This is a genomic window from Burkholderia sp. YIM B11467, from assembly GCF_052952715.1.
Map to the genome: position 1 here is coordinate 1 of NZ_JBQVSQ010000010.1, position 227743 is coordinate 227743.

At 67.4% G+C, this 227743-nt stretch carries 205 protein-coding genes, 2 tRNA genes and 3 riboswitches (1 of these 210 cut by a window edge); of the genes, 90 read left to right on the forward strand and 117 right to left on the reverse strand.

What is annotated here, in order from left to right; genetic code table 11:
- Positions 1 to 361 precede the first annotated feature (361 nt).
- The gene (locus ACTRWB_RS28790; RefSeq protein ID WP_446903855.1) at positions 362 to 1627 is read right to left on the reverse strand and encodes an SGNH/GDSL hydrolase family protein; all 1266 of its coding nucleotides are present in this window, start codon (positions 1625 to 1627) and stop codon (positions 362 to 364) included.
- 199 nt (positions 1628 to 1826) lie between these two features.
- Here ACTRWB_RS28790 and paaA point away from each other — a divergent pair, with 199 nt between their 5' ends.
- From paaA to ACTRWB_RS28830, 8 genes are all read left to right on the forward strand, one after another.
- The gene (gene paaA, locus ACTRWB_RS28795) at positions 1827 to 2825 is read left to right on the forward strand and encodes a 1,2-phenylacetyl-CoA epoxidase subunit PaaA (protein ID WP_193097480.1); all 999 of its coding nucleotides are present in this window, start codon (positions 1827 to 1829) and stop codon (positions 2823 to 2825) included.
- A 44-nt stretch (positions 2826 to 2869) separates the two neighbouring features.
- Positions 2870 to 3154, forward strand: a complete 285-nt coding sequence (gene paaB / locus ACTRWB_RS28800; protein WP_446903856.1) for a 1,2-phenylacetyl-CoA epoxidase subunit PaaB — start codon at positions 2870 to 2872, stop codon at positions 3152 to 3154.
- Positions 3155 to 3164: 10 nt separating this feature from the next.
- Positions 3165 to 3968 (forward strand): 1,2-phenylacetyl-CoA epoxidase subunit PaaC, encoded by an 804-nt coding sequence (gene paaC, locus ACTRWB_RS28805; protein WP_446903857.1) that lies wholly within the window; start codon positions 3165 to 3167, stop codon positions 3966 to 3968.
- A gap of 23 nt (positions 3969 to 3991) precedes the next feature.
- Positions 3992 to 4555, forward strand: a complete 564-nt coding sequence (gene paaD / locus ACTRWB_RS28810; protein ID WP_129513507.1) for a 1,2-phenylacetyl-CoA epoxidase subunit PaaD — start codon at positions 3992 to 3994, stop codon at positions 4553 to 4555.
- Positions 4556 to 4557: 2 nt separating this feature from the next.
- Positions 4558 to 5646, forward strand: a complete 1089-nt coding sequence (paaE, locus tag ACTRWB_RS28815) for a 1,2-phenylacetyl-CoA epoxidase subunit PaaE (protein ID WP_193097477.1) — start codon at positions 4558 to 4560, stop codon at positions 5644 to 5646.
- Between the two features lie 128 nt (positions 5647 to 5774).
- Positions 5775 to 6590, forward strand: a complete 816-nt coding sequence (locus ACTRWB_RS28820; protein ID WP_446903858.1) for a DUF1835 domain-containing protein — start codon at positions 5775 to 5777, stop codon at positions 6588 to 6590.
- A gap of 16 nt (positions 6591 to 6606) precedes the next feature.
- Positions 6607 to 7212, forward strand: coding sequence for a TetR/AcrR family transcriptional regulator (locus ACTRWB_RS28825; protein WP_129513504.1), 606 nt, complete (start codon positions 6607 to 6609; stop codon positions 7210 to 7212).
- A 243-nt stretch (positions 7213 to 7455) separates the two neighbouring features.
- Positions 7456 to 8103 carry a GNAT family N-acetyltransferase gene (locus tag ACTRWB_RS28830; RefSeq protein WP_129513502.1) on the forward strand — a complete coding sequence of 216 codons (648 nt, stop codon included), beginning with the start codon at positions 7456 to 7458 and terminating at the stop codon, positions 8101 to 8103.
- A 60-nt stretch (positions 8104 to 8163) separates the two neighbouring features.
- On the opposite strand, the gene ACTRWB_RS28835 is transcribed toward ACTRWB_RS28830, so the two are convergent.
- Positions 8164 to 8688: an Lrp/AsnC family transcriptional regulator gene (locus ACTRWB_RS28835; RefSeq protein ID WP_011350656.1), complete on the reverse strand. Its 525-nt coding sequence runs from the start codon at positions 8686 to 8688 to the stop codon at positions 8164 to 8166.
- 217 nt (positions 8689 to 8905) lie between these two features.
- On the opposite strand from ACTRWB_RS28835, the gene hppD reads away from it, so the two are divergent.
- A complete protein-coding gene (gene hppD, locus ACTRWB_RS28840; RefSeq protein WP_048248172.1) occupies positions 8906 to 10003 on the forward strand; it encodes a 4-hydroxyphenylpyruvate dioxygenase in 1098 nt (365 codons plus the stop codon).
- Positions 10004 to 10135: 132 nt separating this feature from the next.
- Here hppD and ACTRWB_RS28845 read toward each other — a convergent pair whose 3' ends face one another.
- Positions 10136 to 10330 (reverse strand): hypothetical protein, encoded by a 195-nt coding sequence (locus ACTRWB_RS28845; RefSeq protein ID WP_048248171.1) that lies wholly within the window; start codon positions 10328 to 10330, stop codon positions 10136 to 10138.
- Positions 10331 to 10648: 318 nt separating this feature from the next.
- Here ACTRWB_RS28845 and ACTRWB_RS28850 point away from each other — a divergent pair, with 318 nt between their 5' ends.
- On the forward strand, positions 10649 to 14239 hold the full coding sequence (locus ACTRWB_RS28850; RefSeq protein ID WP_446903859.1) for an indolepyruvate ferredoxin oxidoreductase family protein: 3591 nt from the start codon (positions 10649 to 10651) through the stop codon (positions 14237 to 14239).
- Between the two features lie 139 nt (positions 14240 to 14378).
- Here the strand turns inward: ACTRWB_RS28850 and ACTRWB_RS28855 are convergent, their stop codons facing one another.
- Positions 14379 to 16649, reverse strand: a complete 2271-nt coding sequence (locus ACTRWB_RS28855) for an NADP-dependent malic enzyme (protein ID WP_129513499.1) — start codon at positions 16647 to 16649, stop codon at positions 14379 to 14381.
- A gap of 460 nt (positions 16650 to 17109) precedes the next feature.
- On the opposite strand from ACTRWB_RS28855, the gene ACTRWB_RS28860 reads away from it, so the two are divergent.
- Positions 17110 to 17796 carry an orotate phosphoribosyltransferase gene (locus ACTRWB_RS28860; RefSeq protein ID WP_048248168.1) on the forward strand — a complete coding sequence of 229 codons (687 nt, stop codon included), beginning with the start codon at positions 17110 to 17112 and terminating at the stop codon, positions 17794 to 17796.
- A 241-nt stretch (positions 17797 to 18037) separates the two neighbouring features.
- On the forward strand, positions 18038 to 18634 hold the full coding sequence (locus ACTRWB_RS28865) for a YbhB/YbcL family Raf kinase inhibitor-like protein (protein WP_343495532.1): 597 nt from the start codon (positions 18038 to 18040) through the stop codon (positions 18632 to 18634).
- Positions 18635 to 18710: 76 nt separating this feature from the next.
- Here ACTRWB_RS28865 and ACTRWB_RS28870 read toward each other — a convergent pair whose 3' ends face one another.
- Positions 18711 to 18860 (reverse strand): hypothetical protein, encoded by a 150-nt coding sequence (locus ACTRWB_RS28870; RefSeq protein WP_446903860.1) that lies wholly within the window; start codon positions 18858 to 18860, stop codon positions 18711 to 18713.
- Here ACTRWB_RS28870 and ACTRWB_RS28875 point away from each other — a divergent pair.
- The 5 genes from ACTRWB_RS28875 to ACTRWB_RS28895 all read left to right on the forward strand — a co-directional run bounded on the left by ACTRWB_RS28875 (position 18844) and on the right by ACTRWB_RS28895 (position 24627).
- Positions 18844 to 19416: a flavodoxin family protein gene (locus tag ACTRWB_RS28875; protein ID WP_048248166.1), complete on the forward strand. Its 573-nt coding sequence runs from the start codon at positions 18844 to 18846 to the stop codon at positions 19414 to 19416. The two genes, ACTRWB_RS28870 and ACTRWB_RS28875, sit on opposite strands and share 17 nt — an antisense overlap.
- A gap of 164 nt (positions 19417 to 19580) precedes the next feature.
- Positions 19581 to 20531, forward strand: coding sequence for an N-acetyl-gamma-glutamyl-phosphate reductase (argC, locus tag ACTRWB_RS28880; protein ID WP_193097474.1), 951 nt, complete (start codon positions 19581 to 19583; stop codon positions 20529 to 20531).
- A gap of 430 nt (positions 20532 to 20961) precedes the next feature.
- Complete coding sequence (locus ACTRWB_RS28885) at positions 20962 to 22392, forward strand: DUF2957 domain-containing protein (protein WP_048248164.1); 1431 nt, start codon at positions 20962 to 20964, stop codon at positions 22390 to 22392.
- 141 nt (positions 22393 to 22533) lie between these two features.
- Complete coding sequence (locus tag ACTRWB_RS28890) at positions 22534 to 23775, forward strand: DUF2957 domain-containing protein (protein WP_129513496.1); 1242 nt, start codon at positions 22534 to 22536, stop codon at positions 23773 to 23775.
- Positions 23776 to 23793: 18 nt separating this feature from the next.
- On the forward strand, positions 23794 to 24627 hold the full coding sequence (locus ACTRWB_RS28895) for an OmpW/AlkL family protein (protein ID WP_129513495.1): 834 nt from the start codon (positions 23794 to 23796) through the stop codon (positions 24625 to 24627).
- 184 nt (positions 24628 to 24811) lie between these two features.
- Here ACTRWB_RS28895 and ACTRWB_RS28900 read toward each other — a convergent pair whose 3' ends face one another.
- On the reverse strand, positions 24812 to 25741 hold the full coding sequence (locus tag ACTRWB_RS28900; RefSeq protein ID WP_412022618.1) for a LysR family transcriptional regulator: 930 nt from the start codon (positions 25739 to 25741) through the stop codon (positions 24812 to 24814).
- 98 nt (positions 25742 to 25839) lie between these two features.
- On the opposite strand from ACTRWB_RS28900, the gene ACTRWB_RS28905 reads away from it, so the two are divergent.
- Entirely contained in the window at positions 25840 to 27123 is a 1284-nt protein-coding gene (locus tag ACTRWB_RS28905; RefSeq protein ID WP_446903861.1) for an MFS transporter, read from the forward strand.
- Positions 27124 to 27198: 75 nt separating this feature from the next.
- Here ACTRWB_RS28905 and ACTRWB_RS28910 read toward each other — a convergent pair whose 3' ends face one another.
- Together ACTRWB_RS28910 and ACTRWB_RS28915 are read right to left on the reverse strand one after the other, a co-directional pair.
- Positions 27199 to 27840, reverse strand: coding sequence for a LysE family translocator (locus ACTRWB_RS28910; protein WP_412022620.1), 642 nt, complete (start codon positions 27838 to 27840; stop codon positions 27199 to 27201).
- Between the two features lie 74 nt (positions 27841 to 27914).
- Positions 27915 to 28991, reverse strand: coding sequence for an NAD(P)-dependent oxidoreductase (locus ACTRWB_RS28915; RefSeq protein ID WP_446903862.1), 1077 nt, complete (start codon positions 28989 to 28991; stop codon positions 27915 to 27917).
- On the opposite strand from ACTRWB_RS28915, the gene ACTRWB_RS28920 reads away from it, so the two are divergent.
- Complete coding sequence (locus ACTRWB_RS28920; protein ID WP_193097469.1) at positions 28881 to 29639, forward strand: Mut7-C RNAse domain-containing protein; 759 nt, start codon at positions 28881 to 28883, stop codon at positions 29637 to 29639. The two genes, ACTRWB_RS28915 and ACTRWB_RS28920, sit on opposite strands and share 111 nt — an antisense overlap.
- 77 nt (positions 29640 to 29716) lie before the next feature.
- On the opposite strand, the gene ACTRWB_RS28925 is transcribed toward ACTRWB_RS28920, so the two are convergent.
- Positions 29717 to 30082, reverse strand: a complete 366-nt coding sequence (locus tag ACTRWB_RS28925) for a hypothetical protein (protein WP_226799902.1) — start codon at positions 30080 to 30082, stop codon at positions 29717 to 29719.
- A gap of 239 nt (positions 30083 to 30321) precedes the next feature.
- Between ACTRWB_RS28925 and ACTRWB_RS28930 the strand changes: the two genes are divergently transcribed.
- From ACTRWB_RS28930 to ACTRWB_RS28945, 4 genes are read left to right on the forward strand one after another with little or no spacing between them, the layout of a single operon-like run.
- The gene (locus ACTRWB_RS28930; RefSeq protein ID WP_446903863.1) at positions 30322 to 31527 is read left to right on the forward strand and encodes an efflux RND transporter periplasmic adaptor subunit; all 1206 of its coding nucleotides are present in this window, start codon (positions 30322 to 30324) and stop codon (positions 31525 to 31527) included.
- 7 nt (positions 31528 to 31534) lie between these two features.
- On the forward strand, positions 31535 to 32233 hold the full coding sequence (locus ACTRWB_RS28935) for an ABC transporter ATP-binding protein (RefSeq protein WP_343495518.1): 699 nt from the start codon (positions 31535 to 31537) through the stop codon (positions 32231 to 32233).
- A 21-nt stretch (positions 32234 to 32254) separates the two neighbouring features.
- The gene (locus ACTRWB_RS28940) at positions 32255 to 33409 is read left to right on the forward strand and encodes an ABC transporter permease (protein WP_446903864.1); all 1155 of its coding nucleotides are present in this window, start codon (positions 32255 to 32257) and stop codon (positions 33407 to 33409) included.
- Between the two features lie 2 nt (positions 33410 to 33411).
- Positions 33412 to 34578 carry an ABC transporter permease gene (locus tag ACTRWB_RS28945; protein ID WP_446903865.1) on the forward strand — a complete coding sequence of 389 codons (1167 nt, stop codon included), beginning with the start codon at positions 33412 to 33414 and terminating at the stop codon, positions 34576 to 34578.
- A gap of 13 nt (positions 34579 to 34591) precedes the next feature.
- On the opposite strand, the gene ACTRWB_RS28950 is transcribed toward ACTRWB_RS28945, so the two are convergent.
- The 3 genes from ACTRWB_RS28950 to ACTRWB_RS28960 all read right to left on the reverse strand — a co-directional run bounded on the left by ACTRWB_RS28950 (position 34592) and on the right by ACTRWB_RS28960 (position 37406).
- Positions 34592 to 35923, reverse strand: coding sequence for a carotenoid oxygenase family protein (locus ACTRWB_RS28950; RefSeq protein ID WP_446903866.1), 1332 nt, complete (start codon positions 35921 to 35923; stop codon positions 34592 to 34594).
- Positions 35924 to 35939: 16 nt separating this feature from the next.
- Positions 35940 to 36566 carry a DUF2239 family protein gene (locus tag ACTRWB_RS28955; RefSeq protein ID WP_446903867.1) on the reverse strand — a complete coding sequence of 209 codons (627 nt, stop codon included), beginning with the start codon at positions 36564 to 36566 and terminating at the stop codon, positions 35940 to 35942.
- Positions 36567 to 36689: 123 nt separating this feature from the next.
- Positions 36690 to 37406 (reverse strand): glutathione S-transferase family protein, encoded by a 717-nt coding sequence (locus tag ACTRWB_RS28960; protein ID WP_446903868.1) that lies wholly within the window; start codon positions 37404 to 37406, stop codon positions 36690 to 36692.
- Positions 37407 to 37445: 39 nt separating this feature from the next.
- Between ACTRWB_RS28960 and ACTRWB_RS28965 the strand changes: the two genes are divergently transcribed.
- From ACTRWB_RS28965 to ACTRWB_RS28980, 4 genes are all read left to right on the forward strand, one after another.
- Positions 37446 to 38447, forward strand: coding sequence for a LysR family transcriptional regulator (locus ACTRWB_RS28965; protein WP_446903869.1), 1002 nt, complete (start codon positions 37446 to 37448; stop codon positions 38445 to 38447).
- A gap of 199 nt (positions 38448 to 38646) precedes the next feature.
- On the forward strand, positions 38647 to 39987 hold the full coding sequence (locus ACTRWB_RS28970; protein WP_419685869.1) for an MFS transporter: 1341 nt from the start codon (positions 38647 to 38649) through the stop codon (positions 39985 to 39987).
- 62 nt (positions 39988 to 40049) lie between these two features.
- The gene (locus ACTRWB_RS28975; protein WP_446903870.1) at positions 40050 to 41447 is read left to right on the forward strand and encodes an enolase C-terminal domain-like protein; all 1398 of its coding nucleotides are present in this window, start codon (positions 40050 to 40052) and stop codon (positions 41445 to 41447) included.
- Positions 41448 to 41571: 124 nt separating this feature from the next.
- A complete protein-coding gene (locus ACTRWB_RS28980) occupies positions 41572 to 41883 on the forward strand; it encodes a hypothetical protein (RefSeq protein WP_446903871.1) in 312 nt (103 codons plus the stop codon).
- Between the two features lie 114 nt (positions 41884 to 41997).
- Here the strand turns inward: ACTRWB_RS28980 and ACTRWB_RS28985 are convergent.
- The 5 genes from ACTRWB_RS28985 to ACTRWB_RS29005 all read right to left on the reverse strand — a co-directional run bounded on the left by ACTRWB_RS28985 (position 41998) and on the right by ACTRWB_RS29005 (position 44456).
- Positions 41998 to 42073 (reverse strand) — tRNA-Ala (locus ACTRWB_RS28985).
- A gap of 66 nt (positions 42074 to 42139) precedes the next feature.
- Complete coding sequence (locus ACTRWB_RS28990) at positions 42140 to 42487, reverse strand: c-type cytochrome (protein ID WP_446903872.1); 348 nt, start codon at positions 42485 to 42487, stop codon at positions 42140 to 42142.
- 11 nt (positions 42488 to 42498) lie between these two features.
- Positions 42499 to 43299 (reverse strand): BON domain-containing protein, encoded by an 801-nt coding sequence (locus ACTRWB_RS28995; protein ID WP_446903873.1) that lies wholly within the window; start codon positions 43297 to 43299, stop codon positions 42499 to 42501.
- A gap of 17 nt (positions 43300 to 43316) precedes the next feature.
- Positions 43317 to 43901, reverse strand: coding sequence for an SIS domain-containing protein (locus ACTRWB_RS29000; RefSeq protein WP_048248145.1), 585 nt, complete (start codon positions 43899 to 43901; stop codon positions 43317 to 43319).
- Between the two features lie 126 nt (positions 43902 to 44027).
- Positions 44028 to 44456, reverse strand: a complete 429-nt coding sequence (locus ACTRWB_RS29005; protein WP_419687352.1) for a YraN family protein — start codon at positions 44454 to 44456, stop codon at positions 44028 to 44030.
- A gap of 46 nt (positions 44457 to 44502) precedes the next feature.
- On the opposite strand from ACTRWB_RS29005, the gene rsmI reads away from it, so the two are divergent.
- Positions 44503 to 45381, forward strand: a complete 879-nt coding sequence (gene rsmI / locus ACTRWB_RS29010; protein WP_446903874.1) for a 16S rRNA (cytidine(1402)-2'-O)-methyltransferase — start codon at positions 44503 to 44505, stop codon at positions 45379 to 45381.
- Positions 45382 to 45459: 78 nt separating this feature from the next.
- Here the strand turns inward: rsmI and ACTRWB_RS29015 are convergent, their stop codons facing one another.
- Positions 45460 to 46071, reverse strand: coding sequence for a septal ring lytic transglycosylase RlpA family protein (locus tag ACTRWB_RS29015; RefSeq protein ID WP_193097454.1), 612 nt, complete (start codon positions 46069 to 46071; stop codon positions 45460 to 45462).
- Positions 46072 to 46727: 656 nt separating this feature from the next.
- On the opposite strand from ACTRWB_RS29015, the gene ACTRWB_RS29020 reads away from it, so the two are divergent.
- The 3 genes from ACTRWB_RS29020 (at position 46728) to ACTRWB_RS29030 (ending at position 48578) form a co-directional block, all read left to right on the forward strand.
- A complete protein-coding gene (locus tag ACTRWB_RS29020) occupies positions 46728 to 47372 on the forward strand; it encodes an MBL fold metallo-hydrolase (RefSeq protein ID WP_048248141.1) in 645 nt (214 codons plus the stop codon).
- Complete coding sequence (locus ACTRWB_RS29025; protein WP_446903875.1) at positions 47369 to 48028, forward strand: exonuclease; 660 nt, start codon at positions 47369 to 47371, stop codon at positions 48026 to 48028. Before ACTRWB_RS29020 ends, ACTRWB_RS29025 begins: the two co-directional genes overlap by 4 nt.
- Positions 48029 to 48107: 79 nt before the next feature.
- Entirely contained in the window at positions 48108 to 48578 is a 471-nt protein-coding gene (locus ACTRWB_RS29030; protein WP_006477376.1) for an Lrp/AsnC family transcriptional regulator, read from the forward strand.
- A gap of 51 nt (positions 48579 to 48629) precedes the next feature.
- Here ACTRWB_RS29030 and ACTRWB_RS29035 read toward each other — a convergent pair whose 3' ends face one another.
- The 3 genes from ACTRWB_RS29035 to ACTRWB_RS29045 all read right to left on the reverse strand — a co-directional run bounded on the left by ACTRWB_RS29035 (position 48630) and on the right by ACTRWB_RS29045 (position 51337).
- On the reverse strand, positions 48630 to 49787 hold the full coding sequence (locus tag ACTRWB_RS29035) for a cation diffusion facilitator family transporter (RefSeq protein ID WP_446903876.1): 1158 nt from the start codon (positions 49785 to 49787) through the stop codon (positions 48630 to 48632).
- A gap of 242 nt (positions 49788 to 50029) precedes the next feature.
- Complete coding sequence (locus tag ACTRWB_RS29040; RefSeq protein ID WP_039324408.1) at positions 50030 to 50323, reverse strand: H-NS histone family protein; 294 nt, start codon at positions 50321 to 50323, stop codon at positions 50030 to 50032.
- A 354-nt stretch (positions 50324 to 50677) separates the two neighbouring features.
- Positions 50678 to 51337 carry a HugZ family pyridoxamine 5'-phosphate oxidase gene (locus tag ACTRWB_RS29045; protein ID WP_446903877.1) on the reverse strand — a complete coding sequence of 220 codons (660 nt, stop codon included), beginning with the start codon at positions 51335 to 51337 and terminating at the stop codon, positions 50678 to 50680.
- A 221-nt stretch (positions 51338 to 51558) separates the two neighbouring features.
- Between ACTRWB_RS29045 and ACTRWB_RS29050 the strand changes: the two genes are divergently transcribed.
- Positions 51559 to 52776, forward strand: coding sequence for an MFS transporter (locus tag ACTRWB_RS29050; protein WP_129513465.1), 1218 nt, complete (start codon positions 51559 to 51561; stop codon positions 52774 to 52776).
- Positions 52777 to 52861: 85 nt separating this feature from the next.
- On the opposite strand, the gene ACTRWB_RS29055 is transcribed toward ACTRWB_RS29050, so the two are convergent.
- Both ACTRWB_RS29055 and ACTRWB_RS29060 read right to left on the reverse strand, forming a co-directional pair.
- Positions 52862 to 54004, reverse strand: coding sequence for a branched-chain amino acid ABC transporter substrate-binding protein (locus ACTRWB_RS29055; protein ID WP_446903878.1), 1143 nt, complete (start codon positions 54002 to 54004; stop codon positions 52862 to 52864).
- Positions 54005 to 54446: 442 nt separating this feature from the next.
- A complete protein-coding gene (locus ACTRWB_RS29060; RefSeq protein ID WP_446903879.1) occupies positions 54447 to 55526 on the reverse strand; it encodes an NAD(P)H-dependent flavin oxidoreductase in 1080 nt (359 codons plus the stop codon).
- A 223-nt stretch (positions 55527 to 55749) separates the two neighbouring features.
- Here ACTRWB_RS29060 and ACTRWB_RS29065 point away from each other — a divergent pair, with 223 nt between their 5' ends.
- Both ACTRWB_RS29065 and ACTRWB_RS29070 read left to right on the forward strand, forming a co-directional pair.
- Positions 55750 to 56442 carry a dienelactone hydrolase family protein gene (locus ACTRWB_RS29065; RefSeq protein ID WP_129513462.1) on the forward strand — a complete coding sequence of 231 codons (693 nt, stop codon included), beginning with the start codon at positions 55750 to 55752 and terminating at the stop codon, positions 56440 to 56442.
- An 81-nt stretch (positions 56443 to 56523) separates the two neighbouring features.
- Positions 56524 to 58002 (forward strand): amidase, encoded by a 1479-nt coding sequence (locus tag ACTRWB_RS29070; protein WP_412022637.1) that lies wholly within the window; start codon positions 56524 to 56526, stop codon positions 58000 to 58002.
- A gap of 85 nt (positions 58003 to 58087) precedes the next feature.
- Here the strand turns inward: ACTRWB_RS29070 and metF are convergent, their stop codons facing one another.
- The 25 genes from metF to flhD form a co-directional block, all read right to left on the reverse strand.
- Positions 58088 to 58918 (reverse strand): methylenetetrahydrofolate reductase [NAD(P)H], encoded by an 831-nt coding sequence (metF, locus tag ACTRWB_RS29075; protein WP_048248132.1) that lies wholly within the window; start codon positions 58916 to 58918, stop codon positions 58088 to 58090.
- A 27-nt stretch (positions 58919 to 58945) separates the two neighbouring features.
- Positions 58946 to 59299: a phage holin family protein gene (locus tag ACTRWB_RS29080; protein WP_011882923.1), complete on the reverse strand. Its 354-nt coding sequence runs from the start codon at positions 59297 to 59299 to the stop codon at positions 58946 to 58948.
- An 80-nt stretch (positions 59300 to 59379) separates the two neighbouring features.
- Complete coding sequence (gene ahcY, locus ACTRWB_RS29085) at positions 59380 to 60798, reverse strand: adenosylhomocysteinase (RefSeq protein WP_048248131.1); 1419 nt, start codon at positions 60796 to 60798, stop codon at positions 59380 to 59382.
- 32 nt (positions 60799 to 60830) lie between these two features.
- Positions 60831 to 60958: riboswitch (S-adenosyl-L-homocysteine riboswitch) on the reverse strand.
- Between the two features lie 98 nt (positions 60959 to 61056).
- Positions 61057 to 61791 carry an RNA polymerase sigma factor FliA gene (locus ACTRWB_RS29090; RefSeq protein WP_034183990.1) on the reverse strand — a complete coding sequence of 245 codons (735 nt, stop codon included), beginning with the start codon at positions 61789 to 61791 and terminating at the stop codon, positions 61057 to 61059.
- Positions 61792 to 61813: 22 nt separating this feature from the next.
- Positions 61814 to 62632, reverse strand: coding sequence for a nucleotide-binding protein (locus tag ACTRWB_RS29095; RefSeq protein ID WP_446903880.1), 819 nt, complete (start codon positions 62630 to 62632; stop codon positions 61814 to 61816).
- On the reverse strand, positions 62625 to 64382 hold the full coding sequence (gene flhF, locus ACTRWB_RS29100) for a flagellar biosynthesis protein FlhF (RefSeq protein ID WP_446903881.1): 1758 nt from the start codon (positions 64380 to 64382) through the stop codon (positions 62625 to 62627). Before flhF ends, ACTRWB_RS29095 begins: the two co-directional genes overlap by 8 nt.
- Positions 64379 to 66478 carry a flagellar biosynthesis protein FlhA gene (gene flhA, locus ACTRWB_RS29105; protein WP_129513457.1) on the reverse strand — a complete coding sequence of 700 codons (2100 nt, stop codon included), beginning with the start codon at positions 66476 to 66478 and terminating at the stop codon, positions 64379 to 64381. The genes flhF and flhA overlap by 4 nt, the downstream gene beginning before the upstream one ends.
- Positions 66475 to 67683, reverse strand: coding sequence for a flagellar biosynthesis protein FlhB (gene flhB, locus ACTRWB_RS29110; protein ID WP_446903882.1), 1209 nt, complete (start codon positions 67681 to 67683; stop codon positions 66475 to 66477). The genes flhA and flhB overlap by 4 nt, the downstream gene beginning before the upstream one ends.
- Positions 67684 to 68005: 322 nt before the next feature.
- A complete protein-coding gene (locus tag ACTRWB_RS29115; protein ID WP_129513455.1) occupies positions 68006 to 68386 on the reverse strand; it encodes a DUF805 domain-containing protein in 381 nt (126 codons plus the stop codon).
- A gap of 390 nt (positions 68387 to 68776) precedes the next feature.
- On the reverse strand, positions 68777 to 69274 hold the full coding sequence (locus ACTRWB_RS29120; RefSeq protein WP_412022641.1) for a VOC family protein: 498 nt from the start codon (positions 69272 to 69274) through the stop codon (positions 68777 to 68779).
- A gap of 161 nt (positions 69275 to 69435) precedes the next feature.
- Complete coding sequence (locus tag ACTRWB_RS29125; RefSeq protein WP_446903883.1) at positions 69436 to 70671, reverse strand: DUF3443 family protein; 1236 nt, start codon at positions 70669 to 70671, stop codon at positions 69436 to 69438.
- A 16-nt stretch (positions 70672 to 70687) separates the two neighbouring features.
- Positions 70688 to 71191: a DUF2844 domain-containing protein gene (locus ACTRWB_RS29130; protein ID WP_129513452.1), complete on the reverse strand. Its 504-nt coding sequence runs from the start codon at positions 71189 to 71191 to the stop codon at positions 70688 to 70690.
- Between the two features lie 265 nt (positions 71192 to 71456).
- On the reverse strand, positions 71457 to 72188 hold the full coding sequence (gene cheZ / locus ACTRWB_RS29135) for a protein phosphatase CheZ (protein WP_048248123.1): 732 nt from the start codon (positions 72186 to 72188) through the stop codon (positions 71457 to 71459).
- 1 nt (position 72189) lies between these two features.
- Positions 72190 to 72585 carry a chemotaxis response regulator CheY gene (cheY, locus tag ACTRWB_RS29140; RefSeq protein ID WP_128843665.1) on the reverse strand — a complete coding sequence of 132 codons (396 nt, stop codon included), beginning with the start codon at positions 72583 to 72585 and terminating at the stop codon, positions 72190 to 72192.
- Between the two features lie 67 nt (positions 72586 to 72652).
- Positions 72653 to 73744, reverse strand: a complete 1092-nt coding sequence (locus ACTRWB_RS29145; RefSeq protein ID WP_129513451.1) for a protein-glutamate methylesterase/protein-glutamine glutaminase — start codon at positions 73742 to 73744, stop codon at positions 72653 to 72655.
- Positions 73741 to 74520, reverse strand: a complete 780-nt coding sequence (gene cheD / locus ACTRWB_RS29150; RefSeq protein WP_048248121.1) for a chemoreceptor glutamine deamidase CheD — start codon at positions 74518 to 74520, stop codon at positions 73741 to 73743. The genes ACTRWB_RS29145 and cheD overlap by 4 nt, the downstream gene beginning before the upstream one ends.
- Complete coding sequence (locus ACTRWB_RS29155; RefSeq protein ID WP_193097440.1) at positions 74517 to 75503, reverse strand: CheR family methyltransferase; 987 nt, start codon at positions 75501 to 75503, stop codon at positions 74517 to 74519. Before ACTRWB_RS29155 ends, cheD begins: the two co-directional genes overlap by 4 nt.
- 3 nt (positions 75504 to 75506) lie before the next feature.
- The gene (locus tag ACTRWB_RS29160; protein ID WP_446903884.1) at positions 75507 to 77471 is read right to left on the reverse strand and encodes a methyl-accepting chemotaxis protein; all 1965 of its coding nucleotides are present in this window, start codon (positions 77469 to 77471) and stop codon (positions 75507 to 75509) included.
- 37 nt (positions 77472 to 77508) lie between these two features.
- Positions 77509 to 78024: a chemotaxis protein CheW gene (cheW, locus tag ACTRWB_RS29165; protein ID WP_129513448.1), complete on the reverse strand. Its 516-nt coding sequence runs from the start codon at positions 78022 to 78024 to the stop codon at positions 77509 to 77511.
- Positions 78025 to 78072: 48 nt separating this feature from the next.
- Positions 78073 to 80331, reverse strand: a complete 2259-nt coding sequence (cheA, locus tag ACTRWB_RS29170) for a chemotaxis protein CheA (RefSeq protein WP_446903885.1) — start codon at positions 80329 to 80331, stop codon at positions 78073 to 78075.
- 33 nt (positions 80332 to 80364) lie between these two features.
- A complete protein-coding gene (locus tag ACTRWB_RS29175) occupies positions 80365 to 80742 on the reverse strand; it encodes a response regulator (protein WP_114175555.1) in 378 nt (125 codons plus the stop codon).
- 24 nt (positions 80743 to 80766) lie between these two features.
- Positions 80767 to 81786, reverse strand: a complete 1020-nt coding sequence (gene motB, locus ACTRWB_RS29180) for a flagellar motor protein MotB (protein ID WP_446903886.1) — start codon at positions 81784 to 81786, stop codon at positions 80767 to 80769.
- 13 nt (positions 81787 to 81799) lie between these two features.
- Positions 81800 to 82660, reverse strand: a complete 861-nt coding sequence (motA, locus tag ACTRWB_RS29185; protein WP_069255464.1) for a flagellar motor stator protein MotA — start codon at positions 82658 to 82660, stop codon at positions 81800 to 81802.
- Between the two features lie 168 nt (positions 82661 to 82828).
- Positions 82829 to 83383, reverse strand: coding sequence for a flagellar transcriptional regulator FlhC (gene flhC, locus ACTRWB_RS29190; RefSeq protein WP_011350591.1), 555 nt, complete (start codon positions 83381 to 83383; stop codon positions 82829 to 82831).
- Positions 83384 to 83475: 92 nt separating this feature from the next.
- Positions 83476 to 83796 carry a flagellar transcriptional regulator FlhD gene (flhD, locus tag ACTRWB_RS29195; RefSeq protein ID WP_039346834.1) on the reverse strand — a complete coding sequence of 107 codons (321 nt, stop codon included), beginning with the start codon at positions 83794 to 83796 and terminating at the stop codon, positions 83476 to 83478.
- Positions 83797 to 84462: 666 nt separating this feature from the next.
- Between flhD and ACTRWB_RS29200 the strand changes: the two genes are divergently transcribed.
- The gene (locus ACTRWB_RS29200; RefSeq protein ID WP_446903887.1) at positions 84463 to 85527 is read left to right on the forward strand and encodes a glycosyltransferase family 4 protein; all 1065 of its coding nucleotides are present in this window, start codon (positions 84463 to 84465) and stop codon (positions 85525 to 85527) included.
- A gap of 105 nt (positions 85528 to 85632) precedes the next feature.
- Here ACTRWB_RS29200 and ACTRWB_RS29205 read toward each other — a convergent pair whose 3' ends face one another.
- A complete protein-coding gene (locus tag ACTRWB_RS29205; protein ID WP_129513445.1) occupies positions 85633 to 85929 on the reverse strand; it encodes an H-NS histone family protein in 297 nt (98 codons plus the stop codon).
- 301 nt (positions 85930 to 86230) lie between these two features.
- Here ACTRWB_RS29205 and aqpZ point away from each other — a divergent pair, with 301 nt between their 5' ends.
- Entirely contained in the window at positions 86231 to 86971 is a 741-nt protein-coding gene (aqpZ, locus tag ACTRWB_RS29210; protein ID WP_129513444.1) for an aquaporin Z, read from the forward strand.
- Between the two features lie 130 nt (positions 86972 to 87101).
- On the opposite strand, the gene ACTRWB_RS29215 is transcribed toward aqpZ, so the two are convergent.
- Together ACTRWB_RS29215 and ACTRWB_RS29220 are read right to left on the reverse strand one after the other, a co-directional pair.
- Complete coding sequence (locus tag ACTRWB_RS29215) at positions 87102 to 87926, reverse strand: Cof-type HAD-IIB family hydrolase (protein ID WP_446903888.1); 825 nt, start codon at positions 87924 to 87926, stop codon at positions 87102 to 87104.
- 135 nt (positions 87927 to 88061) lie between these two features.
- A complete protein-coding gene (locus ACTRWB_RS29220) occupies positions 88062 to 88943 on the reverse strand; it encodes a BadF/BadG/BcrA/BcrD ATPase family protein (protein ID WP_193097437.1) in 882 nt (293 codons plus the stop codon).
- A gap of 142 nt (positions 88944 to 89085) precedes the next feature.
- Between ACTRWB_RS29220 and ACTRWB_RS29225 the strand changes: the two genes are divergently transcribed.
- Entirely contained in the window at positions 89086 to 89688 is a 603-nt protein-coding gene (locus ACTRWB_RS29225) for a DNA-3-methyladenine glycosylase I (protein WP_446903889.1), read from the forward strand.
- Positions 89689 to 89753: 65 nt separating this feature from the next.
- On the opposite strand, the gene ACTRWB_RS29230 is transcribed toward ACTRWB_RS29225, so the two are convergent.
- A complete protein-coding gene (locus tag ACTRWB_RS29230) occupies positions 89754 to 90989 on the reverse strand; it encodes a PepSY-associated TM helix domain-containing protein (protein ID WP_446903890.1) in 1236 nt (411 codons plus the stop codon).
- A 429-nt stretch (positions 90990 to 91418) separates the two neighbouring features.
- Positions 91419 to 91631: a 30S ribosomal protein S21 gene (rpsU, locus tag ACTRWB_RS29235; RefSeq protein ID WP_006401410.1), complete on the reverse strand. Its 213-nt coding sequence runs from the start codon at positions 91629 to 91631 to the stop codon at positions 91419 to 91421.
- Between the two features lie 520 nt (positions 91632 to 92151).
- Here rpsU and ACTRWB_RS29240 point away from each other — a divergent pair.
- The 5 genes from ACTRWB_RS29240 to vioA all read left to right on the forward strand — a co-directional run bounded on the left by ACTRWB_RS29240 (position 92152) and on the right by vioA (position 99074).
- Positions 92152 to 93306 carry a flagellin gene (locus ACTRWB_RS29240; RefSeq protein WP_446903891.1) on the forward strand — a complete coding sequence of 385 codons (1155 nt, stop codon included), beginning with the start codon at positions 92152 to 92154 and terminating at the stop codon, positions 93304 to 93306.
- Between the two features lie 132 nt (positions 93307 to 93438).
- On the forward strand, positions 93439 to 94962 hold the full coding sequence (gene fliD, locus ACTRWB_RS29245) for a flagellar filament capping protein FliD (RefSeq protein WP_446903892.1): 1524 nt from the start codon (positions 93439 to 93441) through the stop codon (positions 94960 to 94962).
- A gap of 25 nt (positions 94963 to 94987) precedes the next feature.
- On the forward strand, positions 94988 to 95287 hold the full coding sequence (locus ACTRWB_RS29250) for a flagellar protein FliT (RefSeq protein ID WP_412022652.1): 300 nt from the start codon (positions 94988 to 94990) through the stop codon (positions 95285 to 95287).
- Between the two features lie 267 nt (positions 95288 to 95554).
- A complete protein-coding gene (locus ACTRWB_RS29255) occupies positions 95555 to 97903 on the forward strand; it encodes a tetratricopeptide repeat protein (RefSeq protein ID WP_446903893.1) in 2349 nt (782 codons plus the stop codon).
- Between the two features lie 28 nt (positions 97904 to 97931).
- A complete protein-coding gene (gene vioA, locus ACTRWB_RS29260) occupies positions 97932 to 99074 on the forward strand; it encodes a dTDP-4-amino-4,6-dideoxy-D-glucose aminotransferase VioA (protein WP_129513435.1) in 1143 nt (380 codons plus the stop codon).
- A 10-nt stretch (positions 99075 to 99084) separates the two neighbouring features.
- Here vioA and ACTRWB_RS29265 read toward each other — a convergent pair whose 3' ends face one another.
- From ACTRWB_RS29265 to ACTRWB_RS29285, 5 genes are all read right to left on the reverse strand, one after another.
- Positions 99085 to 99747, reverse strand: coding sequence for an acetyltransferase (locus tag ACTRWB_RS29265; protein ID WP_446903894.1), 663 nt, complete (start codon positions 99745 to 99747; stop codon positions 99085 to 99087).
- A 93-nt stretch (positions 99748 to 99840) separates the two neighbouring features.
- Positions 99841 to 101781 (reverse strand): tetratricopeptide repeat protein, encoded by a 1941-nt coding sequence (locus tag ACTRWB_RS29270; protein WP_446903895.1) that lies wholly within the window; start codon positions 101779 to 101781, stop codon positions 99841 to 99843.
- Positions 101782 to 101820: 39 nt separating this feature from the next.
- Positions 101821 to 102564, reverse strand: coding sequence for an acetyltransferase (locus ACTRWB_RS29275; RefSeq protein ID WP_446903896.1), 744 nt, complete (start codon positions 102562 to 102564; stop codon positions 101821 to 101823).
- A 412-nt stretch (positions 102565 to 102976) separates the two neighbouring features.
- Positions 102977 to 104623 (reverse strand): TIGR04222 domain-containing membrane protein, encoded by a 1647-nt coding sequence (locus ACTRWB_RS29280; RefSeq protein ID WP_446903897.1) that lies wholly within the window; start codon positions 104621 to 104623, stop codon positions 102977 to 102979.
- A 211-nt stretch (positions 104624 to 104834) separates the two neighbouring features.
- Positions 104835 to 104910: transfer RNA gene (locus ACTRWB_RS29285), tRNA-Arg, on the reverse strand.
- Between the two features lie 252 nt (positions 104911 to 105162).
- Here ACTRWB_RS29285 and ACTRWB_RS29290 point away from each other — a divergent pair.
- On the forward strand, positions 105163 to 106059 hold the full coding sequence (locus ACTRWB_RS29290) for a c-type cytochrome (RefSeq protein WP_446903898.1): 897 nt from the start codon (positions 105163 to 105165) through the stop codon (positions 106057 to 106059).
- A 100-nt stretch (positions 106060 to 106159) separates the two neighbouring features.
- On the opposite strand, the gene ACTRWB_RS29295 is transcribed toward ACTRWB_RS29290, so the two are convergent.
- On the reverse strand, positions 106160 to 108247 hold the full coding sequence (locus tag ACTRWB_RS29295; protein ID WP_129513406.1) for a UvrD-helicase domain-containing protein: 2088 nt from the start codon (positions 108245 to 108247) through the stop codon (positions 106160 to 106162).
- 274 nt (positions 108248 to 108521) lie between these two features.
- Between ACTRWB_RS29295 and ACTRWB_RS29300 the strand changes: the two genes are divergently transcribed.
- The 10 genes from ACTRWB_RS29300 to ACTRWB_RS29345 all read left to right on the forward strand — a co-directional run bounded on the left by ACTRWB_RS29300 (position 108522) and on the right by ACTRWB_RS29345 (position 121743).
- On the forward strand, positions 108522 to 109229 hold the full coding sequence (locus tag ACTRWB_RS29300; RefSeq protein ID WP_446903899.1) for an SGNH/GDSL hydrolase family protein: 708 nt from the start codon (positions 108522 to 108524) through the stop codon (positions 109227 to 109229).
- 233 nt (positions 109230 to 109462) lie between these two features.
- Entirely contained in the window at positions 109463 to 110515 is a 1053-nt protein-coding gene (locus ACTRWB_RS29305; RefSeq protein WP_412022700.1) for an oxidoreductase, read from the forward strand.
- Positions 110516 to 110673: 158 nt separating this feature from the next.
- Positions 110674 to 111036: a hypothetical protein gene (locus ACTRWB_RS29310; RefSeq protein WP_048247837.1), complete on the forward strand. Its 363-nt coding sequence runs from the start codon at positions 110674 to 110676 to the stop codon at positions 111034 to 111036.
- A 113-nt stretch (positions 111037 to 111149) separates the two neighbouring features.
- A riboswitch (glycine riboswitch) is annotated at positions 111150 to 111253 on the forward strand.
- A gap of 32 nt (positions 111254 to 111285) precedes the next feature.
- Positions 111286 to 111419: riboswitch (glycine riboswitch) on the forward strand.
- Positions 111420 to 111503: 84 nt separating this feature from the next.
- Positions 111504 to 112622, forward strand: coding sequence for a glycine cleavage system aminomethyltransferase GcvT (gcvT, locus tag ACTRWB_RS29315; protein WP_446903900.1), 1119 nt, complete (start codon positions 111504 to 111506; stop codon positions 112620 to 112622).
- Positions 112623 to 112738: 116 nt separating this feature from the next.
- Positions 112739 to 113119 (forward strand): glycine cleavage system protein GcvH, encoded by a 381-nt coding sequence (gene gcvH / locus ACTRWB_RS29320; RefSeq protein WP_059232767.1) that lies wholly within the window; start codon positions 112739 to 112741, stop codon positions 113117 to 113119.
- Positions 113120 to 113184: 65 nt separating this feature from the next.
- The gene (gene gcvP, locus ACTRWB_RS29325; protein ID WP_193097417.1) at positions 113185 to 116112 is read left to right on the forward strand and encodes an aminomethyl-transferring glycine dehydrogenase; all 2928 of its coding nucleotides are present in this window, start codon (positions 113185 to 113187) and stop codon (positions 116110 to 116112) included.
- Between the two features lie 151 nt (positions 116113 to 116263).
- Entirely contained in the window at positions 116264 to 117406 is a 1143-nt protein-coding gene (locus ACTRWB_RS29330) for an alginate lyase family protein (RefSeq protein ID WP_446903901.1), read from the forward strand.
- Between the two features lie 30 nt (positions 117407 to 117436).
- The gene (locus ACTRWB_RS29335) at positions 117437 to 118825 is read left to right on the forward strand and encodes an L-serine ammonia-lyase (protein ID WP_343494363.1); all 1389 of its coding nucleotides are present in this window, start codon (positions 117437 to 117439) and stop codon (positions 118823 to 118825) included.
- Positions 118826 to 118945: 120 nt separating this feature from the next.
- On the forward strand, positions 118946 to 120649 hold the full coding sequence (locus ACTRWB_RS29340; protein WP_446903902.1) for a thiamine pyrophosphate-binding protein: 1704 nt from the start codon (positions 118946 to 118948) through the stop codon (positions 120647 to 120649).
- A complete protein-coding gene (locus ACTRWB_RS29345; protein ID WP_446903903.1) occupies positions 120646 to 121743 on the forward strand; it encodes an ADP-heptose--LPS heptosyltransferase in 1098 nt (365 codons plus the stop codon). The genes ACTRWB_RS29340 and ACTRWB_RS29345 overlap by 4 nt, the downstream gene beginning before the upstream one ends.
- Before the next feature lie 48 nt (positions 121744 to 121791).
- Here ACTRWB_RS29345 and ACTRWB_RS29350 read toward each other — a convergent pair whose 3' ends face one another.
- From ACTRWB_RS29350 to exaC, 3 genes are all read right to left on the reverse strand, one after another.
- The gene (locus tag ACTRWB_RS29350; RefSeq protein ID WP_446903904.1) at positions 121792 to 122826 is read right to left on the reverse strand and encodes a helix-turn-helix domain-containing protein; all 1035 of its coding nucleotides are present in this window, start codon (positions 122824 to 122826) and stop codon (positions 121792 to 121794) included.
- A gap of 200 nt (positions 122827 to 123026) precedes the next feature.
- Positions 123027 to 123578: a hypothetical protein gene (locus ACTRWB_RS29355; RefSeq protein ID WP_446903905.1), complete on the reverse strand. Its 552-nt coding sequence runs from the start codon at positions 123576 to 123578 to the stop codon at positions 123027 to 123029.
- A 168-nt stretch (positions 123579 to 123746) separates the two neighbouring features.
- The gene (exaC, locus tag ACTRWB_RS29360; protein ID WP_446903906.1) at positions 123747 to 125273 is read right to left on the reverse strand and encodes an acetaldehyde dehydrogenase ExaC; all 1527 of its coding nucleotides are present in this window, start codon (positions 125271 to 125273) and stop codon (positions 123747 to 123749) included.
- Between the two features lie 336 nt (positions 125274 to 125609).
- On the opposite strand from exaC, the gene ACTRWB_RS29365 reads away from it, so the two are divergent.
- Positions 125610 to 126038, forward strand: a complete 429-nt coding sequence (locus tag ACTRWB_RS29365) for a pyridoxamine 5'-phosphate oxidase family protein (RefSeq protein WP_129513394.1) — start codon at positions 125610 to 125612, stop codon at positions 126036 to 126038.
- Between the two features lie 77 nt (positions 126039 to 126115).
- On the opposite strand, the gene ACTRWB_RS29370 is transcribed toward ACTRWB_RS29365, so the two are convergent.
- A complete protein-coding gene (locus ACTRWB_RS29370; protein ID WP_446903907.1) occupies positions 126116 to 127729 on the reverse strand; it encodes an MFS transporter in 1614 nt (537 codons plus the stop codon).
- A gap of 150 nt (positions 127730 to 127879) precedes the next feature.
- Between ACTRWB_RS29370 and ACTRWB_RS29375 the strand changes: the two genes are divergently transcribed.
- Positions 127880 to 128764: a LysR family transcriptional regulator gene (locus ACTRWB_RS29375; protein ID WP_129513392.1), complete on the forward strand. Its 885-nt coding sequence runs from the start codon at positions 127880 to 127882 to the stop codon at positions 128762 to 128764.
- Positions 128765 to 128774: 10 nt separating this feature from the next.
- Here ACTRWB_RS29375 and eutC read toward each other — a convergent pair whose 3' ends face one another.
- The 4 genes from eutC to ACTRWB_RS29395 form a co-directional block, all read right to left on the reverse strand.
- Positions 128775 to 129566, reverse strand: a complete 792-nt coding sequence (gene eutC, locus ACTRWB_RS29380; protein ID WP_048247863.1) for an ethanolamine ammonia-lyase subunit EutC — start codon at positions 129564 to 129566, stop codon at positions 128775 to 128777.
- Positions 129563 to 130960, reverse strand: coding sequence for an ethanolamine ammonia-lyase subunit EutB (locus ACTRWB_RS29385; protein WP_193097408.1), 1398 nt, complete (start codon positions 130958 to 130960; stop codon positions 129563 to 129565). Before ACTRWB_RS29385 ends, eutC begins: the two co-directional genes overlap by 4 nt.
- Positions 130961 to 131051: 91 nt before the next feature.
- Positions 131052 to 132464, reverse strand: coding sequence for an ethanolamine permease (gene eat / locus ACTRWB_RS29390; RefSeq protein ID WP_048247867.1), 1413 nt, complete (start codon positions 132462 to 132464; stop codon positions 131052 to 131054).
- A 186-nt stretch (positions 132465 to 132650) separates the two neighbouring features.
- Positions 132651 to 134114, reverse strand: coding sequence for a mechanosensitive ion channel (locus tag ACTRWB_RS29395; protein WP_129513389.1), 1464 nt, complete (start codon positions 134112 to 134114; stop codon positions 132651 to 132653).
- 276 nt (positions 134115 to 134390) lie between these two features.
- Here ACTRWB_RS29395 and ACTRWB_RS29400 point away from each other — a divergent pair, with 276 nt between their 5' ends.
- Positions 134391 to 135269: an AraC family transcriptional regulator gene (locus tag ACTRWB_RS29400; RefSeq protein WP_343494371.1), complete on the forward strand. Its 879-nt coding sequence runs from the start codon at positions 134391 to 134393 to the stop codon at positions 135267 to 135269.
- 80 nt (positions 135270 to 135349) lie between these two features.
- Here ACTRWB_RS29400 and ACTRWB_RS29405 read toward each other — a convergent pair whose 3' ends face one another.
- Complete coding sequence (locus tag ACTRWB_RS29405) at positions 135350 to 135715, reverse strand: zinc ribbon domain-containing protein (RefSeq protein ID WP_193097405.1); 366 nt, start codon at positions 135713 to 135715, stop codon at positions 135350 to 135352.
- 10 nt (positions 135716 to 135725) lie between these two features.
- A complete protein-coding gene (locus tag ACTRWB_RS29410) occupies positions 135726 to 138314 on the reverse strand; it encodes a heavy metal translocating P-type ATPase (RefSeq protein ID WP_446903908.1) in 2589 nt (862 codons plus the stop codon).
- Positions 138315 to 138395: 81 nt separating this feature from the next.
- Between ACTRWB_RS29410 and cadR the strand changes: the two genes are divergently transcribed.
- Positions 138396 to 138827 (forward strand): Cd(II)/Pb(II)-responsive transcriptional regulator, encoded by a 432-nt coding sequence (gene cadR / locus ACTRWB_RS29415; RefSeq protein ID WP_048247878.1) that lies wholly within the window; start codon positions 138396 to 138398, stop codon positions 138825 to 138827.
- 68 nt (positions 138828 to 138895) lie between these two features.
- On the forward strand, positions 138896 to 139468 hold the full coding sequence (locus ACTRWB_RS29420; protein WP_446903909.1) for a PadR family transcriptional regulator: 573 nt from the start codon (positions 138896 to 138898) through the stop codon (positions 139466 to 139468).
- Between the two features lie 45 nt (positions 139469 to 139513).
- Here ACTRWB_RS29420 and ACTRWB_RS29425 read toward each other — a convergent pair whose 3' ends face one another.
- From ACTRWB_RS29425 to ACTRWB_RS29440, 4 genes are all read right to left on the reverse strand, one after another.
- Positions 139514 to 140944 (reverse strand): FAD-binding oxidoreductase, encoded by a 1431-nt coding sequence (locus tag ACTRWB_RS29425; RefSeq protein WP_446903910.1) that lies wholly within the window; start codon positions 140942 to 140944, stop codon positions 139514 to 139516.
- 13 nt (positions 140945 to 140957) lie between these two features.
- A complete protein-coding gene (locus tag ACTRWB_RS29430; protein ID WP_129513382.1) occupies positions 140958 to 141746 on the reverse strand; it encodes an ABC transporter substrate-binding protein in 789 nt (262 codons plus the stop codon).
- 51 nt (positions 141747 to 141797) lie between these two features.
- Positions 141798 to 142952: a methionine aminotransferase gene (locus tag ACTRWB_RS29435; RefSeq protein WP_446903911.1), complete on the reverse strand. Its 1155-nt coding sequence runs from the start codon at positions 142950 to 142952 to the stop codon at positions 141798 to 141800.
- A gap of 240 nt (positions 142953 to 143192) precedes the next feature.
- A complete protein-coding gene (locus ACTRWB_RS29440; protein WP_446903912.1) occupies positions 143193 to 143861 on the reverse strand; it encodes a TetR/AcrR family transcriptional regulator in 669 nt (222 codons plus the stop codon).
- Positions 143862 to 143981: 120 nt separating this feature from the next.
- Between ACTRWB_RS29440 and ACTRWB_RS29445 the strand changes: the two genes are divergently transcribed.
- Entirely contained in the window at positions 143982 to 145634 is a 1653-nt protein-coding gene (locus ACTRWB_RS29445) for an acyl-CoA dehydrogenase family protein (protein ID WP_446903913.1), read from the forward strand.
- Between the two features lie 46 nt (positions 145635 to 145680).
- Positions 145681 to 147192, forward strand: coding sequence for a class I adenylate-forming enzyme family protein (locus ACTRWB_RS29450; RefSeq protein WP_446903914.1), 1512 nt, complete (start codon positions 145681 to 145683; stop codon positions 147190 to 147192).
- A 108-nt stretch (positions 147193 to 147300) separates the two neighbouring features.
- On the opposite strand, the gene ACTRWB_RS29455 is transcribed toward ACTRWB_RS29450, so the two are convergent.
- The 4 genes from ACTRWB_RS29455 to hemE form a co-directional block, all read right to left on the reverse strand.
- Positions 147301 to 148440 (reverse strand): branched-chain amino acid ABC transporter substrate-binding protein, encoded by a 1140-nt coding sequence (locus tag ACTRWB_RS29455; protein WP_048247892.1) that lies wholly within the window; start codon positions 148438 to 148440, stop codon positions 147301 to 147303.
- An 84-nt stretch (positions 148441 to 148524) separates the two neighbouring features.
- Positions 148525 to 152457: a trifunctional transcriptional regulator/proline dehydrogenase/L-glutamate gamma-semialdehyde dehydrogenase gene (gene putA, locus ACTRWB_RS29460; protein ID WP_412022719.1), complete on the reverse strand. Its 3933-nt coding sequence runs from the start codon at positions 152455 to 152457 to the stop codon at positions 148525 to 148527.
- Between the two features lie 379 nt (positions 152458 to 152836).
- Positions 152837 to 155098 carry a primosomal protein N' gene (locus ACTRWB_RS29465; protein WP_446903915.1) on the reverse strand — a complete coding sequence of 754 codons (2262 nt, stop codon included), beginning with the start codon at positions 155096 to 155098 and terminating at the stop codon, positions 152837 to 152839.
- 448 nt (positions 155099 to 155546) lie between these two features.
- Positions 155547 to 156641, reverse strand: coding sequence for a uroporphyrinogen decarboxylase (hemE, locus tag ACTRWB_RS29470; RefSeq protein WP_319022246.1), 1095 nt, complete (start codon positions 156639 to 156641; stop codon positions 155547 to 155549).
- A 148-nt stretch (positions 156642 to 156789) separates the two neighbouring features.
- Between hemE and ACTRWB_RS29475 the strand changes: the two genes are divergently transcribed.
- A complete protein-coding gene (locus tag ACTRWB_RS29475; RefSeq protein ID WP_446903916.1) occupies positions 156790 to 157590 on the forward strand; it encodes a transporter substrate-binding domain-containing protein in 801 nt (266 codons plus the stop codon).
- A 279-nt stretch (positions 157591 to 157869) separates the two neighbouring features.
- A complete protein-coding gene (locus ACTRWB_RS29480) occupies positions 157870 to 158025 on the forward strand; it encodes a hypothetical protein (protein ID WP_196319601.1) in 156 nt (51 codons plus the stop codon).
- A 295-nt stretch (positions 158026 to 158320) separates the two neighbouring features.
- On the opposite strand, the gene ACTRWB_RS29485 is transcribed toward ACTRWB_RS29480, so the two are convergent.
- The 19 genes from ACTRWB_RS29485 to ACTRWB_RS29575 form a co-directional block, all read right to left on the reverse strand.
- Entirely contained in the window at positions 158321 to 160048 is a 1728-nt protein-coding gene (locus ACTRWB_RS29485) for an AMP-binding protein (RefSeq protein WP_446903917.1), read from the reverse strand.
- A 243-nt stretch (positions 160049 to 160291) separates the two neighbouring features.
- Positions 160292 to 160717 carry a F0F1 ATP synthase subunit epsilon gene (locus ACTRWB_RS29490; RefSeq protein ID WP_048247907.1) on the reverse strand — a complete coding sequence of 142 codons (426 nt, stop codon included), beginning with the start codon at positions 160715 to 160717 and terminating at the stop codon, positions 160292 to 160294.
- A gap of 148 nt (positions 160718 to 160865) precedes the next feature.
- Positions 160866 to 162260: a F0F1 ATP synthase subunit beta gene (gene atpD / locus ACTRWB_RS29495; protein ID WP_129513371.1), complete on the reverse strand. Its 1395-nt coding sequence runs from the start codon at positions 162258 to 162260 to the stop codon at positions 160866 to 160868.
- A gap of 66 nt (positions 162261 to 162326) precedes the next feature.
- The gene (gene atpG, locus ACTRWB_RS29500) at positions 162327 to 163202 is read right to left on the reverse strand and encodes a F0F1 ATP synthase subunit gamma (RefSeq protein WP_048247911.1); all 876 of its coding nucleotides are present in this window, start codon (positions 163200 to 163202) and stop codon (positions 162327 to 162329) included.
- Between the two features lie 70 nt (positions 163203 to 163272).
- The gene (atpA, locus tag ACTRWB_RS29505; protein WP_096506711.1) at positions 163273 to 164814 is read right to left on the reverse strand and encodes a F0F1 ATP synthase subunit alpha; all 1542 of its coding nucleotides are present in this window, start codon (positions 164812 to 164814) and stop codon (positions 163273 to 163275) included.
- A gap of 48 nt (positions 164815 to 164862) precedes the next feature.
- Complete coding sequence (locus tag ACTRWB_RS29510; protein WP_048247914.1) at positions 164863 to 165402, reverse strand: F0F1 ATP synthase subunit delta; 540 nt, start codon at positions 165400 to 165402, stop codon at positions 164863 to 164865.
- A 2-nt stretch (positions 165403 to 165404) separates the two neighbouring features.
- Positions 165405 to 165875, reverse strand: coding sequence for a F0F1 ATP synthase subunit B (locus ACTRWB_RS29515; protein WP_048247917.1), 471 nt, complete (start codon positions 165873 to 165875; stop codon positions 165405 to 165407).
- 127 nt (positions 165876 to 166002) lie between these two features.
- Positions 166003 to 166272 (reverse strand): F0F1 ATP synthase subunit C, encoded by a 270-nt coding sequence (gene atpE, locus ACTRWB_RS29520; protein WP_025990054.1) that lies wholly within the window; start codon positions 166270 to 166272, stop codon positions 166003 to 166005.
- Between the two features lie 78 nt (positions 166273 to 166350).
- Entirely contained in the window at positions 166351 to 167202 is an 852-nt protein-coding gene (gene atpB, locus ACTRWB_RS29525) for a F0F1 ATP synthase subunit A (RefSeq protein WP_412023366.1), read from the reverse strand.
- A gap of 113 nt (positions 167203 to 167315) precedes the next feature.
- The gene (locus ACTRWB_RS29530; protein WP_129513369.1) at positions 167316 to 167852 is read right to left on the reverse strand and encodes an ATP synthase subunit I; all 537 of its coding nucleotides are present in this window, start codon (positions 167850 to 167852) and stop codon (positions 167316 to 167318) included.
- A 564-nt stretch (positions 167853 to 168416) separates the two neighbouring features.
- The gene (locus ACTRWB_RS29535) at positions 168417 to 169547 is read right to left on the reverse strand and encodes an SLC13 family permease (RefSeq protein ID WP_446903918.1); all 1131 of its coding nucleotides are present in this window, start codon (positions 169545 to 169547) and stop codon (positions 168417 to 168419) included.
- Between the two features lie 10 nt (positions 169548 to 169557).
- Positions 169558 to 170451 carry a ParB/RepB/Spo0J family partition protein gene (locus tag ACTRWB_RS29540; RefSeq protein ID WP_129513367.1) on the reverse strand — a complete coding sequence of 298 codons (894 nt, stop codon included), beginning with the start codon at positions 170449 to 170451 and terminating at the stop codon, positions 169558 to 169560.
- A gap of 31 nt (positions 170452 to 170482) precedes the next feature.
- Positions 170483 to 171262, reverse strand: coding sequence for a ParA family protein (locus ACTRWB_RS29545; RefSeq protein WP_446903919.1), 780 nt, complete (start codon positions 171260 to 171262; stop codon positions 170483 to 170485).
- A 50-nt stretch (positions 171263 to 171312) separates the two neighbouring features.
- Positions 171313 to 171999 carry a 16S rRNA (guanine(527)-N(7))-methyltransferase RsmG gene (gene rsmG / locus ACTRWB_RS29550; protein WP_446903920.1) on the reverse strand — a complete coding sequence of 229 codons (687 nt, stop codon included), beginning with the start codon at positions 171997 to 171999 and terminating at the stop codon, positions 171313 to 171315.
- Positions 171996 to 173966, reverse strand: coding sequence for a tRNA uridine-5-carboxymethylaminomethyl(34) synthesis enzyme MnmG (gene mnmG / locus ACTRWB_RS29555; protein ID WP_048247926.1), 1971 nt, complete (start codon positions 173964 to 173966; stop codon positions 171996 to 171998). Before mnmG ends, rsmG begins: the two co-directional genes overlap by 4 nt.
- Positions 173967 to 174574: 608 nt before the next feature.
- Positions 174575 to 175330 carry an ABC transporter ATP-binding protein gene (locus ACTRWB_RS29560; protein ID WP_446903921.1) on the reverse strand — a complete coding sequence of 252 codons (756 nt, stop codon included), beginning with the start codon at positions 175328 to 175330 and terminating at the stop codon, positions 174575 to 174577.
- Positions 175330 to 177114: a branched-chain amino acid ABC transporter ATP-binding protein/permease gene (locus tag ACTRWB_RS29565; RefSeq protein ID WP_446903922.1), complete on the reverse strand. Its 1785-nt coding sequence runs from the start codon at positions 177112 to 177114 to the stop codon at positions 175330 to 175332. The genes ACTRWB_RS29560 and ACTRWB_RS29565 overlap by 1 nt, the downstream gene beginning before the upstream one ends.
- A 4-nt stretch (positions 177115 to 177118) precedes the next feature.
- Positions 177119 to 178174 carry a branched-chain amino acid ABC transporter permease gene (locus ACTRWB_RS29570; RefSeq protein ID WP_419685702.1) on the reverse strand — a complete coding sequence of 352 codons (1056 nt, stop codon included), beginning with the start codon at positions 178172 to 178174 and terminating at the stop codon, positions 177119 to 177121.
- 199 nt (positions 178175 to 178373) lie between these two features.
- The gene (locus ACTRWB_RS29575) at positions 178374 to 179531 is read right to left on the reverse strand and encodes an ABC transporter substrate-binding protein (protein WP_193097390.1); all 1158 of its coding nucleotides are present in this window, start codon (positions 179529 to 179531) and stop codon (positions 178374 to 178376) included.
- Between the two features lie 228 nt (positions 179532 to 179759).
- Between ACTRWB_RS29575 and ACTRWB_RS29580 the strand changes: the two genes are divergently transcribed.
- Positions 179760 to 180158 (forward strand): hypothetical protein, encoded by a 399-nt coding sequence (locus tag ACTRWB_RS29580; protein WP_446903923.1) that lies wholly within the window; start codon positions 179760 to 179762, stop codon positions 180156 to 180158.
- Positions 180159 to 180652: 494 nt separating this feature from the next.
- On the opposite strand, the gene ACTRWB_RS29585 is transcribed toward ACTRWB_RS29580, so the two are convergent.
- The 6 genes from ACTRWB_RS29585 to ACTRWB_RS29610 form a co-directional block, all read right to left on the reverse strand.
- The gene (locus ACTRWB_RS29585) at positions 180653 to 181627 is read right to left on the reverse strand and encodes a branched-chain amino acid ABC transporter permease (protein ID WP_174418363.1); all 975 of its coding nucleotides are present in this window, start codon (positions 181625 to 181627) and stop codon (positions 180653 to 180655) included.
- A complete protein-coding gene (locus tag ACTRWB_RS29590) occupies positions 181627 to 182511 on the reverse strand; it encodes a branched-chain amino acid ABC transporter permease (protein ID WP_059232805.1) in 885 nt (294 codons plus the stop codon). Before ACTRWB_RS29590 ends, ACTRWB_RS29585 begins: the two co-directional genes overlap by 1 nt.
- A 128-nt stretch (positions 182512 to 182639) precedes the next feature.
- A complete protein-coding gene (locus tag ACTRWB_RS29595; RefSeq protein WP_193097388.1) occupies positions 182640 to 183839 on the reverse strand; it encodes an ABC transporter substrate-binding protein in 1200 nt (399 codons plus the stop codon).
- Between the two features lie 78 nt (positions 183840 to 183917).
- Positions 183918 to 184673, reverse strand: a complete 756-nt coding sequence (locus ACTRWB_RS29600) for an ABC transporter ATP-binding protein (protein ID WP_048247938.1) — start codon at positions 184671 to 184673, stop codon at positions 183918 to 183920.
- A complete protein-coding gene (locus ACTRWB_RS29605) occupies positions 184670 to 185449 on the reverse strand; it encodes an ABC transporter ATP-binding protein (protein ID WP_021160426.1) in 780 nt (259 codons plus the stop codon). The genes ACTRWB_RS29600 and ACTRWB_RS29605 overlap by 4 nt, the downstream gene beginning before the upstream one ends.
- 447 nt (positions 185450 to 185896) lie before the next feature.
- Positions 185897 to 187582 carry a GMC family oxidoreductase gene (locus ACTRWB_RS29610; protein ID WP_446903924.1) on the reverse strand — a complete coding sequence of 562 codons (1686 nt, stop codon included), beginning with the start codon at positions 187580 to 187582 and terminating at the stop codon, positions 185897 to 185899.
- 353 nt (positions 187583 to 187935) lie between these two features.
- Here ACTRWB_RS29610 and ACTRWB_RS29615 point away from each other — a divergent pair, with 353 nt between their 5' ends.
- Together ACTRWB_RS29615 and ACTRWB_RS29620 are read left to right on the forward strand one after the other, a co-directional pair.
- Positions 187936 to 188835 (forward strand): LysR family transcriptional regulator, encoded by a 900-nt coding sequence (locus ACTRWB_RS29615; RefSeq protein WP_048247941.1) that lies wholly within the window; start codon positions 187936 to 187938, stop codon positions 188833 to 188835.
- A 162-nt stretch (positions 188836 to 188997) separates the two neighbouring features.
- Complete coding sequence (locus tag ACTRWB_RS29620; protein ID WP_129513353.1) at positions 188998 to 189531, forward strand: class IV adenylate cyclase; 534 nt, start codon at positions 188998 to 189000, stop codon at positions 189529 to 189531.
- Between the two features lie 51 nt (positions 189532 to 189582).
- Here the strand turns inward: ACTRWB_RS29620 and ACTRWB_RS29625 are convergent, their stop codons facing one another.
- Positions 189583 to 190068 carry an Lrp/AsnC family transcriptional regulator gene (locus tag ACTRWB_RS29625; protein WP_006408082.1) on the reverse strand — a complete coding sequence of 162 codons (486 nt, stop codon included), beginning with the start codon at positions 190066 to 190068 and terminating at the stop codon, positions 189583 to 189585.
- Between the two features lie 106 nt (positions 190069 to 190174).
- On the opposite strand from ACTRWB_RS29625, the gene phhA reads away from it, so the two are divergent.
- Complete coding sequence (gene phhA / locus ACTRWB_RS29630) at positions 190175 to 191101, forward strand: phenylalanine 4-monooxygenase (RefSeq protein WP_446903925.1); 927 nt, start codon at positions 190175 to 190177, stop codon at positions 191099 to 191101.
- Between the two features lie 63 nt (positions 191102 to 191164).
- Positions 191165 to 191542, forward strand: a complete 378-nt coding sequence (locus ACTRWB_RS29635; RefSeq protein WP_264299658.1) for a 4a-hydroxytetrahydrobiopterin dehydratase — start codon at positions 191165 to 191167, stop codon at positions 191540 to 191542.
- A 92-nt stretch (positions 191543 to 191634) separates the two neighbouring features.
- Here the strand turns inward: ACTRWB_RS29635 and ACTRWB_RS29640 are convergent, their stop codons facing one another.
- A complete protein-coding gene (locus tag ACTRWB_RS29640) occupies positions 191635 to 191865 on the reverse strand; it encodes a DUF3717 domain-containing protein (RefSeq protein WP_034183818.1) in 231 nt (76 codons plus the stop codon).
- 121 nt (positions 191866 to 191986) lie between these two features.
- Between ACTRWB_RS29640 and ACTRWB_RS29645 the strand changes: the two genes are divergently transcribed.
- Positions 191987 to 192679, forward strand: a complete 693-nt coding sequence (locus ACTRWB_RS29645; RefSeq protein WP_006401494.1) for a response regulator — start codon at positions 191987 to 191989, stop codon at positions 192677 to 192679.
- Positions 192680 to 192797: 118 nt separating this feature from the next.
- The gene (locus ACTRWB_RS29650) at positions 192798 to 194282 is read left to right on the forward strand and encodes a sensor histidine kinase (protein WP_446903926.1); all 1485 of its coding nucleotides are present in this window, start codon (positions 192798 to 192800) and stop codon (positions 194280 to 194282) included.
- Positions 194283 to 194428: 146 nt separating this feature from the next.
- Here the strand turns inward: ACTRWB_RS29650 and ACTRWB_RS29655 are convergent, their stop codons facing one another.
- The 7 genes from ACTRWB_RS29655 to mnmC form a co-directional block, all read right to left on the reverse strand.
- Positions 194429 to 194959, reverse strand: coding sequence for an SET domain-containing protein (locus ACTRWB_RS29655; RefSeq protein ID WP_446903927.1), 531 nt, complete (start codon positions 194957 to 194959; stop codon positions 194429 to 194431).
- 179 nt (positions 194960 to 195138) lie between these two features.
- Positions 195139 to 196251, reverse strand: a complete 1113-nt coding sequence (locus ACTRWB_RS29660; protein ID WP_446903928.1) for an NADH:flavin oxidoreductase/NADH oxidase — start codon at positions 196249 to 196251, stop codon at positions 195139 to 195141.
- 210 nt (positions 196252 to 196461) lie between these two features.
- A complete protein-coding gene (locus ACTRWB_RS29665) occupies positions 196462 to 197172 on the reverse strand; it encodes a glutamine amidotransferase (RefSeq protein ID WP_446903929.1) in 711 nt (236 codons plus the stop codon).
- 28 nt (positions 197173 to 197200) lie between these two features.
- A complete protein-coding gene (locus tag ACTRWB_RS29670) occupies positions 197201 to 197839 on the reverse strand; it encodes a MarR family winged helix-turn-helix transcriptional regulator (RefSeq protein WP_043184842.1) in 639 nt (212 codons plus the stop codon).
- A 507-nt stretch (positions 197840 to 198346) separates the two neighbouring features.
- Entirely contained in the window at positions 198347 to 199462 is a 1116-nt protein-coding gene (locus tag ACTRWB_RS29675) for a YbdK family carboxylate-amine ligase (protein ID WP_343494392.1), read from the reverse strand.
- A 14-nt stretch (positions 199463 to 199476) separates the two neighbouring features.
- Positions 199477 to 200691, reverse strand: coding sequence for a cation:proton antiporter (locus ACTRWB_RS29680; protein ID WP_412022737.1), 1215 nt, complete (start codon positions 200689 to 200691; stop codon positions 199477 to 199479).
- Between the two features lie 672 nt (positions 200692 to 201363).
- Positions 201364 to 203316 carry a bifunctional tRNA (5-methylaminomethyl-2-thiouridine)(34)-methyltransferase MnmD/FAD-dependent 5-carboxymethylaminomethyl-2-thiouridine(34) oxidoreductase MnmC gene (mnmC, locus tag ACTRWB_RS29685; protein ID WP_446903930.1) on the reverse strand — a complete coding sequence of 651 codons (1953 nt, stop codon included), beginning with the start codon at positions 203314 to 203316 and terminating at the stop codon, positions 201364 to 201366.
- Between the two features lie 388 nt (positions 203317 to 203704).
- On the opposite strand from mnmC, the gene ACTRWB_RS29690 reads away from it, so the two are divergent.
- Positions 203705 to 203983, forward strand: a complete 279-nt coding sequence (locus ACTRWB_RS29690; protein ID WP_006401505.1) for an HU family DNA-binding protein — start codon at positions 203705 to 203707, stop codon at positions 203981 to 203983.
- Positions 203984 to 204100: 117 nt separating this feature from the next.
- On the opposite strand, the gene ACTRWB_RS29695 is transcribed toward ACTRWB_RS29690, so the two are convergent.
- A complete protein-coding gene (locus ACTRWB_RS29695) occupies positions 204101 to 205414 on the reverse strand; it encodes a GTP-binding protein (protein WP_419687346.1) in 1314 nt (437 codons plus the stop codon).
- A gap of 146 nt (positions 205415 to 205560) precedes the next feature.
- A complete protein-coding gene (locus ACTRWB_RS29700; protein ID WP_129513343.1) occupies positions 205561 to 206010 on the reverse strand; it encodes a lytic transglycosylase domain-containing protein in 450 nt (149 codons plus the stop codon).
- A gap of 366 nt (positions 206011 to 206376) precedes the next feature.
- Between ACTRWB_RS29700 and gspD the strand changes: the two genes are divergently transcribed.
- Genes gspD through gspF form a run of 3 tightly spaced genes read left to right on the forward strand, consistent with a single transcriptional unit; the run spans position 206377 to position 211437 of the window.
- Positions 206377 to 208719 carry a type II secretion system secretin GspD gene (gene gspD, locus ACTRWB_RS29705; protein ID WP_446903931.1) on the forward strand — a complete coding sequence of 781 codons (2343 nt, stop codon included), beginning with the start codon at positions 206377 to 206379 and terminating at the stop codon, positions 208717 to 208719.
- On the forward strand, positions 208716 to 210215 hold the full coding sequence (gene gspE / locus ACTRWB_RS29710) for a type II secretion system ATPase GspE (RefSeq protein WP_446903932.1): 1500 nt from the start codon (positions 208716 to 208718) through the stop codon (positions 210213 to 210215). Before gspD ends, gspE begins: the two co-directional genes overlap by 4 nt.
- 4 nt (positions 210216 to 210219) lie before the next feature.
- Positions 210220 to 211437, forward strand: coding sequence for a type II secretion system inner membrane protein GspF (gspF, locus tag ACTRWB_RS29715; protein WP_193097377.1), 1218 nt, complete (start codon positions 210220 to 210222; stop codon positions 211435 to 211437).
- 31 nt (positions 211438 to 211468) lie between these two features.
- On the opposite strand, the gene ACTRWB_RS29720 is transcribed toward gspF, so the two are convergent.
- Complete coding sequence (locus ACTRWB_RS29720) at positions 211469 to 211879, reverse strand: type II secretion system protein N (protein WP_129513339.1); 411 nt, start codon at positions 211877 to 211879, stop codon at positions 211469 to 211471.
- Between the two features lie 177 nt (positions 211880 to 212056).
- On the opposite strand from ACTRWB_RS29720, the gene gspG reads away from it, so the two are divergent.
- The 8 genes from gspG to ACTRWB_RS29760 are packed head-to-tail and all read left to right on the forward strand — an operon-like array spanning position 212057 to position 218030.
- Positions 212057 to 212509, forward strand: coding sequence for a type II secretion system major pseudopilin GspG (gene gspG, locus ACTRWB_RS29725; protein WP_129513338.1), 453 nt, complete (start codon positions 212057 to 212059; stop codon positions 212507 to 212509).
- Between the two features lie 39 nt (positions 212510 to 212548).
- A complete protein-coding gene (locus ACTRWB_RS29730) occupies positions 212549 to 213103 on the forward strand; it encodes a GspH/FimT family pseudopilin (protein ID WP_129513337.1) in 555 nt (184 codons plus the stop codon).
- A gap of 2 nt (positions 213104 to 213105) precedes the next feature.
- Positions 213106 to 213507: a type II secretion system minor pseudopilin GspI gene (gene gspI / locus ACTRWB_RS29735; protein ID WP_193099428.1), complete on the forward strand. Its 402-nt coding sequence runs from the start codon at positions 213106 to 213108 to the stop codon at positions 213505 to 213507.
- On the forward strand, positions 213485 to 214174 hold the full coding sequence (locus ACTRWB_RS29740) for a PulJ/GspJ family protein (RefSeq protein ID WP_048247973.1): 690 nt from the start codon (positions 213485 to 213487) through the stop codon (positions 214172 to 214174). The genes gspI and ACTRWB_RS29740 overlap by 23 nt, the downstream gene beginning before the upstream one ends.
- Positions 214175 to 214176: 2 nt before the next feature.
- Positions 214177 to 215307 carry a type II secretion system minor pseudopilin GspK gene (gene gspK, locus ACTRWB_RS29745; protein WP_419685678.1) on the forward strand — a complete coding sequence of 377 codons (1131 nt, stop codon included), beginning with the start codon at positions 214177 to 214179 and terminating at the stop codon, positions 215305 to 215307.
- Positions 215308 to 215333: 26 nt separating this feature from the next.
- The gene (gene gspL / locus ACTRWB_RS29750) at positions 215334 to 216707 is read left to right on the forward strand and encodes a type II secretion system protein GspL (RefSeq protein ID WP_446903933.1); all 1374 of its coding nucleotides are present in this window, start codon (positions 215334 to 215336) and stop codon (positions 216705 to 216707) included.
- Positions 216704 to 217210, forward strand: a complete 507-nt coding sequence (gene gspM / locus ACTRWB_RS29755) for a type II secretion system protein GspM (RefSeq protein ID WP_129513335.1) — start codon at positions 216704 to 216706, stop codon at positions 217208 to 217210. The genes gspL and gspM overlap by 4 nt, the downstream gene beginning before the upstream one ends.
- Before the next feature lie 31 nt (positions 217211 to 217241).
- A complete protein-coding gene (locus ACTRWB_RS29760; RefSeq protein ID WP_129513334.1) occupies positions 217242 to 218030 on the forward strand; it encodes a type II secretion system protein N in 789 nt (262 codons plus the stop codon).
- Between the two features lie 25 nt (positions 218031 to 218055).
- Here ACTRWB_RS29760 and ACTRWB_RS29765 read toward each other — a convergent pair whose 3' ends face one another.
- Both ACTRWB_RS29765 and ACTRWB_RS29770 read right to left on the reverse strand, forming a co-directional pair.
- The gene (locus tag ACTRWB_RS29765; RefSeq protein WP_419685675.1) at positions 218056 to 219600 is read right to left on the reverse strand and encodes an efflux transporter outer membrane subunit; all 1545 of its coding nucleotides are present in this window, start codon (positions 219598 to 219600) and stop codon (positions 218056 to 218058) included.
- A gap of 258 nt (positions 219601 to 219858) precedes the next feature.
- Complete coding sequence (locus ACTRWB_RS29770) at positions 219859 to 220143, reverse strand: multidrug ABC transporter ATPase (protein WP_419685673.1); 285 nt, start codon at positions 220141 to 220143, stop codon at positions 219859 to 219861.
- Positions 220144 to 220317: 174 nt separating this feature from the next.
- On the opposite strand from ACTRWB_RS29770, the gene ACTRWB_RS29775 reads away from it, so the two are divergent.
- Together ACTRWB_RS29775 and ACTRWB_RS29780 are read left to right on the forward strand one after the other, a co-directional pair.
- The gene (locus ACTRWB_RS29775; RefSeq protein ID WP_129513332.1) at positions 220318 to 220806 is read left to right on the forward strand and encodes a MarR family winged helix-turn-helix transcriptional regulator; all 489 of its coding nucleotides are present in this window, start codon (positions 220318 to 220320) and stop codon (positions 220804 to 220806) included.
- A gap of 177 nt (positions 220807 to 220983) precedes the next feature.
- Entirely contained in the window at positions 220984 to 222546 is a 1563-nt protein-coding gene (locus tag ACTRWB_RS29780; protein WP_446903934.1) for a DHA2 family efflux MFS transporter permease subunit, read from the forward strand.
- Positions 222547 to 222606: 60 nt separating this feature from the next.
- On the opposite strand, the gene ACTRWB_RS29785 is transcribed toward ACTRWB_RS29780, so the two are convergent.
- The gene (locus ACTRWB_RS29785) at positions 222607 to 223533 is read right to left on the reverse strand and encodes a LysR family transcriptional regulator (protein WP_129513330.1); all 927 of its coding nucleotides are present in this window, start codon (positions 223531 to 223533) and stop codon (positions 222607 to 222609) included.
- A 139-nt stretch (positions 223534 to 223672) separates the two neighbouring features.
- Here ACTRWB_RS29785 and ACTRWB_RS29790 point away from each other — a divergent pair, with 139 nt between their 5' ends.
- The 7 genes from ACTRWB_RS29790 to fliP form a co-directional block, all read left to right on the forward strand.
- Positions 223673 to 224149 (forward strand): CidA/LrgA family protein, encoded by a 477-nt coding sequence (locus ACTRWB_RS29790; protein ID WP_048247985.1) that lies wholly within the window; start codon positions 223673 to 223675, stop codon positions 224147 to 224149.
- A 13-nt stretch (positions 224150 to 224162) separates the two neighbouring features.
- Positions 224163 to 224885 carry an LrgB family protein gene (locus ACTRWB_RS29795; protein WP_193097370.1) on the forward strand — a complete coding sequence of 241 codons (723 nt, stop codon included), beginning with the start codon at positions 224163 to 224165 and terminating at the stop codon, positions 224883 to 224885.
- A gap of 182 nt (positions 224886 to 225067) precedes the next feature.
- Positions 225068 to 225604, forward strand: a complete 537-nt coding sequence (gene fliL / locus ACTRWB_RS29800) for a flagellar basal body-associated protein FliL (RefSeq protein WP_069746340.1) — start codon at positions 225068 to 225070, stop codon at positions 225602 to 225604.
- Between the two features lie 22 nt (positions 225605 to 225626).
- Positions 225627 to 226625, forward strand: coding sequence for a flagellar motor switch protein FliM (fliM, locus tag ACTRWB_RS29805; protein WP_129513327.1), 999 nt, complete (start codon positions 225627 to 225629; stop codon positions 226623 to 226625).
- A complete protein-coding gene (gene fliN, locus ACTRWB_RS29810) occupies positions 226618 to 227109 on the forward strand; it encodes a flagellar motor switch protein FliN (protein WP_412022752.1) in 492 nt (163 codons plus the stop codon). The genes fliM and fliN overlap by 8 nt, the downstream gene beginning before the upstream one ends.
- Positions 227106 to 227672 carry a flagellar biosynthetic protein FliO gene (gene fliO, locus ACTRWB_RS29815; protein WP_446903935.1) on the forward strand — a complete coding sequence of 189 codons (567 nt, stop codon included), beginning with the start codon at positions 227106 to 227108 and terminating at the stop codon, positions 227670 to 227672. Before fliN ends, fliO begins: the two co-directional genes overlap by 4 nt.
- A gap of 36 nt (positions 227673 to 227708) precedes the next feature.
- A protein-coding gene (gene fliP / locus ACTRWB_RS29820; protein ID WP_446903936.1) for a flagellar type III secretion system pore protein FliP crosses the window boundary here: on the forward strand, positions 227709 to 227743 show its 5' portion. It continues 727 nt past the right edge of the window; only the first 35 of its 762 coding nucleotides appear in the window; its start codon is at positions 227709 to 227711; the stop codon falls past the right edge of the window.

Here is a 227743-nt window from a genome sequence, read left to right on the forward strand (position 1 = left end):
GTTTCTCAGCAGCGCTGCGTTTTCAGCAGCAGAGAAGCGAGATTATGAACCGTGTTTCGCAGTTCGTCAACAACTTTTTAACTGCTTCGTTGCGACTGCGGGGTTCAACTTCGTGCACTGCCAGGGCCCGTTACCACCGCACCCCAACTGCACCGCTTCCCTCTCCCGCGCCGTGTTTCCGTTAGCGCGAAAGAGGCGTGATTCTATGCACCCCGCCCCGTTCGCGCAAGCCCCTTTGTGAAGAAAATTTGAAAAAAGCCCCCGTGCGCTGACGCGCACGGAGGCTTTGGGCTCGACGGGCCGGGTGTCGCTGCCGACCTCCAGGCCGCCGGCAGCGCTTCACTCTATATATAGAAGGGTGTCACTTGCCGCCCACGGCAGCCTGCAGTTGCTCGACCGGTACCGCGTCGGCCATCGCCGTGTAGCCTGCGTCGCTCGGGTGAATGCCGTCGCCGCTATCGAATCGGCGCTGCAGCACGCTCGGGCGTGCCGGATCGCGCAGCACCGCATCGAAGTCGACCACACCGTCGAACCCGCCGCCGCTCCGGATCCAGCGGTTCACCTCGAGCCGGATCTCCTCGCGCCCGGCCGGCAAACCGGCCGGCGTGAGCGTCGCGCCGAACACCTTCACGCCCTGGCGGTGCGCCGCCTCGATCAGCCGGCGATAACCGTCGATCAGCGACGCGGCCGTGACCTGCGTATGCGGGTGGTCGCAATCGAGCCCCGCGCGCGGCGGCATCGCCGCGAAATTGATGTCGTTGATCCCGATCAGCACGATCGCCGCCTTCACGCCCGCGCGCGACAGCGCATCGCGCTCGAACCGCGACGCCAGCGACGTGCCGTAGCACGCCGAATCGCTGAGCAGCCGGTTCCCGCTGATACCGAGATTCGCGACGCCGACCGACTCCACGCCCGACGCCGTCAGCCGACGCGCCAGCGCATCCGGCCAGCGGCGGTTCCGGTTCAGGCTCGAGCGCAGCCCGTCGGTGATCGAATCGCCGATCGCCGCCACGCTGGCTCGCGCGGAACCCGCTTCGACGGCCAGTTCCGTCACCCATGCATATTGGGTAAAACGGGTGCGGAACGTGGCGGCGTTCGGATCCCCCACATGGTCGCCCGGTGCAGAGACATAGTTGAACTGGTTCGACACGCGGTGCCAGACCGTCATCCGCTGGTTCTGTCCCATCTGGAAGCTGATTGCAACCGGCCGCCCGGCCGTCACGTCGATCCCCACCGGATCGCTTTCGATTTCCTGGCCCGGCGCGAGCGTCACCGACGCCTTGCCGCCGAACCGGACCGGCACCGCCGCGCCGCCGGCGAGCGCGGCACCTTCACCGGCGCGCGCGAGGCTCGCGGCCTCGACGACCAACGGCGCGCGACCGTAGGCATTGCTGACGCGAATCCGCGCGGCCCGCCCCGACACCGTCGGATAAACGATCTGGCGCACGGTCCGCCCAGCCACGTCGGGTGCACGATAGAGCGGCGGCGGCGCAGCAAGGTCGGGAATCGGCTGCAACGCGGTCGCCCACGCAGCAACCCATCCGGACGGCGCGGCCGACGCAGCGAGCGGCGACACGAAAACGGCCGCACCCAGCACGACCGCGGCGAAACTGCTTCGAAATGACATCGGCAAAATCCTCATCGGAAAGCGGGCATTGTGCCGCAGAAGATGCGGGAGCCACGCACCGGACCGCGGCCGCGACGCCTGATCGCGCCCCGACGTTTCTCGTTTACCCGCGTCTCGCCGCAAATCCGCAAGAAATTTATTAACCGACCGGTCGGTTGGTTTATACTTCGCAGACATTCAACCGGACGAGAGCCTCGCCATGTACACGCAATCCCTCGACATCCCCGGCAACGTCGCGCCGCTCGACGCCGCAGCCGAGTCGCCCGAGCAGGCGCGGTTCGATGCGATCATGGCCGCGGACGGCAAGATCGAACCGCAGGACTGGATGCCCGACGCCTATCGCAAGACGCTGGTTCGCCAGATCTCGCAGCACGCGCATTCGGAAGTCGTCGGCATGCTGCCCGAAGGCAACTGGATCTCGCGCGCGCCGAGCCTGAAGCGCAAGGCGATCCTGCTCGCGAAGGTCCAGGACGAAGCCGGCCACGGCCTCTATCTTTATAGCGCGGCCGAAACGCTCGGCGTGTCGCGCGATTCGCTGATCGACGCGCTGCACGCCGGCAAGGCGAAATACTCGAGCATCTTCAACTATCCGACGCCGACCTGGGCCGACGTCGGCGTGATCGGCTGGCTCGTCGACGGCGCCGCGATCATGAACCAGATCCCGCTGTGCCGCTGCACGTACGGCCCGTATGCACGCGCGATGATCCGCGTGTGCAAGGAAGAGTCGTTCCACCAGCGCCAAGGTTTCGACGCACTGCTGTCGATGATGAAGGGCAGCGACGCGCAGCGCGCGATGGTCCAGCAGGCCGTGGACCGCTGGTGGTGGCCGGTGCTGATGATGTTCGGCCCGAGCGACGCCGATTCGGTCCACAGCAGCCAGTCCGCGAAATGGGGCATCAAGCGGATCTCGAACGACGACCTGCGACAGAAGTTCGTCGACGCGACGGTCGACCAGGCGAAGGTACTCGGCGTGACGCTGCCCGACCCCGACCTGAAGTGGAACGACGCGCGCGGCCATCACGACTACGGCACGATCGACTGGGACGAATTCTGGCGCGTCGTCAACGGCGACGGCCCGTGCAACAAGGAGCGCCTCGCGACCCGCGTGAAAGCGCACGAGGACGGCGCATGGGTACGCGAAGCCGCGCTCGCGCACGAAGCGAAGCGCCGCGCCCGCGCCGAACAGCACGCCGCCTGAGCGGCAACCATCGAATTCAGGAATCAGGGAATCAGGAGAAAGTGATGAACAAGGAATGGCCGATCTGGGAAGTGTTCGTGCGCAGCAAGCAGGGCCTCGACCACAAGCATTGCGGCAGCCTGCACGCCGCCGACGCGACGATGGCGCTGCGCATGGCGCGCGACGTCTACACGCGCCGCCAGGAAGGCGTGAGCATCTGGGTGGTGCCGTCGTCGGCGATCATCGCATCGGATCCGAACGAGAAGGCCGAACTGTTCGAACCGGCGGGCGACAAGATCTACCGTCACCCGACGTTCTACACGCTGCCCGACGAAGTCAACCACATGTAACGCCCGCGCCATGACGATCACGCCCGAACACCTCTCCTACGTGCTGCGCCTCGCGGACAACGCGCTGATCCTCGGTCAGCGCAATGCCGAATGGTGCGGCCACGGCCCGATCCTCGAAGAAGACATCGCGCTCACCAACATGAGCCTCGATCTCATCGGCCAGGCACGCATGCTGTATACGCACGCGGCCGAACTCGAGCGCCAGCTCACCGGTGCGACGAAGACCGAGGACGACTACGCGTACTTCCGTACCGAGCGCGAGTTCGCGAACTTCACGCTCGCCGAGCTGCCGCACTACGGCCCGGTCGCCGGCACCGCGCACGCCGACAAGGACTACGCGGTGACGATCGTGCGCAACTTCCTTTACGCGGCGCTGATGCTCCACGTGTGGAGCGCGCTGGAAACGTCGACCGACACGCAGCTTGCCGCGATCGCCGCGAAATCGGTGAAGGAAACCCGCTATCACGTGCAGCACGCGCGCGAGTGGCTCGTTCGCCTTGGTGACGGCACCGACGAATCGCACCGCCGCGCGCAGGATGCGCTCGACTACCTGGCCCCGTACACGCGCGAATTCTTCGTCGCCGATGCGGTCGACGACGCAATCGCCGCACCGGGCATCGGCCCGGCACCGGCTTCGATCGAAGCCGCATGGCGCGCGGACGTGGACGATGCGCTCGCGGAAGCGACACTCACGCTGCCGGCGCCGGTGAAGCATGTGACGACCGGCAAGCAGGGCGAGCACTCGGAGCACATGGGCTACCTGCTCGCGGAAATGCAGAGCCTCGCGCGCCAGCATCCCGGCGCGACCTGGTAACCCCGACGCCACGGAGCCCGACGATGTCCGTCCAGACCGCCGCCCACGCCCACGCCACGCCCGCCGCACGCCGCGACGATCCGCTGCTCGCCCGTGCTTGGGACCTGCTCGAAGCCGTGCCCGATCCCGAGATCCCGGTCGTGTCGATCCGCGAGCTCGGCATCCTGCGCGACGTCCGCCGCGCGGACGACGGCCTGCTCGAAGTCGTGATCACGCCGACCTACTCGGGCTGCCCGGCCATGTCGCAGATCGCCGAGGACATCGCCGCCGCGCTGCAGGGCGCCGATCTCCCGCCGCACCGGATCGAGACGGTGCTCGCACCCGCTTGGACGACCGACTGGATCACGCAGGAAGCGCGCGAGAAGCTGCGCGCGTACGGCATCGCGCCGCCGGTCGGCCAGTGCGGCAGCGCCGCGCCGCGGGAAAACGTCGTGCGTTTCGTGCCACGGCCGGTCGCGGCACCCGCCTGCCCGCGCTGCGGTTCGGCCCGCACCGAGCGTCTCGCGCAATTCGCGTCCACGGCCTGCAAGGCGCTGTATCGCTGCGTCGACTGCCGCGAACCCTTCGACTACTTCAAACCCTACTGAATATGGCGACCCCGCAATTTCACTCGCTGCGTATCCGCGACGTGCGGCCCGAGACCGCCGACGCCGTCACCGTCTCCTTCGACGTGCCGCCCGAACTGCGCGACGCGTACCGCTTCACGCAGGGCCAGTTCGTCACGCTGAAGACCCACATCGACGGCGAGGAGACGCGCCGCTCGTATTCGATCTGCGTCGGCACGACGGACTACGACCGTGACGGCGAACTGCGCATCGGCATCAAGCGCGTACGCGGTGGCCGCTTCTCGAACTTTGCGTTCGATTCGCTGAAGCCGGGCCACACGATCGACGTGATGACGCCGGACGGCCGCTTCTTCACGCACCTCAACGCCGACCACGGCAAGCAGTACGTCGCGTTTTCCGGCGGCTCGGGGATCACGCCGGTGCTCGCGATCGTGAAGACGACGCTCGAAGTCGAGCCGCGCAGCACGTTCACGCTGATCTACGGCAACCGCAGCGTCGACGCGATCATGTTCGCGGAGGAGCTCGAGGACCTGAAGAACCGCTACATGAACCGCTTCGTCCTCTATCACGTGCTGTCGGACGACCAGCAGGACGTCGAGCTGTTCAACGGCGTGCTCGACCAGGCGAAATGCGCGGAATTCCTCGGCACGCTGACGCCGGCCGACGCGATCGACGAGGCGTTCATCTGCGGCCCCGCGCCGATGATGGACGCGGCCGAAGCCGCGCTGCAGGCAGCCGGCGTACCGCGGGAGAAGGTGCATGTCGAGCGCTTCGGCACGCCGCTGCCGCAGGCCGGTGCGCCGGTCGTCGACATCACCGACCAGACGCCGGCCGCCGACCTGGAAATCGTCCTCGACGGCAAGAAGCGCAAGCTGCGCCTGCCGTACGAAGGCGTGAGCCTGCTCGACGTCGGCCTGCGCGCGGGCCTCGCGCTGCCGTACGCCTGCAAGGGCGGCGTGTGCTGCACGTGCCGCGCGAAAGTGATCGAGGGCGAAGTGCGGATGGAGAAGAACTACACGCTCGAGGACCACGAAGTGAAGGACGGTTTCGTGCTCACGTGCCAGTGCCACCCGATCAGCGACAAGGTCGTGGTGAGCTACGACGAGCGTTGAGCGACGTCGCGTCGCGGCGCCGGACGGTTTCTCGCCGTCACACATCTCGCTTACACTAGGGGCCGCCGGCCGGCTGGACATCGCAACGTCCGCCCGGCCGGCGGTTTTCTTTTGTTGACGACAGGCCGATGAGTACCATTCATGTGATTCAGGGCGGCTCCGCCGCCGCGTCGCTGCGCGAGGCTCTCGCGCAAGCCGGACGCGACGAGCGCGTCGTCGGATTGCTCGACGATCTCGGCGTCGGGCCGCTCAAGGGCGCCGACGAGACGCCCGACACGCGCGCCGCCTTCTGGCAGCGCGTGCTCGGCGACCAGATTCCCGACTGGAACGCGGAAATCGACGACGAATTCGCACGCCTCGACCAGCTCGCGATGGACACGGGCCAGGTGGTCGTGTGGCACGCGCCGAGCGTCGGCGACAAGCTGCTGCTGCGCCGCGTCGCCTATCACCTGCGCAACGTCCCGCAGCGGCTGAACGAAGTGCGGCTGTCGGCCGCCGACCTCGACGCCGCGCAGCGCGCGTCGCTGTCGCGCACCGACCAGGCGTGCGCGACCGGGATGTTCTCGCCGGCCGAACTCGCGCGGAAACGGCCGATGGCCGCGCCGATCTCGGTGCTGCGCATCGGCCGCCTCGCGCTCGAATGGCAGGAAGCGAAACACCTGAACGCCGAACTGCGCTACTGGGTCAGCAACACGATCAAGAGCGGCCACTACGCCGACCTCGACACGCTGATCGTCGCGCGCGCGGAATCCGACTGGCTGCCCGCACGGCGCCTCGTCGGCAGCATCATGGCCGACGCCGACCGCGGCGGGCTGTTCGTCAGCGACTCGATCGCCTGGTGGCGCTGTCGCGAACTCGCGGCCGCCGGCCGGCTCGAGCTGCAGGACGACGCGCCTGACGCCCTCTCTTCCACGCAGGTGCGCGCGACCGCCGCGCCCCGCTAATCTTCCGCATTCGACCATGGCCCGTACCCGAGCGCCCGACCACGAATCCCAGCGCGAGCAGATCCTCGATCTGGCCGCCGAGAAATTCGCGCAGACGAGCTACCCGAGCACGTCGATGTCCGATCTCGCGACCGCGAGCGGCACGTCGAAAGCACGCCTCTATCACTATTACGAGAGCAAGGAAGCGATCCTGTTCGACCTGCTCGACCGCTACACGAAGCGGCTGATGCTGATCATCGCCGAGGTCGAAGCCGCGAGCCAGCGGCGCGGCCTCAGCGAGCGCGACGCGTTCGCCGAGCTCGTGCGCGCATTCCTCGCCGAATACGAGACGTCGCACAGCCGCCATGTCGCGCTGCTCAACGACGTGAAGTATCTCGAGGACGCGCAGCGGGAAATCGTGCTCGACCGCCAGCGCGACATCGTCGCGGCGTTCGCGCGGCAGCTCGCGCGCGCCTACCCGGACCGCATCTCGAAGGAAAACCAGACTTCCGTGACGATGATGGTGTTCGGGATGATCAACTGGACGTTCACGTGGCTGAAGCCGGGCGGCCGCCTCGGCTACCGCGATTTCGCCGAACAGGTGATCGACCTGATCGAGCGCGGGCTGACGCCGACGGCCTGATTGCCGCGTAGCAGCAAACGTTGCGCGACGGGCACACTGCGACAGCCCGCCACGCATTTCATATGATGAATTTTTAATTCGTTAAAAATCAAATAGATAGAAAATTAACTAAGCGGATTTAGAATTCATCCTCCAGCACAAATAAGGTTAAATACGGGTTTTCCCCAATCCGTGGGCTGACGGTCGGGTAAAATGCTGTTGCGTTGCACAATCCGCTGTACGGTCACACTTGAGGAACCCACGATGAACACGCAATTGAACGGCAATGCCGATGTCGTCGGCACCGCCGGTAGTGCGCCGGTTCTCGTCAGGGAACTGGCTTCCAAAGACCGTGAGCAAATGCTCACCCACTTTCTCTCGCTCGACGTAGAGGACCGCCTGCTGCGCTTCGGCCAGATGGTGCCCGACCACGTGATCGAGAACTATGTCCGCACGATGGACTTCGGTCGCGACACCGTGTTCGGCGTGTTCGACCACAACCTCGAACTGATCGGCGTCGGCCACCTGGCCTACCTGCCGGCCGAGGGCGACAAGCGCACGGCCGAATTCGGCGTGTCGGTGCTCGAAAGCGCGCGCGGCCGCGGTGTCGGCTCGAAGCTGTTCGAGCGCGCGGCGATCCGCAGCCGCAACACGCACGTGACGATGCTGTACATGCACTGCCTGTCGCGCAATGCGACGATGATGCACATCGCGAAGAAGTCCGGGATGCGGATCGAGTACGCGTACGGCGAAGCCGATGCGTACCTGTCGTTGCCGCCGGCCGACCACTCGACGATCATCGCCGAGATGCTGCAGGAACAGGCTGCGGTGTTCGACTACGCGCTCAAGCGCCAGGCACACCGCACGACGAAGTTCATCGAATCGCTGATGCCCGCCGCACTGACGGCGTAACGTCGGCCGACCGGGCCGCGCCCGCGGCGCGCCCGGCCCCTCCCTTCCTCGCCCGGCGCGCTATCGCACCGATCGAATCGGCAACGCGGTCGTCTCCTTGAAGCATTCGAGCGAAAAGCTCGTCTTCACGTCGATGACCGACGGGTGATGCAGCAAATGCTCCTGCACGAAGCGGGAGAAATGCGCCATGTCCTCGACCTGCACGCGCAGCAGGTAATCCATGTCTCCCGTCATCGCGTGGCACGCGACCACTTCCGGCCAGGTCTGCACGGCCGCGCGAAACAGTTCCGCATGGGTCGCGCCCGCGCGCGCCGACGTCTCGTCGGCCCGGACCGGCGCCAGGCCGCCGCGCTTCTCGAGTCGCACGCTCACGTACGCCAGCAGGTCGAGCCCGAGCTTCTGCGGGTTCAACAGCGCGACATAACCGGTGATCACGCCGATCTCCTCGAGCCGCCGGATCCGCCTCAGGCACGGGCTCGGCGACAGGTTCACGCGCTCGGCGATCTCCTGGTTCGACAGGCGCCCGTTCTCCTGAAGAATCGCGAGAATCCGCCGGTCGATGGCATCCAATTCGGCTTGCGCCATCTTCTGCCCTCCAATGATTGTTTAGAGACTGGAAATTGCGCCATCGTAGGGGCGGGCGATTAACTTCGCAAGTTTCCGCTCGCGGCCGCCCGCTACACTCTGTCGCACGTACCGATTCGTTGCGCACGCCGACGCGTGCGCCGCCTTCGACATCGAACCGGGCCGGGCACGCGCACGTCGATCGCCCCGGCCGATCGCCAAGCACAGGAGACACGCCATGCAGATCCCCAACTGGGACAACCCCGTCGGCACCGACGGCTTCGAATTCATCGAATACACGGCACCGGACCCGAAAGCGCTCGGACAACTGTTCGAACGGATGGGTTTCACCGCGATCGCGCGCCACCGCCACAAGGACGTGACGGTGTACCGCCAGGGCGACATCAACTTCATCATCAACGCCGAACCGGATTCGTTCGCGCAACGCTTCGCGCGCCTGCACGGCCCGTCGATCTGCGCGATCGCGTTCCGCGTGCAGGACGCCGCGAAGGCGTACAAGCACGCGCTGGAACTCGGCGCATGGGGCTTCGACAACAAGACGGGCCCGATGGAGCTGAACATCCCGGCGATCAAGGGCATCGGCGATTCGCTGATCTACTTCGTCGACCGCTGGCGCGGCAAGAACGGCGCGCAGCCGGGCGCGATCGGCGACATCAGCATCTACGACGTCGACTTCGAGCCGATCGCCGGCGCGAACCCGAACCCGGTCGGTCACGGCCTCACCTACATCGACCACCTGACGCACAACGTGCACCGCGGCCGCATGCAGGAATGGGCCGAGTTCTACGAACGCCTGTTCAACTTCCGCGAAGTGCGCTACTTCGACATCGAAGGCAAGGTGACGGGCGTGAAGTCGAAGGCGATGACGTCGCCGTGCGGCAAGATCCGCATCCCGATCAACGAGGAAGGCTCGGACACCGCCGGCCAGATCCAGGAATACCTCGACGCGTATCACGGCGAAGGCATCCAGCACATCGCGCTGGGCGCCAGCGATATCTACGGCGCGGTCGATGGCCTGCGCAGCAAGGAAGTGAAGCTGCTCGACACGATCGACACCTATTACGAACTGGTCGACCGCCGCGTGCCGGACCACGGCGAATCGCTGGACGAGCTGAAGAAGCGCAAGATCCTGATCGACGGCGCACGCGACGACCTGCTGCTGCAGATCTTCACCGAGAACCAGATCGGGCCGATCTTCTTCGAGATCATCCAGCGCAAGGGCAACCAGGGTTTCGGCGAAGGCAACTTCAAGGCGCTGTTCGAATCGATCGAACTCGACCAGATCCGCCGCGGCGTCGTGCAGGACAAGGCCTGACGCACCCGGCGCGCGGCGGCCCGGGGCAACCCGGCCGGCTGCGCGATCCGGTGGCACAAAGAAAAAGGGCGGGAATCCGAGGATTCCCGCCCTTTTTGCGTTCCGGCGCGACCCGCGGGCCGCGCGACCGGATCAACGCGCGTTCGCCTTCGACTCGACGGCGCGCTCGGCCGACGGCTGCGCGTCGGTGTTCTGGGCCGGCACGATCTGACGCATCTGCGCGCCGGCTGCCGCCAGTGCGCTTGCGCCTTGCGCGTGCACCGGGCCGGTCATCGCGAAAAACGCGGCGGACACGACCAGAAAACTCTGGATATGACGTGTGTTCATTGCACCTCCTGTAAAACTGCCGGCGCCTCCCCGATTGCGTCGAAATAAACCCACGCGACCGGGCACCTCCGGCAGGCCGACAAGATTAACGGCATTTGCCCGCAGATGGGGCCGGCTTTACATGCATTTACATGATGTAACGCATCATCACGCCCTGTTTTCCTGGCCCGCCGCCGCCATCCGGCCGACAGGCGGCGGGTTTGCCCCAGTGCTACCATCGCTTAAAACCGGCCAATATGCCGGCCACTGCCGACGCGTTCAAAAGACGCCGGAGCAGTCGAGTTTTGGTGATCCCAAACTGGGTGGAGGAGACTGTTAATGAATGCCCCGCTAGACGCAGACCAACGCGCGTCGCTAGAAGCCGCGCTGAAGTCCGTCACGCTTGATGACAAATACACACTGGAACGCGGTCGCGCGTACATGAGCGGCATTCAGGCCCTCGTGCGCCTGCCGATGCTCCAGCAGGAACGCGACCGCGCCGCCGGTCTCAATACGGCCGGGTTCATTTCCGGCTATCGCGGTTCGCCCCTCGGCGGCCTCGACCTCTCGCTCTGGAAGGCCAAGCAGCACCTGGCGGCCCACCAGATCGTCTTCCAGCCCGGCCTCAACGAAGATCTCGCCGCCACCGCCGTGTGGGGCTCGCAGCAGGTGAACCTGTACCCCGGCGCGAAGCACGACGGCGTGTTCGGCATGTGGTACGGCAAGGGCCCGGGCGTCGACCGCACGGGCGATGTATTCAAGCACGCGAACTCGGCCGGCTCGTCGCAGCACGGCGGCGTGCTGGTGCTCGCCGGCGACGACCACGCGGCGAAATCGTCGACGCTCGCACACCAGTCCGAGCACATCTTCAAGGCCTGCGGGCTGCCCGTGCTGTTCCCGTCCAACGTGCAGGAATATCTCGATTTCGGCCTGCACGGCTGGGCGATGAGCCGCTACTCGGGCCTGTGGGTCGCGCTCAAGTGCGTGACGGACGTCGTCGAATCGTCGGCGTCGGTCGACATCGACCCGCATCGCACCGAGATCGTGCTGCCGACCGACTTCATTGTCCCGGACGGCGGCCTGAACATCCGCTGGCCCGACCCGCCGCTCGTGCAGGAAGCGCGGCTGCTCGACTACAAGTGGTACGCGGCGCTCGCCTATGTTCGCGCGAACAAGCTCGACCGGATCGAGATCGATTCGCCGAGCGCACGCTTCGGGATCGTGACCGGCGGCAAGGCGTACCTCGACGTGCGCCAGGCGCTGACCGACCTCGGTCTCGACGATGAAACCTGCGCGCGGATCGGCATCCGGCTTTACAAGGTCGGCTGCGTGTGGCCGCTCGAAGCGCAGGGCGCGCAAGCGTTCGCGCGCGGCCTCGACGAAATCCTCGTCGTCGAGGAAAAGCGCCAGATCCTCGAATACGCGATCAAGGAAGAGCTGTACAACTGGCCCGACGGGCAACGGCCGCGCGTGTTCGGCAAGTTCGACGAGAAGGACGGCGCCGGCGGCGAATGGTCGGTGCCGATGGGCAACTGGCTGCTGCCCGCGCACTACGAACTGTCGCCCGCGATCATCGCGAAGGCGATCGCGACGCGCCTCGAGAAGTTCGAGCTGCCGTCCGACGTGCGTGCGCGCATCGCCGCGCGGCTCGCGGTGATCAACGCGAAGGAAATGGCGCTCGCGAAGCCGCACGTGCAGACCGAGCGCAAGCCGTGGTTCTGCTCGGGCTGCCCGCACAACACGTCGACCAACGTGCCGGAAGGCTCGCGCGCGATCGCCGGCATCGGCTGCCACTACATGACCGTGTGGATGGACCGCAGCACGAGCACCTTCAGCCAGATGGGTGGCGAAGGCGTGCCGTGGATCGGCCAGGCGCCGTTCACGGACGAGAAGCACGTGTTCGCGAACCTCGGCGACGGCACCTATTTCCACTCGGGCCTGCTGGCGGTGCGGGCGGCGATCTCGTCGAAGGCGAACATCACCTACAAGATCCTCTACAACGACGCCGTCGCGATGACGGGCGGCCAGCCGGTCGACGGCGTGCTGACGGTGCCGCAGATCACGCACCAGCTCGCGTCCGAAGGCGCGAAGAAGATCGTGATCGTCACCGACGAGCCGGAGAAGTACGACAGCCAGAAGGCGCTGCTCGCGCCCGGCGTGACGATCCATCATCGCGACCAGCTCGACGACGTGCAGCGTGAGCTGCGCGAGATCGAAGGCACGACGATCCTGATCTACGACCAGACCTGCGCGACCGAGAAGCGCCGTCGCCGCAAGCGCGGCACGTATCCGGACCCGGCCAAGCGCGTCGTGATCAACGACGCGGTGTGTGAAGGTTGCGGCGACTGCTCGGTGCAATCGAACTGCCTGTCGGTCGAGCCGCTGGAAACCGAATTCGGCACGAAGCGCCAGATCAACCAGTCGAGCTGCAACAAGGACTTCTCGTGCGTGAAGGGCTTCTGCCCGAGCTTCGTCACGGTCGAGGGCGGCCAGTTGAAGAAGCCGAAGGCGGTTTCGGTCGACGGCAACGCACTGCCGCCGATCCCGGAACCGACGCTGCCGGACATCGACCGGGCCTACGGCGTGCTCGTCACGGGCGTCGGCGGCACGGGTGTCGTCACGATCGGCGCGCTGCTCGGGATGGCCGCGCACCTCGAGAACAAGGGCGTGACCGTGCTCGACGTCACGGGCCTCGCGCAGAAGGGTGGCGCGGTGATGAGCCACGTGCAGATCTCGCATGCGCCGACCGACATCCACGCGACGCGGATCGCGATGGGCGAAGCCGATCTCGTGATCGGCTGCGACGCGATCGTTACGGCCGGTGACGAGTGCACGTCGCGGATGCGGCACGACACGACGCGCGTGGTCGTCAACAGCGCGCAGACGCCGACCGCCGAGTTCATCAAGAACCCGAACTGGGCATTCCCCGGCCTGTCCGCGGAGAACGACATCCGCGCGGCGGCCGGTGAAGCGGTCGATTTCATCGACGCAAACCGCTTCGCGGTGGCGCTGCTCGGCGACGCGATCTACACGAACCCGTTCGTGCTCGGTTATGCGTGGCAGAAAGGCTGGCTGCCGCTCACGCTCGCATCGCTCGAACGCGCGATCGAGCTGAACGCCGTGTCGGTCGACAAGAACCGCGCTGCATTCGACTGGGGCCGCCGCGCCGCGTACGACCTTGCCAGCGTGAAGCAGGCCGCGGCCGGCGATGCACGCCCCGCGCAAGGCGCCACGGTGATCGCGCTGCACACGAAGAAGGCGGTCGACGCCTTGATCGCGAAGCGCGTGGAATTTCTCACCGCGTACCAGAACGCAGCATACGCATCGCGTTATGCGGCGTTCGTCGACAAGGTACGCGCAGCCGAGCGCGCGCTGGCGGACGGCGACACGATGCAGGAGCAACTGACCGAAGCGGTCGCGCGCAACCTGTTCAAGCTGATGGCGTACAAGGACGAATACGAAGTCGCGCGGCTGCAGTCCGATCCCGCGTTCCTCGCCCGCCTGTCCGCGCAGTTCGAAGGCGACTGGAAGCTGAAATTCCACCTCGCGCCGCCGCTGTTCGCGAAGACGGACGCCCATGGCCATCTCGTGAAGAAGGCGTACGGCCCGTGGATGATGTCGGCGTTCCGGCTGCTCGCGAAGGCGAAGTTCCTGCGCGGCACGGGGCTCGACCCGTTCGGCCGCACCGAGGAACGCCGCACCGAGCGCGCGCTGATCGGCGAGTACGAAGCGCTGATCGACGAAGTGACGGCCAAGCTGAACGCGGCCAACCGCCCGCTCGCGCTCGAACTCGCGGCGCTGCCGGACGGCATTCGCGGCTACGGCCACGTGAAGGAGAACAACCTGCGCGCGGTACGCCAGAAGTGGGACACGCTGCTCGCGAAGTGGCGTTCGCCGACAGGCAGCCAGTCGCACCAGCAGGTCGCGTAACGGCACGCGACGGGCGTTCGCGGTACGGACGCCCGCCCGCGCCGCCGGCGCTTCGCGATAAAAAAAACGCCACGGAGCGCAAGCTTCGTGGCGTTTTTCATTGCACCGCGCGTGAAGCGCGGCACTCGCGGTTGCGAACTTACTTCGTGTTCACGTTCGCGGCGGCAACGGCCGTCATGTTGATGATCCGGCGCACGGTCGCGGCCGGCGTCAGGATGTGGGCCGGCTTCGCGGCGCCGAGCAGGAACGGGCCGACCGTCACGCCTTCGCCGCCGACCATCTTCAGCAGGTTGTACGCGATGTTCGCGGCTTCGACGTTCGGCATGATCAGCAGGTTCGCTTCGCCCGACAGCGTCGTGCCCGGGAATGCCTGCTTGCGGATCATTTCCGACAGCGCGGCGTCGCCGTGCATTTCGCCGTCGACTTCCAGGTTCGGCGCACGTTCGACGATCAGCTTGCGTGCCTCGGCCATCCGGCGCGACGACGCCGACGGCGCGCTGCCGAAGTTCGAGTTCGACAGCAGCGCGGCCTTCGGCGCGATGCCGAAGCGCTCGATCTCGGCCGCGGCCTGGATCGTCATGTCGGCGAGCTGTTCGGCGCTCGGCAGCTCGTTCACGTACGTGTCGCACACGAACAGGTTGCGGCCCGGCAGCATCAGCAGGTTCATCGCCGCGAAGTGCTCGGCGCCCTTCGCGCGGCCCAGCACCTGCTCGATGAACTTCAGGTGGCTGTGGAACGTGTCGATCATCCCGCAGATCATCCCGTCCGCGTCGCCCAGGTGCACGAGCATCGCGCCGATCAGCGTGTTGAACTTGCGCAGCGCGGCCTTCGCGACTTCCGGCGTCACGCCGTCGCGCGCGGCGATGTCGTGGTACGCCTGCCAGTAGCGGTGGTAGCGCGTGTCGTCTTCCGGATTGACGATTTCGAAATCGACACCGGCCTTCAACTTCGAGCCGATCTTCTGCAGGCGCATCTCGACGACCGACGGACGGCCAACGATGATCGGCTGCGCGATCTTTTCCTGCAGCACGAACTGCGCGGCACGCAGCACGCGCTCGTCCTCGCCCTCGGCGAACACGATGCGAGCCTGCTTCTTCTTCGCGGTCGCGAACACCGGGCGCATTACCATGCCGGTGCGGTAGACGGTCGCGCCGAGCTGCTCGCGGTACGCGTCCATGTCCTGGATCGGACGCGTGGCGACGCCCGAATCCATCGCGGCCTGCGCAACGGCCGGCGCGATCTTGATGATCAGGCGCGGGTCGAACGGCTTCGGAATCAGGTAATCCGGCCCGAATTCGAGCGAATGACCTTCATACGCCTTCGCGACTTCCTCGCTCTGGTCGGTTTCCTGCGCCAGTTCGGCGATCGCGCGCACGCAGGCGAGCTTCATTTCTTCCGTGATCGTCGTCGCGCCGACGTCGAGCGCGCCGCGGAAGATGAACGGGAAGCACAGTACGTTGTTGACCTGGTTCGGGTAGTCCGAACGGCCGGTCGCGACGATCGCGTCCGGGCGCACGGCCTTCGCGTCTTCCGGGCGGATTTCCGGTTCCGGGTTCGCGAGCGCCAGGATCAGCGGCCGGTCGCCCATCGTCTTGACCATGTCCTGCTTCAGCACGCCCGCGCTCGAGCAGCCGAGGAACACGTCGGCGCCGACGATCGCATCGGCGAGCGTGCGCGCGTCGGTCGTGGCCGCATAACGCTGCTTCGACGGATCGAGATTGCCGCGCCCTTCGTAGATCACGCCCTTCGAATCGGCGACGAGGATGTTCGACTTCGTCAGGCCGAGGTTCACCAGCAGGTCCAGACACGCGATTGCCGCGGCGCCGGCGCCCGAGCACACGAGCTTCACTTCGGACAGCTGCTTGCCGACGACCTTCAGGCCGTTCAGGATCGCGGCCGACGCGATGATCGCGGTGCCGTGCTGGTCATCGTGGAAAACGGGGATCTTCATGCGCTCGCGCAGCTTCTGCTCGATGTAGAAGCATTCCGGCGCCTTGATGTCCTCGAGGTTGATGCCGCCGAGCGTCGGCTCGAGCATCGCGATCGCCTCGACGAGCTTGTCGGGGTCGGACTCCGACAGTTCGATGTCGAACACGTCGATGCCCGCGAATTTCTTGAAGAGGCAGCCCTTGCCTTCCATCACCGGCTTCGCGGCGAGCGGGCCGATGTTGCCGAGACCGAGCACGGCCGTGCCGTTCGTGATCACGCCGACGAGGTTGCCGCGCGACGTGTACTTCTGCGCGTCGAGCGGATCGGCGTGGATCGCCTCGCACGCGGCGGCGACGCCCGGCGAATACGCGAGCGACAGATCGAGCTGGTTCGACAGCGGCTTGGTCGGGGTGACCGAAATCTTGCCGGGTTTCGGGTTCAGGTGATAAGCGAGAGCGGCCTGCTTCAGTTGTTCGTCCATGATTGACCTGCGAGAGACATGCGAAATTTTGACGGTTCAGTTCACAGCACCTTCGGCCGCGTCTGCTTGAATCGAGGGGATGGTCGACTGCGAGACGGCACGCGACGCGCCGGATCGGCACGCCATCGAACCTTGGCGGGTGGCAAGAGGAAAGTACAAAGTACTGAACGATTTCTAAGGGTCGCCTAGTGTACACCCCGCGCATGACACGCGTTGGTGCAGCGCCGCATCCCCGACATCGGCACGCGAGCGGTCCGCCCCCGTTTGTTTCGCCGGTGGTGAGCGGCGCGTCGAACCCGCGCGAATTCCGCCGAAAACCGGCCTGAATCGGGTAAAATGTCGGGCTACGCGCGCAGCGATGCGATTGGTTCTCCGATCGCGCCCCGGCCCTCTGGGCAGGTTCCCCTTGCTGCGCCACCGGGCCCGCGCCCGCTCCTCGCTCAACACCCAAGGAATGCCCATGACAGGCTACGATCGTCAGTCGATCTCGGATACGACCGCCAAAATGCTGCTCGAAGTGCAGGCGGTGCACTTCAACGCCGAAAAACCCTTCGTCTTCACGTCGGGCTGGGCAAGCCCCGTCTATATCGACTGCCGCAAGCTGATCTCGTATCCGCGCGTGCGCCGCGGCCTGATGGAAATGGCGGAAACGACGATCCTGCGCGACATCGGTTTCGAGCAGATCGACGCGGTGGCGGGCGGCGAAACGGCCGGCATCCCGTTCGCGGCATGGATCGCGGACCGGATGATGGTGCCGATGCAATACGTGCGCAAGAAGCCGAAGGGTTTCGGCCGCAACGCGCAGATCGAAGGCCATCTGGAAGAAGGCTCGCGCGTGCTGCTGGTGGAAGACCTGACGACCGACAGCCGCAGCAAGATCAACTTCATCAACGCGCTGCGCACCGCGGGCGCGACGGTGAATCACTGCTTCGTGCTGTTCCACTACAACATCTTCAAGGAAAGCGTGTCGGTCCTGAAGGACATCGACGTCGACCTGCACGCACTGGCGACGTGGTGGGACGTGCTGCGCGTCGCGAAGGCCTCGGGCTACTTCGAGACGAAGACGCTCGACGAAGTCGAGAAGTTCCTGCACGCACCGGCCGAGTGGTCGGCCGCGCACGGCGGCGCGACGGGCGCCCAGGAGTGATGCCTCGCCGGCATGCGTGCCGGCTCCCAGGCTGAAAAAGCCGCCTGCTTCACCGCGGGCGGCTTTTTTTTCGTCCATCGTCCCGCGCAAGAACCGGTCGCGACCACGGGTCGCGGTGTGCATCGCTCATCGAACCCTAATGCTAGACTTGATCCATCGCCGCCATCAGCTGCTCGGGCAACGCACAACGCCAACAACGCCGGGAGCATCAGCCCGGCCCACGTGACGGGAGAAGCGCCATATGCGTGTGGATCGCCGGATCACCCCGCCTGCGCCATCGGGTCGCCCGTCTCCATTCATCCTCTTTGCCCTCCTGTGCGCCGCCGTCTTCGCGGCACTGCCCGCGCATGCGGAAGGCCCGTTCACCGTGACGAGCGACGACCTGGCACCCGGCGGGCACGTCCGCGCCGCGAACGTGTTCGACCGCGGCGACTGCAAGGGCGGCAACCACTCGCCGCAGCTCACCTGGCACAACCCGCCGCCCGGCACGCGCGGCTACGCGGTCACGATCTTCGACCCCGACGCGCCCGGACACGGCTGGTGGCACTGGGCCGTGGCGGGCATCCCCGCGACGGTCACGAGCCTGCCCGCCGACGCGAGCGCGTCCGGCTTCCTGCGGCGCATCGGCGCGAGCGAAGCGCGCAACGACTTCGGGATCGACGGCTACGGCGGCCCGTGCCCGCCGCCCGGCAAGCCGCACCGCTACGTGATCACCGTCTACGCGCTGAAGGGCACCGACCTGCGCGTCGCGCAGGGCCGCCCCGCGCCGATGTTCGAGCACGAGATCGGCACGCTCGCGATCGGCACCGCGCAATTCACGGTCAGCTACGGGCAGTAACGGGCGCCGTGCACCGCCACGTCGCGATTGCCAATCATCGAGAAATTCCGTGAACGGCACGCGCGCGTTTTTCCCGTCATTTCAGCTTGCTAGACTCGTCGTCACCGGTCGCGGCGCCTCGCCGCGCATCCGTCGCGCCGCCTTCCGGCGACGCATAACCCGGCAGGCCGCCGCGGCCGCCGACCCCGTTCCTTTCCGGAGAACGCTTCATGTCGAACATCGTCATCGTCTATCACAGCGGCTACGGTCACACGCAGAAACTGGCCGAGGCCGTGCACACCGGCGCGCAGGACGCCGGCGCGACCGTGCGCCTGATCGCCGTCGGCGACCTCGACGACGCAGGCTGGGCCGCACTCGACGCGGCCGATGCGATCGTCTTCGGCGCGCCGACCTACATGGGCGGCCCGTCCGCGCAGTTCAAGCAGTTTGCCGACGCAACGTCGAAAGCGTGGTTCACGCAGAAGTGGAAAGACAAGATCGCCGCGGGCTTCACGAACTCCGCGACGATGAACGGCGACAAGTTCTCGACGATTCAATATTTCGTCACGCTGTCGATGCAGCATGGGATGGTGTGGGTCGGCACGAGCCTGATGCCTGCCAACTCGAAGGCGGCCACGCGCAACGACATCAACTACCTCGGCGGCTCCACGGGCCTGCTCGCGCAATCGCCGGCGGATTCGACGCCCGACGAGGGCCCGCTGCCGGGTGACCTCGAGACCGGGAAGGCGTTCGGCCGGCGCATCGCCGAAGCGACGGCCCGCTGGGTTGCCGGCGGCCGCTGAGCACGCCCCTGACGCCCGCGCGCCCGCGTCGGCGGGCGTCAAAGGGACACAAGACGGCCCGCCGGCCGTCTTTTTTTCGCCCCGCGCGGTGCAGGCCCGCCGGATGACGTCTTAAAATGGCGGTTTCAGGGCGCGGCCCCTCCGTTTCATTCAGTGAGAGCGAAATGAGCACCAAAGTTTTTGTCGACGGCCAGGAAGGCACGACCGGCCTCAAGATCTTCGAATACCTGTCGGCACGCAGCGACATCGAGATCCTGCGCATCGATGAAGCGAAGCGCAAGGACGTCGACGAGCGCCGCCGCCTGATCAACGCGTCGGACGTCACGTTCCTGTGCCTGCCGGACGTCGCATCGCGCGAATCCGCATCGCTGGTCGAGAACCCGAACACGACGCTGATCGACGCGAGCACCGCGTTCCGCACGAGCGCCGACTGGGCCTACGGCCTGCCCGAACTGACCCGCGCGCAGCGCGAGAAGATTCGCACGTCGAAGCGCATCGCGGTGCCGGGCTGCCATGCGTCGGCCTTCGTGCTCGCGATGCGTCCGCTCGTCGATGCGGGTATCGTCGCGCCGACGTTCGCCGCGCACAGCTACTCGATCACCGGCTACAGCGGCGGCGGCAAGTCGATGATCGCCGAATACGAAAGCGCCGCGCCGGGCGGCAAGCTCGCGAGCCCGCGCCCGTATGCGCTCGGCCTCACGCACAAGCACCTGCCGGAAATGGCCGCGCACACGGGCCTCGCGAACCCGCCGATCTTCACGCCGATCGTCGGCCCGTTCCTGAAGGGCCTCGCGGTGACGACCTACTTCACGGCCGAACAGCTCGCGAAGCACGCGACGCCGCAGGACGTGCAGCGCGTGTTCGCCGAGTACTACGCGGACGAAGCGTTCGTGCGCGTCGCGCCGTTCAACGCGGACGCGAACCTCGACGGCGGTTTCTTCGACGTGCAGGCGAACAACGACACGAACCGCGTCGACCTGTTCGTGTTCGGCAACGAAGAGCGCTTCGTCACGGTCGCGCGCCTCGACAACCTCGGCAAGGGCGCGTCGGGCGCCGCGATCCAGTGCATGAACCTCAACATCGGCGCAGCCGAGGACGCGGGCCTCAAGCGCTGATCATCATCTCATGCGATGCAAAGCCGGCCGCTGGCCGGCTTTTTATTTACTCGTATCAGGCAATAAATAAAATCCGGTTCGCGTATTTACAATTATTTACAAGCTTTCCATTGCGCGATTACCAGTGAATTAAGCCCACCCCTCTTTCTCCAGTCAATCCCGAATAGGGATAAACCGGATACCGTCGCTTTAAACGCTGCCGTTATACGCGGGAAGGCCGTTCGACAGCCTGCCGAGCGTGGCACATCCCCCACTCCAGCAGCTTCCGGCAGCCCCCGTCTCGTTTTAATTCTTACCGAATGCCGCGTCGGACAAGGAATCAAAACGCGATATCCGTTTCAATCGCCTTTTTTAGACGGGTTCATCAATTGACAGCAAAAATCAAGGCGGCGACATTAGCTCGCACAATTAAACGATTGGAGACAGCGGCATGTCGCACACCTTATCGAAGGGGGTGGCAACGGCCTTTGCCATTACCCCTTTCCTGCTTGCCTGTGGTGGGGGGGATTCTGGCGGCGCGCCTGCGCCGATCAATGCGCCCCAATGTTCCGGATCGAGCTGCGGCACGCAAGGGCCGCCGCCTTCGCAGCCCGTCAACGGTTCGCTGTGCCCGGCCGACGCCGACATCGTGAAGAGCACGTATCTCGGTGGCGCCGGTAGCGGCGAGATCGTCAGCGTCAACATCGACGCGGTCGCGATGACCTACACGCTCAAGTGGCTCGAATCGCCGATTCCGCTCGCGACCGGCACGGTCACGCCGAGCCGCGTCGGCACGTCGATCGCCGGCAAGGTCATCCATCCGCCGACCGGCACGCTGCCGACCGCCGAACAGACGCGCTGCGCGTTCGTCCTCACGCCGGGCACGGGCACCGCACCGAACGGCTCGACCTATTCGACGGCCGCCGACTTCAATCCGGCGAACCCGCCGATGCTGCTGGTCGGCATGGGCGTCGCGGGCGGCGGCATTCCGGGTGCGACGGTGCAGTACGACGGGCTGACGATCAGCCTCGCCGGCATCCCGCTCTACCAGAACGTCGGCCAGGTGCCGAACCGTCACTTCGACTTCTATCCGTTCCTCGGTTTCGCGAACACGACGACGGACCTCACGAAGCTGCCGGGCACCTACAACGCGCTGATCTACCACCTCGTGCCGTCGGGCAACTACGCGACGCAAGGCGCGAATTCGAGCGAGACGTTCGATGCGAACGGCGCGTGCACGTCGACGAATGCGTCGGGCTGCGAAACGACCGGCGATCCGTGGAAGACGAGCGCGAACGGCGGCTACTTCGACAGCACGAAGGCACCGCAGATCCTGCCGCAGACGAAGCTGCCGATCATCGGCGCAACCGGCAAGTCGGCGACCGCGCACATGGTGATCGGCCAGCTCAACGGCGCGACCGTGCCGGTGATCGTGCGCACGGGCAACGTGAACCTCGGCACGCCGCCGCTGCACACCGACGCGCAGGTCGACGACGAATCGGGCATCGCGGTGCTCGGCTCGGCGACGGCGATCCAGTCGGGCGCGATCGACGGCGGCTACGCGGGCGCGGACTCGAACTTCAAGTACACGGCCGCACTGATCCGCGGCAGCAACGCGTCGTTCATCAACCCGACCACGCAGGCCGAGGAAGACGCCTTCTCGCTCGACTACGGCCAGGCGACGCCGGGCCTGCTGAACGCGAAGACGACGCCGCCGAGCGGCGCGGCCTACCCGTCCGCGTCGGGCGTGGTGATCGCGACGGGCGGGCTGTACGCGGCGCTCATCCAGGGCACGGTGAACGGCGGCGTCACGTCGACGTCGGCGAACTCGAGCACGTCGTCGACACCGTACTTCGGCGTGGGCGCGCAGATCAGCAAATAGCGTACGAGGACGCGGCGGCGGCCAGCCCGCTGCCGCGTGACGCAAGGACGCGCGTGGCACGGCGCGGGCAGGACGAGCACAAGTAACAGAAGCGGCCGACAGGGAGCTGGCCGCCGCACAAGACAAATCTGGAGGAGCAACATGAAGCGCAACCTCATTCTGGCGGCGGCCCTTGCCGCCCCCCTTCTTTCTGCCTGCGGCGGCGGCAGCGACAATCCGCCCCCGCTCGTCGAAGACCGGCTCTGTCCCGCCTCGCTCGATTACACCACCGTGTTTACGGGCGGTGCGGGCAGCGGCGAACTCGCCAAGGTCCAGCTCGACACGACCAAGATGACGTGGCAGGTCACGTACGTCGAATCGCCGGTGCCGCAAACGACCGGCACCGTCGTGCCGACCCGCGCGGGCACCGTCGACAGCGGCACGCTCACGCAGGAAACGCTGCTGCCGACCAACAAGCTGAACCAGTGCGCGTTCCGCCTGAACGGCGCAAGCCTCGACCCGACGCGCCCGGCACGGATCTTCGTCGGCGAAGGTGTCGCGGGCGGCACGATTCCCGGCAAGGAAATCCAGTTCGGCGGCGTGCTCGGCCAGGCCGCGGTGCCCGACACGAAATTCCCGTACTACCCGTTCATCGGCTTCTCGTCGATCGAAACCAACATCGCGAACGTCGCGGGCACGTACAGCCACGTCGGCTTCGGCGAAGTGCCGTCGCAGAACTTCGCGCCCGCGTCGATCGACGCGAAGGTGACGATCAACGCGGACGGCTCGTGGACCAAGTGCGACACGACCGGCCAGTTCGCCGGCGGCGCGTGCACGCAGCAGGGCACGAACTTCGTGCAGTCCGCGGACGGCAGCGGCGCGTTCCAGTCCAACAACTACCAGAGCCAGTTGAAGCCGACGCTGTCGACGACGCCGCAGGGCAAGGGCTTCATGATCGTCGGCAAGCTGCGCAACCAGCTGGTGCCGATCCTCGTGCGCACCGGTGTCGCGAACCCGAACCCGACGCCCGACAGCAACGGCGTGCCGGGTCTCACCGCCGACGACGAATCGAGCATCTCGATCCTCGCGCCGCAATCGATGGTCGCGGTCGGTTCGCAGAACGGCGAGTACATCGGCGTCGACAGCCAGTTCAATTACCGGACCACCGCGCTGACCAACACCCAGGCCACCCTGCTCGATCCGTTCCAGCCGTCGCAGGCCTCGCTCGCGACCGCACTCGACCTCGACTACACGCAGAAGGTGCCGGGCACGGTCACGACGATCCACACGGGTTCGGGCAGCACGTCGCCGACCGGCAAGTTCATCTTCACGGGTGGCGTGTTCGGTTTCCTCGATAACGCCGGATCGACGCCGTATTTCACGATCGGCGCGTTCGTCCAGTAAGCAGAGGGGAAAGCCGTGATGAAGAAAACCCTACTCTGCGCGGCGGCCGGCGCCGCCGCCCTGGCGCCGCTCGCGGCGCACGCGCAGAGCGCCGGCAGCAACGTCGTCACGCTGGGCTGGTTCCACGTGATGCCGCAACAGAGCAGCACGCCGATGACGACCAACGTCGCGCCGACGCCGATCAACACGCCGCTGCGGCTGCCGCCGTCGTTCACGTCGCCGGGCACCGGGCTGCGTACCAGCGGCGCCGACACCGTCGGCCTGACGGTCAGCCACTTCCTGACCGACCATATCGCGGTCACGTCGGTGGCGGGCGTGCCGCCGGTGTTCAAGGTGTCGGGCCAGGGCACGATCAGGCCGCCCGGCCCGGCCGGCGCGCTCGGCACGCAGAACATCGGGCTGGCGTCGGTCAACCCGATCGTGAAGAGCGTGCGGCAGTGGAGCCCGGCCGTGCTGCTGCAGTACTACTTCGGGCAGGCAACCGCGAAGTTCCGGCCGTTCCTCGGCCTCGGCGTGTCGTACAACTGGTTCAGCGACCTGCAGCTCAACACGAACTTCATCAAGCAGACGCAGGAGAACCTCGGCGCGATTCTCGCGGCGGGCGCGGGCAAGCCGGGTACGACATCGGTGGAGGCGAAGGCGTCGTCGTCATGGCAGCCGGTGTTCAACGCGGGTCTGCAGTACAACATGACGGAGCATTTCGGGCTGATCGCGTCGGTGACGTACATCCCGCTGAAGACGACGTCGACGGTGACGATCAAGGCGGCCGACGGTTCGGTGCTCGCCGAGTCGAAATCGGACCTGAAGGCCGACCCGATCATCAGCTACGTCGGGATGACGTACAAGTTCTGAGCCCGGCGACGGGCGACGAATGGCACGCTGCGGCAAAATCGCAGGCAAAAAAAAGCCCGCCTAAGAGGCGGGCTGAATCCATATCAGAGGAGACATGGAGGAGACAGGTGCAACTATAGCGAAACAGTTTCCGCAATGCAACATTTCCGTAGAGAAAATAAGGATTTTCCCTCGAATGCTGGCTCTAAATCGCTTCGTTCGCTTCTGACCCCTTCCTGATCTCCCCGTCCAGCACCTCGCCCAGCGCGTCGCGCAGCAGCGCGACGGGCCGCACCAGGCGGCCCGGCAGCGCGGCGTGCACGATCCACACGTTGATCCGCGTCTCCAGCCCCACCGTTTCCACCACCCGCAGCGCATCGCGATGCGCGCTGCGCGCGAGCGCGTTCGGCGGCGCGATCCCGATGCCCGCGCCGCGCGCGACGAGCGACAGCTGCAGCTCGGAGCCAAACGCCTCGACCGCGACGTCGAACGGCAGCCCGGCCGCGCCGAGCGCGCGACTCAGCGCCGAACGCATCCCGCAGCCGTCCTGACTCAGCACCCACGGAAAACCCGACAGCGTGTCGAGCGACAACGGGCCGTCCGGCAGCGGAAAGTCGCGCGCGGCGACGAGCACCGTCGGCTGCGTGGCGAGCAGCGTCGCCGTGAACGCGTCGGGCAGCACCGTGCTCGCCGGCACCATCACGGCCGCGACGTCGAGCGTGCCGCGCTCGATGCCCTGCAGCAACGCCGGCGACCAGCCGGCCGTCACGCGCAGCGTGAGGCGCGGGAATGCGTCGCGCAGCCGATCGATCGGCCGCTCGAGCGCCAGCTCGGACAGGAACGGCGGGACGCCGATGCGCAGCTCGCCCGACGGCTCGCTGTCCGGCGCGCCGGCCGCCATCAGCTCGTCGACCGCGCCCAGCACGTTGCGCGCGAGCGCATAGACGTCGCGCCCGGCCGCGGTCGGCTTCAGCGGTTTGCTTTGCCGTTCGAGCAGCGGCACGCCGAGCAGCGTTTCGAGGTTCTGCACGCGCCGCGTCAGGCCCGGCTGCGTCAGGTGGAGCTTCGCGGCCGCGGCAACCATCGAGCCGCTGTCGACCACCGCGACGAACGCCAGGAGATCACGCGTATTCAAAACAAACTCGCATAATCATGTTAGACATATTTCAATTGTCGCATAAACATCGGCCGCCTACGATGGGAACTCCTTCGACCCACACCCCCAGGCTTCCGATGAACTGCCCTGCCAACCCTTGTCCCGGCGCCGTTCGCGCACCCGTCGGCGCGCCGCCCGCGCTGAGCGCCGGCATGACACTGTTCTTCGCCGCGACGGTCGGCGTGATCGTGATGGACCTGTTCGCCGCGCAACCGCTGACGGGCCCGATCAGCGCGGACCTGCACCTGCCGCCCGGCCTCGCCGGCCTCGTCGCGATGCTGCCGCAGCTCGGCTACGCGGCCGGGCTCGTGCTGCTCGTGCCGCTCGTCGATCTGCTCGAGAACCGCCGCCTGATCGTCGCGACGCTCGTCGCCTGCGCGGCCGCGCTCGCGCTGCCCGCGTTCACGCGGTCGGGCGTCGTGTTCCTGCTGGCAACGCTGGTCGCCGGCGCCGCGTCGAGCGTGATCCAGATGCTCGTGCCGATGGCCGCGTCGATGGCGCCCGAAGCGCAGCGCGGCCGCGCGGTCGGCAACGTGATGAGCGGGCTGATGCTCGGCATCCTGCTGTCGCGGCCGCTCGCGAGCCTGATCGCGGGCTCGGCCGGCTGGCGCGCGTTCTACGCGCTGGCCGCGCTCGCGAACGCCGCGATCGCCGTCGTGCTCGCGCTGCGCCTGCCGTCGCGCACGCCGTCGATCACGGCCAGCTACCGCGCGCTGCTCGCGTCGATGGGGCGCCTGCTCGCCGACGAACCGGTGCTGCGCCGGCATGCGTTGTCGGCCGCGCTCGCGATGGCTGCGTTCAGCGCGTTCTGGACCGCCGTCGGGCTGCGGCTCGCGCAGCCGCCGTTCGGTCTCGACCTGCACGGGATCGCGCTGTTCGCGTTCGCCGGCGCCAGCGGCGCGATCGTCACGCCGCTCGCCGGCCGCGCCGGCGATCGCGGCCGCGGCCCGGCCGCGCAGCGGATCGCGCACGGCACGATGCTCGTGGCATTCGTCGTGCTCGGCATCGCGGGCGCCGGCTGGTTCGGCTTCGACGCGCATGCGCATCGTGGCCTCGCGCTCGCGCTGCTCGCCGGCGGCGCGGCGCTGCTCGACGCGGGCGTCATCGTCGACCAGACGATCGGCCGCCGCGAGATCAACCTGCTGAACCCGGCCGCGCGCGGGCGCCTGAACGGGCTGTTCGTCGGGCTGTTCTTCGTCGGCGGCGCGCTCGGCGCGGCGCTCGCGGGCAGTGCGTGGGCATGGGGCGGTTGGAGCGCCGTGTGCGGCGTCGGATTCGCGTTCGCCGGCGCGGCCACGGTGTTCGGCCTCACGGCCCGGCGCCGGGTCGGCGCGGCGGCGCTGACTCGCCCTCATCCGTGAAGCGGACGTGAAAAGTCGAACGCCCCGCCCTCTTACGAGGGACGGGGCGTTCGGCGCACCGGAATCCGTTCGAAATCAGTGACGCACCAGCGCCATCATCGCGCCGAAGCCGACGAACAGCCCGCCCGTCAGCCGGTTGAACACCTTCGCGACGCTCTGGCTCTTCAGCGTCGCGCCGATGCGCGTGCCGAACGACGCGTACACGAGATACCAGCTCACCTCGATCACCGCGAACGTGACGACGAGAATGCCGAACTGCGGCAGCGTCGGCTCGGCCGCGTTGATGAACTGCGGCAGCAGCGCGGCCGCGAACAGGATCGCCTTCGGGTTGCTGCCCGCGACCAGGAAGCCGTTGCGGAACAGCACCCAGCGCGATGCCGACGCAGCCTGGCGCGACACCGATTCGACGTCGGCGGCCGGCGGCGCGTCGTCGACGCGCGCACGCCACGCCTTCACGCCGAGGTAGATCAGATAGGCGGCGCCCGCGAAGCGCAGCGCGTTGAACATCGCGGGCCACGCTTCGAGGAACACGCCGAGGCCGGCCGCCGAAACCGACAGCATCAGCACCAGCGCGCTCAGGCAACCGGCCATCGTCGACGACGAGCGCCGCAGCCCGTGCCGCGCGCCGTGCGTCATCACGAGCAGCATGTTCGGGCCCGGAATCGCCGACACGACGAACACCGTCGCCACGAAAAGCCACCACGTATGCAAGTTCATGCGTGCCTCTGTCTGAATGGAGGGAAACCGAAACGCCGATTATGCCGTGCGCGCGGCGCTTCTGTCGCGTCGTGTCAGCGGCCGGCGCGGCGCAGCGCGACTTCGCCGAGCACCGCGAAATCCTGGTCGCCGCCGCCGTGCGCGAGCGCGTCGAGCAGGCTGTCGCGCACGACGCTCGCGATCGGCAGCGGCACCGACGCGGCGTCGCCGGCCTCCAGCGCGAGCCGGACGTCCTTCAGCCCGAGGCGCGCCTTGAAGCGCGCGGGCTCGTATTGCCGCTCGGCGATCATCCCGCCGTAGCCTGCGTAGACGGGCCCCGGAAACACGCTGCTCGTGATCACGTCGAGGAAATCGCGCATCGCGACGCCGTGCGCGCCCAGCAGCGCGGACGCCTCGCCGAGCGTCTCGATCGCCGACGCGAGCGTGAAGTTCGCCGCGATCTTCGCGACGTTCGCGTGCTGCGGCAGCGAACCGAACCGCCAGGTCTTCTGACCGATCGCGTCGAACAGCGGCTGCACGCGGTCGATCGCCTCGGCCGGGCCGCCCGCCATGATCGTCAGGCGCGCGGCGGCCGCGACGTCGGGCCGCCCCATCACCGGCGCGGCGACATAATCGATGCCGCGCGACGCATGCGCGTGCGCGAGCGATTCGGCGAGCGCGACCGACACCGTCGCCATGTTCACGTGGATCAGGCCGCGCGGCGCCTGCGCGAGCAGCGCGTCGTCGAACACGGCGCGCGCAGCCGCGTCGTCGCCGAGCATCGAGAACACGGCATCGCCGCGAAACGCGTCGGCCGGCGTGTCGACGATCTGCGCGCCGAATGCCGCGAGCGGCTCCGCACGCTCGCGCGACCGGTTCCAGACCCGCACCGTGTGGCCCGCCTTCAGCAGGTTCGTTGCGATCGCCTGCCCCATTTCGCCCAGCCCGATAAATCCGAGATCCATTGCCTGCTCCTTCGCTCCGTGGAGCCGCGAGTTAAACACAGATGGCGGCCGTCTGCAGCGCCCGCCGCCGGCCGTGCGCGGTGCGATACTGCACGGATGGCGACCGCGACCTTCCGCTTCCACGACGAACTGAACGCCTTTCTCCCGCGCGCGCAGCGCGACCGCGCGTTCGGGCACGCGTGCGCGCGCGATGCGACGGTGAAGCACGCGATCGAGGCACTCGGCATTCCTCACACCGAAATCGGCCGGCTGCACGTGAACGACGCACCGGCCGCGCTTGACCGGCCGCTCGGCGACGGCGACCGCGTCGAAGCCTTTCCGGAACGCGCGCAGCCGGCGGCGAACGGTGCAACCGCGCCGCAGCCGGCGCAATGGTGCTTCATCGCCGACGCGCATCTCGGCGGCCTCGCGCAACTGTTGCGCCTCGCGGGCTTCGACACCTGCTACGACAACCACTATCGCGACGACGAGCTCGCGGCGCTCGCCGCGCGAGAGGGCCGGATCGTGCTGACCCGCGACCGCGAACTGCTCAAGCGGCGCACGATCGCACGCGGCTGCTACCTGCACGCGCTGCAACCGGCCGACCAGCTGCGCGAGCTGTTCGCGCGGCTCGATCTCGCGCCGCACATGCGGCCATTCCGGCTATGCCTGCGCTGCAATGCACCGCTGCATCCGCTCGACGCGGCGGCTGCCGCGCCGCGCGTGCCGGCCGGCGTCGGGCTGCGGCACCGGCGCTTCGCCGCGTGCGACGTGTGCCGGCGCGTGTTCTGGGAAGGCTCGCACTGGCGGCGCATGCGCACGGTGGTCGACGCGATGCGCGCGCCGCCGACGCCCGCGGACGAACACGGCGCCTGAAAAAACAAAACCCCGCATGCCGAAACATGCGGGGTCTCGCGACTGGCGGCCGGCAGTGCCGGCCCCGGGCGACGCGCTTAGTTTGCTGCGCCTGCGTCGTTCGTGCCGGCTGCCGATGCGGCTGCGGCCTTTGCCTTGCCCTTGGCCGAACCGTGTTGCTTCAGCGCGTGCTTCGGCTTGCTGTGATCCTTCTTCATCGGTGCGGAAGCGGGTGCCATCGCGCCTGCCGGAGCCGACGCCGACTCCTGTGCGAATGCCGAAACCGATGCGAGTGCGATTGCTGCGGTCATGATCGAAGCGAGCGTCTTCTTCATTGTTCTTCCTTTAGCGGAGAAAAAATCAAACGAACCGGTGAAAGATGCGAGGCATTCGCATCGGAGCGCCAGGCCGGGAGGCCGGCTTTCGCCGTTCCGCCTCAATAAAACCTGACGCACTGGTTCCATAACGCACCGCCTTCGCGGCGAGTTGACACGCTGCTTGCACCCCTCGGGTTTCCCCGGGGGCGAGCGCTTCTTCCCTCGTCTTCCCGCACCGGCGCGCCGGTACGGCGGCCGCCGCACTGGCCCCACAAACGCGCTCGCGCGCCATCGGGGCGACGCTTATACTGGCGTCCATCCGTCCCTTTCCCCGGAAACCGGATCGCGGCCGGTCGCCAGACCGCCGCTGTCTCGAGGCGCTCAAATTGCCCGATCACAATCTGGACAAACTGAAAATCGACCGGCGTCCGATCGCACCGGCACCCCGCCGGCGCCGGTGGGTCCGCTATGCGGTCGCCGCCGCGATCGCCCTCGTCGCGATCATCGCCGGCCTTGCGCTCACCGGCCGGCCGACCGTCGAAACGACGTCCGTCACGTCCGCCTACCCGTACCAGAACGACACGCAACTGAATGCGACCGGCTACGTCGTGCCGCAGCGCAAGGCCGCGGTCGCGTCGAAGGGCCAGGGGCGGGTCGAATGGCTCGGCGTGCTCGAGGGTACGCGCGTGAAGAAGGACGAGATCATCGCGCGGCTCGAAAGCCGCGACGTCGAGGCGGCGCTCGCGCAGGCGCTGGCCCAGGCGAAGGTCGCCCGCGCGAACCTCGGCGTGCAGCAGGCCGAGCTGAAGGACGCCGAAATCGCATTCCGCCGCACCGCGGCGCTCGCGCCGAAGGGCGCCGTGCCGGCCGCGCAGCTCGACATCGACACGGCCCGCGTGAACAAGGCGCGCGCGTCGCTCAGCAGCGGCGAGGCCGCGATCGTGTCCGCCGACGCCAACGCGCAGGCCGCGCAGGTCGCGGTCGACCAGACGGTGATCCGCGCGCCGTTCGACGGCATCGTGCTCGCCAAGCATGCGAACGTCGGCGACAACATCACGCCGTTCTCGTCCGCGTCGGACAGCAAGGGCGCGGTCGTGACGATCGCCGACATGGACACGCTCGAGGTCGAGGCCGACGTCGCCGAATCGAACATCGCGAAGATCCGCGCCGAGCAGCCGTGCGAGATCCAGCTCGACGCGCTGCCGGACACGCGCTTCGCGGGCCGCGTGTCGCGCATCGTGCCGACCGTCGACCGCTCGAAGGCCACCGTGCTCGTGAAGGTGCGCTTCGTCGATCGCGACGACCGCGTGCTGCCCGACATGAGCGCGAAGATCGCGTTCCTGTCGAAGCCCGTGTCGGCGCAGGACCGGCAGCCGGTGACGGCCGTGCAAGCGAGCGCCGTCGTCGAGCGCGACGGCCGGCCGGTCGTGTTCGTCGTGAAGGACGACAGCGTGCGCGCGGCGGCCGTGACGACGGGCATGCGGATCGGCGAGCTGGTCGCGATCCGCGGCGTGAAACCCGGCGACACGGTCGTGCTCGCACCGGGCGAGAAGCTGAAGGACGGCGCGAAAGTGACCGTCGCGAAGAAGTAGCGCGAGCGTGAACGACACGCCGCCGCCCCTCGTCGAGATCAGCCACGTCGCGAAGTCGTACCGGCGCGGCAACCAGATCGTGCCCGTGCTGACCGACATCACGCTCGACATCGGCGAAGGCGATTTCGTCGCGCTGATGGGGCCGTCGGGCTCCGGCAAGAGCACGCTGCTGAACCTCGTGGCCGGCATCGACCGGCCCGACAGCGGCGAGCTGCGCGTGGGCGGCCTCGACATCTCGCAGCTCGCCGAGGCGCAACTGGCCGAATGGCGCGCGGCGAACGTCGGCTTCATCTTCCAGTTCTACAACCTGATGCCCGTGCTCACCGCGTTCGAGAACGTCGAGCTGCCGCTGATGCTCACGCACCTGTCGCGCCGCGAGCGGCGCGAGCGCGTCGAGCTCGTGCTCGACATGGTGAATCTCGGCGACCGGACGAGCCATTACCCGTCCGAGCTGTCGGGCGGCCAGCAGCAGCGCGTCGCGATCGCGCGCGCGCTGATCACCGACCCCGTGCTGATCGTCGCGGACGAGCCGACCGGCGACCTCGACCGCACGTCGGCCACCGACGTGCTCGCGATGCTGCAGCGGATGAACGCCGAGCTCGGCAAGACGATCATCATGGTGACCCACGACGCGCACGCGGCCGGCGCCGCGCAGTCGCTCGTGCATCTGGAAAAAGGGGAGCTGATCGATGGGCACGCCGGCTGACCGGCGGCGGGGGCGCGCGCGATGTATGTGCTGAAGCTGATCGCGCGCAACGCAATGCGGCACCGGCTGCGCACGCTGCTGACCGTGCTCGGGCTCACGATCGCGGTGCTGGCGTTCGGGCTGCTGCACACCGTCGTCGACGCGTGGTACGCGGGCGCGGCCGCCGCGTCCAGCGGACGGCTCGTCACGCGCAATGCGATCTCGCTGGTGTTTCCGCTGCCCGTCAGCTACGAGAACCGGATTCGCGGCGTCGACGGCGTGACGGCCGTGGTCCGCTCGAACTGGTTTGGCGGCATCTACCGCGACCCGAAGAACTTCTTCGCAAGCTTCGCGGTGTCGGACAACTATCTCGACCTGTACCCGGAATTCATCATCCCGGCGCAGCAGCGCGCCGACTACAACCGCGACCGCCGCGGCTGCCTCGTCGGGCGCCAGCTCGCGACGCAGTTCGGCTTCAGGATCGGCGACGTGATTCCGCTCAAGGGCACCATCTATCCCGGTACGTGGGATTTCGTCGTGCGCGGGATTCTCGACGGCCGCGACGATTCGACGATCACGCGCCAGATGGTGTTCCACTGGGACTACCTGAACGAGACGGTGCGCCAGCGCACGCCGAAACAGGCCGACCAGGTCGGCGTATTCGTGCTCGGCGTCGCGAACCCCGACGACGGCGCGACGATCGCGCGCGGCGTCGACGCCGTGTTCAAGAATTCGCTCGCCGAGACGCTGACCGAGACCGAGCAAGCGTTCCAGCTCGGCTTCGTCGCGATGTCGAACCAGATCATCGCGGCGATCCGCCTGGTGTCGTACGTGGTGATCCTGATCATCATGGCCGTGATGGCCAATGCGATGGCGATGAGCGCGCGCGAACGCACGGCCGAATACGCGACGCTGAAGGCGCTCGGCTTCGGCCCCGGCTTTCTCGCGCTGATCGTGTTCGGCGAATCGGTCGTGATCGCGGTGGCCGGCGGCGGGCTCGGGATCCTCGCGACGCCGCCTGCCGCGAGCCTGTTCAAGCAGGCGGCCGGCGGCATCTTCCCGGTGTTCAAGGTGTCGACCGAGACGGTCGTGCTGCAGGCCGCGTGCTCGGTCGCGGTCGGCGTCGCGGCCGCGATCGTACCGGCGTGGCAGGCGGCACGCGTGCGCGTCGTCGAAGGCCTGCGGGCGATCGGGTAGACATGGCGATCCCGCTCACCTACATCGCGCGCAACCTGTGGACCCGGCGGCTCACCACCGCACTCACCGCGGGCGGGATGGCGCTCGTGATCTTCGTGTTCGCGACGGTCCAGATGCTCGACGCGGGGCTCACGCAGACGCTCGTGTCGACCGGCGAACCCGACAACGCGGTGGTGATCCGCAAGGGCGCCGAAACCGAGATCCAGAGTTCGATCGACCACCAGCAGGCCAACGCGCTCGAGATGCACCCGGCCGTCGCGCTCGGCCCCGACGGCCGGCCGCTCGTGTCGAAGGAAGCCGTCGTGCTGATCTCGCTCGTGAAGACGTCGACCGGCAAGCCGTCGAATGTCGTGATCCGCGGCGTGTCGCCGGCCGGCCTCGCGCTGCGGCCGCACGTGAAACTGGCGGCGGGCCGCATGTTCGTGCCCGGCTCGTCGGAGATCATCGTCGGCAGCGCGATCGCGAAAGGCTTCAGCGACACGCAGCTCGGCGACAGCCTGCATTTCGCGCAGCGCGACTGGACCATCGTCGGCATCTTCGACGCGGGCGGCAGCGGCTTCGATTCGGAGATCTGGGGCGACGTCGATCAACTGATGCAGTCGTTCCGGCGCACGAGCTATTCGTCGATGGTGCTGCGCATCCCGAGCGCCGACGGTTTCGCGCGCTTCAAGGCCGACATCGACGTCGACCCGCGGCTGACCGACGAGGCGAAACGCGAGCAGACCTTCTACGGCGACCAGTCGAAGGCGCTGTCGACGTTCATCAACATCCTTGGCATCACGCTGTCGACGATCTTCTCGATCGCCGCGATGATCGGCGCGATGATCACGATGTATGCGTCGGTCGCGAACCGCGTCGCCGAGATCGGCACGCTGCGCGCGCTCGGCTTCAAGCGCAGGAACGTGCTCGCCGCGTTCCTGCTGGAAGCGCTGCTGCTCGGCTTCGTCGGCGGTGTCGCGGGGCTCGCGTGCGCGTCGCTGATGCAGTTCGCGTCGTTCTCGACGACCAACTTCCAGACCTTCTCGGACCTGTCGTTCCGCTTCGTGCTGACACCCGCGATCGTCGTGAAGACGCTGCTGTTCTCGCTCGTGATGGGGCTCGTCGGCGGGTTGCTGCCGGCGATGCGCGCGTCGCGGCTGAAGATCGTCGACGCACTGCGCGCGCAGTGACGCGCACGGCCGCTCAGCGCACGCGCGGCACCCAAGCGCCGTGGAACCCGGCCGGCACACGGCGCGGCAGGTGCACGGTCGCGACCGGCCCCGCGTCGATCGCGCGCGCATCGAGGATCACGACGTCGCTCGTATCAGTCGCCGCGCGGTAGACCATCACCAGCAGCCAGCCGTCGTCCTCGTCGACCCCGCCCGGGCGCGACACGAACACGGGTTCGCCGTTCTGGTCGCCGGCCGGCACCGCGTAATGCGTCGACGTGCCGCGCGCGTGATCGAAGCGCATCACGCCGCGCATTTCCGCGTTGTTCGGCTGCTCGACCGCATACAGATAGCGGTAGCTGCGCCCGGTCCGGCTTTCGTTGATGCGCGGCAGCTCGATACCGCCGTCCGCGAGCGGCCCTTCGTCGATCAGCCCGTTCGCCGTATCGATCACGTAGCGCCACAGCTCGCCGACCGGGTTGTCCTCGAACCGGCCAGTGCGCGCGTCGAGCCGCAGGAACCACGGATAACGCACCACGTCGAGCACGAGGCACGATGCGTCGCAGTCGTACGCGTTCACGACGTGCTGGACGAAGCACGGCTCGACGCCGAACCAGCGCACGTCGCCGCCGTGACGCGGGATCACGCCGATGCGTGCAGGACGGTCGTCGTGCCAGCGCAGCGGCATCCGGTGGCCCTGCTTCAGCAGCGAGAAGTCGTAGCCGACGTTCAGGTCGAGCAGCAGGCTGCGGGTTTCGGTGATCGCGAAGTCGTGCATCATCGACGGCGCCGACAGATCGATAGCAATATCGACGCGCTGCACGCCCTGCGCGTCGGCGACGCCGTAGCGCAGCCACGGCGCGCGCCAGTCCGCGCGAAACGCGATCAGCTCGCCGGTCACCGGGTCGACCTTCGGATGCGCGGTCATGCCGCCGTCGAAGCCCGCCAACCGGCGCGACACGCCGAGCGAATCGAGCGCGGCCGTGATCGCGAACGGCGCGCCGCCCTCCGCCATCGCGAGCAATTCGCCGGCATGCTGCAGCACGCTCACGTTCGGATTGGTGTCGGGCAGATGCGGCACCTGCCCGGGCGCATGCACCGCGGCCCAGCGCTGCGTGCGCGCCCAGCGGTTCCGGTAGCCGGTCGCGCGGCCGTTTTCGAACGCGATCGCGTGCAGCATCGCGGCTTCCGGCCACCACGACAGCATGTCGCTCCCTTCGAAGCGGCCGCCCGGTGGATTCGGGCCGTTGCGCAGCAGCGTGCCATCGAGTTCGCGCGGGACGGCGCCGGTCACGCGCAGGTCGACGAGATCGACCTCGTCGGTAACCGGCGCGAGCGCGCCGCGGTTCAGATCGAATACGGTCATCGTGTCCAGTGCTCCTTCAGCAGTCTTCGGCGGGCGGCGGCAGATCGCCGCGCGCCAGCGCGAGCGCATGGTCGCGCACGTCGTCCGGCCAGCCGGCGATCAGCTCGGCGAGCCGCGCCGGGTCGTTCGCATACAGCGCCCGCGCGGCCTCCTCAAAACCGGGCAGGTCGCCCGCCATCGCCGACATGAAGTGATACGCGCGCGTCTGCGCGTCGCGGTGTCGGTCAGCCGCCGCGTGCGTGCGCCGCGCGTCCTCGACGAGCTTGCGCAGCGCGACGGACGCGCCACCCGGCTGCGCGCCGAGCCATTCCCAGTGACGCGGCAGCAGCGTGACCTCGCGCGACACGACGCCGAGCTTCGGCCGCCCGCGGCCGCGCTGCTCGCCCGCGCCGGCCGGTTCGCCGGCAGCACCCGCTGCGTCGCCCGGCGGCGGCGCGAAACGCGCGCGCACTTCGTCCGCCGTGCCGCGCAGGTCGAGGTCGATCGAGCGGCCCGTCGCATCGTCGAAGATCAGGATCGAACCGGCCATCGCGTCGCCGGCCGCCTGCCGGACCGCGAGCGCGACCGCCGCAAGCGGGCCCGACGCGAGCCGACGGTGGCCGTCGAAGGCCGTGTAGGAAGGAAGGAGCATGGAGGTTGTCATCGTGGTCACCTGCGGGCAGGAATCGGAATGACGCCATTTTTATCCGGGTATTAATTGAATGTCAATATCACCCGGGTAAAAATATCGCCGATACCCTGCCCTTCGGGCGACCGCGTTGCGCGGTCAGGTCGCCATGACGTGCGCGCTTGCCACCGCGTCGTCGAGCGACACATGCCCTTCGAACGCCGACGAGGCCGGCAGCGGCAAGCCTTCCTCGACCGCGTGCGCGAAATGCACGCCCGCATCGTCGGCGAGCCGCGCGCGCAGCGCGGCGATGCGCGGAAACGCGTCGCGCTCGAACACCGCGTGATAGTCGGCCCAGCGGGCGATCCCCGCGAAATACGCATCGGCCAGCGTGCGCCGTGCGCCCAGCAGCCACGGGCCATCGCCGCGCGCGAGCTGCGCTTCGAGCTGCCGGTGCGCCTTCAGCACCTTGCCGCGGCCGTAGGCCTGCAACGCTGCTTTCTCGGCACCCTCGGTGTTGTGTTCGTACACGTACCAGAGCGCACCGAACGCGTTGAAGAATGTCGTGTTCAGCCACGCCAGCATCCGGTTCAGCCGGTCGAAATCCGCGCTGCCCTGGCGGAACGCGAGGCCGCTGTCGAGCACTTGCGCGCCGACGTGGCCGAGGATCGCGAGGCTTTCGGTCAGCACGTCGCCGTTCGCGGTCACGAACGCTGGTGTTTCGGCGACGGGGTTCAGTGCGAGGAATGCGTCGCTCGTCGCGAGGTCGGGCATCGTGATGCGCGACAGCCGATATGGGCGACCGGCCCATTCGAGCGCGACGATCGAGCCGAACGAGCAGCCGGCGGGAATGCCGTAGAGAAGGATCGGGGACATCGGGTATTCCGCGGAAGTTGAACGAGCGACCATGCTCCCATGGCGAACGATGGCGCAGTAGCCGCTAGAATTGAAACCCGTCGTTTCTCCTTGTGGACGCTGACAGTGAATCTGAACGATCTCTACTTGTTCGTGCAGGCGGTCGACGCAGGCAGCATGTCGGCGGCCGCGCGCCGGCTCGACCTGCCGAAATCGACGGTCAGCAAGCGCGTTGCCGAGCTCGAGCGCACGCTCGGCGCGCGGCTCGTGCATCGCACGTCGCGCAGCTTCCGGCTGACACCGGTGGGCACTGAATTCTTCGAGCATGCGCGCGCGGCCGTGATCGAGGCCGAGAGCGCGCGCGACGCGGTGCTGCGGCAGGCCGCCGAACCGGCGGGCGTCGTGCGGATCACGAGCTCGGTACCGGTTGCGCAGCACATCCTCGCGCCCTGCCTGCCGGCGCTGGCCATCGCACACCCGAAGCTGCTGCTGCAGATTCATGCGAGCGACCGCCTGGTCGACATCGCGCAGGAAGGCTTCGACATCGCGGTGCGCAGCCATTTCGCCCCGCTGCCCGATTCCGCGCTCGTGCAGCGGCCGCTCGCGACGTCGCCGATCATCGTCGTTGCGTCGCCGGACTATCTCGCGCGCACCGGCGCACCGCACGAGCCGGCCGACCTCGCACGGCACGACGGACTCCATCCGAGCCAGCAGCCGTGGCGTCTGCAACGTGGCGGCGACACCGTCGACGTGACGCCGCGCATCCGCCTGCAGGCCGACGAATCGACGCTGCTGCTGCAGGCCGCGACGGCCGGCCTCGGCCTGGCCTGCCTGCCCGACTGGATCGCAAGCGACGCGCTGGCGTCCGGCGCGCTCGTGCGCGTGCTGCCCGGCTGGCAGGCCGGCACCGTCACGACGACGCTGCTGATGCCGCACCGGCGCGGCCAACTGCCCGGCGTACGCGCGGCCGTCGAGTTTCTCGTGCGGCACGTGGCGCGTCATCATGGCGACGGTGGTGGCGACGCGGGCGACACGCGCGCCCCGGGCGATCGACCGACTTGATGATTCAAATGCTGAATCGATCAAGTCAGCAATTGGCATGAAAGCGCAAATATCGACATGACAGAATGATCCGGACGCCCTGCCTGTCGGCATCGGCGTCTGGCGCCCGGCCTCCGGCCGACGGCACCCGATACGAAAACGCGCGCACCCGACGCGCCTGCCGCACGACGGCACCTTCCGCCATTCGGAGGAGACAGTCATGAATCCGCTTCACGCGCTGCCGGCATCCGCGTCGGCAACGGCCCGGCGCACGCGCGTGCGCTGGCTCGTGCTGGCCGTCCTGTTCGCGGTCACGACGATCAACTACGCGGATCGCGCGGCGATCGCGATCGCGGGCCCGAGCCTCGCCCGCGCGCTGCACCTGAGCCACGTGCAGATCGGTTTCATCTTCTCCGCGTTCGGCTGGTCGTACGTGGTCGCGCAACTGCCGGGCGGCTGGCTGCTCGACCGCTACGGGTCGCGCATCGTCTATGCGTTCAGCATCTTCTTCTGGTCGTTGTTCACGCTGCTGCAGGGCTCGATCGGCTTCTTCGGCGGCGCGGCCGCGTTCGCACTGCTGTTCGGGCTGCGCTTCCTGGTCGGCGCGGCCGAAGCGCCTTCGTTTCCGGCCAACAGCCGGATCGTGTCCGCGTGGTTCCCGGCCGCCGAACGCGGCACCGCGTCGGCGATCTTCAACGCCGCGCAATACGCGGCGACCGTCGTGTTCGCGCCGCTGATGGGCTGGCTCGTGCACGCGTTCGGCTGGCAGTCGGTGTTCGCGGTGATGGGCGTGCTCGGCTTCGCGTTCGTCCTGGTGTGGAATCGCACCATGTACGACCCGAAGGACCACCCGAGCATCAACCGCGCGGAACTCGACTACCTCGCCGAAGGCGGCGCGCTCGTCAACATCGACCAGGCGACAGGCGCGCGCGGCGGCGGCCCGTCGATGCGTCACGTGAAGGCGCTGCTGAAGAGCCGGATGCTGATCGGTGTGTACGTCGCGCAGTACTGCATCAACGCGCTCACCTATTTCTTCATCACGTGGTTTCCCGTCTATCTCGTGCAGGCGCGCGGGATGTCGATCCTCAACGCGGGGCTCGTCGCGTCGATCCCGGCCGTGTGCGGGTTCCTCGGCGGGATTCTCGGCGGCGTCGTGTCCGACGCGCTGCTCAAGCAGGGCCGGTCGCTGTCGGTCGCGCGCAAGGTGCCGATCGTGATCGGCATGCTGCTGTCGATGTCGATGATCGTCTGCAACTACACCGATTCGCACGTGCTCGTCGTGCTGTTCATGGCGCTGTCGTTCTTCGGCAAGGGGCTCGGCGCGCTCGGCTGGGCCGTCAACGCCGACACCGCGCCGCGCCAGATCGCGGGGCTGAGCGGCGCGCTGCTCAACACGTGCGGCAACCTGTCGAGCATCACGACGCCGATCGCGATCGGCTACATCGTCGACCGCAGCGGCTCGTTCAACGGCGCGCTCGTCTACGTCGTCGCGCACGCGCTCGTCGCCGTGATCTGCTACCTGTTCGTCGTCGGCGAGATCCGCCGCGTCGAGCTTCATTGAACGGCGCGGGCCGCGCCGGCGCGTCCGGCGGCCCGCGCGCCACCGGAACCAGGAGCGAACCGATGTCCGAATCCCGCCGTGCCGGCACCCCGCGCGTCACGCGCATGCAGGTGATTCCCGTCGCCGGCCGCGACAGCATGCTGCTCAACCTGTGCGGCGCGCACGCGCCTTATTTCACGCGCAACCTCGTGATCCTCGACGACAGCAGCGGCCACACGGGCGTCGGCGAAGTACCGGGCGGCGAAGGCATCCGCCACGCGCTCGAGCGCATGACGGATCTCGTGGTCGGCCAGTCGATCGGCCGCTACCAGGCGACGCTGAACGCGGTGCGCGCGGCGCTGTCCGGCGCGGGCGCGGGTGCGGGCCGCACGATCCGGCACGAAGTGACGTCGGCCGGCGAGGCCGCCGTGCTGCGCCAGCCGCACGAGATCAACCTGCGGCTCGACAACGTGATCACCGCGATCGAGGCCGCGCTGCTCGACCTGCTCGGCCAGCATCTCGACGTACCGGTCGCGGCGCTGCTCGGCGAAGGCCAGCAGCGCGACGCGGTGCCGATGCTCGCGTACCTGTTCTACCTGGGCGACCGGCGCCGCACCGACCTGCCGTATCGCGACGAAACGCATGCGGCGGATCCGTGGTTCCGGCTGCGCAACGAAGCGGCGTTGACGCCGGCCGCGATCGCACAGCAGGCCGAAGCCGCGGTCGAGCGCTACGGCTTCGCCGACTTCAAGCTGAAGGGCGGCGTGATGGCCGGCGCCGACGAGATGGAAGCGATCGCGGCGATCAAGGCGCGCTTTCCCGACGCGCGCGCGACGCTCGACCCGAACGGCGCGTGGTCGCTCGACGAGGCCGTCGCGCTGTGCCGCGGGCAAGGTCACCTGCTCGCCTATGCGGAAGACCCGTGCGGACCGGAAGGCGGCTATTCGGGCCGCGAGGTGATGGCCGAATTCCGCCGCGCGACGGGCATTCCGACCGCGACCAACATGATCGCGACCGACTGGCGGCAGATGGATCACGCGGTGCGGCTGCAGGCGGTCGACATCCCGCTCGCCGATCCGCATTTCTGGACGATGCAGGGCTCGGTACGGCTCGCGCAGCTGTGCCGCGACTGGGGGCTCACGTGGGGTTCGCACTCGAACAACCACTTCGACGTGTCGCTCGCGATGTTCACGCATGCGGCGGCGGCGGCGCCCGGCACGATCACCGCGATCGACACGCACTGGATCTGGCAGGAAGGCGACGCGCGGCTCACGCGCGAGCCGCTCGCGATCGTCGGCGGCAAGGTGGCCGTGCCGGAGCGGCCGGGGCTCGGGATCGAACTCGACATGGCGCAGGTCGAGGCCGCGCATGTGCTGTATCAGAAGGTTGGCGGCACGGCGCGCGACGATGCGGTTGCGATGCGCTATCTCGTGCCCGGGTGGACGTACGATCCGAAACGGCCGAGTTTCGGGCGCGGGTGACGGGCTGGCGGGTGGCGGGCGGTGGTTGCCAAACCCCGAAAACGCCCGCATCCTGCCGGCTGCCTGAACCTGCCCGTGCGGCGACCGGTTCGGTACCCCGTCCACCCGGAAAGTAACGCTTGTCATGACGTCTCCCGACCCGACTCCGCGGCAGATCATCGTCTTCGTCCTGTATTCGGTGCTGTGCCTGCCCGCGAGCATGACCGTCGCCGGCTATGTCGCGACCTGGATGACGCGGAACGTGTCGAACTTCGAAGGCGGCGCGGGTTATGCGGCGCTCTGGTGGATGATCCTGCTGACCTGCGCGTTCTGCGTGCTGTCGGTCGTCGTCTTCGCGCTGCTGCGGAAGCGGACGGCGATTCTGGCGGCCATCACCGTGGGGTTCGCCGCGTTGTCGGTGCCGACGTTCCGGCTGGTGCACGAACTGCTGACCTAGTCGCCGCCAGCCATCGCGCCACGTCGAAAGCCATGCCCCGGCGTTGCCAGGGGTCGCTGGAAAGGCGGAAAACAAAAAGGGCCCGGTCTTGCGACCGAGCCCTTCGAATTCCGTTGGTGGAGCGGAGGAGGATCGAACTCCCGACCTTCGCATTGCGAACGCGACGCTCTCCCAGCTGAGCTACCGCCCCAACAGTCGACCATCATACACACGCATTTCCGCGCTTGGCAATAGGGGTTACGTCACCCCGAACGCATCACTTTGACGGCGCGCCAGCCAGCACCCATTCGACCACCGAACGGACGTCGGCGTCGCTCATGCGCGGATGCGCGGGCATCGGAATCGCACCCCAAACGCCGGAGCCGCCTTCCTTCACCTTCTTCGACAACTTCGGCACGGCCTGCGGATCGGACTTGTAGCGGACAGCGATATCCTTGAACGACGGGCCGACGAGCTTGCGGTCGACCGCGTGGCAGCCCATGCATGCGTTGCTGCGCGCCACCTTCAGGCCATCGCCGACGTCCGCGTGCGCGGCGCCCAGCGTGCCGGCCACGAGCGCCGCAGCCGCGGCGCCCTGCGCCACCCACTGTTTCATCTGCTTCATCTGCGCGATCTTCATTGCGACGGGGCCTTCGGGTTGCCCGGGTGCACGTTCGACGAATTCGAGATCGGCGCGGGCGGCTGCAGCGGCGTGGACTGCACCGACGCGTCGGGCACCGCGCCGACCGTCGCGGCATCCGCCGGCGCGGCGGCAGCCTGCGCGCCGGACGCGCCGCTCACGGGCGACGCGGCCTGCAGCGCCTGCGCGTCCTGCGGCTTGATGTACTGGAACACCTTCACGACCTTCTCGACGCCCGGCACCTGGCTCGTCGCTTCCGCGCCGCGGTTGCCCTCGTCGACCGTCACGAGGCCCATCAGATACAGGTTGCCGCGCTCGCTGACGATCTTGTAGTTGTTCGCCGACAAGCCCTTCGTCGCGATCAGCTCGGACTTCACGCGCCCTTCGAGATACGAGTCGTTCGCGCGCGACGACAGCGACGACGCCGGCTCGACCGACAGTTCGTTGATGATGCCGTTCACGTTGTTGATCGCGCGCACGATTTCCTCGGCGCGCTGTTTCGATGCATCGTTCGGCACTTCGCCCGTCAGCAGCACGCGACGGTTGAACACCGTCACGTTCACGTGCGACTGGTCCGGCAGCCCGCTGTTGATCTGCGACAGCGCCTTGACCTGGATCTCGCGATCTTCCGTCTGCGCGCCGAGCGTACGACGATCGGTCGCGATCAGCGCGCCGCCACCGGCCGCTGCACCCAAGACTCCGAGCACGCAACCCTGCAGCGACACGGCGAGGCCCGCCGTCAGCGCGACGAGCAGCGTGGTTCTGACGAGCGTCTGTTTGACGCGGCTTTGATTCATCGACGGCTCTCCTTCGTTCAATCCTCACCCAGCAGCATCGCGTCGATGCCGTCGCACAGGCAGTGGATAGTCAGCAGATGGACTTCGTGGATGCGTGCCGCGCGAACGGCGGGCACGCTGATCGGAATATCGGTGTCGGACAGCGCCGCCGCGACCGCGTGGCCGTTGCCGCCCGTCAGCGCGACGACGGTCATCTCGCGCTCGTGCGCCTCGTCGATCGCCGCCAGCACGCGCGGCGATGCGCCGCCCGGATCGAGCACCAGCAGGATGTCGCCCGTCTGGCCGAGCACGCGCACTTGCTGCGCGAACAGTTGTTCCGCTGCCGCCGTGCCCACGAGGCCGGCTTGCGATGCGTCGGTGGCCAGCGCGATCGCGGGCAGGCCCGGGCGCTCGCGCTCGAAGCCGCCGACGAGCGACACGGCGAGGTAGTGCGCGGCGGCGGCCGACGGGCCGTCACCGCAGGCGACGATCTTGTTGCCGTTCGCCAGCGCGGCGAACATCGCGTCGACCGCGGCTGCGATCGGCAGCGACAGCGCGTCGGCCGCTTCGGCATGAAGCGCGACGCTGTCGCGGAAATGTTGCTGAATACGTTCGACTGACATCGATTCCTGGTGAACTGGGCGCGTGGCTCGCATCACGCGACATCATGGGTGCGGCGAGTTTACCGTACTCCGACACCCTCTCCGGGGGTCCGGCAAGAACTCTTTACATCTCGTCACAGCTCGCGGCTACGCATCGTCGGTACGAAATGCGTCGCGCAGCCACGCGAGCCGCCCGGCCTCGAACGCGACGACGTCGAAACGGCACGCGGCCCCGGCGCCGTGGCGCGCCCAGAACTGGAGCGCCGCCGCGACCAGACGCCGCCGCTTGCGCCAGCCGACGCTCGCGGCCGCGCCGCCATGCCGGACGCTGCGCCGCGCGCGCACTTCGACGAACACGAGCATGCCGTCGGGCTCGCGCATCACGAGATCGAGCTCGCCGCCGCGCATCGTCACGTTCGCCGCGACGAACCCGAGGCCGCGGCGCTCAAGAAACTGGCGCGCGCGCAGCTCGAACGCCGCGCCGACCGGTTTGGATCCCGCCGCGCCGGAAAAGTTGTCGCCCGCACGCGGCAAACCGCGCCCGTCGCCCGGCCGGGCCGGCGCCGCGTGGCACAATGCCGTCCTTGTTCCGCCTGCGCCGCGATTGCGCGCATTGCCCGCCATGACTGCCCTCCTCGAACTCGCGCATACGCAGCACTACCCGAGCGCCGCGCTCTATGTGGTCGCCACGCCGATCGGCAATACCGCCGACATCACGTTGCGCGCGCTGCACGTGCTCGGCCTCGTCGACCGCATCGCGGCCGAAGACACCCGCAACACAGGCCAGCTGCTCGCCCGCTACGGGATCTCGAAACCGCTCGTCGCCGTGCACGAGCACAACGAACGCGAAGCCGCGCAGCGCGTGGTCGACCTGCTGCGCGCCGGCGAACGCGTGGCCTACGTATCGGACGCCGGCACGCCCGGCATTTCGGACCCCGGCGCGCGGCTCGTCGACGTGGTGCGCGACGCCGGCTTCGCGGTGATCCCGCTGCCCGGCGCAAGCGCGGCCGTGACCGCGCTCAGCGTGGCCGGCGGCTGGGCCGGCGCGTTCACGTTCGCAGGCTTCCTGCCGCCGAAGACCAAGCAGCGCGCGACCGCGCTGCAGGCGCTGGTGTCGCACCCGTACGCGCTGGTGTTCTACGAAGCGCCGCACCGGATCGCCGAAACCGTCGCCGCACTCGCCGACGCGTTCGGCCCCGCGCGCCGGCTGCTGATCGCGCGCGAGCTCACCAAGCTACACGAGCAGCTGTTCCAGGGCACCCTGGCCGAAGGACAGACCTGGCTCGCCGGCGATGCGAACCGGCAGCGCGGCGAGTTCGTGCTGGTCGTCGAAGGCGCACCGGCAACGAGCGGCGAAGCCGACGACACCGCGCACGACGCGCTGCTCAGGCTGCTGCTGGAAGAAGTGCCGGTGAAGAGCGCGGCCAAGCTCGCGGCCGCGCTGACGGGCGCGTCGCGCAACACGCTGTATGCGCGTGCGCTCGCGCTGAAGGAAGGCTGACGCGCGACGGCGCCGCGCAGAAACGACAAAGGGCTGCCGGAAGGCAGCCCTTTGTGCAAAAGCGGACGATCCGCCGCGTTACTTCGCCGACAGCGACGCGACCATTTCGTCGCGCGCCTCGCGCGCTTCCTGCGGCGACAGCCCTTCGATCTTCACGCGGCCCGTGCCGGCATGCACGAGGCCGATCACCTTGGCGGCCGCATACGACAGGTCGAGCACACGGCCGCGCTTGAACGGCCCGCGATCGTTGACCTTCACCACGACCCACTTGCCGGTCGACGCGTTCGTCACCTTGATATACGACGACAGCGGCAGCGTGCGGTGCGCGGCGGTGAGCGCGTTCATGTTGAAACGCTCGCCGTTCGCGGTGCGGCGGCCGTGGAAGTCCCGCCCGTACCAGGAGGCGCGACCCGTCTGACGGAAGTCGGACACATCCTTGCCATCGATCGGCTCGGCGTCCGCCAGCGACGGTTTCTTCGCGTCCTTGCTGTCGGCAGCCGGCATCGATGCCAGCGCGGAATCGAAATTCAGTTGCTGCTTGTCGTTGTCCGCCTTCGCGGCAGCGGCCGTCTTGTCGACCGCGTTCTTCTGGTTCGCGCTTCCGGTGGTCTGGCTGGGTGGCACCGCACAGCCCGTCAACGCAAAAAATAATGCAATGGTCCCGAATCGGCTCGGAATTCGTACGTTCATCGACGTGTCGCCTTCTGGTTCGGGCCGGTGCTTGACGACGCTGCTTCACAACGCAGACACGCGGCCCGGACGGCAAATGCGTGCACGCCCCGCTCGCAATGCGAGCAGGCGGCTAGCATGGGCGCGGCTCATCTCTATGCCGCAACCGTCCTGATTAGCTTTCACGTCTGGCGCAACCTGTCCCCAACAGCCTGACCAGACCCCACATGCCGCCATCGAACATGACTTCACGTTCGCGCGCGTCGAAACGACCAACGCACAGGAACGGCGGCACAGGCCTCATCCGGCGGCGCGGCAGCAGGGCCGCAGGCGGGCGCGCAGCACCCGGCCGGACAAGACGTGAGCACCGAATATTCGGTGCTGGATACACCGCCGGACTCCCCGGCGGCTGATGCTTGACGGTGTTTCCGGCACCCCAATTAACGGGGCCGAAACACCAGCGAATTGCGTGAAATTCACGCGCAATGGAGCGCATTATACATAAACCAAAAGGCTGTCTCGAAAAGCACCCCCTCCACACCATTGATTCTCTCTATGGTTGTAACAATCGGGATGCTCCGGGAATCCCCTCGGCCGCGTGTCGCGCCGTGCGCCGCGCGGGCGGCAGGCAGCGCGCGCGACCGGTACAATCGCTCCTTTTAGCCGCCGGTGTCTCCATGAAAGTCACGCTCATTCCGGTCACGCCGTTCCAGCAGAACTGCTCGCTGCTCGTCTGCGAGAAGACCGGCCGCGCCGCCGTCGTCGATCCGGGCGGCGATCTCGACCGGATCGAACAGGAAGTCGCGCGGCAGAACGTGCAGGTCGAGAAGGTGCTGCTCACGCACGGGCACATCGATCACTGCGCGGGCGCGAAGACGCTCGCGACGCACTACGGCGTACCGATCGAGGGGCCGCAGGAAGAAGAGCGCTTCTGGATCGAGAAACTGCCGATGCAGAGCGAGCGCTTCGGCTTTCCGGCCGCCGAAACCTTCGAGCCGGACCACTGGCTGAACGATGGCGACACCGTGCAGTTCGGCGACGAGACGCTCGAGGTCTATCACTGCCCGGGCCACACGCCCGGCCATGTCGTGTTCTTCAGCCGCGCGCATCGCGTCGCGATCGTCGGCGACGTGCTGTTCGCCGGCTCGATCGGCCGTACCGATTTCCCGCGCGGCAATCACGCGGATCTCGTCCGTTCGATCAAGGAGAAGCTGTGGCCGCTCGGCGACGACGTCACGTTCGTGCCGGGCCACGGCCCCGTCTCGACATTCGGCGACGAGCGCCGCACGAACCCGTTCGTGTCCGACAAGGTGTTCGGATGAACCAGACCGCCATCCCGGAAATCTACGTCAGCACCGACGTCGAGGCCGACGGCCCGATTCCCGGTCCGCACTCGATGCTGAGCTTCGCATCGGCCGCCTACACCGAGGACAAGCAGCTGATCGCGACGTTCTCGGCGAACCTCGAGACGCTGCCCGGCGCGCAGGCGCATCCGGTGCAGGAAGCATGGTGGAAGACCGAGCCCGAAGCTTGGGCCGCCTGCCGGCGCGACCTGCAGGCGCCCGAGGCGGCGCTGGTCGCGTACGTCGACTGGGTCGAGGCGCTGCCCGGCAAGCCGGTGTTCGTCGCGATGCCGGCCGGCTTCGATTTCACGTTCATGTTCTGGTACATGATGCGCTTCGCGGGACGCTGCCCGTTCTCGTGGTCGGCGCTCGACATCAAGACGCTCGCGTTCGCGATCACGGGCCTGCCGTACCGCAAGGCGATCAAGCCGCGCTTTCCGAAGCACTGGTTCGACGACCATCCGCACACGCACGTCGCGCTCGACGACGCGATCGAGCAAGGCGCGCTGTTCTGCAACATGCTCGCCGACCTGCGCCGGCAGCAGGCCGCGCTCGCGGGCCTCGCCGTGTCGGACACCGATCGGTCGGAAGACGCGGGGGCGGGACAAATCCCCACGGATCCGCGGGCAAATTAGCGAATCTCGCTCAACAGCGCCGCATCAGATTGCCTTTCCTTTCCCGGCCCTCTAACATTCAGCATGTTGTAGCTGCCGCATGGAGGCGCAGGTGACGCTCGATTCCTTTTCGCAAAAAATCCTTCGCCTGTTGCAGCTCGACGCGCGCCGTTCCGTACAGGAAATCTCCGACCAGGTCGGTCTGTCGAGCACGCCATGCTGGCGGCGCATCAAGGACATGGAACAGTCGGGCGTGATCCAGCGCTACACGGCGCTGCTCGATCGCGAGAAGCTCGGCCTGCACGTCTGCGCGCTTGCGCACGTGCACCTGACCCGCCACAACGAAGGCGGCGTCGAGCAGTTCGAGCGCGAGATCGCGACCTGCCCGGAAGTCACCGAGTGCTACAGCACGACTGGCGAAGCCGATTACATCCTCAAGATCGTCGCGCCGGACATCAAGGCCTACGACGTGTTCCTGCACGAGCGCATCTTCAAGATTCCGGCCGTGTCGCAGGTGCGCACGAGCGTCGTGCTGCGCGAAATCAAGTTCGATACGCAACTGCCGCTGTAACACGCGGGCGCGGCCGGCTCCCAGTCGCGGTGACCGTTATCGGCGGCCCTGTTACGCCTGCACGGGCATCGCGCGCGTGAAGCCGATCCGGCGCGCGCCGAACTCGAGCTCCAGCGCGGCGACGTCGAGCCGGCTGCCCAGCGCCGCATCGGTGTCGCGCGGATCGCTGGCGAGCGTCACGTCGATCTCGAGCCCCGTACTCAGGTAATGCAGGTTGATCGCCGCCGCGCGCAGCCCGCGCTGCGCGAGCGCGGCCTCGAGCCGTGCCGCGATCTCGCCGCGCGGCGGCAGCGCGAGCGCCGGACGGCGCGCCGCGTCGTTCTCCGGGTCGACATGGATCAGCGCGTCGAGCACACGCTGGTCGGACAGCACGCGCGCACGCGCGGTCTCGGCGATGTAATGCCCTTCGGAGACGGAGATCTTCGGATCGACGAGGATGTGCGCGTCGACGAGCGCGGCATCGCCCATCTTGCGCGTGCGCAGGTCGTGCACGTCGCGCACACCGGGCGTCGCCGCGAGCAGCGCGCGGATCTCGGCCGTGTCGGCCGTATCGAGCGCGCGGTCGGACAGGTCCTGCAACGCGTCATAACCGAACGTCCAGCCCATGCGCGCGACCATGAAGCCGACGATCGCGGCCGCGATCGGGTCGAGCAGCCGCACGCCGGCCAGGCTGCCGACGATGCCGATCGCGACGACGAGCGACGACGCGGCATCCGAACGCGCGTGCCATGCGTTCGCGACGAGCATCGCCGAACGCACGCGCCGCGCCTCGCGCAGCATGTAGCGAAACAGCGCTTCTTTAGACACGAGCACCGTCAGCGCAACGATCAGCGCGGAAAAATGCACGGCCGGAATGTTTTCGAGATTAACGAGCCGGTCGCCGGCCCGCCAGAGCATGCCGATCCCGACCGCAATCAGGATCGCGCCGAGAAACAGCGACGCGACCGTCTCGTAGCGGCTGTGTCCATAATTGTGGTCGGCATCGGGCGATGCACCGCTATGCCGATTCGCAACCAGCACGACAAAATCCGAGATCAAATCGGATATCGAATGCACACCGTCGGCAATCAATGCCTGCGAATGCGCAATCGTGCCGACGACGATCTGAAATGTCGCAAGCACGACATTCAGAACAATACTGACGAGTGTGCTCTTGCGCGCAACCGCGTGCTTATCTGCGCTCTGAGCGTCGCCGGAAAACGTGGACATGAAATATGAGATATCGGTGTGCGATGCGCAATTCTATCAAAGGCGCGTCGCGAGCCCGTCCAATACCCACAATTTCCTCATTTAAATCAACTGCTTATGCGAACGTGTCGCATTTCCATTCACGTGCGATTCTTACATTTTTATGACAATACACGGGCGCCTGCCGACACCCGGAAACAAAAAAGCCGCGCTCCTGAACGGACACGCGGCTCTTTTGAAGAACAGACGACTTAAACAAACGTTTAAATCGCAAACTGTTCGCGGTTCTTGCCTGCAATCCAGCGCGGCGGCTTGCCGCGGCCCGACCACGTCGCGCCCGTTTCCGGATCGCGATATTTCGCGGCCACGCCTGCGCGCGGACGGCCGACCTTACCTGCCTTCGCGCGGCTGAGACCGAGATCGGCGAGCGAAAAGCCATAGTCGGCAATTTTCTGCTTCACGTCATTCAGCACTTCAGCGTATTCACGCGACTTCGCTTCTTCGATTTGCTTCTCCAGCTTCTCCCGCTGGGCCAGCAGGTCCTTGTAAGAAGACATAGTTTCCCTTTCTATCTGACCAATGGCGCCGGTCTGCAGCCAGCTCACCATTCATGAAATATATGTGCCTCGGATTTTCGAAGGCAGAGATTAGCACAAAAAAGATTTGATAGAAGCGGTATTCATGAAAATCCCGAGGCCAATTGAATTTCGCACATGTCATTTTGACCGGCCGCGGCCATTTCTCAAATTTTTACGTCTCTCCACAGAGATTAGGACATTAGCGATTGTCTATTCGGTCTATCAACATACGCAATTACCCTGCATTCGAAAAATCAAAGCTTTCATAGGACGACAGCTTTGCAAAAATCGGACGGCACGTTTTGCTAAACGGACAAATCGGCACCCGCGACGTCACGCCACATCCCGAGCGCACGCGATCAGCCGGTCGCGCAGCGCGCCGGTATCGGCCGACGGCGCGTCGAATGGCGTGCGCACGCGGCGGCCGTCGCATCGCCAGTCGGCGCCATAGCGATCGACGCCAAGCAATTCGAGCCCGTCGCGGCGCGCATCGCCGGCATCGTATGCGTTCCACAGCGCCTGCTCCTCGTCGAAAGCGAGCGGCGGCAGCGCGTCGAGAAGGGTGCCGTCGACCCAGCCCATGAGCCCGAAGCCGCCGATATAGCGCAGCCGCTCGATGTCGAGCGCCCAGAACGTGAAATCGCCGAGCGCAAGATAGCGGCCCGCGTCCGGCTCGTAGCGCCGGTAGCGCGCGCTCACATGCGGATCGTCGCCGAGCGGCACGAACCGGCCGAGCAGCGTCGCGCGCTCGGCATTCAGCACGTCGCCGCCGGGTGCGTCGACGACGAGGAAGCCCGCGCGCGGATCGGCGGCGAGATTGCGCGTGTGCTCGGCAAGGCCGCTCACGAGGATCACGGGCCGATGGCTTGCATCGGGTGCAAACGGGACGACGGTCGGATACGGGAAGCCCTGCGGATCGCGCGCATGGGTGGCGAGCGTGCCGAGCGCGCAGCGGTGCAGCAGGTGCAGGGCGAAGGCGGGATCGATGTTCAAGAGGACTCCTGCGGTCGAAGGACGGCGGGCCGGGCGCGCCGCGTGTGCTTCGATGTTACCCGCGGGCGCTGCGTGTCGCGCATCGGTCGAACGGCCGATGCGGCTCGCCCCCGGCCATCGGCCGAACGGACATCGCCCGGCAGGATCGTAAGCGGTTCGATAGAATCGGACGAATCCGACGGACGCCGCGTGCGTCCGCGCATTTTTTGACGAGCCTCCCCGTGTCCGAATCCGCTTCCCCCGAATCGTCGTCCCCGTTCGCCGCGCCGCCCGACGCGCATCGCGTGCTGTCGCTCCCGGCACGCCAGCGCGCGCGCACCGCGTCGATGGCGCTGTTCTTCGTCGCCGGCATGATGTACGCGTCATGGGGCGTGCACGTGCCGACCGTGCGCGACAAGTTCGCGCTGAGCCCCGGACTACTGTCGATCGCGCTGTTCGCGGTCGCCGGCGGCTCGATCGCCGCGATGCTGACCATCGCGCGCTGGATCACGCGCGTCGGCTCGCGCACCGCGTGCCTCGCGGGCGGGCTTGTGATGTCCGCGTGCGCGGCGCTGATCCTCGTCGTGCCCGACTACTGGATGCTGCTCGCCGTGCTCGCGCTGTTCGGCTTCTCGATGGCGACGCTCGACGTCGCGATGAACGCCGAGGCCAGCGCGGTCGAGATCGCGCTCGGCAAGCCGATCATGTCGTCGCTGCACGGCATGTTCAGCATCGGCGGGATGTCGGGCGCGGCGGCCGGCGGCGCGCTGCTGTCGGCCGGCATGGCGCCGGCCGTGCATCTCGCGCTCGCGGCGGCGGCGAGCGCGACGGTGCTCGTGGTCGCGAGCCCGGCCGTGCTGCCGCATGTGCCGCATCACGAACACGCGCACGGTGGCGGCAACCGCTGGCGCTCGCCCGCGTTGTGGATGCTCGGCGGTATCGCGCTCGTCGCGCTGATCGCCGAAGGCGCGATGTACGACTGGGCGACGGTCTACATGCGCGACGTCGTCGCGGCAAGCCCCGCGCTCGCGAGCGCCGCGTACGCGGCGTTCTCGGGCGGGATGGCCATCGCGCGCTTCGCGGGCGACGCCGTACGCGCCCGCTTCGGCGCGCCGCAGCTCGTGTTCGCGAGCGCGTCGCTCGCGTGCGCCGGGATGATCGGCGCGCTGCTGCTGCCGTATCCGGCCGCGGTGCTGACCGGCTTCACGCTGATGGGCCTCGGCCTCGCGAACATGATGCCCGTGCTGTTCGCGGCCGCCGCGCGCGTGAAGGGCATCCACGCGGCCGAAGGGCTCGCGCATGTGGCGGGGCTCGCGTATTTCGGACTGCTGTTCGGTCCGGTCGTGATCGGCGCGGTCGCGCAAGCCGCGAACCTGACCATCGGCCTGTCGGTCGTCGCGCTGTGCGCGGCGCTCGTCGCGGCCGTCGCGCCGAAGGTGCTCGCGCACCTGAAGATCTGACGGCACGGCGCACGCCGGCCAAAAAGAAAGCGCGCATGCGTTGCCGCATGCGCGCTTTCACCCCTACTGTTGACCGCTTTTTGCGTTACATCTTCACTTCGTCGAGCAGCGACTTCTTGCCGCTCTTGTAGTTGTACAGCGAGATCACGCCGTGTTTCAGATCGCCCTTCGAATCGAAGGTCGTGTTGCCGATCACGCCCGTGTAGTTCGTCGCCGGCATCGCCCCGAGGATCTTCGCCGGATCCGTCGAGTTCGAGCGCTTCATCGCATCGACGATGATGTACACGGCGTCATACGTGAACGGTGCGTAGATCTGGATCGGCTGGCCGAAACGCTTCTCGTACTTCGCCTTGAACGCGCCGCCGCCCGGCATCTTCTCGAGCGAGGCACCGGCTTCCGAACACACGATGTTATCGGTCGCGTCGCCGGCCAGGTCGGCCAGCTTTTCCGTGCACACGCCGTCGCCCGCGAGGATCTTCGCGCGCAGGCCGAGCTGCTTCGCCTGCTTCGCGAACGGGCCGCCCGTGGCGTCCATGCCGCCGTACATGATCGCGTCCGGGTTTTCGCCCTTGATCTTCGTCAGAATCGCGCGGAAGTCGACTGCCTTGTCGTTGGTCGCGTCGTGCGACATCACGTTCAGGCCGAGCGCCTTGGCCTTCTTCTCGAACTCGTTCGCGAGACCCTGGCCATATGCGGTCGAATCGTCGACCACCGCCACGCTCTTGATGCCCTTCGAGTGCGCGTAGTTCGCGAGTGCCGGGCCCTGCTGCGCATCGGTCGCCACCACGCGGTACGTGGTCTTGAAGCCCTGCTGCGTGTAGGCCGGGTTGGTCGCCGACGGCGAGATCTGCACGATGCCCGCATCGCTGTAGATCTTCGAGGCCGGGATCGACGTGCCCGAGTTCAGGTGGCCGACCACCGCGACGACCTTGTCGTCGACGAGCTTCTGCGCAACCTGCGTGGCCTGCCGCGGGTCGGCCGCGTCATCCTGCGCGTCGAGTTGCAGCGTAATCTTCTGGCCGCCGATCGTGAGACCCTTGGCGTTGATCTCCTCGACTGCGAGACGTGCACCGTTTTCGTTGTCCTTGCCCAGGTGTGCAATGCCGCCCGTCAAGGGCGCGACGTGGCCGATCTTGACGACTTGATCGGCGGCCGCGTTGCTTGCAGCTGCAACGCACAGCATCGCCGCAGCGGTGATCGGCAACAGCTTCTGCATTTTGATATTCATGTAAGTCTCCAGTTTCGGTCCCAATAAACGCCATCGCCCGGTGCCCCGCTGCCATCCTTGTGTTTGCAATCACTGGACGATTCGCCGGTTGCATCGTTCATGCACTTGGCCTCAAGCACGTGAAAACAGCCGCTTTTAGCAGCCACCCGCTCGTACTTGCGCGCAAGTGTAGGTGATCAAATTAATTTGTGGGACTTTTTTGGGGTAGTGGTAACACTACTGATATGCACACACTGGAATGACTACTCGAATATCGTCGCAAGCCCCGCCTGATAAGGGTTTCCGCTAATTCCCGGGATCCGGCTGAAAGGTGGTTTTAAAGCATTCCCGTGTCATTTCGATTCGGTATTTTGTGCACGGGATCATTGAATGAAACACGCGTGACAGCACGCGCGTTTCGTCGTCCGATATGACCGTTCGGGCGGTCGACGCAACCCGTCGTTCACGCTGCCGACGCACGCCATTCGGCGTCCAGCGCAGCGACGAGTTGCGACGTCGTCAGCGCATCGCCGCGCCGCCGCGCGAGCGGCGCGCCCTGGCCGGCCCACAGCGACAGGTAGTCGCCGTCGTTCGCGCGCGCGGCGGCCTGCCGCAGCGGCTGCGTCAACGCGTTCTGAACCGGGTACGGCGCCGCATCGGCCACGTGTTCGCCGAGCCGCGCCATCAGCGTGTTGCGCAGCCCGCGCGCGTGGCGGCCGGTGATCGCGCGCGTGACCTGTGTCGACGTGTCGGTACTGGCTAGGAGGCGCGCCTTCCAGTCCGCCGCGATCGCGCTTTCCGTGCAGGTGAGGAACGCCGTGCCAAGCTGCGCGCCTTGCGCGCCGAGCGCGAGCGCGGCCGCGATCCCGCGGCCGTCCATGATGCCGCCCGCGGCGAGCACCGGCAGCCCGGTCGCGTCGACGAGCTGCGGCACGAGCGCGAGCGTGCCGATCAGCGCATCGTCGGCGGAGCCGATGAAGGTGCCGCGATGGCCGCCCGCTTCTGCGCCCTGCGCGGACAGCGCATCGGCGCCGGCCGCCTGCCACGCGAGCCCTTCGGCGACGTGCGTCGCGGTGCCGATCACGTAGGTGCCGGCAGCCTTCAGGCGCGCGACGTCGGCCGCGTCGAGCACGCCGAACGTGAAGCTCGCGACCGGCACGCGCAACGCCACGAGCGCATCGAGCTGTGCGCGGAAGTCGGGCGCGTAACGTGCGGGCGCGACGCCCGGCGGCAGCCCGAGCGTCGCGTTCAGCGGATCGATCGCCGCCAGTGCGCGCGCGACGGTGGCCGCATCGGGCGCGGCGTCCGACAACACGAACAGGTTGACCGCGAACGGGCGATCGGTCGCCGCGCGGATGGCTTCGACTTCGGTCGCGAGGCGCTCGGGCGCGAACGCGCCGGCGCCGAGGCTGCCGAGCGCGCCGGCGTTCGATGCGGCGGCGACCATCGCGGTCGTGGTCGCGCCGACCATCGGCGCCTGCACGAGCGGCAGGCGCAGGCCGAAGCGTTCGGAAAAGGGCGTGGAAAACAGGCGGACAGACACGGCGAATCCTTCGATGACGATGCGCGAAAGCGCTTTGTAAAGGCCGACATATCGACTCTATCGAAGCGGCGCACCGCCGAAAAATGAATAATCGAGATCGAAACGATCGCTGCGCGAGAAGCGGGCGCGCGCCCTGCACCGCCGTACGATTGGTGGCACACTAGGCCGCCCTCTTCCACCCCGGGGCGCGCACGACGCACCCCGTTCGCCAGGAGTTCAAAACGTGACTGCACAATGGATCGACATCCCGACCGGTAACGACAGCTTCGGTGGTTATCTCGCGCTGCCCAAGCGCGGCACGGGCCCTGCCGTCATCATCATCCAGGAGATCTTCGGCGTGAACTCGCACATCCGCGCGGTCGCCGACCAGTACGCGTCCGACGGTTACGTCGCGCTCGCGCCGGACGTGTTCTGGCGCACCCAGCCGCGCGTCGAGCTGACCTACGAAGGCGCGGATCGCGACAAAGGCATCGAGCTGATGAAAAAGACCGACGTGGGTCTCGCGGTCGCGGACATCGGCGCGGCGGCCGACGCATTGCGCGCGCGCCCCGAAGTGGCCGGCAAGATCGCCGCGATCGGCTACTGCTTCGGCGGCCAGCTCGCGTATCGCGCGGCCGCGACCGGCAAGATCGACGCGGCAGTCGCCTACTACGGCGGCGGCATCCAGAACGCGCTCGACCTCGCCGGAAAGGTCACGCAGCCGATCCTGTTCCACTACGCGGAAAACGACCACGGGATCCCGCTCACGGCCGTCGACCAGGTCAAGGCCGCATTCGCCGGCCACGGCCACGCTTCGTTCCATGTGTATCCGGGCGCCGAGCACGGCTTCAACTGCACGGACCGCGCGTCGTACAACCAGCGCGCGTCGGCGCTCGCGCACGGCCGCACGCTGACGTTCCTCGCCGAGCACCTGTAAGAACGGCCGGCCGCGGGCCCATCGCGCCGGGCCCGCGTTATGCTCCCATCATTGCCACGCGTCACAACGGGGGTGACAGCGATGCACTCGGACTATCTCGCGCACGACGCGATCGGCCTCGCCGCACTCGTGCGCGAACGCAAGGTGAGCCCGCGCGAACTGCTCGACGCCGCGATCGGTCAGGCCGAAGCGGTCAACGGCGCGATCAACGCGATCGTGCTGCAGGACTACGAAGCCGCGCGCCAGCGTACGGCCGCGGCGCCCGATGGCGGCGCCGACGCGCCGTTCGCGGGCGTGCCGTATCTCGTCAAGGATCTCGGCGCGGCGGTCGCCGGGCTGCCGCTGTCGATGGGCAGCCGGCACTACCGTTATTTCGTGCCCGGCGACGATTCGCCGGTGATCGCGCGAAGCCGCGCGGCCGGCCTCAACGTGTTCGGCAAGACCAACACGTCGGAGATCGGCCAGATGCCGTACACGGAACCTGTCCTGTTCGGCGCATGCCGCAACCCGTGGAATCTCGACCACACGCCCGGCGGCTCGAGCGGCGGCGCGGCGGCGGCGGTCGCGGCCGGTATCGTGCCGCTCGCGCATGCGTCCGACGGCGGCGGCTCGATCCGCATTCCGGCATCGTGCTGCGGGCTGTTCGGCCTGAAGCCGAGCCGCAACCCGGTGCTCGTCGACCTGCCGTCGAACGGCGAACTCGTCGTCCAGCATGCGGTCTCGCGCAGCGTGCGCGACAGCGCGCTGCTGCTCGACGTGACGACCGGCCAGACGCTGCCGCACGGCGCACCCGGCACGTTCCTCGGCGCGCTCGACACGCCGCCCGGCCCGCTGCGGATCGGCCTCGTCGTCGATCCGATGCTCGCGCCGGCACTCGCCGACGACACGCGCGCGGCGCTCGACGATGCGGCCGCGCTGCTCGAATCGCTCGGCCACCATGTCGAACCGGCGACGCTGCGCGTCGACTATGCACGCGCGGCCGAAACTTTCCTCACGCTGTGGGCGACGATCGCCGAGGAGATGGTGCTCGGCGCGCGCGCGCTGACCGGCCGCACGCCGCGACGCGGCGAATTCGAAGCCGCGACCTGGGCGATGGCCGTGATCGGCCGGCGCCTCGCGCGCACGCGCCTGACGGACGTGCTCGAGTGGCAGCGCCAGCTCACCGTGCAGGTGTCGGGCCTCGTGTCGCGCTACGACGCGATTCTGTGCGCGTCGCTCGCGGGGCCGCCGGTGAAGATCGGCGAATTGCTGCCGACACCGTTCGAATCAGCGCAGATGAAGCTGCTCGCCGCGCTGCCGGTCAAGCCGCTGCTGAAGGAAATGCTCGCGAAGGCGTCGAGCAAGGCGTTCACGTGGGCCGGCTGCACCGAGCTGTTCAACCTGACCGGCCAGCCGGCGATGTCGGTGCCGCTCTACTGGAACGCGCGCGGGCTGCCGATCGGCGTGCAGTTCGCCGCGCGCCACAATGACGACGAATTGCTGCTCAGGCTCGCGCGGCAGCTCGAACAGGCGCGGCCGTGGTTCGACCGCCGCCCGCCGCTGATGCAGGCGCAGCGCTGATACGAGCGCCATCGGCATCGGCATAAAAAAAGCCCCGCCGGCGAAACCGGCGGGGCTTTTGCACATACGAAACGCGCGGCGGCGCTTACACGTCGAGCCGTTCGCAGATCGTCCGCGTCGCGGCCGCTGCGTTCAGCGTGTAGAAGTGCAGCCCCGGCACGCCCGCGTCGATCAGGCGCCGGCACAGATCGGTGACGACGTCCGCGCCGAACGCGCGGATCGCGTCGCGATCGTCGCCGAAGCTCTCGAGCCGGCGCGCGACCCAGCGCGGCACTTCGGCGCCGCACATTTCGGAGAAGCGCATCAGCTGCGAGAAGTTCGTGATCGGCATGATGCCCGGCACGATCGGCACGTCCACGCCCAGCTTGCGCGCATCGTCGACGAAGCGGAAATACGCGTCGGCGTTGAAGAAGTACTGCGTGATCGCGGAATTCGCGCCGGCTTTCACCTTGCGCGCGAAATTCTCGAGATCGGCCTTCGGCGAACGCGATTGCGGGTGGTACTCCGGATAACCGGCGACCTCGATGTGGAACCAGTCGCCATGCTCGGCACGGATGAAGCTGACGAGCTCGGACGCATAGCGCAGCTCGCCGACCTCGCCCATCCCCGACGGCAGGTCGCCGCGCAGCGCGACGATATGCCGGATGCCGTGCGAGCGGTACTGGTCGAGGATCGCGCGCAGGCTGTCGCGCGACGAGCCGATGCACGACAGGTGCGGCGCGGCCTCGAGGCCGTCCTTCTGCATGTCGAGCACGGTATCGAGCGTGCCCTGCTGCGTCGAGCCGCCGGCGCCGAACGTCACGGAGACGAATTTCGGCTTCAGCGGCAGCAGCTGCGCACGGGTCGCGCGCAGCTTTTCGACGCCGTCCGCCGTCTTCGGCGGGAAGAATTCAAACGAGAGTTCGATCGGTTTCATGATTCGATGGGCTAGGGCCTGTTCCCGTCAGCCGATGTCGCGCTGGCCGAAGATCAGCGCGGACAGCAACCAGGACACGATGCTGTACAGGATCGAACCGAAGAACGCGGACCAGAATCCCGACACCTCGAAGCCCTTCAGCAGCGACGACGCGAACCAGAAGCACAGCGCGTTCACGACGAGGATGAAGACCCCGAGCGTGACGATCGTGACGGGCAGCGTCAGCAGGATCAGCACCGGACGGATCACCGTGTTGATCAGGCCGAGCACGACCGCGACGATCAACGCCGTGCCGAAGCTCTTGATATGGATCGACGGCACGAGGTACGTGATGATCAGCAGCGCGAGCGCATTGATGACCCAGGTGAGGATGACGCTCATGGAGTGCTCCGGTTCGATGGTCGAGCGGTACGATCAGTGGCCGCCGCCCGTGCCCGAAGGCACGGCGCGGCGGCGGCGCATCAGTAGCGGTAATGGTTCGGCTTGAACGGGCCGTCCTTCTGCACGCCGATGTACGAAGCCTGTTCGTCCGACAGCACGGACAGGTTCGCGCCGATGCGCGCGAGGTGCAGGCGCGCGACCTTTTCATCGAGATGCTTCGGCAGCACGTACACCTTGTTCTCGTACTCGGCGCCGCGCACGAACAGCTCGATCTGCGCGAGCGTCTGGTTCGCGAACGAGTTCGACATCACGAACGACGGGTGGCCGGTCGCGCAGCCGAGGTTCACGAGGCGGCCTTCCGCCAGCAGGATCACGCGCTTGCCGTCCGGGAAGATGATGTGGTCGACCTGCGGCTTGATGTTTTCCCACTGGTACTGGCGGGTCGACGCGACGTCGATTTCCGAGTCGAAGTGACCGATGTTGCAGACGATCGCGTTGTGGCGCATGGCCTTCATGTGATCGTGGCCGATCACGTGGAAGTTGCCGGTGGCCGTCACGAAGATGTCGGCCTTGTCGGCCGCGTATTCCATCGTCACGACGCGGTAGCCTTCCATCGCCGCCTGCAGCGCGCAGATCGGATCGATTTCGGTGACCCACACGGTCGCGCCGAGGCCGCGCAGCGACTGCGCGCAACCCTTGCCCACGTCGCCGTAGCCCGCGACGACCGCGACCTTGCCCGCGATCATCACGTCGGTCGCGCGCTTGATGCCGTCGACGAGCGACTCACGGCAGCCGTACAGGTTGTCGAACTTCGACTTCGTGACCGAGTCGTTCACGTTGAACGCCGGGAACGGCAGGCGGCCGTCCTTTTCCATCTGGTACAGGCGGTGCACGCCGGTCGTGGTTTCTTCGGTCACGCCCTTGATGTGCGCGAGGCGCTTCGAGTACCAGGTCGCGTCGACGTCGAGGTGCGCAGCGATCGACTTGTACAGCGCGACTTCTTCCTCGTTGGTCGGCTTCGAAATCACCGAACGGTCCTTCTCGGCCTTCGAACCGAGGATCAGCAGCAGCGTTGCGTCGCCGCCGTCGTCCAGGATCATGTTCGCGAATTCGCCGTTCGGCCATTCGAAGATGCGGTGCGAGAACTCCCAGTATTCGTCGAGCGATTCGCCCTTGAACGCGAACACCGGCGTGCCGGCTTCGACGATCGCGGCCGCTGCGTGGTCCTGCGTCGAGAAGATGTTGCACGATGCCCAGCGGACGTCCGCGCCGAGCGCCTTCAGCGTCTCGATCAGCACACCGGTCTGGATCGTCATGTGCAGCGAACCGGCGATGCGCGCGCCCTTCAGCGGCTGCTGTGCCTTGTATTCGTCGCGGATCTGCACGAGGCCCGGCATTTCGGTCTCGGCGATGTTCAGTTCCTTGCGGCCCCAGCCAGCCAGCGCCATGTCGGCGACGACGTAATCCTTGGAAGCTTGCGAATCGATAATGGCGTTCATCACGCCCTCCTTTCTAAAAAGTTTCTAGATTGGTGACGTGAGCGCCGTTCAGGAAGCGGAGCCGGCGCGACGGTCGCGAAACGCGCGCCGCACGGCTGCTTGGTGAAGCCTTCCGAGCCTGGCGGACCTGGAACGGTCCGTCGCAACGCTCCTCGGAAAACGGGAAGGATTGTAGCAAATCGGCGCGCAAAATGCGCAAGCGGCTCAAGCGCGCGGGGTCGGCGCGCGGGGTCGGCGCGCGTGGCCGTCGAGAAAGGGTCAGGACTCCGCGCCGACCCACGCCTGTTCGCGCAGCCGCGCACGCAGGCGCGCGACGGCCTGACTGTGCAGCTGGCACACGCGCGATTCGCTCACTTCGAGCACCGCGCCGATCTCGCGCAGATTCAGACCCCGTTCGTAGTACAGCGACATCAGCAGCTTCTCGCGTTCCGGCAGACGCTCGATCGCCTCGACGAGCGCCTCGCGCAGGTGCTCGTCGAGCAGCGCCGACAGCGGATCGGCGTGATCGACGCGATAGCGGTCGAGGAACGGCTCGTCGTCGGCCGCGCGGTCGAAATCCTCGTAATAGATGAGCTGGCTGCCGTGCAGGTCCTGCAGCATCCCCTGGTATTCGTCGAGCGGCATGTTCAGGTGCAGCGCGATCTCGGTCTCGCTCGCCGAGCGGCCGAGATGCTGCTCGACCTGGTGCACCGCGTGCTCGACCTCGCGCGACGTCTTGCGCAGGCTGCGCGGCAGCCAGTCGTTGCTGCGCAGCTCGTCGAGCATCGCGCCGCGGATGCGCTGCGTCGCGTAGGTCTCGAACTGCGCGCCCTGGTCTTCCTTGTAGCGGCCGGCCGCGTCCATCAGGCCGATCATGCCGGCCTGGATCAGGTCGTCGAGGTCGACGCTCGCCGGCATCTTCGCGACGAGCTGCAGCCCGAGGCGACGCACGAGCGGCGCATATTGCGCGAGCACGTCGGCCTGGGACATCTTTCCTTGAGCGTTGTACATCATGGCCCCCTCCTTCCGGTGGCGCTCACGCGGCGTGTGCCGCGCCCGCCTCATACGACGGCTTGCCGCCCGCGCGGACGGCACGGCCCGCGCCCGAACGCGGGCGCATCGGCCAGTACAGCAGGTCGGCGGCAATCTGCCGGTAGTCGCGCGCGGCGGGCGACGACGGGAACGCGTCGACCACCGCATGCATCAGTTCGCTGGCGTGCTCGACGAGCGGATCGGCGCCCACGCAGCCCGCGTCGGCGATCGACACGGTCAGGTAGCGGCTCGCGACGCCCGCGAGGTTGTCGAACGCCGTCTTCGCGTCCGCATGGCTGGCGACGTGATTGGTCAGCACGCGGAACTGCGCGAACGCGTGCGCGAAATGCAGCCGCTTCATGCACGCGTACGCCTCGGTGATCGCCTGCGCGGCGACCCGCGTGACGACCAGCACGTCGTGCGCTTCGCGTGCGAGCGCCGAGAACGAGCCGTCGGCGCCGAGCTGCGCGTCGACCAGGACGATGTCGGCCGGGCCGTCGATGAAGTCGCTCAGTTGCGCGTCGCTGTAGCCGGCGCGTGCGAGCCGTGCGGCCGCGCACAGGCCGAACCCGGCGGCCACCCGCGTGCGCTCGCCGTCGCGCAGCCACGCGCCCGCCAGCGTCGCGCTGGCCGAATGCACGTCGGCGCGCTCGTCGACGACGAGCACATCCTTGCCGAGCGATGCGAGCGCCGCCGCCAGATTCACGATGGTGGACGTGCAGCCGACACCCGCCGGCCCGCCCGTCACCGCGACGATGCGCGACGCGCGCCCGGCCAGCAGGCGCCGCAGCCCTTCGGCCTGGTCGATGATTCGTTTATCCAAATCGCACCTCGTGCAGCTCGGCGGTGGAACGTGCGGTCAGTGCGGAAAGCAGCGTCGGCATGTCCTCGTCTTGCGGCACGAAGGGCGAGCCGTCGCGCGGCACACAGAACGCGCTCTTCAGCAGGAATTTGGTCGAGGCGACGTACAGGTTCTCCGGCACCTTCTGGCCGGTCGACACGTAGTGGACCGGCAGCTTGTAGCGGATCACCGTGTCGAGCACGCCGCCGAGGTGGGTCGCCTCGTCGAGCTTCGTGAGGATGCAGCCGGCGAGATCCGGATGTTCGCCCGCGCTGCGGTACGCCTGCACGACTTCGTTGAGCGTGTCGCCGTGGCTCGTCGCGTTGAGCAGCAGCAGGCGCTGCACCGGCGCGTTCGCGCCGTGCAGCATCGCGATCTGGTCGGACACCGCGCGGTCGCGCTGGCTCATGCCGATCGTGTCGATCAGCACGATGTGCTTGTTGCGCAGCTCGGACAGCGCAAGCGCGAGATCGCCCGCATCCTTCACCGCGTGCACGGGCACGCCGAGGATCTTGCCGAAGATGCGCAGCTGTTCGTGGCCGCCGATCCGGTAGCTGTCGGTGGTCAGCAGCGCGACCTTGCTCGCGCCGAAACGCATCACGCAGCGCGCGGCCAGCTTCGCGGTGGTGGTGGTCTTGCCGACGCCCGTCGGCCCCATCAGCGCGAACACGCCGCCGCGCTCCATCAGCGCGTCCTCGCTGTCGAGCACCGGCAGGTTCGCCGCGAGCACCGACTGCGCCCATTCGGCCGCTTGTTCGAAGGTCTGCGCGCCGTCGCCGGACGGCAGGTTGTCGACCAGCATCCGCACGAGCTGCGCGGAAAAACCGGCCGCGAACAGGTGCTTGGTCAGCGCGCCATGCACGGCGCTGCGACGCTGGCGGTCGTGCCACATCAGGTTGTCGAACTGCTCTTCCATCATCCCGCGCAGTTCGCCGAGCTCGTGCATCACCGTGTCGTTGACGATCCGCTCGATGCGCGACTTCACCGCATCGGCCACCACGGCGGCCGCGTCGGTCGACAGGCGCGTGCGCTCGGCCGCCTTCGCGGCATGCGCGGCGCTCGGGTCCGGCGCGCGGGGGGCGGCGGCCGGGATCCGTCGTTCGGCGTCGCGCACGATGTCGCGCGCCCAGTCGGGCGACGTCGCGTTCGCGGCGCGCTGCTCGGCCGGTGCGCTCGCTTGCGGCGCGGCCGGTGTGGCCTGGGTGCGCGCGATCAGTGCGTCGCGCTGCTGCGTCAGGCGTTTCGCGTGCTCGACGAGCCACGGCGCGGGTTCGGAAGCGCCAGCGCCAGCGGCGGGTGTGCCGGCTGCCGGCGCGGCAATCGACGGCGCTACCGCGGCCGGCATGTCCGCATCGATCGTCGACGGTTGCGCCGCCGTGTCCTCCGCATCGGCGCTGACGCCGAACACCGACGAGAACACGTCGGGCAGCCCGCCGTCGCCGGCCGCGTACGGATTGACGGCCGGGCGCGCGAGCGCGGCGCCCGGGCGCGACACGATGCCCTGCACGGCGGCGGCCGGCACGGATTCCGGCAGTCGCGGCGCGGCGATTCGCGGCCGCGCGGCAACCGGCGGCGTCACCGCGGCGAGGTCCGAATCGGCGAGTGCGACGATTTCGACGCTGCCGTCATCGAGCGTGCGGTTCGACAGCACGACCGCGTCGGCGCCGAGCGCCTCGCGCACGAGACGAAGTGCGTCGCGGCTCGTTGCGCCGGTGAATTTGCGAATGTTCAAGCGGAACCCCCGATGACGTTAACGACTTTGATCGTGCGTGTGTCCGGCACTTCGGCATACGACAGCACTTTCAATTGCGGCAGGCTGCGGCGCAGGAAACGCGCGAGCATCGCGCGCAGCGCGTGCTGCACGAGCAGCACGGGCGGCAGCCCGAGATTCTGTTGACGCAGCATCGCTTGCTGCGTGCCGGTCAGAAGGTTGTGTGCGAGGCCAGGTTCGAGGCCCGGGTTCGCGCCGGTGGCGAGCGCCTGCGACAGCACGCGTTCGAGATTCGAGTCGAGGCCCATCACCTGCATCTCGCCCGCGCCCGGATACCACTGCTGCGTGATCGCGCGGCCGAGCGAGAGCCGCACCGCGGCCGTGATCTCGAACGCGTCGCCGCGGCCCGCATGTTCGGACACGGCCTCGAGGATCGTGCGCATGTCGCGGATCGGCACGCCTTCCTCGAGCAGGTTCTGCAGTACCTTCTGCAGCGTCGTCAGCGAGATCGTCTTCGGCACGAGGTCCTCGACGAGCGACGGCGCGTCCTTGCCGGTACGCTCGACGAGCGCCTGCACTTCCTGGCGGCCGAGCAGCTCGGCCGCGTGCTGGACGACGAGATGGTTCAGGTGCGTCGCGACGACCGTGCTCGCGTCGACCACCGTGTAGCCGTACACCTGCGCCTGTTCACGCAGCGCGACGTCGATCCACACGGCCGGCAGCCCGAACGCGGGATCCTGCGTGACGGCGCCCGGCAGCGCGGCCGTCACCTGGCCGGGGTTGATCGCGAGCCACTGGCCCGGGAACACTTCGCCGATGCCGATCTCGACGCCCTTCAGCGCGATCCGGTATGCGTTCGGCCGCAGTTCGAGGTTGTCGCGGATATGGATCACCGGCGGCAGGAAGCCGATTTCCTGCGCGAATTTCTTGCGGATGCTCTTGATGCGCTTGAGCAGTTCGCCGTCGCTGTTCTTGTCGACGAGCGGGATCAGCCGGTAGCCGACCTCGAGGCCGAGCGGGTCGATCAGCTGCACGTCGTCCCAGGTCGCCTCGTGGCTGTCGGACGGCAGCACGGCGGGCGGCGCGATGTCGGTCACGTCGCCGGCCGCCTTGCGGGCCGCCGCGCGCTTGGTCAGCGAGCGGGACAGCCAGATCGCGCCGCCGCCGAGCCCGAGGAACGCGAAGTGCGGCATCCCGGGAATCAGCCCCATCAGCACGATGATCACGCCGGTGATCATCAGCACGCGCGGGTTCGTGAACAGCTGGCCGGTGATCTGCGTGCCGATGTCCTCGTCGGTCGCGACGCGCGACACGATCACGCCGGCCGCGGTCGAGATCACGAGCGACGGGATCTGCGCGACGAGGCCGTCGCCAATCGTCAGCAGCGTGTAGTTCGTGCCGGCCGCCGCGAAGCTCATGTCGTGCTGGACCATCCCGACGATCAGCCCGCCGATCACGTTGATCGCCATGATGATCAGGCCGGCGATCGCGTCGCCGCGCACGAACTTCGACGCGCCGTCCATCGACCCGTAGAACTCGGCTTCCTGCGACACGGCCAGGCGGCGCTTGCGCGCCTGTTCCTCGTTGATGAGGCCCGCGTTCAGGTCGGCGTCGATCGCCATCTGCTTGCCGGGCATCGCGTCGAGCGTGAAGCGCGCGGACACTTCGGCGATCCGCCCCGCGCCCTTCGTGATCACCATGAAGTTGATGATCATCAGGATCACGAACACGACGATGCCGACCGCGAAGTTGCCACCGACGAGGAAGTGGCCGAACGCCTCGATCACCTGGCCGGCCGCGTCGGGGCCCGTGTGGCCCTCGAGCAGCACGACGCGCGTCGACGCGACGTTCAGCGACAGGCGCAGCAGCGTCGAGAACAGCAGCACGCTCGGGAACGCCGCGAAATCGAGCGGCTTCATCGTGTACATGCTGACGAGCAGCACCATCACCGACAGCGCGATGTTGAACGTGAACAGCAGATCCAGCAGCAGCGGCGGCAGCGGCAGGATCATCATCCCCAGGATCATGCAGATGAGAACCGGGCCCGCGAGCGCGCGCAGGTTGGTGCCCGCGAACGGGTTCGGGCGTTTCCCGAGCAGGCCGGTCGGGGTGCTCATGCGGATGCTCCTTGCTTGCCTTGCTTGCCGAGCGTGTCCTCGGCTTCTTCGCGTTCATCGTCGGCGGGCACCGACGTGCCCTTGTCGAGGTCGGCCGGCACGTCGAGATCGACCGGCACCGCGGGGAACGCGCCGCCTTCCGAGCGGAAGCGCTTGAGCTGGTAGACCCACGCGAGCACTTCGGCGACGGCCGAGTACAGCGAGCCGGGAATTTCGCGCTCGAGTTCGACGTTGTGATACAGCGCACGCGCGAGCGGCGGCGCTTCGAGCAGCGGCACGTTGTGTTCGGCCGCAAGTTCGCGGATGCGCGCGGCGACGAGGTTCACGCCCTTCGCGACAACCTTCGGCGCGCGCATCTCGCCGTCCGTGTATTGCAGCGCGACGGCGAAGTGCGTCGGGTTCGTGACGACCACGTCGGCCTTCGGCACGGCCGCCATCATCCGGCGGCGCGCGATCGCGCGCTGCTGCTGGCGGATCCGCCCCTTCACGTGCGGATCGCCTTCGTTCTCGCGATGCTCGCGCTTCACTTCTTCCTTCGTCATGCGCAACTTCTTGTTGTACTGCCAGATTTGGTAAGGCACATCGAGCGCGGCGACCACCAGCATCCCGGCGACCGTCGTGCCGCAGCACACGGCGACCAGGTGCAGCGCATCGGGGAGCGCCACGCCGAGCGGCTGCATCGCGAGGCCGAGCAGTTCGTCCTTACTGCGCCAGATCGCGACGCCGCCGATTCCGCCGACGACGAGCGTCTTCACGAGCGACATCCCGAGCTGGATCGGCCCCTGGATCGAGAAGATCCGGCCGAGGCCCGAGATCGGGTTCAGGCGGTCGAACTTCAGCTCGAAGGTCTTTTGCGAGATCAGCCAGCCGCCGAGCGCCATCGGCGCGAGCAACGCGGCGAGACCGCTGAGCACGAGGATCGGCAGCAGCGCGGCAAAGCCTTCGAGGCTCGCGCTGCCGGCCGCCGACAGCATCCGGTTCGTGTCGAACGCGGTCGCGCGATCGAACGTGAAAGCACCGCGCAGCATCGCCTGCAGATGCGCACCCGACGGACCCGCGAGCAGCCATGCGCCGTAGAACCCGGCCGCGAGCAGCGCGAACGAAGCCAGTTCGCGCGAACGCGCGACCTGCCCCTCCTCGCGCGCCTTCTCGCGGCGTCTGGGAGTGGCGGCTTCGGTCTTGTCGAGATCGCTCTCGTCTGCCACGGGGCCTCCAGTCGGGTACGGCGGAATGCCGCTTTCCAGTGACACCGATTATTCATGGAGGCGTCAAACGCCGATCGGTCGAGCAAAGCCGGGAAAGGGGGGTATTTCGGGGAATCGGGCGAGCCGGTGCGAACGGGGCTGGATCGGGGGCGAAGCGGCGCGCGACGGGGCGGGAAAACCTGCCGGTCAGCGGCGTGGCGAAGCGTCGGTCCCGGACGGGACGGTGACGCAGGGAAGCGGCGAAACGGTGAAAAAGCGAGGCGGGAAAACCGGGGAAATCAGGCCCCGACGCGACAACGTCGCGCGTCGGGGCAGGCGCCGGTCAGACCGCCGGGATCGGATCCGAGCCGAAGCGGTTCGGGCCTTCGGTGCCGCGCGAGCACATCCACACGAGCAGCAGAATGCCGCCGACGATCGGAATGAACCCGAGCAGCAGGAACCAGCCCGAGCGGCCCGTATCGTGCAGGCGGCGGACGCTGACCGCGATGCCCGGAATGATCAGGGCCAGCGAAACCAGGAAGATCACGCCGAGCAGCAGCAGCGTGATCAGGCCTGCATCGCGGCCCACCGCGCCGATCACCTGGCCGACGACCGACAGAATGCCGCTCAGCAGCGCGAAATACCAGTATTCAGCACGACGCGCACGGCCTTCGAATTTCGCGTATTGATTGAGTACGGAACGAACGGCTTCAGAAAAATTCATCTTATTACCCTCCTGTTTTATATTGGCACCCCGGAAACAACGCCGGAATTATATGTTTGAATTTCGGCAGGCTCCATCTCTTTTCACATGTTGGTCGAGGCGTATACCCTGTCGCGCCGTACGCCGATACGGCGCGGGAACGGCTGCCATAGCGTATTGCGGCGCCGCAGGCTTGCATGCCGCGTCATTTAAATAATCTTCAATACCTGACAGAAACTGCAGCCTCGATAATCCAGCGTTTGATTACAACCGAATGAAACCGGGCACGATCGATAATCGGTGCGCGAGCGCGGCATTCGATTAACCGGCCGACCGGCAATACGCCAATGCGCGAGTCGCGCCACGCTTCGCCATTCCCGATCCCGCTCGAATCGCACCATGCGCGCCGGCCTAGCCGGCCGCTGCGCGTTGCAGTGCGGCGAGATCGAGCTTCTTCATCGTCATCACCTGCGCCATCACGCGCTCGGCGCGCGCCGGATCGCCCGTCATCAGCTCGGATATCTGCACGGGCACGACCTGCCACGACACGCCGAAGCGGTCGCGCAACCAGCCGCACTGCTGCGCGCGCTCGTCGCCGCCTTCGGACAGGTGCGCCCAATAGCGGTCGATCTCGTCCTGGTCGCGGCAGTTGACGACGAACGACACGGCCGGCGTGATCTGGAATGCCGGGCCGCCGTTCAGCGCGACGAACGCCTGCCCGTCGAGCTCGAACGCGACGGTCATCACCGCCCCCTCCGCGTGCCGGGATGCATGTGCGCCGGCCTTGCCGTAGCGCGCGACGTGCACGATCCGCGCATGGTCGAACACCGACACGTAGAAACCGGCTGCCGCCTCGGCGTCGTGGTCGAACCACAGGAACGGCGTGATGCGTTGTATGCGCGGGCTCATGTCGCTGTCTCCTCGATGTCGTGCCGGCCCCTGTGCCGGTCTTACATCTTAGGCGCTGCACCCGCGCACGGCGGCGATCCGGCCCGTAGTCCGCGCGCGGGTCGAAAATAAAAAAGGGGGCGATCGCTCGCCCCCTTGTTCCTGCGTGCGGCCGTGCCGCGTCAGAACGCGACGAAAGGCGCCGCGCCGCCGCTTGCGGTCTTGTCCATCCCGAAGTAGATCGTCCTGCCGTAGAACTGCGGCATGCCGATGTCGAGCCAGGCGGACGAGCCGAACGGACCTGCGATGTTGTTGAACGCGAACGTCGACGGGTTCGCGAACAGCGAATCCGCGTTCGCGACGGACATCGACACGTTGCCCGACACGCCGTTCTGGCCGGTCAGTGTCGCCCCGTAGGCGGCCGTGGACGCCGGGCAGTAGAACTGCGTATTCCTCGTGCAGACCGTCTGCGACGAATCGTTGAAGAAATACGCGTTCGAACCCGTATCGAAGAACGCGGTCACGCTGCGCCCGAGGAACGACGCGCTGACGTCGCCCGTCGTGGTCGACGTCATCACGGTCTTCCCGGTCAGATCGGGCAGGCCGAACGTCAGCGTCCCGGTCGCGCTCGCCTGCCCGTTGCTCGAGACGCTCGGCATCTGCACGCTCACGCCGCTGCTGTCGGCGAAACGATGCACCGGATTGGCAACCTGCTGCGCCACCGGCACGAGCGCGATCGCGCAATTCGCGTTGCTGCCGTTCGGGCACGCGTAGTAGTTGTTGCTGGTCGACGTCGACGTCGCGCAGAGCGTGCCGCAGTCGTTCGGCGCCGGCCCGATGCCGAGGATCCCGTTCGCGCCGAGCGCGCTCGCCGAGTTGGCCGACGTGCCGCCGTTCGTGCACGAACTCGGCACGTTCGTCGTGCCGAGGTCGCCGATGATCTGCACGGGCAGCGAGGCCGCCTGCTCGGTGCCGATCGACAGGTCGACCGTGCGCACCGAACCCCACGTGTAGCTCGACACGAACTTGCCGCACTCGGCGACCGGCGAACCGCCGCTCGTCACCTGCGGCAGGTTGTTGAGCACGCCGGACACCGCGCTGCCGACGAGCCGCAGCCCGTAGGACGCGGTATCGACGAGCACGTTGGTGACCACCTGGCAGTTCGACGTGCCCGGCGCGCAGACCTTCACGCTGACGGTCGGGATGTTGATCACGTTCGCGACGCCGGTGCCGACCGTGATGACGGCCGTGTTCCCGCTGTTGCCGTCCGATCCGCCCGAACCGTTGCCGTTGCCGTTACCGTTGCTGCCGGAGCTGCTGCCGCCGTCGCCGCCGCCGCATGCCGTCACGAGCACGGCCGTCGCGGCCGCGAGACCCAGCACGCCGAGCCAGCGCTTGAATGTACGAGGAATTCTCAAGATCACTCTCCCGCTGTCACTGGATGTCGGTGCCGGCGAGGCCGGCAGGCAACGCCGCCGGCAGCCACGCCTGGCCCGAGAAGGCGCCCATGTGGCCGCCGGTCCGGATCACGAGGCCGCTTGTCTCGACGGCCACGGGCGCGCGCCAGCCGCGCGCCGCGTGCGCGGCCTGGACACCGGCGGTGTACTGCGGGAAATAGCTGCCGAGCAGCGATGCGAGGTCCGGCATCGTCGGCCCGCGCCATGCGAGGCCGAACACGCTGCCGGCGGCAGAGGTGTATTCGTGGATGACCGTGCCCGATCCGAGCGTGATCTCGCGGACAGTATAAGCGGCCGTGCTCGCCTGCATGCCGTCGGCCGAACGCATCGCGCGCTGCATCGTGCGCGCGCTTGCAGCCTGATCGTCCGCCGGCGGCGACATCGGCGCGCCGCCCAGTTCAGCATGTGCGTGGACGGACCACAGCACACCCGTTGCAGCCGCCGCGTGCGCGACGGCCCAGCCCAAGCGTTTAAGCTTCAAGTTCCCTCCCAGGGACTGGCTTCGTTGCCGGCGGCGCAGCCATCGTGCCCGCGTCGCCTGCCAACATATGAAATCGTATGAATGACGCTCCGTTGCTGCTGACGCGTAGTATGCCTGCAGCATGTGTCGACGTGTCAATTCGACCCATGCTGCACCGGGCCGCATGGGTGCGGCAAGCACGGGTAAACGTTGGGGAAAGGGCGTGACGCGTGCATCGGGCGGCCCCGCGAAACGGGGCGCGCCGATGCAATGCGATGCGGCAGGGTCAGAAACCCAGGCTCGCGAGCAGGTCGTCGACCTGCCCCTGGTCCTGGACCACGTCGGATTTGCCTTCCGGCGCGATCTGCGGGCCGTTCAGCAGCGACTCGGGGCTGCCGGTCGCGCTCATCTGCTCGGCCGCGAGCGCGGCCGCGGTGGCCGCGAACTGCTCGCGCCGCTCCGGCGCGATGTTCTCGACGAGCACGGTGAGGAGCTGCTGCTCGATCAGGTAGACCATGTCCATGATCTTCTTGATCACCTGCCCGGTCAGATCCTGGAAATCCTGCGCGAGCATGATCTCGAGCAGCTGCGCGCTGGTCGCCGACGTCGACTCGGGCAGCGTGCGCAGGAACGTGCGCGTATCGTCCATCAGCTCGCGCACTTCCGCGTGCTCGATCGGCGCCGCGTACCACTGCGCCCAGCGCGCGTCGAGCGCCTCGGCCTCGTTCTGCACGCGTTCCTGCATCGGCTTCGCGATCTCGATCGCATTCAGCACGCGCACGGCCGCCTGCTCGGTCATCGTCGCGACGTAGCGCAGCCGGTCGCGCGCATCGGGCACGGCTTCCGCCGCACGTTCGACGTGCTTGTCGAGCCCGAGCTCGCGCATCGAATCGCGCAGCGCGCGCGTGACCTGGCCGATGCGCGCGAGGATGCGGTCGCTCGCGAAATCGGCGCCTTCTGGGTGGCTGTCGGCGTTGAACCCCGCGCCGGCGAGCGCCGCATGGATCGGCTCGTTCACGTCAGCTCCCGGTCTTCGCCATCTTGTCGATAATCTTGTTCAGCTTCTCGTCGAGCGTCGCGGCCGTGAACGGTTTCACGACGTAGCCGCTCGCGCCCGCCTGCGCGGCCGCGATGATGTTCTCCTTCTTCGACTCGGCCGTGACCATCAGCACCGGCAGGTGCGTGAGCGTCGCGTCCGCGCGGATTTCCTTCAGCATCGCGAGGCCGTCGAGGTTCGGCATGTTCCAGTCCGAGATCACGAATTCGTAGCCGCCGCCGCGCAGCCGCGCGAGGCCGGCCAGGCCGTCCTCGGCCTCGTCGACGTTCGAATAGCCCAGTTCCTTGAGCAGGTTGCGGACGATCCGGCGCATCGTCGGGAAATCGTCCACCACCAGGATTTTCATGCTCTTGTCCATCGTCGTTCCTTTCCAGATTCGTTTCCGTCGGGACGCGTATCGTGGCACGCGTCCCGTGACATTCCATTCAAACGCGCTGCACGCGGTCGCCCATCGTCGCCAGTCGCGCCATCACGCGGCGGCTCATCTCGGCGAGCGGCGCGATCTCGTCCGCGCCGCCGAGCGCGATCGCCTCGCGCGGCATCCCGAACACGATGCAGCTTGCTTCATCCTGCGCGAACGTGTGAGCGCCCGCGCGTTTCATTTCCAGCAGGCCGGCCGCGCCGTCGCGGCCCATCCCGGTAAGAATGACACCGATCGCGTTCTTGCCCGCGTGCGTCGCCGCCGAGCGGAACAGCACGTCGACCGACGGGCGGTGACGGTTCACCGGCGGCTCGTCCGACAATTGCGCAATATAGTTCGCACCGCTTCTCGCGAGCAACAGGTGCGCATGGCCCGGCGCGATATACGCATGCCCCGGCAGCACGCGCTCGCCATGCTCGGCTTCCTTCACCGCGATCCGGCACAGGCCGTTCAGGCGCTGCGCGAACGATTTCGTGAAGCCGGGCGGCATGTGCTGCGCGATCAGCACGGCCGGCGCATCCGGCGGCAACGGCGTCAGCACTTCGCGGATCGCCTCGGTGCCGCCCGTCGACGCGCCGATGATGATCAGCTTCTCGGTACTGACGAGCGGGTTGTTGACCATCGGCGCGGCCGCGGGGCTGTCCGCCGCGCGCGCAACCGCTTGCGGCTGCGGCGCCTGGCGCACGCGCGCGCGCGACGCCGCGCGGATCTTGTCGGCGAGCTTCTCCGCGTAGTCGAGCATCCCGTCGCGAATCCCGACGCGCGGTTTCGTGACGAAATCCACCGCGCCGAGTTCGAGCGCGCGCAGCGTGATTTCCGAACCGCGCTCGGTCAGCGACGACACCATCACGACCGGCATCGGCCGCAGGCGCATCAGCTTCTCGAGGAAGTCGAGCCCGTCCATGCGCGGCATTTCGACGTCCAGCGTGAGCACGTCGGGATTGTGCTGCTTGATGAGCTCGCGCGCGACGAGCGGATCGGGCGCGGTCGCGCACACCGTCATGTCGGGCTGGCTGTTGATGATCTCGGTCATCAGGCTGCGGATCAGCGCCGAATCGTCGACGCACAATACTTTGATCTTCTGCACTGCGGTCATGCCTCCTGCTTTCTTGATAGATTCGCCGCATACGGGCCTCCGGCGCCCGGGCTCCCCGGGTTCGCCGCCCGCACGCCGCCGGCACTCGCGCTGCCGCCCGGCGCCGCACCACGCGCGCCGAACAGCTCGATGCGCGGACGCGCCGGCTGCGGCGCGGCCGGCCGCTTCGCCTGGAACAGCTCGACATGCGCGCGCGGCCGTGCGGCGCGCAAGCGGTCGGCCTCGCGTGCCAGCGCGGCTTCGCGCTCGGTCACGCCCGGCACCTGCAGCCGCAGCTTCTTCACCATCGCGCGACCCGTGCGCGGCATGAACGCGACCTTGCGCGGATGGACGTCCTGCAGGTCTTCCGCCGTGATGCGGATGCGCTCGAGCGCCAGGTAGCGGCGCACGAAATCCGCGTTGCGATCGCCGATGTTGATGGTCGTCATCCCGGCCAGCACGGCCGCGCCGCCGAACACCTTCGCCTCGAGGCGCTCGCGGCGCCCGCCGGCCTTGATCAGCTCGTTGATCAGCACTTCCATCGCATACGCGCCGTAACGCATCGATTCGGACGCGGTCGCGCCCGCATCGGCGCCGTCGTCGGGCAGCATGAAGTGGTTCATCCCGCCGATGCCGGCGTAAGGATCGTGAATGCACGCGGCGACGCACGAGCCGAGCACGGTCATCAGCACCATGTCCTCGGACGTCGTGTAGAACTCGTTCGGCAACAGCTTCACGCCGGGACAGCCGAAATGGTTGTCGAAGTAGCGATTCGTCGCGATCGGCAGGGCACTCATCCGCGATCTCCATAAGCGGGCGCGGCGGCCCGCGCCGGAGCGCGCGACGGCATGGCCGCCGCCGCGGGCGCCTGCGCAGCACGCGGCCGCGCACCCTGCGCGGCGTCGCGTGTCAGTTCGTACACCGTCTGCCCGCGCAGCCGGAACCCCTGCGTGACGTACGTGAAGTTTTCCGAATGGCCGGCGAACAGCAGCCCGCCCGGCTTCACCAGCGGCTCGAAGCGCGACAGCACCTGCCCCTGCGTCGGCTTGTCGAAGTAGATCATCACGTTGCGGCAGAAGATCGCGTCGAACGGCTTCGCGATCCCGTAGTCCGCATCGGTCAGGTTCAGTTGCTCGAAGCGGATCATCGCGCGCAGTTCGGGGCGCACCTTCACGCGGCCGGCCTGCGGGCCCGTGCCCTTCAGGAAGAAGCGCTTCAGCCGCTCCGGCGTCAGGTGCTTGACCTGGTCGTACGTATAGATGCCGGCTTCCGCCTTCGCGAGCACCTGCGTGTCGAGATCGGTCGCGAGGATCGACGCGCCGCGCGCCGCCGATTCGCCGAGCGCCTCGATCAGCGTGATCGCGATCGAATAAGGCTCCTCGCCGGTCGACGCCGCCGAGCACCAGACCGACACGGGTGCCGGCCGCCCCTTCACGAAATCCGCCAGGATCGGGAAATGGTGCGACTCGCGGAAGAACGCGGTCAGGTTCGTGGTCAGCGCATTGGTGAACGCTTCCCACTCGAGCGGATCGTCTTCCTGCTCGAGCAGGTCGAGGTAGTCGCGGAACGTGTCGAGGCCGCGCGCACGCAGCCGCCGCGCGAGACGGCTGTACGCCATGTCGCGCTTGTGCTCGGACAGCGAGATTCCCGCGCGTTGGTGGATCAGCGCGCGGATGCGTGCGAAATCCGCGCCCGTGAACGCAAAGTCGCGCCCCGGCTCGCCCGCTCGGGGCGCGGCATCCGGTGCATCGGGTCGAAATGGCGCGCGCGCGTGCGGCATGGTTTAGAAGGTCTCCCAGTCGTCGTCGGACGTGCCGGCCGCGGCCGCCGCCGGCTTCTCGCCGTTCAGCGCCGGGCGCACGAGCGCGGGCTTCGCGGCCGGCTTGTCCGCCGGTGCGGCCGTCTTCGCGAGACGCGGGCCGTAGCCGCCCGCGGCGGTGCCACGGCCTGCCGGGGCGTCTTTCGGCGTGCGCGGCGCGGGTTCCGCCGCGCGCTTCGGTTCGCGGCTGGCGGCCGGCGCGGCGGCATGCGACGCCGGCGCGGCGCGCCGTGCGGATGACGCGGCAGCCTGCGGTGCCGGCAGCGCGGCGACCGGCGCGGCGTCGTAACGCGGCTCCGACGGCAACGCCGGCACGACCGCCGGTTCATGCGCGACCGGCCGCACGGCACTGCGCGACGGCGCGAGCACGATGCCGCCCGCCACGCGCCAGTCCGACACGATCGCCTTCATCTGGCGCGTCTGCTCCTCGAGCGACGCAGCCGCAGCGGCCGCCTGCTCGACGAGCGCCGCGTTCTGCTGCGTGACCGAATCCATCTGGCCGACCGCGCGGTTGACCTGCTCGATGCCGGTCGACTGCTCGTCCGACGCGGCGCTGATCTCGCCCATGATGTCGGTCACGCGGCGCACGGCCTGCACGATCTCGTCCATCGTCGAGCCCGCGCGTGCGACGAGCGCCGACCCGCTCTCGACCTTCTCGGACGAATCGCCGATCAGTTGCTTGATTTCCTTCGCGGCGCTCGCGCTGCGCTGCGCGAGCGAGCGCACCTCGCCCGCGACCACCGCGAAGCCGCGGCCCTGCTCGCCCGCGCGTGCGGCTTCGACCGCCGCGTTCAGCGCGAGGATGTTGGTCTGGAATGCGATGCCCTCGATCGTGCCGATGATGTCGACGACCTTGCCCGAGCTCGCCGCGATGTCCTGCATCGTCGACACGACCTGGCCGACCACGTCGCCGCCCTGCGTCGCGATGTCCGACGCGTTCACCGCGAGCTGGCTCGCCTGCCGCGCGTTCTCCGCGTTCTGCCGCACGGTGCCCGTCAGCTGCTCCATGCTCGACGCGGTTTCCTGCAGCGACGCGGCCTGCTCCTCGGTGCGCTGCGACAGGTCGACGTTGCCGGTCGCGATCTCGCGTGCGCCGACGTCGATCGATTCGGTGCCGCGATGCACGGCCTGCACCATGGTCGTGACGGCGTCCTGCATCCGCTTGATGCCGCCGAACAGGCGGCCGATCTCGTTCGTGCTGAACACGTTCACCGGCTGCGTGAGGTCGCCGCCGGCGATACGCTCGAAGTGCGCGATCGCATCCTCGAGCGGCTTCACGATCAGCCCGCGCAGCGCGAAGCGGATCAAGATCACGACGACGAACGCGATCGCGATGCCGGCCGCGATCAGCGCGACCATCAGCGAGATCTGCGACTGCGTCGCGGCCTGGCGGTCCTCCGCGCGCTTCTGCAGCGACGCGACCACGGCCGACGCGGCCAGGTCGTAAGCGACGAACATCGGGCTGATCTTCGTGTCGGCGACCGCGTGGTACGCGGCCATGTCGCCCGCGCGCGCGGCTGCGAACTCGGGCTCGACGCCTTCCTTCACGATCGTCGCGTAACGTGCGGACAACTCGTCGACGAGCGCCTGCTCGACCCCGAGCTTCGGCGTCGACTGGAACGCCTGCCAGTTCTGGTTCGACTTCGCGTACAGCTCCTGCGCGCGGTCGAGCACCTTGGCCGCGTCGGCCGTGTTGCCGGCTTCCGTCAGCGACCGGAAGCGATCGAGCGACACGCGTGCGCGCAGCAGGTACGACGACGTGTCGTCGAGCGCATGGATCGCCGGCAGATCGACGTGCGCGATCTCGTCGAGCGAGCGGCTCGCGTGATTGAGCGCGTAGAGGCCGAGCCCGCCGACCGCGGCGGCCAGGCACACGAGGATGAGTCCGACCGCCGTCAGCGTCGTGCGGATCGACCAGTTATGCAACATTGCAGATTCTCCCGAAATTCCTGCGCGCGCGGCGCGCTTACCCGCCGAGCGTCTCGATCAGCGCCATTTCACGGCTCGACATCAGCTTCTCGATGTCCATCAGGATCAGCATCCGGCCGTCGACCGTGCCGAGGCCCGTCAGGTACTCGGTCGTCAGCGTCGCGCCGAATTCCGGCGCCGGCATGATCTGGTCGGTCTGCAGCGTCAGCACATCCGACACGCCGTCGACCACCATCCCGACCACGCGATGCGCGACGTTCAGGATGATCACGACGGTCTGGTGGTCGTACTCGACGCGGCCGAGATGGAACTTGATCCGCATGTCGACGATCGGCACGATGATCCCGCGCAGGTTGATCACGCCCTTGATGAATTCCGGCGCGTTCGCGATGCGCGTGACGCTGTCGTAGCCGCGGATTTCCTGCACCTTCAGGATGTCGATCCCGTATTCCTCGTCACCGAGCGTGAACACGAGGAATTCCTGGCCCGTCGCATCGCCTTGTTCCGCGTCACGGCGGCTGTTTGCCGCGTTCGCCGCGGCCGGATTGATCATTTGGACTTCAGCAGGCACGTTTGCCCCCAATCGGTTGAATGGCGAGAGTCAGAACATCGCGAGCTCGGCGCCCGCACGGGCGCCGTGCATCGCACGGGTTTCGCGGTTCAGCGCCGCGACGTCGACGATCAGCGCGACACTGCCGTCGCCGAGGATGGTCGCCGCCGAGATGCCATGCACCTTGCGGTAATTCGTTTCGAGGTTCTTCACGACGACCTGCTGCTGGCCGACCAGCTCGTCGATCAGCATCGCGAAGCGACGCCCCTCGGTTTCCATGATCGTGACGATCCCCTGCGTCGGGTCGGTGCGCGCGTCCTCGACCGAGAACACTTCGTGCAGCGCGACGAGCGGCAGGTATTCGCCGCGCACGCGCACCACGCGCTCGCCGTTGCCGACCGTGTAGATGTCGTCGTTCGACGGCTGCAGCGACTCCATCACGAAGTTCAGCGGCAGGATGAAGATCTCGTTGCCGACCTTCACCGACATCCCGTCGAGGATCGCCAGCGTGAGCGGCAGCACGATCCGCGTGGTCGTGCCGCGGCCGGCCAGCGACGTGATCTCGACGTGGCCGCCCATCGACTGGATGTTGCGCTTCACGACGTCCATCCCGACGCCGCGGCCCGACACGTCGGTCACGGTCTCGGCGGTCGAGAAGCCCGGCGCGAAGATCAGGTTCCACACCTCTTCGTCGCTGATGTTGTCGGACACCTGCATGCCCTGCTTCGCGGCCTTCGCGAGGATCCGTTCGCGGTTCAGGCCCGCGCCGTCGTCGCTCACCTCGATCACGATGTTGCCGCCGTGATGCGCGGCCGACAGCACGAGTTGGCCGACCGCGTCCTTGCCGGCGGCGACGCGCTTGTCGACGGTTTCGATCCCGTGGTCGAGGCTGTTGCGCACGAGGTGCGTGAGCGGATCGATGATCCGTTCGATCAGGCTCTTGTCGAGCTCGGTCGCCTGGCCGAACGTGACGAGCTCGACCTGCTTGCCGAGCTTGCCGGCGAGGTCGCGCACGAGCCGCGGGAAGCGGCTGAACACGTAGTCCATCGGCATCATGCGGATCGACATCACGGCTTCCTGCAGGTCGCGCGCATTGCGCTCGAGCTGCGCCATCCCGTTGAACAGGCGGTCGTGCAGTGCCGGATCGAAGGCGGTCGCCGTCTCCGCGAGCATCGCCTGCGTGATCACGAGCTCGCCGACGAGGTTGATCAGCTGGTCGACCTTCTCGACGCCGACGCGAATCGAGCTGCCTTCGGCACCCGATGCGGCCGCGGCGGCCGGGCGTGCACGCTTGTCGTCGTGGTGCGCGGCGGCCTGCGCCGCGTGTTCGGCCTGCGGCTGCTGGGGTTGTTGCGGCGGTTGTGCGGCGGCGGCCGGCTCCACGGCGGCGGGCGCCGGCGCCGGTGCGGCAGCCTGAGGCGCGAATACCTCGACCCGCGCGGCGGGTTGTGCGGCCGCGGCCGGTTCGACAGTCGGTTCGGCGGCCGGTGCCGCGACGTCCTGCGCGGCGGCCGGTGCCGCCGGCGCGGCAGGCGCCGTGCCGTGCGCGACGCGGATCTGGCTTTCGTCGATCACGAAGCAGCACACCGCGACGATGTCGTCGGACGGCACGTCCGATTCGAGCCACAGCGTCAGGTCGGCGCCCGCTTCCTCGCGGCCGACGATCCGGCCGAGGTTGCCGAGTTCCTCGCTGAGCAGCGCCTGGTCCTTCGCGTCGACGCCCAGCAGCGTGATCTTCAGGTGCGGGCCGCTTTCGCCGGCTTCGGCCGCCGGATGCGCGGCCGCAACCGCCTGCTCGATCACATGATCGGGCGCGCGATCGCCGCTGGCGGCGGGCTCCGCGGCCGGTGCGGCAGCCACGGCGACAGGCGCGACGGGCGCAGCAGGCGCGGCCGCCACGGCCGCCGGCGCCCCCGCGCCGCTCTCGGCCTTCAGCCGTTCGAGCTTCGCGCAGATCGTCGCGGCGGCGGCCGCATCCGGTTCGGCGCTCGCGCGGTAGTCGACGAGCTGGTCGGACAACACGTCCTTGGTCTCGAGGAACGCGTCGACCATTTCCTTGGTCAGCGTCAGCTCATGGTTGCGCGCGCGGTCGAGCAGCGATTCGAGGATGTGCGTCGTATCGGTCAGCGCGGAAAAGCCGAACGTCGCCGCGCCGCCCTTGATCGAATGTGCAGCACGGAAAATCGCGGCGAGATCCTCGGGGTCGGGCGAGCCGACGTCGAGGTTCAGCAGCAATTGCTCCATCTGCGCGAGCAACTCGTCCGCTTCGTCGAAAAAGGTCTGGTAGAACTGCGTGATGTCGAGAGTCATGCCCGGTCACCGGTTGGATTCGTCGCGTTCATGTCAGGAGGCGGCCGGCTCGGACAGCGTCGCGACCAGGTCGACCAGCACGGCCGGGTCGATCGGTTTCTCGATCCAGCCGGTCGCACCCGCGTCGCGTGCGGCGTCCTTGAAGGCATCGCTGCCCTCCGTTGTCAGTACGAGGATCGGCGTGTCCGCATACGCGGTCAGCTTGCGCAGCGCGGCGATCACCTCGAGCCCGCTCTTGCGCGGCATGTTCTGGTCGGTCAGCACCAGGTCGTACGGCGCGGTCGCGGCCATGTCGAAGCCGGCTTCGCCGTCCGGCGCCACCGTCACGTCGTAGCCGGCCTGCGCAAGCGTTGCCTGCAGCAGCGCACGCATGGTCGCGGAGTCGTCGATGGCGAGAATGGTTCGGATCATGTCTGTCTCGGAATCTTGGATACGTCAGGGTTTCGGCGCCACGGCGACGGCGCTCGCGACCACCGGACGCGCGGCCGGCGACGGGCCGCCGAGCTGCTGCGCGAGCAGCTTCGAGCCCGCCGCGTCGGCCGACAGCGTCGTGGTCGTCGCGTCGTCGCGCATCAGCGCTTCTTCGGATTTGCGGTTCAGCACGATCACGCTGATCCGGCGGTTTTCCGGATCGAGCGGGTCGGCCTTGTTCAGGTTCTGCGTCGACGCGAGCCCGAGCACGCGCAGCACTTTCGCCTCGTCCATGCCGCCGGAGATCAATTCGCGGCGCGACGCGTTCGCACGGTCGGCCGACAGCTCCCAGTTGCTGTAGCCGCCCTCGCCGCCCGCGTACGGCACGGCGTCGGTGTGGCCCTGGACGATGATCCGGTTCGGCACGTCGTTCAGCGTCTTGCCGATCTCGCGCAGGATGTCGCGCATGTACGGCTCGACGTGGTCGCTCGACATCGCGAACATCGGCCGCTTCTGCGTATCGACGATCTCGATGCGCAGCCCCATCAGCGTCGAGTCGATGCGGATCTGCTGCTTGAACTGGCGCAGCGTCGGATTGGCCTCGATCGCGGCCATCAGCTTGATCTGCAGGTCGTGCAGGCGTGCCTGCTCGCGCCGCTCGATCGCGCCCTGCGCCTGCGCTTGCGCCTGCTCGTCGACCGGCTTCGCGACCCGCTCGGCAAGTGACGTCGTGCCGTCGGTGCGGCGCAGCGTGCCGGCGTCGACGCTCGACAGGTCGCGGCCGCCGGCGTTGATGATGCTGGAGTCCTGCGAGTTGCGGTCGCCGCTGCCGAGCAGCGCGGCCTTCAGCGGCGTGTTGAAGTATTCGGCGATCCCCTTCAGCTGCACCGGCGTGACCGAGCTCAGCAGCCACATCAGCAGGAAGAACGCCATCATCGCGGTCATGAAGTCCGCGTACGCAAGCTTCCATGCGCCGCCGTGGTGGCCCTTCTTCGCCGGGGCCACCCGCTTGACGACGATCGCGCGATCCTTGCTCTTGCTCATCGTGCGCTCCGCGTCACTTCGCCTTCACGCGGCGCACGTGCTCTTCGAGCTCGGAAAACGACGGCCGCTCGGTCGAGAACAGCACCTTGCGGCCGAACTCGACGGCAATCGCCGGCGCATAGCCGTTCAGCGTCGCGAGGATCGTCACCTTGATGCACTGGAACATCTTCGTCGACTCGGCGACACGCTGCTCCGCGAGGCTCGCGAGCGGCCCGATCAGCCCGTACGACAGCAGGATCCCGAGGAACGTGCCGACCAGCGCCTGCGCGATCATCGCGCCGAGCACCGCGGGCGGTTTGTCGGCGGACGCCATCGTGTGCACGACGCCCATCACGGCCGCGACGATACCGAACGCCGGCATCGCGTCGCCGACGCGCATCAGCGCGTGCGCGGGGCCTTCGCCTTCCGCGTGGTGCGTCTCGATCTCCTCGTCCATCAGGCTCTCGATCTCGAACGCGTTCATGTTGCCGCCCACCATCAGGCGCAGGTAGTCGGTCAGGAATTCGACGATGTGGCGATCGGCGAGGATCTTCGGGTATTGCGTGAAGATCGGGCTCTTTTCCGGATCGTCGATGTCGGCCTCGAGCGTCAGCGTGCCTTCCTTGCGCGCCTTCGCGAGCAGCACGTACAGGAGCGCCATCAGCTCCATATAGACGTCCTTCGTGTATTTCGAGCCCTTGAAGAGCGTCGGCAGCACGCGCAGCGTCGCCTTGATGGTCTTGCCGCCGTTGCCGAGGATGAATGCGCCGACGCCGGCGCCCGCGATCATCAGGATCTCGACGGGCTGGATCAAGGCGCCCAGATGCCCGCCTGCCAGCGCATAACCGCCGAAGACGGACAACAGCGTCACGAGTGTTCCCACGATAATCAGCACTGCCTGTCCCTCACGAAAGACCGGCGGGGAGACCGCCGTTAATCAGGTTTACGGCAGTCGGCAGGAAAACTTTCGCGGCCGCTCGATGGCGGCCCGACGGTGTTTACCAGCAATTCGCAGACGATTCGCGCGGCCCGCGGGCGCCGCTCGCGCCCCGCCCTGCGGCGCTCAGGCCGCGGCGGCGGCCAGTTCGGCACGCGCGGCGGCGGCCTTGCGGGTCTTGCCCGCGCGCGACGGCGGCTGGCACAGGCCGCAGACGAAACCTTGATGCGGATCATGCGCATGCGCGACGAAGTGGCCGCCGCAGCGCGTGCACGGGGTCATCTGCAGCATCCCCGAATCGAAGAAGCGCACGAGCGTCCACGCGCGCGTGAGGCTCAGCGCGGCCTCGTCGCCGGACAGGTTCACGTGCTCCTGATAGAGCCGGTACGCCTTCACGATCGACTGGATCGGCTCGCAGCGGCCGTGGTCCTGCATGAACCGGTAGATGTTGTAGAACAGCGACGAGTGGATGTTCGGCTGCCACGTCATGAACCAGTCGGTCGAGAACGGCAGCATCCCCTTCGGCGGCGACACGCCCTTCAGTTCCTTGTACAGCTTGATCAGACGGTCCCGCGACAGGCTCGTCTCCGCCTCCAGCAATTGCAGCCGGGCGCCCAGTTCGATCAGTTCGATGGCGAGGGTGATTTCCTTCACCTCGATCACGACGCTTTTGCTTGCCATGGTGAAAACCGTCCGCTTGACGTTGTTCGGATGGATGGCCAATACGCTGCCCACCGGCGCGGCACGCCGGGACATACGCAAGGCGGGATGGATCAGCGGACGCCTTCGACCTGCTGTCCGGCCATCAGGATGGCCGAGTGGGCGTGCGCGACGACATCGCTGCGGCCTTTGTCGGCGAGCGAGGACAGCAGCGCGTGATCGTCGAAGCGGAAACGGCACAGCATCTGGTTGGACGCGGCGAGCTTCACGGTCTGTGCGAGCGTGAGGTTCGCGAGCAGGTCGGCCAGTTCCTGGGAAATTCCCATGCGGAACATGCCCATCGCCTTGTCTTCCCGCAGCAGGCGTTGCGCGAGGAGGAGGTACGACAGGTTGACCTCTTTGATCTCACTGAGCATTTCGCTGGTAGCGCTCATGATTCCCCCGTTAAAGAGCTTTGCTTTGGCCATTCATGTTATGAAAACGTTTGCTCGCTCGGAGCGCTCTTGGCGCTCGGTCGGCTCGTTTATAGTCTTACAGGGCGAATTTTGGCCAAACGGCATTTATGCCGGTATCAGCGAAGTGGCGTATGCCATGCAGGATTTGTCTGTAAACCGTGTAGGAATTTTTCCGACAAGGCGAATTGAAAGGAACCGGAAGGAAAACGAGGGGTGGCGCGGGTTCCACCGTGATGTGCCCGATGGCCGCCGCGCAATGGCGGAAGGCTTGCCGGCGAGGCCGCCGACAATCGAATCGGTAAAAATTATAGAGCTTTTTCACGTTGACGCAACAATAGATGCGTCTATATCGATTCACGTTCCCGCGCCCTTTTTCTCGGGGTTTTCGTGTATTTCATCGTGTAACAAGCCTTAAGTGTTTGAAAAATCACTCGAACCCTACAGTGCGATATCGATAATGACCTCCAATGGGCGGCGGCGCGAGCCGTGCCGGCCCGCCCCGCAGCTTGCCGTCCGGCGCCCCGCGCACCCCGCCCAGGGCCCGGCCACGTACCGCCAACAGCGTGCGTCGGCGAGTTCCGCAACCTTGTAGGGGATCCGTATCGGCGCCCAAGCGCCCAAGCGGATCGACACCGGAGATCACCCATGCGAATTGCCCAGATCGCGCCGCTTTACGAAGCCGTTCCGCCGAAACTCTATGGCGGCACCGAGCGTGTCGTGTCCTACCTAACCGAGGCGCTCGTCGAACTTGGCCACGACGTGACGCTGTTCGCGAGCGGCGACTCCGTTACGTCGGCCCGTCTCGAGGCGGCCTGGCCGCGCGCACTGCGGCTCGACCCGTCGATCCGCGATTCGATGGCGCCCCATATGCGGCTCCTCGAGCAGGTCGCCCGTGTCGCGCACGAATTCGACGTGCTGCACTTCCACCTCGACTACCTGCCGTTCCCGCTGATGTCGCGCCTCGACACGCCTTACGTGACGACGCTGCACGGCCGCCTCGACCTGCCGGAGCTGCAGCCCGTGTTCGACGCGTTCCCGGACGCACCGGTCGTGTCGATCTCGAACAACCAGCGCAAGCCGCTGCCGCAGGCCGCGTGGGCCGGCACCGTGTATCACGGGCTGCCCGACACCCTGCTCACGCCGCAGCCGGGCGTGAAGCCCGAATACCTCGCGTTCCTCGGCCGCATCTGCCCCGAAAAGCGCGTCGACACGGCAATCCGGATCGCCGCGCAAAGCGGGCTCCCGCTGAAGATCGCCGCGAAGGTCGACAAGGCCGACGCCGACTATTTCAAGGAAGTGATCGAGCCGCTGCTCGGCGAGGCGCACGTCGAGTTCATCGGCGAGATCAACGAAGCGCAGAAGCCCGCCTTCCTGTCCGGCGCGAAGGCGCTGCTGTTCCCGATCGACTGGCCGGAACCGTTCGGCCTCGTGATGATCGAGGCGATGGCCTGCGGCACGCCGGTCGTCGCGTTCAACCGCGGTTCGGTGCCGGAAGTGATCGAGGACGGCGTGACCGGCTTCATCGTCGAGGACGTGCAGGGCGCGGTCGGCGCGCTGCACCGGATCGACACCCTGTCGCGCACCGCGATCCGCGAACGTTTCGACACGCGTTTCAGCTCGAAGGCAATGGCGCAGCGTTATGTCGAAACTTACGAAACGCTTTGCACGACGACCCGGCAACCGGCATTGCGCCGGGTTGCGGGCGCCTGACGCGGAAATCCGCGCGGAAATATTCCGTAAAATTCGCGCCGAAATCGGCGCGCAATACAAAAGAGCCGCATCGACGATGCGGCTCTTTTCTTTTGGGGCTTTCAGTCATTCGATCAGGAATCGATCGCGGTTTTTCCCGACGATCCAATTCGGCGGCTTGCCGCGCCCGCTCCAGGTCGCGCCGGACTTCGGATCGCGAAATTTCGGCGGCAGCGGCGACTTCTTCGGCGGACGGCCGCGCCGTGCCCGCTCCGCGAAGCCCAGGTCCTGGGCCGTCAGGCCGTATTCGGCAATCATTCGCTGGACGTCGGCAATGACGGCCGCCACTTCCTGGCGGCGCACGTCGTCCGCCTGGGCCTGCAGATCAGCGATCTGCGCCTTGAGTTTCGCGTATTGAGACATTTTTCGACTCCCTTTTTTCGATGATGCGGCCCCGGCGAATCCACCGGGACACAAACATCCGTTACGTCATCCGCACTGCCGCCCTACCCTTCGAAATAAATGCTGTCATCTTTAACCGAATCGGCTATATCGAGAATGCGGACTTATTCTAATAAAAGGCATTCGTCAGCCATTCAAATTTAACAATCGTTGACCCTCCCGGACCCGATTCATTTCCTATAATCCAGACCAATTCCGGGCGATCGAATAAATCCGTCGTGTCGCCTGGCCGTCTTCAACCCACTTGAACAAGGTCCCTTACATGAATCTTTCTCAGCGTCTCGCTGCAGAGGTATTCGGCACGTTCTGGCTGGTGCTCGGCGGGTGCGGAAGCGCCGTGCTGGCCGCCGCCTTTCCGGGCCTCGGCATCGGCTTTGCCGGTGTCGCACTTGCCTTCGGCCTGACCGTGCTGACGATGGCATTCGCGATCGGACACATTTCGGGCTGCCACCTGAATCCGGCGGTGAGCGTCGGCCTGACGGTCGCCGGCCGCTTCCCGGCGCGCGATCTCGCGCCGTACATCGTCGCGCAGGTGGTCGGCGCGACGCTCGGTGCGTTCGTGCTGTACCTGATCGCGACCGGCAAGCCGGGCTTCGACGTGGTCGGCAGCGGCTTTGCGACGAACGGCTTCGGCGAACGCTCGCCCGGCCATTACGCGCTCGGCGCGGCGTTCATCTGCGAAGTCGTGATGACGGCCTTCTTCCTGTTCGTGATCCTCGGCGCGACCGACAAGCGCGCACCGGCCGGCTTCGCGCCGATCGCGATCGGCCTGTGCCTGACGCTGATTCACCTGATCTCGATTCCGGTCACCAACACGTCGGTGAACCCGGCCCGCTCGACCGGCCCCGCGCTGTTCGTCGGCGGCGAGGCGATCGGCCAGCTGTGGCTGTTCTGGGTGGCGCCGATCATCGGCGCGGTACTCGCAGGGATCATTTACCCGCTGGTCGCGGGGCGTGACAACGCCGTCGACCTGCTGCCGGCATCGGCTCGCACAAGCGAATAAAACACTACGGGGTCACGCGAGCAGAGCAGCGAGCCTCACGCTGTCCAAGAACACGAGGCAAGCAATTTCGACGGGCGCCCTTGGCGCCCGTTTTTCATTTCCGCTCGGGAAGCGCCCCTGAGCAGGGTGCTCAGGAAGCGGCGACGTTGCCCTCGAGCGAGAACAGCGTGCGCAGGTGGCGGGCGACGCCCGCGTCGAAGTTGTTGCCGATCCGCGGGATGTGCGGCAGCCGCGCGACCAGGTCGGGATTTGCGTTGTTCATCATGAACGCGTGACCGGCGGTTTCAAGCAGGTCGATATCGTTCATGTTGTCGCCGAACGCGATGCAGTGGCCGGTGTCGACGCCGAGCCGCGCGAGCACCGTGCGCAGCGCGCGGCCCTTCGACACGTTCGCGGTCATCACTTCGAGACAGTCGGGCAGCGAGTACGTGACGTACAGCGCATCGCCGAAACGCACGCGCATCTGCTCGGCGACGACCGCCAGATCGGCCGGCTCGCCGATATACAGCACCTTCGCGATATTCGCGCCGTCGTGGGCGGCCATGTCGATCACGTCGTACCGGAAGCCCGAATCCTGGTGGAATTCGAGCAGGTGCGGCGCTTCGCGGTCGATCAGCCAGCCCTGGTTGGTGAACAGGTTGACGATCACGCGGCCGTGCGCGCCGACGACGTCCGGCTGCACGAGGCCACGGACGATCGCGGGATCGATGTCCTGCGCGTGGATCATCGTGTCGTCCGGCGCATGCACGCGCGCGCCATTCGACGTGATCAGGTACGGCCGGATGCCGAGCACGTCGCGAATGCCGGCGACGTCCGCGTAATGGCGCCCCGTGGCGATCACGAACTGCAGGCCGTCGCCGTCGAGGCGGCGGACGGTGTCGATCGTGTACGGATCGAGCTGGTGGTCGCTGTTCAGCAGGGTACCGTCGAGATCGGTGGCGATGACTTTGTACATGGGACGGAAGAATGGCGCTCAGGGCTCTGCGGAACGGCCATTTTAACGTCGTGCCCGATTGCGCGCCGGACGGTTCCCGGTCGATCGCCGCCTGCGGCCCTGCTTCAGCGCATCGTCAACCGCCGTCCACCACCTTCAACCGCCCTCCGCCGCCCGCAGCGCCTGCAGCGCGAGCCGCAGCGCGCCGTGCGCGGAATCGTCGAGCGGCGCGCGCAGCCGCGCGGCGTGGCGCGCCGGCACGGCCGGTGCAAGCGCGTCCGCCAACCCGCCGCACAGCGCGACCGGCAGTGCCTGCTGCGGATCGAGCGCATCGATCATCTTGCCGATCTCGTCGCCCGCCTGCGCGATCAGCGCGCTCGCGACGGGATGCGAGCGGTGCGCGAACACGATCGGCGCGAGGCGCGCGTAGATCGTCTGGTTCGCATCGCACGACCACTGGACGAGCGCGTCGCGATCCTGCGCGCCCGTTTCCGCGAGCAGCGCGTCGGCGAATGCATCCCGCGGCACGCGGCCGTCGAGCGCCTGTTGCGCGTACGCGAGCGCGCGCACGCCGAGCCACGCGCCGCTCGCCTCGTCACCGGACGGAAAGCCGAAACCTCCGGCGATCCGGCAGGCGCCGGCCGCATCGAGCGCCGCCGCGATGCTGCCGGTGCCGAGCGCGACGATGAGCCCCGGCGCGCCGCCGTGCGCGCCGACGACGGTCGTATAGGCGTCGCTCTCGACCGCGAGCGCACCGAGCGGCGCCTGCGCGCGGAACGCGGCGAGCCACGCCGCATTGTTGACGCCCGCAAGCCCGCAGCCGAGCGCGCACTGCGACCATTCGAACGCGAAACCGGCTTGCGTGAATGCGTCCGCGCAGGCCGCGCCGATCGACGCCCACGCGCGCTCGATACCGAGACCGAGCCCCGACGGGCCGCCGCGCCCCTGCGCGAGCTCGCGCCCCTGCCGGTCCGCCAGCACCGCGCGGGTGCCCGAGCCGCCGCCGTCGATACCGATCGCAAAAAGTAATGCCGTCATGCCTTCATCCCGCTGATTCGAACAGGCGCCAAGCTTAACCGGATCGGCGCCGTGCGCCCATCTGCCGTTCGGCCGGCTATCCCGTGAAAAGGGCTTCCGCTATGCTGGCGCGATCGAATCGACACTGAAAACGAGGCAGACGATGTCGCAGCGGTGCAACTGGGTGAAGACGGAAGCGGACGCTCACTATCACGATACCGAGTGGGGGCGGCCGTCGCACGACGATCGCCACCTGTTCGAAATGCTGATCCTCGAAGGCGCGCAGGCCGGGCTGTCCTGGTCGACGATCCTGAACAAGCGCGCGGGTTATCGCGAGGCATTCGCCGATTTCGATGTCGACGCCGTCGCGCGCTTCACGCCGAAGCGCATCGAAAAATTGCTGGAGAACCCCGGCATCGTACGCAACCGCGCAAAGGTCGAATCCGCGGTGAACAACGCGCGCGCCGTGCAGCGCATCCGCGACGAGCACGGGTCGCTCGCCGCGTTCCTGTGGTCGTTCGTCGGCGACACGCCGGTCCAGAACGCGTGGCAGTCGTACCGCGACGCACCCGCGTCGACCGAGCAGTCCGACGCGCTCAGCAAGGCGCTGAAGGCGTACGGCTGCAAGTTCGTCGGTTCGACGATCTGCTACGCACTGATGCAGGCGACCGGCATGGTCAACGATCACGAGGTCGATTGCCCGTGCCACGCGCCATGCGCGGCGCTCGGCGGCAAACAGCCGGCACGCCGGCGCAAGGCGGGCTGACGGCGCCGGCCCCCGCCGCCCCCCCCCACCCGTCGCCCCTGCCCCGCAGCTGTCCCGCCGTCCGCCTACCGCGCGGCGCGCGACGACGCCGGCACGGCTGCCCGCGTGCTCCGCGCGGCCCGCACGCGCGCGCTGCGCTTCTTCACCCAGATGCAGATGCCCGTCACGCTCAGCATCGCGATGACGACGCCGAGCACGCTCACCGCGACGCGGCCCGCGACGCCGGCGATCCGCCCCGAGTGCAACGGAAACTGTGCCTGCATGAACAGGTCGCCGGCCGAGCCGCGGCCCGGCACCTGGGTGGCGACGGGCTTGCCGGTCACCGCGTCCCAGTAAAGCCACGCATTGCCGAGCCCGACGTCGCCGTGGTCGTTGCCGGGCGTGAAGAACCCGACCGCATAGACATTCATCGCCGGCGCGAACAGCAGCGCGCCGGGCGGCGCGGCGATCCCCGCGTCGCGCCCGGCCGAACGCGCGATCTCGACGATCCGCTCGCGCGGCAGCACCTTGCTGCCCGGCGGTGCGGGCGGGAAGTGCTCGGGATTCGTGTAAGGCGTTTCGGCGAGCAGCGAGAACATCGACACGAGCGGTCGCACGAGCGGATTGCCGAGATTCATCGAGATCGATGTGACCGCAACGACAAGCAGCAGCCCCCACACCCAGACGGCGCCCGAGCGGTGCAGGTCGAACACGAGGGGATAACCGCCGCGCCGCACGCGGAACGCGAACGACTTGCGCCAGCTTTTCAGGTTCGGAAACGCGAGCACGAGTGCGATCAGGCTGTCGATCGCCCACACGATGCCGACCACGCCCATCACCCAGAACCCGAAGTTGATCCCGCCGTACTCGGGCAGGAACAGCGAGTAGTGCAACCGGTAGATGAACGGCATCAGGTCGAGCCGCGCGACCGATAGCGCCCCCCATTCGCGGCGGCCCTGCACCGCACCGGTCGCGGGGTCGACGGCGATCTGGCTGAAATCGAGCGCGTGCGGCCGGCCGGTCGCCGGATCGGTGCGCGGCATCACACCCGCCTGCAGCGTATGCCCCGGTTCGACCGCCAGCGGCAGGTAGGTCACCTGCACGCGCGGGTCGGCGGCCTCGATACGTGCCGCAAGCGCGAGCGGCGCAAGCGGCGCCGCGCCGCTGCGAGCGACGTAGAAATCCGGGTTCAGCGCCGCATCGAGCTCGTGATCCCACGCGATCAGCGCACCGGTGAGCCCCGCGACGAACAGGAACAGCGCGATGGCCAGGCCGAACCAGCGATGCAGACGAACGAGAAACGGTCGCAGGAACGCATTCATCGCGGGCACAGCAAACGGTAAGCGGGCCGGCACGAGCGGCGGCCCCGATTCGGCGGGATCCAGGTCATTTGATGTCAGGCGCCGCACAAGAGCCGGCCGCCCCAGGCGAGGCCGGATGCCCTTGCGCACGGCATGGAAGAGTTGCGCGTTCGACGGGTGTCGTTACGATGCGCGGCATTTTAACTCAATGCGAATGATTCTTACTTTCGTTATTGCTCATTCGCCATGATTGCCGGCTTCGCCCGCCTTCCCGCTCTCCCATGCTGCCTGGTCGCCGCCCTAGCCAGCTTCGCCGCGTCGCTTGCGTACGCGGGCGATTCGCCCGGCGACGCCGCGGCCCCAGGCCTTTCCCGGCCCCCAAAAGCAAAACGGCGGAGCGGCTTCTTTCGAAGCACACTCCGCCGTTTCGCGGCGAACCAGAAGACGCTCTTAGTGGAGCTTCTTCGGCAGCATCTGGCTGCGCAGGCGCTTGTGCAGGCGCTTGACGGCTGCTGCCTTCTTGCGCTTGCGGACTGCGGTCGGCTTTTCGTAAGACTGGCGCTCGCGCAGTTCAGCGATCAGGCCGTTTTTTTCGATAGCGCGACGAAAGCGGCGAATCGCCACTTCGAACGGCTCGTTTTCTTTCAGAAGAATCGTCGTCATGTCGTTCCTAAATTGCTTATACGGTCAAAAACGTAGCGGCCAAGCGCCACGCACCGGCCATCCGAGCGTCCCCACAACAGGCGAAACGAGCGGAAATACGGCCTCGGAGGCCGGAAAAGAGAGGCGGAAAGCACCGCGAGTACGCTTCACAACCGCGTGCAGCGCCGCGTTTGACTGCCAGCAAACATGCCGAAAACGGCAAAGGCGTGACAGAAAATCTCAATTCAGCCCGCCATCATATCAGGGAATCACAGACAAAACCATCCTTTTGTCGATTCCGTGCGCACAGCGTTGTCACTCCGTCGGCAAGCCGGTCTCTGCCCCCGTTAACCGGGCCGTACGGCCGGCCCCATCCGAAATGACAAAGAAGGATAAAAAATCGGGCCGAATCTCAACGCGCCCCTCAAGTTTTGTTTTGGTACGCCGAAATCCTGCTCTGAGGCGGCCAGCAATGAACGAGTGCTTCCGCCGACGCCAAAAACGGCTTTCCAGGGCTTTCGGCTTAAACAGGAGATTTTCCATGCTCGGAATTAACAGCAACATCAATTCGCTGGTTGCACAGCAGAACCTCAGCGGCTCGCAAAACGCCCTGTCGCAGGCAATCACCCGCCTGTCGTCGGGCAAGCGCATCAACAGCGCAGCGGACGACGCAGCAGGCCTCGCGATCTCGACCCGGATGCAGACGCAGATCAACGGTCTGAACCAGGGCGTGTCGAACGCCAACGACGGCGTGTCGATGATTCAAACGGCATCGAGCGCACTGTCGTCGCTGACGAACAGCCTGCAACGTATCCGCCAGCTGGCCGTCCAGGCGTCGACGGGCACGATGTCCACGACCGACCAGGCAGCACTGCAACAGGAAGTCGCGCAGCAGATCCAGGAAGTGAACCGTATCGCGTCGCAAACGACGTACAACGGCACGAACATCCTGAACGGCAACGCTGGCATCGTGTCGTTCCAGGTCGGCGCGAACGTCGGCCAGACGATCACGCTGGATCTGAGCCAAAGCATGTCGGCCGCGAAGATCGGCGGCGGCCTGGTGCAGAAGGGCCAGACGGTCGGCACGGTGACGGGCCTGAGCCTCGACACCGCCGGCGTGTACACGTCGTCGGGCGCAGCGATCACCGCGATCAACGTGCTGTCGGACGGTCAAGGTGGCTACACGTTCACCGACCAGAACGGCGGGGCCATCGCGCAAACCGTTGCACAGTCCGTGTTCGGCGCAAGCGCAACGACCGGCGCGGGCACGGCAGTCGGTGCCCTGTCGATCCAGGCGAGCGCAACCAGCTCGAGCATGTCGGCAGCGTCGCTCACCGCGATCACGAACGCCGTTGCGCAGATCAACGCCGTCAACAAGCCGGCAACCGTGTCGGGCCTCGACATCAGCACGGTCAGTGGTGCAAACGTCGCGATGGTGTCGATCGACAACGCGCTGCAAACGGTGAACAACGTTCAGGCACAGCTGGGCGCGGCGCAAAACCGCTTCACGGCAATCGCAACGTCGCAGCAGGCAGAATCGACCGACCTGTCGTCGGCACAGTCGCAGATCACCGACGCGAACTTCGCGCAGGAAACCGCGAACATGTCGAAGAACCAGGTGCTGCAGCAAGCAGGCATCTCGGTGCTCGCACAGGCGAACTCGCTGCCGCAGCAGGTCCTGAAGCTCCTGCAGTAATCGCGTAGCAACCCGCGGCCGGGCCTCGCGTAACGCGTGGCCCGGCCGCAAGCACTTGGCGCGCGGGGCCTTGCCCCGCCGCCGGGTCTTCACCCAGAATTCCACGGATCATCCGCCGCACGGAGCAATACGATGTCGACGATCAATTCCGCCGTCACCGCCGCCAACAGCTCGGCCAACAGCCAGCTGCAGCAGGCTGCCCAATCGATCATCAGCGGCTCGACCGGCAACTCGTCGATGGACGTCAACTCGCTCGTGACGGCACTCGTCAATGCGAAGACCGCCGGTCAGGCTGCCGCGCTCAGCGCGCAGCAGAGCAGCGACAACACCCAGATTTCCGCGTACGGCGCCCTTTCGGCCGCGCTGAGCGCATTGCAGGCCAGCCTCACGACGCTGTCGAACGGCTCGCTGCAGAACACCTTCACCGCGACCACAAGCGGCACCGGCGTCACCGCGACCGCGGGCGCCGGCGCCGTCGCCGGCAGCTATTCGCTCGGCGTCACGCAGATCGCGACGTCGCAATCGTTGTCGTCGGCCGCCTTCGGTTCGTCGACGGCGCTCGGCACCGGCACGATGACGCTGTCGCTCGGCAGCCAGTCGTTCACGGTCAACGTGAACAGCGCGAACAACACGCTGTCCGGCATCGCCGCCGCGATCAACAACACGACCGGCAACCCGGGCATCGTCGCATCGGTCGTCAACGGCAGCGACGGCGCGCACCTCGTGCTCAGCTCGACGCCGACCGGCGCGGCGAACACGATCAGCGTCGCGCTCAGCAACGTGTCCGGCGACAACGGCCTGTCCAGCCTCGGCGTCACGTCGACGGCCAGCACGACGGGCGGGCAGTCGACCTTCACGTCCGCGAACAGCGGCGCCGCATGGAAGCAAAGCACGGCCGCGCAGGACGCCGCATTCACGATCAACGGCATCGCCGGCACGAGCGCGAGCAATACAGTGACGAGCGCGATCACCGGCGTCACGCTGAACCTGACCACGGCCGCCGTCAATGCGAGCCAGACCCAGACGCTGACGGTCGCGGCCGACACCAAATCCCAGGCAGCCGCGATCAACAACTTCGCGACGCTGTACAACACGCTCGTCACGACGATGGGCTCGCTGTCGAGCTTCACGTCCGGCGCATCGTCGCAAGGCCCGCTGCTCGGCGACTCGACGCTGAATACGATCAACAACGCACTCGCGTCGATCGTCGCAAGCGGCGTGAGCGGCAGCGGTGCGAATGGCAGCAGCTCGACGATCAACCTCGCTTCGATCGGCGTCACGCTGCAGGCCGACGGCACGCTGCAGGTCAACAACACGGCGCTCAACGGCGCGCTGCAGAGCAACCCGTCCGGCGTTGCGACCCTGTTCAACTCCAAGACCGGGATTGGTCAGCAGCTGACGACCAACATCACGAACTACACGCAGACGAACGGACTGATCGCCGCGCGCACGACGGCGCTCAACAACGACCTGAAGAGCGTCACGCAGCAGCAGTCGAATCTGTCGAACTACGTCGCGCAGTTGTCCACCCAGTACCAGGCCCAGTTCACCGCGCTCAACACGCTGATGGCGACGATGAACAGCAACTCGCAATACCTGACGCAGCTGTTCGGCGGCACGAACAGCGCCGGTGCAATGTCGACCAACAAGGGCTGATCGCTAGCCGGACAGGAGAGTCCAGATGGAACAGACTGAACTGATTGCGCAGATCGACGCACTCACCGATGCGATCGAACACGCGGCCGCGATAGCCGACTGGAACGAGGCAGTGCGCCTCGTCGATGCGCGCTGGTCGCTGGTCGCGTTGCTCGCAGCCGTCCAGCAGCCCGACGGCATCGCCGCGATCCGCCGCATGCAGACCAGCAACGACCGCATCTTCGCCGACGCGCAACGCGCGCAGCAGGAACTGACCGACGAATACCAGGCGGCGATGAGCCGCGTGCAGGCCGTCGGCCAGTACCAGACCATCGCGAACCGCTAAGGCACGCCGCACACGCGCCACGCGCCGCGCCCGATCGCGCGCGCCGACAACCCGACAACAAGAACTACACGCTGATGTGAGGGCGTGCTCGTTCGCCTCCGCCCGCCTCGCGCGGGCGTTTTTTTGCCCACTGCCGGCCGCGTCGCCCGGTGCCGCGGCCACCCGTTCAATCGGCCAAACTGACCGGGCTTTTACCGTCACCTCGCGGCATCGGCGCGGCGGCACGCTACCCATAATGGTATCGACCGACTCTCCGCAGATTTCATCATGCCCTCGTTCGACCTGTCCGCCTCCGCCACGCTCACACCCGAACAGCAGCTTGCGCAGGACATCGCGCTCGTCCTGGACAACGCGCTCGAACGCCAGCGCAGCGGCGCATTCGACGACGCGCAGGCGCTGTACGAGGCGATCCTCGACGCAATGCCCACGCATGGGGACGCGCACTACAACCTCGCGGTGCTGATGGTCGATACGGGCCGCCCGGCTGACGCGATACCGCATTTCGAAGCCGCCATCGGCTCGAATCCGGCCAACGGCTACTACTGGGTCAGCTACATCCACGCGCTGCATCGCAGCGGACAAACGGCCGCTGCATGGATCGCCGTCGAGATCGCGCAACAGCGCGGCGTGCACGGCCCGGCACTGGACGGCCTGATCGCGCAGTTGGCGTCGCCCGACATCGTGCTCGCGACTGCGGCGGTCGCCGTCGCCCCAAGCGGCATCGATACGGCGATCGTCCTGGAAACCGCGGCCGGCCCGGCCGGGCGGAACGACGCCGGCAAACCTGTCCGCCGCCCCAGCCAGACGCTGCTGCAAAAGCACGCGGCGCTGTTCGACAAAAACAAGCACGCGGAAGCCACCGCGCTTGCGCGGCAACTGGTCGCCGACTACCCGGAAGACGGCTCATGCTGGCGCGCGCTGTCCGCATCGCATCACCGGGAAGGCCGCTTCGCGGAGATGATCGAGGCCGGCCTGCGTACGGTCGCCTTGCTGCCGAACGAAGTGCTCGTGCGCATCCTGCTCGCCGATACGTTGCGGGCAATGAACCGTCTCGCGGAAGCCGACGAACAGTGTCAGCGCCTGTTCGAGCTCCAGCCGGATCACCCTGAGGCGATGCGGGTCCGCGCGCTCGTGCTGTTCGCGATGCGCCGCACAGACGAAGCGATCGCGGCCTGCCGGCGCGCAGTCGAACTCGCACCCGGCGCGGCCGCCCCGATGAGCACGCTCGGCTTCGTGCTGCTCGAACTGGGCGCCACGCAGGAAGCGGTGGGCTGGCTGAAGCGCTCGATCGAAATCAACCCGACCGACAGCATCACCCACAGCAGCATGCTGTTCTGTATCGCGCACAGCAGCGAATTCGCTCCGCAGACGCTCGTCGCGGAACACCGCAAGTTCGGCCAGCGCTACGACAACCACAAGCGCAACCGCGCGGCCGTGTTCTCGAACCCACGCGACCCGGCGCGCAAGCTGCAGGTCGGCTTCGTGTCGGGCGACCTGTTCAGCCACGCGGTCGCCTCCTACGCGGTGCCCGTGATCGAGCAGCTCGCGACCGATTCCGGCATTGCGATGCACTTCTATCACAATCACTTCGAGGAAGATCAGACGTCCGAGCGCTTCAAGGCCCACGCCACGACGTGGCGCAACGTCGCCGGCATGAGCGACCAGGCCTTCCTCGAACGCGTGCGCAACGACCGCATCGACATCGTGATCGACCTGTCGGGCCATACCGGCCGCAACCGACTCGTCGCGCTGGCGCAGCGCGCGGCGCCAGTTCAGGCGTCCTGGATCGGCTATCCGGCCACGACCGGCCTCAGCAAGATGGACTACTACCTGACGGACCGCTTCGTCGCGCCGCACGGCGCATTCGACGACCAGTTCGTCGAGCAGATCGTGCGGCTGCCCGCGATCGCGCCGTTCATGCCACCGCCGAACTGCCCGCCCGTCAACGTGCTGCCGGCGCTCCACAACGGTTATACGACCTACGCCAGCTTCAACCGCCTGAACAAGCTGAGTTCGCACGTGATCGAGGTCTGGGCGCGCGTGCTGCATGCAGACCCGACCGCGCGCATGGCGCTCGGCGCGATCAGCAACGACCGCGACCAGGGCGCGCTGACCGAATGGTTCGCCGCCGCGGGCATCGATGCCGGCCGCCTGACGTTTCACCGCCGCTCGAACATTCCGGTCTTCATGCAGCAGCACCACGGCGTCGATCTCTGCCTCGACACGTTCCCGTACACCGGTTCGACGACCACGCTGAACGGGCTGTGGATGGGCGTGCCGACCGTGACGCTCCCCGGCGCGACGATGGCCGGGCGTGGCAGCGCGGGCTGGCTGCAGCACGTCGGGCTCGACGAATACATCGCGACGGACGAAGACGATTTCGTCGCGAAGGCGCTGGCCCTCGGCCACGACACCGCCGCGCTGCAGGCGCTGCGCACGGGCCTGCGTGCGCGCTGCTTGCAATCCGCCGCGTTCCGGCCGGCCGTCGTCGCGGCCGGCTTGTCGTCGGCGCTGCGCACGATGTGGACCCGCTGGTGCGCGGACGAACCCGTCACCGCATTCGACACGCCGCTGTTCGACGACACGGCCACCGCACAGGCCGCGGCCGAGGCCTGAGCTCCACGCGTCACCGAGAGAGATCACCATGACCGCCAGCCTGCCCGCGTCGTCCGTCGCGCAACTGCCGCACGAACGCATCTACGTCACGCAGCCGCACCTTCCGCCGCTCGCGGAATTCCTGCCCTATCTCGAAAAGATCTGGGAGAGCCGGACGCTGACCAACGGCGGCCCGTTCCACCAGCAGTTCGAACGCGCGCTGTGCGAGTATCTCGGCGTGCCTTACCTGTCGCTGTTCGCGAACGGCACGCTCGCGCTCGTCACCGCGCTGCAGGCGCTGCGCATCACCGGCGAGGTGATCACGACGCCGTACTCGTTCGTCGCAACCGCGCATTCGCTGCTGTGGAACGGCATCAAGCCGGTGTTCGTCGACGTCACGCCCGGCACGCTCAATCTCGACCCCGCGCGCATCGAGGCGGCGATCACGCCGCAAACCACCGCGATCCTGCCCGTGCACTGCTACGGCAACCCGTGCGACGTCGACGCGATCCAGAAGATCGCCGACAACTACAACCTGCGCGTGATCTACGACGCCGCACATGCGTTCGGTGTGCAAAACGCCAGCGGCAGCGTGCTCACCCACGGCGACCTGTCGGTGCTGAGCTTCCACGCGACGAAGGTGTTCAACACGTTCGAAGGCGGCGCGATCATCTGCCCGGACGCGAAGACCAAGCAACGGATCGACCACCTGAAGAACTTCGGTTTCGTCGACGAAGTCACGGTCGTCGCGCCCGGCATCAACGGCAAGATGAGCGAGATCAACGCCGCCTTCGGGATGCTCCAGCTGCAGCACATCGACGGCGCACTCGCGCGCCGCCGCGAAATCGACACGCTGTACCGCACGCTGCTGGCCGACGTGCGCGGCATTCGCTGCGTGCCGCTCGGCGGCCAGACCGTCGCGAACCACGCGTACTTCGCGATCCTCGTCGACGAAGACTATCCGCTCGATCGCGACGCGCTGTATCAGAAGCTGCGCGACTACGACGTGTACGCGCGCCGCTACTTCCATCCGCTGATTTCGGAATTCCCGATGTATCGCGGGCTCCCGTCCGCGAACCGCGACAACCTGCCCGTCGCGTCGGAAGCCGCGCGCAAGGTGCTGTGCCTGCCGATCTACCCGGCGCTCACCGACGACATGGTCCGCCGTATCGTCGAGCTGATCGCGCACTGACGCGCGGCGCCTACAGGTAGCGCTCGCCGACCGCGCGCGCGCGGATCCGGCGCGCCGGATTGCCGTACGCGACCGTGTACGGCTCGACGTCGCGCAGCACGACCGCGCCCGCGCCGACGACGCTGTGCTCGCCGACCGCGATCCGGTGCCGCAGCATCGCGCCGAGGCCGATCGCCGCGCCCTGGCCGATCCGGCAGTTGCCGCCCGTGACGACGCCTGGCGCGAGGCTCGAGAAATCCTCCATCACGCCGTCGTGGTCGAGCGACGCATTCGTGTTGACGATGCACCCGTCGCCGATCGTGCAGCACGGATTGATCACCACGCCGGCCATCACGACCGTGCCCGCGCCGATCGTCGACGCCTTGCCGATGCGGGCGGCCGGATGCACGGCCGACACGCACGGCAAGCCGGGCACGAGCGCCGCGAGATCGGCCGTCACTTTCTCGCGCGCGTGGTTGTCGCCAATGGCGACCAGCAGCCCGGCGATTCCGTGCACGGCGATCAGGTCCGGCAGGTCGCGCTCGGTGCCCAGCACCGGGTAGCCGAGCGTCTCCTCGCCGCGGGGCCGGAACGCGTCGATCAGCCCGGCGATCCGGTACTGGCCGGCCTGTTCGACGATGTCGATCACGACCTTTGCGTGACCGGACGAGCCGACGATGACGATGTTTTCCACGAGGGCCTCGATTGATCTGAAATGCGGGGGCGGCATAACCGCGTTCCCCGCAGTATGCCGTGTCGCCGCGCCCGCGCGGCACGCGCCATCTGGTCAGGCGGTGCGAGCCGTTTCGTCCGCCGCCGCGCGACGTACCGCGAAATGCGCCGCGAACGCCTCGCGCATGCGCTCGGCCATCCGGATCCAGTTGTCGTCGCGCCCGCGCCGGAACAGCCGCACCGTGCCCGGATACCACGGCGAATCCTCGCGGTCGTGCATCCAGCGCCAGTCCACGTCCTGATTCGGCAGCAACACCCAGCAAGGCTTGCCGAGCGACGCGGCCAGGTGCGCGGTGGACGTGTCGACGCACACCACGAGATCGAGCTGCGCGACGATCGCGGCCGTATCGGCGAAATCGTCGATCTCCGAGCCCAGATGCAGCAACGGCAGGCCGCCCGGCGGCTGGCGCGCCTCGTCCTCGCCCTGCCCCTTCTGCAGGCTCACGAAACTCACACCCGGCACGCTCCACAGCGGCGTCAGCAACGCGAGCGACGGCAGCGAGCGATGCGCATCGTTGTGATGCTTCGGATTGCCTTTCCACACGAGCCCGACGCGCGGGCCGGCCGGCAGCGCATCGAGGCGCGCGCGCCAGCGCGCGACGCGGGCCGGGTCGGGCGCGAGCCGCACCGGCGGCGGAATCGTGTCGAGCGTCGTGCCCACGTGCATCGGCGCGCTCAGCAGGCTCGTCCAGTAATCGAATTGCGCGGCGCGCGCCGCGGCTGCGTCGTGATCGAGCACTTCGTCGACGCCGTCGACCGTCTCCATCAGCCGATGCAGCGCGGGCTGGCACGCGAACACGACGCGCGACGCGTGCCGTGCGCGAAACTCCGCGAAATAGCGACTGAACTGCAACATGTCGCCCAGGCCGTCCTCCTGCCAGACGAGCAGCGTCTTGCCGGCAAGCGGCTCGCCCTGCCACTGCGCACACTGCAGCACCTCGCGGGTCCGGCGATGCACGAAGGCCGACTGCTCGTAGCGCGATTCGTAGCGCCGCCAGCCTTCCTCGAAGCGGCCGAGGCCGAGCAGCAGCGTCGCCAGCCCGAAACGCGCGTCGTCATAGTCGGCGCGCAGCTCGAGCGCGCGGCGGTACGCACGTTCGGCGTCGTCGTGGCGGTCGGCATGCGCGAACGTCGTGCCGAGGTTGTAGTGCACTTCGGCCATGTCCGGCGCAAGCGCGAGCGCATCGGCAAAGGCAGCCATCGCTTCGTCGTGGCGGCCCTGCGCGCGCACGACGCAGCCGAGATTGTTGTGCGGCTGCGGCAGGCCGGGGCGGCAGCGGATCGCGTCGCGATAGGCCGCTTCCGCTTCGGGCAGGCGATCGAGATTCTGCAGCGCGACGCCGAGGTTGTAATGCGCTTCCGGGTGGTCCGCGCACAGCGCGAGCGCCTGCCGGCTGGCCGCTTCCGCTTCCGGCAGCCGCTGCATGTCGACGAGGATCGCGCCGAGATTCGCATGGGCGAGCGCGTGGTCGGCGCGCACGGCAATCGCGAGCCGGTAGGCGAGTTCCGCCTCGGCCGGCCGGCCGAGGACACGGAGCACATTGCCGAGATCGGTCAGCACGTCGGCGGACCGCGGCTCGATCAGCAGCGCCTGCCCGAACGCCTGCTCGGCTTCATCAAGCCGGCCGAGCGCTTCGAGCACCTTGCCGAACCGGTGATGGTGCGACGCGTGCAACTGCGTGACGGACGCGAGCTGCCGGCGCAGGATCGCCTCGGCTTCCGGAAGGCGCCCCTGCGACACGAGCAGCGCGCCGAGACCGTCGTACGGCGGATCGAACGTCGGCATCGCGTCTATCGCGCGCCGCCACCAGGCTTCCGCGTCGGCCAGCCGGGTCAGTCCGAGCGCGCAGACGGCCGCGACGTGCAGCACCGCAATGGCCGGCGCCGGCCCGTCGAGCAGCGGCGCGACGAGCGACAGCGCGTCGGCAAACCGTCCGTTCTGGCACAGGGTCGCGGCGTGTTGAACGAGCGCGGATTCGTCGGAAGCAGGCGTCATGTCATGCGGCGATGCGCGCCGCGCATCGCGAACGGACGGTTAGATAGGCGTCGGTGCAGCGGCCGGTTGCACGGACTCGTTCACTGCACGGTCCTTGGCCTCCTTGAGCGCCGCGAGCGTGTCGAGCGCACGCCCTTCGTCGGCATCGAGATCGACCAGAAACGCGTCGTTGTTCTGCTTGATCCAGTCGAGCGGCATGTCCCACCACGCGAGCTGCAGCAGTTGTTCGCGCACTTTCTCCGTGAAGCGGAAACGAACCAGCCGGGCCGGCGAGCCCGCATAGATCCCGTAAGCCTCGGTGCGGAAATTGGGCGGAACGACGGTCCGCGCGCCGATCACGCATCCGCTTTCGATCTGGCTGCCGCCAAGGAACAGCGCTTCATCGCCGATCCAGACGTCGTTGTGGATCACGGTATCGGGGTACTGCGGCATCGACGCATTGTTGAGGCCGTTGCCGTAGATGCTGAACAGCGTCGTGGAAATGGTCCGGATCTCGTGCTGACCGTTCAGCAGGAATCGCAGGCGCATTCCGCCGGCCACGTTCTTGCCGATCACGAGTTTCTGCTGCGCCTCGTCGTACTTCGCGATCGAGCCCACGCCGAGCATCGAGCAACGGCCGATATGAAAGGTGCCGAGATGTGCCTCTTCGTCGAGCCAGTTGCGAAAAAAATTGTTCGGAATAGCCGAAAAAGCGCCATCCCGGTAGCCCATCACGATGAAATGCTGCGCCCACGGGTGGTTGGGCAGCACGCCAATAAAGTCGTCGGAAGTCGTAACGTTCATTCGCGCTCGCAAGTGTGCCGGCGCATCGGCTGGATGCCGAGACCGCTCGGTTCGGGAGTGGGAAACGATGCGGCACATCGGCCGCGATCGTGGACGATGCAGTATAGAAAGCGCGCGGCAACGATCGACAATGAATAAGAACGGCGTTCTGACTTCTGTTCCGTCGATGGGGCTGGCTTGATCCCGAATCGGTGGCCTAGGTGCTCCAGGCGTCGGAATAGGGTCACCTTCGGCGTCCGAAGCCGGCGTATTTTTTCATCTCGGCGCCCCGGCGTCGGCTTCCGCAGAAACGGTCGCCCCGATCCGGTCAACCCGTTCCGTCGGCAGGGCTCAGCCGACCCGACGGCGTGTTATCGCGGCGCCGCCTGCGACGCGCTGCCCGCCATCAGTCGGCGCCCCACACCACTCACGCTCAGTTGCTCGACGAACACCCGCCGCAACTGCTCGAGCTGCATGAGCTGGAACTGGAGCTGGAACTGCACGAACTCGACGAACTGCAACTCGACGACGAACAGCTGCTGTCCGACGAGCTCGAACCGCCGCCGGTCCTCACCGCTCCGGCCCCGAACAGCGACGGCGCCAGCACGATGCCCGAGTACGCGGCCCACGCGGTACCGGCCAGCGCGCCTGCGCCGAACAGCGCGGCGGTCCACAACAGGTCGTCCGCCGCTGCGCGCTCGCCGTTGCGCGCGTCGGGTGTGCCAGCGGCATCCCGCACCACGCCCGCGTCGTGCACGGCGCGCGCATCGTGCGAGATCCGGCGCGCGACGAGCGCCGCCTGTCCGGCGGCCGTCGTCCCGCCCTGCCCGAAGCCCGTCAGGCGCCGCACGAGAATCCGGTACGCAATCGCGAACACCGCCATGCAGATGACGAGCAGCAGCACCGGCCGACCGCGGCTCAGCCCGACCGCGAGTTTCGCGGCGCCGGTGCCAAGCACGAGCAGCACGATCGCACGGGCGGCCAGCCGCGACGCTCGCATCTCGCCGGGCGCCCACAGCCAGCCCTGTGCACGCAGCCCGTCGGCCAGTTCCTGTGCATACCGCGCGAGCCGCTGGCGAAACGCGCTATAGCGCACTTCGCCGTCCGGCTGCTCGCTCAGCCACGAACAATGGTCGTCGTACGGGCCCGCGCGCTGCAGGTCGCCGATCTTCACATACGCGCCGTGCTTCGGGACGGATCGCAATTCGACCGCGCCCGCATGCGCGAGCGACATCGTCACCACCTGCGCGAGCCGCGCTTCGCCGCCGGTGAGAAAGGCGGCTTCATCGACCGTCAGTTCGTCGGACGTCTTGCGGGTGCGCTTGCCCCAGCGCCGCCACCGGTACTCGATCCATTGCAGGCCCGCGATCAGCAACAACGCGACGACGCAGGCCGGCACGTAGAGCGCGAGAAACTGCGGCCCGGTGTAGTTCAGCACGTCGAAGTCCTGCGCCGATGCGCAGGTCGCGGCGACGCTCGCGGCAGCCGCCGGCCACACGAGTTTCGGCAGCCGGTTGCGCCAGGTTCTGCTGGCGGGCGGGACGGACGGCGGATCCGCTTCTTCCTGCCGGCCCTCAGCCGGCAAGGCCGGCTCCGGCGATCCGGATACGGCGGGCTGGCTCGCGAGCGGCGGCCAGATCGACTCAGGCGGCTCGCAGCCGAACAGCCGGCGATAGCTGTCGAGCGTGTCGCGATAGCGCTGCGCGTACACGGCGGCCTCGTCCGGCGCACCCGTGCCGGGCATGTGATGCAACCGCGCGCGCAGCACGCCGGCGCAGAAGACGTCCCAGTATTCGAGCGTGTACTGGAGATGGAAATGCCAGGCGGCATCGACCGTGACCGACGGCGTGACCGGGTGCCCGGCCGCTTGCGCGAGAAACGCGAAGCGCTTGTATTCGTCGATCACGGCCAGCGTGTGCGCGTGCGACCAGCCTTCGGCGTCGGCGAGGCGTCGGCTGTACGGCAGCGGCGCATTCGGATCGTCGGGGGAATAGGCTTGCAGACGCGCGAGCAGCGCCTGCTGCGCGTCGGTCAGCGCACGGGCATCGACTGCGATCAAGGTAGACGGAATGGCAGCCATCGGGAGTCGGCGCGATGCACGGACGGCCGCCGCGATCAACGCTTGGAGTGGTCGTTGCGGACGATTCTCGCACAGCGGCGTGGCGGCGCGACACGGCCTCGAGCACTTTCGGCAGGTCGAGCGAGCGACAGCCACCAACCGGGCGGGACGTTACTGCAAGCGGGACAACGACGATGCGGCGAAACCGCCGAGAGCCTGAACAGGCATGTTTTGGCGCGCCCGGCTGGGATCGAACCAGCAACCCCTGCCTTCGGAGGGCAGTACTCTATCCATTGAGCTACGGGCGCGTGAGACAGTGAAGCGACCCCAATATACAGGCCGCCCACAATTGGCAAGACGGCAAGGATACCCGGTTTCCCATGACGCGTCCACCTTGCCCGCCGAATCCCCGCCGGGGCCCGCTGCGTGCGGGTAAACACGCGCCATCGTGCCGCTCGCCGTGATGTAAACGTTCCGTCTATAATCGTCCGAGCTTAATTGGACTGCCATTTTGCCGTTGCACCGCGCTCACAATTCCTATTCATGGAGACGAGGCAAGCATGAGCGAAGCATCCCACGAATCTCCCGTCAAAACCCCCGGGCAGCTGATTGCCGTCATCATCGCGTCGTTCGCGATTCCGATCGTCCTGATCATCCTGCTCGCCAACTATGCGAACCATGCGCTCCGTTCCGGCGCCGGCACGGACGCACTATCCGACGAGCAGGTCGCCGCGCGTATCGCACCGCTCGCGCAAGTCGACGTGAAGGACGCCAACGCGCCCCGCACGTTCAAGACGGGCGAGGAAGTCTACAAGGCCGTCTGCGTGACCTGCCACGGCACGGGCGCCGCCGGCGCGCCGAAGTTCGGCAACAAGGACGACTGGGCGCCGCGCATCTCGCAAGGCTTCGACACGCTGCTGAAGACGGCCCTGTCCGGCAAGGGCGCGATGCCGCCGCGCGGCGGCACGAGCCCCGACGACGTCAGCGACTATGAAATCGCCCGCGCGATCGTCTACATGGCGAACAACGACGGTGCGAACTTCCCCGAACCGGCCGCACCGGCCGCCAACGCGGCACCCGCCGCCGCCGCCGCATCGGGCGCCGACGCGTCGGGCGTCGATGCGTCGAACGCGCAGGCCGCCGCCGCGATGGCTGCGATCGCCGCGCTCCCGAAGCCCGGCGAACAGCCCGCCGCCGCACCGGCCAGCGCCGATGCCGCAACGGCCGGCAAGGCGCTGTACACGTCGACCTGCCAGGCCTGCCACGCGGCAGGCGTGCTCGGCGCGCCGAAGTTCGGCAGCAAGGACGACTGGGCGCCACGCCTGAAGGACTCGATGGACACGGTCTACAACTACGCGCTGCACGGCAAGGGCGCGATGCCGCCGAAGGGCGGGTCGACCGCGTCGGACGCCGACGTGAAGGCAGCCGTCGACTACATGGTCAACGCGTCGAAGTAACGCCGGCCGGCCAATAAAAAACCCCCGCGACGCACACGCATCGCGGGGGTTTTGTTTTGCAGGATCACCGGGCCGCGTACGCCCGACGGCGCCCGCCGCATCACTTCTGCAGCAACGCCTTCAGGCTCGCGAGCCGGTCCTTCGGCGACATCGGCGCTTCTTCCGGCGTGGGCGGCGGCGCTTCGTCGAGCCCCATCTCGGGGATGAAGCGAGACGGTTCGCACACGACCGTCTCGCGCGCCCGCTTGCGCTTCTTGCACCAGTTCAGGTGCAGGCTGCGCTGCGCGCGCGTGATCGCGACGTACATCAGCCGGCGCTCCTCCTCGATCCGCTCGTTGTCGATCGGGCCGTCGTCCTCGCTGCCGCCGCGGTGCGGCATGATGCCCTCCTCGACGCCGACGAGGAACACGTGCGGATACTCGAGCCCCTTCGACGCATGGACGGTCGACAGCCTTACGGCGTCCGGATCCTCGTCCTTGCCCTCGAGCATCGACATCAGCGCGACGGTCTGGATCAGGCCGAGCAGGTTCTTGCCCGTATCGGCAAGCCCGTCCGCGTTGTGGAAACCTTCGGCCTCGCCGTCGACGGCTGCCGTCTCGGGCTTCGTGCCCTTGCGCTTCAGCCATTCGAGGAATTCGAGCACGTTCTGCCACTTCGACTGCGCCTGCCGTTCGTCGAATGCGTCGTACAGGTAGGCCTCGTAGTGGATCGCTTCCATCATGTCGTCGAGCACGACGGTCGCCGGTTCCTTGTCCGCGCGGTCGGTCAGGCGCTGGATGAAGTCGCAGAACATGCGCAGCGGCTCGATCTGACGCGCGGACAGCCGCGCCTCGATCCCGCCCATGTACACGGCTTCGAACAGCGACACCTTGGCCTGGCCCGCGAACGAGCCGAGCGCTTCGAGCGTCGTGTTGCCGATCCCGCGGCGCGGCGTCGTGACCGCGCGAATGAACGCGGGATCGTCGTCGGCGTTCGCGATCAGCCGCAGGTACGCGCACAGATCCTTGATCTCGGCCTTGTCGAAGAACGACTGGCCGCCCGACAGCACGTACGGGATCCGCTCGCGCCGCAGCACCTGCTCGAAGATCCGCGCCTGGAAGTTGCCGCGGTACAGGATCGCGTAGTCGCGGAACTGCGCGCGCCGCTCGAACTTGTGCGCGGACAGCCGGAACACGACCGATTCGGCTTCATGTTCCTCGTCGTTGCACGACGTGACGGTGATCGAATCGCCCATCCCGTGCTCGGACCACAGCTTCTTCTCGAACAGCTTCGGGTTGTTCGCGATCACGTTGTTGGCGGCGGTCAGGATCCGCACCGTCGACCGGTAGTTCTGCTCCAACTTGACCAGGTGCAGCTTCGGGAAATCCTTGCCGAGCTGCGCGAGGTTCTCGAGCGTCGCGCCGCGCCAACCGTAGATCGCCTGGTCGTCGTCGCCGACCGCCGTGAACGCGGCGCGCGGGCCCGCGAGCTGCTTCAGCAGCTCGTACTGGCACGCGTTGGTGTCCTGGTATTCGTCGATCAGCAGGTAGCGCAGCTTGTTCTGCCAGCGGTCGCGCACCTGCTCGTTCTTCGCGAACAACTCGGCGGGCAGGCGGATCAGGTCGTCGAAGTCGACCGCCTGGTACGCATGCAGCGTCGCGACGTAGTTGCGGTACACCAGCGCGGCCTGATGCTCGTCCTCGTTGGCCGCGATCGCCATCGCCTCGTCGGGCATGATCAGGCCGTTCTTCCACAGCGAGATGATGCTCTGGATCTTGCGGATCAGCCCCTTGTCGGTCGTGCCGAGCTGCTCCTGGATCATCCCGAAGCAGTCGTCCGAATCCATGATCGAGAACTGCGGCTTCAGGCCGACGTGCTCGGCCTCCTGGCGCAGGATCTGCACGCCGAGCGAGTGGAACGTGCAGACGGTGAGCTGGTTGACGGGTACCTTGCGGCCTTCCTTGCCGGGCGTGGTGAGCGTCTTGCCCTCGAGCAGCTTCCCCACGCGCTCGCGCATTTCGGCGGCCGCCTTGTTCGTGAACGTGACGGCGGCGATGTGGCGCGGCTCGAAACCTTTCGCTTCGATCAGGTGCGCGATCTTCTGCGTGATCACGCGGGTCTTGCCGCTGCCCGCGCCGGCGAGCACGAGACAGGGACCGTCGAGGTAGCGCACCGCTTCGTTCTGGGCGGGATTGAGGCCTGCGGACATGATGGCGGATGGTGTTGCGGTTGACGGCGGAGCGCCGGGAGGATGCCGTGCGCGGCAGGCTGGCGAAGCAGGCAGACCGCAGGCAGGACGCGCATGTTAACACGTCGGCGACGCGCATTTCGGGAGCGCCGCCGGACGGGGCCGCGCGGGCGTACCGCCGGGCCGCACCCTGTCCGTTCGGCCAATCCGGCCCCGTTCGCGCATCGATCGGCCACAATATGCACACCCTCGGCGGCGCCTCGCGCCAGCCCGCATCAACCACCGGATCGACACCATGGGATACCCGCTCGCCACCGCCGCTCTCGGCCCGCTGCTGTTCGCGCAGGGGCGCTACGTGCGTCGCGTCACGCCGCGGCTGCCCGAGGCGGCCGGCCCGCGCGAGGGGGTTGCCGGCGACGGCCCGCCGCTGCGCGTGCTGGTGGTCGGCGATTCGGCCGCCGCGGGCGTCGGCGTCGCGACGCAGCACGACGCGCTGTCCGGGCACCTGGCGCGTGCGCTGGCGGCCACGCACCGCGTGAGCTGGAAGCTGCTCGCGCGCACGGGCCTCACCACGCGGGAGCTCGTCGACTGGCTGGCCGCCGAGCCGGCCGAACCGTTCGACGTGGCCGTGACGTCGCTCGGCGTCAACGACGTGACGGGTGGCGTGCCGCCGGCCCGCTGGCAGGCGCAGCAGGCCGAACTCGTCCGGCTGCTCGCCGAGCGCTTCCAGGTCGGGCACGCGATCCTGTCGGCGGTGCCGCCGATGGAGCGCTTTCCGGCGCTGCCGCAGCCGCTCGCGTGGTATCTCGGGCGGCGCGCGAAGCGGCTCAACGCCGCGCTTACCGGCTGGGCCGCCACGCAGCCGCACTGCACGTTCCTGCGGGTCGCGCTGCCGCTCGAACGCCACCTGATGGCCGCCGACGGCTTCCATCCAGGCGAAGCCGCCTGCGCGGTATGGGCCGAGCAGGTCGCGGCCGCCGTGCTGCGGCGGGCGCCCGCATGACGCGGCACGACGCCCGCGCGCCGGCTGCCCGCCGCGCCGCCGGGCAGCCGGCCATGCGTACCCGGCGCGCGGGCCCGCGCAAAATGCCGGCTTCCCTTGCGCACGCGCCGCGCCCTCCCGCGCGTTTCGCCCAACGCCCCGGTGCAAGCGGCGGCGCCATGCCAAAATAGCCGGTCGTCTTCGCGCCGTCTCGGCGCGCCATCCTTTAGTTTCCTTCGTAGCCAGGGATTGCCATGTCGTCATTGCTCAGGATTGGTTTGATGGGTTTCGGTTTCGCCGGCGCGACGTTCCACGCGCCCGTGATCGCCACGAGCGGCCGCACCGAAGTGGCCGCGATCGCGACGGGTCAGCCCGAGCGCGCGCAAGCCGCGTATCCGGGCGCGCGCGTCGTCCCCGACCTCGACGCGCTGCTCGGCCTCGACGACATCGAGTGCGTGGTGATCGCCACGCCGAACGACACGCACTTCACGCTCGCCCGCAAGGTGCTCGAAGCCGGCCGGCACGTGGTCGTCGACAAGCCCGTCACGCTCACCGCCGACGAGGCGCTCGCGCTCGCCCGGCTCGCGAACGCGCGCAGCCGGCTGTTCGCGCCGTTCCACAACCGCCGCTGGGACGGCGACTTCCTCACCGTGCGCCGCGTCGTCGAATCGGGAGAGCTCGGCCGCCTGACCTACTTCGCCTCGCACTTCGACCGCTTCCGGCCGACGCCGCGCACGCGCTGGCGCGAGGAGCCCGCACGCGGCGGCGGCCTGCTGCTCGACCTCGGCCCGCACCTGATCGACCAGGCGCTCGCGCTGTTCGGCCTGCCGGAAACGGTGGCCGCGACCGTCAAGACGCGCCGCGAGAACGGCACGGCGCCCGATTTCGTGCACCTGCTGCTCGGCTATCCGGACAAGGACGTCGCGCTGCATGCGAGCGCGCTGTCGGCGATCGAACCCGCGCGCTTCACGCTGCACGGCACGCGTGGCAGCTACCAGAAGTTCGGGCTCGACACGCAGGAGGACCAGCTCAAGGCCGGCCTCACCGCGGACGACGTCGAATTCGGCGGCGGCAACCCGCCCGGCCTGTTGCGCGTGCTCGACGGCGACCTCGAGGTCGAGCGCCCGGTGCCGACGCTCGACGGCCAGTACGCGGAGTTCTACCGCGCGCTCGCCGCGTCGATCCGCGACGGCGCGCCGTTCCCGGTCACCGCGCAGGACGCCGTCGACGTGATGACGATCATCGAACTGGCCGCGCAGAGCGAGCACGACGGCCGCCGGCTGCCGTTCGTGCGCCGCACGGTCTGACACCGCGCGCCGGCCGGTTGCGGCCGGCCGGCACGCCGCGCTTGGATCAATCGGAACATTCGGTTACAAATGCCGGGGGAACGAAAGTCAGCGGGTGACCGGTCTGACGCGTTTCTTAAAAAAAGTCGATCCGACACCAATCCGTCAGGAGAATGTTGATGCAACGGTTGATTCGCGCGGCAGTGTGCTGCGCCCTGGTTTCCTCGCTCGCGGCCTGTATCGTGCAGCCGCAGCAACCGGTCCGTCCGGCCCCCCCGCCGCGGCCGAATCCGCAAGTCGTCGCGAACGAGCGGATGCAACAGATCCAGGGCCGGATCGACAACCTGCACCGCCGCATCGATGCGCGCGTGAACGGCGGCTACTATCCGCCGCCCTATGGCGCGCAGCTTCACCATCGCCTCGACGTGATCCGCCAGGAAGCGAACGACATGTCGGCGCAGCACAGCGGCGGCCTGTCCGGCGACGAGCAGCGCGTGCTGAACCAGGAACTCGACACGGCCGCGCGCGCGATCGGCGAGTAACGCACCGGCGCCCGCCGAAGCGGAAAAAGCGGCGGCACGCGCTGCCGCCGCTTGTCGCGAAGCGACATTCTTTTGCTCAAATTGACAAGGCCAACCTGCTCGCGTACAGTCGCCCGCACGCGTCGGGAGAGCGTGTGACCGCGTAGCTAGCAACGCCGGTCGCGCCGCCGAAGGGGCACACCCGCAAACTCTCAGGCAAAAGGACCGACCGCGTCGGGGAATCCCGTCCGCGCATTGCGCGGGCCGCACTCCCCGCACTCTGGAGAGCGGCAGTAGCCCGCTGCGCACATGCTGCGCGGGCAAGCTGCCCACCGAAGGGGCGCGCGTTCACCGGGCTTGGCCCGCAACGCAATCTCTCAGGTATCGAGGACAGAGGGGCATGTACCGGATCGCTCGCGCGCCATCGGCCGCGGCGGACGGCACATGGCCGTTCTGATCCGCGCGCAAGCGCCTTGCCTGAGGCCTCGATGACTGCACTGAATCACACCCCGCTCAACGCCGCGCACCGCGCGCTCAATGCCCGCATGGTCGACTTCGGCGGCTGGGACATGCCCGTCAACTACGGCTCGCAGATCGAAGAACATGAAGCCGTGCGCACCGACGCCGGCATGTTCGACGTGTCGCACATGTGCGTCGTCGATTTCACCGGCAGCCGTGTGCGCGCGTTCTTCGAGCATGCGATCGCGAACAACGTCGGCAAGCTCAAGACGCCCGGCAAGGCACTCTACTCGTGCCTGCTCAATCCGCAGGGCGGCGTCATCGACGACCTGATCGTCTATTACTTCACCGAAGACTTCTTCCGCGTCGTCGTCAACGCCGGCACCGCCGAGAAAGACATCGAGTGGTTCAACCAGCTGAACGAGCAAGGCGGCTACGGCCTCACGATCGCGCCGCGCCGCGATTTCGCGATCGTCGCCGTACAGGGCCCGAACGCCCGCGAAAAGGCCTGGGCGACGGTGCCCGCCGCGCGCGCCGCGACGAGCGAGCTGAAGCCGTTCAACGCCGCGCAGGTCGCCGGCACGCCGTTCGGCGATCTCACCATCGCGCGCACCGGCTATACCGGTGAAGACGGCTTCGAGGTGATCGTCCCGGCCGTGCACGTCGAAGCGCTGTGGCACGCACTGCAGCAAAACGGCGTGCGCCCGTGCGGGCTCGGCGCGCGCGACACGCTGCGCCTCGAGGCCGGCATGAACCTGTACGGCCAGGACATGGACGACAACGTCTCCCCGCTCGACGCGGGCCTCGCGTGGACGGTCGACCTCAGCGCGCCGCGCGACTTCGTCGGCCGCGCCGCGCTCGAGCGCGACGGTTCGCGCGCCGCGTTCGTCGGCCTGATCCTGCAAAAGGAAAACGGCAAGGCGGGCGGCGTGCTGCGCGCGCACCAGAAGGTCGTCACGCCGCACGGCGAAGGCGAAATCACGAGCGGCACGTTCTCGCCGTCGATGCAGGAATCGATCGCGTTCGCACGCGTGCCGGCAGCCGTCCAGATCGGCGACACGATCCAGGTGCAAATTCGAGACAAGAATCTTCCCGCGCGCGTGGTAAAACTGCCGTTCGTGCGCAACGGCAAGGTCCTCGCTGCGTAACGGCCGGGGGGCCTGCCTCCCGGGAAGCCGGGAGATGGCGCCCGGCGCAACCACACCCGGCGTGCCCCGGTGGCGCGCCAGCAAAACGAACAAACCCCTTTTATCAGGAGCATCCGATGAGCAACGTCCCGGCCGATCTGAAGTACACCGACGAACACGAGTGGATCCGCACTGAAGCCGACGGCACGCTGACGATCGGCATCACCGATCACGCGCAGAACACGCTCGGCGACATCGTTTTCCTCGAACTGCCGCCCGTCGGCAAGCAAGTGAAGGCAGGCGACGCGATCGGCGTCGTCGAATCCGTGAAAGCCGCGTCGGACATCTATTCGCCGGTGTCGGGCGAGGTGGTCGCGATCAACGCGGACGCAGTCGACACGCCGGAAGAGGTGAACAGCGACGCGTACGACACGTGGCTGTTCAAGATCAAGCTCGCGGCCGGCGCATCGACCGACAGCCTGCTCGACGCTGCCGCCTACTCCAAGCTGATCGACTAATTTCCTTACCCGAACCGCGCGGGGCCGGTCAGCCGCCCCGTCCCGCGCGGGACCAGAGTCACGCCATGAAGCTCGAACACCCGGACCGCCTGATGAACCGCACGCCCCTCTCGCTCGCCGCGCTCGAAACGCACGACGCGTTCGCCGAACGCCACATCGGCCCCGACGCCGCCAGCCAGCAGGCCATGCTCGACACGCTCGGCTTTGCGTCGCGCGCCGCCCTGATGGACGCCGTGATCCCGGCCTCGATCCGCCGCGCCGAAACGCTGCCGCTCGGCCCGTTCGCGCAGCCGAAGAGCGAGGCTGAAGCCCTCGCCGCGCTGCGTGTTCTCGCGGACAAGAACCAGGTGTTCCGCTCGTATATCGGTCAGGGTTACCACGACACGCACACGCCGGCCGTCATCCTGCGCAACGTGCTCGAAAACCCGGCGTGGTACACGGCCTACACGCCGTACCAGCCCGAAATTTCCCAGGGCCGCCTCGAGGCGCTCCTGAACTTCCAGCAGATGGTGGCCGACCTCACGGGCCTCGCGATCTCGAACGCGTCGCTGCTCGACGAGGCCACCGCCGCGGCCGAAGCGATGACGCTGCTGCAGCGCACCGGCAAGCCGACGTCGAACGTGTTCTACGTCGCCGACGACGTGCTGCCGCAGACGCTCGAAGTGATCCGCACGCGCGCGCTGCCGGTCGGCATCGAGGTCAAGACGGGCCCGGCCGCCGACGCCGCACAAGCCAACGCGTTCGGCGTGCTGCTGCAATACCCGGGCGTGAACGGCGACGTGCGCGACTATCGCGCGCTCACCGACGCGATCCATGCAGCCGGCGGCCACGTGGTGGTCGCGGCCGACCTGCTTGCGCTCACCGTGCTGACGCCGCCCGGCGAATGGGGCGCGGACGTCGCGATCGGCAACACGCAGCGCTTCGGCGTGCCGATGGGCTTCGGCGGCCCGCACGCCGCGTATCTCGCGGTGCGCGACGAATTCAAGCGCCAGATGCCGGGCCGCCTCGTCGGCGTGACGGTCGACGCGCAGGGCAAGCCCGCGCTGCGCCTCGCGCTGCAGACGCGCGAACAGCACATCCGCCGCGAGAAGGCGACGTCGAACGTGTGTACCGCGCAGGCGCTGCTCGCGATCATGGCCAGCATGTACGCGGTCTACCACGGTCCGCACGGGCTGAAGACGATCGCGCTGCGCGTGAACCGCATCGCGGCGCTGCTCGCCGCCGGCGTGAAGCAGCTCGGCTTCGCGACCGTCAACGACACGTTCTTCGACACGCTGACGATCGACACCGGCGCGCGCACCGCGCAGGTTCATGAATTCGCGAAGGCGAAGCGCATCAACCTGCGCCGCGTGAGCGACACGCAAGTCGGCGTGTCGGTCGACGAAACGACGACGCGCGACGACCTCGCCGATCTCCTCGCCGTGTTCGCGCAGGCAGCCGGCGGCACCGCACCGGCCGTCGACGCGCTGGACGCGGGCCTCGGCGGCGTCGCCGCGCTGCCGGCCGGCCTCGAGCGCACGAGCGCGTACCTGACGCACCACGTGTTCAACCGCCACCATTCCGAAACCGAAATGCTGCGCTACCTGCGCAGCCTGTCGGACAAGGATCTCGCGCTCGACCGCTCGATGATCCCGCTCGGCTCGTGCACGATGAAGCTGAACGCGACGTCGGAAATGCTGCCCGTCACGTGGCCCGAATTCGGCGGCATCCACCCGTTCGCACCGGCCGAGCAGACCGTCGGCTACCGCGAGATGATCGACCAGCTCGAGCAGATGCTCGTCGCGGCCACCGGCTACGCGGCCGTGTCGCTGCAGCCGAACGCGGGCTCGCAGGGCGAGTACGCGGGCCTGCTGATCATCCACGCGTATCACGCATCGCGCGGCGAGAGCCACCGCGACATCTGCCTGATCCCGGCGTCCGCGCACGGCACGAACCCGGCATCCGCGCACATGGCCGGCATGAAGGTCGTGGTCGTCGCGTGCGACGCGCAGGGCAACGTCGACATCGCCGACCTGAAGGCGAAGGCCGACGAACACTCGAAGGACCTCGCGGCGATCATGATCACGTATCCGTCGACGCACGGCGTGTTCGAGCAGAACGTCCGCGAGATCTGCGAGATCGTCCATGCGCACGGCGGCCAGGTGTACGTCGACGGCGCGAACATGAACGCGATGGTCGGCCTGACCGCGCCGGGCCAGTTCGGCGGCGACGTGTCGCACCTGAACCTGCACAAGACCTTCTGCATCCCGCACGGCGGCGGCGGCCCGGGCGTCGGCCCGGTCGCGGTCGGCGCGCACCTCGCGAAATTCCTGCCGAACCAGCGTTCGACCGGCTACTCGCGCGACGAAAACGGCATCGGCGCGGTGTCGGCCGCCCCGTACGGCTCGGCGTCGATCCTGCCGATCTCGTGGATGTACATCGCGATGATGGGCGCGAAGAACCTGACCGCCGCGACGGAAACCGCGATCCTCAACGCGAACTACATCGCGAAGCGCCTCGCGCCGCACTACCCGGTGCTGTACTCGGGCCCGGGCGGGCTGGTCGCGCACGAATGCATTCTCGACCTGCGTCCGATCAAGGAAACGAGCGGCATCAGCGTCGACGACGTCGCGAAGCGCCTGATGGACTACGGCTTCCACGCGCCGACGATGAGCTTCCCGGTGCCGGGCACGCTGATGGTCGAGCCGACCGAATCGGAATCGCAGGAAGAACTCGACCGCTTCATCGCCGCGATGATCGCGATCCGCGACGAAATCCGCGCGGTCGAGGAAGGCCGCGCCGATCGCGAGGACAACCCGCTGCGTCACGCGCCGCACACGGCGGCCGTCGTCACCGCGAACGAATGGCCGCACGCGTACTCGCGCGAGCAGGCTGCGTACCCGGTCGCATCGCTCGGCACGAACAAGTACTGGCCGCCGGTCGGCCGCGCGGACAACGTCTACGGCGACCGCAACCTGTTCTGCTCCTGCGTGCCGATGTCGGAATACGCATAACGCGCGCCAGGTCCGGAGCTGTCCGATGGTGATCGCACCGCACGCAACTCCGTGTTGCGTGCGGTTTTTGCGTTCGCCGCTCGAACCGGTTCACGTTCGTCCGCCAATCCGGCTAACATCACACGCGATCCAGCCAATGAAGGAGTTCCGCATGGTGCGTCCGATGTTTCCGGGCCATGGTGCAATGCAGGGGCGGCCGCGCACGCATGGGCGCCGCTTCGTGCCGATGCTCGTCGCGTCGCTGTCGTTCGCCGCTGCCGGCCTCGGCGCGGCCGGCAGCGCGCGCGCGGCGATGAATTTCTGTGCGGCGCCGGCACTGCAGGCGAGCGAGACGACGCAGGCCGAGCCGGGCGTGCAGGCGCTGATCCGCAGCGTCGACGCGCGCATCGGCGAGCAACCGAAGGCGATGCCGCGCGTGCACACCGAGGGCACGCTGCCGCACGAAGGTATCTACGACCAGAGCGCGGCCGCGCTGAAGGACCTCGACCTGATGCGCGACGCGGCGCTCGCGTGGCGCGTGACGAACGCGCCGCGCTACCTGCAGCTCGTCGACCGGTTCCTGTCCGCGTGGGTCGCGACCTACCAGCCGAGTTTCAATCCGATCGACGAGACGCGCTTCGAAAGCCTGATCGTCGCGTACGACATGACCGCGAGCGCGCTGCCGGTGAAGACCCGCAACGCGACGGCCGCGTTCATCGCGAAGCTCGGCGCCGGTTATGTCGCGCAGATCGACGCGCAGAAGCGCCCGCTCACCGGCACGTGGCGCAACAACTGGCAAAGCCATCGGATCAAGCTGATCGCGCTGTCCGCATTCACGCTCGGCGACCGCAAGATGATGAACGCCGCGCAGCGGCTGTTCGTCGAGCATCTCGCCGACAACATCGGTCTGGACGGCAAGACGTGGGACTTCGAGGAGCGCGATGCGCTGCACTACGCGGTCTACGACCTGCAGCCGCTGGTGACGGCCGCGCTCGCCGCGCGCCGCTTCAACCGCAACTGGCTGCGCGAGCGGGGCGCGAACGGCGCGACGCTCGCCGCCGCGCTCGACTGGCTCGTGCCCTATGCGCTCGGCGAGAAGACTCACGAGGAATTCGTGAATTCGCCGGTGCCGTTCGATGCGAAGCGCCGCGAGGCCGGCCTGCCGGGCTACACGGGGCAGTGGGACCCGAAAAACGCCACCGAACTCTTTCATCTGGCCGCGCGGCTGGACGGGCGTTATGCCCGCGTCGCGCAGCAACTCTCCCCAACGCCGCCCGCATGGCTCGCCGCGTGCCTGCCATTGCAGGCGCGCTAGTACTACTCTTAAAGCAAGGCAGGAATCGAAATGGCAGTCAGCGTGTTTGACCTCTTCAAGATCGGCATCGGCCCGTCCAGCTCGCATACGGTCGGACCCATGCGCGCGGCGCTGATGTTCGTCCAGAGCCTCGAGCGCGACGGGCTGCTCGACGCGACCGCCCACGTGAAGGTCGAGCTGTACGGCTCGCTCGGCGCGACCGGCAAGGGCCACGGCACCGACCGCGGCGTGATGCTCGGCCTGCTCGGCGACGCGCCCGACACCGTCGATCCCGAAACCGTCGACGCGCGGCTCGAAGAAGTCCGCAAATCGAAGCAGCTCGCGCTGCTCGGCACGCATCCGGTGCCGTTCGTGCTGAAGGAGAACATCGCGTTCTACCGCCAGGCGCTGCCCGAGCACCCGAACGGCATGAAGCTGCGCGCGAGCGACGCGAACGGCGCGGTGCTGATCGAGCGCACCTACCTGTCGGTCGGCGGCGGCTTCGTCGTGACGGCCGGCGCGCCGAACACGAAGGTGCTGAGCGCGGCCGAGCAGATGACGCACCCGTTCCGCACCGGCGCGGAGCTGCTCGCGCTGACCGAATCGACCGGCAAGTCGATCGCGCAGCTGATGTGGGAAAACGAGCGCGCGTGGCACACCGAGGAACAAACGCGCGACGGGCTGCTGAAGATCTGGGCCGTGATGCAGTCGTGCGTGTCGCGCGGCTGCGGGATCGGCAACCCCGATGCCGACGGCAACCTGCCCGGCCCGTTCCAGGTCAAGCGCCGCGCGCCGCAGCTGTACCGCACGCTGACGGGAAGCCCGGAGCGCGCGCTGCAGGACCCGCTGTCGATGATCGACTGGATCAACCTGTATGCGATCGCGGTCAACGAGGAAAACGCGGCCGGCGGCCGTGTCGTCACCGCGCCGACCAACGGCGCGGCCGGCATCATCCCGGCCGTGCTGCACTACTACACGCGCTTCACGCCCGGCGCGAACGAACAGGGCGTGATCGACTTCCTGCTGACGGCCGCCGCGATCGGCATTCTTTACAAGCTCAACGCGTCGATCTCGGGCGCGGAAGTCGGCTGCCAGGGCGAAGTGGGCGTCGCGTGCTCGATGGCGGCCGGCGCGCTCGCGGCCGTGCTCGGCGGCACGCCGCACCAGGTCGAGAACGCGGCCGAAATCGGGATGGAACACAACCTCGGCCTGACCTGCGACCCGGTCGGCGGGATGGTGCAGATCCCGTGCATCGAGCGTAACGCGATGGCGTCGGTGAAGGCCGTCAACGCGGCGCGCATGGCGCTGCGCGGCGACGGCTCGCACTACGTGTCGCTCGACTCCGTGATCAAGACGATGCGCGAGACGGGCGCCGACATGAAGACGAAGTACAAGGAAACGTCGCGCGGCGGCCTCGCGGTCAATATCGTCGAGTGCTGATGCGGTAACGGCGGCGCGCGCTCGCTGCGTCGTGCCGTCAACCTGTTCGTTCCGACACTATTCAGCGCCCCGCCAACGGGCGTAAGCTGTACGTCCCGCTACCCAGGGAGACGGCAGCCCATGTCGCATTCCAAGGATCTCGAGCCGCGCGCCACCACCGGTGCGCGACTGCTCGTCGATGCGTTGCTCGCCAATCACGTCGAACGCGTGTTCTGCGTGCCGGGCGAGAGTTTCCTCGCCGTACTCGATGCGCTGGCGGACGACACCGCGCGCATCCAGACGGTCGTCTGCCGCCATGAGGCGGCCGCCGCGAACATGGCCGAGGCGGTCGGCAAGCTGACCGGCCGCCCCGGCATCGCGTTCGTCACGCGCGGGCCCGGCGCGACGCATGCGTCGATCGGCGTGCACACCGCGTTCCAGGATTCGACACCGATGATCCTGTTCGTCGGCCAGTGCGCACGCGAGCACCTCGACCGCGAAGCCTTCCAGGAAATCGACTACCGCCGGATGTTCGGCCAGATGGCGAAGTGGGTCGCGCAGATCGACGATCCGCGCCGCATCCCCGAATACCTGAGCCACGCGTTCCACGTCGCGACGTCCGGCCGGCCCGGCCCGGTCGTGCTCGCGCTGCCGGAGGACGTACTGTCCGAAGTGTGCGCGGCGCAGCCCGCCGTGCCGGCCGCGAAACGCGTCGCGGCGGCGCCGTCCGCCGCGCAGATGGACGAGCTGCGCGAGCGGCTCGCGCGCGCGGAACGGCCGTTCGCGATCGTCGGCGGCAGCGGCTGGACACCCGAAGCGTGCGCGAACCTGCGCACTTTCATCGAGCGCTGGCAACTGCCGGTCGCGTGCGCATTCCGCTACCAGGACACGATCGACAACGCGCACCCGAACTATGCGGGCGACGTCGGGCTCGGGATCAACCCCGCGCTCGCGAAGCGGATCCGCGACGCCGACCTGCTGCTCGTGATCGGGCCGCGCCTCGGCGAAGCGACCACCGGCGGCTACACGCTGCTCGACATCCCGAAAACACGCCAGACGCTGATCCACGTGCACCAGGGCGCGGACGAGCTCGGCCGCGTGTATGCGGCCGACCTGCCGATCGTATCGGGGATGCCCGAAATCGCCGCGCCGCTCGCCGCCCTCGAACCGCCCGAGCGCCCGGCCTGGGCCGGCGCGGCCAACGACGCGCATCACGCGTACCGCGAATGGCATGCGCCGCTGCCGATGCCCGGCGACGTCCAGCTCGGCGACGTGATGGTGCAGCTGCGCGAGCGCCTGCCGCACGACGCGATCCTGACCAACGGCGCAGGCAACTACGCGATCTGGCTGCATCGCCACTTCGCGTACCGGCACTTCCGCTCGCAGCTCGCGCCGACGAGCGGCGCGATGGGCTACGGGATTCCCGCCGCGCTCGCCGCGAAGTCGCTGTACCCGTCGCGCGCGGTCGTCGCGCTCGCCGGCGACGGCTGCTTCATGATGGCCGGCAACGAACTCGCGACCGCGATGCAGTACGGGCTGAACATCGTCGCGATCGTCGTCAACAACGGGCATTTCGGCACGATCCGCATGCATCAGGAGCGCAACTACCCGGGCCGCGTGCATGGCACGGGGCTCACGAATCCCGATTTCGCCGCGTATGCACGCGCGTTCGGCGCGCATGGCGAGACGGTCGAGCGCACCGCCGATTTCGCACCCGCGCTCGAGCGCGCGCTGACCTGCGGGCTACCCGCGCTGATCGAGATCCGCATCCCGCAGAACGCCAGCACCCCGGCCGCGACGCTCGAACAGATCCGCGAACAGGGCCGCCGCGCACGCGGCGGATGACGGTGGCCACGCGCAGCGCGCCGCCCGGCATCGCGCTCGCGCACGACGACGCGCTCGTGCTCCCCGGCACGCTGCTCGCGCCGGACGGCACGCTCGTCGCGCCTTACGACATCGAGCACGGCGACGCGCGCGCCGTCGGCCACGTGCCGGCCGCGGCCGCGCTCGGCCTGCTGCACGCCGCGCACCGGCCGTTCCGGCTCGACTACGACCGCGCAAGCGATGTGCACGTGATCAACGGCATGGGCGTCACGCTCGGCGATTCGGTGATCGGGCTGACCGCACTCGCCGCGCTGCGCGCGGCGCATGCGGGCCTGCGCTTCACGCTGTACCGGCCGGCCCGCGCACCGCGCCATGTCGACGCGCTGTATGCGCTCGCGGCCGACGTCGTCGCGCCGTCACGCGCGCTGCCGTGCCCCGCCGACGTGCTGCCTGCCGATGCGCCGTGCATCGACGTCGGCAATCACCTGTACTGGCCCGCGTTCGCACGGCTGCCGATGATCGATTTCTTCCTCGACGCGCTCGGCGTCGACCCGGCCACCGTGCCGGCCGCCGAGAAGCGCAACCGCTGGCTCGCGCGGCTGCCGCTGCCCGCGCTGCCGGCCGCATGGCAGCGGCCGTACGTGCTGTTCTGTACGAGCGCGAGCACCGCGGTGCGCAGTGTGCCGCCCGCGCTGCGCGCGGCGTTCGTGGAGATGCTCGTGCAACGCTACGGGCTACCGGTGGCCGGGTTCGGGCCCGTTGCGCATCCGGCTTACGTCGACGTGAGCGGCGACGCGGCCGACACCGCGCGGTTCATTGCCTGGGTCAAGGGCGCCAGCCTGCTGTTCGCGCCCGACACGGCCGCGCTGCACCTCGCCGACGGTTTCGACGTGCCGACGCTCGCCTGCTTCACGACGATCGGGCCGGCGCTGCGCGCGCGCGACTATCCGCATTGCGTGCCGGTCACGCTCGACCTGCCGGCCGAATTGCACGGGATGCATCGCAGCGAACGGCCGGACGATCTCGCGGCGGTTGAAACCGCGTATCGCGCGGTCGACTGGGACAAGCTCGCGTGGCCCGCGCCGCGCGAAGCGGCGGCAACCAACACCGGATAACGGAACAGGACGCGGCAGCCGGCCGGTAGGCCGAAGGCGCCGCCGTCGTCACCCCGCCGAAACCATCACCGCGCGATCGCGCAGCGTCTCCGACGGCCGCTTGCCGAACAGCCGCCGGTAATCGGTCGCGAACTGGCTCAGATGCCAGAAGCCCCACGCCTCCGCGACATCCTGCACCGAGCCGGCCGCGCGGCCGCACAGGTCGCGCCGCGCGCCGTTCAGCCGCAGCGTGCGCAGATAGGTCGCGGGCGCCATCCCGAGCACGTCCTGGAAGCAGTACTGCAGCGTGCGCCGGCTCACGTGCAACTGCTCGCACAGCTCGGGCACGCCGACCGGGCGCGTGCGGTGCGCGAGCACGTAGTCGCGCGCCTGCTCGACGATCCAGCGGCGCGTCGACGGCGTGCGGCCCGCGCCATCGTCGCCCGGTTGCGCGCACGCATCGAACAGCGCGGCAAGCACCTCGGCCTGCAGCTCGTCCCGCTGCGCATCGGGCAGCGGGCCGGCCACGGCCACCGCGCCGTCGAGCCGGCGGCCGAGCAGCGCGCACAGGCGCGCGAGCCGCGCATCGCCGACCTGCATCACGCGCTGCGTGAACAGCTGCTCGTCGAGCGCGCGGTGTTCGACCTCCTCCGCATAACGACGCAGCACGTCGCCACGCACGACGACGCCGTAGATCGAAAACTGCGCGGGCGTCACCAGTTCGAATTCGACGTTGCCGGGCCGGAACGCGAGCGCGCCGGGCCCGATGCGACACGCATCGACGCGCGCCGTGCCATCGCACACGAGCGGGATGCCGAACCAGTACGCATCGCCGCGCACCTCGCATGCCTGGCGCAGCAGGTGGCTCGTCGATTCGCGAAACAGCTTCATCGTGTCGAGCGGCAGCTCGGTCAGCGTGCCGACGAAGCGGCCGGCCGCGAGCTGGTCGTAGGTCTGCCGCCAGCCGATCAGGTTGCGTGCCTGCTCGTCCGCATCGTGCGCAACGCTGACGACGGCCTGCCCGGCCAGCGCATCGTCGCCCTGCGCGTTGCGCCGCGTGTCTTCGGCGGTCGGTTCTTCGATATACGCCACGTGTTGATCCATCGTGTCCTCCCTCACCTGCCCGGAACCGCGCTTGTCACGCAAGTCCCGTGCCGAACCGTGCGGCCCGGCAACCAGCCCGTCATTCCACGCTGCCCGGCCGGTGCGCGCCATACGGGCGCACCCGGACGCGGCGCGCGGCGCACGCCGCCGGTGCGATCCGCGCGACGACCGCGCATGCGCGTCGCCGCTTGTTACCGAGGCTATCGACTACCGGCTGCCGGCCGTAGCCGCACGACCCGCGTGCCGCAGTTGCCGTACGCCTGCGCGACCGCCAGCTCGACGATCGCGCTGCCGGCCGGCCAGGGCGCCGCGTCGGCTTCCGGCAGATCGGCACGCAGCGTGGCGCGGCCGTTGATCCGGTAGCGGATGCCGCGCATGAAATCGACGAACAGCAACCCGACACCGCTGCCGTCGCACGCTGCCGCGTCGATCCGGCCTGCGCCGCCCTGCGCGGGCAACGCGAACCGCAGCGTCTTCGTGTCGATCACGCGGACCACGGGCAACAGCTCGCCGTGCGCGTCGCGCAAGCTCTGCACGATGTCGCAGGTCACGCTCGTGCGAGCGCCGCACGCGGTGCCGATGAACATGAACGGCTGCGATTCGACGAATTGCCGCACGCCGATGCTCACGCGCGTCGTCACCACGTCGCTCATCCGCTCGGCTTCGTCGGCGACGCCGAAACGCTGCTGCGCGTCGAGTTCGCCCGCGTGGAACACGGGGTGGCGTGCAAAGGATCGGGGCAGTTCTGTCATGCTGGTTTCCGTCACGCGCGTCCGCACGCCACGCCGCCGCGAACACGCGACGGCCGGTATCGTTTCCAGCGCGGGCCGCGACGCTGCGCGGCCGACGCCGGCTGCCGGATGTCGAAATCGAACAGGGCGAAGTGCCGGATGAGCGGCACTTCGCCACCGTGTCGGCGATCAGAAGAACCCGAGCGCCTCGGCCTGATAGCTGACCAGCAGGCACTTCGTCTGCTGATAGTTCGACAGCGCCATCTTGTGCGTCTCGCGGCCGATCCCCGACTGCTTGTAGCCGCCGAACGCCGCATGCGCGGGGTACAGGTGGTAGCAGTTGGTCCACACGCGGCCGGCCTCGACCTCGCGGCCCATCCGGTACGCACGCGTGCCGTTGCGCGTCCACACGCCCGCGCCGAGCCCGTAGAACGTGTCGTTCGCAAGTTCGATCGCGTCCTGCTCGTCCTTGAACGTCATCACCGACGCGACCGGCCCGAAGATCTCTTCCTGGAACACGCGCATCTTGTTGTTGCCGAGCAGCATCGTCGGTTTCACGTAGTAGCCCGTGCCGAGTTCGGCGGCCGGCGCCGTGCGCTCGCCGCCCGTCAGGCATTGCGCGCCTTCGCCGCGGCCGATGTCGATGTACGACAGGATCTTGTCGAGCTGCTGCTGCGACGCCTGCGCGCCGATCATCGTCTGCAGGTCGAGCGGGTGGCCGGACTTGATGCGCTCGACGCGCGCGACGGCCTTCTCGATGAAGCGTTCGTAGATCGACTCCTGGATCAGGATGCGCGACGGGCACGTGCACACTTCGCCCTGGTTCAGCGCGAACATCGCGAGCCCTTCGAGCGCCTTGTCGAGGAACGCGTCGTCCTGGTCGAGCACGTCGGCGAAGAAGATGTTCGGGCTCTTGCCGCCCAGTTCGACCGTCGACGGGATCAGGCTGTCGGCCGCCGCGCGCAGGATGCGCTGGCCGACCGGCGTCGAACCCGTGAACGCGATCTTCGCGATCCGCTTGCTGGTCGCGAGCGCTTCGCCCGCTTCCTTGCCGAAGCCGTTCACGATGTTGATCGTGCCGGCCGGGAACAGGTCGCCGATCAGTTCCATCAGCACCAGCACCGACGCGGGCGTCTGCTCGGCCGGCTTCATCACGACGCAGCAGCCGGCCGCGAGCGCCGGCGCGAGCTTCCACGCGGCCATCAGCAACGGGAAGTTCCACGGGATGATCTGGCCGACGACGCCGAGCGGCTCGTGGAAGTGATACGCGACGGTGTTGTCGTCGATTTCGGAAATGCCGCCTTCCTGCGCGCGGATGCAGCCCGCGAAATAGCGGAAGTGGTCGATCGCGAGCGGCAGGTCGGCCGCCATCGTCTCGCGCAGCGGCTTGCCGTTGTCGATCGTCTCGGCCACGGCCAGCAGCTTCAGGTTCTTTTCCATCCGCTCGGCGGCGGCGAGCAGCAGGTTCGCGCGCTCGGCCACGGACGTCTTGCCCCACTTGCGGCGCGCGGCATGCGCGGCGTCGAGCGCCAGCTCGATATCGTCGGCACCCGAGCGCGGCACGCGGCAGAACGGCTGGCCGTTGATCGGCGACACGTTCTCGAAATACTCGCCCTTCACCGGCGCCACCCACTTGCCGCCGATGTAGTTGTCGTACTGCTGACGGTACGGGTATTCGACGTCGAGGCCCAGTTGCTTCAGGTCAAACGGGTTCATACATGTCTCCTGTTCATCGTGCTTGTGTGAGTACAGCGTCGGTTGGACCGCGCTGCACTCGTTTACGCAACATGCGTGCCAATCAGGACGGGAGCGAAACGGAAGCAGCGCGACCGCGGCCGGCCCGGGTGCGCGCCGTGCCGTGGCCGCGCACGCGGCACGGCGAGTGTGCCGATTCTGAACACCGCGATTGCGCAGCGGCGTGGCCGGTGTTCGAAACTTCCACAGTGGGTGTGCCGGGCGGCGCGGGCAGGCGGGCAGCGCCGCGTGGCATGTCGCTTGCGTGCGAATTGCGCATCCTGTCCACACGCAACGGCGTTCGCGCCGACCGACACCATGAGCGACCCCGGCCCCCTGACCGACGACGCCGTCGCGTTCATCCGCGAGCAGGCGTTCCTGATCGTCGCGACCGCCGACGCGGCGGGCGACAGCGATTGCTCGTACCGCGGCCGCCAGCCGCGCGCCGACGGTTCGTTCGCGCCGCTGGTCGACCTGCCCGACCGCCGCACGCTCGTGCTGCCCGACTTCGCGGGCAACAACCTGTTCAACACGATCGGCAACCTGCTGGTGAATCCGGCCATCGCGCTGCTGTTCGTCGATTTCGTGCGCCAGACGACCTGGCTCGTGCAGGGGCGCGCGACGATCGACGAGGATGCGGGAAGCCGCGCGCATCTGTGGCCCGACGCGAAGCGCTATGTGGTGGTCGCGGTCGAGCGGGCGCAAGCGCGGGCCGATGCGGCACTACCGCCGCTCGTGTTGGCGTGATGTGATGAGCGCAGCGTCGGCGTGCGGATGCCGGTCACGATGAAACACAATGGCGCGACGGCTCGAGAACGCAGCGATCAGCCCCCGTGCGTCTCCACGCAGGCCGGTTCGATCCGGCTGCGTGCCGGCACGTCGGCATGCGCATGCCCGTCCGCGTCGTCGCCCGTTTCGGCGGCAGCCGGCCGTTCACCGAGAAACACGAACACCACCACCGCGCACAACACCGTGACGACGGCCAGCCCGGTCAGCAGCCGGTCGAACGCATGCGTATAACTCGCGAGCAGCGCCGCATGGCCGACGCCCGGCAACACGGCCGCCGCGCCGGCAAGATCGCCGGTCGCGAGCCGCGCGGCCGCGCGCAGCGTCGCGCCGGGCGTGCCGGCGGCGCCGGCGGCCTGCCGTAGCCCCGTCTGCGCGAGCGCGGCCAGCACCGCACCGACGATCGCGAGCGCGATCCCCTCGCCGGCCACGCGCGTCGTGCTGAAGATGCCTGTCGCCATCCCCGCGCGCTCCTTCGGCACGACGCTCACCGACAGCCCGTCCATCAGCCCCCACGGCATGCCGGCCCCGACGCCGATCGCGAGCATCGGCGCGATCGCCGCAGGCCCCGCGCCGCCGCGCAGCGCGATGCCGAGCCACACGAGCCCGGCCGCCGCGACCAACAGCCCGAGCCCCGAGATCACGCCGGCCGACAGCCAGCGCGTGAGTGTCGCCGCGACGAGCGGCACGACCAGCATCGGCGCGGAGATCGCGAGCATCAGCCAGCCGGCGTCGATTTCGCTGAAGCCGTCGATGCCGATGAAGCGCAGCGGCAGCACGACGAGCAGCACGATGTAGCAGCAGCAGGTCGACACCGGCAGCACCTGCACGCCGACGAAGCGCGCGATGCGGAACAGCGACAGGTCGAGCATCGGCCGCGCGACGCGCGTCTCGATCATCACGAACGCACACGCGCCGAGTGCCGCGCCGGCCAGCAGCGCGATCACGAGCGGGCTCGACCAGCCGCGCGCGGGCGCCTCGATCACGCCGAACGTGAACAGCGTCAGCGCGGCGGTGAACGCGGCCGTGCCGGGCCAGTCGAGCCCGGTCGCGTGCGGATCGCGCGACTCGTGCATGCGCGGCAGCCCGAACACCAGCGACAGCACGCCGGCCAACGCGCCCGTCACAAAGATCGCGCGCCAGCCGTAATGCCCGATCAGGACGCCGGCCAGCACCGGCCCGAACGCGAGCCCGATGCCGAAGGTCGTGCCGAGCAGGCTGAACGCACGCGTGCGCGCCGCGCCGTCGAATTCCTGCGCGAGCGCCGCCGTGCCGCCCGCGAGCGCCGCGGCCGCCGCGAGCCCTTGCGCGGCGCGCAGCAGGTCGACCGCGAGCATCGACGGCGCGAACGCGAGCGCGGCCGACATCAGCGTGAAACCGCCGACGCCGATCGCGAACACGCGCTTGCGGCCGAACTGGTCGGCCAGCGCGCCCGCCGCCATCAGGAAGCTGCCGAACGCGAGCATGAACGCGTTGGTGATCCAGTTCATCGCGACCGGGCCGCCGTGCAGGTCGCGGCCGATCGCCGGCGTCGCGACCGCGCCGCCCGAAAACGACAGCGGCAACGCGACGGCGGCCATGCAGACGGCGGCCAGCACCCACGTGCGCCGGCGCGCCGACACGGCTGAAGCGGCTGAAAACGGGTGATCCATCATCGCTCCTCGAAAAGCCGGCGCGGATGCGCCGTTGGAGCGACAGAAGATAAATCCGATTCAATCCGCGAAAAACCACGCGAAGTTCCGCATATAACGGACTAAAATTCCGCAATTCACCCAGCCACCCGCATCGGCGCACGCACTTCGATGGAAAACCTGACCGGCATCGTCGCCTTCGTCCGCACCGCCGACGCGCTCAGCTTCGTCGCGGCCGGCCGCGCGCTCGGCATCTCGGCGTCGGCGGTCGGCAAGACGATCGCGAAACTCGAACTGTCGCTCGGCGTGCGCCTGTTCAACCGCACGACGCGGCGCGTCACGCTGACCGACGAAGGGCGGCATTTCTACGAACGCTGCCAGCGGATCCTCGAGGATTTCCGCGATGCGGAAGCGACCGTGACGGCATCGGCACAGCGCCCGCGCGGCAAGCTGCGCGTGAGCCTGCCGGTGATCGGCTACCGCTTCCTGCTGCCCGTGCTGCCCGAATTCCGGCAGCGCTACCCGGACGTCGAACTCGATCTGGATTTCAACGACCGGATGGTCGACGTCGTCGAAGGCGGCTTCGACGCGGTGATCCGCAGCGGCCCTTTGTCGGATTCGCGCCTGATGTCGCGGCGGCTCGGCCCGTTCGCGTTCGTGCTGTGCGCCACGCCCGCATATCTCGCGCAGGCCGGCACGCCGCGCACGCCGCACGATCTCGAAGCGCACGATTGCGTGCGCTACTGCTTCCCGACCACCGGCAAGCTGCAGGACTGGGCACTCGCGGCCGCCGACGGCACGCCGCTGAAGCTGCGCACCGCGATGACCTGCAACAACATGGAAGCGCTGCGCGGCACCGTGCTCGCGGGGCTCGGCATCGGCTACATGCCCGACTTCCTCGCGCGCGACGCGCTCGAACACGGCACGCTCGTCACCGTGCTCGACGACTACCGGATCGCACCGGGGCAATTCTCGATCGTGTGGCCGTCGAGCCGGCAGTTGTCGCCGAAGCTGCGTGTGTTCGTCGATTTTCTGTGCGAGCGGCTGTTCAAGTAGCCGCGCGCGGTCACACCGCCCCGATCCGCTCCGTGTCGGACGGCGGCAGCAGCGCATCGCTGTCGTCCTTCAGCCCGACGCCCGTCAGCTGGAGCCGGCGCGCATGCGTCATCAGGTAATGCAGCTTGTGCGCGGCGGCCGCGTGCGGCAGCCCTTCGGGCCGCACGTTCGAGATGCAGTTGCGCAGCGCGTCGTGGCAGCCGACTTTCGGCGCCCAGGTGAGGTACACGCCGAGGCTATCGGGCGAGCTGAGCCCCGGCCGTTCGCCGATCAGCATCGCGACGACCTTCGCACGCAGCAGTTCGCCGATCTCGTCGCCGAGCGCGACGCGCGCCTGCGTCGCCACCACCACCGGGCCGATCCGCCAGCCGTCCGTGTCCAGCCTCGATCGCACGGCCTGCAGCAGCGGCAGCGCCTGCTTCGCGGCCGCGAACGCCGACAGCCCGTCGCCGACCACGAACACGACGTCCGGCGCATCGTCGAGCGCCGCGCCGTGAGCGGCCAGCAGCGCGCGCCCTTCATCGGACAGCTTGCGGCCGAGATCGGGCCGGCGCAGGTAATGCTGGCGATCGGGCGCGGCACTCTGCACGCCAAGTGTCGCGAAGCCGGCCGCGTCGAGCTCGGCCCGCAACGCATCCGCGTCGAGCGGCTGGTGCACGGCGTCGCGCGCCTGCGCGTGCGACAGGTTGAACGCGAGCAGCGGCGCGGTCGGCAGGCTGTTGCCCGCGCGGCCGAGCGCGATCCGTGCGTTCGTGAACGACTTCAGCTGCGCCCACGGGTTCTTTTCGACGGCGTCGCTCATGCCGAAATCCCCATCCAGTCGTTCGCGCCCGCCAGCAGCGGCACGCGCGACGTCGCGGCGCGCAGTGCGCCGTGCGCGTCGGCGATCTCCATCGTCTCCAGCCACTCCTCGAACTCCGGCGCGCGGCGCAGGCCGAGCACCTCGCGCACGTAGAGCTGGTCGTGGAACGACGTGCTCTGGTAGTTCAGCATCACGTCGTCCGCGCCTGGAATCCCCATGATGAAGTTGATGCCGGCCGCGCCCAGCAGCGTCAGCAGCGTATCCATGTCGTCCTGGTCGGCTTCCGCGTGGTTCGTGTAGCAGATGTCGCAACCCATCGGCACGCCGAGCAGCTTCCCGCAGAAGTGATCCTCGAGCCCCGCGCGAATGATCTGCTTGCCGTCGTACAGGTATTCGGGGCCGATGAAGCCGACCACCGTGTTCACGAGGAACGGCTCGAACTTGCGCGCGACCGCATATGCGCGCACTTCGCAGGTCTGCTGGTCGACGCCGTGATGCGCGTTCGCCGACAACGCGCTGCCCTGGCCGGTCTCGAAGTACATCAGGTTGTTGCCGACGGTGCCGCGCTTGAGCGACAACGCGGCCTCGCGCGCCTCGCCGAGCAGCGCGAGCGAGATCCCGAAGCTCGCGTTCGCCTTCTCGGTGCCCGCGATCGACTGGAACACGAGATCGACCGGCGCGCCCTTCTCGATCGCCGCGATCGTGTTGGTCACGTGCGTGAGCACGCACGACTGCGTCGGCACGCCGTAGCGTTCGCGGAACCCGTCGATCATCGCGAGCAGCTTCACGATCGCCGCGAGGCTGTCGGTTGCCGGGTTGATGCCGATCATCGCGTCGCCGCAGCCGTACATCAGCCCGTCGAGCATCGACGCGGCGATGCCCTTCACGTCGTCGGTCGGGTGGTTCGGCTGCAGCCGCACCGACATCCGGCCGGCCAGCCCGACCGTGTTGCGAAAGCGCGTGACCACGCGGCGCTTGCGCGCGGCCGCGATCAGGTCCTGGTTGCGCATCAGCTTCGACACGGCCGCGACCATCTCGGGCGTGAGGCCCGGCGCGATCCGTTCGAGCGCCGCGCCGTCGGCCGCGGGCGACAGCAGCCAGTTGCGGAAATCGCCGACCGTCAGGTGCGAGATTTCCGCGAACGCCTGCGCGTCGTGATCGTCGACGATCAGGCGCGTGACTTCATCGTCTTCGTACGGAATCACCGCTTCGTTCAGGAACGCCTTCAGTGGCACGCCCGCGAGCGCGATCTTCGCGGCCACGCGTTCCTCCTCGCTCGCCGCCGCGACACCGGCGAGCTGGTCGCCGGAACGCAGCGGGCTCGCCTTCGCGAGCAGCGTCTTCAGGTCCGCGAAGCGGTACGTGCGCGGACCGATCGTCTCCGTGTAGGACATCGTGCGAGTCTCCTTGCCAAAAGCCGACGGCGCGCCCGTTCGACGGGGCGCGCCGGATGCCGTCAGGAACGGCCGTTCACCTTCACCCTGCTCACTCCTCCAGCAGCGCGTCGCCCGGCGCACTCTCGCGCTGCGAACGGGTCGCGAGGAAGTACGCGTAGCCGAACGCGAGGAAGCCGAGGAACACCAGCGCGACCAGCCCGTTGAAGTACACCATCGTACCGAGACAGATGACCGCCGCAACGATCGCGAATGCCGGGAAGATCGGGTACAGCGGCGCGCGGAACGGCCGCGCCATGTTCGGCTGCGAGCGGCGCAGCTTGAACAGCGACGCCATGCTGACGATATACATCACGATCGCACCGAACACCGACATCGTCACGATATTCGCGGTCAGCGTCTGCCCGCCGAACTGGATCAGCTCGTCGCTGTAGATCGCCGCGATGCCGATCACGCCGCCCGCGAGGATCGCGCGATGCGGGGTCTTGAAGCGCGGATGCACCTTCCCGAGCCACTCCGGCAGGTAGCCTTCGCGGGCCAGCGCGAAGATCTGGCGCGAATAGCCGAGGATGATCCCGTGGAACGACGCGACGAGCCCGAACAGCCCGAGCCACACGAGCATGTGCATCCAGCCGCTGTTCGCGCCGACGATGTACTTCATCGCCTGCGGCAGCGGATCGTTGATGTTCGCGAGCTTGGTCCAGTCGCCCGCGCCGCCGGCGAACACCATCACGCCGATCGCGAGCGCGACGAGGGTCAGGATCCCGGCCACGTAGGCGATCGGGATCGAGCGCTTCGGATTCTTCGCTTCCTCGGCGGCCATCGCGACGCCCTCGATCGCGAGGAAGAACCAGATCGCGAACGGGATCGCCGCGAACATCCCGTGGAATGCGCCGACGCTGAAATGATCGGCGCCCGACCAGCCGCCCTTCATGAAGTTGCTCCACGCGAAGCCCGGCGACACGACGCCCATGAACACCAGCAGCTCGAAGATCGCGAGCAGCGTGACGACGAGTTCGAAGGTCGCGGCGATCTGCACGCCGACGATGTTCAGCGCCATGAACACGAGATACGCGCCCATCGCCGCATGCTTCGGCTCGAGACCCGGGAACTGCACGTGCAGGTACGCGCCGATCGCGAGCGCGATCGCGGGCGGCGCGAACACGAATTCGACAAGCGTCGCGGCGCCGGCGAGATAACCGCCGGTCGGGCCGAACGCGCGGCGTGCATACGCGAACGGGCCGCCCGCGTGCGGGATCGACGTCGTCAGCTCGGTGAAGCTGAAAATGAAGGTCGTGTACATCGCCGCGACGAACAGCGCGGTGATGACGAAGCCCAGCGTACCGGCGCTCGCCCAGCCGTAGCTCCAGCCGAAGTATTCGCCGGAAATCACGAGACCGACCGCGATGCCCCACAGTTGCCAGGTCCCGAGCGTCTGCTGCAGCGCGGGCTGGCCGGACGACTTGGCGCCGGCGGCGGGCCGGCCATTCGACTCTGCTTTCATCGGACTTTCTCCTCAAAGGCGCCGGGCCTGTCGGCGTGCGCGACTGAGAATCGATGCTAGAGAGTCATTAAACGACGTGTTATCGAAATTCGGCAAAGATCGCGGGTTACGTTTCGCTGACGGCAACGCCGGCCGCGATCGTCGCCATGGCCGTCCGGCCGCACGACGCGGCCGGACCACCGGCACTTACTGGCCGCCGCCGCGCTGGTTGAACCAGCGGTCGAGCAGCTTGCCGGCCGCTTCGCGGCCGCCGAGGCCGAACGACAGCGCGACGGCCACCGCGATCGCGCCGAGCACGAGGCCGAACGCGAGCTGGACGATCTCGTTGGCGATGCCCATCGCGCGCAGCCCCATCGCGAACACGAGGCCGAGGATCGCGAATTGCGCGATGCGCGCGAACAGTACGCTGTGCTCACGGTCGGCCTGCTCGATCACGCGGCGCGCGAGGCCCGCGAGCCACACGCCGATCACGAGGATCAAGCCGCCCATCAGCACGTGGCCGCCGAACTCGATGAACAGCGTGACGACGTCGCGCACCTGCGAGAAACCGAGCCGGTTCGCGGCTTCGACCGACGCGAACAGCATCGCGAAGAACACGATCAGCCGCGCCACCAGCACCGACGGCTGCAGGATCCCCGAGAACACGCGCTCGACGCCGAGCACGGCCGGCAGCCCGTCGGCACCGGCGGCTTCCAGCAGCTTCTGCGCGAGCGACGCGACGAAGCGTGCGAAGTAGAACGTGACGAGCACGATCACGATCGCCGCGACGATGTCCGGCACCGCGCCGAGGAACTGGTTCAGCATGTTGGTCGCGGGACCCGAGATCGCGTCGATCTTCAGCGCGTCGAGCGCGGAGATCAGCGTCGGCACGAACACGAACACGTAGACGATCGTGCCGATCAGGCTCGATACGCGCACGGGCGTCGGGCTGTCGAGACGCTGCGTGAGGCGGTCGGCGCCTGCCGCGACGAGCAGGTTCGTCACGAGGCCGCGCAGCACGCGCGCGACGACCCAGCCGACGAAGCCGATCACCGCGGCCGCGAACAGGTTCGGCACGATCGCGAGCAGCTTGTCGACCATCCCCTGCACGGGCGACAGCAGCCCCGACAGCGCGAACGACGCGAGGATCGCCGGCAGGAACATCAGGATCACGAGCCAGAACAGCACGTCGCCGAGATAGCCGCTCATCGGCTGCATGCCCGCGCCTTCGGACAGCTTGTCGTCGATCTTGCTCGCCTTCAGCGCGCGGTTCGCGAGGCTGCGCAGCAGCGACGCGATGAGCCACGCGATCAGCGTCAGCGCCGCGCCGCCGATCAGGTTCGGCAGGTAGTTGACGATATGCGTGACGAGCAGCGAGAACGGATTGGAGACCGCGTACAGGTTGAGCACGTTGAAGATGCCCACCGCGGTGACGAGCAGTACGAGCCAGAACAGGCCGCCGGCGATGATCCGCTCGACATACGCGCCCTGGCCGGTGCTTTCGTTGATCCGCTGATCGACCTTCAGCGCGCTGAGCAGGCGCAGCGCGCCGGCCCGCACGACCACCGCGATCAGCCAGCCGATCACCAGGATGCCGATCGCGCCGGCGATCTTTGGCAGATATCCGCCTAGCGTGGCCTGCAGCGACGTGATGAAGCTGGAAGCATCCATTTCTTGTTCTCCCGAAAAACGTGGCGTTGCGATTGAACATCGACGAACTACCTGCGTACTTCGAAACACGTGCGTTGCCGCTTGAGCAAAGTACCCGAGAAAAATGACGCCTTCACCCGATTTCACCGTCTTTAACTTTAGTTGTTGATCACGGGGGGGCAAGACCCCATTTCGATGAAATAAAAAGGGGCGGATTAGCCGGCCGCTACGCATTTCCGCAAGATTTGTCCATTCGGGCCGTGCTACCGTGACGTCGGTTCCTGCCCGGACACGCCGATGACCGTCGAAACGAAAACCGAGACGCCCGCGTGGATCCGCTATGCGGCCAGCGTGGCGCGCGTCCACGACTACATCCGCACGCACCTCGACGGCTCGCTCGACCTGAACCGGCTCGCCGAAGTCGCGTGCCTGTCGCCGTATCACTGGCAGCGCGTCTATCGCGCGCTGTACGGCGAGTCGATCGTGCTGACGGTGCGGCGCATGCGGATCGTTCGCGCGTCCGAGGATCTCGTCTGCACCGACCGGCCGATCGACGAAATCGCGCGGCGCGCGGGCTACGGTTCGACGCATGCGTTCGCACGCGCGTTTCGCGACGCCTACGGCGTGCCGCCCGCCCAGCACCGGCGCACGGGGGCCCACCGGCCGATTTATCCGCTACAGAGAGGAGAGGAAGACATGTTCAAGCACGAAGTCGAGATCCGGCGCCTGCCGGAACTGCGCGGCTACGCGGTGGCGCACACCGGCGCGTACATGAAGGTCGGCGACGCGTTCGGCCGGATCGGCGCGTGGGTCGGGCAACACGGGCTGATCGGCCCGGGCGCGAAGATGATCGGCATTTTCTACGACGATCCGGATACGACACCGGAAGCGCAACTGCGCGCGAAGGCCTGCTTCACACCGGCCGACGGTGCGCCGGACGTCGAGCCCGTGCCGCCCGTCGAACGCGTGACGGTGTCGGGCGGCGAATACGCGGTGCTGCTGCACACGGGCCCGTATGCGGACCTGAAGACCGCCTACCAGTGGCTCTACGGCGACTGGCTGCGCCACTCGGGCCGCGAAGCCGCCGACGCGCCGCCGTTCGAGCTGTACCTCAATACGCCGATGGATGCCGCGCCGGCCGACCTGCGCACCGAGATCCACCTGCCGCTGCGCTGATCGAAGGGCTGGTGCGCCGGCCCTGAAACGAATCGCGCCGGCCGGCATTCATGCGCGGCCGGCGCGAATCGTCGGCACACTCAGGCGGCCTGCGTGCCGCACCCCGGACAGAAACGCGCGTCGGTAGCCAGCGCCGCGTGGCAGCGGCTGCACGCCTTGCCGCGTTGCGCCGCACCGCACTGCGTGCAGAAGCGCGCATCCGCCGCGTTGAGTGCGCCGCAGCCCGCGCAGGCGAGCTGGCTCAACGGCACGTTGCCGCCCTGGCCACCCTGTCCGTCGGCCGGCGCCTGCCAGCCCCAGCCGTGGCGATCGCGGCCGCGCGCTTCGTGGCCGCCATGTCCTTCCCGGCGCTGCCCGCCGTGATGCCCGCCACCGTGGCCGCTGCTGCCCTGCCCGCCGCCATGGCCACCGCCGTGGCCGCCCAGGATCCGTTTCAGAAAGCTCATCACCCGCTCCTCAACGCTTGGCCCGCGCGTCGCCGAACGCCCCGGAGGACGACAGCAGCCGCAAGCCGTTGGCCACGACGATCAGGCTCGCGCCCGCGTCGGCGAAGACCGCCATCCACATCGTGCCGAGCCCCGCGACCGTCAGGCCGAGGAACACGATCTTCACGCCGAGCGCGAAGCCGATGTTCTGCACCAGGACGCGATGCGTCGCGCGCGACAGCCGCACGAACGCGGGAATCTTGCGCAGGTCGTCGTCCATCAGCGCGACGTCGGCCGTCTCGATCGCCGTGTCGGTGCCCATCGCGCCCATCGCGAAACCGATGTCGGCGCGCGCGAGCGCCGGTGCATCGTTGATCCCGTCGCCGACCATCCCGACCGCACCCGCGCCGCCGGCCGACAGCTCCTCGACCGCCGCGAGCTTGTCTTCCGGCAACTGGTTGCCGCGCGCGTCGTCGATGCCGGCCTGCTGCGCGATCGCCTGCGCGGTATGCGGGTTGTCGCCCGTCAGCATCGCGGTACGGATGCCGAGCGCATGCAGATCGGCGATCGCCTCACGGCTCGTGTCCTTGATCGTGTCGGCCACCGCGAAGATGCCGAGCACGCGTGCGTCGTCGACCAGCACCACGACGCTCTTGCCCTGCCGCTCGAGCGCATCGAGCTTCGCTTCGAGGGCCGGCGAGCAGCGCTCGAGCTCCTCGACGAGCCGGTGGTTGCCGAGCCAGTAGCGCGCGCCGTCGATCGTGCCGCGCACGCCGCGCCCGACCAGCGCTTCGAAGTCCTGCACATCGGCGAACGCCGCCGTTCCGGCATCGCGCGCCGCGGCTGCAATTGCCTGCGACACCGGGTGATCCGAGCGCGCCGCGAGGCTCGCGCCGAGGTGCCGGACCTGCGCGGCATCGGCGTCCGACGCATGCACGTCGAAGTCGGTCTGCACCGGCTTGCCGTGCGTGATCGTGCCGGTCTTGTCGAGCGCGAGCCACGCGAGCTTGCGCCCTTCTTCCAGATACACGCCGCCCTTCACGAGAATCCCGCGCCGCGCCGCGGCCGCGAGGCCCGACACGATCGTCACGGGCGTCGAGATCACCAGTGCGCACGGGCACGCGATCACGAGCAGCACCAGCGCGCGGTAGATCCAGTCCTGCCACCCGCCGCCCGCGACGAGCGGCGGCACCACCGCGACCAGCAGCGCGACCGCGAACACGATCGGCGTGTAGACGCGCGCGAACTGATCGACGAAGCGCTGCGTCGGCGCCTTCGCGCCCTGTGCCTCCTCGACCGCGTGGATGATCCGCGCGAGCGTCGAGTTGGCCGCGACGGCCGTCACGCGGTATTCGAACGAACCCGATTCGTTGATCGTGCCCGCGTACACCGCATCGCCGGCCGTTTTCTCGACGGGCAGGCTCTCGCCGGTAATCGGCGCCTGGTTGACCGTCGAGCGGCCCGCGACGACCTCGCCGTCCAGCCCGATGCGCTCGCCCGGCTTCACGCGCACGACCGCGCCGAGCGCGACCTGCGCGGCCTCGATCGTGCGCCACGTACCGTCGGCTTCCTGCACGGTCGCGGTGTCCGGCGCGAGCTGCATCAGGCCCTGGATCGCATTGCGCGCGCGGTCGAGCGACTTCGCCTCGATCAGTTCGGCGATCGTGAACAGCACCATCACCATCGCGGCCTCGGGCCACTGGCCGATCGCCATCGCGCCCGTCACCGCGATGCTCATCAGCGCGTTGATGTTCAGGTTGCCGTTGCGAATCGCGATCCAGCCCTTCTTGTACGTGGTGAGCCCGCACGCGAGCACCGCGACGAGCGCGAGCGCCGCCGCCAGCCACACGGGCAGCCCGGCCCAGGTCGCGCCCTCGGACGCGATCGCGGCGACGCCCGCCAGCGCCAGCGGCCACCACGGCTTGGGCGCGTCGGCGACGCGTGCCGCCGGTGCGCCGGGCGACGCGGCCTCGGGCGTCATCCCGAGCGTGCGGATCGCGCTTTCGATCGCCGGCTGCGCGCCGGGCACGTGCTCGACGGTCAGCATCCGCTGCATCAGGTTGAATTCGAGCGCCGATACTTCGTTCATCCCGCCGAGCTTCTTGCGGATCAGCGTTTCCTCGGTCGGGCAGTCCATCTGCATGATCCGGAACGCGGAGCGCACGTGGCCCGACGCGGTCGCCTGCGCGACCGGCAGCGGCGCGAGCGTCAGCGCGGCAGGCGCGCAGCAGTCGCCGGCCGCGTGGTCGTGGTCGTGGTCGTGGTCGTGGTCGTGGTCGTGACCGGCATGGTCGTGCTTGGCGTGGTCGTGCGAGCACGCGGCGCCATGGACATGCGCATCGCCGTGCGCATGATCGTGGTCGTGACCCGCATCATCGTGCGCGGCATGGCCGTGCGAGCACGCTGCGCCGTGCTCATGCGCGTCGTCGGCTGCATGGTCGTGATCGTGCCCCTTGCAGCCATGGCCATGATCATGGTCGTGGGCATGCGCGCGCTCGCCGGCCGCCGGCGCCGCGTCGGCAACGGTCGCCGTCTGCGTGTCGCGCGAGTCGGCGCAGCACGTATCGGCGCCGTCGGCATGACGGTGTCGTGGGTCGTGGGTACGCTGGGCGTCGGTCATGACAACCTCCTTTGTGGCTTGACGGTGTAGAGTTAACACCCTGAAGCCACTACAAGGTCAACCCTTACACGGGAGAAAGGCATGAAGATTGGCGAACTGGCCAAAGCGGCCCGCTGCACACCCGAAACGATCCGCTTCTACGAGAAAGAGGGTCTGATGCCGGATGCGGAGCGCACCGACTCGAACTATCGCAACTACACCGACCTGCACGTCGAACGGCTGCGCTTCATCCGCAACTGCCGCGCGCTCGACATGGCGCACGACGAGATCCGCGCGCTGCTGCAGCTCACCGACGTGCCGGCCGACCGCTGCGATTCGATCAATTCGCTGCTCGACGACCACATCGGACACGTCGACGCGCGCCTCGCGGAACTCACGCATCTGCGCGACCAGCTCACCGAATTGCGCCGTCAGTGTGTCGGCGAGCATTCGGTCGAGGATTGCGGAATCGTGCACGGTCTCGCGACGATGGAAACCGTCGCGCCGGCCGCGAAGCGTTCGCACCTCGGCTGAAACCCTTGTAAAATAAGATAGTCTGATTGAGAATAGTTATATTCTTACTAGATATATCATAACTATTCATGTCAACGAGCCGTCCATCCCCGCTCGCGCTGGCCGTCCTCGCGACGCTCACCGAAACGCCGATGCATCCGTACGGGATGCTGCAGCAACTGAAGGCCCGCGGATACGACGAAGTCGTCAACGTGCGGCAGCGCACGAGCCTCTACCAGACGATCGACCGACTGCTGCGCGACGGGCTGATCGCCGTGCACGACACCGAGCGTGACGGTGCATTTCCGGAGCGCACGCTCTATGCGCTGACCGAGGCCGGGCACGCGGCCGGGCAGACCTGGCTGCATGCGCTGCTCGCCGAGCCCGCACGCGAGTTTCCCGCCTTCGGCGCCGGCCTCGCGTTCCTGCCGCTGCTCGACGCCGACGATGCACGGCACCAGCTCGAGCTTCGCATTACCCGGCTCGACGCCGAGCGCGAGCGCCTCGAAACGCTGCGCAACGCCGCGCAGGCCGACCAGGTGCCGCGCCTGTTCCTGCTGCAGAACGAACATGCGCTCGTGCTGCTCAACGCGGAGCTCGACTGGGCGCGCAGCGTCGTCGAACACCTGAAGATCGGCGCACTGCGCTGGGTGGACGGCTGACAAGGAACGAAGGCCGATTCCCGCCTGCAACGGGATCAGACCCTGTCAAAGTACCTTGCCGGGATTCAGGATGCCGTGCGGATCGAGCGCGGCCTTCAGGCGCCGCATCAGCCCGATTTCCGCGTCGCTGCGCGTGTGCGCGAGATAAGGCCGCTTGAGCACGCCGATGCCGTGCTCGGCCGACACCGAGCCGCCCATGTCCCGCACCACCGCGTACACGCAGTGATCGAGCGCGTCGGCGTCCGTGTCGGTCATGCCGGCCAGCGACACGCCGATATGCACGTTGCCGTCGCCGACATGGCCGAAGAACAGGCTCGTGACGTCCGGCCAGCGCGCCCGCAGCGCCACCTCGCAGCGCTCGGCGAACACACCGAGTTCGCCCGTCGGCAGGCTCACGTCGAAGTTGACGAGATGGGGTAGCGCATCGATCGCGAGACCTTCGCGCAGCGTCCACAGGTCGCGCGCCTGCCGCTCCGACGTCGCGAGCACCGCGTCTTCCACGAGCCCTGCGTCGATCCCGGCTGCGAGCCCGGTTTCCAGCGCATGGTGCGCATCGCCGCCCGGCGCGCTCGTCGCGCATTCGATCAGCACCGCGAAACCGCCGTCGCCCGCGAACGGCGCGGCCACGCCCGGCGTGTGATGCGCAACGTAGTCGTAGAACGACGGCCACATCGCCTCGAAACTGACGACTTCGGGCAGCGTACGCATGCGGTTCCACAATCCGGCCACCGCGTCGTAGTCGCGCACGCGGCAGAGCGCCGTGGCCGGCGCGGCGAGCAACGGCTGCAGCCGCAGCACGGCGCGCGTGACGACGCCAAGCGTCCCTTCGCTGCCGATGAACAGCTGCTTCAGGTCGTAGCCCGCGTTGTTCTTCAGCATCCGGTTCATCGACGACACGACCGTGCCGTCCGCGAGCACGGCCTCGAGCCCGAGCACCTGCTCGCGCATCATCCCGTAGCGGATCGCGCGCGTGCCGCCCGCATTGGTCGCGAGCATGCCGCCGATCTGGCACGAGCCGCGCGCGCCGAGATCCACGCCGAACGTGAAGCCCGCCGCTTCCGCGGCCTCCTGCACCGTCTGCAGCGGCGTCCCGGCGCGCACGGTCATCGTGCCGGCCGCCGCGTCGAGCGCGTCGATGCCCGCGAAGCGCTCCATCGACAGCACGATCTCGCCGCCGAGCGCGACCGCGCCGCGCGCGAGCCCCGTCAGCCCGCCTTGCGGCACCACCGGCTGGCCGAGCCGCGCGCACAGCGCGAGCGTGCGCGACACGTCGTCGACGCTGCGCGGGCGCACCAGCGCGCGCGGCCGGACGCCGGCCGGCTCGTTGTACGCCGTGAAGTAGCGGGGATCGATGTCGGCCGAGCGCGTGACGAGCGCGTCGCCCAGTTCGGCGACGAGCACGGCTTCGAGCGCCTCGCCCGACAGCGGCGCGCCGCCCTGTGCGCTACCCGCGGCGGCCGTTTCCCGGTTCTGCATCGCGCGTCCCCGGTTACTTCGTCGAGATGTCGATATCGCCGAAATACTTCAGCCCGAGCGACTTCACCGTGCCGTCCGCCTTCAGCTTGTCGATCGCCGCATCGAGCTTCGCCTTCAGCGCGTCGTCGCCCTTGCGCAGCCCGAATGCGATGCCGCTGCCGAGGATCCGGTCGTCGTGCACGGGCTGGCCGACGAACGAGAAACCCTTGCCGTCCGGGCGCGACAGGAAGCCGCGCTGGCCGGACGGCGCGAGCACGAGCGTCGCATCGAGGCGGCCCGACACGAGGTCCGTGTACGCCTGGTTCTGGTCCTGGTACGGGACGATCGCGACGCCGGCCGGCTCCCAGTGCGCCTTCGCGTAGGTTTCCTGGATCGACGCCTGCAGCACGCCGACGCGCTTGCCCTTCAGCGATTCGGGGGTCGGCAGCAGGCCGCTGCCGGTGCGCGCGATCAGCTGGGTCGGCACGCGATAGATGATCGTCGTGAAGTCGATCGCCTGGCGCCGCTGCTCGGTCGCGTTCATCGCCGAATTGATCGCGTCGAACTTGCGGCCCTTCAGCGCCGGGATCAGGCCGTCGAACGACGTCTCGACCCATTTGCACGACAGCTTCGCCGTTTGACAGACGGCATTGCCGACGTCGATGTCGAAGCCCTGCAGGTCGCCGTTCGGCGCTTTCGATTCGAACGGCGGATATTGCGCTTCGAGGCCGAAGCGCAGCGTCTGCGCATCGGCGAGTGCCGCGCCGGAGCCGATTGCGCACGCGAGTGCGAATGCGAGTTTCAGGGTTGCCGTGTGCTTCATCGTGATCTCCTGTGACTGGTCGATGCGACGTCCCCGTCGCCGGTTTTCGTACTACAGCGAACGCAGCCGCCGCGCGCCTTCGACCAGCGTCGCGTCGTCCTTCGAAAAACTGAGCCGGATCACGCCGGCATCGGTGCCGTCGGTATAGAACGCCGACAGCGGAATCGTCGCGACGCGCGCGTCGCGGATCAGGCGCAGCACGAAATCGCTGTCGCTCTCGTCCGAGAAGTGCCGGAAGCGTGCGAGCATGAAGAACGAGCCTTCGCTCGGCAGCAGCTCGAAACGCGAATCGGCCAGCTCGCGCGCGAGCAGGTCGCGCTTGGCCTGGTAGAACGCCGACAGGCCGAGATAGCTGTCCGGCCGCGCGAGAATCTCCGCGAACGCGACCTGCATCGGCGTGTCGGCCGCGAACACCATGAACTGGTGCACCTTGCGGATCTCGTCCATCAGCTCGGCCGGCGCGAGGCAATGGCCGACCCGCCAGCCCGTCACGTGGAACGACTTGCCGAACGACGACACGATCACGCTGCGCTCGGCCAGCTCGCGGTGGCGCGCGACGCTCTGGTGCAGCGCGCCGTCGAACACGACGTGCTCGTAAACTTCGTCGGACAGGATCACGATGCCGGTGTCGCGCGTGAGCTGCGCGAGCCGCGCGAGATCGTCGGCCGAGAACACGGTCGCGGTCGGGTTGTGCGGCGTGTTCACGATGATCATCCGCGTGCGCAGCGTGATCGCCGCGGCCACCTCGTCCCAGTTCACGCGGAAATGCTCGGGCGACAGCTTGATCGCGACAGGCGTCGCGCCCTGCAGGCGCACGATCGGCGCGTAGCTGTCGAACGACGGCTCGAAATAGATCACCTCGTCGCCCGGATGCACGAGCGCGCTGATCGCCGCGTAGAGCCCTTCGCTCGCGCTCGCGATCACCGTGATCTCGGTCGCCGGGTCGTAGCGCGCGCCGTACAGCGCTTCGGTCTTCTCGGCGAGCCGCTCGCGCAGCGACGCGAGCCCGGCCATCGGCGCGTACTGGTTGTGGCCGTCGCGCATCGCACGGGCGACGCCTTCGACGAGCGCCGGATCGGGCGCGAAATTCGGCGCGCCCTGCGACAGGTTCAACGCATCGTGCTGAGCGGCCAGCTGGCCGATCACCGTGAAGATCGTCGTCCCGACGTCGGGCAGTTTCGAACGGGGCGCGGTGGCGCTTCGCATGACTCCTCCTTCTGATGTCCTTCGGGCTGGCCCGCGCGCAGCGCGCGGCCCTGCATCTGCCGCATGATTTAGCCCCAGTCAATATCGGCGGACAATCGAAAGTTCGTCATGGCGGCCATGCATTTTTCTCATGGCGCCCGGTGTGAAGCACGCATCGGCAAGGCCGACCTGCCGGCCTCACATGCGAATCAGGCATTACCCTTAGGGCCTGTTCACGCTAATCACGGGCCCTAGGGCATGCTACCGGCCCGCCGCCGCCAGATACGCAAGCAGCACGGCCCGCAGTTCGCCGCGCAACGCGGCCATGTCGAGCGCGGGCCCGAGCGTCAGCAACGCCTGCGAGAGGCCGCCGTAGCAGACCGTGTGCGCCATCCGCGCGAGCCCGTCCAGCCGTGCCGCCGGCGGCGGATCGGCCGCGTGCGCGAGCGCGTCGCGCCACAGCGCGACATACGCGTCGTAGTGCCGGCGGTAGGCGGCGAGCGGCGACACCTGCCGCTCCAGCGCGAACAGCGCGCTCCACAGCGCCGCGTCTGCGCCGATCGCGTCGACCTGCAGGTCGACCAGCGCCGCGGCGAGTTCGGCCCGCGGCGCGCCGCGCAACCGCTGCGCCAGATCGCGCAGCCGGTCGGCCATCGCCAGCACGTACCGGTGGATGCAGAGCGCCGCGAGGCTCTGCTTGTCGCCGAAATACTCGTAGAAGGTGCCGACGCTCACGCCCGCGACGGCCGCGATCTCGCGGATCGTCGCCTTCGCGTAGCCGCGTTCGAGCAAAAGCTGAACGAATGCCTGCTGCAACGCGTCGGAACTCGCCTGCGCGCGCGACTGGCGCGGCCGGCGGCGCAACGCGGGCGCGGGTTGCGCCGCCGGCTGGCCGGGCGGCGCCGGAACCTGAACATGTCGCGGCGGCATATTTGCTACTCTGAAATCAGCAGGGAATGCGTTTTACCGGGAGCCGGAACCAGCGCCGCAGCGCCACCCGTGTTGCATGACGCCGGCCGCCCGCGAAGCATGAGACCGGAGACCATCTCGATGACCGAATCGACTCACGCCGTCACGAACCAGTTCGACGAACTGACCGACTATAACCTCTTCGCGACGGACGTCGCGCTGCGCGACGCACTCGCCCGCGCGGGCGCCGACTGGGCCATGCCGCAACTCGACGCGTACGGCGCGCGGCTCGGCAGCGCCGACACCGCGCGGCTCGCCGACGAAGCGAACCAGCACACGCCGGAACTGCACACGTTCGACCGGCGCGGCCGGCGCATCGACCGCGTCGACTTCCACCCGGCGTGGCACACGCTGCTCGGCCAGTACCGCCACGAAGGCTTCGTGTCGCTCGCGTTCCGCGAGTCGCGCCGCGGCCGCTGGGCCGCGACCGCCGCCGGCTTCTACCTGCATGGCCAGATCGAGGCCGGCACGCTGTGCCCGGCGACGATGACGCAGGCCGCGATCCCCGTGCTGCAGAAGGAGCCCGCGCTGTGGAACCTGCTGCGCGACAAGCTCTACAGCGACGACTACGATCCGCGCGACGTGCCGGTCGCCGACAAGCGCGCGATCTGGTTCGGCATGGGGATGACCGAGAAACAGGGCGGCTCCGACGTGCGCGCGAACACGACGCTCGCGACCGCCGTCGGCGCGGGCGGGCGCGGCGGCGAATACCGGCTGCGCGGCCACAAGTGGTTCTTCTCCGCGCCGATGTGCGACGCGCACCTCGTCGTCGCGCACACCGAAGGCGGCAGCCCGTCGTGCTTCTACGTGCCGCGCTGGCGGCCGGACGGCACGAAGAACGCGGTCGAGATCCAGCGGCTGAAGAACAAGGTCGGCAACCGCAGCAACTCGAGCAGCGAGATCGAGCTGAACGACGCGTGGGGGATCATGCTCGGCGACGAAGGCCGCGGCATTCCGACCATCATCGAGATGGCGACCTACACGCGGCTGAACTGCGTGCTCGGCAGCGCGGCGATGCTGCGCCAGGGCGTCGTGCAGGCGATCGCGTACACGCGCCAACGTCACGCGTTCGGCCGCGCGCTCGCCGAGCAGCCGCTGATGCGCACCGTGCTCGCCGACCTCGCGCTCGAAAGCGAAGCCGCGCTCGTGCTCGCGATGCGCCTGGCCGACGCGTTCGAGCGCGACGACTCGCCGCGCGAACGCGCATGGAAGCGGATCGTCACGCCCGCCGCGAAATTCTGGGTCTGCAAGCGCGCGGTCGAGCTGACCGGCGAGGTGATGGAAGTGTTCGGCGGCAACGGCTACGTCGACGACGGCCCGATCGCGCGGCTGTTCCGCGAGGCGCCCGTCAACTCGATCTGGGAAGGCTCGGGCAACGTGATGTGCCTCGACGTGCTGCGCGCGGTATCGCGCGAGCCCGACGCGGCCGCCGCGCTGTTCGCCGAGCTCACCGACCTCGGCGCGGGCGAACCGCGCATCCGCACGGCGCTCGACACGCTGCGCGCGATGCTCGGCGCGCCCGCCGACACGCTCGAGGCATCGGGCCGCGTGTTCGCGCAGCGGCTCGCGCTCGTCGCGCAGGCCTGCCTGCTGCGCCGCGATGCGCCGGCGGCCGTCGCCGACGCGTTCGTCGCGACGCGGCTCGCCGCCCCCGACTGGGGCCGCATCGCGGGTGGCTTCGACCCGCACGCGATCGACGTCGCCGCGTTGCTGCAGCGCGCGTATCCCGCCTGACGAACGCCCGTTCGTTCGCCTTCGTTCGCCCCGCCCGGAGCCCCCGATGAACCTCGTCGCCGCCCTCGACCGCGCCGCCCGCGCGACGCCCGACAAGCCGTTCCTGGTCAGCGAATCCGCGACGATCACCTATGCGGCCGCGCGCGAGCGCTCGCATCGCGCGGCGGGCGTGCTGAGCGCGCTCGGGATCGCGGCCGGCGACCGCGTCGCCGCGATGTGCTTCAACACGCCGGCGTTCGTCGACCTGATGTTCGGCGCGTGGCGGCTCGGTGCGACGTTCGTGCCGATCAACCACAAGCTGCAGGCGCCGGAAGTCGACTACGTGCTCGAACACAGCCGCAGCAAGGTGCTCCTGTTCGACGTGACGCTCGCGCCGGTGCTCGAACGCATCGTGCATCCCGCGCGACGGCTCGTGACCGAAGGCGAGCTCGACGGCGTGCCATCCTTCGACACGATGTGCGCCGCCATGGACGGCCTCGCGGGCATCGATCCGGCCGACGGCGACATCGCGCAGATCCTCTACACGTCCGGCACGACCGGTCGCCCGAAAGGCTGCGTGCACAGCCACCGCACCGTGACGCTCGCGGCGATGTCGGCGGCGCTCGCGATCGGCATCGGCCGCCACGAGCGCACGCTGATGGCGATGCCGATCTGGCATTCGTCGCCGCTCAACAACTGGTTCGGCGGCACGCTGTATGCGGGCGGCACCGTCGTGCTGCTGCGCGAATACCATCCGCTGCGCTTCCTGCAGGCCATCGAGCGCGAGCGCGTGACGCTGTATTTCGGCGCGCCGGTGTCGTACACGCTGCCACTCGACACAGTCGACGGCTTCGCGGCATTCGACCTGTCGAGCGTGCGCGCGTGGCTGTACGGCGGCGGCCCGATCGACGCCGCGCAAGCCGAACGACTCGCACGCGCCTATCGCAGCGATGCGTTCTTCCAGGTGTACGGGATGACGGAAACGGGGCCGGCCGGCTCGACGCTGTATCCGGACGAGCAGGTCGCGAAGGCCGGTTCGATCGGCCGCCACGGCGGCCCGGGCGTCGACCTGCGCGTCGTGCGGATGGACGGCATCGACGCGCGGCCGGGCGAGACCGGCGAAATCTGGCTGAAGGCCGACAGCATGATGCTCGGTTATCTCGACGACGCGGCCGCGACGCGCGCCGCGTTCGCGCCGGACGGCTGGTATCGCACCGGCGACATCGTGCGGATCGATCAGGATGGCTACCTGTTCATCATCGACCGGCTGAAGGACATGATCGTGACGGGCGGCGAGAACGTCTATTCGAAGGAAGTGGAGGACGTGCTCGGCGCGCACCCGGACATCGCCGAGGCGGCCGTGGTCGGCGTCCCGCATCCCGACTGGGGCGAGACGGTCGTCGCGCACGTCGTGCTGCGTGCGGGCGCGGTGCCCGACGCGGACGCGCTGCGCGCGTTCTGCGGCGAACGGCTCGCCGCGTACAAGATCCCGCGCGAGTTCGTGTTCGCGCAGGCGCTGCCGCGCACGCCGACGGGCAAGCTGCAGAAGTTCCTGCTGCGCGTGCGCAAGGACGACTAGCGCCCGCTCGCGCAGATGAAAAAAGCCACCGGGCCGTCGGGCCCGGTGGCTTTTTCACTTGATCGACCGGGCAGCGACACGCGCCGCCGCCCGCGATTCAAAGGCTGCTTACTTGCCGCCGATGCTCTTCAGCGGCTTCCACTCGCCCTTCTCGACCTTGTACATCGTGATGCCGCCGTTCTTCAGGTCGCCCTTCGCGTCATACGCGACGTGCGTCGACGTGACGCCCGCCATGTCGCTCTTCGCGAGCACCGGCAGGTACTTCGCCGGATCGGTCGAATCGGCCTTCTTCATCGCGTTGAGCATCGCCATCGCGCCGTCGTATGCGTACGGCGAGTAGGTCTGCACGTCTTCGCCGAAGCGCTTCTTGTACTTGTCGGCGTACGTCTTGCCGCCAGGCATCTCTTCGAGCGGGAGACCGGCCAGCGACGCGATCGTGCCTTCCGATGCGTTGCCCGCGATCTTCAGGAACGTCGGCGTCTTCACCATTTCGCCGCTCATCAGCGGTGCCGTGATGCCGAGCGTCTTCATCTGCTTGACCATCGGCGCTGCCTGCGAATCCGCGCCGCCGTAGTAGACGAGGTCCGGCTTCACGGACTTCAGCTTGGTCAGGATCGCCTTGAAGTCGACAGCCTTGTCGTTCGTGAATTCGCGGTCGACGATCGTCGCGCCGCCGGCCTTCGCGGCCTTCTCGAACTGGTCGGCGAGACCCTGGCCGTAGGCCGTGCGGTCGTCGACGATCGCGATCTTCTTCATGCCGAGATCCTTCGACGCGAACGTGCCCGCCACCGAGCCCTGCTGCGTGTCGGACGTCATCATGCGGAAGGTCGTCTTGTAACCCTGCTGCGTGTATTCCGGCGCCGTCGCCATCGCGATTTCCGGAATGCCCGCGTTCGCGTAGATGCGCGAAGCCGGAATCGTCGTGCCCGAGTTGAAGTGGCCGAGCATGCCCTTGATGCCGTCGTCGACCAGCTTCTGCGCAACCGTCGTGCCCGTGCGCGGGTCAGCCTGGTCGTCCTGCGTGCTCAGCACGAACTTCACCGGCTTGCCGCCGATCTTCGGGTTCGTCGCGTTGAAATCTTCCAGCGCGAGCACGATCCCGTTCTGCATATCCTTGCCGTAGTGCGCCTGCGCACCCGTCATCGGCCCTGCGTAACCGATCTTCACGTCATCTGCATGGGCCGTCCCCGCCAGCGACATGACGGCGACAAACGTCGCGCCTGCCAGCTTTTTCATCGTGTGTTGCATAGCATCTCCTTGGTACCAGGGTAAATGGAGCGGCTTCGGGATCGCCTTGCCGCTTCCTTTGTTTGATCCGAACGGCAAGGATGATCAGCCGATCGTCATCAAATTCGCATTGCCGCCCGCCGCGGCCGTATTCACGCTCACCGAGCGTTCGGTCAGCAGCCGCTCGAGCGCGTAGTCTTCCGCGTCGCCGTTCTCGAACGCGCCCACCGACACGCCCTGCACCGACACGATCGGGCCCGGCCGCTGCGCGACGTCCTTCACGAGCGTCTGCAGTTCGTCGCTGTCGCCTTCGAACAGCACCGCGTCGAATGCCGCGTCGGCCTGCTTGCGCACGACCGCGTGCGTCTTCAGCGACGCCGGCAGCGCGGCGACGAGCGCCTCGCCCGCCGCGCCGGCGAACAGTGCGCGGTTGCCGGTCGCCAGCACCGCGGCGAACTGCGCGCGTGCGCCGCCCGGCGTCGCCGCGACACACAGCACCGTGCCGCGCGGGCCGAGTGTATACGTGTTTCGCTCGCCCGTCGGCCCGGTCAGCACCGCGGTTGCACCGGCCGGCACCTGTGCGAGATAACCGTCGCAACGCGCGGCCAGCACCGGCTCGCGCTGCTCGATCAGCCAGTCGCGCAGCGTGGTGAGCGCTGCCGCCGGGTTGCCGCGTGCATCGCCTTCGACCGCGCCGTCCGCCACCAGCGCCTGCGCGAGCGTGCGCGGCAGGCCCGACGGACGCGTCGCGAGCAGACGCTGCAGGTACAGCGCGCCGCCGGCCTTCGGGCCCGTGCCCGACAGCCCCTCGCCGCCGAACGGCTGCACGCCGACCACCGCGCCGATCACGTTGCGGTTCACGTAGATGTTGCCCACGTGCGCATTCGAGATCACGTGCGCGATCGTCTCGTCGATCCGCGTGTGGATGCCGAGCGTCAGGCCGTAGCCGGTCGCGCGGATCTGTTCCAGCAGCTTGTCGAGCTGGCTGCGGCGGTAGCGCACCACATGCAGCACGGGGCCGAACACTTCGCGCTTCAGCTCGTCGATGCTGCCGATCTCGATCAGCGTCGGCGGCACGAACGTGCCGTGCGTGCAGGCTTCGGGCGCCGGCAGTTGCGTGACCGCGTGGCCCTTGTCCTTCATCGTCGCGACGTGCGTGTCGATCGTCTGCTTCGCTTCGCCGTCGATCACCGGGCCGACGTCCGTCGACAGCCGGTCGGGGTTGCCGAGCGCCAGTTCGTGCATCGCGCCCTTGAGCATCGTCAGCGTGCGGTCCGCGACATCGTCCTGCAGACACAGAACGCGCAGCGCCGAACACCGTTGACCGGCCGAGTCGAACGACGACTGCATCACGTCCGCGACGACCTGCTCCGCGAGCGCCGACGAATCGACGATCATCGCGTTCTGGCCGCCCGTTTCGGCGATCAGCGGAATCGGCTTGCCGTCCGGATCGAGGCGCGCGGACAGCGTCTTGTTGATCAGGCGCGCGACTTCGGTCGAGCCCGTGAACATCACCGCACGCGTGCGCGGATCGGCGACCAGTGCCGCGCCGACGGTCTCGCCGTCGCCCGGCAGCAGTTGCACCGCGCCGGCCGGCACGCCGGCCTCGCGCAGCAGGCGCACGGCCTGGGCGGCGATCAGCGGCGTCTGTTCGGCCGGCTTCGCGAGCACCGTGTTGCCGGCTGCCAGCGCTGCGGCCACCTGGCCCATGAAGATCGCGAGCGGGAAGTTCCACGGGCTGATGCAGACCACGGGGCCGAGCGGGCGATGCGTGTCGTTCGAGAATTCCTCGCGGATCTGCGCGGCGTAGTAGCGCAGGAAGTCGACCGCTTCGCGGATCTCGGCGATCGCGTTCGGCAGCGATTTGCCGGCTTCGCGCACGATCAGGCCCATCAGCGTGTGCATCTGCGCTTCGAGCAGGTCGGCCGCGCGCACCAGGCAATCGGCGCGCGCATCGACCGGCGTCGCCTGCCAGATCGGCGCGGCAGCCACCGCGTGCGCGAGTGCCGCGCTCACGTGTTCGGCCGTCGCTTCGCTGACCGTGCCGACCGTGTCGCGCTGGTCGGCCGGGTTGCGCACGTCGCGGGCCGGTGCGTCGGCGAGCGCGTCGTCGGCGAGCATCGGCGCCGCGCGCCACGGGAAATGCGCGCTCGCGAGCAGCGCGGACGACAGCGATGCGAGACGATGTTCGTTCGACAGGTCGAGGCCCATCGAGTTGGGACGCTCGTCGCCGTACAGGTTGCGCGGCAGCGGGATCTTCGCGTGCGGCGCGCCGAGCGGCACGACCTTCGCCGCTTCATCGACCGGATCGGCGACCAGTTCCTTCACCGGCACGGTCTTGTCGGCGATGCGGTTCACGAACGACGTGTTCGCGCCGTTTTCCAGCAGGCGGCGCACCAGGTACGCGAGCAGCGTCTCGTGCGTGCCGACCGGCGCGTAGACGCGGCACGGACGGTTCAGCTTGTCGCGGCCCGTGACTTCCTCGTACAGCGGCTCGCCCATCCCGTGCAGGCACTGGAATTCATACTGGCCCGGGTAGTAGTTCTGGCCCGCGAGCTGGTAGATCGCGGCCAGCGTGTGTGCGTTGTGCGTCGCGAACTGCGGATAGACCGCGTCGGGCGCCGCGAGCAGCTTCTTCGCGCACGCGAGGTACGACACGTCCGTGTAGATCTTGCGCGTATAGACCGGATAACCTTCGAGGCCGTCGACCTGCGCACGCTTGATCTCGCTGTCCCAGTACGCGCCCTTCACGAGGCGGATCATCAGGCGGTGACGGCTGCGGCGCGCGAGATCGATCAGGTAGTCGATCACGAACGGGCAGCGCTTCTGGTAGCCCTGCACGACGAAGCCGATGCCGTTCCAGCCCGCGAGATCCGGATCGAAGCACAGTGCCTCGAGCAGGTCGAGCGACAGTTCGAGGCGGTCGGCTTCCTCGGCGTCGATGTTCAGGCCGATGTCGTAGCGGCGCGCCAGCAGCGCAAGTGCACGCACGCGCGGCAGCAGCTCGCTCATCGTGCGGTCCTGCTGCGAGCGCGAGTAGCGCGCGTGCAGCGCCGACAGCTTGATCGAGATGCCCGGGCCTTCGTAGATGCCGCGGCCGCCGGCCGCCTTGCCGATCGCGTGGATCGCCTGCTCGTACGACGCGTAGTAACGCTGCGCGTCCTCTTCGGTCGTCGCCGCTTCGCCGAGCATGTCGTACGAGTAGCGGAAGCCGCGCGCTTCGTACTTGCGGCTGTTCGCGAGCGCTTCGGAAATCGTCTCGCCGGTGACGAACTGCTCGCCCATCAGGCGCATCGCCATGTCGACGCCCTTGCGAATCAGCGGCTCGCCGCCGCGGCCGATCAGGCGCGTGAGCGCCGACGACAGCCCCGCTTCGCTGTTGGTCGTCACGAGCTTGCCCGTGATCATCAGCCCCCAGGTCGCCGCGTTGACGAACAGCGACGGCGCGTGGCCGACGTGCGAACGCCAGTCGCCCTTGCTGATCTTGTCGCGAATCAGCGCATCGCGCGTCGCGCGATCGGGAATGCGCAGCAGCGCTTCCGCGAGGCACATCAGCGCGACGCCTTCCTGGCTCGACAGCGAGAACTCGTGGATCAGCCCTTCGACGCCGCCGCCCGAGCTCTTCTCGCGCAACGCCTCGACGAGCCTGGTCGCGAGCGCCTGCACGTCCGCCTGCAGGTTCGCGGGCAAGCGTGCCTGGCCGAGCAGGAACGGCACGCATTCCGGCTCGGGGCGGCGGTATGCGGCCGTGATCGCCGCGCGCAGCACCGATTGCGGCTGCACGTTCTGCGCGAACTCGAGGAACGGATGCGGCGAGTTGTCGTCGTCGCCGTCCGCGGCCTGGCCGTCGGCGAGCTCCGTGACGCCGCTGTGGCCCGACAGCTCGGGCGGCAACTGACCGTGCTCGATCCGCTCGAGATACGCGAAGATCGCCTGCTTGATCAGCCAGTGGGGGGTGCGCTCGAGACGCGCGGCAGCGTCCTTGAGGCGCGAGCGGAGAAGATCGTCGACTTTGACGCCGAGAGTCGTGCTTGCCATGGTGGGTTCGTGCGCCGGTGCGAGCCCGGCAATGTGGTGTGAGAGGATGCGCGAAATCCTACGGCACGCAATAAAAAGGTGCAACCAAATTGAGAGATAGGTTGCACCCTTTGGATAGTCAATATAATCAGCCACTTAGACGGTTGCAACCTAGGGGTTGCCCGTGGTCGGCGGATCGGTGTTTTCCCTGAGCGGGCCGGTTTGACACGCGTGGGCAACCCGCGGTGTGTGCGAAAGCGGAACAAAACGGGTTGCACTGGGCGTGCCGGCGGGTGCGGCGCCGGGTTGCGGGCGCGCGACGAGAGACAGTTCGGGGGTGCCCGGCGGCCCGGGCGTCAACACCGGGCAGCGCGCCGCGCGATGGCCGCGCGGGCGCCGCTCAGATATCCAGCGGATCGACTTCGACGCTCCACCGCAGCACGCCCTTCAGCGCGCGCAGCTCCGGCTGCCACGCGCGCAGCGCATGCTGCAGCGCCGCCCGCGACGCGCTTTCGAGCAGCAACTGCGCGCGGTGGACGTTCGCGACCTTGACGATCGTCATCGGCACCGCGTCGTACACGGTCACGCGATCCGCGCCCGGCAGCCCCGGCAGCGCGGCCGCGGCCTGCAGCAGGAACCCGAGCGCCGCGTCGAGCGTGCGTCCTTCGGCGCGCAGCAGCGCCTGGTAGACGAACGGCGGCAGGTGCGCGTCGCGGCGCTCGCCGAGCGTCGAACTCGCGAAGCCGATGTAATCCTGCCGCCCGAGTGCGTGGTACAGCGCGTGACGCGGGTAACGCGTCTGTACAAGCACCTCACCCGGCAGCCCGGCGCGTCCCGCGCGGCCGCTCACCTGCATCAGCTGCGCGAACAGCCGCTCGCTCGCGCGGAAATCGTGCGAGAACAGCGCGGTGTCGGCATTGAGCACGCCGACGAGCGACACGCGCTGGAAGTCGTGCCCCTTCGCGATCATCTGCGTGCCGACGAGGATGTCGACCTCGCCCGCGTGCACGTCGGAAAACAGCGCCTGCGCACTGCCCTTGCGGCGCGTGCTGTCCGCGTCGATCCGCAGCACGCGTGCGCCCGGCACGGCTTCGGCGAGTGCCTCCTCGATGCGCTGCGTGCCGCGCCCGAGCGGCGCGATGTCGACGTTCCCGCACTCGGGGCACGACCGCGGAATGCGCGACTCCCAGCCGCAGTGATGGCAGCGCAGCGCATGTTCGGGTTTGTGCAGCACGACGTACGCGCTGCAGCGCGGGCAGCCCGCGACCCAGCCGCATGCATCGCACGCGAGCTGCGGCGCGTAACCGCGCCGGTTCAGGAACACGAGACTTTGTTCGCCGCGCTCGAGCCGCCCCTTCAACCCGGCGACGAGCGGCCCCGACAGCCCGCCCAACGACGCGCGCCCGCGCCGCCGTTCCTCTTCGAGATCGATCAGCCGCACGGTCGGCAGCGTCGCGTCGGCCACCGCGCGGCGCGACAGCGTGAGCCGCGTGTAGCGGCCCTGCTCGGCCTGCCACCAGGTTTCGAGCGACGGCGTGGCCGAACCGAGCACGACGGTGATGCCGAGCTGCTTCGCGCGCCACACGGCGAGATCGCGCGCCGAATAGCGCAGCCCTTCCTGCTGCTTGTACGCAGGCTCGTGCTCCTCGTCGACGACGACCAGCGCGAGCGTCGGCATCGACGCGAGCACCGCGAGGCGCGTGCCGAGCACGATCCGCGCGCGGCCCGTATGCGCGGCGAGCCAGTTGCGCGCCCGCTCGCCCTCGGCGAGCCCGCTGTGCAGCGTGACGATCGCGTCGTCGGCGAGCGCCCCGGCGAAGCGCGCGCGAAACGCGGCCTCGAACTGCGGCGTCAGGTTGATTTCGGGGACGAGCACGAGCGCCTGCGCATCCGGCCGCGCATCGAGCAGCGACGCGAGCGCATGCAGGTAGACCTCGGTCTTGCCGCTGCCCGTCACGCCGTGCAGCAGGAACGGCGCGAAGCCCTGCGCGGCGCGGATCGCGTCGAGCGCCTCGGCCTGCTGGTCGGTGAGCGCCGGCGGCACAGCTCGTCCACCGGTTGTCGACAGGTTATCCACAGCTTTGGGCACAGGCGTATCGGCCCAGCCGATCTCCTCGACGTCGACCCAGCCGCGCGCCGCCCAGTCGTCGAGCGTCGCGGCCGCCTTCGGATGCAGCGCGCGCGCATCGGGCAGCGTCAGCGAGCCGGTATCGACGAGCGCCTGTGCGAGCCGTCGCAGCGCGGCCCCGCGCGCGGGCAACGCGTCGGGCAGTGCCGCGCGGCCCGCGTCCGTCGGCCGGTAGCGCATCTCGGGCGCGAGCAGCCGCCCCCAGCGCCCGGCGTCGCGCAGCGCTTGCGGCAGTGCCGGCAGCGCGACCTCGCCCCGCCCGCGCTGATAGTAGTCGGCGGCGAACGACACGAGCGCGAGCCAGTCCGCCGACAACGGCGGCAGGTCGGAGCAGATCGCGTCGATCGCGCGCAGCCGGGACGGCGGCACGTCGGTGTGAGTCGTCACTTCGCAAACGAGCCCGACGGCCTGCCGCTTGCCGAACGGCACCTGCACGAGCGTGCCGGGCACGGGCGCCGGCTGCGCGTCGCAGCGGTAGTCGAACAGGGTCGCAAGCGGATGGTCGAGCGCGACGCGCAGGTAGGTGCCGTCCATCACGGCGCTCCGGCGGCGGCACGCGCCGCGTGGACGGCTTGCATCCGCGTCCGCATCGCGGCAGCGAACTTAAAGTAAAACTTCAGATTCGGCGCTAAGTTTTGGATTCGCATTAGGAATCGCCGTATACCCTGCCCAGCCTGTGGATAACTTTGTTGAGAACTCGTCGCTCAATGGCCGCAACGCGCGCGGGGCCGTGCTTTCCGCCGTTTTTCGCCGCTTGTTGCGGCGCCCCGCGGAGCCTTATTCCATAAGGCTGCTATTCAAATTACCAGACCATAGCGAGACAAATTGACCGATACGGGGCTCTACCGCGCTGCAACGTGGAAAATGTGTATAAGTCAAGTCTTGACAAGCAACGAATCGGCAACCGGTGCGGGGTTGCGCCCTGTTTAGTTTCAATAACGAAACACCGTCACCCTGCAGTGCAGCATGACGGCGCTTGCGTTCAGCCGGCGGCTCCGCTCCGGATCGCGCGGCTGTGGTTGTGCACCTCGTCGACGAGTTCGGCGACGTGGTCGGGCGATGTGAATTGCGAGATGCCGTGCCCGAGGTTGAACACGTGGCCCGGATGGTTGCCGTAGCTGTCGAGCACCGCGCGCGCCTGTTCGCGCACCGCGGCCGGCGGCGCAAACAGGATCGTCGGGTCGAGGTTGCCCTGCAGCGCGACGCGCCCCGCGACACGTTCGCGCGCGGCGCCGAGGTTGACCGTCCAGTCGAGCCCGACCGCGTCGACGCCGATCGCCGCGATTTCCTCGAGCCACAGCCCGCCGCCCTTCGTGAACGTGATCACCGGCACACGCTCGCCGTCGTGCTCGCGCTTGAGCTGCGCGACCACGCGGCGGATGTAGTCGAGCGAAAAGCGCTGGTACGCGCCGTCCGCCAGCGCGCCGCCCCACGTGTCGAAGATCATCACGGCCTGCGCGCCCGCTTCGATCTGCGCGTTCAGGTACGCGGCCACCGCCTGCGCGTTCACGTCGAGAATCCGGTGCATCAGGTCGGGACGCGAATACGCCATCGACTTCACCGTGCGGAAATCGTCCGACCCCCCGCCTTCGACCATGTAGCACGCGAGCGTCCACGGGCTGCCCGAGAAGCCGATCAGCGGCACGCGCTGGCGGCCCTGGCCATCGGTGAGCGCGCGGCGGATCTCGCGCACCGCGCCGGTCACGTAACCGAGCGTCTCGTCGATGTCCGGCACCGCGAGTTTCGCGACGTCGGCCTCGGTGCGCACCGGGTGCGCGAACTTCGGCCCTTCGCCGACCTGGAAGTCGAGGCCGAGCCCCATCGCGTCCGGAATCGTCAGGATGTCCGAGAACAGGATCGCGGCGTCGAGCGGAAAGCGCTCGAGCGGCTGCAGCGTCACTTCGGTCGCGTAGTCGGGATTCTTCGCGAGACCGAGGAAGCTGCCGGCGCGCGCGCGCGTCGCGTTGTATTCGGGCAGGTAGCGGCCAGCCTGGCGCATCAGCCAGATCGGCGTGTAGTCGGTCGGCTCGCGCAGAAGCGCACGCAGGAAGGTGTCGTTGAGCAGGGTATGGGCCACGGTAGGAGCGACGATGCGAGAGCAAACCGGCATTTTACCGGACTGCCGCCGCCGGGCTGCGCATCCGACGCGATGGCGGCCATATGACGCGCGCGATGGCTCCGTTATGATCGGACGCTCATATCGAACGAAACCAAGGAGGAGACCGATGAAGACATTCGCCACGCTCGCCGCGGCCGCGTTGCTTTGCTGCGCCGCCGCGCACGCGCAGACCGGCGCGGGCGCCGCCGCGGCCGCACCGGGCGCCGGCTCGCGGCTCGACGACGTGCTCGTGCGCGGCGCGCTGCGCGTCTGCACGACGGGCGACTACAAGCCGTATTCGTACTATCGCGCGGACGGCCGCTTCGAGGGCATCGACATCGACATGGCCGAATCGCTCGCGAAGTCGCTCGGCGTGAAGACCGACTACGTGAAGACGAGCTGGCCGAACCTGACCGGCGATTTCGTCGCGAAGTGCGACATCGCGGTGGGCGGCGTCTCGACGACGCTCGAGCGCCAGAAGCGCGTGTTCTTCACGCAGCCGTACGTCGTCGACGGCAAGACGCCGATCGCACGCTGCGCGGACGCCGACAAATACCAGACTGTCGCGCAGATCGACCGGCCCGAAACACGTGTGATCGTGAACCCGGGCGGCACCAACGAGCGTTTCGCGAAGCAGTATTTCCCGCACGCGAACCTGACCGTCTATCCGGACAACGTGACGATCTTCAAGCAGATCCTCGCGGGCAAGGCCGACGTGATGGTGACGGATGCGTCCGAGACGCTGCTGCAGCAAAAGCTGAATCCGGGCCTGTGCTCGGCGCATCCGGACAAGCCGTTCCAGTTCGGCGAGAAGGCCTACATGGTGCCGCGCGGCGATGTCGCGTTCCAGCAGTACGTCGACCAGTGGCTGCATCTCGCGCTGTCGACCGGCGAATACCAGGCGATTTCGGACAAGTGGCTGAAGTAAGCGAGCCGGCGCGCGGCGGCCGATAACGGGCACCGACCCCGTGGCTGCCGCCCGTAAAAGTGGCTGCGCGGCGGTGGCCGGCCGACCGCCGTTACACTTCGACGCCGCACGCCGGCGGCGAGAAACCCGCCCGAAACCGCCGAATTGGCCGAACGGCCGACTTCCACGCATTCCGATCACGTTTCAAAATCTTTCCGACGAATGAATCGTCATGCGCGGTATCTGCCGCGCGGCGCACTTTCTCGCGTGCAAATCGGCAGTTCATCGAGCCTGATACGCATGAAAAACGCATCGTGCGCATGCGATGAAAACGCTGAGGAAAATATGGGTAAAAATGACCTTTTTCAGAATCCCGAAAACAGCAAAAAATCCCGGGAAGCCTTATCTGGCGGGCGTTACAACCTGAAACACTTTGTTACCGCGACGGGTCATTAATTCGCCCACAATGGCCTCAACGGTTTCAACACGGATGCGGTCTCGTGTGCCAAGTGTGAGCGGACGCGAAGCGCTGCGAGCCAGTCGGTCACGTACCGAAGCCCTTCCCAGGGGCATCCCTGTTGGAGTCGTTTCCGGCCCCCCGCCGGACTCGGTTTCATCTTTGGTCTCCTCGCGCTAACCCCGTAGCGTGTGGTTTTTAGCGGGCTAATAAGCCCGCTTTTTTTCGTCCATCGAAAACGCAACGGCCTTCAGGCCGTCGCGCTTTTTTTGGCCGCCGAGCCGCCAGGCCGATTTACGCGGTCTTCTGCACGTCGAGCTTCAGTTCCTCGATCATCCGGTCGCGCATCACGAACTTCTGCACCTTGCCCGTCACCGTCATCGGCAGTTCGTCGACGAAGCGGATATAACGCGGAATCTTGTAGTGCGCGATCTGCCCGTTGCAGAACGCACGCACATCGTCCTCGGTCATCTGCTCGTCCGCGCGCAGCACGATCCACGCGCACAACTCCTCGCCGTATTTCGCATCGGGTACGCCGAACACCTGCGCGCTCTGGATCTTCGGATGCCGAAACAGGAATTCCTCGATCTCGCGCGGATAGACGTTCTCGCCGCCGCGAATCACCATGTCCTTCAGCCGGCCGACGATGTTGCAGTAGCCGTCCGCGTCGAGCGTCGCGAGATCGCCCGTATGCATCCAGCCGTCGACCAGCACCTCGCGTGTCTTCGCGTCGTCGTCCCAGTAGCCGAGCATCACCGAATAACCCTTCGTGCACAGCTCGCCCGTCGCGCCGACCGGCACGATCTCGCCGCCCGGATCGACGATCTTCACTTCCAGATGCGGCTGGATGCGCCCGACCGTCGTCGTGCGCTTCTCGAGCGGATCGTCGGTCGAGCTCTGGAACGACACGGGGCTCGTCTCCGTCATCCCGTACGCGATCGTGATCTCCGACAGGTGCATCTGCGACACGACACGCTTCATCGTCTCGATCGGGCACGGCGAGCCGGCCATGATCCCGGTGCGCAGCGTCGACAGCTCGAAGGTCGCGAACTGCGGATGATCGAGCTCCGCGATGAACATCGTCGGCACGCCGTGCAGCGCGGTGCAGCGCTCGTCGGTCACGGCCGCGAGCGTCGCGACCGGGTCGAACGCTTCGCCGGGGAACACCATCGCCGCGCCCTTCGACACGCAGGCAAGCACGGCCAGCACCATCCCGAAGCAGTGGTACAGCGGCACCGGAATGCACAGCGTGTCCTGCTCGGTGAAACGCATCGCCGTCGCGATCGAGCGCCCGTTGTTGACGACGTTGCGATGCGTGAGCGTCGCGCCCTTCGGGCTGCCGGTCGTGCCGCTCGTGAACTGGATGTTGATCGCGTCGGTGGACGTGAGCGTCGCGCCGATCGCATCGAGCAGCGCGGAATCGACGGCCTGGCGGCCGCGCGCCATCAGGTCAGCAAAACGGAACATGCCGGCCGGCGCGACGTCGCCCATCGACACGACCGTGCGCAGGCTCGGCACGCGTGCCGCATGCAGGTCGCCCGGCGTCGCGGTCGCAAGCTCGGGCGCGATGGTCTGCAGCATCTCGACGTACGCGGAAGTCTTGAAGCGCTCGGCCGCGATCACGGCTTTGCAGCCGACCTTGTTCAGCGCGTATTCGAGCTCCGACAGCCGGTAGGCCGGATTGATGTTGACGAGCACCGCGCCGATACGGGCGGTCGCGAACTGCGTCAGCAGCCACTCGCTGCGGTTCGGCGACCAGATACCGACGCAATCGCCCTTCACGATGCCGAGCGCGGCCAGGCCGGCCGCCAGCACGTCGACCTCGTTCGCGAACTCGCGCCAGGTCCAGCGCACCTGCTGCTCGCGGAACACGACGGCCAGACGGTCGGGGAAGCGTCCGGCCGTGTCGAGCAGGAAACGGCCGATCGTCGCTTCGGATAGCGGCACGTCGGTCGCGCCGCGCACGTACGACAAGCCGTTTTCGGGCGCGATCAGCGCCGCTACGCCAAGGTCTGCTGCCATGAATGTCTCCGTCCTTTTTGTCCGATCGGCCCGCGCGCACTTCCGGCGCCCGCCTCCGCCGCCGCGATCGCGACGGACAGCCTCACCGCGGATGATGACCCGCTCTGCTGACAACACTCTGACATCAAATCGAGGCGGACGGATGAAATAGCACGACCGGACGAAACGACCTGGCGCGCAAACGGCAGACGAAAAAAAAGCAGCCCGAAGGCTGCCTTTCTTTCGCGGGATACGCGGCGCGGCTCAGTGCCGGCTGCGAATCTTCGCCAGACGCTGGATCGCCTCGAGCTGCGCCATCGCGGTCGCAAGCTCGGATTGCGCTTTCGCGAGGTCGAGATCCGACTTCGCGTTCTGCAGCGTTTCCTCGGCGCGCTTGCGCGCTTCCTCGGCTTTCGCCGCGTCGAGGTCCTTGCCGCGGATCGCGGTATCGGCGAGCACCGTCACGGCACCCGGCTGCACTTCGAGAATGCCGCCCGCGACGAACACGAATTCGTCGTTGCCGCCCTCGACTTCGATGCGCACCGCACCCGGACGAATCCGCGTGATCAGCGGCGTGTGACCCGGCAGAATGCCCAGTTCACCCGCTTCGCCCGGCAGCGCGACGAATTTCGCCTGGCCCGAGAAGATCTGCTCTTCCGCGCTGACGACGTCTACTTTGATGGTTGCCATATCGACTCCTGTCGGCGGGAGTGAGTGCTTTGGCACTTACCCCCGCCCCATGCCGCGGTTGGCAAGAGTTAGCGCCTCAGCACTGACTCCTGCCCTGCGGCGGTCGGCGGGAGTGAGCGCTTCAGCGCTTACTCCGATCACATGACCCTTACTGGATCTTCTTGGCCTTTTCGAAGGCTTCGTCGATCGTGCCGACCATGTAGAACGCCTGCTCCGGCAGGTGATCGCACTCGCCGTCGACGATCATCTTGAAGCCACGGATCGTTTCCTTCAGCGGCACGTACTTGCCCGGCGAGCCCGTGAACACTTCAGCAACGTGGAACGGCTGCGACAGGAAACGCTGGATCTTACGTGCACGCGCGACCGACAGCTTGTCTTCCGGCGACAGTTCGTCCATGCCCAGAATCGCGATGATGTCGCGCAGTTCCTTGTAGCGCTGCAGCGTCTGCTGAACGCGACGCGTGATCGTGTAGTGCTCTTCACCGATCACGTTCGGGTCGATCTGGCGCGACGTCGAGTCGAGCGGGTCGACCGCCGGGTAGATACCCAGCGAAGCGATGTCACGCGACAGAACGACGGTTGCGTCCAAGTGGCCGAAGGTCGTAGCCGGCGACGGGTCGGTCAAGTCATCCGCAGGGACGTACACGGCCTGGACCGACGTAATCGAGCCCTTCTTGGTCGACGTGATGCGCTCTTGCAGCTTGCCCATTTCTTCAGCCAGCGTCGGCTGATAGCCCACTGCCGATGGCATACGGCCGAGCAGTGCCGACACTTCGGTACCGGCCAGCGTGAAACGGTAGATGTTGTCGACGAAGAACAGCACGTCGAGGCCTTCGTCACGGAAGTGCTCGGCCATCGTCAGGCCGGTCAGCGCGACGCGCAGACGGTTGCCCGGCGGCTCGTTCATCTGGCCGTACACCAGCGCGACCTTGTCGAGAACGTTCGAGTCCTTCATTTCGTGGTAGAAGTCGTTCCCTTCACGGGTACGCTCGCCCACGCCCGCGAACACGGAGTAACCGCCGTGTTCCTTCGCGATGTTGTTGATGAGCTCCATCATGTTGACGGTCTTGCCCACGCCAGCACCACCGAACAGACCGACCTTGCCGCCCTTGGCGAACGGGCAGATCAGGTCGATGACCTTGATACCCGTTTCGAGCAGTTCGGTCGACGGCGACAGTTCGTCGAACGCCGGCGCCTTCTGGTGGATCGAGCGCGTCACGTCGCTCTCGATCGGGCCCGCTTCGTCGATCGGACGGCCGAGCACGTCCATAATCCGGCCGAGGGTCGGCTTGCCGACCGGCACCGAGATCGGCTTCCGCGTGTTCTTGACCACCAGACCGCGGCGCAGGCCGTCGGATGCACCCAGACAGATGGTCCGGACCACGCCGTCGCCCAGCTGCTGCTGGACTTCGAGCGTCAGTTCCGAGCCATCGAGAATAAGCGCGTCGTAGATCTTCGGCATGCTGTCGCGCGGGAATTCCACGTCGATAACGGCGCCGATGCACTGTACGATCTTGCCTTCTACCAAAGCAGCAGTACTCATCGCTTTTCCTTTAAATACCTGATTCTTTACTCGCGCAAAGGCGCAGTTGTCGTCCCGGGCGCGCGCTTAAACAGCGGCTGCGCCGCCGACGATCTCCGACAGTTCTTTCGTAATCGCGGCCTGACGGCTCTTGTTGTACACGAGCTGCAGTTCGCTGATCACCGTCTTCGCGTTGTCGGACGCGGCCTTCATCGCGACCATGCGCGCCGATTGCTCGGACGCCATGTTCTCCGCGACGGCCTGGTACACCAGCGCCTCGACGTAACGCACGAGCAGTTCGTCAACGACTGCCTGCGCGTCCGGCTCGTAGATGTAGTCCCACGAAGTCGACGGCGTGCCGTCATCCGTTTCGAAGTGTTCCGACGACAGCGGCAGCAGTTGCTCGATCACGGATTCCTGCTTCATCGTGTTGACGAAGCGCGTGTACGCGATATAGACCGCCGACAGCTTGCCTTCCGAGTACAGATCGAGCTGCGTCTTCACGGCGCCGATCAGCTTGTCCAGGTGCGGGGTGTCGCCGAGGTGCACGACCTGCGACATCACCTTCGCGCCGAAGCGGTTCAGGAACCCGAGGCCCTTGCTACCGATCGCGGTGGCTTCGACCTTCTGGCCCTTCTCTTCCAGCTCCTTGAACTTCTGCACCGTCGCACGCAGCACGTTGGTGTTCAGACCACCGCACAGACCCTTGTCCGTCGTGACAAGGATGATGCCGGCCGTGTTCACGCCTTCGTTCGCCACCATGAACGGGTGGCGGTACTCCGGGTTCGCGCGGCTCATGTGCGCGGCGATGGCACGGACCTTGTCCGCGTACGGACGAGCTGCGCGCATGCGTTCCTGCGCGCGGCGCATCTTCGATGCGGCCACCATCTCCATCGCCTTCGTGATCTTGCGCGTGTTTTGCACGCTCTTGATCTTGCCGCGAATTTCCTTCATTCCAGCCATAGCTTGCTCCTTGACCGAAGCGGCGCGGGCGCATCACGCACCCGCGCGGCCTCAGTGTGTCACTCGCGGATCAATAGGCACCGGACTTCTTGAAGGATTCGATCGCCGCGCGCAGCGCGCCTTCGTCGTCCTTCGAGAGATCCTTGGTGTCTTCGATGCGCTTGATGAGGTCAGCGTGGCTGGTCTTCAGGTTGTCGCGCAGGCCCTTCTCGAACGCCAGCACTTGCTTGACGTCGAGGTCGTCGAGGTAGCCGTTGTTTGCGGCGTACAGCGACACGGCCAGTTCCCACACCTGCAGCGGCTGGTACTGCGGCTGCTTCAGCAGTTCCGTCACGCGGCGGCCACGCTCGAGCTGCTTGCGGGTCGCTTCGTCGAGGTCCGATGCGAACTGCGCGAATGCGGCGAGTTCACGGTACTGCGCGAGGTCGGTACGGATACCGCCCGACAGCTTCTTCACGACCTTCGTCTGAGCGGCGCCACCGACTCGCGACACCGACACGCCGGCGTTGATTGCCGGGCGGATGCCTGCGTTGAACAGGTCGGTTTCCAGGAAGATCTGGCCGTCGGTAATCGAGATCACGTTCGTCGGAACGAACGCGGTCACGTCGCCTGCCTGCGTTTCGATGACCGGCAGTGCCGTCAGCGAACCGCTCTTGCCCTTCACTTCGCCGTTCGTGAACTTCTCGACGTACTCTTCCGACACGCGAGCCGCACGCTCGAGCAGACGCGAGTGCAGATAGAACACGTCGCCCGGGTATGCTTCACGGCCCGGCGGGCGGCGCAGCAGCAGCGAGATCTGACGGTATGCCCAGGCTTGCTTGGTCAAGTCGTCATAAATGATCAGCGCGTCTTGACCGCGGTCGCGGAAGTATTCGCCCATCGTGCAGCCGGCGTACGGTGCCAGGTACTGCATTGCAGCGGAATCCGATGCCGAAGCGGCGACGACGATCGTGTATTCCATCGCGCCCGTTTCTTCGAGCTTGCGAACCACGTTCATGATCGACGAAGCCTTCTGGCCGATCGCGACGTAGATACAGATCAGGTCCTTGCCCTTCTGGTTGATGATCGCGTCGAGCGCCACCGCGGTCTTGCCGCACTGACGGTCGCCGATGATCAGCTCACGCTGGCCACGGCCGATCGGCACCATCGCGTCGATCGACTTGATGCCCGTCTGCACCGGCTGCGACACCGACTTACGCCAGATCACGCCCGGAGCGATCTTTTCGATCGCGTCGGTCAGCTTTGCATTGACCGGGCCCTTGCCGTCGATCGGGTTGCCGAGCGCATCGACCACGCGGCCGACGAGTTCCGGACCAACCGGGACTTCCAGAATGCGGCCCGTCGTCTTGACGATGTCGCCTTCCGAGATGTGTTCGTATTCGCCGAGAATCACCGCGCCGACCGAGTCGCGCTCGAGGTTCAGCGCGAGACCGAACGTGTTGCCCGGAAACTCGAGCATTTCGCCCTGCATCACGTCCGACAGGCCGTGGATACGCACGATACCGTCGGTCACGGAGATCACGGTGCCCTGGTTGCGAACGTCTGCGCTCGCTTCAAGGCCCTGGATCCGGCTCTTGATCAGCTCGCTGATCTCAGAGGGATTGAGTTGCATTATTCGCTCCTGATAGTCAATTCTGTTGCGTGCCGGCTGCCTGGGCGCTCAAGCGCTCAAGGCTGTCTGCATGCTGGCGAGCCGCGCGCGGACCGAGGTATCGAGCACTTCGTCGCCGACCGTCACGCGCACGCCGCCGATCAGCGACGCATCGGTCTCGACCGTCGGCTTCAGTTTGCGCTTGAACTTGCGTTCGAGGCTGGCGATGAGGTCGGTGAGCTGTGCGCCTTCGAGCGGAAACGCGCTGACGATCTGCACGTCTGCCGCGCCTTCGCGCGCATTCTTCAGCTCGTCGAACTGCGTGGAGATTTCCGGCAGCAGCGCGATACGGTGATTTTCGACCAGCATCTGCACGAAGTTCTTCGCTTCCGCGCTGGTCGCGAGCGGCGATTTCACCGCGGCGAGCAGCAGCTCGTTGACCTGCGCGCGACTCACTTTCGGACTCGACGCGACAGACAGCACTTCGGGCAGGTGCGCAACCTGAGCCAGCTCTTGCACGAGCGTGGACCAGGCGGCGATATCACCACCCTCGGCCACGCGGAACAGCGCTTCTGCGTAAGGGCGGGCGATGGTTGCAAGTTCGGCCATGATCAGAGCTCGGCTTTCAGTTGATTCAGCAGTTCGGCGTGGGCCGTTTGATCGACTTCGCGCTTCAGGATCTGCTCGGCGCCCTTGACCGCCAGCGTGGCGACTTCGCCGCGCAGCGTTTCACGCGCCTTCACGATTTGCTGATCCGCGTCCGCCTTCGCCTGAGCGATGATGCGGGCGGCTTCGGCATGGGCTTGAGCCTTGATTTCTTCGGCAACGGCCTGCGCGCGCTTTTCAGCGTCGGCAATGCGTTGTTGACCGTCGTTACGGGCCTGCGCGAGTTCCTGGTCGACGCGCTTGTGCGCCGCTGCGAGTTCCGCCTGACCCTTTTCCGCGGCCGAGAGGCCATCGGCAATTTTCTTCGAGCGCTCGTCGAGGGCGTTGATCAACGGCGGCCACACGAACTTCATCGTGAACCACGCGAGGATCAGGAACACGACCATTTGCGCAAACAGGGTTGCGTTAAGATTCACGGTGTTTCCTTATCTGCTATTCCGGAAATTGAAACGAGGAGGAGCGCGTCGAATGTGAATTCGATTGGCGCTCGTCATCCGTTCCACCCTGCGCCGGCGATCGCTGGCGCAAATCTTCCGAGGAACCTTAGCCTGCGAGCTTCGACAGGAGCGGGTTCGCGAATGCAAACAGCATTGCCACGCCGACACCGATCAGGAACGCCGCATCGATCAGACCAGCCAGCAGGAACATCTTCGTTTGCAGCGGGTTGATCAGCTCAGGCTGACGTGCGCATGCTTCGATGTACTTGCCACCCATCAGACCAATACCGATACAGGCGCCGATCGCACCGAGGCCGATGATGATACCGATACCGATAGCGGTCAGACCTTGGATGTTGGCGATGAAAGCTTGCATGATCACTCCTTTGTGAAAAGACTTGGAACTGGAATTAAAAGAAAAACTAAAAACAAACCTGCTTGATTGTCCGGCTGCTTAGTGCGATTCGTGAGCCTGGCCGAGATACACCAGCGTCAGCATCATGAAAATGAACGCTTGCAGCAAAACAATCAGGATGTGGAAGATCGCCCAGATGCTGCCCGCGAGGATGTGGCCGATGAAGCCCAGCACCGATGCGTCCGCACCGAAACCCCACATGCTGCCAAGCAACGCGATCAGCAGGAACAGCAGTTCGCCTGCATACATGTTGCCGAACAGCCGCATGCCGAGCGACACGGTCTTGGCGACATATTCAACGATGTTCAGGCCGAGGTTCGGGATCCACAGCAGCGGATGCGCACCGAACGGAGCCGACACGAGTTCATGCACGAAGCCGCCCGCGCCCTTGATCTTGATGCTGTAGTAGATCATCAGCACGAAGACGCCGAGTGCGATGCCGAGCGTGCCGTTCAGGTCGGCCGTCGGGACGATGCGATGATGCGGGATGACTTCCGACAGGCCCAGCACGCCGATCACGCGGCCCGGCAGGTCGACGGGGAGAAAGTCGAGGGAGTTCATCAGCGCGACCCAGATGAACACGGTCAGCGCGAGCGGAGCAATGAAGGTACGATTGCCGTGAACGACCGCTTTCGACTGGTCTTCCACCATCTCGACGATCATTTCGATCATGCACTGGAAACGACCCGGCACGCCCGGCGTAGCCTTGCGGGCAGCCATGTACAGGATGAGGATCGTAACGAGACCGCAGACGATCGACCAGAACAGCGTGTCGAGATTCCAGACGTGAATATCGAAAATCGACGTCTGATGCGCGGTGGAGAAATTCTGCAAGTGGTGCGCAATGTACTCGGACGGATCCAGAGCACGCGAGCCTTCGCTGGTTGCCATAATCGTTAGTGCCACCCAAATTGTCGAAAATCGGTCTATCCGCTTCGCCGCAACAATTTATTGCGGGAACGCGCCTGCGCATGTTCCTGTCGAACTGCGCAAGGTCTCACAGCCTATCGCCAGGCCAACGCAATCCAGTACGTTTTCAGCACGAGCAAGTACGTAATGAGCAACGGCACCCAGTGCACACCGGGGTACCACACGGCGATCGCCACGAACAGCGCGATCGTCGCACCCATCTTGAGTACTTCGCCGACCACCCAACCCATCACGGTGTCGGCACCGCCTCGCCTCAAACGCGCCGCAAACAATGCGCTCGGCACCCAGCCAATCGCTCCGCCCAGAAATGCAGATTGCGCAGCGGCGCCCGGCGGCTTCGAGGAAAACAGCCACCACGCCAGCGTTGCAACCAAGGACAAGACCACTTGCGCGATCACCACCCGGTAGGGCGTGACCCGCGAGGGTCGGCTTACATCCGGCCCGAACAGCGTTTCCGCTTCGGCCCGCGTAAGCGGAACGATTGTTGTGTCGTCTTGCTGCTCGGCATCCCAATCGTCGTCGGCTACGTGCCGCGTCTCGACAACCGGTGCGGTATTACGGCGTGCGCTGTGCTTGTCGTGCCCATTGTTCGGCTCCTCCTGACCCGCCATCGCAACCTTCCGCAAAATCCCAATCCGCCCCAATCTTTCCGAAAGCTTTCGGGGGTGCCTAGCTAACAAATCCGGGCGATTGTAAGCGATAGTTGCAGGTGATTCAAGGCTTTAGACGCGACAAAAATCTGCGTAAAACGTCGCCTCATCATGTGAAAAGCGGGCGAACCGACGACGTACGATGACAGTTGTAAGGTCGTTTTTTCGCGCAGGTATTTCTTGCCGGGAAAAATGCGTCGACGATGGAATCGCGCGCAAACGATGCTGGGCGCGCGTGTCGGTGATGCGGCGAGATCCCCGCAAGAAATTCGCTGTTGCGCAGCTCGCCGGAATTGTTCTGTGCGACGCACCGGAACAGGCAAGACGCGGCAACCGATCCGCCGCACCCGATGCGCGAAATTCGATCGGACGCTGGTGCGTCGATCCATCCAATCAGTTGTCATGCCACCACAGACGATCGACTGTGGATGGCCGCACTTATCAACAGCCCCGCAACCACCGCGAACGCTGTGCACCCGCCCCACCACCCGAATGGCGCGCCTGTGCCGCACACGCCCGCATCATTCAGCCGTGCACGAGCAGCCACGCGCCCAGTGCGGCGCTCGCGAGCGCGAACGGAATCGAGACGAGGTGGAACGGCAGCCACATGCGCGGCTCCTTCGCGAGACGCACCGCGATCAGGTTCGCGAGCGAACCGATCGCGAAACCGAAACCGCCGACCGATACGCCGAATGCGAGCGCGCGCCAGTCGCGCGTGAATTCGGACAGCAGGATGGCCGCCGGCACGTTGCTGATCCCCTGCGACAGCACGGCGCCGGCCGCAAAGACACGCAGCGGCGAATCGAGCTGGGCACGCGCAATCGCGTCATGGATGGCGGGCAGCGCAGCCGCGCTGCGCAGCACGACGAACATCAGCACGAAAATCAGCAGCAGCAGCCAGTCGATCCTGAGGACTGCATCACGTCTTACGACGAGCAGCATGATCGCGACCGCAACCAGGCCCGGCAGCGGATGGTGCGCATCGGCGAGCAGCACGAATGCGGCGAACAGTACCGCGGCGATCAACGCATGCATGCGCTGCACCGGAAGCGCGACAACGTCGCCCGACAGGTCGAGCGGCTTCGCGCGAAACGCGCACGCGGTCAGCGCGAGCAGCAGCACCATCAACGCGATCGCGAGCGGCCCGAGCGTGACCACGAAGTGGCCGAACGACACGCCGCTCAATTGCCACAGGAACAGGTTCTGGGGATTACCGAGCGGCGTCGCGACGGACCCCGCATTGACGGCCAGCGCGACAACGATCACGAGCCGCCGGAACGGCAGCGGCGTCAGCGCACGCAGCGACACCATCAACGGCACGACGACGAACAGCGCGACGTCGTTGGTGAGCCACATCGACAGCACCGCGGCGAACACGACGAGCAGCATCGCGAGCCCGCGTTCGGAGTGCACGTGATGCACGATACGGTGTGCGAGCCACATCAGGCAGCCGGACAACTCAAGTGCCTTGGTCAGCATCAGCAGGCCCGCGAGCGTCGCGACCGTCTGCCAGTCGACGAGACCGGCCAGCACGGAAAATGGTTGCGGGCGCACCCATTGCAGCACGATCAGGCCAAGCGCGAGCACCGACAGTACCGGCTCCTGCGCAAGCCATCCGAGCCACCGGCGCGGCGCCGGTGCGCCCGTCTTCTCCATCGGCAACCCGTTACTCTTCGGTCGCGACGTTGCCGCGCAGCCGCGCGAGAATGCCCTCGAGCGAGTCGAGGCTGCCGAAGTCGATCATCACCTGCCCTCGCCCGCGGCGGCCGAGCTTGATCTTCACCGTCGACGCGAGCAGGTCGGACAACTCCTCTTCGAGACGGCGCGTATCGCGGCCGCCGTCGTCCTTCGCACGCGCCTTCACGGCCGGCGCTTCCTTCGTCGTATGTGCGACGAGCTTCTCGGTCTCGCGCACCGACATGCGCTTGTTGACGACCTGATGGGCGAGCGTGATCTGCGTTGCCGCATCGACGGCAAGCAGCGCGCGCGCATGCCCCATGTCGAGATCGCCGGCCAGCAGCATCGTCTGCACCGGCGACGCGAGGTTCAGCAGGCGCAGCAGGTTCGACACCGCGCTGCGCGAACGGCCGACCGATTCGGCCGCCTGCTCGTGCGTGAAACCGAACTCGTCGAGCAGGCGCTGGATACCGTGCGCCTCTTCAAGCGGGTTCAGATCCTCGCGCTGGATGTTCTCGATCAGCGCCATCGCCGCGGCGGCCTGGTCGGACACGTCCTTCACGAGCACCGGCACTTCGTCGAGGCCGGCCAGGCGCGCCGCGCGGAAGCGCCGCTCACCTGCGATGATCTCGTATTTGTCTGATGAAATGGGCCGTACCAGGATCGGCTGCATCACGCCCTGCGCGCGAATACTTGCCGCCAGCTCCTGCAGGCTGCCTTCGTCCATCCGCGTCCGCGGCTGGTACTTGCCGGCCTGCAGCTTGCCGAGCGCGAGCGTGTTCGGCGCCCCTTCGATTTTCACCGCTTCGGTGATATCGGCACTGCCACCAAGCAGCGCTTCGAGGCCACGTCCCAAGCCCTTCTTCTTTGGTACCGCGTTCATGTCTTTCTTCCTCGCTTCGCTCATGTCCGGATCACGACACCTCGAACGCGCGGACGCGTTCGATCATCTCGGCACCGAACTGGAGATACGCTTGCGCACCGCGCGAGCTGCGGTCGAACACGACGCCCGGCAGCCCGTAACTCGGCGCTTCCGCCAGGCGCACGTTGCGCGGAATCACCGCGTCGAACACCTTGTCGCCGAAGTGCGCTTTCAGTTGATCGGAGACTTGCTGCTGCAGCGTGATGCGCGGATCGAACATCACGCGCAGCAAGCCGATGATCTTCAGGTCGCGGTTCATGTTCGCGTGAACCTGCTTGATCGTGTTGACGAGGTCCGACAACCCCTCCAGCGCGAAGTACTCGCACTGCATCGGGATCACGACGCCATGCGCCGCGCACAGCCCGTTCAGCGTCAGCAGCGACAACGTCGGCGGGCAATCGATCAGCACGAAATCGTAGTCGTCGGCGACGGACTCGAGCGCGGCCTTCAGCCGGCGCTCGCGGTTGTCGATGCTGATCAGTTCGATCTCGGCACCGGACAGCTCTCGGTTCGCGGGCAGCACGTCGTAGGTGACGCCTTCCGGACGCACACGTGCGTCGGTCACCGACACGCCGTCGACCAGTACTTCGTACACGGTCGATTCGCACGCGGCCTTGTCGATCCCGCTACCCATCGTCGCGTTGCCCTGCGGGTCGAGATCGATCAGCAGGACTCGTTGCTCCTGCGCTGCAAGGCTTGCGGCGAGATTGACCGATGTCGTCGTCTTGCCGACGCCCCCCTTCTGGTTTGCAACGCAGAAGATCTTTGCCATCGTAGGTGTGTTCCTCTTACTTCAAACAATCGGCGCGCTACAGCGCGCCTTCAATTCGCTTCGTCGACGGCCACTTCGATCAGATGCCGTTCGGCATCGAGCATCGGCACCGCCAGCCGCATCGTCTGCTTTACGCGACTGCCTTCCGGCAACCGTGCAATCTCGTCGTCCGGGTGTACGCCCTTCATCGCCCAGATCGATCCGCCCTGCGCAACCAGATGTCGAGCAAGTTTAACGAAGTCGGACAGATCAGCGAAGGCGCGAGAGACGATCATGTCGAATTTTTCCGGCACTTCGACGCCCGGCTGCAGCGATTCGACCCGCCCGGTGACGACCGACAGGTTCGAGAGCTTCAGCTCCGCACGCATTTGCGTCTGGAATGCAGACTTCTTCTGCACGATATCGTTCAGCGTGATCTGCCAGTCCGGCTCGACGATCGCCAGCACGATACCCGGCAACCCGCCACCCGAACCGACGTCGAGCACGCGGGCCGATGCACGGCCGCGCAGATGCGGGACGATGGAAAGCGAATCGAGGATATGCTGAATCAGCATCTGCTTCGGGTCGCGGATCGCGGTCAGGTTGTAGACCGCGTTCCACTTGCCGAGCAGCGCGACATAGTCGAGCAGCTGGTCGCGTTGTGCATCCGTCAGCGTGATGTCGAGCGCAGTCGTGCCGTCGACGAGCATCTGTTCCAGTACGTCCCGATTAACCGCCGGCGCGCGACGCGCCGTCATTGTTGCGTCGGGACGGCACCGTCCCCCTGCTCCGTTGCCTCAGCGGCAGTGCCATTACGACGCCCCAGGCCGCGGCGTTTCAGGTGCACCATCAGCAGCGAGATGGCCGCCGGCGTGACGCCCGAGATGCGCGACGCCTGCCCGATCGTTTCCGGTCGGAACTCATTGAGCTTCTGGCTCACCTCGAACGACAGGCCACGAACTTCGCGGTAATCGATGCCGTCCGGCAGGCGCGTGTTCTCGTTCGCATCGTTGCGTTCGATCTCGGATGCCTGGCGCTCGATATAACCCTGATACTTGATGCCGATCTCGACCTGTTCCTTGATCTGCTCGAGCATCACCGGATCGTCGGCCAGCGGCTCCGCGGGGCCGCATTCGCCGCCCTTCAGACCGCATACGCCGTCGTAGCTGATACCCGGGCGGCGCAGCAACTCGGCGAGGCTGTATTCGTGATCGATCGCCTTGCCAAGCAGCGCGGTCGCCTCTTCCGGCGGCAGCGTCTTCGGCGTGACCCACGTCGACTTCAGACGTTCGGTTTCACGTGAAACAGCGTCGCGCTTTCGGCTGAATGCATCCCAGCGCGCGTCGTCGACGAGCCCCAGTTCGCGACCCATCTCGGTCAGGCGCATGTCGGCGTTGTCTTCACGCAGACTCAGGCGATACTCGGCGCGACTCGTGAACATCCGGTACGGCTCGGCCACGCCACGCGTCACCAGATCGTCGACCAGCACGCCCAGATAGGCCTGGTCGCGGCGCGGACACCATGCGTCCTTCTCCTGCACGTAGCGGCCCGCGTTGAGGCCGGCCAGCAGGCCCTGCGCCGCCGCTTCTTCATAACCGGTCGTGCCGTTGATCTGGCCCGCAAAGAACAGCCCGTTGATCGCCTTCGTCTCGAGCGACGCCTTCAGCGCGCGCGGGTCGAAGTAGTCGTACTCGATTGCGTAGCCGGGGCGCAGGATGTGCGCGTTCTCGAGGCCGCGCATCGAATGCACAAGCTCGAGCTGGACGTCGAACGGCAGGCTCGTCGAGATCCCGTTCGGGTAGAACTCGTTGGTCGTCAGCCCTTCCGGCTCGAGGAAAATCTGGTGCGATTCCTTCGATGCGAACCGGTGGATCTTGTCCTCGATCGACGGGCAATAACGCGGCCCGACGCCTTCGATCACGCCTGTATACATAGGCGAACGGTCGAGGCCGCCGCGAATGATGTCGTGCGTGCGCTCGTTCGTGTGCGTGACCCAGCACGGCAACTGCTGCGGATGCTGCTCGGCACGGCCCAGGAACGAGAACACGGGGATCGGATCGAGGTCACCCGGCTGCTCGTCCAGCTTCGAGAAGTCGATCGTCCGGCCGTCGATACGCGGCGGCGTACCGGTCTTCAGGCGGCCCTGCGGCAGCTTCAGCTCCTTCAGGCGCGACGACAGCGACACGGCCGCCGGATCGCCCGCGCGGCCGCCCGTGTAGTTGTTCAGGCCGACGTGGATCTTGCCGTCGAGGAACGTACCGGCGGTCAGCACAACCGCGCGGGCGCGGAAGCGGATGCCGATCTGCGTGACGGCGCCCACCACACGGTCGCCTTCGACCATCAGGTCGTCGACAGCCTGCTGGAACAGCCACAGGTTCGGCTGGTTTTCGAGCCGGTGGCGGATCGCGGCCTTGTACAGGATGCGATCGGCCTGCGCCCGCGTCGCCCGCACGGCCGGGCCCTTCGACGAATTGAGGATCCGGAACTGAATACCGCTCTCGTCCGTCGCGGCGGCCATCGCGCCGCCCAGCGCATCGACTTCCTTGACCAGATGGCCCTTGCCAATGCCGCCGATCGACGGATTGCAGCTCATCTGCCCAAGCGTTTCGATGTTGTGGGTCAGCAGCAGTGTCTTCGCGCCCATTCGGGCGGACGCCAACGCGGCTTCCGTGCCGGCGTGACCGCCACCGACGACGATGACGTCAAATTCTGTGGGAAAAAGCATGGTGGGATTCCGTACGCAGGACTGCGCACGAACCTATCTGAGAAATGTATGGGCGGAATTATAGCGGGTTCGCTTTTCACCCGAAGGCCGTCCGAATGGTAGGGTCTGTGCATTTCGTCGATTTTTCGACGGACGACAGACGAATTCGCGGGGTTAGGCCTGCTACGGCAATGCTCTCGGTCAGTTCGCCGCACATCGCAGCGGCTGTGCAAAGACCGCCGCATCGGGAAAGCGGCACGAGGAACACATGCGGCAATCAAAGCCTGTGGTCGACGCAACAACCCGGACACAACACCCTGTGCCTGCCGCGCTCGCCCTCTTCTTCACAGAATTTCCAGCTATTGATCCGGCACTTATCCACTGAGAACCAGCACATCGTTGGTCTGTGCAGAGATCCATGCACCGTGAACCCAACCTGTGAAGCAAGACGCGGGATCATCAGCCGTACTGTGGACACCTTATCCGCCGTCACCACACAGAACTTCCGACTATTCACCCGATACTTATCCCCCGGCCTCGGGCCATCGAGGCATCGCCCGATCCTCCAAACAAAAGCGGCGTGTTTCACGTGAAACACGCCGCCCGTTTCCCGCCAACCGCTCGAACAATCAGGCCGTTTTCTTCGCCAGCCCGAGGTACGTCTCGATCACGCGCGGATTCTGCGCGAGTTCGGCTGCCGGCCCTTCCAGCGCAAATTCGCCCGTCTCCAGCACATAACCGTAGTCGGAGATCTGCAACGCGGCCCGCGCGTTCTGCTCGATCAGCAACGTCGCAACGCCCGTACCGCGCAACGCACTGATGATATGAAAGATCTCCTTCACGATCAGCGGCGCCAGCCCGAGGCTCGGTTCGTCGAGCATCAGCAGGTCGGGCTTGCCCATCAGTGCTCGCCCGACCGCAAGCATCTGCCGCTCGCCGCCTGACAACGTGCCGGCCGCCTGCTTGCGCCGCTCCTTCAGCCGCGGAAACAGCGCGAACACGTGATCGAGCTGGTCCAGGAAGTTCGCCTCCCCGGCCCGCTTGCGCCGATACGCGCCCAGCACGAGGTTGTCCTCGACCGTCATCGTGCTGAACAGCTCGCGCTTTTCCGGTACCAGGCACATCCCGCGCGCGACGCGCTGCTCGACCGGCAATGCGCCGACGTCGTTGCCGCGATACACGACCGCGCCCGACGCATGTCCGGTCACCGGCAGCGCCCCCATGATCGCGTTCAGCAGCGTCGATTTGCCGGCGCCGTTCGGGCCGATCACGCTGACGATCTGCCCCGCACCGACCTTGATCGCCGCACAGTGCAGCGCCTCCACCTTCCCGTACCGGACCGCCAGCCCGCGCACTTCAAGAATCGGCATCGTCGTGTCCGTCATCACTCCACCCCGCCCAGATACGCTTCGAGCACCGCCGGATCCTGCTGCACGTCCTGCGGCAGCCCTTCCGCGATCCGCGTGCCGAATTCCATCACCACCAGCCGGTCGGTGAGGTTCATCACGAAATCCATGTCATGTTCCACAAGCAACACGCTCATGCCTTCCGCCTTCAGCCGCCGCAACAGGTCGGCGAGCTGCTGCTTCTCCTGGTAACGCAACCCGGCGGCCGGCTCGTCGAGCAACAGCAATGTCGGATCGCAGCACAGCGCCCGTGCGATCTCGAGAATCCGCTGCTGCCCCAACGCGAGGCTGCCCGCTTCGTCGTACATGTGCTTTTCGAGCCCGACGCGGCGGATCTGGCGCGCGGCTTCGGCCAGCAACTGCGCCTCCTCGTGTGCATTGAGCCGCGCGATGCTGCGCCAGACGCCCGTATGGCCACGCAGATGTGCGCCGATCGCGACGTTCTCGAGCACCGTCATCGCCGGCAACAGCTTCACGTGCTGGAACGTGCGGCCGATGCCGCGGCGGACGATCTGGCGCGACGTGAGCCCGTCGATGCGCTCGCCGCGGAACGTGATCGTGCCGCTTGTCGGCTTCAGTACGCCTGTGACGAGGTTGAACGTGGTCGACTTGCCGGCACCGTTCGGGCCGATCAGCCCGATGATCTGCCCCGCCTTCACGTCGAAGCTGACATCGTTGACGGCCACGAGCCCGCCGAACTGCTTGCGTGCGTTGTCGACGACAAGCAGCGGCTCGCCGGCCGCGGGCCTCGCGCGCTGCGGCAACGGATCGGCGTGCTCGGGCACATGCGCGCGCGGCCCGCGCGGGAACAGCCTCGCGACGAACGGCCATACGCCCTGACGCGCGTACTGCAGCAGCAGCACCATCAGCACGCCGAACACGATGATCTCGAAGTTGCCTTCCGAGCCGAGCAGCTTCGGCAACAGCGTCTGCAGGTAGTCCTGCAGCACGGTGAGGATCGCCGCGCCGAGCACCGCGCCCCACACGTGCGACACGCCGCCGACCACGGCCATGAACAGGAATTCGATCCCGTGGTTCAGGCCGAACGGGGTCGGATTCACCGCGCGCTGCAGGTGCGCGTAAAGGAAACCCGACACGGCCGCGAGCACGGCCGCGTAGACAAAGATCACGACACGCATCCACGCGGTGTTCACGCCCATCGCCTCGGCCATCACACCGCCGCCGCGCAGCGCGCGGATCGCGCGGCCCGGGCGGCTGTTCAGCAGGTTCTGCACCGACACGATCGCGGCCAGCACGACGGCCCAGATCAGGAAGTACAGGCTGCGGCCGCTTTCGAGTGCGATGCCGAACAGGTTGAGCGCCGGAATCCCGTTGATCCCGTCGTATTTGCCAAGCAGTTCGAGGTTGCCGAACAGGTAGAACAGCGCGAGGCCCCACGCGATCGTGCCGAGCGGCAGGAAGTGCCCGGACAGCCGCATCGTGACCGCGCCGAGCACGAGCGCGACGAGCGCCGTCAGCACGACGCCGACGATCAGCGCGAGCCACGGCGACACGCCGTACCGCGTCGTCAGGAACGCGGTCGCATACGCACCGATGCCGACGAACGCGGCCTGCCCGAAGCTCGTCATCCCGCCGACGCCCGTCAGCAGCACGAGCCCGATCGCGACGATCGCGTAGAGGCCGATGTAGTTCAGCAGCGTGATCCAGTACTCGGGCACCTGCAGCACGCCCGGCAGCACCGGCAGCGAGAACAGCACCACGAGAAACACCCAGAAGGTCTTGTTGCGTACCATCGTCTTCATCGTGTCACTCCTCTTCCTCTTCCGCGTGCGGCGTCGCGAAGCTCCGCCACAGCAGCACCGGAATAATCAGCGTGAACACGATCACCTCCTTGTATGCGCTCGCCCAGAACGACGAATACGATTCGAGCACGCCGACGAGCAGCGAGCCGGCGGCCGCGAGCGGATAGCTGACGAGCCCGCCGATGATCGCGCCGACGAAGCCCTTCAGGCCGATCAGGAAGCCCGAGTCGTAGTAGATCGTCGTCAGCGGGCCGACGAGGATGCCGGACAGCACGCCGAGCCCCGCCGCGAACGTGAACGCGAGCCGCCCTGCGTCGGTCGTGCCGATGCCGACGAGCTGCGCGCCGAGCCGGTTCACCGACGTCGCGCGCAGCGCCTTGCCCGCGATCGTGCGGCCGAAGTACACATAGAGCGCACCGATCAGCACGAGTGCGGTGACGACGACCAGGATGCTCTGCACCGACACCGTCATGCTGCCGATCGACAGCGACGCATCCGAGAACCCGTTGGTGCGCGAGCCTTCCGCGCCGAACATCACGAGCCCGAGGCCGACCATCGCGAAATGGACGGCGACCGACACGATCAGCAGCAGCAGCGTCGTACCTTCGGCGATCGGCTGGTACACGAGCCGGTAGACGAACGGCCCCATCGGCACGACGATCGCAAGCGTCAGCGCGATCTGCGCGAGCATCGGCAACGGCTGCGCGGCAACGCTGCGCGTAATCGCGAACACCGCGAGCGGCAGCAGGATGTAGCGGCTGCCGAGCGTCGCGAGCGTGCGGCCGAGCTGATGGCGGCGTTCGCGATGCCGGATCAGGCCGCCGACTTCGAGCAGGAAGCACGCGATGCCCATCACGAATAAAAGCCAGCAGGTGGCGGGAAATTTCTGCGCCTGCAACGCTGCAAGCGTCAGCGCACCGTAGGCGACGAATTCGCCCTGGGGAATGAAGATCACCCGCGTGACGGAAAACACCAGCACGAGCGCCAGCGACAGCAATGCATAAATGGCGCCGGTCGTGATGCCGTCTTGCGCGAGGATCGCCGCAATCGAGAGATCCATACGTTTCGTGTATCGAGAATGTTGCGGAGAAACGGCGACGGGAACGGCCGGGATGCACGGACCGCAAGATCGGCGCGTCAGGCGCCACGCGGCGTGCCCGGTGGTTCCATGCGGCACGGGCGCGGCCCGTCAAGCCCGGCGCCCTGCCGACGGCGCGTGCGGCGCCGTTCGCGCCGCGCACGCCGGTTTCACGTGATGCTTACTCGGCCTGCAACTTCCACTTGCCGTCGACGATCTGCACCATCACGCGCGCACGCGTGTCGAAGCCGTTGTGATCGGTCGGCGTCATGTTGATCACGCCGTGCGACACGGGCAGATCCTTCACGCTTTCGAGCGACGCGCGCAGCGCTTCGCGGAACGCTTCGGTGCCCGGCTGGCCCTTCTTCAGCGCGTCGGGAATCGCACGCTGCAGCAGCAGCCCCGCATCCCATGCGTGGCCGCCGAACGTCGCCAGCGAGCCCGCGCCATAGGCCTTCTCGTACGCGGCCTTGTACCCGAGCGCCGCCTTCTTCACCGGATTCGAATCGGGCAGCTGGTCGGTCACGAGCACCGGGCCGGCCGGCAGGATCTCGCCTTCGCAATCCTTGCCGCACACGCGCAGGAAGTCGTTGTTCGCGACGCCGTGCGTCTGGTACACCTTGCCCTTGTAGCCACGCTCCTTCAGCGTCTTGGCCGGCAGCGCCGCCGGCGTGCCGGAGCCGGCGATCAGCACCGCATCGGGATTCGAGCCCATCAGCTTCAGCACCTGCCCCATCACCGACGCGTCGGTACGGTTGAAGCGCTCGTTCGACACGACCTTCAGGCCGTTCTTCGCGGCCGCCGCGTTGAACGTGTTGTACCAGCTGTCGCCGTACGCATCGGCGAAGCCGATGAAGCCGACCGTCTTCACGCCGTGCTTCGCCATGTAACCGGCGATCGCGTCGGCCATCAGCTGGTCGTTCTGCGGCACCTTGAACATCCACGCGCGCTTCGCGTCCATCGGCGCGATGATCTGCGCGCTCGCCGCGAGCGAAATCGTCGGCGTCTTGCCTTGCGACACGGGGTCGAGCATCGCGAGCGAGTTCGGCGTGACGGACGAGCCGATGATCGCGTCGACGTGGTCTTCGTCGATCAGCTTGCGCACGTTCTGCACCGCGCGGCTCGTGTCGGATGCATCGTCGAGCACGATGTACTGCACGCTCTTGCCCGCGATTTCCTTCGGCAGCAGCGCGATCGTGTTCTTTTCCGGAATCCCGAGCGACGCAGCCGGCCCGGTGGCCGACAGCGTCACGCCGATCTTCACCTGCGCCGACGCCGTTGCCGCCGCGCACACGAGGCCCGCGGCAAGCACGGCCTCCATCCATCGATTCATCTTCATTTACGTTGTCTCCAAACGCTGCTCGAAAAAGCCACGGGTCGCTCGGGCGGCTCCCGGTCCCCAAAACAAGTTAATAATTTAACTATCTCGCCTTGCCGCGCCTACGCTCGTTTTCCCGTGAAGCGGCGCGTGCGCGACAGCTCCCGGACGGCACCCCGCACGCACGCGCCGGATACCGGCCGGAGCGGTCGTTCGACCGCCACGATGCGCAGCGGCGGTGTCGTCCGGATGAAGGAAGCGAAGAAATGCGGAATCGCGCGGGCGATCGATGCGTGCGCAACGATGGTCGGAAGGTGCGTCGATCCGGCCTGGTGCGGCCAGGTACGCGAGCGGCGGACGATCGGAAAACCGGCGGCTCATGCGGATGCCAGCGCGGCTGCGGATACGGATGCGAACGCAACGACCCGGAATCGCGACGGAACGCCCATACAGGCTGCAGAACGGCTCGGGAAAGCCGCGATGGCACCACTCGCACCCCACGACGAACGAGCGGCGCCAGCCGCCCTTCCTGCCCCGATCCAACGTCCCGCGCTTCTCATCCAACCGTACTCCCTCTTCTGCATTCTGCTTGTAGGAGAACTGCCGACCGATATTCCCGACCGCACGGTCGGCGAAAGCCAAGTGTAACGGACGCTTTTCGCGCACGCCAACCGGGTAAGCCCGGACGGTATGCGCATGGCTGCGCGTCGTCTGCGAATGGATTGCGGAGAATGGAAAAGCGGAGGGACGCGTTGAAGCGCGGAAAATGCGCGGCGCGAACGGAGGCGTGGAACACGGCAATGGCGCCGCTCGATGCACCATCGACGCAAATTCGTGCACGCAAATGAAAAAGCGCTGTTGGATTCCGTCCAACAGCGCTTTGGGGTCCGGGCACTTTGTGCCTCGATTGTCTCCTCGTTCTCCACCTGCAAATTCGTTTCGCGGTGCATCAGAACTAGGACGAAGATTAAAGGACCTTTCACCGAGCGACAACTTAGCATTTACCCCTATGGTGCATCGCCGCACGAAAATGGGGCACCAGTCTGCCGCGCGGCGCCGGCCCGAGCCCGCTGCGGCACCCTTCCGAAGCGTCCCGGATGGTGCTTCGCATCAACGTGCACGCGACGCGTGCGGACCCGCGCTCAGGACGCCCTGAGCGGTTTGATCCGCGCGACCATTTCGCCGACGATGCCGCGCCGGAATGCCAGCACGCATGCGATGAAAATCAGCCCCGTGACGATCGTCGCCGATTCGCCGAGCGAGTGGAACCACGCAACGCCCGTCGTCGACGCGAGCCATTCGCCGATGTCGCCGAGCCGGTCTTCCAGCGCGACGATCAGCGCGGCCCCCAGCAGCGGCCCGAACAGCGTGCCCATCCCGCCGACGAGCGTCATCAGCACGACGAGGCCCGACATCGTCCAGTACGCATCGGAGAGCGTCTCGAAGCCCAGCACGAGCACCTTCAGCGAGCCCGCCAGCCCGGCGAGCCCGGCCGACAGGATGAACGCGAGCAGCTTGAAGCGATCGGTGTCGTAGCCGAGCGAGATCGCGCGCGCTTCGTTCTCCTTGATCGCGACGAGCACCTGGCCGAACGGCGAATGGACGACCCGCACGATGAACGCGCACGCGGCGACCACCACGGCCAGCACGACGTAGTACAGCGCGACGTCGTTCGACAGGTCGAGCAGCCCGAACAGGTGGCCGCGCGGCACGCCCTGCAGGCCGTCCTCGCCGTGCGTGAACGGCGCCTGCAGGTAGATGAAGTAGACCATCTGCGCGAACGCGAGCGTGATCATCGCGAAGTAGATACCCTGCCGGCGGATCGCGAACAGCCCGACGACGAGCCCGAGCAGCGTCGCGGCGACGGTGCCGACGAGCACGCCGAGCTCCGGCGTGAAACCGAGCGTCTGTATCGAGTAGCCGGTCGCGTAGCCGGCGGTCGCGAGGAACATCGCATGGCCGAACGACAGCAGCCCCGTATAGCCGATCAGCAGGTTGAACGCGGCCGCGAACAGCGCGAACGTGAGCACCTTCATCACGAACACCGGATACGCACCGATGAACGGCGCCGCGAGCAGTGCGGCGAGCAGCACGCCGTAGAGCACTTTTCTCTGCATCATTTTTCCTTGCCGAAGAGGCCCGCCGGGCGGAACAGCAGCACGATCGCCATGATCACGAACACGACGGTGGCCGACGCTTCGGGATAGAACACGCGCGTGAAGCCCTCGATCACACCGAGCAGCAGGCCCGTGACGATCGAGCCGAGGATCGAGCCCATCCCGCCGATCACGACCACCGCGAACACGGTGATGATCATCGGCTGGCCCATCAGCGGCGACACCTGGATCACCGGCGCGGCCAGCACGCCCGCGAACGCGGCGAGCGCGACGCCGAAGCCGTAGGTGAGCGTGATCATCATCGGCACGTTCACGCCGAACGCCTCGACCAGCTTCGGGTTCTCGGTACCCGCGCGCAGGTAGGCACCCAGGCGCGTCTTCTCGATCACGAACCACGTCACGAGGCACACCGCGAGCGATGCGACGACGACCCACGCACGGTAGTTCGGCAGGAACATGAAGCCGAGGTTGGTGGCGCCGGAAAGCTGCGACGGCACGTCGTACGGCTGGCCGGACGAGCCGTAGATCGACCGAAACACGCCTTCGACGACCAGCGTGAGGCCGAACGTGAGCAGCAGCCCGTACAGGTGATCGAGCTTGTACAGCCAGCGCAGCATCGAGCGCTCGATCGCGATCCCGAACGCGCCGACGACCAGCGGCGCCAGCACCAGCATCGCCCAGTACGGCAGCCCGAAATACGACAGGCCCATCCACGCGAGCATCGCGCCCAGCATGAACAACGCGCCGTGCGCGAAGTTGATCACGTTGAGCAGCCCGAAGATCACCGCGAGCCCGAGGCTCAGGATCGCGTAGAACGAGCCGTTGACGAGCCCGAGCAGCAACTGGCTCAGCATCGCCGGCAACGGAATGCCAAAGATTTCCATCGACTTAGCCGTCAGAATGAGTTTCGTTGCGTGCGCAACCTTCATGCATTGCGCACGCGGGCGGCGCAGCGGGCACATCGCCGCAGCCGCCACTGCGCGGCGCGCCCGCGCGCGCCGCTACGTCGCGCTTACTTCCACAGCGCGCAGCGCGTCTCCTGCTTGGTCCCGAACGCCTGCTCGCCCGGAATCGTCGCGAGCACCTTGTAGTAGTCCCACGGCTCCTTCGATTCCGACGGCTTCTTCACTTCCATCAGGTACATGTCGTGGATCATGCTGCCGTCCGTGCGGATGTAGCCCTTCGCGTAGAAGTCGTTGATCTTGATCTTCTTCAGCTCGGCCATCACCTTGTCGGAGTCGGTCGTGCCGGCGGCCTGGACGGCCTTCAGGTAGGTCGTCACCGACGAGTAGTCGGCCGCCTGCAGGCTCGACGGCATCTTCTTCATCTTGCCGAAGTAGCGCTGCGCCCACTGGCGCGACGCCGCGTCGCGATTCCAGTACCAGCTGTCGGTCAGCACGAGGCCCTGCGTCGTCTCGAGGCCCAGGCTGTGCACGTCGTCGATGAACATCAGCAGCGCGGCGAGCTTCATCGTCTTCGTGATGCCGAACTCCTTCGCGGCCTTGATCGAGTTGATCGTGTCGCCGCCCGCGTTCGCGAGGCCGAGGATCTGCGCCTTCGACGATTGCGCCTGCAACAGGAACGACGAGAAGTCCGACGCGGACAGCGGGTGACGCACCGTGCCGAGCACCTGGCCGCCGTTCGCCTTCACGACATCCGACGTGTTCTTCTCGAGCGCCTTGCCGAACGCATAGTCGGCGGTCAGGAAGAACCAGGACTTGCCGCCCTGCTTCACCACCGCCGATCCGGTGCCCTTCGCGAGCGCCATCGTGTCGTACGCGTAGTGGACGGTGTACGGCGTGCACTGCTCGTTGGTCAGCGTGTCGGCCCCCGCGCCGATGTTGATGTAGACCTTCTTCTTCTCGCCCGCGACCTGGTTCATCGACAGCGCCGTCGCCGAGTTCGTGCCGCCGACCAGCAGGTCGAGCCCGCCGCGATCCATCCATTCGCGCGCCTTCGACGCGGCGATGTCGGCCTTGTTCTGGTGATCGGCATAGACGACCTCGATCGGCTTGCCGAGCACCTTGCCGCCGAAGTCGGCGACCGCCATGCGGATCGCCTCGAGGCCGCCCTGCCCGTCGATGTCCGCGTAAAGCCCCGACATGTCGGTGATGAAGCCGATCTTCACGGTATCCGCGGCTTGGGCGGCGCCGGCAGTGAACGCGGCGGTCGCGAGCGCGAGACAAGCGTGTGCGAGGGTCTTCATTTTCATTGACGTCTCCTTGTTGTTCTGATGCGTTGTGGTTGTTCGAGGGCCGCCACGGCTAGCGGCAAAAGATACGGGGCGGCGTCACACCCCGAGCAGGTCGTGCAGGGTCGGCATCTTGCCTTCCAGTTCGGACGCACGGAAATGCTCGACGATCGTGCCGTGCTCCATCACGTAGAAGCGGTCGGCGAGCGGTGCGGCGAAGCGGAAATTCTGTTCGACCATCACGATCGTGTAGCCGCGCGCCTTCAGCGCGACGATCATCCGTGCGAGCGTCTGCACGATCACCGGCGCGAGGCCTTCGGAAATTTCGTCGAGCAACAGCAGGCTCGCGCCGGTGCGCAGGATCCGCGCGACCGCAAGCATCTGCTGTTCGCCGCCGGACAGCCGCGTACCCTGGCTCTGCCGGCGCGACGCGAGGTTCGGAAACATCGCGTAGATCTCGTCGAGCGACATCGCGTGTTCGCGCGGCCCGATCGGCGGCGGCAGCATCAGGTTCTCCTCGCACGACAGGCTCGAGAAGATCCCGCGTTCCTCCGGGCAGTAGCCGACGCCGAAATGCGCGATGCGGTGCGTCGCGAGGCCGATCGTTTCGTTGCCCGCGACCTTGATCGACCCGCTGCGGCGACCCGTGAGGCCCATGATCGCGCGCAGCGTCGTCGTGCGGCCCGCGCCGTTGCGGCCGAGCAGCGTGACGACCTCGCCGCGGTGCACCGTGAGGTCGACACCGTGCAATATGTGGGATTCCCCGTACCAGGCCTCCAGGCCCGTGATCTCCAGCGCGGGCGTACCGCTTTCGACGCCGCTCAATTCGCGTTCCTCCCGTTCGCTGTGCTTCATGCGTGCGCCCCCGCGAGCGCCGCGTCGGCGCTGCCCATGTAGGCCTCGATGACGAGCGGATTCTTCGACACCTCCGCATACGAGCCTTCGGCCAGCACCTCGCCGCGTTGCAGGACGGTGATCGTGTCGGAGATACCCGCGATCACGTTCATGTTGTGCTCGACCATCAGGATCGTGCGGCCGCTCGCGACCTTCTTGATCAGCGCGGTCACGCGATCGACGTCCTCGTGGCCCATCCCCTGCGTGGGCTCGTCGAGCAGCATCAATTCGGGTTCCATCGCGAGCGTCGTCGCGATCTCGAGCGCGCGCTTGCGGCCGTATGCGAGCTCAACGGTCGGTACTTGCGCGAAATCGGTGAGGCCGACCTGCGTGAGCAGGTCCATCGCGCGATCGTCGAGCCGCTTCAGCGTGCGTTCGCTGCGCCAGAAATGGAATTCGGTGCCGAGCGCGCGTTGCAGGCCGATGCGCACGTTCTGCAGCGCGGTCAGGTGCGGAAACACGGCCGAGATCTGGAACGAACGGATGATGCCGCGCCGCGCAACCTGCGCGGGCCGCTCGTCGGTGATGTCGATCCCGTTGAAGACGATCTGGCCGGCCGTCGGTGTCAGGAACTTGGTGAGGAGGTTGAAGCAGGTCGTCTTGCCCGCGCCGTTGGGCCCGATCAGCGCATGGATCGCGCCGCGACGCACACGCAGGTTGACGCCGTTTACGGCGGTGAAACCCCTGAATTCCTTCGTCAGTCCGCGTGTTTCCAGAATCGTGTCGCCGAGAATCATGTTCCCTTCCGTACGAAGTCAGGCGAAGCACCGGGAAGCGTGGCGCAAGCGCCCGCGAACAGGTCAGCGGATCGGCCGGCTGCCCCCGGGCGCCGTGGTACGCCTCGAGGGTGGTCTCCCGCGCCGACGCGTATGCACATTGCGCAACATTGTCGCGCCGTTGGTGCAGTGCAATCATCGGGATTTGCACTTATAGGGCTGGCCGCCATGCCGCATGGGCTGTGCACGGTTTTTCGCCACGCTTTTTTGACACGTGCATCATCGTCCGTTGACCATCCGCACGGCCCTGCTCGCGCAACGAAACAAGCCGCGCAACCGCGCGGCTTGCATGGATCTTGCCGTTCGAACCGCCGCAATCGACACGCGCGACGCAACGGCAGCTTGTTTCGCATATCGAATCAGCGGACGCCATCATGACGGCCCGCTGTCGTGCGCGTCAGCGTTCCGTCACGCGACCGTCACCGCCGCGTCGGTTCGCACCGTCGTCGCTTCGCGCGCCGCGCGGCGATCGGCACGGATCATGTCGCTCGCGCGTTCGGCGATCATCAGCGTCGGCGAATTGGTGTTGCCCGATGTAATGAACGGCATCACCGATGCATCGACGATCCGCAGCCCGGCGATGCCGCGCACGCACAGCCGGCTGTCGACCACCGCGCGTTCGTCATCGGCACGCCCCATCCGGCAGGTGCCGACCGGATGGAAGATCGTCGTGCCGACGGCGCCGGCCGCCTCGATCAGCTCGGCCTCGGTCCGGTACTGCGCGCCCGGCAGGATTTCCTCGGGACGGTAGCGCGCGAGCGCCGGCGCGGACGCGATCCGGCGCGTGAGGCGCAGCGCGTTCGCGGCGACATGGCGATCGTGCTCGGTCGACAGATAGTTCGGCGCGATCGCGGGCGCCATGCCCGGATCGGCGCTCGCGATGTGCACGCTGCCGCGCGACGTCGGCCGCAGATGGCAGACGGACGCCGTAAACGCGTTGAAGCTGTGCAGCGGCTCGCCGAAGCGTTCGAGCGACAGCGGCTGCACGTGGTATTCGAGATCGGGCCGCGTGAGCGCGGGATCGTCGGGATCGGATTTCGCGAACGCGCCGAGCTGCGACGGCGCCATCGACATCGGCCCGCGCTGCAGCAGCGCATATTCCGCGCCGATCATCAGCTTGCCCCACCAGTGCGCGGACAGCGTGTTGAGCGTGCGCACGCCTTCGACGCGAAACGCCATGCGCAATTGCAGGTGATCCTGCAGGTTTTCGCCGACGCCGGGCAGATCGTGCACGACGTCGATGCCGAGCGCCTGCAGCCGCCGGCCGCAGCCGACCCCCGACAGTTCGAGCAGTTGCGGCGAATTCACGGCGCCGGACGTCAGCAGCACTTCCGCGCTCGCCCGCGCGACGTAATCGGTGCCGCCGCCGTGATACTCGACGCCGACTGCGCGCCGCCCTTCGAAGATCACGCGCTGCGCCTGCGCGCCGGTGATCACGGTCAGATTCGGGCGCGCCATCGCAGGCCGCAGGAACGCCTTCGACGTATTCCAGCGCACGCCGCGCTTCTGGTTCACCTCGAAATAGCCGACCCCTGAATTGTCGCCGCGGTTGAAATCGTCGGTCGCCGGGATGCCCGTCTGCTGCGCGGCCTGCGCGAACGATTCGAGGATCTCCCAGCGCAGTCGCTGCTTCTCGACGCGCCAGTAGCCGCCCGCGCCGTGCGCATCGCTCGCGCCCGCGTGGTGATCTTCGCTGCGCTTGAAGATCGGCAGCACGCTGTCCCACGACCAGCCGGCGTCGCCCGTTTCCTGCGCCCAGCTGTCGTAATCCTCGCGCTGGCCGCGCATGTAGATCATGCCGTTGATCGACGAGCAGCCGCCGAGCACGCGACCGCGCGGATACGACAGCGCGCGGCCGTTGAGCGCCGCTTCGGGCTGCGTCTTGTACAGCCAGTCGGTGCGCGGGTTGCCGATGCAATACAGATAACCGACCGGGATATGGATCCAGTGATAGTCGTCCTTGCCGCCCGCTTCGAGGAGCAGCACGCGGATGTCGGGATCCTCGGTCAGGCGGTTCGCGAGCACGCAGCCCGCGGTGCCCGCGCCGACGATCACGTAATCGAATTCGCCTTCGAGCGTGCGTTGAGTAGTCACTTGTGTCTCCTGTCGACCCGAGTTAGCGCTTCAGCGCTTACTCGGGTCCCATGGCGTGGTTGGATGGAGTTAGCGCTTCAGCGCTTACTCCACCCCCACGGCGGTCGGCCCGAGTTAGTGCTTTAGCACTTACTCGGACCCCATGGCGTGGTTGGGTGGAGTTAGCGCCTCAGCCTTTCCTCCGGCCCATCCAAATCTCGTTGTTGTGTGCCGCGCGTCATTTCCAGCATAGTGCGTCGCGCGCCGCGCTTGCGCCCCCACGCGCCACGACCGCTGAAGCGTACTCCGGCAGCCGGCAGCCGATCCAATGAGTTATGCTGAACTGCGTTATAAGCCGCGCTCATATCACGACGATGGATCTCACCCTGCTCCGCGCGTTCGCGACGGTCGCGCGCGAAGGCAACCTGACACGCGCCGCCGCGCAACTGCACCTGACGCAGCCGGCCGTCAGCCTGCAGATCAAGCATCTGCAGGAAACGCTCGGCGTCGCGCTGTTCACGCGCACGTCGCGCGGCCTCGCGCTCACGCGCGACGGCCAGACGCTGCTGCCGCATGCGGAACGCGCGCTCGCCGCGGCCGCCGACGTGCAACGCGCCGCTGCTGCGCTGCGGCACGAAGTGCGCGGCCGGCTGCGGATCGGCACGATCCTCGATCCGGGCTTCCTGCGGCTCGGCGGCTTCCTGCGCGCGCTGGTCGAGACCCATCCGCAGATCGAGACGGCGCTGCGGCACGGGATGTCGGGCTGGGTGATCGAACAGGTGCGCGCGCAGGCGCTCGACGTCGGCTACTACATCGGCCGTCCGGGCGAGGACGACCCGCTCGACGGCGCACTGTTCCATACCGTCACGCTCACGCATTTCCAGTACCGCGTGCTCGCACCGGCCGGCTGGAAGGAGCGTGTGCAGCGCGCGCACGACTGGCGCGCGCTCGCCGCACTGCCGTGGATCTGGACGCCGCCGGCGTCCGCGCACCACCGGCTGTTGTCGCGGCGTTTCGCGAACGCCGGCGCGCAGCCCGTGAAGGTCGCCGAGGTCGACCAGGAGCAGTCGATGCTCGATCTCGTCAAATCGGGAATCGGGCTGACGCTCGCGCGCGACTCGACCGCGCTGGCCGAAGCGCACGCGCATGCGCTGACGATCGTCGAGCGCGTGACCGTGCCGACCGAACTGACGTTCGTGACGCTCGCCGAGCGGCGCGACGAACCGGCGATCGCGGCCGCGCTGCGGCTGATCGAAGCCCAGTGGGCAATATGAGCGGTGCTGATGAAGGCGCGACCGCCACGCACCGAGCGCCGGCGTCGCGCGCAACACGCGTCATCTCGCCACGCCCCCCGCCTGTCGTCACGCCACCATCCCCGCCTTTTTGCTAGATTGTGCGTTCGCACACCGCGAGATCCCTTATCGAAGGAGACCCGCATGGCCCGCAACATCGAGATCAAAGCCCGCGCCCGCGCATTCGACCAGCTGCGCGAACGCGCGGCAACGCTCGCGACCGAAGCGCCGCTGTTCTACCGCCAGCAGGATTTCTTCTATGACGTGCCGCGCGGCCGGCTGAAGCTGCGCCGCTTCGAGGACGGCACGCCGGCCGAACTGATCTTCTACCAGCGCGACGACCGCGACGGCCCGAAGGCGTCGTACTACACGCGCAGCCCGGTGACGAATCCCGACGCGATGCACGCGCTGCTCGCCACCGCACTGACCACCCGCGGGATCGTGACGAAGGAACGGCACGTATACCTCGCGGGCCGCACGCGCATTCACCTCGACCGCGTCGACGGCCTCGGCGACTTCATCGAACTGGAAGTCGTGCTCGGCCCCGACGACGACGAAGCCGGCGGTGAAGCCGAAGCGCACGACGTGTTCACGAAGCTCGGCGTGTCGCAGGACGATCTCGTCGCGGTCGCGTACGTCGACCTGCTGAACGCGGACACGCCGCACGAGGCCGCCTGATCCGGCCCTGCCGGCGGCGCAGTACGCGCCGCCCTCAGCCCCGGTGCCACGTCACGCGGCGCCGGGCGCCAGGTGCGCGAGCGGCAGTGCGCCGTTGCGCTTGAAGGTCGTCAGCACGATGTTCGAGCGCACGCTGTCGACGCCCGGCACGCGCATCAGCTTCTTCATCACGAACTGCGACAGCGCGTTCAGGTCCGGCGCGACGATCCGCAGCAGATAATCGGCATCGCCCACCACCGCATGGCATTCGAGCACTTCGGGCAGCACGTCGATCTGCTGCTGGAACTGCTCGATGATCGAATCGCCATGGTGTTTCAGCTTCAGGCTCGTGAACGCGGTCACGCCGAGCCCGAGCTTTTCGGGGCGCAGCATCACGCGGTAGCCTTCGATCACGCCCGCCGCCTCGAGCCGCTGCAGCCGCCGGCCGATCTGCGACGGCGACAGCGGCACCTCCTCGCCGAGCTGCTGATGCGTCGCGCGACCGAAGCGCTGCAGCACGTCCAGCAGCGCGAGATCGAAGTGATCGAGTTCCAGCATGAGCATTCTCCGCATTGATTCGTGATTTGATGCGTGATTATCGCATCATCCGTCGAATCAACGCCAATATTGCGCCCATTCCGCGCGCAGGCCGCTCTACACTTGCATGGTTCCCAACCACAGCGTGCAGAGCCTGATCATGTCCACCGTCGTCACCGCGAAACTGCAGGAGCAGTTCGACGCGGGCCTCGAAACCCGCGCGGATTTCACCATCGACCAGCCGCTGACCCGCTACGGCCAGGTCGACCATGCGGTGTGGAAGCAGCTCTATGCGCGCCAGTCGGCGCTGCTTCGCGCTCGCGCGTGCGATGCGTTCGTCGCGGGGCTCGGGAAGATCGACCTGCCGGCCGATCGCGTGCCGTCGTTCGCCGACGTGAACCGCCAGCTGAAGCCGGCAACGGGCTGGGAGATCGTCGCGGTGCCGGGCCTCGTGCCCGACCGCGTATTCTTCGAGCACCTCGCGAACCGGCGTTTCCCGGTCACCTGGTGGATGCGCCGTCCCGACCAGCTCGACTACCTGCAGGAACCCGACTGCTTCCACGACCTGTTCGGCCACGTGCCGCTGCTGATCGACCCGGTGTTCGCCGACTACATGCAGGCATACGGCCGCACCGCGCTCGCGGTTGCCGACGACGAAGCGGCGCTGGCGCGGCTCGCGCGGCTCTACTGGTATACGGTCGAATTCGGGCTGATCCGCGACCCGCGCGGCACGAACGGGCTGTCGATCTACGGCGCCGGGATCGTGTCGAGCAAGGGTGAAAGCCTGTACAGCCTCGAAAGCGCGGCGCCGAACCGGCTCGGCTTCGATCTCGAGCGCGTGATGCGCACGAAGTACCGGATCGATACGTTCCAGAAGACCTACTTCGTGATCGACGATTTCGCGCAGCTGTTCGCGCTCGCCGATGTGGACGGCCGCGCGCTGGCGGACCGGCTGGCAACGCTGCCCGAATTCACGGCCGGCGCGGTGCTCGCGACCGACCGCGTGCTGCACCGCGGCACCGGCGAAGGCTGGCCCGACGACGCCGACGCGTGACACGCAAGGGCGCGCCGCATTCCGGCCTCCGTCCCCGGATGCCCGTCCCACAACTATGAAACAATGACCGATGCCGGCTGCACCGCGCGGCGCAGCCGCGCGCGGGCGCCGTTACCGAACGAGAGGTGCAACATGATCCACAAGCTCACATCAGAAGAACGCAAGACCCGGCTCGAAGGTCTGCCGCTCTGGACGGCCGTGCCGGGCCGCGATGCGATCCAGCGCAGCCTGCGCTTCGCCGATTTCAACGAAGCCTTCGGCTTCATGACGCGCGTCGCGATCAAGGCGCAGGAAATGAACCACCATCCGGAATGGTTCAACGTGTACAACCGCGTCGACGTCACGCTGTCGACCCACGACGCCGACGGCCTGACCGAACGCGATATCGAACTGGCGCTGTTCATCGACCGTGCCGGCGCGCACGCGCACCCGGCCGCCTGAGGCCTCCCTCTACCGCCGCGCATCTTTCGATGCGCGGTGCGTCAACTTTTCATTTCGATGAACGTTTTCTAGGATGTAGTCAGCGAAAGCCTTCAGCTTTCCAAGCCATCCTTAAGGCGCACGTAAGTCTCGTACGCTTTCCGCGCCTTGGGGTCCAAACCTTCCAGTTGCAGCGCGCTTTCGCGCTGTACAATCAGCAGCGCATACGGCTTGGAGAGCGCGCTGGCCTCTTCGCAGAGTTTGAGTTCGTCGCCGCTCGACGGCGAGCGGGCGCGCCAGAAATTGATCGCGGCTTCAAGGTCGTTGATCGAGATATCGGACATGATTGGATTTAATCGTTCGCTGGCCGCCACGCTTGATGTCGTTGATGCGGCGCCCCTGTGGAAACGGCGTCGTGCTGTCCGCGTGCCTGAACCGCCAACCCATTGTACTTGAGCGAACTTCATGCGACTCCTTCTGATCGAAGACGACCGCCCCATCGCACGCGGTATCCAGAGCAGCCTCGAGCAGGCTGGCTTCACCGTCGACATGGTGCATGACGGCATTTTTGCCGAACAGGCGCTGGCACAGAACCGCCACGAACTCGTGATCCTCGACCTCGGCCTGCCGGGCATCGACGGGATGACGCTGCTCACGCGCTTCCGCCAGACCAACCGCCACACGCCCGTGATCGTGCTGACCGCGCGTGACGAGTTGAACGACCGGATCCAGGGCCTGAATTCGGGCGCCGACGACTACATGCTCAAGCCGTTCGAGCCGGCCGAGCTCGAAGCGCGTATCCGCGCGGTGATGCGCCGCAGCGGCCCGCACAGCGACATGCCGCGTCCGGAAGTGTCGCTCGGCGGCGTCCGCCTGTCGGGCGTCGACCGCCGCATCTTCAACGACGACAAGCCGCTCGAACTGTCGCCGCGCGAATTCGCGGTGCTCGAGATGCTGCTGCTGCGTCACGGCCGCGTCGTCAGCAAGGCCCAGTTGCAGGATCACCTCACGCACTTCGGCGGCGATCTCGGCGACACCGCGATCGAAGTCTACGTGCACCGCGTGCGCAAGAAACTCGAGCAGTGCCGTGTCGAAATCGTCACGGTGCGCGGCTTCGGCTACCTGCTGCAGGAAATCCGCCAGACGGCGAGCGTCTGAGCGGCGCCGCACGCCGGCCGGCCGCGTGCCGCCGGCGTCCGCGCCCTGCCCCGCGTCGTCGCCCGGCGCACGACCGCGCCGCTCCCCGTGAGCGGCGCTTATCCATTTGCCCGTCGAAATGTCTCCTGATCCGGCTGTGACCACCAGCCTGCGCCGCTCGCTGCTCCGGCGCCTCGCCGCGCCGCTGTCGATGCTCGCGCTGATGAGCGGCCTGATCGCCTACTGGCTCGCGTGGCAATACACGCAGCACGTGATCGACCGCTCGCTCGCCGATCTCGCGACCGCCATCTCGAAACAGATCCAGATCGCCGGCCCCGACGCGCCGTTCACGGTGCCGCCGCTCGCGCAGGCGATGTTCTCCGATCCCGCCGAAGCGCTGATCTACCGGATCAGCGACGGCGAACAGGAACTCGCCGGCGATCCGAAGCTGCCGCTGCAGGGCATCAACGTGCGCCGCATGCATCACGCTTACGTGTTCGAGGCCGAGTACGACAACCGCGCGGTGCGGGTCGCGCAGGTGCGCGTCGACGACGTCGAGGGCGGCAAGCCGATGGTCGTCGAGGTCGCGCAGCCGGTGCGGCACCGCTACCGGATCGCGGCCGAATTCCTCGTCGCGATCATGATGCCGCTGCTGCTGCTGCTGCTCGCGGGCTGGGGCATCGTCTGGCGCGTCGTGAACCAGCAGCTCGGCCCGCTCACGCATCTCGCCGATTCGCTGAACCGGCAGACCCACACGTCGCTGGAGCCGGTCGACGAAACCGAAGTGCCGCTGGAGATCCGGCCGCTGACGAGCGCGATGAATGCGCTGCTCGGCCGCCTGAAGACCGCGCTCGACGCGCAGCGCAAGTTCATCGCCGATGCCGCGCACCAGTTGCGCACGCCGCTCACGGCCGTGAAGCTGCATGCCGAGCAGGCGGCCGTCGCGCGCGATCCGCACCAGACCTTCGCCGCGGTGCGCGAGCTGCGCGCGGCCGCCGACCGCGCGGTGCGGCTGTCGAACCAGCTGCTGTCGCTCGCCCGTGCGGAGCCGGGTGAACAGGCCGCGCGTTTCGTCGACGTCGACCTCGCGGCGATGGCGTTCGAGACGGGTGCCGAATGGGTGCCGCGCGCGCTCGCGTCGCATGTCGACCTCGGCTTCCAGCGCAGCGACGACCCCGGCGACGACCATAAGCTGACCGTACGCGGCAACCCCGTGCTGCTGCGCGAGGTGATCGCGAACCTGCTCGACAATGCACTGAAATACGTGCCGCTCGCGCGGCCGGACGGCGCGCGGATCACGGTGAACGTCGCGCGCGGCGCACTCGAAGGCGGCCAGCCGGCCGCCGAGATCGTCGTCGAGGACAACGGCCCGGGCGTCCCCGCGAACCAGCAGGCCGACCTGTTCAAGCGCTTCTTCCGCGGCGATGCGCAAAGCGGCAACGGCGTCGAGACCGGCGCCGGGCTCGGTCTCGCGATCGTGCACGACATCATCGCGATGCATGGCGGCACCGTGTCGTACGAGGATGCGTCGGGAGGCGGCTCGCGCTTCGTGGTGAGGGTACCGCTCGCCGCGCACACGGAGAAGCCGGCCAGCGAAACGCCGGCGGCCGCATCGACGCACTGAGTTGAGCGATAACCGGGTGATTTACGACGGGCGGGCGACCGTTGGCCGGCTCGCCCGCCGGATCAAGAAGCAGGAACAACGGCTGCGCAGCGCGGCAACCGTCCGCTGAATCGGCAGCGGCAGCGCACGATGTGCCGCCGCCTGCGTTACTTCCTGCTTTTCTTGTCCTTCGATTTGGACTCGGACTTACCGTCCTTCTTGTCCTTCTTCTTTTTCTTCTTTTCGCTGTCGTCCGACGTCGCGAGCAGCGTGCCGCGGCACGCGGCCGCGCCGCAATGGCACGCGTATTCGCGCTTCAGCGTCTTGGTCAGCTTCGCGTCGATCACGAGGCCGTAGTCGTAGAACAGCTCCTCCTCCGGCCCGATGTCGCGCAGCGCGTGGATGTACACGCGGCCTTTGACTTCCTCGGCTTCGCAGTTCGGCGCGCACGAATGGTTGATCCAGCGCGCGCTGTTGCCGTCGATCTTGCCGTCGATCACGCCGCCTTCGTCCAGTGCGAAGTAGAACGTATGGTTCGGCTCGCTCGGGTCGTGCGGATGGCGGCGCAGCGCTTCCTTCCACGAAATTCGTTCGCCCTTGTATTCCACTACGCGCTCGCCGGCCTTGATCGGCGCCACGGCGAACACGCCCTTGCCGTGTACTCCCGAGCGGCGCACCGCGATCCTGCGTGAACTCATCGAACGAATCCTTGTGAAGACGAATGAATGGAAGACGGCCGCGACCGCGGCCTGGCGTCGCGCAAAACGAAAACGCGGCACCGGGTGGTGCCGCGTCGGGGCATGCGGCGAATCACCCGCATCCTACACGTTCACGATTGCTTCGTTCAACATCGCGCGCAATATTGCGCGCTTGACGCTCAACGCTGGCCGAAGGCGATGTCGCCGAACAACGCCTTGTGCTCGCGCGGCTGCGAGCGCCAGTACTGCGGCGGCGCCGTCACCTGCGCGCCGAGCTCGGCCGCCGCGTGCCACGGCCAGCGCGGGTCGTACAGCATCGCGCGCGCCATCGCGACGAAATCGGCATCGCCGGACTCGATGAGCCGGTTCGCATGCGCGGGCTCGTTGATCAGGCCGACCGCGATCGTCGGCATGCCGACCGCGCGCTTCACGGCCTGCGCGAACGGCACCTGGTAGCCGGGCGACAGCGGAATCTTTTGCAGCGGCGATACGCCGCCGGACGACACGTCGATCCAGTCGCAGCCGCGGCGCTTCAGTTCGTGCGCGAATGCGATCGTGTCGTCGAGCTCCCAGCCGCCTTCGACCCAGTCGGTCGCGGATACGCGCACGCCGACCGGCCGATCGTCCGGAAACGCCGCGCGCACGATCTCGAAGATCTCGAGCGGAAAACGCATCCGGTTTTCAAGCGAGCCGCCGTATTCGTCGGTGCGCTGGTTCGCGAGCGGCGACAGGAACTGGTGCAGCAGGTAGCCGTGCGCCGCGTGCACTTCGATCGCGTCGATGCCGAGCCGCGCCGCGCGCTTCGCGGCGGCCGCGAACGCAGCGCGGATCCGGTTCAGGCCCGCGGCATCGAGCGCGAGCGGCGGCGTCTCGCCGTCCTTGTGCGGCACGGCCGACGGTCCGTGCGGCAGCCACCCGCCGTCGGCGACCGACACGAGCTGACCACCCTCCCACGGCGCGGCGCTCGACGCCTTGCGCCCCGCGTGCGACAGCTGCATCGCGACGGGAATCGGCGAATGCTTGCGGATCGCGGCCAGCACCGGCGTCAGCGCGGCTTCGGTCACGTCGTCCCACAAGCCGAGGTCGCCATGCGTGATGCGCCCGTCGGGTTCGACGGCAGTCGCCTCGATGCAGAGCAGCCCTGCGCCGGACAGCGCGAGATGGCCGAGGTGAATCATGTGCCAGTCGGTCGCTTCGCCGCGCTCGGCCGAATACTGGCACATCGGGGAGATCACGATCCGGTTCGGAAGAGTCACGCCGCGCAGCGTGAACGGGGAAAACAGCGCAGTCATGGAGGCCGCTCGCCAGGAAAGGGAAAGAGCGGACCAGCGTAGCACGCAGTCTTGAAGCCTGCAGTTGGCGTGCGTGGCAGTAAGCGGATGGTCAGGTGCGGCCGGCAGCTTGCCGGCGATGCTGGAAATGCGAGGGACGCAGCGACACGCCGGCCTGCAACGGATGCAGGCCGGGCAACAGGTTTGCGGCGACCGGCGCCGCCCGCGACGTCAGAGCCCGACGCTGTCGAGCCACTCCGCGAACATGCGCCGCGCGGCCGTCTCGAGCACGGGGCCATGCTGCGCGGTATCGGTGCGCAACTGGCGCGCGTCGATGCCGGGCGTCGCGGCGATTTCGCCCGCGTTCCCGATCAACCAGGGTTCGAAGCGGTCCGTGCGGATTTCCGGATGACACTGCAGCGCCAGCACGTGCTGCCCCCACGCGAATGCCTGGTGGCGGCACGCCGGCGTCGACGCGAGATGAATCGCACCGCCCGGCAGGTCGAACGTGTCGCCATGCCAGTGCAGCATCGACGTCGCCGCGCCATCGAGATGGCGCAGCGGCGACGCGCGGCCGGCATCGGTGAGCGTCAGCGGCGCCCAGCCGAGTTCGTGCTGCGCAGCCGGATAGACGCGCGCGCCGAGCGCACGGGCGATGAACTGTGCGCCGAGGCAGATGCCGAGGATCGGCAGCCCCGCGTCGATGCGCTGGCGCACGAGCGCCGCGAGCGGCGCGATCGTCGGATACTGCGCATCGTCGTACACGCTGAGCGGCCCGCCGAGCACGACGAACAGCGACGGCGCGAGCGGGTCGAGCACCTCGACCCGCGACGACCCGACATCGACGTAGCGCACCCGCCGGCCCCGTTCGCCGAGCACCTGCTCGAAGCTCCCGAGATCCTCGAAATGCACGTGGCGGATCGCCACGACTTCAGCGTTCATCATCGGCCTCCCGGTCGATCGACGGACGTCAGCCGGCGAAAATCTTCCAGGTCTTCTTCTGCGTCGCCGCGTCGGCCTCTTCCTGCACCGAGCAGTCGAGACGCAGGTCGCTGTCGGACATCGAGATGTCGAGCGCCGCGCAGTGATGCACGGTCTTCTTCGACAGCTTGCCCGGCTGGAAGTGGGCGCACGTCACGCACATGCGCTGCGGCGGCGTCGCACCGGCCACCTGCAGTTCGCGCAGCGTCTTCAGCAGCGCGCGATACAGTGCGCCCTGCTCGTCCGCGCCGAGCTTGCCGACCGCTTTCGTCAGGAATTCCGGCCATTGCAGCGCCTTCTTCGCGGCCGTACGGCCACGGGCCGACAGGCGCACGGCCAGCGCGCGGCCATCGTCCAGCGCACGGCGCTTCTCGACGAGCCCCTTCGTCTCGAGCGTGCTGACCGCATCGCTCGTGGTGGCCGCGGTGAGCTGCGTCTCGCGCGCGATCTCGCCGAGCCGCATCGGACCCTTGCGCTGCAGCAGCAGCACGAGAATCTCGCCCTGCGTCGGCGTGAGGCCCGCGCCTTCCGCCCAATCCCATGCCTGGCTTCGCATGGCCGTACTCAACCGCAGCAGGCTGTGGGTGACACGTCCCGAAGCCTGGTTCCCGTAAACGCCTTCGCTCATAGTCTTTTCGCTTTGCCGCCGCCCGGATTGCCGAGCGGCCGTAGTGTGGAGATCGAATGTCTATCTCAAAACAGACGCACTCTTGCGAGTGCGTCAGCACGGCCGTCGCGAGGCACACGCGGCGGTCGCGTTCGCGGCGACCGGTGAGACACGCGTCGTTCCGGTGTCCGCAAAGCCGACATTCTAAGCGACAGTGGAAAATCGCACAGCTAAGTTATCCCCTGCATTCTGTGGAAAATCGCTGGATAACTGAAATTTTTCGTTGTGCCTGCTATGCCGCGCGCCCGCGGATTGGGGCGCGCCAACATTTTCCGGTTCGGATCGGCCATCGGGGGAATGGCAATGATCCACCGGGTTATCCCACCCGCAGACCGTTGACTTTGCAGCGGAATATCGGGTTATCCACAGATTTTCAGGACGACTGGCAACGATTTCGGCCTGAAACCATGCCGAGCGTCGTTCAGCGAATCGCGACGCGGTCGAGCCTGCAATCTGCAAAACATTTTTTCATTCACGCCAACGTAAGCACTGCTGGCGGACCGTCTCGTTCAGCGATTTTTCCTGTTTGAAAACGGTTCTCAACCACGATGCGTCGTTCACGCGCGCTTTCGCCAGCGCGCCGATCTCGTCGAGCGCCGCGCGCGAGCCGAGCGCGGCCGCATGCGGCGCGATCCGGTCGAGCGTGTCGAGGATGTCTTCCGCGATCGTGCGGCGTTCACCCGTCTGAGGATTCACGCAGGTGCCCTCGAGCCCGAAACGGCACGCTTCGAAACGGTTGAACGTGTAGACGAGGTAGTCGTCCTCCGACAGCTTCAGCGGCCGGTCGGTCAGCAGGTAGCGCGCGAGCGTCTGGATGTAGCAGGCGATCGCCGCCGCACGGTCGACCGACAGCGGCGTGTCCATCACGCGCACCTCGATCGTGCCGAAGCCGGGTTTCGGGCGGATGTCCCAGTAGAAATCCTTCATCGAGTTGACGACGCCCGTGTTCACCATCTTCGTGAAGTACTCCTCGAAGCTGTCCCAGGTCAGCACGAACGGCGCGCGGCCCGACAGCGGGAACGCGAACACCGAATTCAGGCGTGCCGACTGGAAGCCCGTGTCGACGTTCTGCACGAACGGCGACGACGCGGACAGCGCGATGAAGTGCGGAATGAAGCGCGACATCGAGTGCAGCAGGAACAGCGCGCTGTCGGAATCGGGACAGCCGATGTGGACGTGCTGGCCGAACACGGTGAACTGTTTGGCCAGGTAGCCGTACAGCTCGGAGATGTACTGGAAGCGCGGCGCGTCGTAGATCTGCCGGTCGCTCCATTGCTGGAACGCGTGCGTGCCGCCGCCGGCGAGCCCGACGTTGAGCTGGTCGGCCGCCTTCACGAGCACGTCCCGGATCGCATGGAGCTCGCCGACCGCCTGCTCGTGCGTATGGCAGATGCCGGTCGACAGCTCGATCATGCTCTCGGTGATTTCCGGCGTGATGTTGCCCGGAAAGGTTTCGCCCTGGATCAGGCGCATCAGGTCGGATGCAGCCTTGGTCAGGTCGTAGTTGTGCGTGTTGACGACCTGGATCTCCAGTTCGACGCCGAACGTGAACGGTTCGGAATTGACGAAGGTTTCGAGTGCCATGGCAGGTTCCTGAATCAGTTGCTGTCGCTGCGTTCACCGACCGCCGACAGGCATCGGTAGACGACGAACGGACTGACGAGCTGCAAGACCACGATCGTGCACATCACGATCGCGCGCAGGTGCGGGTCGAAATTCGGATAGAGCTGGTAGGTATCGTCGACGAGCAGGTACGACAGCGCGGACATCGGCGTGAGCGCGATGCCAAGCGCGACGCCCTGCTTCATCCCGATGCCGCTCGGCTTCGCGAACGCGACGACGCCGGCCAGCTTCGCGACGAGCCGCGTGACGATCAGCACGATTGCGAGCAGCCCGCCGAGCGCGAGGTCGCCCCACGTGAACGACGTGAGCGTCAGCACGAACAGGACCACCGTCAGCAGCCAGCCGGCCGTGCCGAAGTGCTCGGGCCACAGCTGCGGACGCGCTTCGAGGTTCTTCACGATGATGCCGGCGAGCAGCAGCGTGAGCAGCGTCGACAGCTTCAGCGCCTGTGCCACCGCGATCGCAAGCATCACGAGCCCGAACAGTGCGACGAACGAATGCTCGTCGCGCATCGTCGACGTCATGTGGCGGAACAGGAAATTGCACGAACGCGCGACCAGGTACGCGACGAAGAACGAGCCGGCGATCAGGTACAGCGGTTGCAGGATCGTCGCGAAAACGTTGCCGTACGCTTCCTGGTGGAGCCAGCTGGTCACGAGCTTGGTCAGCACGATCGCGTACACGCTGTTCAGCGCGGTGAGCGTGATGAGCCGCTGCGACACCTGCCCTTCCGCGCGCAGTTCGGTCTTGAGCTGGATCACCATCGACGGCGACGTCGCGATCGCGATCGCCGACAGCACGAGCGCGACCATCCCCGATACGCCGAGCGCGAGCATCACGAACAGCACGAGCACGAACGTCAGCGTGGCTTCGGCAAGGCTCGACGCGATAAGCCACGGATTGCGCCGGATCCAGCGCAGGTCGAGGCGGCTGCCGAGTTCGAACAGCAGCAGGCCGAGCGCGACGTCGATCAGCAGTCGCGAGGTTTCGTCGGTACTCGCGTCGATCACGCCGAACCCGAACGAACCGGCGATCAGACCGATCACCGCATAGCCGGTAATGCGCGGCAAGCGCCACGCGCGATAGCACAGCTCGCCGCACAGGCCGGCCGCGAACAACGCGAGCCCGGCCCAGAACACAGCATCCGGCGCGAGCGGCCAGTTGGGCAGAAATGAGAACGCCGACTTCATCGTGGTGACTTCTCCTTTGGAAGCAACCGCCAGCGACGCAGGGTCAAACGTCAGAAATGGATGCGCGCCGGCTGGGTGTCGCCCCGAATTTGATTGTTGTGGTCGACGACGGCGGGACATGGGATCCGCCTGTTCCGCCACATGGCGGAACGTCGCACAGATTGCCGATCTGGATTGTCGGCCTGGTGTGTGAACGGACAGCGCAGTCTCGAAGATTCAGATTCGAAAACGTGCCGACCGTTCCATTGAAGCATGTCCGGCGCCTGGCCGAACGAACGCGAAGGACACCGATTGTGCCACAGCTTTTTCGGTCTGGAACCCATTGAATCGACTCGCGGCGCTGTGCGGCACCTCAGGTCTTTGGTTTCAAAGGTTTACCTGTATATATACGTAGTAGAAGTTAACAAGACCGGCACAGTTCTGTGGATAACTTCGGTTTACGCTGACGGATCAATGCGTTGCAGAAGCCATAACCCGTTGCACAGGCTGTTCGTGCACAGAGGTTTGAGTTGGGCAACTTTTGGCCCTTCTCACAGCTGTGCGGAGTTACCCAGTTTACGTCCACTGTGATTACACACGAAGTGCGTGTGGATTTCGCAAGGTTATCCACAGCATCGGGTGGATAACCTTGCACAGGAAAATCGGGAAACTGTGAGGGATGCGTGCGGCCGGTCAGCCGGCCGAGGCGATGCGGCGAGCGCGCAGTGCGCGGATCAGGAAGCGTGCCGGGTCGACGGCTTCGGCGAGTTCGCGCTCGAGCGGCCACGGCTCGCCTTCGAGTTGCGATGCGATCAGTTCGGCGCCGAGGGCGGCCCATACGAGGCCGCGCGAGCCGAAGCCGAAGGCGCCGTAGAGCCCGGGCATGCGCGGCAGGTCGCGCGCCTTGGCGCCGCTCAGCGCGCGTGCGTTCGCGACGGCCTGCGCTTCGTCGGCGAGCGGGCCGATCAGCGGCAGACGGTCGGCGACGACCCAGCGGAACGCGACGCGGCCGTCCAGCGTGCCGACGTCGGGCAGGTCGCCGATCAGGCCCGGCAGCAGGTGCCGCACGCGATCGAGATTTTCGACGTGGCCGGCTGGACGCATCGCGGGATCGACGTCGTCGGGTTCGAACGTCGCGCCGATCAGCAGCGTGCCGTCGTCGAGCGGCACCGCGTAACCGTCGCCGATCGTCGGACACGGCAGCGGCGCCGCACTGCCGGGCGGCAGCAGCGTGAGCTGCCCCCGCACCGGTTGCAGCGCGACATGCTGCAGCCCGGCGAGACGCACGGCGTCGCCGGCGTTCGCGAGCACGACGACGGGGGCTTCGGCCAGCGTGCTACCCGCCGCGTCGAGTGCATGCCACGTGTCGCCCCGCCGCTCGAGCCGCGCGACACCGGTGGAGGCGAGCAATCGCACGCGTTCGCCGGCCGCCGCGCATTGCGCCGCGCAAAGCCCGGCCGGCCAGACGGCGCCGCCTTGTGGAAACAGCAGGCCGCCATGCGCGACCGGCAGGTTCAGATGGGCGCGCGCCGCATCGGTATCGAGCAGCGATGCATAGTCGGACGGCGCGCCGAATGCATCGAATGCGTCGCGCATCCGCGCGAAATCGTCAGCCGATTCAGCGAGATGGATCATCCCGTGCGTGCTGCGCGCGAACGCATGACCTGCGCGTTCGAGCGCACGCCAGCGTGCGATCGCGTGCAGGAAGCCGCTGCGCGTGAGCCGGCTCGCGACGTTGTCGTCGCGCGTCATCAGCGGGTGGAATACACCGGCCGGATTGCCCGACGCTTCGCTCGCGATCCGTTCGTGCCGCTCGATCAGCGTGACGTCCCAGCCGCGCGCGGCCAGACGTTCGACGACTGCGCAGCCCGCGAGACCCGCGCCGATCACGATCGCACGGCGCGTCGCAACGGGCAGTGCGCGCGGCGGTTCGTGCCGGCGCGAGCGCCAGCGTGGCGCATATTCGCCGACGAGCAGATCGTCGACCTCGCGATACGTGAAGCCTGCTTCGCCGAGTGCATGCTTGATGGCGTCGGAATGTGCATGCGTCGCAAACGTCGCGCCTTCGCCGGCGATCTTCGCGAATGCACGGACCACGTCGTTCGACCACTGATCCGCGTCGTTCGATGTTGGGACGCCGTCGAGACAGAATGCATCGGCGCGCGTGACGAGCTTCGTCAACATGTCGATCGCATCGCCGAACGCGAGCGTGAGCACCACACGCCCTGCGTCGAATTCGAGCCGGTGCAGGCCCGGCACAAGCATCGGCCATGCGTCGACGAGAGCATCGACGTCCGCCGATATGGTTGTGTTCGCAACGATATGGGAAAGCACTTGGCGCAGGTCGTCGCGCGAGAACGGGTGCGGCTCGACCGAGACGAAATGCAGCCGTTCGCAGCGTGCGGGATCGTCGCGCCACGCGGCCCAGGTTGACAGGAAGCTGTCGCCTGCACCGAAGCGCGTCGCGACGACCGTGAACGTGCGGCGGCCGTGCCAGCGCGCCGGCAGCCCGTTGCCCGCGACGAACGTGCGATGCGTGTGCGCGAGTGCGCCTGACGCGTCGCGATGGAGGTCGCCGAACTCGGGCGAGACGGGCGTGCCGTCGTCGCGAAGCGCGAGCGTGGCGGGAACAAGTCGGTCGGGCATGCGAAACAAAAAACGTGGCAGCCAAGCCTGGCAAGGGATTGCGCGGGGGCGTCCGAGCGGCCGTTGGAAAAAGCCAACGGGGCGGCGCACGGGCGGACCGCGCTGCGTATCCTGTCCGGTTGGCGCAGGTCAAAAAACAGGCAATCGACGATTCATTCGGCGAAATACCGATGAAAATCTTTGAAACCCTTGTCGTTATTGGGTTTGCGCTGCGCTATCATAGCAACGCCGTACCGCGGGGTGGCCGCCGGCAAGCCGGAGGGCGCGTCGCGCGGGCCAGGATTCGGCGCTGTGCCGTCGGAGTCTGACTCTCGACGGCACGGTTCGCGCACGTATAATCGGCGCGTTCGCGCTGTTCGTGTCAACCTAACCTGATAAAGGAACCTTAATGAACAAACAGGAACTGATCGACGCCGTCGCCGCCCAAACGGGCGCCAGCAAGGCTCAAACCGGCGAAACGCTGGACACGCTGCTCGAAGTCATCAAGAAGGCCGTGTCGAAGGGTGATGCGGTTCAGCTGATCGGCTTCGGCAGCTTCGGTTCGGGCAAGCGCGCAGCACGTACGGGCCGCAACCCGAAGACCGGCGAAACCATCAAGATCCCGGCAGCCAAGACGGTCAAGTTCACGGCTGGCAAGGCGTTCAAGGACGCCGTCAACAAGCGTTAAACCAGCGCCTGTTCCAGAAAAAACCCGCCTCTCGGCGGGTTTTTTGTTGGGCGCGCGCGGCATTTTCGCCACAGTCCGCGCCGCTCTTGCAAGATTTAACGGTTGTTTTACAAGCCGTTACGCGTGCACGATCTGCGTGTCGCCGTGATCGTCGTCGTCGTGCGAATCGACGTCCCATTCCGGGAACGGATCGTCGAACACGCTCCATCCCGCCGCGCCGAGTGCGAATTCCGCATCGGTCAGCAGGCACGCATCGAGTTTCTCGCGCCATGCATCGGCGTCGAGCGCGATGCCGATCAGCACGAGTTCCTGCCGGCGATCGCCGACCGTGCGATCGTCGAGATCGCCCTGCCATTCGGTACGGATTTCGGCGAGCAGATCGTCGTCGTCCGGCCATTCCGAGCGATCCTGCGCGGCCCACCACAGACCCGCCGGGCCATGCCGGCAGACGCCGCCCGCTTGCGACAGCGAGCCCGCGATGTCGTTGCGCGTCGCGAGCCAGAAGAAGCCCTTGCTGCGCAACACGCCCGGCCACTCCTGGTGCAGCAGCGCCCAGAGTCGCGCCGGATGAAACGGCCGGCGCGCGCGGTAAACAAAATTGCCGATCCCGAATTCGTCGGCTTCACCGTGCACGTGCGCGTGATGCTGATCGTGGCAGTCGGGGTCGTCGCAATGCGTGTGATCGTGATCGAGCGACGCGAGCCAGCCCGGCGCGTTCGCCGCCTCGTCGAAATCGAAGCGGCCCGTGTTCAGCACTTCATTCAGCGGAATGTTGCCGAACGTCGACACGACCTGGTGCGCGCGCGGATTGAGCCGCGCGAGGATGTGCTGCAGGCGCGTGAGTTCGTCGGCAGCGACGAGGTCGGCCTTGTTGATCACCAGCACGTCGCAGAATTCGATCTGCTCGATCAGCAGCTCGACGAGCGTGCGGTCGTCGTCTTCCGACGCGGCGATGCCGCGCGTCGCGAGCGCGTCGTCGGAGCCGTAGTCGCGCAGGAAGTTGTATGCGTCGACCACGGTAACGAGCGTGTCGAGCCGCGCGATTTTCGACAGCGACGTGCCGTCGTCGTCGACGAATGTGAAAGTTTCGGCGATCGGCATCGGCTCCGCGATACCGGTCGATTCGATCATGATCGCGTCGAAGCGGCCCTCGGACGCGAGGTTGCGGATCTCGACGAGCAGGTCGTCGCGCAGCGTGCAGCAGATGCAGCCGTTCGACATTTCGACGAGGCGTTCCTCGACGTGCGACAGCGCCTGCGCGTCGCGCACAAGCGACGCGTCGATGTTGACCGCCGCGAGATCGTTGACGATCACGGCGACTTTCAGGCCCGCGCGGTTCGCGAGGATATGGTTGAGCAGCGTGGTCTTGCCGGCGCCGAGGAAGCCGGACAGCACGGTGACGGGCAACGGCTGGTTCATTGCGGTACGCACCAACGGAAAAAATGAAAAAGCGGCCGCGGCGCCCTTCCGGGGCGCGATCGGCCCGCGGACGGGCGAAGTTGCGGCGTGAGCCCGCATTGTGCATCAAACGCGCGCAGGCCGGCCGGCACGGCGTCAGGCCGCGACGCGGCGCAGCGTCATTGCGCGGGCGGCAGCAGCTTCCATTGCGACAGGATGCCGGCGATCTGCCGCGCGTACTTGTCGCGCAGCGATGGTGTTTCCGAATGATAGGCGCCGACGGCCTGCCACGTGTTGCCGTAGCGGTTCATCTTCTGTTTGAGATGCCACGCGGCGATGTACACGTTCTTGCATGGTTCCATCAGCGTGTCGCGGCCGATCCCGTAGCGCGACAGCGTCGGCAGATGGATCGAATTGATCTGCATCAGGCCGTAGTCGATCGAGCCGTTGGTGTTCTTGTTCAGCGCGTCGGGCCGGTTGTGCGACTCCTGCCACGCGATCGCGCGCAGGATCAGCGGATTGACCTGCTGGTATTTGGCCGCCTCGTCGAAACAATCCGCGCGTGCGTTTGCGCTGGCGAACCACGCGCCGGCGGCGATCAACACGATCGAAGCGAACCGTCTGTTCATGGTGCGGAAACGAAAAGGAATTGCGCGAAGGTCGGGAAAACCCGTGTCTATTACCAGTACGGCGAGAAACGCGTCGCCCGTATCATACCGACAGTCCGTCAGGTTGCGACAGGCAGGCGAACGACAGTCCGGTTATATCGTATTTCCATGTCGGTTCATCGAGAAACGGGGCGATGGCCGGCATGCCGAGGGTAGCGCAGAATCTTACATATTGCATACGACTCGCCGATCACATGTCGTATGTGAGACAGTCCTCTGATCAATGTGATATTTCGGACATGAAAAACTGCTAATGTCGCCCCTTTCGGACTTGGATCCCAGCACTACCGCCGGAAGTGGCCTGAGCCGGCATCGACCCATTCATCCATGACAAGAAATCGCTTCGTTATGCGGCGCGTTGCCACGACCCTGATCGTCGCCGGCATCATCGTCTCGCAGGCCGCCTACGCTCAGGTCACGCTCAACTTCGTCAACGCGGATATCGACCAGGTCGCCAAGGCGATCGGCGCCGCGACCGGCAAGACCATCATCGTCGACCCTCGCGTGAAGGGGCAGCTCAACCTCGTTGCCGAACGCCCGGTGCCGGAAGACCAGGCGCTGAAGACGCTGCAGTCGGCGTTGCGCATGCAGGGCTTCGCGCTCGTGCAGGATCACGGCGTGCTGAAGGTCGTGCCCGAAGCCGACGCGAAGCTGCAGGGCGTGCCGACCTATGTCGGCAATGCGCCGCAGGCGCGCGGCGACCAGGTGATCACGCAGGTGTTCGAGCTGCACAATGAATCGGCGAACAACCTGCTGCCCGTGCTGCGGCCGCTGATCTCGCCGAACAACACGGTGACGGCCTACCCGGCGAACAACACGCTCGTCGTGACCGACTACGCGGACAACGTGCGTCGCATCGCGCAGATCATCGCGGGCGTCGACAGTGCCGCGGGTGCGCAGGTGCAGGTCGTGCCGCTGCGCAACGCGAACGCGATCGACCTCGCCGCGCAACTGCAGAAAATGCTCGACCCGGGCGCGATCGGCAACAGCGACGCGACGCTGAAGGTATCGGTCACGGCCGACCCGCGCACCAACTCGCTGCTGCTGCGCGCATCGAACGCGGCGCGCCTCGCGGCCGCGAAGCGCCTCGTGCAGCAGCTCGACGCACCGAGCGCGGTGCCCGGCAACATGCACGTCGTGCCGCTGCGCAACGCCGATGCGACCAAGCTCGCGAAGACGCTGCGCGGGATGCTCGGCAAGAGCGGCAACGACAGCGGCTCGTCGGCGTCGTCGAACGATGCGAACAGCTTCAACCAGAGCGGCGGCTCGTCGTCGAGCGGCAACTTCTCGACCGGCACGTCCGGCACGCCACCGCTGCCGTCGGGCGGCCTCGGCGGCTCGTCGTCGTCGTCGGGGTACGGCGGCTCGTCGGGTAGCGGCAGTGGTCTCGGCAGCGGCGGCCTGCTCGGCGGCGACAAGGACAAGGGCGACGACAACCAGCCGGGCGGGATGATCCAGGCCGATGCGGCGACCAACTCGCTGATCATCACCGCGTCCGATCCGGTCTACCGGAACCTGCGCTCGGTGATCGACCAGCTCGACGCACGGCGTGCGCAGGTCTATATCGAAGCGCTGATCGTCGAGCTGAACTCGACGACGCAGGGCAACCTCGGCATCCAGTGGCAGGTGGCGAGCGGCCAGTTTCTCGGCGGCACGAACCTGAACGCCGGGCTGAATATGGGCAACAGCATCATCAACCTGACGGCCGGCGGTCTGACCAACGCCGCCGGCGGGATCACCGGCGGCGGGCTTGCCTCCAATCTCGGGCAGTTGGCCCAAGGGCTCAACATCGGCTGGCTGCACAACATGTTCGGCGTACAGGGGCTCGGCGCGCTGCTGCAGTATTTCGCGGGCGTGAGCGACGCGAACGTTCTGTCGACGCCGAACCTGGTCACGCTCGACAACGAGGAAGCGAAGATCGTCGTCGGCCAGAACGTGCCGATCGCGACCGGCTCGTATTCGAACCTGACGAGCGGCACGACGAGCAATGCGTTCAATACCTACGATCGCCGCGACGTCGGCCTGACGCTGCACGTGAAGCCGCAGATCACCGAAGGCGGGATCCTGAAGCTGCAGCTCTATACCGAGGATTCGGCGGTCGTTGCCGGCACCACGAGCGCGCAGACCGGCCCGACCTTCACGAAGCGCTCGATCCAGTCGACGATCCTGGCCGACAACGGCGAGATCATCGTGCTCGGCGGCTTGATGCAGGACAACTACCAGGTAACGAACAGCAAGGTGCCGCTGCTCGGCGACATTCCGTGGATCGGCCAGCTGTTCCGTTCGGAATCGAAGGTGCGCGCGAAAACCAACCTGATGGTGTTCCTGCGCCCGGTGATCATCTCGGATCGCAGCACCGCGCAGGAAGTCACGGCTAACCGCTACGACTACATCCAGGGCGTGACGGGCGCGTACAAGTCGGACAACAACGTGATGCGCGACAAGGACGATCCGGTCGTCCCGCCGATGCCGCTGGGCCCGAGCCAGGGCGGTACGGCAGCCGGCAACCTGTTCGATCTCGACAAGATGCGTCGCCAGCAGGTACAGCGTCAGGTGGTGCCGGTGCCGGCTCAGCCGGTGCCGGAGGCGACGCCCGCGCAGCCGCAGGGCGTGCCGCTGCAGGCGGTACCGCAACAGCCGCTGACCGCCACACCGGGAGCCTCGCAGTGAGCGACGTGCTCGCGTCTTCCGCCCACGACGGCGCGCCGGGCGAACGGCAGCCGCCGTCGCCGCTCGCCGCGCGCCTGTTGCCGTACGGCTTCGCGAAGAGCGGCCAGGTGCTGATCGCGCACCAGCTCGACGACACGCTCGAGGTGTGGATCAGCGAACGCACGAGCGACGCCGCGCTCGCGGAAATCGCGCGCAATTTCGGCTCGATTTCCGTGCACCGCGTGCCGGCCGACGAACTCGCGCAGGCGATCAACCAGGCCTACTCGCGTCACGACGGCAGCGCCGCGCAGGTGGTCGGCGAGGTCGAAGGCGAAGTCGACCTGTCGCGGCTGATGCAGGACATCCCCGAAGTCGAGGATCTGCTCGAATCGGAAGACGACGCGCCGATCATCCGGATGATCAACGCGCTGCTCACGCAAGCGGCGCGCGAACACGCATCGGACATTCACATCGAGCCGTTCGAGAACGCGTCGGTCGTGCGCTTTCGCGTTGACGGCACGCTGCGCGACGTCGTGCGCCCGAAGAAGGCGCTGCACGGCGCACTGATCTCGCGGATCAAGATCATGGCGCAGCTCGACATCGCCGAGAAACGCTTGCCGCAGGACGGCCGCATCACGCTGCGCGTCGGCGGCCGGCCGGTCGACGTGCGTGTGTCGACGCTGCCGACCGGGCACGGCGAGCGCGCGGTGCTGCGTCTGCTGGAAAAGGATGCGCAGCGCCTGAACCTCGAAGCGCTCGGGATGGGCCGCGACACGCTGCGCGAGTTCGACAAGCTGATCGCGCGCCCGCACGGCATCGTGCTCGTCACGGGCCCGACGGGTTCGGGCAAGACGACGACGCTGTATGCGTCGATGTCGCGGCTCGAAACCGCGACGACCAACATCATGACCGTCGAGGACCCGATCGAATACGATCTCGGTGGCATCGGCCAGACGCAGGTGAACGAGCGGATCGGGATGACCTTTGCCCGCGCGCTGCGCTCGATCCTGCGCCAGGATCCGGACGTGATCATGATCGGCGAAATCCGCGACCTCGAAACCGCGCAGATCGCGGTGCAGGCATCGCTGACGGGCCACCTCGTGCTCGCGACGCTGCACACGAACGACGCGGCATCGGCCGTCACGCGTCTGACCGACATGGGCGTCGAGCCCTACCTGCTCGCGTCGTCGCTGCTCGGCGTGCTCGCGCAGCGTCTGGTGCGGCAGCTCTGCCCCGTCTGCAAGGAAGAGCGGCACGAGGACGGCCGCATCGTGTGGCATCCGGTCGGCTGCGACAAGTGCGGGCATTCGGGTTACTCGGGCCGGCGCGGCGTATACGAACTGCTGCTGGTCGACGACTCGATCCGCGCGCTGATCCATCGCAATGCGGCCGACGCCGAGATTCTGGCCGCCGGCCGCGCGGAAGGGATGCGCACGCTGCGCGACGACGCCGAGCGCTGGCTCGCGGCCGGCGCGACGTCGCTCGAGGAAGTGCTGCGCGTGACGGGAGGCGCATAGCGCGATGCCGGCATTCCGTTTCGAAGCAATCGATTCGGCGGGACGCGCGCAGAAAGGCGTCATCGATGCCGACAGCGCGCGGTCCGCGCGTGGCCAGTTGCGCACGCAGGGGCTCACGCCGCTCGTCGTCGAGCCGGCCGCCAGCGCGACGCGCGGCGCGCGTTCGCAGCGGCTCGCGTTCGGCCGCAAGCTGTCGCAGCGCGAACAGGCGATCCTCACGCGCCAGCTCGCGAGCCTGCTGATCGCCGGGCTGCCGCTCGACGAGGCGCTCGGCGTGCTGACCGAGCAGTCTGAACGCGACTACATCCGCGAACTGATGGCCGCGATCCGCGCCGAGGTGCTCGGCGGCCATTCGCTCGCGAATGCGCTGGGCCAGCATCCGCGCGATTTCCCGGAAATCTACCGTGCGCTGGTCGCGGCCGGCGAGCACACGGGCAAGCTCGGCATCGTGCTGTCGCGCCTGGCCGACTACATCGAGCAGAGCAACGCGCTGAAGCAGAAGATCCTGCTGGCGTTTACGTATCCGGGGATCGTCACGCTGATCGCGTTCGGCATCGTCACGTTCCTGCTGAGCTACGTCGTGCCGCAGGTCGTCAACGTGTTCGCTAGCACGAAACAGCAGTTGCCGATGCTGACGATCGTGATGATGGCGCTGTCGGATTTCGTGCGGCACTGGTGGTGGGCGATCCTGATCGCGGTCGCGCTGATCGTGTGGTTCGTGAAGGCGACGCTGTCGCGCGACGGGCCGCGGCTCGCGTTCGACCGCTGGGTGCTGACCGCGCCGCTCGCGGGCAAGCTCGTGCGCGGCTACAACACGGTGCGTTTCGCAAGCACGCTCGGCATCCTCACCGCGGCCGGCGTGCCGATCCTGCGCGCATTGCAGGCGGCCGGCGAGACGCTGTCGAACCGTGCGATGCGCGCGAACATCGACGACGCGATCGTGCGCGTGCGCGAAGGCTCCGCGCTGTCTCGCGCGCTGAACAACGTGAAGACGTTTCCGCCGGTGCTCGTGCACCTGATCCGTTCCGGCGAAGCGACGGGCGACGTGACGACGATGCTCGACCGTGCGGCCGAAGGCGAGGCGCGCGAGCTGGAGCGCCGCACGATGTTCCTGACGAGCCTGCTGGAACCGCTGCTGATCCTGGCGATGGGCGGCATCGTGCTCGTGATCGTGCTGGCCGTGATGCTGCCGATCATCGAGCTGAACAACATGGTGCAGTAACGGCCTGACCAGTGGGTCGGGCCGTCACCGTTCAACGCATGTAGATCGCGGGGGACGGCGTGTTCGCCGGGAGCTGGATTTCGGCGCGGGCGCCGTTGCGGTCGACGATGATCGAGCGGGGGCGGACTTCGGCGAGCTTCGCGCCGGGCGTGACCTCCGCGCCGAGCGACACGGCGCGCGGCGGTTCGCCGCCGATGCCGACGATCGCGGCGGCGCCGCGGTCGAGCGAGAGAATGCCGAACAGGTGGATGTCCTGCACGGGATTCTTGTCGAGCTGACCGCCGAAGAGCGCCGCGGCGTCCTCGGTGCGGATCGGCAGCCGCGCGGCGGCGGCGGGCAGCGGTGCTTCGCGGGCCGATAGCGTGACGACCCAGTAGGTGGCCGTCGCGCACAAACCCGCGAAGAGGGCTAGGGAAAGGATCCGGATCGAGAGCGCGTTCATGCGCGCTATTGTACGGATGTATATGAAATTTGCGTTGGGTGAAAGCCCTCGGCAATGCGCGCCTTACAATGCGTGCTCCGCGCCCGCGGGTTCGGAAGCTTGCCGTCAGGGAATCGTCCGGGTGTGCCGGGTGCGTCACTCAACCAACGACATTTTTTTGGAAAGAGGTAGTCAGTCATGCAAACGTGGATCACTCGCCGCAACGCGGCCGTGCGTCGTCAGCGCGGTTTCACGCTGATCGAGATCATGGTGGTGGTCGCGATCCTCGGGATCCTGGCGGCGCTGATCGTGCCGAAGATCATGAGCCGCCCGGACGAAGCGCGCCGCATCGCCGCGAAGCAGGACATCGGCACGATCATGCAGGCCCTCAAGCTGTACCGTCTCGACAACGGTCGTTATCCGAGCCAGGATCAGGGCCTGAACGCGCTGATCCAGAAGCCGTCCACCGATCCGATCCCGAATAACTGGAAGGACGGCGGTTACCTCGAGCGCCTGCCGAACGACCCGTGGGGCAACGGCTACAAGTACCTGAACCCGGGCGTGCACGGCGAGATCGACGTGTTCAGCTACGGCGCCGACGGCAAGGAAGGCGGCGAAGGCAACGATACCGACATCGGTTCGTGGCAATAAGCCGTCGCTGATCGGCCCGCCGCTTCGTTCCCGTTCTTCATGCTCGCCATTCGCACGACCTCCCGCTGCGGCCGCGATTGCCGTGTGCGTCGCGGTGCGGCGCCGTTCGTCCCGGCGCGTGCCGATAGCGGGCCGCTGAAGCGCGGCGCGCGCGGCTTCACGCTGCTCGAAATGCTGGTCGTGCTCGTGATCGCGGGGCTGCTCGTATCGCTCGCGTCGCTGTCGCTGACGCGCAATCCGCGCACCGACCTGCGCGAGGAAGCGCAACGCGTCGCGCTGCTGTTCGAGACCGCCGGCGACGAAGCGCAGGTGCGTGCGCGCCCGATTGCGTGGCAACCGACCGCGCACGGCTTCCGGTTCGACGTGAGTTCGGCCGACGGCTGGCGCACGCTGCGCGACGACCTGCTGCGCCCGCGCGACTGGGACGGCGGCGTCACGGGCGCCGACATCGACTACCCGGGTTCCGACACGCGCGCGAGCCGGGTCGTGTTCGGCACCGAGAGCATCGACACGCCGGTGCGCGTGACGCTGCATTCGGCCGTCGGCAGCGCGACAATCGTCGGCACCGGCAACGGCCGCTACGAGGTGCAATGACGATGCGTCGTCGCCTGCCCTTCCCTGTTTCCTCATCCCGCGGTTTCACGATGATCGAGGTGCTCGTCGCGCTCGCGATCATCGCGGTCGCGCTCGCCGCGTCGATCCGCGCGGTCGGCACGATGGCGACCAACGCGTCCGACCTCCATCGCCGGCTGCTCGCCGGCTGGAGCGCCGACAACGCGCTCGCGCAACTGCGGCTCACGCATGCGTGGCCGGAGATCGGCGAGCAAAGTTTCGACTGCTCGCAAGGCAACGTGCAGCTCGTCTGCACGCAACGCGTGAGCACCACGCCGAACCCCGTGTTCCGGCGTGTCCGGGTTTCGGTGAGCATGCCCGGGCATTCCGGCGTGCTCGCACAGATGGTGACGGTGATCGCGAATGAAACCAGCCGTCCGCTCTGACGCGCCGATGCGACGCTCGCCCACCCGCTCCGCCCGCGGCTTCACGCTGATCGAGCTGATGATCGCGATCGCGATCCTCGCGGTGGTTGCGATCCTCGCGTGGCGCGGGCTCGACCAGATCATGCGCGGCCGCGACAAGGTGGCGGCCGCGATGGAAGACGAGCGCGTCTTCGCGCAGATGTTCGACCAGATGCGCATCGACGCGCGGCTTGCCGCGACTGACGACGAGGCCGGCCAGCCGGCGATCGGCGTTGCCGGCAATACGCTGCAGATCGTCCGCGAATTCGAGGTGCCGGGCGCCGCGCCGCGGCTGCAGGTGGTCCGCTACCGGATCGCCGGCGGGCGCGTCGTGCGTTATGCGTCGCCGCCGATCGACGACGCGAACCGGCTGCGCAGCACGCTGAAGGACAGCAGTGTCGAAGGCTGGAGCTGGGTCGCGCTGATGGGCGGCGTCGGCGCGATCGACGCGAAGCTGTACGTGCCGCGCGTGGGCTGGACGACCAATCTGCAGACGGCTGACGATGCGCTCGCGCAGAACAACGATGCGCTCAAGGTGCCGCAGATCGGCAACGCGCCGCCAGCGCGTGCGGTGACGGGGCTGCAGGTCAGCATCGGCGCGACGTCGCTGCGCGTGCCGGTCACGCGCATCTTCCTCGTCGGGGAATGACGATGCGCGCGCGCCGTCACCATTCATTGCTCACCCACCGCGCTGCCGTGCGCACGCGTGCACGCCGCCGCGAGCGCGGCGCGGCGATCATCACCGCGCTGCTGGTCGTCGCGCTGTCGGCGATCCTCGTCTCGGGGATGCTGTGGCGCCAGCAGGTGCAGATCCGCCGCATCGAGAACCAGCGCGTGATCGCGCAGGCGCAGTGGGTCGCGCGCGGCGCGCTCGACTGGACGCGGATGATCCTGCGCTCCGAAGGCGACACGGCGCCCGGCATCACGTATCTCGGCGGAATCTGGGGCGTGCCGATCGCGAAGACGAAGCTGTCGGATTTCCTCGGCCGAATCGGCGCGCCGAACGACAACGGCGGCGAAGACACCTATATCTCGGGCTCGATCGAGGACGCGCAGGCGAAGTTCAACCTGCGCAACCTCGTGGCGTCGCCGGCGCCCGGCGTGCTGCAGCTGAACGTGACGCAGCTGCAGGCGTTCCAGCGCCTGCTGACCACGCTCGGCTTCGACGGCGCGTTCGCGAAGCGCATCGCGCTGCAGGTGCGGGCGGGCCTCATGCATTCGGCGACGCGCTTCCAGATGCCGACGCTGCCGGGCGGCGGCGGCACGGCGCCGGCCATCGCGCCGGTGACCACCGACCAGGAGGGCGGCGGCGGCTTCACCGACGATCCCGGCATGTCCGGCGGCGACCGCGGACCCGCGCCGCTGATGATGACGGGTGTCGACAGCCTGCTCGACGTCGACGGCGTGACGCCCGAGATGGTCGCGCGGCTGCGCCCGTTCGTCACCGTGCTGCCGACCACGACGCCCGTGAACATGAATACCGCGCCGGCCGAGGTGATCGCGGCGCTCGTGCCGGGGATGAGCGTGTCGTCCGCGCAGGCGCTCGTGTCGCGCCGCGAGACCGTGTTTTTCCGCAACGTCGGCGATGTGCAGCTCGCGCTGCGCGGTGCCGGCGCGCCGAACGTGACGATCGACTCGAACCTCGTCGACGTCAATTCGAGTTATTTCATCGTGCATGGCCGGATCCAGCACGATCGCGCGGAGGTCGACCGCACCTCGCTCGTGTATCGTGATCCGACCACGCACTCGACGCGGGTCGTGCGCATCCGCGACCAGCTATAACAACGCCATTCGGGAGAGGAGCTCTTGTGAGCACGTTGATTGTTTCTTTGCCGCCGCGCGAGCCTGCCGTGCCGTTGCAGGAATGGCAGTGGCCCGAACTGCCGTTCACGCTCGTCGACAAGGCCGGCCATGTGCAGCGTGCGGGCCGCGCCGCGCTTGCGCTGCTGCCGCGCGCGAATGCGACGGTACTGATCGTCGCCGCGCGCGACGTGCTGCTGCTGGCCGCGATGGTGCCGCCGCTCAAGGGACCGAAGCTGCGCCAGGCGCTGCCCAACATCGTCGAGGATCAACTGATCCAGGATCCGCTCGGCTGCCACATCGCGCTCGATCCGGCCGCGCTGCCCGACGGGCGCCGCGTGCTGGCGATCGTCGATCGCGCGTGGTTTCGCACGATCTGCGACGCGTTCACGGCGGCCGGCCACCGGCATCTGAGCGCGGTGCCCGCGACCCGCTGCCTGCCGGCGCCGCGCACGTCGGCCGAGGCCGCAGCCGCGGCCGACGGTGAGGTCGCGAACCTTGCCGATGCTGCGCTGGCTGCGGGCGCCGTCGAGCCGCCCGCCCACCCGCCCGCGGTCGCCGCGGTGCTCGGGCTCGCGGCGGCAGTCGAACCGGCGCTCGTCGAAGCCGGCGCGCTGCCGGTCGCGGCCGGTGCGCCGCGCCTGGAACTCGCGGTCGCGCGCGGCGCGCTTGGCGAAGGCTTCGCGGCGCCCGCGGCGCGCGCGGCCGGCACGCTGGCCGCGCTCGCGGGCGGCGGCGACGTCGAACTGTACGAACTCGGCGAACCGGGCGCGGAGCCGCGGCTCGCGTCGGTCGGCCGCACCGACGGCCCGCTGCTGCCGGGCGCCGCGCCGCTGTCGTTCGACACGTTCGCACGGCGCGCGCTGACCGAGCGGTTCGATCTGTGCCAGTTCGAATTCGAGTCGCAGCCGTGGCGCTTCGACCGCGCGACGGTGAAGCGCCTGCGCGTGCCGCTCGCACTCGTCGCGGCGACGCTCGGCGTCGCGGTGATCGGGATGAACCTGCACTGGTGGAAGCTGTCGCGCGAGCGCGATGCGCTGTCGGCGCAGATCACCGAAACGCTGCTGTCCGCGTTCCCGAAGACGACGACGGTGCTCGATCCGCCCGCGCAGATGCAGCGCCAGCTCGACCAGTTGCGCCTCGCGGCCGGCGAACTGTCGCCGAACGATTTCCTCGCGCTGTCGAGCGGCCTGACGCGCTCGATGGGCGCGCTGCCGCTGAACGGCATCGCGTCGCTCGACTATCACGACCGGCGGCTCGACGTCGGCTTCAAGCCGGAGGTCAAGGTCGATCCCGATTTCCCGCAGCGCCTCGCGCGTAACGGACTGTCCGGCGAAGTCGACAGCAACACGGGCAAATGGACGATCCGGAGCCGCTCATGAAAACGGAACAACTGAACCAGACGCTGGCCCAGTTCTGGGGTGAGCGCTCGCAGCGCGAGAAGATGCTGCTCGGCTGGGGCGGCGCCGTGCTGGCCGTCGTGATCGCGTATTCGGTGCTGTGGGCGCCCGCGCAGGAAGGCCGCGCGCGGATCCAGCGCGAGCTGCCGACGATGCGCCGCGAACTCGCGCAGATGACCGCGCAGGCGAACGAGGCGAAGTCGCTGACCGCCGCCGCTCAGGGCGTCGCGCCCACTGGCCTGGCGTTGAAGGACGCGCTGACCGCGTCGCTGTCCGATCACGGGCTGCAGGGTGCGCAGGTGCAGATCGTCGGCAACGGCGTGCAGGTCCAGATGAAGAACGTGTCGTTCCCGGCGTGGACGCAGTGGCTCGACGACGCGCGCCGGCAGTTCAAGGTGCAGGTCGGCGAGGCGCACGCGACTGCGCTGAAGGAAGATGGCCAGGTCGACCTGACGGCCGTGATGCAACCGTCGACGCAGAAATGACGCAGTGGATGACGCAAGTGGCGGTCGGCCGATGAGGCCGTGGACGAAGCGGCTCGCCACCGCATTGCCGTGGGTACTGGCGGGCGGACTGGCGACGGCGGTGACGCTCGTCGCGCTCGCGCCGGCTGCGTGGATCGCGCCGCAATTCGCACGCGCGACCGGTGGGCACGTGAATCTCGTCGATCCGGACGGGTCGCTGTGGCACGGCTCGGGCACGCTGATGCTCGCGCCGGGCGCCGACCAGAGCGCGGCGACGCTGCTGCCGGGCCGGGTCGAATGGACCACGCGCTTCTGGCCGCTGCTGACCGGGCGCGTGCAGATGCGCATGCGGCAGACCGAGGCGATGCCCGACGCCGTCACGCTCGATGCGACGTGGCGCGGCGCGGTGCTGTCGGCGGGCACGATGGCCGTGCCGGCGTCGCTGCTCGCAGGGCTCGGCACGCCGTTCAACACGCTCGACCTGCAGGGCGACGTGCGGGTCGGCTGGAGCGACTGGCGCCTGTTCGGCAACAATGCGTTCGGCCAGCTGACGGTGACGATCGATTCGATGAGTTCGCGCGTGTCGCGCGTGAAGCCGCTCGGCTCGTACCGCGCGGTGCTGCAGGCGAAGGGGGCGGGCGCCGATCTCGACCTGTCGACGACGCAGGGCCCGCTGTTCCTCGACGGGCACGGCAACTTCGGCGCCGGTCAGGGATCGTTCCGCGGCACCGCGCATGCGGCGCCCGAGCAGCAGGCGAACCTCGCCGGGCTGCTGAACCTGCTCGGCCACCCGATCGGGAACAACGAGGTGTCGCTGATCTTCGGCGACGCGCAGCGCTGACGCGCGCGGCGCGTCCCCTCTTCCGTTACTTCTGCGCGAGCGGTGCGGCCGCCGCACCGGACGCCGGCACCGGTGCCGGCGCAGCCATGTCGCCGTTCTCGCGCGCCATGTCCGACGCATCCCAGCCGCCGCCGAGCGCCTTCACGAGCCCGACCGACGACGCCATCCGCTGCCCGGCGATCGTCGAGAGCTTCTGCTGCGCGGTGAACGCGGTGGTCTGCGCGGTCAGCACGTTCAGGTATGCCACCGTGCCGGCCTTGTACTGGTTCGTGACGATCGCGAGTGAGTGCTCGGCGCTCTCGACGGCCTGCCGCTGCACGTCGATTTCCTGCGCGAGGATGCGCTGCGACGCGAGATTGTCCTCGACGTCCTGGAATGCGGTGAGCACCGCGAGGCGATACGCGGCGACGTCCTGATCGTAGGTCGCGCGCGCGGCGTCGGTCTGCGCCGCGCGCAGACCCGCGTCGAACAGCGTCGCCGCAAGCTGCGGGCCGACCGTCCAGAAACGCGCCGGCAGCGTGAACAGCTGCGACCACACCGAGCTCTGGACGCCGCCGGTGGCCGACAGCGTGAGCGTCGGGAAAAACGCGGAAATCGCGACGCCGATCTGCTCGTTCGCGGCCGCCGCGCGGCGCTCGGCCGCCGCGATGTCGGGCCGGCGCTCGAGCAGCGCGGACGGCACGTCGACCGGCGTGATCGGCGGCTCGGCCGTGAGCGGGTTCGTGGGCAGCGAGAAGGTCGATGCCGGTTCGCCGATCAGCGTCGCGATCGCATGCTCGTACTGCGCGCGTGCGACGCCGTTGTCGATCGACGCCGCCTGCGCGCTTTGCAGTTGCGTCTGCGCCTGGATCACGTCGGCGCGCGCGGCGACGCCTTGCGCATACTGGTTCTGGGTGAGCTGCAGCGACTGTTGGTACGACTTCACGGTGTCGTCGAGCAGCTTTTGCAGCGCATCGGACGTGCGCAGCTGGAAATAGGTCTGCGCGAGCAGCGCCTGCTGCGACAGCCGCGCGTTCGCGAGATCGGCCGCGGCCGCCGCTTCGCCGGCGCGCTGCGCGCTGACGGTGCGGCTCACCTTGCCCCACAGGTCGGGTTCCCAGCTTGCGTCGAGGCCGACGCTGTAGCTGTTGTTGATCGATCCGGACGAACCGCTGCCGAAGCTCGACGACGAGCCCGACGACACTGATGTGCGCGGCGTGCGGGCACGCGAGCCCGACGCGGTCAGCCCGACGGTCGGGAAATACGCGGCACGGGCCTCGGTGACGAGCGCACGCGCCTGCCGGTAGGCGGCCGCCGATTGTGCGATGGTCTGGTTCGACGCGTTCAGCTTGCCGATCAGCGCATCGAGTTGCGGATCGTTGTAGACCGTCCACCACGCGCCGCGGTCGGTGCGGTCGGCGGGCTGCGCGACCTTCCAGCCGGCCGGCGCTTCCTTGAATGCGGCAGGGATCGACGTGTCGGGCCGGTGATAGTCGGGCCCGACGGCGCAGCCGGCGAGCAGCACGGCCGTCGCAACGGCGACGGCGGCGCTCAGCGGGCGAAGGGCGCGCGGGAGGGAGGCGTACGGCATCGTGGTTTTCCTGTCTGGGCGCGACGGCCGGCGAGCGGCGCCGCGCGATGCGGTCGTTGCCGCTGGCGGACAAATGGTAACTGACGGCGGGGAAGCTGCGCAGCCCTAAGGGTACGGTGCCAGGGGGCCTGAATGTGTTACCGGTGCGAGCGGCCGGTTTACCGGCCATTACGGATCGCTTGCGGGGAGACAGGTGCGCGCCGGCCGCCGCGGGGCGCGCGGCCGGCGATCAGTCGGGATGGCGGGAGCGGCGCGGCGTCAGTGGCAGCGCACGGGTACCGGGACGGGGTCGGCGGCGGACCGCCATGACGACGGCTCCGTTGCCGCCGGCTGGCTGGTGCGGCGTGCGCCGCCCTTCGCGTTGCGCTGCCGGCGATGATCGAACCACGCGAACCCGAGCGCCGCGAGCGAGCCGCCCGGCACGACCAGCATCGTCACGTACAGCGCGATCTTCCAGCCGCGGTGCGGCCCGGAAAACACATGATGAGCGGTATCGGTCAGGTTGCGGCGCAGCGCGCCGGCGGCATTTTTCAGGAACAGCATCGCGAACATCCTCGGGGGCCCGGCAGTGCGGGCGAATCGGTCAGAACATCGTCTCCGGCAGTGCAACATGCACGTCGTAACTGGTTGCCTCAAATAATATTGACTAAGCAATCATTTTTCAAGATACTGGGCGCGTTTTAACCTGAAACGCACTATTGCTGTGTACGCAATCGCATGACCGGCGGCCTCTACGATCCCGAGAACATCGCGCTGGAAACGAGCCTCGGCTATTACCTGTCGAAGGCGAAGCAGGCGCTCGTCGAGCGGATGGACCGCGCGCTCGAGCCGCTCGATCTCACCGCGCAGCAGATCGGCGTGATCCTGCTGCTGTCGCGCGGTTACGCGAGCACGCCGTTCGAGCTGTCTCGCAAGATGTCGTACGACAGCGGGTCGATGACGCGGATGCTCGACCGGCTCGAACGCAAGGGGCTGGTCGCGCGCTCGCGCAGCGAGCAGGATCGCCGGATGATCGAGCTGACGCTGACCGAACGCGGCGCCGACGCGGCCCGCGCGCTGCCGTCGCTGATCGCGACCGCGCTCAACGCGCAGCTCGACGGTTTCTCGGCCGACGAACTCGCGACGCTCACCGGCCTGCTGCAGCGCTTCATCGCCAACGGGCCCGGCACGACCGGTTGCCCGAAACCCGACGACGCGGACAGCTGATGCGCGCGGAGGCCCCATGTCTAGGTTAAGCATTCGCTTATTTCTCTGTCTGGGCAGAAGATGACAGGGCACGCGCTTCACTTTTTCCCTTATCCGTTCCACCCGGCCGGGCCGCGCTGCGTTGCGCACCCGTGCGTTGCACCGGCGCGTCGCGCGCGCCGCGTCTAGGAGATTCCGATGTCCGCCACCACGGCATCCGCCGCCTCCCCTGCTGCCCAACCCGCGCCGCTCACCGGCGGTGCGCTCGCGCTGCTGACGGTCGGGCTCGCGCTCGGCACCTTCATGGAAGTGCTCGACACGTCGATCGCGAACGTCGCGGTACCGACCATCTCGGGCAGCCTCGGCGTCGCGACGAGCGAAGGCACCTGGGTGATCTCGTCGTACTCGGTCGCGTCCGCGATCGCGGTGCCGCTCACCGGCTGGCTCGCGCGGCGCGTCGGCGAAGTGCGGCTGTTCACGCTGTCGGTGCTCGCGTTCACGATCGCGTCGGCGCTGTGCGGCCTCGCGAACAACTTCGAGACGCTGATCGCGTTCCGGCTGCTGCAGGGCCTCGTGTCGGGGCCGATGGTGCCGCTGTCGCAGACGATCCTGATGCGCAGCTACCCGCCCGCGAAGCGCGGGCTCGCGCTCGGGTTATGGGCGATGACGGTGATCGTCGCGCCGATCTTCGGCCCGTTGCTGGGCGGCTGGATCAGCGATAACTACACATGGCCGTGGATCTTCTACATCAACCTGCCGATCGGCGTGTTCTCGGCGGTCTGCGCGTACTTCCTGCTGCGCGGCCGCGAGACGAAGACGTCGAAGCAGCGGATCGACGCGATCGGCCTCGCGCTGCTCGTGATCGGCGTGTCGTGCCTGCAGATGATGCTCGACCTCGGCAAGGACCGCGACTGGTTCAACTCGTCGTTCATCGTCGCGCTCGCGCTGATCGCGGTCGTGTCGCTCGCGTTCATGCTCGTGTGGGAGACGACCGAGAAGGAGCCGGTGGTCGACCTGTCGCTGTTCAAGGATCGCAACTTCGCGCTCGGCGCGCTGATCATCTCGTTCGGCTTCATGGCGTTCTTCGGCTCGGTCGTGATCTTCCCGCTGTGGCTGCAGACGGTGATGGGCTACACGGCCGGCAAGGCCGGCCTCGCGACCGCGCCGGTCGGGCTGCTCGCGCTCGTGCTGTCGCCGCTGATCGGCCGCAACATGCATCGGCTCGACCTGCGGATGGTCGCGAGTTTCGCGTTCATCGTGTTCGCCGGCGTGTCGATCTGGAACTCGACGTTTACGCTCGACGTGCCGTTCAACCACGTGATCCTGCCGCGGCTCGTGCAGGGGATCGGCGTCGCGTGCTTCTTCGTGCCGATGACGACGATCACGCTGTCGAGCATCTCCGACGAGCGGCTCGCGAGCGCGTCGGGGCTGTCGAACTTCCTGCGCACGCTGTCGGGCGCGATCGGCACCGCGGCCAGCTCGACGTTCTGGGAGAACGACGCGATCTACCACCACGCGCGGCTGTCGGAATCGGTGAGCATCTACGCGCAGAACACGACCGACTACCAGGGCGCGCTGGCGCAGCTCGGCATCGTTGGGCAGACGGCCAATGCGCAACTCAACCAGCTCGTCACGCAGCAGGGCTTCATGATGGCGACCAACGACTTCTTCCTGCTGTCGGCGTTCATGTTCGGCGCGCTCGCGGCGCTCGTGTGGATCACGAAGCCGAAGAAGGGCGCGGGGCCGGCGATGGGGCATTGAACGCGTGGCGGGCGGCCATTGCGCCCGCCTGTTCCGTCTGACCGCCCGGCGCCGTGCCCGTCACTCCCGCGCCCGCAACCCGCCGAACGCGAGATCGTCGACAGGCGCGACCGGCAGCGTCGCCCGCGCGACGTCGAGCCACGCGCGCGCCGCGTGCGACAGGTAACCCTTCTTCAACCAGCCGAGCGCGATCGCCCACGTGATTTCCGGCTCGACGATCGGCCGGCACGTGAACTGATCCGCATCGAGCCGCCGGCAATACGGCTCCGGCAGCAGCGCGATGCCGACCCCCGCATGCACGAGCGCGGCCATGAAATCCCAATGACCGCTGCGGCTCACGATCGACGGCGTGAAGCCGACCTTCCGGCACGCATCGAGCACCGCGTCGTGCAGCGCGAGGCTTTCCGCATAGAACACGAACGACTCGCGCGCGAGATCAGCGAGCGGCACGGCCGCGTGATCCTCCCAGCGCGACTCGCGCGGCGCGACGAGCCATAGCGGCGCGCGCACCATCGGCAGCCGCTCGAACGTGCCGGGGTCGACCGGCTCCAGCAACCCGCCGAGCTCGAGCTCGCCCGACATCAGCGCGGCCTCGATCATCCGCGCGCCCTGCTCGAACAGCTTCAGCTCGATGTTCGGATAACGCTGCTTGTACGCGGCGATGATCGGCGTGAACAGCGAGCCGCCCAGCGGCGGGACGCCGATCGTCAGCTCGCCGCGCCCGAGCGTGCCGAGATCGTTCAGCTCCGACTGCAGCTGCGCCTGCGCGGCGAGCACGTCCTGGCCGCGCTGGAACACGATGCGCCCCGCATCGGTCAGCACCATCTGCCGGCCGTCGCGCAGCAGCAGCGGCGAGCCGATCTCGTCCTCGAGCGCCTTCACCATCTTGCTGATGGTCGGCTGGGTCACGAACAGCCGGTCGGCCGCCGCGGTGAAGCTCTGCTGGCGGACCACCTCGACGAAGTACCGCAGCGCGCGCAATTCCATCGGAAACTCCCCAAGTTGGTGCAACGATCCAAACTGAATTCCAAACTGGAATGTAAAGGATAGAGACAAGTCATTTTATTTATGGTTAGGGGAAACCCTATACTCGCACCATCAACGGAATATCTGTATGGAGCCTGCCATGACCAAGCCGACCGCTACTGCCGCCGCCCGCCCCGCCGCCTCGGGCAGCATGACGCGCGCGGGCCGGATCGCGCTGCAGGCCGCCGCGCTGGGCGCGCTGTGGATGGCCGTCGACTGGGCCGTGCGGACGATCGGACTGCCGATTCCGTCCGGCGTGGTCGGCCTCGCGGTGCTCCTCGTGCTGCTGTTCTCGGGCCGCGTCGCGCCCGCGTGGGTGAAGGACGGCGCGAACTGGCTGCTGTCCGACATGCTGCTGTTCTTCGTGCCGGCCGCCGTCGCGGCCGTCCAGTACGGCGGGCTGTTCCGCGAGGACGGCTGGCGCATCGCGCTGGTGATGCTCGCGGGCACCGCGTTCGTGATGGTCGCGGTGGCCGTCGCGGTCGATCTCGCCGCGAAGCTCGAGCGCCGGCTGGCCGTGCAGCGCGTGTTCGCCGAACGCCGCCGGGCGCGCCTGAGCGCCGCGCCCGCCCACTGAGCCGGAGCCGCGCATGCCTGCCTTGCTGTCCAACCTGTCCGCCGACCACGTGAATACCGCGATCTCGTTCGGCTGCTTCGTGCTGACGGTCGTGCTGTATGTCGCGTCGAAGCGGCTCTACGCGTACAAGAAGACGCTGCTGTTCTCGCCGCTCGTGTTCGTGCCGGGCGTGCTGGTGCTGCTCGTCCTGCTGACCGGCATCCCGTATTCGGTCTACTTCCGCGACACGCGCTGGCTGATGTGGCTGCTCGGCCCGGCGACGATCGCGTTCGCGGTGCCGATCTACGAATATCGCGACCTGATCCGCCGGCACTGGCTGTCGCTGTCGGTCGGCGTCGCGGTCGGGATCGGCGCGGGCGTGTGCGGGTCGCTGCTGCTCGCGAAACTGCTGCACCTGTCGCCCGAACTGCAGCGCTCGCTGATGACGCGCTCGGTGTCGACGCCGTTCGCGCTCGCCGTGTCCGACAAGATCCATGCGCCGAAGGACCTCACGGCCCTGTTCGTGATCGCGACCGGCATCTGCGGGATGCTGCTCGGCGAGATCGTGCTGGCGCTCGTGCCGATGCGCACGCGGCTCGCGCGCGGCGCGCTGTTCGGCGCGGCCGCCCATGGCGTGGGCACCGCGAAGGCGCGCGAGATCGGCAGCGAGGAAGGTGTCGTGTCGAGCCTCACGATGATGATCGCCGGCGTCGCAATGGTGCTGATCGCGCCGCTGCTCACGCTGCTGCCGATCTGACGGCCCGCGCCGGGCGGCCGACGCCCGCCTGGCATGCCGGGCCGCCCTCGGCCGCGCACCGCATGACGCGTGGCGCCGCCGCCCGCACCCTGCATCGAGCCGACACGCGGCCGACAATCGGCTGAGATAGCCGCAAATCCCCCCTCTTTTCCGCCCATCGGGCTCGGCCCGGATGCCGAACAATGCATGCTACGAGACATCACGCACGCATTCACATGGCCTCCACGACCGCAAACCCGACCGCCGACAAGCCGGCTTCCTCCGGCAAGTTCAAGCGCATCGCGCTCATCGCCGTCATCGCGCTCGGCGCGGCCGCTGCCGCAGCCGGCGGCATGTACGTGTTCCTGAGCAAGGAGGGCGTCGGCCATGCGAGCGCCCCCGCCGAGCCGGCGCCGCTTGCCGCGCCGGTGTTCTTCCCGCTCGACCCGCTGACCGTGAACCTGCAGTCGGACGACGGCGCGCAGCATTACCTGCGCGTCGGCCTGTCGCTGAAGCTCACCGACCCGAAGGCGCAGGAGCAACTGACCGCGCGGATGCCGGAGATCCGCAGCCGGATCCTGCTCGCGCTGTCGAACAAGCATCCCGAGGAACTCGCGACGCCGGACGGCAAACGTTCGCTTGCGAAGGAACTGCGGGACCTGATCGAGCAGCCGACGCAGCCGGGCAACCAGCGCGCGAAGGTCGACGACGTGTTGTTTACCGAATTCGTCGTCCAGTAACGCGGCCGCGAAAGGAGCGCGCATGGGCCACCAGGAGTTCATGTCCCAGGAGGAGGTCGATGCCCTCCTCAAGGGCGTCACGGGCGAAGCCGATACGGTCGACGAGCAGCGCGACACGTCGGGCGTCCGTCCCTACAACATCGCCACGCAGGAGCGAATCGTCCGCGGCCGGATGCCCGGCCTCGAGATCATCAACGACCGCTTCGCGCGGTTGCTGCGGATCGGCATCTTCAACTTCATGCGGCGCACGGCGGAAATCTCCGTGAGCCAGGTGAAGGTGCAGAAGTACAGCGAGTTCACCCGCAACCTGCCGATCCCGACGAACCTGAACCTCGTGCACGTGAAGCCGCTGCGCGGCACGTCGCTGTTCGTGTTCGACCCGAACCTCGTGTTCTTCGTCGTCGACAACCTGTTCGGCGGCGACGGGCGCTTTCACACGCGCGTCGAGGGCCGCGATTTCACGGCCACCGAGCAGCGGATCATCGGCAAGCTGCTGAACCTCGTGTTCGAGCACTACGCGACCGCGTGGAAGAGCGTGCGGCCGCTGCAGTTCGAATTCGTGCGCTCGGAGATGCACACGCAGTTCGCGAACGTCGCGACGCCGAACGAGATCGTGATCGTCACGCAGTTCTCGATCGAGTTCGGGCCGACGGGCGGCACGCTGCACATCTGCATGCCGTACTCGATGATCGAGCCGATCCGCGACGTGCTCAGTTCGCCGATCCAGGGCGAGGCGCTCGAAGTCGACCGCCGCTGGGTGCGCGTGCTGTCGCAGCAGGTGCAGGCCGCCGAGGTCGAGCTGAGCGCGAATCTCGCCGAGATCTCGTCGACGTTCGAGAAGATCCTGAACCTGCGCGCGGGCGACGTGCTGCCGCTGGAGATCGACGACACGATCACCGCGAAGGTCGACGGCGTGCCGGTGATGGAATGCGGCTACGGAATTTTCAATGGTCAATATGCATTGCGCGTGCAGAAGATGATCAGCGCGGGCGATACGATGAAGGAAGGTGGATATGAGTGAGCTGAACCAGACGCCCGAGGACGACGTGCAAGCGATGGCCGATGCGGCCCTGGCGGCATCGGCCGCCGCCGCTCAGGCGGCACCGGCCGCGGCGGAAGAGGATCAGGGCATCGACGACTGGGCCGCCGCGCTCGCCGAGCAGAACCAGCAGCCGGTGCAGCCGGGCGCGACGGGCGCCGGCGTGTTCCAGCCGCTGTCGAAGGCCGCGGCGAGCTCGACGCATAACGACATCGAGATGATTCTCGACATCCCGGTCAAGATGACCGTGGAGCTCGGCCGCACGAAGATCGCGATCCGCAACCTGCTGCAGCTCGCGCAGGGTTCGGTGGTCGAGCTGGACGGCATGGCCGGCGAGCCGATGGACGTGCTCGTGAACGGCTGCCTGATCGCGCAGGGCGAGGTCGTGGTCGTCAACGACAAGTTCGGCATCCGTCTCACCGACATCATCACCCCGGCCGAACGCATCCGGAAGCTGAATCGATGAACGTCGCGAAGCCCGGCCGCCGCGTGCGCATCGCGATCGCGGCGGCGGCTGCCGTCGTCGCGTCGTTCGCTTGCGCGCCGGCCGGCGCCGCCGACATGAACGCGGTAAACAACGCCGGTTCGATCGCGTCGAGCGTGATGGTCGGTTCGGCCGCGCCGTCGCTCGGCATCGGCGCGGTGCTGCAGACGCTCGTCGGGCTCGCGGTCGTCATCGGTCTCGTGTTCGCGTGCGCGTGGCTCGCGCGCCGCTTCGGCTTCCAGCCCGCGCGGCGCGGCGGCCCGCTGAAGGTCGTGTCGAGCGTCGGGCTCGGCGCGAAGGAAAGCGCGACGATCGTCGAGATCGGCGACACCTGGCTCGTGCTCGGCGTCGCGCCGGGCAACGTGCGGCTGCTGCATACGCTGCCGGCCGGCACGGCGTCGGCCACCGCGACGGCGGCATCGGCCGACGCACCCGCCGGCGCCGCACCTTCCGACGCCGGCCTGCCCGGCACGTTCGGCTCGCGGTTTCGCGACGCGCTCGCGGGCGAAGCCGCGAAACGCCTCGGTCGCGGCAAGGACCGCTGACATGGCGCCGCGCCCTCTTTCCGTTTCCGCATTCCGATGAAACTCGAATTCCTGCGTCGCGCGGCGCGCGT

Bases quoted from the DNA above. Each gene is read 5' to 3' on its own strand.
- ACTRWB_RS28790 (WP_446903855.1), bottom strand. From the start codon at position 1,627: ATGTCATTTCGAAGCAGTTTCGCCGCGGTCGTGCTGGGTGCGGCCGTT.
- paaA (WP_193097480.1), top strand. From the start codon at position 1,827: ATGTACACGCAATCCCTCGACATCCCCGGCAACGTCGCGCCGCTCGAC.
- paaB (WP_446903856.1), top strand. From the start codon at position 2,870: ATGAACAAGGAATGGCCGATCTGGGAAGTGTTCGTGCGCAGCAAGCAG.
- paaC (WP_446903857.1), top strand. From the start codon at position 3,165: ATGACGATCACGCCCGAACACCTCTCCTACGTGCTGCGCCTCGCGGAC.
- paaD (WP_129513507.1), top strand. From the start codon at position 3,992: ATGTCCGTCCAGACCGCCGCCCACGCCCACGCCACGCCCGCCGCACGC.
- paaE (WP_193097477.1), top strand. From the start codon at position 4,558: ATGGCGACCCCGCAATTTCACTCGCTGCGTATCCGCGACGTGCGGCCC.
- ACTRWB_RS28820 (WP_446903858.1), top strand. From the start codon at position 5,775: ATGAGTACCATTCATGTGATTCAGGGCGGCTCCGCCGCCGCGTCGCTG.
- ACTRWB_RS28825 (WP_129513504.1), top strand. From the start codon at position 6,607: ATGGCCCGTACCCGAGCGCCCGACCACGAATCCCAGCGCGAGCAGATC.
- ACTRWB_RS28830 (WP_129513502.1), top strand. From the start codon at position 7,456: ATGAACACGCAATTGAACGGCAATGCCGATGTCGTCGGCACCGCCGGT.
- ACTRWB_RS28835 (WP_011350656.1), bottom strand. From the start codon at position 8,688: ATGGCGCAAGCCGAATTGGATGCCATCGACCGGCGGATTCTCGCGATT.
- hppD (WP_048248172.1), top strand. From the start codon at position 8,906: ATGCAGATCCCCAACTGGGACAACCCCGTCGGCACCGACGGCTTCGAA.
- ACTRWB_RS28845 (WP_048248171.1), bottom strand. From the start codon at position 10,330: ATGAACACACGTCATATCCAGAGTTTTCTGGTCGTGTCCGCCGCGTTT.
- ACTRWB_RS28850 (WP_446903859.1), top strand. From the start codon at position 10,649: ATGAATGCCCCGCTAGACGCAGACCAACGCGCGTCGCTAGAAGCCGCG.
- ACTRWB_RS28855 (WP_129513499.1), bottom strand. From the start codon at position 16,649: ATGGACGAACAACTGAAGCAGGCCGCTCTCGCTTATCACCTGAACCCG.
- ACTRWB_RS28860 (WP_048248168.1), top strand. From the start codon at position 17,110: ATGACAGGCTACGATCGTCAGTCGATCTCGGATACGACCGCCAAAATG.
- ACTRWB_RS28865 (WP_343495532.1), top strand. From the start codon at position 18,038: ATGCGTGTGGATCGCCGGATCACCCCGCCTGCGCCATCGGGTCGCCCG.
- ACTRWB_RS28875 (WP_048248166.1), top strand. From the start codon at position 18,844: ATGTCGAACATCGTCATCGTCTATCACAGCGGCTACGGTCACACGCAG.
- ACTRWB_RS28870 (WP_446903860.1), bottom strand. From the start codon at position 18,860: ATGACGATGTTCGACATGAAGCGTTCTCCGGAAAGGAACGGGGTCGGC.
- argC (WP_193097474.1), top strand. From the start codon at position 19,581: ATGAGCACCAAAGTTTTTGTCGACGGCCAGGAAGGCACGACCGGCCTC.
- ACTRWB_RS28885 (WP_048248164.1), top strand. From the start codon at position 20,962: ATGTCGCACACCTTATCGAAGGGGGTGGCAACGGCCTTTGCCATTACC.
- ACTRWB_RS28890 (WP_129513496.1), top strand. From the start codon at position 22,534: ATGAAGCGCAACCTCATTCTGGCGGCGGCCCTTGCCGCCCCCCTTCTT.
- ACTRWB_RS28895 (WP_129513495.1), top strand. From the start codon at position 23,794: ATGAAGAAAACCCTACTCTGCGCGGCGGCCGGCGCCGCCGCCCTGGCG.
- ACTRWB_RS28905 (WP_446903861.1), top strand. From the start codon at position 25,840: ATGAACTGCCCTGCCAACCCTTGTCCCGGCGCCGTTCGCGCACCCGTC.
- ACTRWB_RS28910 (WP_412022620.1), bottom strand. From the start codon at position 27,840: ATGAACTTGCATACGTGGTGGCTTTTCGTGGCGACGGTGTTCGTCGTG.
- ACTRWB_RS28920 (WP_193097469.1), top strand. From the start codon at position 28,881: ATGGCGACCGCGACCTTCCGCTTCCACGACGAACTGAACGCCTTTCTC.
- ACTRWB_RS28925 (WP_226799902.1), bottom strand. From the start codon at position 30,082: ATGGAACCAGTGCGTCAGGTTTTATTGAGGCGGAACGGCGAAAGCCGG.
- ACTRWB_RS28940 (WP_446903864.1), top strand. From the start codon at position 32,255: ATGTATGTGCTGAAGCTGATCGCGCGCAACGCAATGCGGCACCGGCTG.
- ACTRWB_RS28945 (WP_446903865.1), top strand. From the start codon at position 33,412: ATGGCGATCCCGCTCACCTACATCGCGCGCAACCTGTGGACCCGGCGG.
- ACTRWB_RS28950 (WP_446903866.1), bottom strand. From the start codon at position 35,923: ATGACCGTATTCGATCTGAACCGCGGCGCGCTCGCGCCGGTTACCGAC.
- ACTRWB_RS28955 (WP_446903867.1), bottom strand. From the start codon at position 36,566: ATGACAACCTCCATGCTCCTTCCTTCCTACACGGCCTTCGACGGCCAC.
- ACTRWB_RS28960 (WP_446903868.1), bottom strand. From the start codon at position 37,406: ATGTCCCCGATCCTTCTCTACGGCATTCCCGCCGGCTGCTCGTTCGGC.
- ACTRWB_RS28965 (WP_446903869.1), top strand. From the start codon at position 37,446: ATGGCGAACGATGGCGCAGTAGCCGCTAGAATTGAAACCCGTCGTTTC.
- ACTRWB_RS28970 (WP_419685869.1), top strand. From the start codon at position 38,647: ATGAATCCGCTTCACGCGCTGCCGGCATCCGCGTCGGCAACGGCCCGG.
- ACTRWB_RS28975 (WP_446903870.1), top strand. From the start codon at position 40,050: ATGTCCGAATCCCGCCGTGCCGGCACCCCGCGCGTCACGCGCATGCAG.
- ACTRWB_RS28980 (WP_446903871.1), top strand. From the start codon at position 41,572: ATGACGTCTCCCGACCCGACTCCGCGGCAGATCATCGTCTTCGTCCTG.
- ACTRWB_RS28990 (WP_446903872.1), bottom strand. From the start codon at position 42,487: ATGAAGCAGATGAAACAGTGGGTGGCGCAGGGCGCCGCGGCTGCGGCG.
- ACTRWB_RS28995 (WP_446903873.1), bottom strand. From the start codon at position 43,299: ATGAATCAAAGCCGCGTCAAACAGACGCTCGTCAGAACCACGCTGCTC.
- ACTRWB_RS29000 (WP_048248145.1), bottom strand. From the start codon at position 43,901: ATGTCAGTCGAACGTATTCAGCAACATTTCCGCGACAGCGTCGCGCTT.
- rsmI (WP_446903874.1), top strand. From the start codon at position 44,503: ATGACTGCCCTCCTCGAACTCGCGCATACGCAGCACTACCCGAGCGCC.
- ACTRWB_RS29015 (WP_193097454.1), bottom strand. From the start codon at position 46,071: ATGAACGTACGAATTCCGAGCCGATTCGGGACCATTGCATTATTTTTT.
- ACTRWB_RS29020 (WP_048248141.1), top strand. From the start codon at position 46,728: ATGAAAGTCACGCTCATTCCGGTCACGCCGTTCCAGCAGAACTGCTCG.
- ACTRWB_RS29025 (WP_446903875.1), top strand. From the start codon at position 47,369: ATGAACCAGACCGCCATCCCGGAAATCTACGTCAGCACCGACGTCGAG.
- ACTRWB_RS29030 (WP_006477376.1), top strand. From the start codon at position 48,108: ATGGAGGCGCAGGTGACGCTCGATTCCTTTTCGCAAAAAATCCTTCGC.
- ACTRWB_RS29035 (WP_446903876.1), bottom strand. From the start codon at position 49,787: ATGTCCACGTTTTCCGGCGACGCTCAGAGCGCAGATAAGCACGCGGTT.
- ACTRWB_RS29040 (WP_039324408.1), bottom strand. From the start codon at position 50,323: ATGTCTTCTTACAAGGACCTGCTGGCCCAGCGGGAGAAGCTGGAGAAG.
- ACTRWB_RS29055 (WP_446903878.1), bottom strand. From the start codon at position 54,004: ATGAATATCAAAATGCAGAAGCTGTTGCCGATCACCGCTGCGGCGATG.
- ACTRWB_RS29070 (WP_412022637.1), top strand. From the start codon at position 56,524: ATGCACTCGGACTATCTCGCGCACGACGCGATCGGCCTCGCCGCACTC.
- metF (WP_048248132.1), bottom strand. From the start codon at position 58,918: ATGAAACCGATCGAACTCTCGTTTGAATTCTTCCCGCCGAAGACGGCG.
- ACTRWB_RS29080 (WP_011882923.1), bottom strand. From the start codon at position 59,299: ATGAGCGTCATCCTCACCTGGGTCATCAATGCGCTCGCGCTGCTGATC.
- ahcY (WP_048248131.1), bottom strand. From the start codon at position 60,798: ATGAACGCCATTATCGATTCGCAAGCTTCCAAGGATTACGTCGTCGCC.
- ACTRWB_RS29090 (WP_034183990.1), bottom strand. From the start codon at position 61,791: ATGATGTACAACGCTCAAGGAAAGATGTCCCAGGCCGACGTGCTCGCG.
- flhA (WP_129513457.1), bottom strand. From the start codon at position 66,478: ATGAGCACCCCGACCGGCCTGCTCGGGAAACGCCCGAACCCGTTCGCG.
- ACTRWB_RS29115 (WP_129513455.1), bottom strand. From the start codon at position 68,386: ATGAATTTTTCTGAAGCCGTTCGTTCCGTACTCAATCAATACGCGAAA.
- ACTRWB_RS29120 (WP_412022641.1), bottom strand. From the start codon at position 69,274: ATGAGCCCGCGCATACAACGCATCACGCCGTTCCTGTGGTTCGACCAC.
- cheY (WP_128843665.1), bottom strand. From the start codon at position 72,585: ATGGACAAGAGCATGAAAATCCTGGTGGTGGACGATTTCCCGACGATG.
- ACTRWB_RS29145 (WP_129513451.1), bottom strand. From the start codon at position 73,744: ATGACCGCAGTGCAGAAGATCAAAGTATTGTGCGTCGACGATTCGGCG.
- cheD (WP_048248121.1), bottom strand. From the start codon at position 74,520: ATGAGTGCCCTGCCGATCGCGACGAATCGCTACTTCGACAACCATTTC.
- ACTRWB_RS29155 (WP_193097440.1), bottom strand. From the start codon at position 75,503: ATGCCGCACGCGCGCGCGCCATTTCGACCCGATGCACCGGATGCCGCG.
- ACTRWB_RS29160 (WP_446903884.1), bottom strand. From the start codon at position 77,471: ATGTTGCATAACTGGTCGATCCGCACGACGCTGACGGCGGTCGGACTC.
- cheW (WP_129513448.1), bottom strand. From the start codon at position 78,024: ATGATCAATCCGGCCGCGGCGAACGCGGCAAACAGCCGCCGTGACGCG.
- cheA (WP_446903885.1), bottom strand. From the start codon at position 80,331: ATGACTCTCGACATCACGCAGTTCTACCAGACCTTTTTCGACGAAGCG.
- ACTRWB_RS29175 (WP_114175555.1), bottom strand. From the start codon at position 80,742: ATGATCCGAACCATTCTCGCCATCGACGACTCCGCGACCATGCGTGCG.
- motB (WP_446903886.1), bottom strand. From the start codon at position 81,786: ATGAGCAAGAGCAAGGATCGCGCGATCGTCGTCAAGCGGGTGGCCCCG.
- flhC (WP_011350591.1), bottom strand. From the start codon at position 83,383: ATGGCAAGCAAAAGCGTCGTGATCGAGGTGAAGGAAATCACCCTCGCC.
- flhD (WP_039346834.1), bottom strand. From the start codon at position 83,796: ATGAGCGCTACCAGCGAAATGCTCAGTGAGATCAAAGAGGTCAACCTG.
- ACTRWB_RS29200 (WP_446903887.1), top strand. From the start codon at position 84,463: ATGCGAATTGCCCAGATCGCGCCGCTTTACGAAGCCGTTCCGCCGAAA.
- ACTRWB_RS29205 (WP_129513445.1), bottom strand. From the start codon at position 85,929: ATGTCTCAATACGCGAAACTCAAGGCGCAGATCGCTGATCTGCAGGCC.
- aqpZ (WP_129513444.1), top strand. From the start codon at position 86,231: ATGAATCTTTCTCAGCGTCTCGCTGCAGAGGTATTCGGCACGTTCTGG.
- ACTRWB_RS29215 (WP_446903888.1), bottom strand. From the start codon at position 87,926: ATGTACAAAGTCATCGCCACCGATCTCGACGGTACCCTGCTGAACAGC.
- ACTRWB_RS29220 (WP_193097437.1), bottom strand. From the start codon at position 88,943: ATGACGGCATTACTTTTTGCGATCGGTATCGACGGCGGCGGCTCGGGC.
- ACTRWB_RS29225 (WP_446903889.1), top strand. From the start codon at position 89,086: ATGTCGCAGCGGTGCAACTGGGTGAAGACGGAAGCGGACGCTCACTAT.
- ACTRWB_RS29230 (WP_446903890.1), bottom strand. From the start codon at position 90,989: ATGAATGCGTTCCTGCGACCGTTTCTCGTTCGTCTGCATCGCTGGTTC.
- rpsU (WP_006401410.1), bottom strand. From the start codon at position 91,631: ATGACGACGATTCTTCTGAAAGAAAACGAGCCGTTCGAAGTGGCGATT.
- ACTRWB_RS29240 (WP_446903891.1), top strand. From the start codon at position 92,152: ATGCTCGGAATTAACAGCAACATCAATTCGCTGGTTGCACAGCAGAAC.
- fliD (WP_446903892.1), top strand. From the start codon at position 93,439: ATGTCGACGATCAATTCCGCCGTCACCGCCGCCAACAGCTCGGCCAAC.
- ACTRWB_RS29250 (WP_412022652.1), top strand. From the start codon at position 94,988: ATGGAACAGACTGAACTGATTGCGCAGATCGACGCACTCACCGATGCG.
- ACTRWB_RS29255 (WP_446903893.1), top strand. From the start codon at position 95,555: ATGCCCTCGTTCGACCTGTCCGCCTCCGCCACGCTCACACCCGAACAG.
- vioA (WP_129513435.1), top strand. From the start codon at position 97,932: ATGACCGCCAGCCTGCCCGCGTCGTCCGTCGCGCAACTGCCGCACGAA.
- ACTRWB_RS29270 (WP_446903895.1), bottom strand. From the start codon at position 101,781: ATGACGCCTGCTTCCGACGAATCCGCGCTCGTTCAACACGCCGCGACC.
- ACTRWB_RS29275 (WP_446903896.1), bottom strand. From the start codon at position 102,564: ATGAACGTTACGACTTCCGACGACTTTATTGGCGTGCTGCCCAACCAC.
- ACTRWB_RS29280 (WP_446903897.1), bottom strand. From the start codon at position 104,623: ATGGCTGCCATTCCGTCTACCTTGATCGCAGTCGATGCCCGTGCGCTG.
- ACTRWB_RS29290 (WP_446903898.1), top strand. From the start codon at position 105,163: ATGAGCGAAGCATCCCACGAATCTCCCGTCAAAACCCCCGGGCAGCTG.
- ACTRWB_RS29295 (WP_129513406.1), bottom strand. From the start codon at position 108,247: ATGTCCGCAGGCCTCAATCCCGCCCAGAACGAAGCGGTGCGCTACCTC.
- ACTRWB_RS29300 (WP_446903899.1), top strand. From the start codon at position 108,522: ATGGGATACCCGCTCGCCACCGCCGCTCTCGGCCCGCTGCTGTTCGCG.
- ACTRWB_RS29305 (WP_412022700.1), top strand. From the start codon at position 109,463: ATGTCGTCATTGCTCAGGATTGGTTTGATGGGTTTCGGTTTCGCCGGC.
- ACTRWB_RS29310 (WP_048247837.1), top strand. From the start codon at position 110,674: ATGCAACGGTTGATTCGCGCGGCAGTGTGCTGCGCCCTGGTTTCCTCG.
- gcvT (WP_446903900.1), top strand. From the start codon at position 111,504: ATGACTGCACTGAATCACACCCCGCTCAACGCCGCGCACCGCGCGCTC.
- gcvH (WP_059232767.1), top strand. From the start codon at position 112,739: ATGAGCAACGTCCCGGCCGATCTGAAGTACACCGACGAACACGAGTGG.
- gcvP (WP_193097417.1), top strand. From the start codon at position 113,185: ATGAAGCTCGAACACCCGGACCGCCTGATGAACCGCACGCCCCTCTCG.
- ACTRWB_RS29330 (WP_446903901.1), top strand. From the start codon at position 116,264: ATGGTGCGTCCGATGTTTCCGGGCCATGGTGCAATGCAGGGGCGGCCG.
- ACTRWB_RS29335 (WP_343494363.1), top strand. From the start codon at position 117,437: ATGGCAGTCAGCGTGTTTGACCTCTTCAAGATCGGCATCGGCCCGTCC.
- ACTRWB_RS29340 (WP_446903902.1), top strand. From the start codon at position 118,946: ATGTCGCATTCCAAGGATCTCGAGCCGCGCGCCACCACCGGTGCGCGA.
- ACTRWB_RS29345 (WP_446903903.1), top strand. From the start codon at position 120,646: ATGACGGTGGCCACGCGCAGCGCGCCGCCCGGCATCGCGCTCGCGCAC.
- ACTRWB_RS29350 (WP_446903904.1), bottom strand. From the start codon at position 122,826: ATGGATCAACACGTGGCGTATATCGAAGAACCGACCGCCGAAGACACG.
- ACTRWB_RS29355 (WP_446903905.1), bottom strand. From the start codon at position 123,578: ATGACAGAACTGCCCCGATCCTTTGCACGCCACCCCGTGTTCCACGCG.
- exaC (WP_446903906.1), bottom strand. From the start codon at position 125,273: ATGAACCCGTTTGACCTGAAGCAACTGGGCCTCGACGTCGAATACCCG.
- ACTRWB_RS29365 (WP_129513394.1), top strand. From the start codon at position 125,610: ATGAGCGACCCCGGCCCCCTGACCGACGACGCCGTCGCGTTCATCCGC.
- ACTRWB_RS29370 (WP_446903907.1), bottom strand. From the start codon at position 127,729: ATGGATCACCCGTTTTCAGCCGCTTCAGCCGTGTCGGCGCGCCGGCGC.
- ACTRWB_RS29375 (WP_129513392.1), top strand. From the start codon at position 127,880: ATGGAAAACCTGACCGGCATCGTCGCCTTCGTCCGCACCGCCGACGCG.
- eutC (WP_048247863.1), bottom strand. From the start codon at position 129,566: ATGAGCGACGCCGTCGAAAAGAACCCGTGGGCGCAGCTGAAGTCGTTC.
- ACTRWB_RS29385 (WP_193097408.1), bottom strand. From the start codon at position 130,960: ATGTCCTACACGGAGACGATCGGTCCGCGCACGTACCGCTTCGCGGAC.
- eat (WP_048247867.1), bottom strand. From the start codon at position 132,464: ATGAAAGCAGAGTCGAATGGCCGGCCCGCCGCCGGCGCCAAGTCGTCC.
- ACTRWB_RS29395 (WP_129513389.1), bottom strand. From the start codon at position 134,114: ATGGATGCTTCCAGCTTCATCACGTCGCTGCAGGCCACGCTAGGCGGA.
- ACTRWB_RS29400 (WP_343494371.1), top strand. From the start codon at position 134,391: ATGACCGTCGAAACGAAAACCGAGACGCCCGCGTGGATCCGCTATGCG.
- ACTRWB_RS29405 (WP_193097405.1), bottom strand. From the start codon at position 135,715: ATGAGCTTTCTGAAACGGATCCTGGGCGGCCACGGCGGTGGCCATGGC.
- ACTRWB_RS29410 (WP_446903908.1), bottom strand. From the start codon at position 138,314: ATGACCGACGCCCAGCGTACCCACGACCCACGACACCGTCATGCCGAC.
- cadR (WP_048247878.1), top strand. From the start codon at position 138,396: ATGAAGATTGGCGAACTGGCCAAAGCGGCCCGCTGCACACCCGAAACG.
- ACTRWB_RS29420 (WP_446903909.1), top strand. From the start codon at position 138,896: ATGTCAACGAGCCGTCCATCCCCGCTCGCGCTGGCCGTCCTCGCGACG.
- ACTRWB_RS29425 (WP_446903910.1), bottom strand. From the start codon at position 140,944: ATGCAGAACCGGGAAACGGCCGCCGCGGGTAGCGCACAGGGCGGCGCG.
- ACTRWB_RS29430 (WP_129513382.1), bottom strand. From the start codon at position 141,746: ATGAAGCACACGGCAACCCTGAAACTCGCATTCGCACTCGCGTGCGCA.
- ACTRWB_RS29435 (WP_446903911.1), bottom strand. From the start codon at position 142,952: ATGCGAAGCGCCACCGCGCCCCGTTCGAAACTGCCCGACGTCGGGACG.
- ACTRWB_RS29440 (WP_446903912.1), bottom strand. From the start codon at position 143,861: ATGCCGCCGCGACATGTTCAGGTTCCGGCGCCGCCCGGCCAGCCGGCG.
- ACTRWB_RS29445 (WP_446903913.1), top strand. From the start codon at position 143,982: ATGACCGAATCGACTCACGCCGTCACGAACCAGTTCGACGAACTGACC.
- ACTRWB_RS29450 (WP_446903914.1), top strand. From the start codon at position 145,681: ATGAACCTCGTCGCCGCCCTCGACCGCGCCGCCCGCGCGACGCCCGAC.
- ACTRWB_RS29455 (WP_048247892.1), bottom strand. From the start codon at position 148,440: ATGCAACACACGATGAAAAAGCTGGCAGGCGCGACGTTTGTCGCCGTC.
- putA (WP_412022719.1), bottom strand. From the start codon at position 152,457: ATGGCAAGCACGACTCTCGGCGTCAAAGTCGACGATCTTCTCCGCTCG.
- ACTRWB_RS29465 (WP_446903915.1), bottom strand. From the start codon at position 155,098: ATGGACGGCACCTACCTGCGCGTCGCGCTCGACCATCCGCTTGCGACC.
- ACTRWB_RS29475 (WP_446903916.1), top strand. From the start codon at position 156,790: ATGAAGACATTCGCCACGCTCGCCGCGGCCGCGTTGCTTTGCTGCGCC.
- ACTRWB_RS29480 (WP_196319601.1), top strand. From the start codon at position 157,870: ATGAAAAACGCATCGTGCGCATGCGATGAAAACGCTGAGGAAAATATG.
- ACTRWB_RS29485 (WP_446903917.1), bottom strand. From the start codon at position 160,048: ATGGCAGCAGACCTTGGCGTAGCGGCGCTGATCGCGCCCGAAAACGGC.
- ACTRWB_RS29490 (WP_048247907.1), bottom strand. From the start codon at position 160,717: ATGGCAACCATCAAAGTAGACGTCGTCAGCGCGGAAGAGCAGATCTTC.
- atpD (WP_129513371.1), bottom strand. From the start codon at position 162,260: ATGAGTACTGCTGCTTTGGTAGAAGGCAAGATCGTACAGTGCATCGGC.
- atpG (WP_048247911.1), bottom strand. From the start codon at position 163,202: ATGGCTGGAATGAAGGAAATTCGCGGCAAGATCAAGAGCGTGCAAAAC.
- atpA (WP_096506711.1), bottom strand. From the start codon at position 164,814: ATGCAACTCAATCCCTCTGAGATCAGCGAGCTGATCAAGAGCCGGATC.
- ACTRWB_RS29510 (WP_048247914.1), bottom strand. From the start codon at position 165,402: ATGGCCGAACTTGCAACCATCGCCCGCCCTTACGCAGAAGCGCTGTTC.
- atpE (WP_025990054.1), bottom strand. From the start codon at position 166,272: ATGCAAGCTTTCATCGCCAACATCCAAGGTCTGACCGCTATCGGTATC.
- atpB (WP_412023366.1), bottom strand. From the start codon at position 167,202: ATGGCAACCAGCGAAGGCTCGCGTGCTCTGGATCCGTCCGAGTACATT.
- ACTRWB_RS29530 (WP_129513369.1), bottom strand. From the start codon at position 167,852: ATGGCGGGTCAGGAGGAGCCGAACAATGGGCACGACAAGCACAGCGCA.
- ACTRWB_RS29535 (WP_446903918.1), bottom strand. From the start codon at position 169,547: ATGGAGAAGACGGGCGCACCGGCGCCGCGCCGGTGGCTCGGATGGCTT.
- ACTRWB_RS29540 (WP_129513367.1), bottom strand. From the start codon at position 170,451: ATGAACGCGGTACCAAAGAAGAAGGGCTTGGGACGTGGCCTCGAAGCG.
- ACTRWB_RS29545 (WP_446903919.1), bottom strand. From the start codon at position 171,262: ATGGCAAAGATCTTCTGCGTTGCAAACCAGAAGGGGGGCGTCGGCAAG.
- rsmG (WP_446903920.1), bottom strand. From the start codon at position 171,999: ATGACGGCGCGTCGCGCGCCGGCGGTTAATCGGGACGTACTGGAACAG.
- mnmG (WP_048247926.1), bottom strand. From the start codon at position 173,966: ATGCTTTTTCCCACAGAATTTGACGTCATCGTCGTCGGTGGCGGTCAC.
- ACTRWB_RS29560 (WP_446903921.1), bottom strand. From the start codon at position 175,330: ATGACGGACACGACGATGCCGATTCTTGAAGTGCGCGGGCTGGCGGTC.
- ACTRWB_RS29565 (WP_446903922.1), bottom strand. From the start codon at position 177,114: ATGAAGACGATGGTACGCAACAAGACCTTCTGGGTGTTTCTCGTGGTG.
- ACTRWB_RS29570 (WP_419685702.1), bottom strand. From the start codon at position 178,174: ATGGATCTCTCGATTGCGGCGATCCTCGCGCAAGACGGCATCACGACC.
- ACTRWB_RS29575 (WP_193097390.1), bottom strand. From the start codon at position 179,531: ATGAAGATGAATCGATGGATGGAGGCCGTGCTTGCCGCGGGCCTCGTG.
- ACTRWB_RS29580 (WP_446903923.1), top strand. From the start codon at position 179,760: ATGAAGGAAGCGAAGAAATGCGGAATCGCGCGGGCGATCGATGCGTGC.
- ACTRWB_RS29585 (WP_174418363.1), bottom strand. From the start codon at position 181,627: ATGCAGAGAAAAGTGCTCTACGGCGTGCTGCTCGCCGCACTGCTCGCG.
- ACTRWB_RS29590 (WP_059232805.1), bottom strand. From the start codon at position 182,511: ATGGAAATCTTTGGCATTCCGTTGCCGGCGATGCTGAGCCAGTTGCTG.
- ACTRWB_RS29595 (WP_193097388.1), bottom strand. From the start codon at position 183,839: ATGAAAATGAAGACCCTCGCACACGCTTGTCTCGCGCTCGCGACCGCC.
- ACTRWB_RS29600 (WP_048247938.1), bottom strand. From the start codon at position 184,673: ATGAAGCACAGCGAACGGGAGGAACGCGAATTGAGCGGCGTCGAAAGC.
- ACTRWB_RS29605 (WP_021160426.1), bottom strand. From the start codon at position 185,449: ATGATTCTCGGCGACACGATTCTGGAAACACGCGGACTGACGAAGGAA.
- ACTRWB_RS29615 (WP_048247941.1), top strand. From the start codon at position 187,936: ATGGATCTCACCCTGCTCCGCGCGTTCGCGACGGTCGCGCGCGAAGGC.
- ACTRWB_RS29620 (WP_129513353.1), top strand. From the start codon at position 188,998: ATGGCCCGCAACATCGAGATCAAAGCCCGCGCCCGCGCATTCGACCAG.
- ACTRWB_RS29625 (WP_006408082.1), bottom strand. From the start codon at position 190,068: ATGCTGGAACTCGATCACTTCGATCTCGCGCTGCTGGACGTGCTGCAG.
- phhA (WP_446903925.1), top strand. From the start codon at position 190,175: ATGGTTCCCAACCACAGCGTGCAGAGCCTGATCATGTCCACCGTCGTC.
- ACTRWB_RS29635 (WP_264299658.1), top strand. From the start codon at position 191,165: ATGACCGATGCCGGCTGCACCGCGCGGCGCAGCCGCGCGCGGGCGCCG.
- ACTRWB_RS29640 (WP_034183818.1), bottom strand. From the start codon at position 191,865: ATGTCCGATATCTCGATCAACGACCTTGAAGCCGCGATCAATTTCTGG.
- ACTRWB_RS29645 (WP_006401494.1), top strand. From the start codon at position 191,987: ATGCGACTCCTTCTGATCGAAGACGACCGCCCCATCGCACGCGGTATC.
- ACTRWB_RS29650 (WP_446903926.1), top strand. From the start codon at position 192,798: ATGTCTCCTGATCCGGCTGTGACCACCAGCCTGCGCCGCTCGCTGCTC.
- ACTRWB_RS29655 (WP_446903927.1), bottom strand. From the start codon at position 194,959: ATGAGTTCACGCAGGATCGCGGTGCGCCGCTCGGGAGTACACGGCAAG.
- ACTRWB_RS29660 (WP_446903928.1), bottom strand. From the start codon at position 196,251: ATGACTGCGCTGTTTTCCCCGTTCACGCTGCGCGGCGTGACTCTTCCG.
- ACTRWB_RS29665 (WP_446903929.1), bottom strand. From the start codon at position 197,172: ATGAACGCTGAAGTCGTGGCGATCCGCCACGTGCATTTCGAGGATCTC.
- ACTRWB_RS29670 (WP_043184842.1), bottom strand. From the start codon at position 197,839: ATGAGCGAAGGCGTTTACGGGAACCAGGCTTCGGGACGTGTCACCCAC.
- ACTRWB_RS29675 (WP_343494392.1), bottom strand. From the start codon at position 199,462: ATGGCACTCGAAACCTTCGTCAATTCCGAACCGTTCACGTTCGGCGTC.
- ACTRWB_RS29680 (WP_412022737.1), bottom strand. From the start codon at position 200,691: ATGAAGTCGGCGTTCTCATTTCTGCCCAACTGGCCGCTCGCGCCGGAT.
- mnmC (WP_446903930.1), bottom strand. From the start codon at position 203,316: ATGCCCGACCGACTTGTTCCCGCCACGCTCGCGCTTCGCGACGACGGC.
- ACTRWB_RS29690 (WP_006401505.1), top strand. From the start codon at position 203,705: ATGAACAAACAGGAACTGATCGACGCCGTCGCCGCCCAAACGGGCGCC.
- ACTRWB_RS29700 (WP_129513343.1), bottom strand. From the start codon at position 206,010: ATGAACAGACGGTTCGCTTCGATCGTGTTGATCGCCGCCGGCGCGTGG.
- gspD (WP_446903931.1), top strand. From the start codon at position 206,377: ATGACAAGAAATCGCTTCGTTATGCGGCGCGTTGCCACGACCCTGATC.
- gspF (WP_193097377.1), top strand. From the start codon at position 210,220: ATGCCGGCATTCCGTTTCGAAGCAATCGATTCGGCGGGACGCGCGCAG.
- ACTRWB_RS29720 (WP_129513339.1), bottom strand. From the start codon at position 211,879: ATGAACGCGCTCTCGATCCGGATCCTTTCCCTAGCCCTCTTCGCGGGT.
- gspG (WP_129513338.1), top strand. From the start codon at position 212,057: ATGCAAACGTGGATCACTCGCCGCAACGCGGCCGTGCGTCGTCAGCGC.
- ACTRWB_RS29730 (WP_129513337.1), top strand. From the start codon at position 212,549: ATGCTCGCCATTCGCACGACCTCCCGCTGCGGCCGCGATTGCCGTGTG.
- gspI (WP_193099428.1), top strand. From the start codon at position 213,106: ATGCGTCGTCGCCTGCCCTTCCCTGTTTCCTCATCCCGCGGTTTCACG.
- ACTRWB_RS29740 (WP_048247973.1), top strand. From the start codon at position 213,485: ATGAAACCAGCCGTCCGCTCTGACGCGCCGATGCGACGCTCGCCCACC.
- gspK (WP_419685678.1), top strand. From the start codon at position 214,177: ATGCGCGCGCGCCGTCACCATTCATTGCTCACCCACCGCGCTGCCGTG.
- gspM (WP_129513335.1), top strand. From the start codon at position 216,704: ATGAAAACGGAACAACTGAACCAGACGCTGGCCCAGTTCTGGGGTGAG.
- ACTRWB_RS29760 (WP_129513334.1), top strand. From the start codon at position 217,242: ATGAGGCCGTGGACGAAGCGGCTCGCCACCGCATTGCCGTGGGTACTG.
- ACTRWB_RS29765 (WP_419685675.1), bottom strand. From the start codon at position 219,600: ATGCCGTACGCCTCCCTCCCGCGCGCCCTTCGCCCGCTGAGCGCCGCC.
- ACTRWB_RS29770 (WP_419685673.1), bottom strand. From the start codon at position 220,143: ATGCTGTTCCTGAAAAATGCCGCCGGCGCGCTGCGCCGCAACCTGACC.
- ACTRWB_RS29775 (WP_129513332.1), top strand. From the start codon at position 220,318: ATGACCGGCGGCCTCTACGATCCCGAGAACATCGCGCTGGAAACGAGC.
- ACTRWB_RS29780 (WP_446903934.1), top strand. From the start codon at position 220,984: ATGTCCGCCACCACGGCATCCGCCGCCTCCCCTGCTGCCCAACCCGCG.
- ACTRWB_RS29785 (WP_129513330.1), bottom strand. From the start codon at position 223,533: ATGGAATTGCGCGCGCTGCGGTACTTCGTCGAGGTGGTCCGCCAGCAG.
- ACTRWB_RS29790 (WP_048247985.1), top strand. From the start codon at position 223,673: ATGACCAAGCCGACCGCTACTGCCGCCGCCCGCCCCGCCGCCTCGGGC.
- ACTRWB_RS29795 (WP_193097370.1), top strand. From the start codon at position 224,163: ATGCCTGCCTTGCTGTCCAACCTGTCCGCCGACCACGTGAATACCGCG.
- fliL (WP_069746340.1), top strand. From the start codon at position 225,068: ATGCATGCTACGAGACATCACGCACGCATTCACATGGCCTCCACGACC.
- fliM (WP_129513327.1), top strand. From the start codon at position 225,627: ATGGGCCACCAGGAGTTCATGTCCCAGGAGGAGGTCGATGCCCTCCTC.
- fliN (WP_412022752.1), top strand. From the start codon at position 226,618: ATGAGTGAGCTGAACCAGACGCCCGAGGACGACGTGCAAGCGATGGCC.
- fliO (WP_446903935.1), top strand. From the start codon at position 227,106: ATGAACGTCGCGAAGCCCGGCCGCCGCGTGCGCATCGCGATCGCGGCG.